This is a genomic window from Pseudomonas sp. GM30, from assembly GCF_000282275.2.
Classification (GTDB): domain Bacteria; phylum Pseudomonadota; class Gammaproteobacteria; order Pseudomonadales; family Pseudomonadaceae; genus Aquipseudomonas.
In genome coordinates this window covers 1-222,679 of record NZ_AKJP02000002.1, presented here as the reverse complement: position 1 = coordinate 222,679, position 222,679 = coordinate 1, and the positions used below count along the sequence as shown (strand labels likewise).

Genomic DNA, 222,679 nt, shown 5'->3' with positions numbered 1-222,679 from the left:
ATGGTGGTGTTCAGCGGGTGGCGGCTACACGCTTTTTCAGGTAGCTCATGATGACTTTTTCGTCTTCCGGTTTATCCGGGCGCGGCAGCTGTTGTGGCCAGGGGGACTGGTTCAGCAGCTTTTTCTGCCGGCTTTCGTCCCAGCGCAGAATCTCCCGCGAGGCACATTCCCACCATTCGTGGCGGCAGGCGCTGTAGTACGGATCTTCCGGCGCAGCGCTGCCGTACAGCAGGTCGCGACCGACCTTGCGCAGGGCGCCTTTCTGGTGGCGCAGCTTCCATTTGATTTTCAATCGGCGCCAGGCCGACGGGAACGGTTTGACCCGTGGCACATCGCTGCACAGATCCACCAGGCGCTCGCTGAACTGCTCGCCGTGCTGGGAAAAGAAATAGGTCTGCATCGCGTGGAAGAAACGTTTTTCTGCGAAGTAGTGGTAGACGTGTTTGCGCGCTTCCACCACTTGCCGCTCGCGCATGGCGTACGACAGGGCGATCTGTTCGATGGTGTGGATTTCGAAGCCGCCGAGTGTCCATTCATCAATCAACCGGATCGACTCTTCGAACAGCGCGGAGTCGCTGTCGGTCACGCCGCACAAACCGCTGTTGTAGAGCTTGAAACCGTTATCCGGTGTCACGCCGTGGCGGCGCAGGTCGCGACCGAGTTTTTGATAGTCGGGACGCTGGTGCACATCTTTCCAGTCGTACTCGAAGCGATCCATCACCGAGCGGTTCGGCTCGATGAATTTGAACAGCTGGCTCGGGTGGCGGGTAAACAGGGTGTCGGTGTCGACGAACAGGGTCTTTTCCGCCCACTGCATGCCCGCGGCGATGGCGCAGGCCTTGCGACGGTGGTGATAGCCGTGGGTGCCTTGCCAGCGGGTCAGGGTCGCGTCGTCCAGCAACACCGTGTCGACCGGCCAGCCCGCATAGTCGTCAGGTCGGTCGGTGAGAATGCGGATGGCCGGTCGCTCGCCGTTTTTGGCTTGGGACAGCGCGGTCAGGATGCTGAACTTGGCTTCGCGCCGGTACACATCCTGATTGCCGTAAATCAGGTAAAGCAGTTGATGACGAACTTTCGTGAGGGGTGTTACCAGGGAATCAATACAACTCATCCGAAAACAAAATCCTTGTACAAAAAAACGCGCTGCCGCTCAGGCAACGCTTAAAACGGTGCCGGGCATTCGAAGCGCAGACGCTCGCCGGTTTGCGGGTGGGTGAAGCTCAGCATGCTGGCGTGCAGGCACAGACGCGGCCAGGCGGCCAGGGCCTGTTCGTGGGCGTAGAGCCCGTCGCCCAGCAGCGGGTGACCGATGGACAGCATGTGCACACGCAACTGGTGCGAGCGCCCGGTGATCGGCGTCAGCTCGACGCGGCACCAATCGCCGCAACGTTCCAGTACGCGCCAGAAGGTCAGCGCATGCTTGCCGAATTCGTGGTCGACCACGTGTCTTGGTTTGGTCGGTGGATCGTAACGCAGGGGCAGGTCGATGCTGCCGCTGTCCAGTTCCGGCTGACCCCAGGCCAGGGCGGTGTAGGCCTTTTCGGTTTCACGGTCGTGAAACTGCCGCGACAGTTCGCGGTGGGTGTCGGCGTCGCGGGCCAGCAGAATGATGCCGGAGGTTTCCCAGTCCAGGCGATGGACGATGCGTGCTTCCGGGTAGCCGTTTTCCTGCAGGCGGGTGATCAGGCAGTCCTTGTTGTCGTCGGCGCGACCGGGCACCGAGAGCAGCAAGGTCGGTTTGTCGACCACCAGTACGGCGGCGTCCTGATGAATGATGCGGATGTTGGACAACGGCATTAAAACAGCCTCGTAACAAATGCCAACGGCGGCTCAGGGCCATTCCGCGATGGGAATGGCCCTGAGCCGCCGTCGTTCCTGCCGGATCGACTCAGCGATCTGGCAGGGTGATGTTGAGTTCCAGAATCGAGCAACTGCCCTGGCTTTCCAGTGCAACGTGTACGTCGTCGTTGCCGATGTTGACGTACTTGCGGATCACGTCGACCAGTTCCTTCTGCAAGGCTGGCAGGTAATCCGGCGTGCTGCGCTGGCCGCGCTCATGCGCCACGATGATCTGTAGACGCTCTTTCGCTACCGAGGCGGTACTTGGCTTTTTGTTGGCACGAAAGAAGTCAAAAAGGTTCATTACCTACCTCCAAACAGGCGCTCGAAGAATCCCTTCTTCGTAACATCGAGGAAACGATGTTCTTTTTCTTTGCCCAGCAGACGATCAACGGCATCGCTGTAGGCCTGACCGGCATCGCTCTGGTCGTCGAGAATCACCGGGACGCCCGAGTTGGAAGCCTTCAGGACCGCCTGCGACTCAGGGATGACGCCCAGCAGGGTCACGGCCAGAATTTCCTTCACGTCTTCGACGCCCAGCATTTCGCCATCGCTGACGCGCTGCGGGTTGTAACGGGTCAGCAGGAGGTGTTCCTTGATCGGCTCTTCGCCGAGTTCGGCACGACGCGATTTGCTGGCCAGCAGGCCGAGCATGCGGTCCGAATCTCGTACCGAGGAAACTTCCGGGTTGGTCACGATGATCGCTTCGTCGGCGAAATACATGGCCAGGTGCGCACCTTTCTCGATGCCCGCCGGGGAGTCGCAGACCACGAAGTCGAAGTCTTCCTTCAACTGCATCAGGACTTTTTCCACGCCTTCCTGGGTCAGCGCGTCTTTGTCACGGGTCTGGCTGGCGGCTAGCACGTAGAGGTTTTCCAGGCGCTTGTCTTTGATCAGCGCCTGCTGCAGGTTGGCTTCGCCGTTGACCACGTTGACGAAGTCGTACACCACGCGACGCTCGCAACCCATGATCAGGTCGAGGTTACGCAGGCCCACGTCGAAGTCGACGATCACTGTTTTGTGGCCGCGCAGAGCGAGGCCGGTACCGATAGCGGCGCTGGTGGTGGTCTTACCCACACCACCCTTGCCGGATGTAACCACGAGAATCTTGGCCAAGGTGTTTCACCCCTAAGGAAGAAGGACTTTTTAGCCCCTGAAAAACATCTCTTGAAAACTACTGCAGTCGGACAGCCTTGGCTGGAATTCGGCGCAAGTCGCAATTGCCGGGGGCAAACGCTGCTTGATCCTTTTTCCTACTTCGTTTGAGCCGTTTTCGCTACGTTTTAGAGATGCTTGGAAAATGCGGCAGTATCCGTTAAAGCCGAATGATGTTCAACACGTCGGCCGACAGGCTGACCTGGACGCCGGAGCCCCACAGTGGATCGCGGCGCAAATCTTCGGAAACCTTGTAATGCCCGGCGATGGAGATCAGTTCAGCGCTCAATTGCTGACAGAAAATCCGCGCCTTGGTGTCGCCTTTGACGCCGGCCAGTGCGCGACCGCGCATCGGGCCGTATACATGGATGTTGCCATCGGCCAGAAGTTCCGCCCCCGGACTGACCGAGGACACCACCACCAGATCGCCACCCTGGGCATATATTTGTTGGCCACCACGTACTGGCGTAGTGATGACGCGGGTCGCTTTGACGGTCGGCTCCGGCGGCTTTTCCGGCTTCTTTTTGACTTCCGGTTCCGGCGCTTCCAGCGGTCGCTCACGGGCGCCGGACGGCGGCAGCACCGGGATGTCGATGGCGATGGCGGCGGCGATATCTTCGATACGGCTGGCGCGGATCGCCAGGGTGCGCAGGCCATGCTGGCGGCACACGCGCATCAGGCCGGGCAGATCGACCGCGCCTTCGCCGGGCGGCAGTTTGTCCAGCGCCAGGACCAACGGTGCATTGCTGAAGAAATTCGGCGCCTGGGCGACTTTGGCGGCCAGTTGCCGATCAAGGCTGTCGAGGTCGTTGCGGGACAGTTCCAGCACCGTGATGGCCAGCATGCTGCCCTTCAACTGGAACACGGGATCTCGGTCTGGCGATTCGTTTTGGCTCATATCGGCATACAACGGCTTGTCACTAAAAGTGCCGAGACTTATAACGAGAACGCCCGCGAGCCGCAAGCCGGGTCGAACGATGTAGAATGCGCGGCCACTGAATTTACGGAAGCTTTAATGGATCGCCCGCGTTTTCGAAGAGCCTATCTTTCTCCCCGCTTCTGGCCGCTCTGGTGCGGTCTGGGGCTGTTGTGGCTGGTCGTGCAGTTGCCGTATGCGGTTTTACTGACGATCGGTCGTGTGCTGGGCGCATTGATGTATCGCGTAGCCGGCGACCGGCGGCGCATCGCCAAGCGCAATCTCGAGCTGTGCTTCCCGGAAAAATCCGCCGCCGAACGCAAACGCCTGCTCAAGGAAAACTTCGCCTCTACCGGCATCGCCTTCTTTGAAATGGCGATGAGCTGGTGGTGGTCCCGTGAGCGTCTGGCCAAACTGGCCCACGTCGAAGGCCTGGAGCATCTGCAAAAAGCCCAGCGCGAAGGCAAGGGCGTGATCCTGATGGCCGCGCACTTCACCACCCTGGAAATCGGCGCGGCGCTGCTCGGTCAGCAACACACCATCGACGGCATGTACCGCGAACACAAGAATGCCTTGTTCGACTTCGTCCAGCGTCGGGGCCGCGAGCGGCACAACCTCGACTCGCTGGCGGTGGAACGTGACGACGTGCGCGGCATGCTCAAGCTGCTGCGTTCAGGCCGGGCGATCTGGTACGCACCGGATCAGGACTATGGCGCCAAGCAAAGCATCTTCGTGCCGCTGTTCGGCATTCAGGCAGCGACCGTGACCGCGACCACCAAATTCGCCCGTCTGGGCAAGGCGCTGGTGGTGCCGTTCACTCAGGAGCGTCTGGCGGATGGCAGCGGTTACCGGCTGGTGATCCATCCGCCGCTGGATGATTTCCCCGGTGAAACCGAAGAGGCCGACTGCATCCGCATCAACCAGTGGGTGGAAAGTGCATTGCGCGCCTGCCCCGAGCAATACTTGTGGGCGCACCGCCGCTTCAAGAGCCGTCCACCGGGCGAGCCGAAGCTTTACCCGAAACGGCGTGGCTGATTCACTTACCCTTTCAAGCACCATGGAGCGTTGCGATGAGCCCAGCTGAACCGGTCACAGGTTTGATTCTTTCCGGCGGCGGGGCTCGGGCGGCGTATCAGGTGGGGGTGCTGGCGGCGATTGCCGAATTGCTGCCGCTGGGTGCGGACAACCCGTTTCCGGTGATCGTCGGCACCTCGGCCGGGGCGATCAACGCGGTCAGCCTCGCCAGTGGCGCCAGCGATTTTCGCGCGGCCATCGAACGCCTGACCCTGTTCTGGCATGGCTTTCGCAGCCATCGAGTGTTGCGCAGCGACTGGCCGGGAGTGATCCGGCAGGCCAGCCGCTTTGTCAGTCACAGCCTGCTTGGCATGGGCCGGCACCTGCCGGTGGCGCTGCTCAACAGTTCGCCGCTGCGCGACCTGCTCAATGAAAAACTGCACATGCCCGGCATCGCCGAATCCATCGCGCGCAAACAATTGCATGCGGTGGCGGTGACCGCGTTCGGCTACGAGTCGGGGCAGGCAGTAACGTTCTATCAGGGCGGCGGCAAGATCGATGCGTGGTTGCGCCATCGACGCATCGGCGTGCCGGCGCAATTGTCGGTGGACCACCTGCTGGCCAGTTCGGCGATCCCGTTGCTGTTTGCCCCGGTAAAAATCGGTGAGGAATATTTCGGTGACGGCGCAGTGCGGCAATCGGCACCGATCAGCCCGGCGCTGCACCTGGGCGCGAGTCGGGTGCTGGTGGTGGGGGTCAGCGGCAACCCGCGCGGTTTCGATCCGCAGCAGCCGCTGGAGCGTGCTTATACCGGTCAGCAACCGACGCTGGCGCAGATCGGCGGGCACATGCTCAACAGCACGTTCATTGACAGTCTGGAGAGCGACATCGAGTTGCTGCAGCGCCTCAACCAGTTCAGCCACCTGATGCCCGAGGGCACGCCGACCCGAGAGCTGGGTGTGGCACCAGTGGAGGTGCTGGTGATTTCGCCGAGTCAGCCGATCGATGAGATCGCGGCGCGGCATCGTCAGGAGTTGCCGGCGGCGTTGCGTCTGTTTTTGCGTGGGCCGGGAGCGACCAAGACCAGTGGGGCAGGGGTGTTGAGTTATCTGCTGTTCGAGGCGGGGTATTGCAGCGAGCTGATCGATTTGGGACGGCGTGATGCGTTGGCCAAGCGTGAGGAGTTGTGCCGGTTTCTGGGGATCATCGAAGCGGTCGCGCCCACCTGATATTTGTGCTGAAGCCATTCGCGAGCAAGCTCGCTCCCACATTGGTTCTGTGTCGGTCACAAAACCAGTGTGGGAGCGGGCTTGCTCGCGAAGGCGTCCTTGCAGACGCCACTGATACCAGGATCAGAAGTGGAACTTCACCAGGAAGCTGGTCACGTTCTGATTGGTGGTGAACCCACGGGTGTCGTCGATCCCGTACTTGTCTTTCCAGTAGTCGTATTCAACACCGACGTACAGTTGCTTCTCGCCGAAATGCAGCGCCTTGCCCAGGTCGTATTTGACCTGTGGGTTGAAGTGCAGGTTGGCGTGGTATTCGCCTTTGCTGTTGACGTCGTTGTCGACCACCCAGTCCATGTAACCATCGATCAGCACGTTCGAGCTGCCGACCGGGATGGTGTAGGACCAGACCGGGGTGATCTGCCAGACGTTGTCACCCGGGCGCGAGCCTTCGGTGTGACGCTGGTAGAAGTTCAGCTGGAAGTAGTCGAAACCCGGGATCGCCAGGTCGAAGCCTGGACCGATCAGGTACGACTCGACGTCGCCTTCACCGAACTCGTAGGTCATCGCCAGCAGCACGTCTTTGATCGGGCCGAACTCGAGCTTCTGGTCCAGTACCTTGCCCAGCGAGATGCGCGGCTGGAACTCACCGTAATAGGTGTTGTTGCCGACGCCGCCATCCGGCTTGCCGTTGTAGAAGATCTTGTCGATGAACAGGAAGTTATCCCCGTACTTCCAGGCATCGGCGTGCTCGAAGGTGACGGTCTGCTGGATCGCCGGATTGACCTTGAAGTCTTTGCCGTAGAGGTAGGTCAGGCTGTTGTTCTGCCATTGCAGCAGGCCATCGGCCATGGCCTGGCCGCCGGCCAGCATCGATCCCGCGAGCATCAGGCTGGTGCACATGCGTTTCATTCGGTTGCTCCCAAAGTAGGTGTTCCACGTTTATTTTTTTAAGATCGGCGCTCTGGTGTGGCGCCTTTTTTCGTTGCTGCAAAAGTCATCCGACCGGTCAGCTTTGATGCTGTTAGCAAGAGCTGAGCCAAGGCTTTCGAAAAGCAAAAAAACGCCCGTTCGGCTGCTGAAAAACAGTCGATTGAGCGTGTTTTCGGGATGCCTCGGTACTGACCGGGGCCGGGATAAGTTGGCCCGTTGGTCAGGAATTAAATCCGGGCTTTTTTTTAGACCGAATTCAAGAGGCCGCGGAGAATACTGACTCCTCGGCCAGGTCTCAAGTGCCCCGCAACAGAGCACCGACGACAGGTATGGGGCACGGTTGCGGGCCATCTTAGAAATGCACCTTCACCAGCAGGCTGGCGGTGTTCTGATTGGTGTCGAAGCTGTGCGTGCTTTCGATCCCGTATTTGTTTTTCCAGTAACTGTATTCGGTGCCGACGTACAGCTGCTTCTGGCTCCAGCCCAGGGCTTTGCCGAGGTCGTATTTGATCTGCGGGTTGATGTGCAGGTTGGCGTGGTAGGTGCCGCGCGAGTTCTGGTCATTGTCGACCACCCAATCGAGGTAGCCGTCGATCAGCACATCCGAATTGCCCAGGGGAAAGCTGTACGACCAGCCCGGTGTGATCTGCCACACGCCGTCGCCGGGGCGCGGGCCTTCGGTCTGGCGGCGGAAAATGTTCAGGGTCACGTAGTTGAAGCCGGGCACTTTCAGGTCGAAGCCGGGGCCGATCAGATAGGCCTCGCTGTCGCCTTCGCCGTATTCGTAGGTCATCGCCAGCAGCACGTCCTTGATCGGGCCGAACTCGAGCTTGCGATCGAAGATCTTGCCGAACGAGAAGCGTGGGGTGAATTCGCCGTAGAAAGTGTGCGGGCCTTTGTTCGCGTCTTCTTTGCCGTTGTAGAAGATCTTGTCGACGAACAGGAAGTTGTCGCCGTATTTCCACTTGTCGGCGTGCTCGAACGTCACCGTCTGCTGGATCGACGGGTTGATCGCGAAGTTCTTGCCGTACAGGTAGCTCAGGCTGTTGGTCTGCCACAGCAGTAAATCGCCGGCCATGGCCTGACTCGCGGCCAGCAGGCCGCCACTCAACAGAACGTTGGTTTGCGTGCGAATCATTGGTTGCTCCCTCTTGTTTTTATTGTTGAGGCAGGGTGTTGCACAGTCCCTGTGGGAGCGAGCTTGCTCCGGGCGGCGTTCCGACGAAAGCGGTGTGTCATTCAACAGTGATGTTGACTGACATGGCCTCTTCGCGAGCAAGCTCGCTCCCACAGGGATAATCGGTAATGCTGTTAATGCGCGTGGCAGTCGTTGATCGCTGCGCGTTCTTTGCCGCCAAGAATGTTGAACAACAGATTCAGCGTCAGCGCGCTGAGGGTGGCCATGGCAATGCCGCTGTGGGTGATCGGGCTCATCCACATCGGCAGATGCGCGAAGAACTCCGGACGCACCACCGGGATCAGGCCCATGCCGATGCTCACCGCCACCAGCAACTGGTTGCGGCGGTCACCGATGTCGGCCTCTTGCAGGATCTTGATCCCGGTGGCCGCGACCATGCCGAACATCGCAATCGCCGCACCGCCCAGTACTGCTGGCGGAATCGACGCCACCAGGAATGCCGCTTTCGGCAGCAGGCTGAGCACGATCAGCAAACCGCCGGCGACGATGGTCACCGAACGGCAGCGCACGCCGGTCATCTGCACCAGGCCGATGTTCTGCGCGAAGGAGGAGTGGGTGAAGGTGTTGAAGAAACCGGCCACGAACGAGGCGCCGGCATCGCACAGCAGGCCGCGACGCAGCATCCGTGGGCAGACTTCCTGACCGGTGATCTTGCCCAGCGCGAGGAACATCCCGGTGGACTCGACGAAAATGATCACCACCACCAGACACATCGACAGGATCGGCGCCAGTTCGAATTTCGGCATGCCGAAGTGCAGCGGGGTGACGAACTGAACCCACGGCGCGTTGGCCATGCCGCTCAGGTCAACCATGCCGATGGCGCCGCACAGCACGTAACCGATGCACATGCCGATCAGTACGGAAATATTGACCCAGAAACCGCGCATGAAGCGGTGGATCAGCAGAATGGTCGCCAGCACCAGAGCGGCGATGGCCAGATAAACCGGGGAGCCGAATTGCGCAGCGGCGGCACCGCCACCGGCCCAGTTCACGGCCACGGGGAACAGCGACAGACCGATCGAGGTGATGACCGTGCCGGTCACCAGCGGCGGGAAGAAGCGCACAACCTTGGACATGAACGGCGCGATGAGCATGCCGAAGAACCCGGCGGCGATGGTCGCACCGAAGATCCCTTGCAGACCGATACCGGGCATGCCGGCCATGGCAACCATGCTGCCGACAGCGGCAAAACTGGCGCCCATCATCACCGGCATGCGGATGCCCATCGGGCCAATCCCTAAGGACTGCACGATGGTGGCGATGCCGGCCACCAGCAGGTCGGCGTTGATCAGGAAGGCGATTTCTTCACGACTCAGGCCAGCGGCCTGTCCGATGATCAACGGCACCGCGATGGCACCGCCGTACATCAGCAGAACATGTTGCAAACCGACCAGGATCAGTTGCAAAAGGGGCAAACGCTGAATGGCGGGTGCGTCGGGGATGCGCGCTTTGGACAGCTCGGACATGCAACACCTCGGATCTTTTTTATTCTTGTGATTGAACAGCTGCCGGGTGGCTCACAGCTGTCCTTTTGCATCATTGATATTTGTGGCTGCAGAGATTTTTTTGTGGCGAGGGAGCTTGCTCCCGCTGGACTGCGCAGCAGTCCCTGCTCTTCAGGCAAAGAGAGGGGCCGCTTCGCGACCCAGCGGGAGCAAGCTCCCTCGCCACAAAAGCCTGCTTTTACACAGGCTTTTGTCTGGCTCAGTTGGTCTGGGCTCCCTGGGCGATCCATGCACCGATCAGGTCACGTTCCTGCTGGGTCATCTGAGTGATGTTGCCCAATGGCATGATCTGCGTGGTGATGGCTTGCGCCTGGATCCGCGCCGCGTTCTGGCGGATCTGCTCGGGGGTGTCGAACATCACACCGGCGGGCGCCGCGCTGAACAACGGGCTGGTCGGTTTGGCCGAATGGCAGACCGCGCAGCGTTCCTGGATCACGTTGTGCACCTTGTCGAACGCAGGACCTGCGTTGGACGCTTGCGCCGGTGCCGCAGCAGGGGCTGTTGCTGGTGCTGCAGGTGCCGCCGCTTCAGCCGGTTTCGCGCCACCGCCCAGTGCCGTTTCCGGCAGCGGCTGGTACTCGATTTTCGCGGGTGCCTTGGCCACGTCCGGTGCGGTCGGCATCGGCGCAGGGCCGGTGACGTACGCCAGAGTGATCATTCCCACCGCTGCCACGGGCAGGGTCCAGGCAAACTTGTGGCTGTCGTGACGGGTGTTGAAGTAGTGACGCACCAACACCGCCAACACCGCGATCCCGGCCAGGATCAACCAGTTGTACTGGCTGCCATAAGTGCTCGGGAAGTGGTTGCTGATCATGATGAACAGCACCGGCAGGGTGAAGTAGTTGTTGTGACGCGAACGCAGCAAGCCCTTGGCTGGCAGCGCCGGGTCCGGCGTGCGGTTCTCGGCAATCGCCGCGACCAGTGCACGCTGCGCTGGCATGATGATGCGGAACACGTTGCCGACCATGATGGTGCCGATGATCGCGCCGACGTGCAGATACGCACCACGACCGCTGAACACCTTGCTGAAGCCATACGCCGCGCCGATGATCAGCACGAACAGGATGAAGCCGAGCAGGGCGGGTTTCTTGCCAAGGGCCGAATCGCAGAGGAAGTCGTAGATGAACCAGCCGGCGATCAGCGAACCGATGCCGATGGCCACGCCTTCAGGGCCGGTCAGGCCGCTGCCGGGTGCCACGAGGTAGAGCACGGGGTTGGAGTAGAACACCACGCACAGCAGCGCGATCCCCGACATCCAGGTGAAGTAGGCTTCCCATTTGAACCAGTGCAGGTTCTCCGGCATCGACGGTGGGGCCAGTTTGTATTTTTCCAGGTGATAGATACCGCCGCCGTGGATCGCCCACAGATCACCGGCCAGACCGGTTTTCGGGTTGACGCGGTTGAGGTTGTTCTCCAGCCAGACGAAGTAGAACGACGCGCCGATCCAGGCCACGCCAGTGATCATGTGAACCCAGCGCACGCTCAGGTTCAGCCATTCCAACAGATGTGCTTCCACAGTCTTTACCTCTCGCCTGTCACTCTTGTTGTCGAGTGATCAGACCTTCTCTTATTGGTGGGGGGCGAGGATCAAACGCTCATCCTCTTTGAAAAAATGCTCATCGCAGTTATTGCCTGTGCCACTGCGATCAACCACCAGGAAGTCATCCCGCTTTTCGATCGTCAGCACCGGATGGTGCCAGACGCCGCGATGGTAATTGATGCCCTGCCTGCCGTTGGTGACGAAGGCGCGGACCAAGCCTGATACAGGTTCATCGCCAAGTGGCGCGACCACGATCAGAAAGGGGTTGCCGAGCAGCGGAATGAAAGCCTGGCTGCCCAGCGGATGGCGTTCCAGCATGCTCACGGTCAGCGGCATGTCCTGCGCGTCGGCGCGGAAGATGCTGATGATCGCGTTGTCCTCGGGCGTAGCGGTTTCGACCGTCGCCAGTTTGTGGAAGCGCATGGTCGAACCGTTGTTGATCATGAAGTGGTCGCTGCCGTCGGTTTCGATCACGTCACCGAAGGGGGCGAAGGCTTCTTTGGTCAGCGGTTCAATCTGTAGTGTGCGCATGCTGTTCTTCTTATCCGAATTCTGTGTTGTTTGATCTGACGCTTTCGCGAGCAAGCTCGCTCCCACAGGAATTGCGATCAATGTGGGAGCGAGCTTGCTCGCGAATGGTCGCGCCGCTTACTTCGCGACCTTGCCGAGTACGCGCAGGCGACTCACACCACCGTCCGGGAACACGTTCAGGCGGATGTGGGTGATCGGGCCCAGTGCCTTGATCTGCTCGACGAAGGTGTGTTCGGCGTGCATTTCCAGCTTCTGGCTTGGCAGCAGTTCACGCCAGAACAGCGACTGGGTTTCGATCTGGCTGTCGGTGCCGCCCTTGACGAACGCGCCCTGGATCGAGCAGGTGTCCGGGTAGTTGCCCTTGAAGTGCAGGGTGTCGACGATGATTTTTTCGATCTCGCCCGGGTGGCCCAGCGCGACGATCACCCAGTCATTGCCCGGGGTGCGACGACGTGCGGTTTCCCAGCCATCGCCCATGTTGATGCCACGGCCCGGGTTGAGGATGTTGCTCATGCGGCCGAAGTGTTCGTCGGAGCAGGCGAGGGCGCGGCCACCGTTAAGGGCTGCAGCCAGATCGACTTGCTCGTTGTCGCCAACAGCCGACCAGTCGCGGAACGGAATGCCGTACACGCGCAGACGGGCGACACCGCCGTCCGGGTAGATGTTGAAGCGCAGGTGGCTGAACGCTTTGTCGTTGCTGATTTCGTGGTAGTGGTGGCTGTTGCCTTGCAGCTCGACGGCCGACAGCACTTCAGTCCACTGGGTGTTTTCGTCCGGTTCGCCCGACGCCAGGAAGCACGCTTCCAGCGAGGCCGATGGCGGGAAGTTGCCGGTGAAGAATGAAGTGTCGATGTCCACGCCCTTGATCGAACCCGGTACGCCCAGGCGGATCACCGCGCTGTCGTAGCCTTCGAAGCGCTTGCGACGTGATTCCCAGCCGTCCATCCACTTGCCGTTGTCGTCGAACACACCCTCCTTCCACACGGCCGGGGTCGGCTGAAACAGACGATTGGCGTCTGCGAACCAGTCATCGGTGACCGAGATGATTTTGGTGCCCAGACGGGCATCGGCCAGGTTGACGAACTTCTCGAAAGGTACGGCGTAAGCTTTCATTCTTCTTGTCTGCCTTTAAATAAGTGGCTGGGGATGCTTGCGAGGCCCTGGGCGTTCTCCGCGTCTGACACGCTCGGGCCATGCTCGCTAAAGAGTCAGTAAACGGAACAGGGCGATCTTGTTGATCTCCGCCAGCGCGCATTTGAATTCGGTGTCGACCGAGTTGTGAATGCGCGTTTCGAACGCCGCGAGGATCTGATGCCGGTTGCTGCCTTTTACCGCCATGATGAAGGGAAACTTGAACTTGGCCTTGTAGGCGTCGTTCAGCTCGGTGAAGCGCTGGAACTCTTCGGCCGTGCATTGGTGAATACCGGCGCCAGCCTGTTCATTGGTGCTGGCTTCGGTCAGTTGGCCCTGGACGGCAGCTTTGCCGGCCAGGTCCGGGTGAGCGTTGATCAGTGCCAGTTGACTGGCGTGATCGGCGCTCAACAGGATGTCGCTCATGCGCTGGTGCAGGGTTTCGATCTCGTCGATCGAAGCGTCCACGCCCAGGTCGTAGGCCTTCTCGGCCACCCATGGCGAATGTTCGTAGATGTCGGCGAAGGCTTTGACGAAGGCGTCGCGGCTCAGGATCGACGGTTTCAGCGTTTGAAAGGTGCTCATTTGCCAGCCCCTTGGTACGGATGGGTTTCTTGCCAGTGACGTGCGATATCGACGCGACGGCTGAACCACACCTGTTCATGACCTTTGACGTATTCGATGAAGCGTTTGAGCGAGGCGAGACGCCCCGGACGGCCGATCAGGCGGCAGTGCAGACCGATCGAAAGCATCTTCGGCGCTTCGGCACCTTCGGCGTAGAGCACGTCGAACGCGTCTTTGAGGTATTCGAAGAAATCGTCGCCCTTGTTGAAACCCTGCACCTGGGTGAAGCGCATGTCGTTGGTGTCGAGGGTGTACGGAATCACCAGATGCGGCTTGCCGGTCGGGTTGTTCGGTTCCCAGTAAGGCAGGTCGTCGTCGTAGGTGTCGCAGTCGTAGAGGAAACCGCCTTCTTCCATCACCAGCCGACGGGTGTTCGGGCCGGTGCGGCCGGTGTACCAGCCCAGTGGGCGTTCGCCGGTGAGTTCGGTGAGGATACGGATCGCTTCGAGCATGTGCTCGCGCTCTTGCGCCTCGTCCATGTACTGGTAGTCGATCCAGCGGTAGCCGTGGCTGCAGATTTCGTGACCGGCTTCGACCATCGCACGGATCACGTCCGGGTGGCGCTGGGCGGCCATGGCCACGGCGAAGATGGTCAGCGGAATGTCGAATTCCTTGAACAGCTTGAGGATCCGCCAGACGCCGGCGCGGCTGCCATACTCGTAAAGCGATTCCATGCTCATGTTGCGCGCGCCTTGCAGCGGCTGGGCGGCAACCATTTCGGAGAGGAACGCTTCGGATTCTTTGTCGCCGTGCAGGATGTTGCGCTCGCCACCTTCTTCGTAATTGAGCACGAAGGACAGGGCGATGCGCGCGTTGCCCGGCCAGTGTGGGTGAGGAGGGTTACTGCCGTAACCGATCAGGTCGCGTGGGTAGTCAGCGCTCACTGCAGTCTTCCTTCTTATTCGTTGACAGGTTTGTGTAACGGCCTGCACAGGCTGGCGTCACAGCGATGGGCTGATTGTATACAACTTTATTCTCAATTTGTAAGCCTGAATTTTCGCATTTTTCACCGACTGTCATCTTTTGCTGCTAATGGCGTGAACCTGCAAGAAACCTGCCTGACCAGTCAGCTAATGGCTGTGAGGTTCAATAGGCAGACGCTTGAGGGGCAGATCAGGGGTAAACGCCCGAATGGCGGGGGTGATGTGAAAAATGTCGTTTTTATTGTGTACAATTTTTTTGAAAAGTGTCTTAATCAGTCGCTCGCCGCAGCTTTTCGTGCTCCGAATCGGTGCGGTCTCCTTTTTACCTGACTTCGGGAGGCGCGAAGTCTGACTGCTGTTTGCGGCCAGGCGCGCAGAATCAATGGGACGTTTGACAACACACGTTTTGGACGCTGCACACGGTTGCCCGGGCAGCTCGATCAAGGTCGAGCTGTACCGCGTTGAAGGTTCGCATCTGGAATTGGTCGCCAGTGCGATAACCAACAGCGATGGCCGGGTCGATGCGCCGCTGCTGCAAGGCGATGACTACCGCACCGGGGTTTATCAAGTGCAGTTCCACGCCGGTGATTACTACCGCGCCCGTGGCGTACAGCTGCCGGAGCCGGCGTTTCTGGATGTGGTGGTGCTGCGTTTCGGCATCTCCGCCGAGCAGGATCACTATCACGTGCCCCTGCTGATCTCGCCTTACAGCTATTCCACCTACCGGGGCAGCTGACCCCCAAGCAGCTGCCCCCACCGGGAAGCGACTGCGCATATAGCTTCTTTGGTCTTTCGCCCGCTCACACTGCGGGCTTTTTTTCGGCCCTGAAAAAGTGGTGTCTGGTCTGACGCCATCGCTGGCAAGCCAGCTCCCACAGTGTCCGGGTCGTACACGAAAAATGTGAAGACCCCCGAACCTGTGGGAGCTGGCTTGCCAGCGATGCTTTTAACGGCTCAACAGAGAAGCAGCGCCAGCCCCACTGAACAACCCGGCACTCACCCGGTTGAACCAGCTCTGCCCCTTGCCGCTACGCAGATAGCGCGCCGCGCCATGCGCACCCAGCCCGTAAGCCAGTTTGCAGCACAGGTCGAGCACCACCCAGGTCGCGATCATGATCAGCAGCTGCGGCAGGAACGGTTGTTGCGCGCTGAGGAACTGCGGCAGAAACGCGGCGAAAAACAGGATGTCCTTCGGATTGCTCGCGCCCAACACAAATGCGCGACCGAACAGCGTGCGGAAACGCGGCACCGGCGCGGCTTGCGGTACTTCGGCGCCCACCGACGGCTGACGCGATTGCTGCCAGCTCTGCCAGGCGAGGTAGAACAGGTACAGCGCGCCAACGATTTTCAACGCGCTGAACAATTGCTCCGACGCCATCAGCAGGGCGCCAAGCCCCAATGCCGACGCACTGAGCAGGCAGATCGAAGCAATCACGCCACCGAGAAACGCCGGGTAAGAACGGCGCAGACCGTAATTCAGACTGTTGCTGATCATCAGCAATGACAGCGGCCCCGGGATCAGGATCACCACCAGTGCAGCGCCGCTGAACAGCAGCCAGGTTTCCAGACTCATCACTTTCCTCCTTTTTGTTGTACTGAAAAATGCACAAAAGCCCCACCCCGTGAGGGTGAGGCTGTTTTGAAGCCTGAACCGCGTAGCGCTTACAGGAAGATGAACTTGGCGATGAAGATCGCGCAGAGCACCCACAGGCTCACGGAAATTTCCTTGTACTTGCCGGCACCGGCCTTCAACGCCACGTAGGTGATGAAGCCCAGCGCGATGCCGTCGGCGACCGAGAAGGTCAGCGGCATCATGATCGCGGTGACAATCGCCGGGATGGCGTCAGTGGCTTCGTCCCACTCGATGTGGGCCATGCCGCCCATCATCAGCATCGCGACATAAATCAGCGCACCGGCGGTGGCGTAGGCCGGAATCATCCCGGCCAGCGGTGCGAAAAACATCGCGGCTATAAATAGCACACCTACGGTGACGGCGGTAAGACCAGTCCGACCACCAGCCGCTACACCCGCGGCACTTTCCACATAGCTGGTGACGGGCGGAACACCGACCACCGCGCCGAAGACGCTGGAGGCGCTGTCGGCTTTCATGGCGCGGGAGAGGTTTTCGATACGCCCGTCAGCGTTGACCAGATTGGCGCGCTGGGCGACGCCCATCAGGGTGCCGGCGGTGTCGAACATGTGCACAAAGAGGAAAGCCAGCACCACGCTGATCATGCTGACGTTGAACACACCGGCGACGTTCATCGCCATGAAGGTCGGCGCCAGGCTTGGCGGGGTCGACATAATCCCTTCGTAGTGCACGATGCCCAGGCCCCAACCGGCCAGGGTCACGGTGATGATGCTGATGAGAATCGCGCCGAAGACTTTGTGGTAGCTGAGGATCGCGATCATCAGGAAGCAGATCGCCGCGAGCAGCGGGCCGGGTTCACGCAGGGAGCCGAGTTTGATCAGGGTGGCCGGGCTGTCGACGACAATGCCCGCGGTTTTCAGGCCGATCAGCCCGAGGAACAGACCGACGCCAGCGCCCATCGCAAAGCGCAGGCTGACCGGGATACTGTTGAGCAGCCATTCGCGAATCCGCGAGAAGGTCAGGATCATGAACAGCACACCGGAAACGAACACCGCACCAAGCGCGGTTTCCCAGTTGTAGCCCATGGTGCCGACCACGGTGTAAGTGAAGAACGCGTTGAGGCCCATACCCGGTGCCAGGCCCACCGGCCAGTTGGCGTACAGGCCCATCAGCAGGCAGCCGAGCGCGGCGGCGATGCAGGTGGCGACGAAGGCTGCACCGTGATCGATCCCGGCATCGGCCATGATGTTCGGGTTGACGAAGATGATGTAAGCCATGGTGATGAAGGTTGTCAGACCGGCAATCAGCTCGGTCTTCACCGTGGTGCCATGCAAGCTGAGTTTGAAGATGCGCTCCAGCACACCTGTGCGTAAGGGCGGTGAGAGTTCCAGCGTCGATGCTTCGGATTTGCGGCTTTCCACAGCGAGTACTCCTCAAGAGTTTTATTGTTATTTCCAGGGCCGGACCCATGAGGGGTGGCAGCAGCCCTATGAGGCATACGCGAATTTGTTGACCATGCGGTCAGGAACTCGCACGCAGTGGATTATGCTTTTGTGTACAAATAAAGCAAATATTGTTTTTGGTTTTGTTTACGAAAGGTCAGGCGATAGGGATATATCGCCCGTGCGGGCCCCTTCGCGAGCAAGCTCGCTCCCACATTTGAAATGCGTTCCACTGTGGGAGCGAGCTTGCTCGCGAAGAGGCCGTCTTATTCAATCGAGAGCTGTCTGGCTTTTTCCCAACGCCATATTCACCGCCAACCACCCATTCACCGCCGCCTCCCCAGCTTCAGCAAACACCCGCTCGAGCAACTTCACCTGTTCACGCCGTAACGCCTGCTCAAACTTCGCACCTTCAACGGTCAATTCCAGCAGCCGCTTACGCTTGTCTGCCTCCGACGCCACGCTCTCCACCAGATGCATTTCCTGCAATTGGCGCAACGGCATGTTCAGCGCCTGTTTGCTCACGCCGAGCAATCCCAGCAACTCCTTCACACTCAAATTCGGATAACGCGCGATGAAAAACACAATTCGCTGATGCACTCGGGACAGGCCACGGCGCTCGAGCATTTCATCCGCTTTGGCGGTGAACGCCTGATAGCCGAAGAAAAACGCTTCCATCGCCTGTTGCTGGCTGGCGGGGTTTTTAAGGTCAAGCATGTTGACGTACTCGCTCAAGCTGTCGTAGTTTCGGTCAAGCAGTTTGACTCATTTTTCCCAGGCCTCGCTACCGGTGACTCCCATGGCTTTTTCCGAACGTGTCTCGCGCCTTAAAAGTTCTCTGATCCGTGAAATCCTCGCTGCTGCCCAGCGTCCGGAGGTGATGTCGTTTGCTGGTGGTCTGCCGGCCGAAGCCATGCTGCCGAAAGTCGAATGGGCCGACATGCCACTGTCTCTCGGCCAATACGGCATGAGCGAAGGTGAGCCGGCGCTGCGTGAAGCGCTGGCGGCGCAGGCGCGAGCGTTGGGTCTGGACTGCACGGCGAGCCAAGTGCTGGTGGTCAGCGGTTCCCAGCAGACCCTCGATCTGGCGGCCAAGTTGTACATCGACAAAGGCACCGAAATCCTGCTGGAGGCGCCGACCTACCTGGCTGCGTTGCAGATCTTCCAGCTGTTCGGCGCCGATTGCCTGACCGTGCCGCAAGAATCCGACGGCCCGAATCTCGCGCAACTGCGCAGTCGTCTTGAGCAGCACCGGCCAGCGTTCATCTACCTGATTCCGACATTCCAGAACCCGTCCGCCGTGCGCTACAGCGAAGCCAAGCGCGCAGCCGTCGCCGCGTTGCTGGACGAATTCGGTGTGACCTTGATCGAAGACGAGCCGTACCGCGAACTGACGTTCGATGGCGGCAGTGCCAAACCGATCGCCGGACGTTTGCAGAAAGCCAGTTGGATCTACACCGGCACTGTGTCGAAAACCTTGCTGCCGGGTTTGCGCGTCGGCTACCTGATCGCCAGTCCGGACCTGTTTCCGCATTTGCTCAAGCTAAAACAGTCGGCGGATCTGCACACCAACCGCATCGGCCAGTGGCAGGCGCTGCAATGGATCGGCACGGAAAAGTATCAGCAGCATTTGAGTGAGTTGCGTGGCTTCTATCGCGAGCGCCGCGATGCGTTTCAAGCGGCGCTGGAAAGGCATTTTTCCGATCTGGCGGACTGGAACATGCCGCAGGGCGGGCTGTTTTTCTGGCTGACGCTGAAGCAGCCGCTGGATACGCGAACCTTGCTCAACGAGGCGCTGGCCAACGACGTGGCGTTCATGCCGGGCGAGCCGTTCTATCCCGAGCCGGATAAAAACCTCGGGCACCTGCGTTTGAATTTCAGCCACATCGACCCGGCGCGACTGGATGAGGGGCTCAAGCGTCTGGCGGTGGTGGTGCGACAGGCGCAAATAGACAAAGCGGCGTGAAAAACGAATAAACCGGCTTGAGGGCCGGTTTATTTTTGTCTGAGTAATGTGCTGTTCTTGCGGTCCTTATCGCTGGCAAGCCAGCTCCCACAGGTTTTGTGAACGCCACAGATTATTGTGGGAGCTGGCTTGCCAGCGATGGGGCCATAAGCAACACAACATCAATATCAGACCGCAGCAAACCGCTTATCCAGATAATCAATAATCACCTTGGACTCATACATCCACGTCGTCTGCCCATTCTCTTCAATGCGCAGGCACGGCACCTTGATCTTGCCGCCCTGGTCCAGCAGCGTCTGGCGATCCTGTTCGTTGTTCTTCGCGTCCTTCAGTGCGACCGGCACATTCAGGCGACGCAGGGTGCGGCGGGTTTTCACGCAGAACGGGCAGGCGTGGAACTGATACAGGGTCAGGCCTTTGGCGGCGGCGTTGACTTGCGCCTGTACTTCGGCCGGGCGCTGCTTCTTGCCCGGACGGGTGATGAAGTCGATGAAGATGATCAGTTGGCCAAGGCCGACACGAAGCGCTTTTACGAACACGTTGAAAGCCTCACGGTGCAAAGAGAGAAGGGCGCGCAGCTTACCCGATTTTTCACGGACGAAAAAAAACCGGCGATCAACGCCGGTTTTTTTCTGCAGCCGATTACTTGATCAGGCTGAGGAACTCGCTGCGAGTCGCCGCGTTTTCGCGGAACTCACCGAGCATCACCGAAGTGATCATCGACGAATTCTGTTTCTCGACGCCGCGCATCATCATGCACATGTGCTTGGCCTCGATCACCACGGCAACGCCCAGCGCACCGGTGACTTGCATCACCGCATCAGCGATCTGGCGGCTGAGGTTTTCCTGGATCTGCAGGCGGCGGGCGTACATGTCGACGATTCGCGCGACCTTCGACAGGCCCAGCACCTTGCCGCTCGGGATATACGCGACGTGGGCCTTGCCGATGAACGGCAGCAGGTGGTGTTCGCACAGCGAGTACAACTCGATGTCCTTGACCAGCACCATTTCGCTGTTGTCGGAGCTGAACAGGGCACCGTTGGTGACCTCTTCGAGCGTCTGTTCATAACCGCGGCAGAGGTACTGCATGGCTTTGGCGGCACGCTTTGGCGTGTCGAGCAGGCCCTCGCGGGAGACGTCCTCGCCCAGTTGGCCGAGAATCGCGGTGTAATTCTGTTCCAGGGACATGAAACTACCTGTGGGGATTTTCGCAAAGGGCAAGGGTACGGTGGCGGACACAACCCTGCAAGTTCGGTGTAACGCGATTATTCGTCGCGGCCTTCCATCATCGTGCGTTTGAGCATCACGTACACCGCGCCGGCACCGCCGTGTTTCGCCTGGCACGAGCAGAAACCGAGCACTTGCGGATGCTGGCGCAGCCAAGTGTTGACGTGGCTTTTGATCATCGGCCGCTTGCCGTCCAGGCGCACGGCCTTGCCGTGGGTGACGCGCACGCAGCGGATTTCGAATCTGGTCGCTTCGGCGAGAAAGGCCCAGAGGGTCTCGCGGGCTTTTTCGACGGTCATGCCGTGCAGGTCGAGGCTGCCTTCGAACGGGATCTGGCCGACCTTGAGCTTGCGCATCTGGCTTTCCTGCACCCCGTCGCGGGCCCACATCAACTCGTCTTCGGGGCCGACGTCGATCACGAACTGATCGGACAGGCCATCCACGGTGGTGGTCTCGGTGCGCACGGTGGCGGACTGGCGCAGTTTGGCGATCTGCGCGCGGTCGGCCTTGGGTTTGCCGGTGTCGGCGCGGTCGTGCTTGATCGGCTTGACGCCTTGGATCGCACTTTTGAACAGGGAAAAATCGTCGTCTTGCATGTCAGCCTCCGCGAAGGGCGGCCAGTTTACCCAAGTCGAAACAAAACGGCCCGGCAAAAAGCCAGGCCATCACCTCAGTCGTGTTTTTTCATCAGGTGCGGGGACATGTTCAGTTCCCGCGATTGCCGGGCGCGGCGCCGGCATCGACGCCACAGCGCCACACCGAAGTACAGGAACAACAAGCCGACCGCAAGAATGATCGCCGAACCCATCGGCGTGGCATTCAGGTCGCCGAGCGCCGGTGGGCGCCCCAGCAGGCTGGCGGCCCCGGCCATCGCCAGCAGCACACCGAACGTCGCCAGAATGGCGGCGATCGCTGCGCCGAATCGAAAACGCCAGTTGCTTTGGCCTTTGGGCCGCAAGCGGCGTGCGTCAAATCCATCGGATAACTTCATTCCGACCTTCCTCAATGGGTATCGGCCCTTCGACCGGGAGTTGACCGGGTTGTTCCTGAGGCTAAGGCAATTGCAGCAAATGCGAGGCTTTTGCGGATGAGCGGCGCGGTGAGCCGCTCATCAGAGCAGATCAGATCAGATCTTGCGTCAGGGCGAGGGTGGCGAAGTTGTCGGCCATGATCGCCATTTCCGCTTCCTGCACCACGGCGGCGCTGAGCACGCGGCCCTTGAACGGCAGGTCACGGGTGGCGCAGGCGTCTTCGACCAGCGTGCAACGGAAGCCCAGGTTCTTTGCCGCACGCACGGTGGTGCTGACGCTGGAGTGGCTCATGAAACCGCAGACGATCAGGTCCAGCGAGCCAAGATTCTGCAAACGGTCCAGCAGTTCGGTGCCGTGGAACGCACTCGGCAGCAGTTTGCCGATGATGGTTTCATCGCCCTGTGGTTCAAGACCGGGGATGAATTCGCCGCGTTCGCCCTGCGGGTCGAACAGGCCACCGACGGTGCCGAGATGACGCACGTGCACGATCGGCCGACCGGCTGCACGGGCCGCAGCGACCAGTTGTTTGATGTTCGCGACGGCCGCGTCCATGCCGCTCAGGGCCAGCGGGCCACTGAGGTACTCTTTCTGGGCATCGATGATGACCACGGTGGCATGGCTCAGTGTGGCCGCTGCGTAACCGCGGCCGCTGAGTTGAAACATCGTTTTTGGAACGGACATTCGGGGCTCCTTGGGGTGGGGCTTTTGCGGCATTGTCCTCTGGCTGAGCGGTTCTGTGAACCGCTACCATCGTAGGCAGCGTCGTTATTGGCCTGCAGCCTTGTCAAGTTACACGTTCTGTTCAATAGCTGATGCAAAAAACAGAAAAGTCCTACTGTCGGCCGCGAATGTTTCCCGCGTCGTCGTGACGCGTTTTGGCTGGTAGAATCGCCAGTCGTTTTTTCTGGAGTTCTGCCCCGTGATCACTTCCCGACTTCGTACCCTGCGCGACCACATTCGTTGGGCCGTCAGCCGCTTCCATGGGGAGGATCTGTTTTTCGGCCATGGCACCGACAACGCCTGGGATGAAGCCCGGCAGCTGGTGCTCGGAGCCTTGCACCTGCCGTGGGAGATCGCCGACAGCTACCTCGACTGTGCGCTGGAAGACGACGAACTGGTCAACCTGCAACGCCTGCTCAAGCGCCGCATCGAAGAGCGCATCCCGACCGCATACCTGCTGGGCGAAGCGTGGTTCTGCGGCATGTCGTTCATCGTCGATGAGCGTGTGCTGATCCCGCGTTCGCCGATTGGCGAACTGATCGAAAACCGCTTCGCACCGTGGATCGGTGACGAGCCGGCACGCATCCTCGACCTGTGCACCGGCTCCGGCTGCATCGGTATCGCCTGCGCCTACGAGTTCCAGAACGCTGAAGTGGTGCTGGCGGACCTGTCGTTCGAAGCGCTGGAAGTGGCCAACCAGAACATCGAGCGCCATGGCGTCGATGAGCGTGTGTACACCGTGCAGGGTGATGGTTTCGATGGTTTGCCGGGGCAGCGTTTCGACCTGATCGTGTCGAACCCGCCGTACGTTGACGCAGAAGATTTTGCCGACATGCCGGACGAATACCAGCACGAACCGGAGCTGGGCCTGGCCTGCGGCGATGATGGCTTGAACCTGGTACGGCGGATGCTCGCCGAAGCGGCGGATCACCTGACCGAGAAGGGGCTGTTGATCGTTGAGGTGGGCAACAGCCAGGTGCACGTCGAAGCGTTGTACCCGGAAGTCGACTTCGCATGGCTCGATTTCGAGCGCGGCGGACATGGCGTGTTCATGCTGACGGCGGAGCAGTGCCGCGAGCATCAGGCGCTGTTCGCTTCCCGCGTTTGACCTGACTGACTTCTGTGGCGAGGGAGCTTGCTCCCGCTGGTCTGCGAAGCAGACCCAAAATATGCAATGACGGTGCACCAGACATACCGCATGCGCATGTTTTACGACTGCTTCGCAGCCGAGCGGGAGCAAGCTCCCTCGCCACAGGTCATCGCTGATTTCAGCGGTGCGTAGCAATCCAGATCAACAACCCCGCCTGAAACACCGCAAACGCCACCAGACACGTAATGGTGAAGCGCAGCCCGGCGTCTTCACGCTTGAACTTGCTGACTTTGTCTTCCTGCTTCTTCAGCTTCACTTCCTGCTCGGCCAGATTCTGCTCGGCCTGTTGCAGCATCTGCGCCGCTTCGAGAATCTCGACGATCTGCAGCTTTTCGCTGTTCCAGTCGCCCAGCAGGTCACCGACCTGCACTTCTTTGACGCTGCCCTTCAAATGCTGGGCATCGGCGTACACCACATCAAAACCGTGCACACGCAAGAAGTGGTCGCGACGCAGACGGGTGTCTTCGTTCAGCGCGTCCTTGTTGTTCAGGTCGATGCCGTCGACGGTGTAGGCGGGCCAGCGTTTTTTCGCCCAGTTGATGCCTTGCGCGGCCATGAAGCGGCCGATGCCACGGTTCAACGGTTCGATCTGCAAACCGCTGTCGGGGCCGAAATGCACGCGTTTGCTGGTGTGATTGACCCACACATCCAGATGGTTCTGCTCTTTGCGCACGCGCTGACCGGGCAGTTTGATCGCCATGCGCATCAGGCTGTGTTCTTTGCTGTTGCGCTCGGCATAGCCGAATTCGACGAAGCGCAATGGCCGGCCACCGGTGTGACGGTCAGTCTGCAGCGGGGCCAGGCGGAGCATCTTGTGGTGCTCGACGCTGACGTCCGCCCATGGCAGCTCGACCGCTGGCGGTGCGTCTTTTTCAGCGGTGGTGTCGGGTGAAGTCGGGGTATCAGTCATAACGGCGAGATCCTGTCCAAGCCCTGCTTGTCGCCAGCCGATACGCTGGCGACAAAGGCTTATCGGCCGTTTTTTGCAGGACTGGAGGGCAAACTACGGTTAACGGTTGCGAATGCCGTCAATAAATTCGATGAGTTTGCCGCCCAGTTCCGCCGCCAGTGGCAAATTCGGGTCCTTGTACGAGGCCAATTGCCGCTTCACATCGGCGGGGACGATGCGCATGACGTGGTTCATGCCTTCGATCACCACCAGTTCGGCGTCGGGTTTGGCGGCTTTCAGCGCCTGCGCATCGCCGACGCCGACCTGCATGTCGTTGCTGCCCTGAACGATCAGCGCCGGCATCTTCAGTTGCGCAAAAGCCTTGGCCGGGTCCTGGCGAAACAGCGAAATCAGGTACGGCTGCACGCTCGGGCGGAAGATCGGTTGCAACGGCGCCGGCACGTCGGCATCGGTGTGACCGGCCTTGAGGCTGTCGAGAATCTGGTTACTGCGCAACATCAACGGTGGCGGCAGGCTGCGTGCCAGTTGTTCGCGAATCACTTGATCCACTGGCCTTGCGCTGCCGGACAGGGAAATCAGCGCAGCAGCCTCCGTGCGCGGGGCGGCGAGGATGGCGATGAGGGCGCCTTCGCTGTGACCGAGCAGGATCAGCGGGCCGAAGCGCGGATCACTTTTCAGCTTCTGGCTCCAGGCCACGGCGTCGTCGACGTAGCCCTCCACCGACAGATCGCGCTCGTCAGGCGTGGCTGGCCGGCTCGCAGCCACCCCGCGCTTGTCGTAGCGCACGCTGGCGATGTTGTGTTTGGCCAGCACCCAGGCCAGCCGCTTGAGGCTGTCATTGCGCCCGCCATCGGGGTTGTTGCCGTCACGATCTGTAGGACCGGAGCCGGCAAGGATCAGGACAACCGGCACCGGGCTGTCGGATTTTGGCAGCAACAGCGAGCCGAAAAGTTCACCGTTACCGGTGTCCAGAGAGATCGGGCGCTGCAGGACAGTCGCGTGGGCAAAGCCGGTAAACAGGGTAAGACTCAAGATCAGAACTCGCAGCATCATCACGCCATCATTCGCCAAGGTGCCGGTTGGACTCACCAACACCGCTAAGGTTCGAGGATGAACTACTCGGTTAGCCTGCGTATACTGGCGCGCATCACGAATTCGGGTTTGATTTCACGGAGCGTCCTGCATGTCCGGCAATACCTATGGCAAGTTGTTCACTGTCACCACCGCTGGCGAAAGCCATGGTCCGGCGTTGGTCGCCATTGTCGACGGCTGCCCGCCGGGCCTGGAGATTTCCCTCGACGACCTGCAGCGCGACCTCGATCGCCGCAAGCCGGGCACCAGCCGCCACACCACCCAGCGCCAGGAAGCCGACGAAGTCGAAATCCTCTCCGGCGTGTTCGAAGGGCGCACCACCGGCTGCTCGATCGGCCTGCTGATCCGCAACACCGACCAGAAGTCCAAGGACTACTCGGCGATCAAGGATCTGTTCCGCCCGGCCCACGCCGACTACACCTACCACCATAAATACGGCGAGCGCGATTACCGCGGCGGCGGTCGCAGCTCGGCGCGGGAAACCGCCATGCGTGTGGCGGCAGGGGCCATCGCGAAGAAATTCCTCGCCACCCAGGGCATCGTCATTCGCGGCTACATGAGCCAGCTCGGCCCGATCGAAATCCCGTTCAAGACTTGGGATTCGGTGGAACAGAACGCCTTCTTCAGCCCGGATCCGGACAAGGTCCCGGAGCTGGAAGCCTACATGGATCAGTTGCGCCGCGATCAGGACTCGGTCGGGGCGAAGATCACCGTGGTCGCCGAAGGTGTGATGCCGGGCTTGGGCGAGCCGATTTTCGATCGCCTCGACGCTGAGCTGGCGCACGCGCTGATGAGCATCAACGCCGTGAAAGGTGTGGAAATCGGCGCCGGTTTCGCCTGCGTCGCCCAGCGCGGCACCGAGCATCGCGATGAACTGACCCCGCAAGGTTTCCTCAGCAACAACGCCGGCGGCATCCTCGGTGGCATCTCGTCCGGTCAGCCGATCGTCGCCCATCTGGCATTGAAACCGACGTCGAGCATCACCACCCCGGGCCGTTCGATCGACATCCACGGCAATCCGGTGGACGTGATCACCAAGGGCCGTCACGACCCGTGCGTCGGCATCCGCGCCACACCGATTGCCGAAGCGATGATGGCCATTGTGCTGATGGATCACCTGCTGCGTCACCGTGGGCAGAACGCCGACGTACGCGTCAGCACCCCGGTGCTGGGTCAGCTTTGATGGTTGATCGCCAAGCCGTCGCGGCCTGACCGTGGCGGCGCTCCCGTACTGGCGGCTGTCCAGTTTCTATCTGTTCTATTTCGCCTTGCTCGGTTCGACAGCGCCGTTTCTGGCGCTGTACTTCGATCACCTCGGGTTCAGCCCCGCGCGCATCGGCGAGCTGGTGGCGATCCCGATGCTGATGCGCTGCGTGGCGCCGAACATCTGGGGCTGGCTCGGCGACTACACCGGCAAGCGCCTGGCCATCGTGCGCTTCGGCGCGGTGTGCACGCTGCTGACGTTCTCGCTGATTTTCGTCAGCAAGACCTACGCCTGGCTGGCGATGGTCATGGCGCTGCATGCGTTCTTCTGGCACGCGGTGTTGCCGCAGTTCGAAGTCATCACCCTCGCGCATTTGCAGGGTCAAACCTCGCGTTACAGCCAGATTCGCCTGTGGGGCTCGATCGGTTTCATCATCACCGTGGTCGCGCTCGGCCGACTGTTCGAATGGCTGAGCCTCGACATCTATCCGGCGGCGCTGGTGCTGATCATGGCCGGCATCGTTCTCAGCAGCCTGTGGGTACCGAATGCGCAACCACCGCAAGGTAACCGGCCGAGCGGGGAGGGCTTTCTCAAGCAATTGCGCAGTCCCAGTGTGCTGGCGTTTTACGCCTGCGTTGCGCTGATGCAGATGAGCCACGGCCCGTATTACACTTTTCTGACCTTGCACCTTGAACGCCTCGGTTACAGCCGTGGCGTGATCGGCATGCTCTGGGCCGTGGGCGTGGTCGCCGAGGTGCTGATGTTCATGGCGATGAGCCGGATTCTCGCGCGGTTTTCCCTGCGCCGCGTGCTGATGGCGAGTTTTCTGCTGGCGGCGCTGCGCTGGTTGCTGCTAGGTTCGTTCGCCGAATTCCTCTGGGTGCTGTTGTTTGCCCAAGTGCTGCACGCGGCGACCTTCGGCAGCTTTCATGCGGCTGCCATCGCGTTCGTGCAACGTAGCTTCGGTGCGCGTCAGCAAGGTCAGGGCCAGGCGCTGTACGCGGCGCTGGCCGGCACCGGGGGCGCGCTCGGCGCGTTGTATTCCGGTTACAGCTGGAATGCCCTCGGTGCGACATTGACCTTTAGTATTGCCAGTCTCGCGGCGCTCGCTGCTGCCGTTATCATTGCCACACGTATGCAAGAGGACAGGCCATGAGCCTTACGCGTGAACAGCTCGCCCAGCAGATCGTCGACGCCGGGCGTTTTCTTTATGGTCGCGGCTGGTCGCCGGCCACCAGCAGCAATTACTCGACGCGCCTGTCGCCGAGTCAAGCGCTGCTGACCGTGTCCGGCAAGCACAAGGGTCAGTTGGGCCTGGACGACGTGCTCGCCACGGATTTGTCCGGCAACAGCCTGGAACCGGGCAAAAAGCCCTCCGCCGAAACCCTGTTGCACACCCAGCTCTATACCTGGCGCGCGGAGATCGGTGCGGTGCTGCACACCCATTCGGTGAACGCCACGGTGCTGTCGCGCCTGACGCCGCAAGACTTTATCGAGTTCGAAGACTACGAACTGCAAAAAGCCTTCAGCGGCATCTCGACCCACGAATCCCGGGTGCGCGTGCCGATTTTCGACAACGATCAGGACATTGCGCGCCTCGCCGCCAAGGTGCAGCCTTGGCTCGACGCCCATCCCGATTGCGTCGGTTACCTGATTCGCGGCCACGGTCTCTACACCTGGGGCGCGAAGATGAGTGATGCCCTGCGGCAGATCGAGGCCTTCGAATTTCTGTTTGAATGCGAGTTGAAAACCCGCAGCGTCATGAACCGCCAAGGCTGACTTCACCAGAAGCCGCCCATTTGCCTGATCAAATGCACTGCCCGACCGGTCTGCAAGAACCGGACGGCAAGGCCGATATCGAGGAATTGCCCATGAGCAGCCTGTCCGTTTATCACGTATCCAGCCCCGAGATTCCGAACAAGGTGCTGACCCATTTCGAAGACATCGCCTCGACGCTCGCCGAGCAGGGCGTGCGCTTCGACCGCTGGCAAGCCGCGGCGAAGATCCAGCCCGGCGCCAGCCAGGAAGAGGTGATCTGCGCCTATCAGGAGCAGATCGACAAACTGATGACCGAGCGCGGTTACATCACCGTCGATGTGATCAGCCTCAACAGCGATCACCCGCAAAAAGCCGAACTGCGCGCCAAGTTCCTGGAAGAACACCGCCATGGCGAAGACGAAGTGCGCTTTTTCGTCGCCGGTCGCGGCCTGTTCACCCTGCACATCGACGATTACGTCTACGCGGTGTTGTGCGAGAAGAACGACCTGATCTCGGTGCCGGCCGGCACCAAACACTGGTTCGACATGGGCGAGCACCCGCACTTCGTGGCGATTCGCCTGTTCAACAACCCGGAAGGCTGGGTCGCCAATTTCACCGGCGAAGACATCGCCGGGCGCTTCCCGCGACTGGAGGACTGAGCCAATGTCGATCAAAGCCATTGTCACTGACATTGAAGGCACCACCAGCGCGGTGAGTTTCGTGTTCGACGTGCTGTTCCCGTATGCGGCCAAACACCTGCCGGACTTCGTGCGGCAGAACGCCGAACGTGCCGATGTGGCTGAGCAACTCGACGCCGTGCGCCGTGACAGCAATGCACCGCAGGCCGATGTTGAACGGGTTGTTGAGATTCTCTTGAGCTGGATCGAGGAAGATCGCAAAGCCACGCCGCTCAAAGCCTTGCAAGGCATGGTCTGGGCGCAGGGTTATCACGCCGGGCAGTTGAAGGGGCATGTTTACCCGGATGCCGTTGAAGCGCTGCAACGCTGGCACGCGGCGGGTTATCAACTGTTTGTGTATTCGTCGGGATCGATCCAAGCGCAGAAGCTGATCTTCGGCTGCTCCGAGGCGGGGGATCTGACGCCGCTGTTCAGCGGTTACTTCGACACCACGTCGGGGCCTAAACGCGAAGAACAGTCCTATCGCAACATCCAACAGGCGATTGGCGTCGAGCCGGGGGAGATTCTGTTTCTGTCGGACATCGTCGAGGAACTGGATGCCGCGCAGGCTGCCGGTTTGCAGACCTGTGGCCTGGCCCGCGAGGGTGGAGAACTGGGAAGCCATATCACCGTCGACAGCTTCACCGGCATCGAACCCGAAGCCTTCTGACCACACAAGTCCCTGTAGGAGCTGCCGAAGGCTGCGATCTTTTGATCTTGATTTTGGTATTAAAGATCAAGATCAAAAGATCGCAGCGTTCCGCAGCTCCTACATAAAAAGCGTCCACAAAAAACAGGCCGGGCAGTGAAAGCTGTCCGGCCTGTTTTTGTTTAAAGCTGTTTAAAGCTTCGAATCAATTACAGCGAGTGATACGTTGGCAACGCAAAACGCTGCTGACTTTGCAGCATTGCAATTTGCGGCAGTTCACTGGCTTCTTCCGCCAGGTCACGACGAATCGCGCTGATCGCCCACGACAGTTGGTCGGCATTGTGCATTTGCTGATACGTCAAGGCGCGTTTGAACACTTTGCCTTCACTGCTGCGCAAGGTCAGCAGGATCCCGCCATCGGGGCGTGGCGCAGTGGTAACGGTGAAGTTGGAGAACAGCGAGGTAAATTTCTCTTGGATCAGGCTCATGTCTTTCAGCTCCGTATGCACTTGAATGGCAAGCATGCAAAGGAGGTTGCAGTGATTGTGCCAGCACGCGGAAAAATAAAAACCTATATAAATCAATAGCTTAAAAATCGTGAAATTTGCAGGGGTCGTGCAAACTGCATGAATGGCCATCGTGCATCCTGCATTTTGCGGGATTCTCATGAGTTGCACGGAACCAAACGGCAAAGGCGCAATCTCCACCGCCAGGCGTGACGGAGCGGATACAAAACATTGCAAAAACCGCGTGTACAGGCCGAGAAGCGCTGACGTATTTTCGATCTCGACCCTGCTCACGATGCAGGTCATGCCCACAGCCCGAACAATAAAAAACCGGCCGACCAGGCCGAACGGGGAGCTGCCATGAATCACGCGCCGAGCGACACGATTACCTGGAGCATGATGCTCCGCAAACTGCCGACGATCGCCAAAGCCATCCCGCGGGTGGTCAAGGGCATGAAAGTCGCCAACGTCACGGATCCGACCCAAACGTGTGGCCTCGGCTGGACCTTCGAGCAAGCCACGTTGCGCAACCCCGACGGCGTGGCATTGCTGCAGGACAACGTCTTGCTCACCTATGCGCAGGTCAACCAGTGGGCCAATCGCATCGCCCACTATCTGAGCGCGCAGGGGATTGGCAAGGGTGATGTGGTGGCGGTGTTCATCGAAAACCGCCCGGAACTGCTGGTGACCATTCTGGCGCTGGCCAAGGTCGGCGCAGTCAGCGCGCTGCTCAATACTTCGCAGACCCGCCACACGTTGATCCACAGCGTGAATCTGGTGGCACCGGTGGCGATTGTCCTCGGTGAGGAATTGCAGCCGGCGTTTGCCGCGATCCGCGAGCAGGTGTCGATCCCGGCGCAGCGCACCTGGTTTATCGCCGACCGTGATACCTATAGCCACCCGGGCATTGCGCCCGAGGGCTACATCAACCTGATCAGTGCCAGCGCCGATGCGCCCGGTGACAACCCGCCCAGCAGCGGCGAAGTGTTCTTCGACGATCCGTGCTTTTACATCTACACCTCCGGCACCACCGGTCTGCCCAAGGCCGGCGTGTTCAAGCACGGGCGCTGGATGCGCAGCTCCGCCAGCTTCGGCACGATCGCCCTGAACATGGGCCCCGACGATGTCGTCTATTGCACCTTGCCGCTGTACCACGCCACCGGCCTTTGTGTGTGCTGGGGCTCGGCGATCAATGGCGCTTCCGGGTTTGCGATCCGCCGCAAGTTCAGCGCCAGCCAGTTCTGGCCGGACGTGCGTCGCTACAACGCAACCACCCTCGGCTATGTCGGCGAGTTGTGCCGTTATCTGGTCGATCAACCGGCCAGCGCCGATGACAGCCGTCACGCGGTGCGCAAGATGATCGGCAACGGTTTGCGCCCCGGCGCCTGGGCCGAGTTCAAGACCCGGTTTGCCGTCGAGCACATCTGTGAGCTGTACGCGGCGAGCGACGGCAACATCGGCTTCAGCAATATCCTCAATTTCGACAACACCATCGGTTTTTCGCTGATGGCCTGGGAACTGGTGGCCTACGACCACGACAGCGGGCAGCCGTTGCGCAGCGCCGATGGTTTCATGCGCAAGGTCAACAAAGGCGAGCAGGGTCTGTTGCTGGCGCGGATCGACGAAAAAGCCCCGCTGGACGGTTACACCGATCCGCAGAAAACCGCCAAGGTGGTATTGCACGATGTGTTCAGCAAGGGCGACCGCTTCTTCAACACCGGCGACTTGCTGCGCAATATCGGTTTCGGCCACGCGCAGTTCGTCGATCGACTCGGCGACACCTATCGCTGGAAGGGCGAAAACGTCTCGACCACTGAAGTGGAAAACCTGTTGCTGCAGCACCCGCATATCTCCGAGGCCGTCGCCTACGGTGTCGAAGTGCGTAACACCAATGGTCGCGCCGGCATGGCGGCAATCACGCCCGCCGAGTCACTGGCGATCCTGGATTTCACCGAATTGCTCGCATTCGCCCGTCAGCGCATGCCGGCCTATGCGGTACCGCTGTTCCTGCGGGTGAAGGTGAAAATGGAAACCACCGGGACCTTCAAATACCAGAAGACCCGCTTGAAAAACGAAGGCTTCGACCCCGGCCAGACGGGCGATGATCCGATCTACGCGTGGCTGCCCGGCACCCAGACTTACGTGCAGGTGACGGACGCAGTTCTGGCCGATATTCATCAGGGCAAATATCGTTATTGAGATTGGCTATGGCATGACTTTAGAAAAAGGGGGTGACAGCTATGGTCGCGCTCGGGAAACTGTCGGCTTTGCGAATAACCGAAAGTGGAGTTGCCCCATGTCTGACCAAAGCCGCCAGATGACCCCTGAAGAAGCTGCCGAATTCACCGAGCAGGTGTTCAACAAGGCGCGCGAAGGTGATGCGCTGATGCTCGATCGGCTGATCAGCGCCGGTTTGCCGGTCAACCTGAAAAACAGCAAGGGCGACACCCTGCTGATGCTCGCCAGCTACTACGGTCACGTCGATGCGGTACAGGTGCTGCTCAAGCACAAGGCCGATCCGGAAATGCGCAACGGTAATGGCCAGAGCCCGATTGCCGGTGCAGCGTTCAAAGGTGACCTGGCGGTGGTCAAGGCGTTGGTGGAGGCGGGCGCGGAGATTGAAGGTTCGTCTTTCGATGGTCGTACCGCGTTGATGATGGCAGCGATGTTCAACCGTGTTGAAATCGTTGATTACCTGATCGGCAAAGGTGCGAACCCGCAAGCCAAGGACGCCAACGGCGTCACCGCGCTGGACGCGGCCCGCACCATGGGCGCGGTCGATACCACGGCGCAGCTGGAAAAATTGCTGGCCTGAACTCGATTCTCCAGTTGATGTGAATCCTGTGGCGAGGGAGCTTGCTCCCGCTCCAGTGCGCAGCGCTGGTAAAAAATGGTGAACTCACTGTTTGGGGCCGCTTCGCGCCCCAGCGGGCGCAAGCTCCCTCGCCACAGTTGTTCTGTGTGCAGCCTGAGGCTGCAATGCGCTATCCTCCGCGCCCTCATATTCACCTGCCACAGGATCTACCCTCATGAAAGCCGCCCTCGTCGAACTCATCAGCAAAATCAGCTCCGGCTGCATGGGCGAGGACGAGATCCTGAACGTGGCCGACGAAGCGGCGCAGGCCTACGCCGATGCCGATGCCTTTCTGGCGGCCAATCCGGATATCAACTACGACGACAGCTTCCCGATCCCGCTGGGTGAATGGGTCGTGGTCGGCAGCCTACCGGAAACCGTGCTGTTCCAGGCCGATACCTACGTTGACCTGTTCGCGCAGATCGTCGCCTCGTTTGGCCCGGGCGTGGATTTCAACCTCAAGCCCAAGCAACTGGCCAAGACCGAGGCGCTGACCGCACTCAACCGCATCCAGGTGCAGATGAGCAGCCTGAACAAGGAAAACGGCGGTTACACGCTGATGAACTTCAGCCAGTTGCTCGACGACGAGCTGCAAGTGGTGCTGGTCTACGGCAACGACGTGCCGCGCGTGCTGGAACTGTGCGCCGAAGTCGGCATCGCTGCCGCGCCGTCGCTGGAAGCGCTGAAAGTCGCCGTTCACGTCTGAACGCAATAAAAGGGAACCCTGCGCGCGACCGTCTATCCTAAAAGTGCATGCCACTATTCTGGAGCGACACCATGGGTTCCACGTTCAACGGTCTGATTGGCCTGATCATTCTTGCCCTCGACATCTGGGCCATCATCAACGTACTGAAAAGCGGCGCCGAGACCGGGATGAAAATCCTCTGGGTCCTGCTGATCATCCTCCTGCCGGTACTGGGCCTGATCATCTGGGCGATCGCCGGGCCGCGGGGCAACGTGCGGGTCTGACCACAACTTTGAAAGTACCCCATAACCTGTGGGAGCTGGCTTGCCAGCGATAGCATCGCAGCGGTTTCACTGACAGACCGCGTTGATTGCATCGCTGGCAAGCCAGCTCCCACAAGGTTATGCGGATTGCCGATGAACAGAGGTTCGACCTGTCATCTTCGGCAACGTAGAATGCGCGCCTTTCCCGGGCAATCGTCCCCACGATCGACGCCCGCGCATTCATCGGAGCACTTGACCATGACCGTCACCAAGACCAGCGAGTACCTGGAAACCCTCTACGAAGGCTACGGCCAGCGTTTTCGCATGGAAAAACTGCTGCACGAAGTGCGCACCGAACACCAGCACCTGGTGATTTTCCAGAACCCGCGCATGGGTCGGGTAATGGCGCTGGACGGCGTGATCCAGACCACCGAAGCCGATGAATTCATCTACCACGAAATGCTCACCCACGTGCCGATCCTCGCCCACGGCACCGCCAAGCGCGTGCTGATCATCGGTGGCGGCGACGGCGGCATGCTGCGCGAAGTGACCAAGCATGCCGGTGTCGAACACATCACCATGGTCGAGATCGACGGCACCGTGGTCGACATGTGCAAGGAATTCCTGCCGAACCACTCCAAGGGCGCCTACGACGATCCACGCCTGAACCTGGTGATCGACGACGGCATGCGTTTCGTCGCCACCACCACGGAAAAATTCGACGTGATCATCTCTGACTCCACCGATCCGATCGGCCCGGGCGAAGTGCTGTTCTCGGAGAACTTCTACCAGGCCTGCCACCGTTGCCTGAACGAAGGCGGTATCCTCGTGACCCAGAACGGCACGCCGTTCATGCAAATCGACGAAGTCAAAACCACCGCCGGTCGCCTGCGCAGCCTGTTCCCGGACTGGCACTTCTATCAGGCGGCCGTGCCGACCTACATCGGCGGTTCGATGACTTTCGCCTGGGGCTCGACCAACCCGGCCTACCGCAAGCTGAGCCGTGAAACCCTGCAACAGCGCTTCATCGGCAGCGGCATCGTCACCCGCTACTACAACCCGGAAATCCACATCGGCGCGTTCGCGCTGCCACAGTACGTGCTGCAGGCGATCAACAAGCCAAGCAACGACTGACCAGGTCGATGGATTCCTTGTGGCGAGGGAGCTTGCTCCCGCTTGAGTGCGCAGCACTCACAAACTGCGATTTCTAAATATTTTGGGGCCGCTTCGCAGCCCAGCGGGAGCAAGCTCCCTCGCCACAAAATTTTTCCAGTCATGAAAATGATGTTTTTTTCATGTTCGTCCGCTGCAATCCTTTTGAACGATCAATCTCGCCAAAAGTCGAGATAGATGTAAGCCCATTTGCGGGTTTGATCGAGGAGGCACCGATGCAAAAGTGGAAAGTCACTTTCGTGGACGATCATGGTGAAATTGTCGATGAGGTGTTCGAGCGCGCGGAATGCCCCAGCGATGACGAGGCTGCACGCCTGATCAAGGAACGGCTTCTGCCCGTGGCCGCCGAACTGGATCTGAACGATCTGGAAGGGCGCACCCCCGACGCCGGGGCGAAAAGCCTGAAAACCCAGAACAGCATCGAAATCCGCAGCATCACTCCAATCTGAAATCTTCCTTTCATCCGAAGCAACCAGGCCTTGGCAGCAGCTCTATCTTGGGGCTAATCTGCAAGCGAGATCAGCGAAACGATCGCTAAGGTCTGGTCTTGTCAGCTACATGCTTGTTTCCCGCCGGCAACCCGTTTGCCGATGTACTTTTGGCCTGTAAGGCCCGGGGCGGGAATACGGAAAGTCTATCCATCTATCCGAGGGGGACGATTCATGAGCACAGCCTATCAAGAAGACATAAGCAGCAATGTTCTGCGCCGCATGAAAGAAGGCGGTTTCGACTTTTCCCGATTCCATCCCATCGAGTTCTACGCCATTTTCCCGGACGAGGAGCGGGCGCGCAGAGCGGCAGGCAAATTTCGTGGTGAATCCATCAATGCCCAGGTCAGTGCGCGCGACGATGGCGCCTGGTCGCTGGAATTGAGCAAAGTGATGTACGCGACCTATGACGACATTGGTGACTTCGAGCAGGGTTTCTCTGCCGTGGTCGAGCCGCTGGGCGGCATCATCGAGGGGTGGGGCGTGAAGCAGGAGGTGCGCAACCGCCATCGTCTGAACTGATCTCTGGTTTAGCTTTTTTAAAGTCAAAAGGTCGCAGCCTTCGGCAGCTCCTACAGGTGATTGGTAGGAGCTGCCGGAGGCTGCGATCTTTTGCTTTTGCTTTCAAAACATTTCAGAAAGGCAAAAAAAAGCCACCGGAGAGGGTGGCTGAAAGGGAAGACCGATAAGGAGAGGAAACCGGTCAGGGTCACGGCCTGCGGGGACTGCACGGGCAGTCCGGATCAGGTGGGCTGCAGCCTTCCTTGTGAGAAGTTTGCAGCGGATGCGCGGATTATCCGCAGCCCGGCGCAAGCAGTGAAATCAACTCTGACTATGCTGGTGATAGGCGATGCAATGCGTCGCAATGAAGCGGGGGCAATCCGCTTGGGGCATTTGCCGCACAGGAATGGTGCGGTGTTGCCGAGGTGATTATCCAAGCGATTGAAATCAAAGCGTTTATGCCGATGGCACGGGCCTTGCGAAGGCCTGTAGGTCCGGGTGACAAGGAGTACGGCATGATCCGCACCTATTTTGATGAAATGTACGATGCCGGCGGCCAGGTCCGCCCGCATTACCGCGAGTTCGCCCGCTGGCTGGCGGACACGCCTGACGAGTTGCTGGCACAACGGCGACGCGAGGCTGATCTGCTGTTCCACCGGGCCGGCATCACCTTCACGCTCTATGGCGACGAGCAGGGCACCGAGCGCCTGATTCCATTCGATACCATTCCGCGCAGCATTCCCGCCAGCGAGTGGCGGATCGTCGAGCGCGGCTGCATCCAGCGGGTCAAGGCGTTAAACATGTTTCTCGCCGACCTTTATCACGAGCAGCGCATCATCAAGGCCGGGATCATCCCCGCCGAACAGGTGCTGGCCAACGAGCAGTACCAGTTGGCGATGCAGGGCCTGGATCTACACCGCGACATCTACTCGCACATCTCCGGCGTCGATCTGGTGCGCGATGGCGACGGCACTTACTACGTGCTCGAAGACAACCTGCGCACCCCGAGCGGCGTGAGCTACATGCTCGAAGACCGCAAGATGATGATGCGCCTGTTCCCCGAACTGTTCGCCGCCCAGCGCATCGCGCCCATCGACCACTATCCGAACCTGTTGCTCGACACGCTGAAAAGCTCCAGCCCGATCGACGATCCGAGCGTGGTGGTGCTGACGCCGGGGCGTTTCAACAGTGCGTTCTTCGAACACGCCTTCCTCGCACGGGAAATGGGCGTTGAACTGGTGGAGGGTGCCGACCTGTTCGTGCGCGACGACAAGGTCGTCATGCGCACCACCGACGGGCCGAAAGCGGTGGACGTGATCTACCGCCGTCTCGACGACGCGTTCCTCGATCCGCTGGCATTCAACCCCGACTCGATGCTCGGTGTGCCGGGGCTGCTCTCGTCCTATCGTTCCGGCAACGTGGTGCTGGCCAATGCCATTGGCACCGGCGTGGCGGATGACAAATCGGTGTACCCGTTTGTCACCGAGATGATCCGTTTCTACCTCGACGAAGAACCGATCCTGAAGAACGTGCCGACCTGGCAGTGCCGCAACCCCTCGGAACTTTCCCACGTGCTGGCCAATCTTGCGGATCTGGTGGTCAAGGAAACCCAGGGTTCCGGCGGATACGGAATGCTGGTGGGGCCGGCCTCAACCACAGCGCAGATCGATGCGTTCCGCGAGCGCATCAAGGCCAAGCCTCATGCCTATATCGCGCAACCGACGCTGTCGCTGTCGACCTGTCCGACCTTTGTCGAAAACGGCATTGCGCCGCGTCATATCGACCTGCGTCCGTTTGTACTGTCTGGCCGCGAAACCCGGGTTGTGCCCGGCGGTTTGACCCGTGTCGCCCTGCGTGAAGGCTCCCTGGTGGTGAACTCCTCTCAGGGCGGCGGAACCAAGGACACCTGGGTGGTCGAGGATTGAAGGAAGCTTGCCATGTTAAGTAGAACTGCCTCGGATCTGTACTGGATGTCGCGTTACCTGGAGCGGGCGGAAAACCTCGCGCGGATGCTCGATGTCAGCTATTCGCTGTCGCTGATGCCGCAGGACGGTCGCGGCGACGGTCTGCACGAACTGGCCATGCCGCTGTTGATCACCGGCACCCTCGACGATTACCTGGAGCGTCACGGCGAACTGCATGCCGAACGCCTGCTGCATTTCTTCGCCCTTGACGCCGCCAACCCGGCGAGCATCTACAGCTGCCTCGGCGCCGCGCGAGCCAGTGCGCATGCGGTGCGCGGGCGCATCACCGCGGACATGTGGGAGAACATCAACGCCACCTGGCTGGAGATTCGCGGCATTGCCGAGCAGGGTCTCAGCCGTTACGGCATGAGCCGTTTCTGCGAGTGGATCAAGGAACGCTCGCACCTGTTCCGGGGCGCGTCCTACGGCACGATCATGCGCAACGATGCATTCCGCTTCATTCGCCTCGGCACTTTCATCGAACGTGCGGACAACACGCTGCGCCTGCTCGATGCGCGCTATGAAATGGCTGGTGATCAGGCCGAGGCCGTCAGTGACGGTACGGCGCACGCCTATTACCAGTGGAGTGCACTGTTGCGAGCGCTGTCGTCATTCGAGGCCTACACCGAAATCTACCGCGACGCCCCCGGCGCCCGGCATGTCGCCGAACTGCTGCTGTTGCGCGCCGATGTGCCGCGCTCGCTGCGCGCCTGCACCGAGGAAATCGACCAGATCCTCGCCCAGTTACCCGGCGCCAATGGCCGTCCGGCACAACGCCTCGCCGCCGAGATGGACGCGCGTCTGCGTTACACCGGGATCAACGAAATCCTCGCTGAAGGCCTGCATGCCTGGCTCACCGAATTCATCCCGCTGGTGCGCCAGTTGGGCAACGCCATTCACAGTTCATACCTGGAGGCTGCATGAGACTTTCCATAAGCCACGAGACCACCTATCACTATGAAGATCAGGTGCGAGCGAGCATCCAGTATTTGCGCCTGACCCCGCACGACAGCGAGCGTCAGCACGTATTGAGCTGGCAACTCGACCTGCCGCGTCCGGTACGCGCCCAGCTCGATCCGTTCGGCAACATCCTGCATGTGCTGACCATGGACGAGCCGCACGAAGCGATCATCATCGGCGCCCGGGGACAGGTCGATATCGATGAGTTGCGCGAGGCCGAGCATGAGAGCCAGTCGGCGCTGCCGTTCCTGCGTTTCACCCGCCTGACCGAGGCGGACGAAGCGCTACGGGCGTTTGCCGACAAGTCCTGCAAGCAGCGACGTGATCGCACCGCGCTGATCGACCTGATGCACGGTTTGAACCAGCATATGAGCTACACGCCGGGTTCCACCGAAGTCGACACCAGCGCTGCCGAAGCCTTCGCCGGGCGTGCCGGGGTTTGTCAGGATCACACCCATGCCTTTCTCGCCTGTGCACGTAGCCTGGGGATTCCGTCGCGTTATGTGTCGGGTTATCTGTACAGCGAGGACGCCGAACATCTGGCCAGTCATGCCTGGGCCGAAGCGTGGCTGGATGACGCCTGGTACAGCTTTGACGTGACCAACCAACTCGCTCGACCCGAGCGCCATCTGAAGCTGGCGGTGGGTCTGGATTATCTGGACGCCTGCCCGGTACGCGGCATGCGCCGGGGCGGTGGGAGCGAGCAGATGCATGCGAAGGTGTTCGTCTCGCCGACGCCAGTCATCTCCGTGCAACAACAGTAGATCCGGGATATCGCTATCGCTGGCAAGCCAGCTCCCACAGGATTACCGCGAATTCAGAGTCAGCGCGAACCTGTGGGAGCTGGCTTGCCAGCGAAGAGGCCGGTGATATCACCGCAACGCTTATGGCTTAACCTTGCGCCCAGCCATGTGCTGCAGATAACCGATCAGCAACTGCAAATCCCCCTCCGGCAATACATCCACCGAAAACCCCGGCATCTTCGCCTGCGGCCACTGGCGCAAACTCTGCGGATCACGAATGTAGCGTTTAAGGAAATCCGCGCCGAAATACTCGGTCGGGTTATACGGAATATTCAGATCCGGCCCGAACTGCGCATCCCCGGCACCGTTCAACCGGTGACACGCCAGGCAATTCTTCTGAAACAGGGCAAAACCCTGATTCACCGGGTCATCCGCTTTCAGCTTGGGATCCGGCAGCAGCGCAGGGAAGCGCTCGGCCACCGGCGCCATGCGCTTGATGCTAGCTACTTGGAACGGCCATTGCTCTGGGCTGATATTGCCGGCCTGCGGATCGGTCCAGACCAGATAGAACGGCCCCGCACTGTGCTTGCCTTCGGACAGCGGCGGCCACGGCTGCGCCGGGTCTTCGATCGCCAGCCACGCCCGCGCGCCTTTTGTGTTGAGCAGCGGTGCAGCGCTCAGCTCGGCGGCAAAGCCGTCCAGCGCCACTGCCTGCAAGTGATCGTCCGATTTGATCCCGGTGAGCAGTGCCGCCACGGGCACGACGCGATAAGTCATGTCCTTCTTGTAGGACACATCGTTCTTGATGGTGAGGTTTTGTACCTGAGGATGCTTGAGCAATTCCGCGGTTTGCCAGGTGCGATGGGTTGTGCCCAGCTGTAATTCCAGCTGCGCGGCAGACAAGGGCATGCTCAGCAGCAGGGCCCAGAACACAATGAGCGTTTTCAAAAAATCGCCGTCCATGTCGTGCAAGTGCGCAAAGGTTGGCACAGCCACGCTGGCCCGGGTAGCGGGCCAGTCACATTTTTGATGGCGATGAAGTGCACCCGGCCGTTAAGTCAGCCAATGACCTTGGTCAGGTTCGGCAAAATCAGCAACAGCGTGGTGGCGAAAAGAATGAGTCCTGCTTGACGAACTTTCGGTTGTTTGAACATGGCTTGACCGCCTTTATTGTTATTTCCTGATGTCTGCCTGCATATCCATGACGGCAAACGCTGCACTTCCTGTTGGAGAACATCGGCCCGGCAAAACCCGACGACCCTGACGTACATGTACTACCTTAGAGGCCACGTCACGCTTGGCTTAGATCCATTTCATATGTATTTGCTACTGGTTGCGATAAAAACGGCATGAGGCGTATTGCCAGCTTCTTCGCCGCCCGCTGGTTAGACAACTCGCCGACCTGAACCGGTTCACCTGAGGGGGAATGACCGTCCGTCTGAGCGTGCACGTCAACGTCATTGAGCGCTGTGGTCATTGAATCTGCGACGGCACGGGACAACAGTGACAGCACGAAATTCACTCACCGCACAGGTTCGAGGACGTCATGACCCAAGCTTTGATTTTCGATGCGCTACGCACGCCCCGTGGCAAAGGCAAGGCCGATGGCGCACTGCACAGCGTCAAACCGGTGAATCTGCTCGCCGGGTTGTTGACCGCTTTGCAAAGCCGTACCGCGCTGGACACCAGCCAGGTCGATGACGTGGTGCTCGGCTGCGTCACGCCGATCGGAGATCAAGGCTCGGACATCGCCAAGACCGCGGTGCAGGTGGCGGATTGGGATGTCAGCGTGGCTGGCGTGCAGATCAACCGCTTCTGCGCCTCCGGTCTGGAAGCGGTCAACCTCGGCGCGATGAAGGTGCGTTCGGGCTTCGAGGATCTGGTGGTGGTTGGTGGTGTCGAGTCGATGTCGCGGGTGCCGATGGGCAGTGACGGCGGCGCCTGGGCGCTGGACCCGCAGACCAACCTGCACAGCCACTTTACTCCGCAGGGCGTCGGCGCCGACCTGATCGCCACCCTTGAAGGCTTCAGCCGCCACGACGTCGATGCCTACGCACTGCACTCGCAACACAAGGCTGCGCGGGCGCGGGCCAACGGTTCGTTCAACAAGTCACTGGTGCCGGTGCAGGATCAGAATGGCATCATCCTGCTCGATCACGACGAATTCATTCGCGCCGAATCGACGATGGAAGGCCTGGGCAAACTCAAGCCAAGTTTCGAAATGATCGGCCAGATGGGCTTCGACGCCACGGCGCTGCGGGCCTACAGCCACGTCGAGCGGATCAACCACGTGCACACACCGGGCAACAGCTCCGGGATCGTCGACGGTGCGGCGCTGATGTTGATCGGTTCCGAAGCCAAGGGTCGGGCACTGGGCCTGCAGCCACGGGCGCGGATCGTCGCCACGGCGGTGACCAGCACCGACCCGACCATCATGCTCACCGGCCCGGCACCGGCCACCCGCAAGGCCTTGGCCAAGGCCGGCTTGCGCGTGGAAGACATCGATCTGTTTGAGGTCAACGAGGCGTTTGCCTCGGTGGTGCTCAAGTTCATCAAGGACATGGCGGTCGACCCGGACAAGGTCAACGTCAACGGCGGCTCGATCGCCATGGGCCACCCGCTGGGCGCCACCGGTTGCGCGATCCTCGGCACCCTGCTCGATGAACTGGAAGCCCGGCGCCTGCGCTACGGCCTGGCGACGCTGTGCGTCGGCGGCGGCATGGGCATTGCCACCATCATCGAACGCCTCTGAGCCCCGAATTCAAGGAACCTTGTTATGAGCCAAGCCATTCGTTACGAAAAAGGCCAGGACGGCATCGTCGTGCTGACCATCGACATGCCGGGCCAGAGCGCCAACACCATGAATGCCGTGTACCGCCAGGCCATGGGCGCCTGCGTGGCGCGGCTGGTGGAGGAAAAAGACAGCATCGCCGGGGTGATCATCACGTCGGCGAAGAAAACCTTCTTTGCCGGCGGCGACCTCAATGAACTGATCAAGATCGGCAAGCCCGAGGCCAAAGCTTTTTATGACATGGTGCTGAGCCTCAAAGCGCAATTGCGCACCCTGGAAACTCTCGGCAAACCGGTGGTCGCGGCGATCAACGGCGCCGCGCTTGGTGGTGGCTGGGAAATCTGTCTGGCCTGCCATCACCGGGTGGCGCTGGACGATGCGGCGGTGCAACTCGGTCTGCCGGAAGTGACGCTGGGCCTGCTGCCGGGCGGCGGCGGGGTGGTGCGCATGGTGCGCATGCTCGGTATCGAAAAGGCCTTGCCGTACCTGATCGAAGGCAAAAAGGTGCGCCCGCAACAGGCATTGCAGGCCGGTCTGATCGATGAACTGGCGGCGGATCGCGACGAGTTGATGGCCAAGGCGCGCGCCTGGATTGTCGCCAACCCGACTGCAGTTCAACGTTGGGACGTGAAGGGCTATCAGATCCCAGGTGGCACGCCGTCGAATCCGAAAGTTGCGCAGATGCTGGCGATTGCGCCGTCGATCTTGCGCAGCAAGACTCAGGGCACGCTGCCGGCGCCGGAGAAAATCCTCTGCGCGGCGGTGGAGGGCGCGCAGGTCGATTTCGACACCGCGCACTTGATCGAAACCCGTTACTTCACCGAACTGACCACCGGGCAGATCTCGAAAAACCTGATCGGCACCTTCTGGTTTCAGCTCAACGAGATCAACGCCGGCGGTTCGCGCCCGCAGGGCTTTGCGCCGTATGTCACGCGCAAGGTCGGTGTGCTGGGCGCGGGCATGATGGGCGCCGGGATCGCCTTCGTCAGTGCCTCGGCTGGCATCGATGTGGTGCTCAAGGACATCAACCTGGCGGCGGCCGAGAAAGGTAAGGCCCATTCGGAGGCATTGCTGGACAAGAAGGTTGCCCGCGGGCAGATGGATGCTTCGAAGCGTGAGGCGGTGCTGGCGCGGATTCACGCCACTGAAGATGATGCGGATCTGGCGGGTTGTGATCTGATCATCGAGGCGGTGTTCGAGGATCGTGAACTCAAGGCCAGGGTCTCGTCCGCGGCGCAAAAGATTGTTGGACCTGACGCGGTGATTGCCTCCAACACTTCAACGTTGCCGATCACCGGCCTGGCAACGGCAGTGCCGGATCAAAGCAAGTTCATCGGTCTGCATTTCTTCAGCCCGGTGGACAAAATGCCGCTGGTGGAAATCATCAAAGGCACGCAGACCAGTGCTGAAACCCTAGCGCGAGGTTTCGACTTTGTTCTGCAAATCAAGAAAACCCCGATCGTGGTCAACGACAGTCGCGGCTTCTTTACCTCGCGGGTATTTGGCACCTTCACCAATGAAGGCATCGCCATGCTCGGCGAGGGCGTGAGCGCGCCGATGATCGAGACTGAAGCGCGCAAGGCCGGGATGCCAGTCGGGCCGCTGGCGATCTCCGACGAAGTTTCCCTCAGCCTGATGAGCCATATCCGTCAGCAAACGGCCAAAGACCTGCAAGCGGAAGGGAAAGCGCTGACAGATCATCCGGCGTTCGCTGTGATTGACTTGTTGCTCAACGAATACAAGCGTCCGGGCAAAGCCGCTGGCGGTGGTTTCTACGATTACCCGGCCGGTGGTCAGAAACATCTGTGGCCGGAGTTGAAGACGCGCTTCGAGCAGGCCGACGGGCAGATTTCGCCGAAGGATGTGCGTGATCGTCTGCTGTTCGTGCAGGCCCTGGAAACCGTGCGCTGCGTGGAGGAGGGCGTGCTGACCTCGACGGCGGATGCCAACGTCGGCTCGATCTTCGGCATCGGTTTTGCGCCGTGGACCGGCGGCGCCTTGCAGTTCATCAATCAGTACGGCGTGCAGGACTTCGTCGCGCGTGCGCAGTACCTGGCCGAGCAGTACGGCGAGCGCTTTGCGCCACCGGCGCTGCTGCTGGAAAAAGCCGCGAAAGGCGAGCTGTTTTAAGTGATCGGCTGAACGCTGCGGGGCTTGCCTTGCCGGGGTGTTTCAAGGCAGGCTCTGGGGTGTTCATTATTCCCATCACGTGTCAGGTATTTTTTATGTCGCTACGCATCTGCATTCTGGAAACCGACATCCTGCGTCCGGAACTGGTCGATCAATATCAGGGTTACGGGCAGATGTTTCAGCGCCTGTTCTCGCAGCAACCGATTGCCGCCGAGTTCACCGTGTACAACGTGATGCAGGGCGAATACCCCAGCGACGACCAGACTTTCGACGCGTACCTGATCACCGGGAGCAAGGCCGATTCGTTCGGCACCGACCCGTGGATCCAGACCCTCAAGCAATACCTGCTGACCCGTTACGAGCGCGGCGACAAGCTGCTCGGCGTGTGTTTCGGCCATCAATTGCTGGCGCTGCTGCTGGGCGGCAAAAGCGAGCGCGCCACCCAGGGCTGGGGCGTCGGCACCCACAACTACAAACTGGCGGCCAAGGCGCCGTGGATGAGCCCGGTGCGTGAAGAGCTGACGCTGCTGATCAGTCACCAGGATCAGGTCACCGCACTGCCGGAAAACGCCACGGTTATTGCCTCCAGCGATTTCTGCCCGTTTGCCGCGTACCACATTAACGATCAGGTGCTGTGCTTCCAGGGCCACCCGGAATTCATTCACGACTATTCGCGGGCGCTGCTGGATCTGCGCCAGGACGCGCTGGGTTCGCAGATCTACTCGAAAGGCGTGGCCAGCCTGGAGCAGGAGCACCATGGCACCACGGTGGCGGAATGGATGATGCGGTTTGTGGCGCACAAGCCAGAAGCTGAAGCGATTTAAGACCTGACATTTACCTATGTGGCGAGGGAGCTTGCTCCCGCTCGGATGCGCAGCAGCCGTAATTTACGGCAACTGATTTTTGTATGGGGTGCTTTGCACCCCAGCGGGAGCAAGCTCCCTCGCCACAGGGACTACAACCACCCCGACCTCTTGAAACTCGCCCACAAACTCACACACCCCACCGTGATAAACCCCAACACGGCGAAATAGCCGTAATGCCAGCTCAGCTCCGGCATGTTCTGGAAGTTCATCCCGTAAATCCCCGCCACCGCCGTCGGGAACGCCAGAATCGCCGCCCATGCGGCAAACTTGCGCTGCACCACGCTCTGCCGTGACGCCTCCAGCAACACACCGATCTCGATGGTCTGGCTGGCAATGTCCGCCAGCGTGGTCAGGTCTTCCATCTGCCGCGTGACGTGAATCTGCACATCGCGGAAGTACGGGCGCATGTTCTTGTCGATGAACGGGAAACTCAGCTTCTGCAATTCCTCACCGATCTCCACCATGGGCGCTGCATAGCGGCGCAGGCGCAACACGTCGCGGCGCAAGCCGTGGAGTTTCTGAATGTCATGCTCGTTCAATGCACTGCACAGCACGTTGCGCTCCAGTTCATCGATCTCGGCATGGATCGCTTCACCCACCGGCTGATAGTTTTCGATCACGAAATCAAGAATTGCATACAGTACGAAATCTTCCCCATGCTCCAGCAACAGCGGTCGCGCCTCACAGCGCTGGCGCACATGCGCGTAGGACGCCGAGTGACCATTGCGGGCGGTGATGATGTAGCCCTTGCCGGCGAAGATGTGCGTTTCGATGAACTGCAAGATCCCATGTTCGCGGATCGGCGAGTAGGTGACGATAAACAAGGCGTCACCAAAGGTTTCCAACTTCGGCCGGCTGTGTTTCTCCAGGGCGTCTTCGATGGCCAGCTCATGCAAGTTGAACTGTCGTTGCAGTTTGGCCAGTTCCTGAGCGTCCGGCTCTTCCAGGCCGATCCAGACAAAGTGCCCGGTTTTCGCGGCCCAGGCGGCGCCTTCGTCAAGCGTGATATTGGTGACTTTCTTACCAGCGCTGTACACCGCAGCAGCAACAACTCGACCCATGGTGGTGGTTCACTTCTTCTTGGCAGATGGCAGGGAATACAAGGCTTCAGCTTAGCCGTGTCGTTGCTTGAGAGTCAGTGAAATCTGTACAGTTCAGCCGGCAAAAGAAAACCCGCACAAGGCGGGTTTGTTTTTCACGCAGCCTGCAGCTGCTGATCCATCGCGGCGATGCATTCGCGCATCTGCTCGCGGCACTGGGACATGAGCATGGGCATGTCATCCATGGTCAGCCCGGCTGTAGGAATCGCCGGCAGCGAGCGTATGAGAATTTTCCCGCTACGCCAGCGATTCAGGCGCATGTGCTTGATGTAGCTGCTGACACACACCGGCACGATCGGCACACCGGCGGCGATCGCCATCTGGAACGCGCCTTTCTTGAACGGCAGCAGCTCTTCTCCGAGGTTGCGCGTGCCTTCCGGAAATACCCAGATCGACGTGTCTTCGTGTTGCAGGGTTTGGGTGGTGGTGAGCATCGACTTGCGCGCCTTGTGCGCGTTGCCACGATCGATCAACACGTTGCCCGCGAGCCAAAAAAGTTGCCCGAACAGCGGCACCCATTTCAGGCTTTTCTTGCCGATACACACGGTTCGTCGCGGCACCACGTTGCCGAATACGAACAGGTCATAGTTGGACTGATGGTTGGCGACGATCACGCAACTGGCGGGTTTGTTCATCAACGGGCCGACATCGGCTTTTACCCGCAGGCGCAGAATGCACATCGCCGGAAGCGCATAGAGGCGGGCGCACAGTCGGCTGTTGTCCGGGTTGAACGGACGGCACAGCCCGAGGATCACTCCCAGCACGCCGGCCAGAATAAAGTGCAGGCCCATCAATAACATACGAAACACAAACAGCATTTTCAGGCCCCACCGGGACAAAAGGTGGCGCAGTGTACGGATGTGCACTGTTTTCGGCAATTGCTGCTATAGAGTCCGGAGATAGGCGATGTTTAAGCGCATGTTTCCGAGTTGATTGTCAGACCCGTACTAGAGCAGTCGACGCTCGATCAACCGAACGCGCAAGAAAAAGCCCGACACGACGGTCGGGCTTTTCTTCGGCTTCGGAAGCGCGGGCTTAGCCCAGATGTTCCTGATCCTGGATGATCGCGTTGTCGAGGGCTTCGAGCAGCGCCTTGCGCACTTTGAGCTTGGTGTTCTTGTGTGCGTTCATGTTGATCTTCTTCAACTGACGCGCCGCGGCCAGGGCTGCGCCTTGAAGCTCTTCGGCAGCCACCACCTTGTCGAGGAAACCGGCATCCACCGCACTTTTCGGATCAAACATCTCGCCGTTGATCACCGAACGATGGAACGCCGAGCGGCGCAGGCGATCCCGTGCCAGCTCGATGCCGGCGTGGTGCATGGTCATGCCGATCTGCACTTCGTTCAGACCGATGCTGAACGGGCCATCAACGCCAATGCGGTAATCGGCAGACAGCAGCAGGAATGCACCTTTGGCTACGGCGTGGCCCGGGCAGGCAACGATCACCGGAAACGGGTGAGAGAGCAGGCGACGGGCGAGTGTCGAACCGGCGGTCACCAGCGCCACGGCTTCTTTCGGGCCGGCGGTCATCACCTTCAAGTCATAGCCGCCGGAGAGGATCCCCGGCTGACCGGTAATGATCACGATGGCACGATCAGTCACCGCCTGATCCAGCGCCGCGTTGAACGCCGCAATCACGTCCGGGGAAATGGCATTGACCTTGCCGTTGTTCAAGGTCAGGGTCGCGATACCGTCTTCGAGGTGGTAGGCAATCAACTCACTCATGACGCTATTCCTTGTAAGAAAGATGGGCAGACGTTACCCACCGCCGTAGGCCAGGTAAAGCGCTGTGACTGACTCGCCGGTCACCGTTTCCGGCCGCGCCCGGCGTAGCACGCCGTTCTGCTTCTATATAGAAGGGTGGCCGTCACCAGAGATTGGCCGGTTTGCCATCGCCCAGGGTGGGGCGAAACGCCTTTTTGTCTTAACCGCATGAAAATTCTGAAAAAAAGTTTGCCATCAGAACAGCTTTCGACTACATTAGCGCGCCTCGACAGACAGAACATGTTTGAAGAGATACGGTGAAGTGTCCGAGTGGCTTAAGGAGCACGCCTGGAAAGTGTGTATACAGGAAACTGTATCGAGAGTTCGAATCTCTCCTTCACCGCCACATTCAATACGCAAAACCCCTGATTTCGAAAGAGATCAGGGGTTTTGTGGTTTCTGGCGTCTGGATTTTAATCCGTCACGGAAGTCATGTGCGCAGGTGCTCGGTCTGATTTGCCATAGCGCATTACAATCGCCGCTTTATTCGTAGAAAAAAGGATTGCTCCCATGATCATCTCCACCACCCACGCCATCGAAGGCCGACAGATCACCGCGTACCTGGACATTGTCAGCGCGGAGTCGGTGCAGGGCGTCAACGTGATCCGTGACCTGTTTGCCGGCATGCGCGACTTTTTCGGTGGGCGCTCGCAAACGCTGGAGCGTGCGTTGAAGGAGGCGCGGGTTCAGGCGACGGACGAGATCAAGGAAAGGGCGCGGGCGTTGCAGGCGGATGCGGTGGTCGGGCTGGATTTCGAGATCAGCATGCCGGCGGGTAAGGGCGGTATGGTTGTGGTGTTTGCGACGGGGACGGCGGTCAAGTTGCGTTGATGTAATCGCCTGTTCAAGGGAGCCCATTCAGACGATGAATGGGCTTTTTGCGTTTTGCTTTCGGTCAGTCCTGAGGCTTGAGGATGACAAGTCCGTGGGCGTCATAGATCAGGGGCGTATCGATTGCCACCAGAGGCGGGGTGCCGGTGGAGGGCGTTGGATCGGCAGGCTGACTCGGGTGGTAGATAACGCCGGGGGTCAGAACCGGTTTGTTCGGATAGGTGATGGTGATGTCGCCCGAAGCGAGCTTTTCCTTGAATTTCTCACCGGCGGCTTTGCCGGCAGCGATTTGTTCGTCCGTGAGTTTTACGACCGGCATTTCCGGAAATCCATTGATTTTCATGTTCTCTCCTTGAGATTCATTTGTATGAAAAAGGGCAACGGCCTGTGGCCGGGAATCTTTAGCGTTGTGAGATCAACGGTTCCTGCGGATGTTGAATTTGCATAGGCCATTCGTCGGGCATCGGTCGAACTGAACCGCAAGTCCGGTAATGACCGGCTAGTCTCAAAAGCCTTGGAGGTCGATATTTTTTCAGGCAAAAGGGCTTTGCCGGTGTCGATCCATTGCAAAGGGGAGAGGCTATGACTGATCCGTATATCGAAGATGATGGAGCCGAATTTTCATTCAACAACTGTGTCCGTTGCGGCCAGACGGAGTACCAATCGGGCTTTGGCGAGGATCCGGTGCAGACCGGCAAGATCAAGTCCACAGCGCCCAAGGGGCCAAAGGCCAAATTCCTTCCAAAGGTGTCGGCCCGCTCAAGAAAGTAAAGTGAGACCGAACGACCCCGTCTATGAACGGGGTTTTTTATGCCTGATGTTTATGAAGGGAAATCTCCTACAAGTGATAGGACGGATTCTGTTTTTTTTCACAAACTTTTCACGTCCACGGACGTAGGGTGAAGCCATCCGTTAGAAAGCAAGTCTCCAGCCCGTCTCCCCAGCGGGCTTTTTTTTGCCTGCGATTAAACCTTTTGCCAAATCGCTGTCCAATCGGCGCCAAGTGCGCGGCGACAGCTGATTTATCTGGACTTCAGCGCGTCGGCAGCTTTCAATCTCGGCCCCTTTTGATCCCCCTATTTTTGAGGTTTTCGTCATGCGTCTAACATTGCCTGCTCTGGTTCTGGGGCTTCTGGTTGCTCAAGGTGCGGTCGCCGGTGAAGGCACTGCTGCACTCGGTGGCGGTCTGGGTGGTGCGCTGGGTAACGTGGTCGGCCAGAAAATGGGCGGCAGCACCGGCGCAGCGATTGGTGCCGGTGTTGCCGGTGCGGCCGGCAGTGCCATGGCAGCCGGCAAAGGCAGCCGCACCAAAGCCGCTATCGGCGGTGGTGTTGGCGCGGCCGGTGGTTCGGTGATCGGCAACAGCCTGGGTGGCCGAAATGGCGCGACCATTGGCGCCGGTCTGGGTGGCGCTGCGGGTGGTGCCGTCGGCGCCAACCTGTCCAAGGGGCACAAGCGTCACTGATAGCGAACGTTTGTCAGAAATAGCCCGGCTCGATGTTGGGCTTTTTCATGGCTGAACGTTTTCCCGAAAAATGTCTCCAATCTGACATAGGCCCTATGGGCATACCCTCCCGATTCGGGAACTGTGAGGTTCAAATGCGCTTGTCATTGTCTGCACTGTTTTTCGGATTACTCATCGCTCAAGGTGCGATGGCCGCCGGAGATGGCAGCGCCGCCGTGGGTGGCGGTTTGGGCGGTGTGCTCGGTAATGTGGTCGGTGGTCAGCTCGGTGGCAGCACCGGTGCCGCGGTTGGCGCAGGCGTCGGTGGCGCGGCGGGCAGCGCGGTCGGGGCGAATAAACACAATCGCACCGAAGCCGCCATTGGCGGTGGTCTCGGCGCTGCCGGCGGCTCGGTGGTCGGCAACAGCCTGGGCGGCTCCACCGGTTCGGCCATTGGTGCCGGTTTGGGCGGCGCAGCGGGTGGTGCGGTGGGCAACAACCTGGGTGACGACGGTGGTAGAGCTCATTCCGGTGGTGGTCACAAGCACAACAAGTACAAACACAAAAAACGCCATCATTGATTGAATATTCGAAAACAAACCCGGCCTGGTGCCGGGTTTTTCGTGTCTGGTGGTCGGACACTGGAACGATTGGCTGTAGGGCTTTTCGAACGTTATACAACCCACCAGACGTAGAGGTTTGCCATGACGCCCGAAACCGAAGGCAAGGAAGAAAAAGGCCCGAGTGGTCTGCCGTATATCAATGATCCGGGAAACGAGGATCCGGGGTCGCTGATGGACGATGCGACGGTGCCGTTGAATGATGCGGATGAGGCAGATATGGAATATGAGGAGGATGAGGATGAGCAGTGATTGCTTGTTCTTTTGATTGAGTGCGGTGTTACTGCTTTCGAAGCTTCAGGGCCTGAGGTCTTTCAGGCCCTTTGCCAAGCGTGAGATGGATGGTGAGCAGAAGAACCACGATATATGAGAACCGCCTGAGTATCCGTTACCTTTGACCCTCTTCACATTATTCAAATGTTACTCTGTTGGAGACTTACAAGTATGTGCTTAAGCCATGTACATCCGTCTTGCCATTCATGCCAATAACAGTAACTACATCCCATCTCCTTTAATAAAAAATCTCGGATCTCTTCTTCTGTTAGATCAAGCGCCAATACAGCTTCAGCTTCCTTTATCACATCCAGAATTACGCTGGCTTCAGAGTCCGTTACGAACGATTTAACGACATCATCAGAGACATCGAATTCGCTCATCCAGTCCTCATGAAAATAAGCTCCGAGGAACTGAAACAGCTGAGGAAACTCTTCATTTGTCATTTACAAATCCCGTCAAAATATAATATCCAAGCGGCGACTTCACATCTCGCTGAAGCACTAACCTGATGCTAAACAAAGGCTCTAATTTTCCACTCTTTCGCACAACACCCACGCCTGCAGGGACCGAAACCTGCTCATTGATAACAAGCTTCTTCGCTTTGCCTTTCAAAAAATCATCAATTTTTTTCTGATTACTTCGCATCACATTTGACAATGCGGCTTCAGCTTCAAATCGATTAGGAAACGTTGATGCGATAGGTATGTTCGGCTCTGCCTTTAGTCTAGCTCTCAGTTGCGCCTCAGACCTTTCTACATGCTTCGCTATCACATGCCCACCTCGAGACTCGTGAGCCTCTAACCCACCTCCGGGGACTATCTCACTATATGGCCCATCAGCTTGTATCGCCCCCGGACACGGTGCGCAAGTCAACCCCAACGGATCCACCCACCCCGTCGGATTCGGCACGTACCGGTACTGATTCAACCCACCCGCCAACTTCACCGGATCCGGCGTCAGATACCGCCCCAACCTCGGGTCGTAATATCGATGCCGGTTGTAGTGCAGCCCGCTTTCCGCATCGAAATACTGCCCCTGAAAGCGCAGCGGCTGGTCCAGGTAGTCCTCGCCGGCGAGGGTGATGGCGGCGACCTTGCCGTAGGCGTCGTATTGCGCCGACCAGACGATTTCGCCGCTGTAGTCGGTGAGTTCCTGCGGGGTGCCGAGGTGGTCGAGTTGGTAGTAGAACGGGCAGGCCTTTTTCGGGCCTTTGCCGTCGAGCAGCGCCAGCGGGCGGAAGGTGCCGGGTTCGTAGACGTAGCTGCGGTAATGCGTCGAACTGCTTTCGGCGACGAGGTGGTCGCCTTGCCAGAAGAACTCGGTGATCTGGCCGTCGACGGTTTTGCGGAGGCGTCGGCCGAAGGCGTCGTATTGGTAGGACGCGGTTTGGCCGTCGGCGCGGGTCAGGCCGATCAGGCGGTGCTGGCAGTCGTAGCGGTATTCGGTGACGAGTTGCTGGTCGCGGCCACGGCGTTCGCGGATCAGGTTGCCGAAGGCGTCGTAGTCGTAGTGCCGGTCGCCCTGCATCAGCAGGCGGTTGCCCTTGATCCGCGTGGGGCCGGGGCGATCCTGCATCAGCAGGTTGCCGGCCGGGTCGTGGGCGAAGGATTCCGGCAGTTCGTCGCGCGAGTGACGGACGCGAGTCAGCCGGTCGAGGGCGTCGTAGTAATAACTGCGCTGGCCGTGACGGCTGTCGGCGATACCGGCCAGATTGCCGTTGACCGCATAGCTGTAGTGGCGCAAGTACAAGGGGCGCGTTTGCTGATTGACGGTATGCAGCTGTAATCGGCCCTGATCGTCGTAGGCATAGTCGCTGCGCAGCAGGCCTTGTTGCCGTTGTTGCTCGCGACCGGATTGGTAGACGTGGCTGCTCAGCCGCGTGCCATTAAGATCGATGGCGGTCAGCGCACCGCCCTTGGCGTAGTGATAGTCGAGCTTGCTGTTGTCCGGCAGACGCTGGCGTTTGAGCTGGCCGCAGGCGTCATACGCGTAACGCAAGGTGCCCCAGCCCTGGTGCTCGGTGATCAGCCGATCCTGCCGGTCGTATTCAAAAGCCAGCGGATGTTGCTGGCCGTCATCGACCCCGGTCAAACGGCCCAGGCGGTCGTAGGTGTAAGCCACCTCAACCCCGTCGGGCAGGGTCTTGAGCAGCAGACGCCCGGCCGCATCACGCGCGTAAGTGGTGACCAGCGTCGAGCCGTCATCGCCGAACTCGGTCTTCTCCAGCAGGTGCCCGTTGCGGTCGTAGGCGTAAGCGGTGCGCCGGCCGTCGAAGCCGGTTTCCTGTCGGATCAATCCGGTGGGTGTGTAGTCCAGGCAGTACTTTTCCCCGGACTCGTTCTCGATTTCCGTGAGCAACAACTGCGCATGGTCGTAGCGGTACTGCACCCGCGTGCCGTCGGGATTGATCTTGCGCGAGACCAGATGCAGGTCGTCGTCATACTCGTAGCGGGTGATGTGCCCGAGCTCGTCGCGCTCGGCAGTGATCTGGCCGTAGGCGCCGTAGCTGTAGGCGCGAGTGCTGCCTGTAGGAAGCGTTGTCTGGACCAGTCGGCCAACCGCATCCCACTGCTGGTGGGTGACGGCACCGTGTTCGTCGCAAGTGGTGGTCCGTCGCCCCAGCGCGTCGTAGGAAAAGCGCCGCACACCACCGTCAGGCAGGGTTTCCTCGATCAGTTGCCCGAGGTCGTTCCACGACAACTTGTGCCGGCTGCTGTCCGGGTAGCGGATCGACAGCAACTGCCCGCGAACGTCGTAGTAGTAATGGGTGACCTGACCGTCAGGATCGACCGCCTCGGTGACATCGCCCTCGGCGTTGCGCCGAAACGTCCACACCGCCTCGTCGCGAGAACGGCTGTGCAGGAAACCGTTGCGATACTCGTAGGACGTTGGCTCATCGTCTGGCGGAAGCAGCGCGATCAGCCGTCCGACGTCGTCGTAGCGGTATTCGGTGACCGCGCCCAGCGGATCCTGCTCGGCGATCAGCCGGCCCGCGTCGTCGTAGGCCTTGAGGTGCTCACCACCATCGGCCTCCACCTTGCGCACCAGCCGTGCGCTGTCATCGTGGACGTAGGTTTCTTCGGTGCCATCGACGTAATGCACCGTGACACGACCGTCGTCGTCCCAGACATACCGCGTGTTCATCTGCGCGAACGAGGCCCAATGGCGCACGCAACGCGCGGCCTTGCCCGAGCGTTCCCATTCCCAGAAAAAGCTCGCGCCGCCGGTCAGCTGCCGCTGCAGGATGACGTGCTGATCGTCGTAGTCGTAACGCTCACTGTCACCGACCGCATTGGTCGCAGCCAACAAACGCTGACGGGCGTCGTAGCAATAACTGACCAGCGTTTGCTCGGTGCGCCAGCCATCAGCCTCGAACACCTGGTAATCAACCGCGACCAGATGCGCCCGGTCATAGCGCAACAGCAGCGAGCGCCCGGCGCCATTGTCCAAACGAACAACGCGCTCCTGATGATCGCGAGAAACCGTCAGCCGATTGCCATACGCATCACTGATCGCCACCAACCGCCCAGCACGAAAGTGATAAAACCGCGCCGCATCCCCGGCCAGCGCGAGGATCAGTTCCTCTGGCTCATCGCCGAGAAAAATCGCCGCCCGCGACAGGCTGTTGTGAATCGCCGGGCGCTCAACGCTGGGCAACGGAAACCGCGTGCGGCGGTTCTCGTGATCGACCCAGACCACCGCATCGCCATCGAACTCCAGCCGATGCGCCAGCGAATGGCTCCAGCCAAACCCCAGCCCGACATCAATCTCAACCGCACTGGTGCGGTACAAGCGGATGAACTCGAACGGCAACAAGCCATCGAGCGTGGCGTCGGTCAGGGTCAGTAGTTCTTCGCCAGTGACCATCGACACCGGACAGCCGTTGGTGCAGGTCAGCGGCGCGCAATCGGCGCTGTCACCGTTGGGGTTTTTCGCCTGGTTCGAAGCGTCGTCGTGAGGTTCGTGACGCTCCATCCGGGTCGTGCCACGGGACTTGTCACGAACCATCAGTGCCGGATTCGGCACGGTGAAAACCACAGCATCCGCCTGACGAATGTTCAGCGGGATCGCCGGCGTTGGCTTCAACGGCACATCGCGAGCGTTGACCAGCAACGGCTTCAACGCGCCGGCGTGCTTGCTCAGATCGGCAGGGGAGGACAGCTCGCTCAGGCGCAACGCCGACGTCGCCAGCCATTCCCGCGCCCGGGGCGACTTGATCTTGCTCAGCACCTTGCTGCTCAGTCGCACGGGCACACCAACGCCGCCGCAAACGCGCATCAGCAAAAAGCTGATCAACAGCTCGACCCGAACTTCTGCCACCACTTCTGCCAGGTACTGCGGCGGCAGCATCTTCAACCAACTGTTAAACGCGGCCAGCTGGATAAACAGCAACGGCTCGTCACTGAGGATCAGCAAGCCATTGGCGATGGCCTCACTGGAGGCGTCGAGCAGCGCTTGCAGCTCGACATCGCTCAAGTACTGCAGAAGTTTTTCGCTGTTGGCCTGCAGGTCGGCGAGCAGGCCGAACAGCTGTTTAACGTCATCCCAGATGGCGTGCAGGGCTTTCTCGAAACCGCGCCAGTCGGCCTGTTGCAATTGCTGGTAACGATCAGCCAAACCGGCGCCGGAAAACTCCGCCCACAGCGGCTGAAACCCGTCCCACTCCTGACGAAGCCAGACCTCAAGCCCATCCACAATCCCGTCGTAGGAGGCATACAGCGCTTGGATATGGGTGCTGGAAACATCAGGAAAGAAGGTGATGCGATAACGCTGGCCCCGGTCGCAGTCGCGCACTTCCAGAATGCCGCTCGGGCCGATGGTATGGCGCAGTGGTTCACCGAAACTCAATACCCCGTCGACTTCTCCGATCACCGGTTCCAGCAGCACCGGGGTATTGCCGATCGGTACGAACCGCGCCGCCTCGAACAGGTGCACCAGAGTCAACGGGCCGCTCGCGGGGCACATGACCACCGAGGGCTGGATCGGCTGGCGGGATTTGACCGGAGCGCTGAGGTGGACGTCGTCGCCGACCTTGAACACCTGCTCGACCTCCAGCGCCGTCCCGGTCCAGAACTGCTCGGCCCAGGCCTCGTAGTTGTTCAGGCACAGGCGGAACTCGCGGATCAGCGTTTCGAAGTCCGGGTGTTGCGGGTTCAGGGCGGCAACCACCAGCAGGCCGATGCTGTTGTTCAGGGCCAGGAGCCGATCGGTTTGGAACATTCGCAGGCACTCGCGCATGTGAAAGAGGTGCGCGGACTTTGCGGGGGATCAAACGGGAAAGAAGTCGGGAAAGTAGGCGTTATCTGTAGGGCATTTCGCTAAATACCAGCGAGTCATTCCATGGCCCTTAAACATTGCCCGTTGCTCAATGTCCGCCGGCCTCGTTATGCTGCTGAACCCATTAATCAGATCCGCGTAGCGGCGCCGGCTGGGCCGCCCGGGATGTTTTTGATAACGGATCCGATGATGAATGCACCGATGAAGACGTTTGGCCCGATCAAGGCCGTGATTTTCGACATGGACGGTTTGCTGCTGGACACCGAAGGCATCTACACCGAGGTCACCTCGCTGATTGCCGAGCGCTACGGGCGGACCTTCGACTGGAGCGTTAAACAGAACATCATTGGGCGTGGCGCCAATGATCTGGCGAACTACGTGGTGCAGGCGCTGGATCTGCCGATCAGCGCCGAAGAGTTTCTGCTGATCCGCGAACCGCTGATGCGTGAACGCTTCCCCAAGGCCCAGGCGATGCCGGGCGCGGAGGAGCTGATTCGCCATCTAAAGGCGCACAACATTCCGATCGCCGTGGGCACCAGCTCGTCGCGACAGTCGTTCGGCCAGAAAACCACGTTGCACCGCGACTGGTTTGCCCTGTTCGATTTCATCGTCACCGCCGACGACCCGGAAGTTGGTGCAGCGAAACCGGCGCCGGACATCTTCCTCACGGCGGCCCGGCGTCTGGGCGTCGCGCCTGAGGATTGTCTGGTATTCGAGGATTCGCCGTTTGGCGTAACCGCAGCGAAAGCGGCGGGGATGACGGCCATCGCGATTCCCGATGCGGCCATGGCCGACGAAAAATACGCACACGCCGACGGGATTTTGCGCACGCTCAAGGCGTTCACCCCGAGTGCCTGCGGTTTGCCGGCGCTGGACTGGGCTTGATCAGCCAATAAGCACTCAAAAAAACGCCGCCCTCTGCAAAGAGGCGCGGCGTTTTTTGTATCCGGGATTCAGCGCAATCAGGCGCCAAAACCACCGTCGATGGTCAGGCTGGCACCGGTGATGTAACCGGCTTCCGGGCCGACCAGATAAGCGACGAAACCGGCGATTTCATCAGCAGTGCCGTAACGGCCCACCGCCATCAGCGGGATCAGGCTCTCGGCGAAATCGCCATGGGCCGGGTTCATGTCAGTGTCGACCGGGCCGGGTTGCACGTTGTTGATGGTGATGCCGCGCGGGCCGAGATCACGGGCCAGGCCTTTGGTCAGGCCGACCAGCGCCGATTTGCTCATTGCGTACACGCCACCTCCGCCGAAGGGCATGCGGTCGGCGTTGGTGCTGCCGATGTTGACGATGCGCGAGCCTTCGCCCATGTGTTTTGCCGCTTCCTGAGAAGCGATGAATACGCTGCGCACGTTGATCGCCAGAGTCTGGTCGAAGTCTTCCAGTTTGAAGTCTTCCAGCGGCGCGATGGCCAGTACACCGGCGTTGTTCACCAGAATATCCAGGCGGCCAAAGGCTTCGACGGTGGCGCTGACCGCGTTGCGGATGGCTGTTTCGTCGGCGCTGTCCGCTTTGATCGCCAGGGCTTTGCCGCCCTTGGCGGTGATGCTGTTCTGCAGTTCTTCGGCCTTGGCGGCGGAGCTGACGTAGGTGAACGCGACGGCGGCGCCTTCTGCAGCCAGGCGTTTGACGATAGCGGCGCCGATGCCGCGGGAACCGCCCTGAATCAGAGCAACTTTACCGCTGAGGTGTTGAGTGGTCATGTTCGATCTCCAGGAAGTTGAAGGCGGGGTGCCTTGGTGTTGGAGCCGAGTATCGGCCTCGCCTCGACAACCGTGTAGACCATGATTGCTATAGTCTGTGTAAACCAGAAGTTTATAGTGACGATCATGGAAACGTTCAGCAGCATCGAATGCTTTGTACGCAGCGCCGAAGTCGGCAGTTTCGCCGAAGCCGCCCGGCGCTTGAGCCTGACCCCGGCCGCCGTCGGCAAGAGTGTGGCGAAGCTCGAGGTGCGCCTCGGGGTAAGGCTGTTCCAGCGTAGTACACGCAGCCTGACCCTGACTGAGGCCGGTCAGCTGTTTTTGAGTCAGGTCAGTGGCAGTCTGACCACCATTCAGAATGCCGTGGCCAATCTGTCGAGTGTCGAAGGACTGCCGGCGGGGTCGCTGAAGGTCAGCATGGGCACGGCTTTCGGCTGCCTGCACATCGTGCCGATGCTCGGCGAGTTTCTACGGCGCTACCCGGCAATCAGCCCGGATTGGCATTTCGATAACCGTCAGGTCGATTTGATCGGCCAGGGTTTCGATGCGGCCATCGGTGGCGGTTTCGAATTGCCCCAAGGGGTGGTGGCACGCAGGTTGAGTCCGGCGCATCGAGTGTTGGTGGCGTCCACGGATTATTTGCAGGGCAATCCGGCCATTACAGAGCCGGACGAACTCAAGTACCACGACGGCATTCTGATTCGCTCGCCGCAAACCGGGCGCGTACGTTCCTGGCAGTTGACCGGTCGTGATCCTCAGGTCTGTCGCCCTTTGACGCTCAAGGCGCGCATGACCATGAGCGACTCCGAAGCCGCTTGCATCGCGGCCTGCCAGGGCCTGGGCATTGCCTTGGTGAGCATGCCGTTTGCCTCGGGGTATCTGGAGTCGGGCCGGTTGCAGCGGGTGCTGCCGGACTGGTACATCGACGACGGCTACACCTCGATCTATTACGCCGAACACAAGTTGCTGCCGGGCAAAACCCGGGCGTTTGTCGATTTTTTGATTGAGCAGTTTGCGCAGCGGGGGTTGGCGCAGCGGTTCAGTGCTGTCTGAGCAGGACTTTGGTACCGAGGTGATGCCATCGCGGGCAAGCCACGCTCCCACAGGTTCTTCGTCGTTCACATGATGGTGATACAACGCGAAACCTGTGGGAGCGTGGCTTGCCCGCGATGAACGATAACCCGGTCTACCGGGCAAACCGCTGCGCCCAGCCAATGATCTGCTTCGGTCGTGGCGTCGCGTAAGTCCGCACCTTGGACGTCGATAACCCCAATCGCACCAGCGATTCAGCGATGGTCACCGCCGCCGTCACACCATCCACCACCGGCACCCCGGTGCGGCGACGGATCTGTTCATCCAGCCCGGCCATGCCGCCGCAGCCCAGGCAAATCACTTCGGCCTTGTCCTGAGTCACCGCCAGTTCCGCCTGCTGCACGATGGCTTCCAGCGCGCGCTGCGGTTCATGTTCCAGCTCCAGCACCGCCAGGCCGCTGGCCCGCACCGAGGCACAGCGATCCCACAGGCCCGAGAGTTTCAGCCGATCCTCGATCAGCGGCACGGTGCGATCCAGCGTGGTCACCACCGAATAGGCGTGGCCGAGAAACATCGCGGTACTGGCAGCGGCGTCGGTGATGTCCACCACCGGTACGTTGAGCAGCTCCTGCAAGCCTTCGCGCCCGTGTTCGCCGTAGCCGGCCTGAATCACCGCGTCGAACGGTTGGTCGTAGGACATCACTCGGTCCATCACGGCGATGGCCGCAAGATAGCTTTCGAAATTACCTTCCACCGAGTCCGCGCCGAAGAACGGCGTCAGGCCGACGATTTCCGTACCGGGGGCGGCGACCGCTTGCGCCGAGCGGGCGATGGCCTGGGTGATGGATTCGGTGGTGTTGACGTTGACCACAAGAATACGCATGAGAAGTCCTTATTGCGGGCAGTTCAGCGGCCCGAAGTCCGGGCCGCGAGGAAGTTAATGGCTGACGTTGTCGACGGCGATCGATTCGCCGCTGACGTCGGCGTAGTGCGGCTGACGTTTGGCAATGATCAGGTAGAGCATTCCGGCAATGCCGGCGCCCACCAGCCAGGAGAACGGCGAGATGCTGTGGAAACCCGGCACCAGCGCCAGGACGATGGCGATCAAAGCCGCAGGAATGAACGCCGCCACCGCGCGGAAATTCACCCCGCGGCTGTAGTAATAGGCGCCATTGGGGTCTTCGCTGTAGAGCTGCGGGACATGGATCCGGCCTTTGCGGATCAGCCAGTAGTCGACCATGATCACCCCGTACAACGGGCCGAGCAGGGCGCCGAGACCGGACAGGAAATACACGATCACCAGCGGGCTGTTGTAGAGGTTCCACGGCAGGATCAGCACGGCGAGGGTCGCGCTGATCAGCCCAGCGCGGCGGAAGGTCAGGTACTTCGGCGCCAGGTTGCTGAGGACGAAGGCCGGGGCGACGAAGTTGGCCATGATGTTCACCGCCACGGTGACGATCAGGAACGCCAGGCAACCCAGCACCAGAAAGAACGTGTTGGGGATCGAAGCGATGATCTCGGTCGGGCTTTCGATGATCCGCCCGTTGATCTGGAATTGCGCACCGCAGAGCAGGACGGTGATGGCGGCGAACACCAATATGTTCACCGGCAGGCCCCAGAAGTTACCGATCTTGATGGTCTTGCGGCACGGCGAGGAGCGGGCGAAGTCGCAGAAGTTCAGGATCAGCGTGCCGTAGATCGCCAGCCACAGCGCGCCGCCGGCAAAGATGTTGCGCCACATTTCGCCGCCGGTCAGCGGTTCGCGGATTGACCAGGCGATGGTTGCGTTGGCCTGGGTGTACATCCACGCGGCGAGGGCGGCGACGGTCAGCAGAATCACCGGGCCGGCAAAGGCCTCGTAACGGCGGACCATTTCCATGCCGTAGGCGAGGATCGCCAGTTGCACGAACCAGATCGCCACGAAGCATACCCAGCCCAAAGTCGACAGACCGAGGATCGAGTTGTGGTCGTAATCGGCGAAGCCAGGATGAATCGCCGTCAGCAGCACGCGAAATACCACCGACGCCAGATACGTCTGAATGCCGAACCAGGCGATGGCGATCACCGCCCGGATCAATGCCGGAATCTGCGCGCCGTGGATGCCGAAACTGATCCGGCTGATCACCGGAAACGGCACCCCGGTTTTCTGTCCCATGTAGCCGGACAGGTTCATGAAGAAGTACACCAGCGCCGCGCCGATCCCCAGCGACAGCAGAATCTGCCAGCCCCCCAGACCCAACGCATACAGGCCGATGGCGAACGAGTAGTTGGCGATGTTGTGCACATCGTTGGTCCACAGGGCAAAGATGCTGTATTTGCCCCAGCGCCGACCTTCGGCGCGGGTCGGTGCCAGGTCGCGGTTGTGCAGGCGCGGGCTGAGTTGTAACGGTTGAGCCAGACCCGTGTCGGGCAATGGCTGGTCGAGGGCAGAGGCGGGCAGATTCAGCGCGATGTTGTTGGAGAGACTTGTACGCATTCCGGCAGGCTCCTGATGGGCGGGCCGCGATGACTGTGCATGAGCCCAGGGCTCGACAAATCTTCGGCGCGGCCAGCAGACATCACTGGTTACGGGGCATCTGCAGCCTGTACGGGATAGGGCGCTTCAGGCTTGCGGATCGAAAGTGTGTGGTCATGTTTTGCGGTTTTGTATACAAAACATGTATGCACTCAAGCGAGATCTGTGCCAGTCAGCGATCTATGCAGCGCTACGCTCATTTCGAAAAGTTATCGATGAGCGCTAAGTATTTGAAAATAAGTGGTTATAAATTGACCGATTGAACAGGTATTTATTTTTTGCGGGGGATTTTGCGGAGGGGGCAAAGCGCAGGGATATTCATAGGAGATGTAACTTTTCAGGGCGTGAAAACAAAAAGTGCACACATAAATGGCACCGATGGTGACATTCTTGTGTACACATTTTTTCATGGCACCACGAAGCAAATGTGGGAGCGAGCTTGCTCGCGAAGGCGTCTTTCCAGTCAACAAATCCGGTGACTGTCAGACCGCTTTCGCGAGCAAGCTCGCTCCCACAGGGGGGCATCATTGAGGCAGAGATTTACGCCTTGCTGATGATATTCCCCGCATGCAGCCCGCACTCTTTCTGCGTCGCTTCTTCCCACCACCAACGGCCTTCGCGCTCGTGCTGGTTCGGCAGCACCGGGCGGGTGCAGGGTTCGCAGCCGATGCTGATGAAGCCGCGTTCATGCAGGCTGTTGTACGGCAGCTCGAGCATGCGGATGTAGCCCCAGATCTCTTCGCTGGTCATCTGCGCCAGCGGGTTGAACTTGTAGAGCGTGCGTTCCGGGGTAGAAAACGCGGTGTCGATCTCCAGCACGGCCACGGCGCTGCGGGTGCCCGGGCTCTGGTCGCGGCGCTGGCCGGTGGCCCAGGCTTTGACGCCGGACAGTTTGCGCCGCAGCGGTTCGATCTTGCGGATGCCGCAGCACTCGCCATGGCCGTCCCTGTAGAAACTGAACAGGCCCTTTTCCTTCACGAACGGTTCGAGTTTCGTGTAGTCCGGCGACACCAGTTCGACGTCGATCTTGTAGTGCTCGCGCACCTGATCGATGAAGCGGTAGGTCTCCGGGTGCAGGCGGCCGGTGTCGAGGCTGAACACCTTGACGTTCTTGTTCAGCTTCCAGGCCATGTCCACCAGCACCACATCCTCGGCGCCACTGAAAGAGATCCACAGCTCATCACCGAACTCGGCAAACGCGAGTTTCAGGATGTCCTGGGCGGATTTGTTGGCATAGGTCGTGGCGAGTTCCACGACATCGAACGTTGGGCTCATCAGGGCGGCTTCCTACAGGTCGGTGGCGCTGGGCGCTCTATATGGCGGCGATGTTAACAAAAAGCGGCGGGGTACGGGGCGCCCGCTGCGTTGCGCGGTGGCGGGGGAGTCGCTAGAGTTCGGGCTCGCTCGACTCAATAATCACTACAAACGGGAGTGTCTTGTGGAAATTGCTTGCCTGGATCTGGAAGGGGTACTGGTGCCGGAAATCTGGATCGCCTTCGCCGAAAAAACCGGAATCGACTCCCTCAAGGCCACCACCCGGGACATTCCCGATTACGACGTGCTGATGAAGCAGCGCCTGCGCATCCTCGACGAGCACGGCCTGAAACTCTCGGACATTCAGGAAGTGATCGCCACCCTCAAGCCGCTGGACGGCGCGGTGGAGTTCGTCGACTGGCTGCGCGAGCGCTTCCAGGTGGTGATTCTCTCGGACACTTTCTACGAATTCTCCCAGCCGCTGATGCGTCAGCTGGGCTTCCCGACCTTGCTTTGCCACCGCCTGATCACCGACGACAGCGGGCGAGTGACCGGCTATCAATTGCGTCAGAAAGATCCCAAGCGTCAGTCGGTGCTGGCGTTCAAGAGCCTGTACTACCGGGTGATTGCGGCGGGGGATTCGTATAACGACACGAGCATGCTCGGCGAGGCGGATGCGGGGATTCTGTTCCACGCGCCGGACAATGTGATTCGCGAGTTCCCGCAGTTCCCGGCGGTGCATACGTTTGCCGAGTTGAAGCAGGAGTTTCTCAAGGCCTCGAACCGGGATTTGAGTTTGTAATTACAACATTGTGGCGAGGGAGCTTGCTCCCGCTCGGCTGCGCAGCAGTCGTAAGATTTTGGGGAGCGCTTCGCACTCCAGCGGGAGCAAGCTCCCTCGCCACAAAAAGTTATAGGTTTTGCAGGGTGTCGAGGAGGATTCTTACCTTGGTAATCGACTCCTGATACTCCGCCTGCCAGTCCGAGTCGGCCACGATCCCGCCGCCACCCCAGCAGCACACCCGCCCATCCTTGACCAACAGACTGCGAATCGCGATGGAGCTGTCCATCTCGCCGCGCACATCCAGATACAGCAATGAACCGCAGTACAACCCGCGCCTTGTTGGCTCCAGTTCATCGATGATCTGCATCGCGCGGATCTTCGGTGCGCCGGTGATCGAGCCGCCGGGGAAGCTGCCGGCAATCAGGTCGAGGGCGTCGCGGTCATCCGCCAGTTCACCGGTCACGCTGCTGACCAGGTGATGCACGTTGGGATAGCTTTCCAGGCTGAACAGCTCCGGCACCCGCACCGAGCCGATGCGGCAGGTGCGGCCGAGGTCGTTGCGCAGCAGGTCGACGATCATCAGGTTTTCCGCGCGATCCTTGGGGCTGGCCAGCAGTTCGGCGGCGTTGGCAGCGTCTTCGGCAGGTGTCAGGCCACGGGGGCGGGTGCCTTTGATCGGGCGGGTTTCCACCTGACGCTGGCTGACTTTGACGAAGCGCTCCGGCGACAGGCTCAGCACCGCGTCGCCGTCGGGCAGGCTCTGAAAACCGGAAAACGGCGTCGGGCAGGCCTCGCGCAACGCGCAATAGGCCAGCCACGGATCGCCCTGACACGGTGCGCGGAAACGCTGGGCGAAGTTGACCTGATAGCAGTCGCCGGCCTGGATGTATTGATGAATGCGTTCCAGCGCCTGGCGATAGTCGTCCGGCGACAGGTCGGCGGTCATCGGTGTGTCCAGCTTGAATGGCGTCAGCGTTGCTGAAGTCGGTTGGCTGAACAACGCGATCAGTCGTTGCCGCTCGCTGTTGGCCAGCGACGGGTGAAACACCAGTTGGCTGGTGGCGCTCTGGTGATCGCTGATCAGCGCCCAGTCGTACAGGCCGAACCGTGCGTCGGGCAATTGCAGATCGTCCCGGGCCTGGCTCGGCAGGTGTTCCAGATGCCGGCCAAAGTCGTAACTCAGATAGCCGATCAGGCCGCCGGCGAAGGGCAGGTCATATTCGCCAGGCAGCTGCGCTTCGCCCAGACGGCTCAGATTATCGCGCAGGCGTTGCAGGAAAACGCTGCCGCTTTCGTCAGGCAACACCGCCAGGTGTTCCAGCGGCCAGGCGCTGAGCAGGTCATAACGGCCACGGTCGGCACTTGGCCGGCCGCTGTCGAGCAGCACGGCGCCGGGCGCATGGCGGATGGCCGCGAAGTAATCGGCGGGGTTGGCGCGGTAGGGCAGCGGGTGTACGGAACAGGTCAACATGGGCGGGGCAGATCGGCCATCGAGGCGGGGTGGGGATTGTAGTCCTCTCAGGGAATTGCTCCTAGAGGGGATGTCGGGGATTGGCAGATCCGCAGCGGCTGACGAGCAACCTGTGGCGAGGGAGCTTGCTCCCGCTGGAGTGCGAAGCGCTCCCCAAAATCTTACGACTGCTGCGCAGCCGAGCGGGAGCTAGCTCCCTCGCCACAGGGATCAGCCCTCGACCGCCGGAATATGCCCAAACATTTCCTGAGTGAACGCCACCCGTTCCTCAACCGACTCGGTCACCCCAAGCGCCTTCAGCTCTTCCAGATGCGCCTCGACCGCATGCGTACGCTGGGTCAGCCCGCAATCGTTGGCAATCTGGATATTCAGCCCCGGCCGCGCGTTCAGCTCGAGAATCAGCGGGCCTTTCTCCTGGTCCAGCACCATGTCCACACCGATATAGCCCAGCCCGCACAGTTCATAACAACCGGCGGCGAGTTTCATGAAACCGTCCCAGTAGGGCAGTTGCACGCCATCCACCGCATTGGTGGTGTCGGGGTGTTTGTTGATGATGTTGTTCAGCCAGGTGCCGCGCAGGGTCAGGCCGGTGGCGAGGTCGACGCCGACACCGATGGCGCCCTGGTGCAGGTTGGCCTTGCCGCCGGACTGGCGGGTCGGCAAACGCAGCATGGCCATCACCGGATAGCCCATCAGCACGATGATGCGGATGTCCGGCACGCCTTCGTAGCTGATGCTTTTGAAGATCTGGTCGGGGGTCACCCGGTATTCGATCAGCGCGCGGTCGCGGTGACCGCCCAGCGAATACAGGCCGGTGAGGATGCTCGAGATGTGGTGCTCGAGTTCTTCGTGAGCAAGGATCTTGCCCGACACCGTGCGATAGCGGCCCTCGAAGCGGTCAGCGATGACGATGATGCCGTCACCGCCCGCACCTTGAGCCGGCTTGATCACGAAGTCGTTACGCCCGCCGATGATCTCGTCGAGCTTGTCGATTTCCTTCTCCGTGGAGATCACGCCGTACAGCTCCGGCACATGAATGCCGGCCTCGATCGCGCGCTCCTTGGTGATGATCTTGTCATCGACGATCGGGTACAGGCTGCGCTTGTTGTACTTGAGCACGTAGTCGGCGTTACGCCGATTGATGCCCATGATGCCCCGCGCCTCCAGAGCCTTCCAGGTCTTCCAGAAACCGAACATCAGGCGTCAGCCTTCTTCAGGAAAGCCTTGAAGCGCACCAGCTCGGTCAGGCGATAGCCGCGATAGCGACCCATCGCCAGCATGAAACCGACCAGAATCAGCAGGATCGCCGGGAAGGTGAACACGAAGTACACCAGCTCGGGCACGGTCATGATCAGGTGCGCCAGCGATGCCGCGAACAGCGTGCCGATCGCCACTTTCATGGCATGGCTGGCACCGCGTTCTTCCCAGGTGATCGACAGGCGTTCGATGGTCATGGTCAGAATCACCATCGGGAACAGCGCCACCGACAGACCGCGCTCCAGGCCCAACTTGTGGCTGAACAGACTGATGGCGGCAATCAGCACCACGACGAAGGTCAAGACCACCGACAGGCGCGGCAGCATCTGCAGCTTCAAATGTTCCAGGTACGAACGTAACGACAGGCCCAGCGCGGTGATCACGGTAAACAGCAGGATGCCGAAGCCCAGTTGCGTTTCGCGGAAGGCCAGGGCGATCAGCACCGGGGTGAAGGTGCCGAGGGTCTGCAGGCCGATCAGGTTGCGCAAGATCAGGATCACCAGCACGCCGATCGGGATCATCACCATGATCATGAACGTCTGCTGAGTCTGCAGCGGCAGGCCGTAGAGCGAGTATTCGAGGAAGTTGGCGTCGGTGTTTTCGTCGGTCAGCTTGGCCAAACGAATCGCGTTCATTTCGCTGTTGTTCAGGCTGAAGGTCACGTTGGCTTTCTTCGCGCCCTCGATGGTGATCAGGTTTTCATCACCGGTCCACCACAGCAGGCGGTCGGTCGGCAGGCCTTGCTCGCCGGTTTCCGGGTTGAAGTACAGCCAGTCGTTACCGTTGAAACTGCGCAGCCACAGTTCCGGGGTTTGTGGTTGATCGGCAACGAGGCGGATGGTGTGGACTTTTTCTACCGGCACGTGGGCGATCGACAGCAGCAGTTCGACGATCTTCGCCTTGTGCGGTGTCGACGGGTCGCCGGCCAGCAGCAGTTTGACGTTGTCGTCGTTGGCGTTGTTGACGCGTTTGATCGCTTCGCCAATGAAGGTCTCGACGTCGGCCGAGTGCTGGCGGATCGGCGCGAGCAGGGCTTCGGCGGCGATTTTTTCCGGGCCTTCGATGGCGATGCTGTCGCGGAAGGTCGGGCCTTTGATCTTGGATTTTTCCGCGGTGTAGCGCTTGGTCAGCACCAGACGGTAATACAGGGTCTGGTTGCCCTTGGCCCGGCGCGCCGACCAGGTGACCTTGCGGTTGCCGTCGACCCGGTTGACTGCCACGCCGTAGTTATTGGAGATAAAGCTTTCGTTGAGGCTGACGTAATCGCGGCTCAGCGGTGGCACGAACATCTGGACCTTCACCGGGTCCTTGGTGCTGGCGACGAACTCGACTTTGGCGTCGATGTTCCACAAGTCGTCGGTGGCGTCTTCGGTCACCGGGATGCCGAGCACGAAAATCTGATAGGCCGTAACCGAAACGCCCAGGAGCACCAGAATGGTGATCAGGATTTTCAGGTGGAAGGTTAGAGAACGCATGGAAATTACTCGGCGGTATGAGCGGCGATGGTGCAGGCAGGTTTGCCGGCAGCGTATTTAAGACTGGGGTCGACCAGCGCGTCGAAGCGTTTCAAGGCTTCGGAGCCGATCAAAAGCGGGTATTGGAACGCACTTCGGTCGGTCAGGTTCACTTCGATGCTGCGCAGCGCCGTGCCCATGCAGATATCCAGCTCGATCACCGGGCGCGCGGTGTATTTCTTACCTTCTTCCGGGTCGTAGTCGCCAGCGCGGCGTTTGATCTTGCTGACCCGGGCCAGCGGCCGCTCGATCGGGTGCGAGTGCGCAGCGTCGATCGCCAGGTAGAAACGCACCCAGGACTCGCCGTTGCGTTTGAAGCGTTTGATGTCGCGGGCGCTCAACGAGGCGGTTTTGGCGCCGGTGTCGAGTTTCGCCGCGACTTGCAGATTGATGCCGTCAAGCGCTGCATATTCGTTGAGGCCGTACACGGTTTTTTCCCCCGCCGCGGCGAGGCCGGGCAGGCAAAACAGCGCAAAAAATGTGGGGAAGGGCTTGAGTCTCATAAATCCTGGTGCGCAGCGTTCCGTTTTCGGTTCAGGTTCCTGGCAATACTGCGCAAGCTCCTTCGTGTGCCTATCAGCTTTTTATGACAAGCCGTACAAATGGCCAGCAAATGCGGGCGGCATTCTAGCACGGTGGTTTTATGGCGCCAGCGCTTGGGCCGGTCTATAACCCTTCGCAATTCCTGTGGGAGCGAGCTTGCTCGCGAAAGCGGTAGATCAGTCGACATTGATGTTGAATGTCAGTACGTCTTCGTCGGAACGCCGCCCGGAGCAAGCTCGCTCCCACAGGGTCAAGCGCTAATGAAGGGTCGCTTAGGGTTATTAGACGATTGTCGACAATATCCATTTATCCTTTGACTGATGCCGGCTAATTGGCTAATTTTTGCCGCATTGGATTTAAAGGTGTCGACAATCATGCTGGATCAACTCGATCCCCCGGTCATCAGCGGCGACGATTCCGAGACGCTCTCGGAAAACGTCTTCCGGCGCATTCAGGCGGCCATCGTCAAAGGCGAGATCGCCCCGGGCAGCAAGATCTCCGAGCCTGAACTGGCGCGTACCTACGGCATCAGTCGCGGGCCGCTGCGCGAGGCCATTCATCGGCTTGAAGGTCAGCGACTGCTGGTGCGCGTACCGCATGTCGGCGCGCGGGTGGTGTCGCTCAGCCATGCCGAATTGCTCGAACTCTACGAAATCCGCGAATCCCTTGAAGGCATGGCCTGTCGGCTGGCGGCCGAACGCATGAGCGTCGAAGAAATCGACGAACTGCGCCGGGTGCTGGAAACCCACGAGCGCGACGCGGCGTTCCAGGCTGGCGTCGGCTATTACCAGCAGGAAGGCGATTTCGACTTTCACTACCGGATCATCCAGGGCAGCGGCAACCGCACGCTGACGCAGATGCTCTGCGGCGAGCTGTACCAACTGGTGCGTATGTACCGCATCCAGTTTTCCACCACGCCCAACCGCCCGCGTCAGGCCTTCGCCGAACACCACCGGATTCTCGATGCCATCGCCGACCGTGACGGCGAACTCGCGGAATTGTTGATGCGCCGCCACATCGGCGCCTCGAAACGCAATATCGCCCGTCATTACCAGGACGGCGCCGACAATAAGACAGCCACTGAACGAGGTGAGTCATGAGTTCCAAGCAGAACACTCCAGGCCAGCGTTTCCGCGATGCGGTCGCCAGCGAGCATCCATTGCAGGTGGTCGGCGCGATCAACGCCAACCACGCGCTGCTGGCCAAGCGCGCCGGGTTCAAGGCGATCTACCTGTCCGGTGGCGGGGTGGCCGCAGGCTCGCTCGGCGTGCCGGATCTGGGCATCACCGGCCTGGATGACGTGCTCACCGACGTGCGGCGCATCACCGACGTCTGCGATCTGCCGCTGCTGGTGGATGTCGACACCGGTTTCGGTTCGTCGGCGTTCAACGTGGCGCGCACCGTGAAGTCGATGATCAAGTTCGGCGCGGCGGCGATTCACATCGAGGACCAGGTCGGCGCCAAGCGCTGCGGCCACCGTCCGAACAAGGAAATCGTCAGCCAGCAGGAAATGGTCGACCGCATCAAGGCAGCGGTCGATGCCCGTACCGACGACAGCTTCGTGATCATGGCGCGGACTGACGCGCTGGCGGTGGAAGGTCTGGAGTCGGCGCTTGATCGCGCAGCGGCGTGCATCGAGGCCGGCGCCGACATGATCTTCCCGGAAGCCATCACCGAGCTTGAGATGTACAAGCTGTTCGCCAACCGCGTGAAGGCGCCGATCCTCGCCAACATCACCGAGTTCGGCTCGACACCGCTGTACACCACCGAGCAACTGGCCGGCGCCGACGTGTCGCTGGTGCTGTACCCGCTGTCGGCGTTCCGCGCGATGAACAAGGCCGCGGAAAACGTCTACACCGCGATCCGCCGCGACGGCACCCAGCAGAATGTCATCGACACCATGCAGACGCGCATGGAGCTTTACGATCGCATCGATTACCACACGTTCGAGCAGAAGCTTGATGCGTTGTTTGCACAGAAGAAAGGCTGAATCAAACCCTGTGGGAGCGAGCTTGCTCGCGAAAGCGGTGGATCAGTCAATATCGATGTGACTGACACGACGCATTCGCGAGCAAGCCCGCTCCCACACGTTTCCCCTACAAATTCAAGAAAATTGGAGACAGCAATGGCCGAAGCAAAAGTACTCAGTGGCGCCGGGCTCCGGGGCCAGGTTGCCGGGCAAACCGCACTGTCCACCGTGGGCCAGGCCGGTGCCGGGCTGACCTATCGCGGTTACGACGTGCGTGAACTGGCAGCCGACGCGCAGTTCGAAGAAGTCGCGTACCTGCTGCTGTACGGCGAACTGCCGACCCTGGCACAACTCGACGCCTACCAGCAAAAGCTGAGCAAGCTGCGCGACCTGCCGCAGGCACTGAAAGAAGTGCTTGAACGCATCCCCGCCGACGCTCACCCGATGGACGTGATGCGCACCGGTTGCTCGTTCCTCGGCAACCTTGAACCGGAGAAGGATTTTTCCGAACAGCGCGACAAGACCGACCGTCTGCTCGCCGCATTCCCGGCGATCATGTGCTACTGGTATCGCTTCAGCCACGACGGCAAACGCATCAACTGCGTCAGCGACGAGCCATCGATCGGCGGCCACTTCCTGCACCTGCTGCACGACAAGAAGCCGAGCGAACTGCACGTCAAAGTGATGAACGTGTCGCTGATCCTTTACGCCGAGCACGAATTCAACGCCTCGACGTTTACCGCTCGCGTTTGCGCATCGACCCTGTCCGACCTGTATTCCTGCGTCACTGCGGCTATCGGTTCGCTGCGTGGCCCGCTGCATGGCGGCGCCAACGAGGCGGCAATGGAAATGATCGAGCGCTTCTCGTCGCCGGAAGAGGCGATCAAAGGCACCCTTGGCATGCTCGAGCGTAAGGACAAGATCATGGGCTTCGGCCACGCGATCTATAAGGACAGCGATCCGCGTAACGAGGTGATCAAGGGCTGGTCGAAAAAACTCGCCGACGAAGTCGGTGACAAGGTGCTGTTCCCGGTCTCCGAAGCCATCGACAAGACCATGTGGGAGCAGAAAAAACTGTTCCCCAACGCCGACTTCTACCATGCCTCGGCGTACCACTTCATGGGCATCCCGACCAAGCTGTTCACGCCGATCTTCGTCTGCTCGCGCCTGACCGGCTGGGCCGCGCACGTGTTCGAACAGCGCGCCAACAACCGCATCATCCGTCCAAGCGCCGAGTACGTCGGCGTCGAACAGCGCAAGTTCGTGCCAATCGAACGTCGCTGAATGGGGAGGGCCAATCATCGGCATTGAAATTACCCAGATCCTGTGGGAGCGAGCTTGCTCGCGAATGCGGTAGATCAGTCGACATTGATGTTGAATGTCAGTCCGTCTTCGCGAGCAAGCTCGCTCCCACAGGGTTCAGTGTGAATTTCAGGGTTGATGTCCGGCCCCTCCCTTTGAAACTACCGTGACCCGAGTCCTGACCCGATGAACACAGCATTCCGCAAAAACCTGCCCGGCAGTTCCCTGGATTATTTCGACGTCCGTGCGGCGGTCGAGGCGATTCAGCCCGGCAGCTACGACACCCTGCCGTACACCTCCCGCGTGCTGGCGGAAAACCTCGTGCGTCGCTGCGATCCGGCCACGCTCACCGATTCGCTGAAACAACTGATCGAACGCAAACGCGACCTCGACTTCCCGTGGTTCCCGGCGCGTGTGGTGTGCCACGACATTCTCGGCCAGACCGCGCTGGTCGACCTCGCCGGCCTGCGTGACGCGATTGCGCAACAGGGTGGTGACCCGGCGCAGGTCAACCCGGTGGTGCCGACGCAACTGATCGTTGACCACTCGCTGGCGGTGGAAGCGGGCGGTTTCGACAAGCAGGCGTTCGAGAAGAACCGCGCCATCGAAGACCGGCGCAACGAAGACCGTTTCCACTTCATCAACTGGACCAAAAAGGCCTTCAAGAACGTCGACGTGATCCCGCCGGGCAACGGCATCATGCACCAGATCAACCTGGAGAAAATGTCCCCGGTGATCCAGGTGCGCGACGGCGTGGCGTTCCCCGACACCTGCGTCGGCACCGACAGCCACACCCCGCACGTCGATGCGCTGGGCGTGATCGCCATCGGCGTCGGTGGCCTCGAAGCCGAGAGCGTGATGCTCGGCCGCGCCTCGTGGATGCGCCTGCCGGAGAGCGTCGGCGTCGAACTGACCGGCAAGCTGCAACCGGGCATCACCGCCACCGACATGGTGCTGGCGCTGACCGAATACCTGCGCAAACAGAAAGTCGTCGGCGCCTGGCTGGAGTTCTTTGGCGAAGGCGCGTCCGCGCTGACCCTCGGCGACCGCGCGACCATCTCCAACATGGCCCCGGAATACGGCGCCACCGCGGCGATGTTCTACATCGACCAGCAGACCATCGACTACTTGAAACTCACCGGTCGCGAAGACCAGCAAGTGCAGCTCGTCGAGCAGTACGCCAAACTCAACGGTCTGTGGGCTGACAGCCTCAAAGGCGCGCAATACGAGCGCGGCCTGACGTTCGACTTGTCGTCGGTGGTGCGCAACATGGCCGGCCCGAGCAACCCGCACGCCCGCGTGGCGGTGGCGGATCTGGCGGCCAAAGGCATCTCCGGGCAATGGGATGACGTGCCGGGGCAAATGCCTGATGGCGCGGTGATCATCGCTGCCATCACCAGCTGCACCAACACCAGCAACCCGCGCAACGTGATCGCCGCCGGTCTGCTGGCGCGCAACGCCAACAAGCTCGGCCTGACCCGCAAGCCGTGGGTCAAATCCTCGCTGGCACCGGGGTCGAAAACCGTGGCGCTGTACCTCGACGAGGCAGGGCTGACCACCGAGCTGGAGCAACTCGGTTTCGGCGTCGTCGCGTTTGCCTGCACCACTTGCAACGGCATGTCCGGCGCCCTCGATCCGGTGATCCAGCAAGAGATCATCGACCGCGATCTGTATGCGACGGCCGTGCTCTCCGGCAACCGTAACTTCGACGGCCGAATTCACCCGTACGCCAAACAGGCGTTCCTCGCGTCGCCGCCGCTGGTGGTCGCGTACGCCATCGCCGGGACCATCCGTTTCGACATCGAGAAGGATGTGCTGGGCGTGGTCGACGGCAAGGAAATCCGCCTGAGAGACATCTGGCCGAGCGACGAAGAAATCGACGCGGTGGTGAAGTCATCGGTCAAGCCGGAGCAGTTCCGTCAGGTCTACATTCCGATGTTCGCCGTCCACGAAGACACCGGCCCGAAAGTCACGCCGCTGTACGACTGGCGCGAGATGAGCACCTACATTCGGCGTCCGCCGTACTGGGAAGGTGCGCTGGCCGGTGCGCGGCCGCTGAAGGGCATGCGCCCGCTGGCGGTGCTGCCGGACAACATCACCACCGATCACCTGTCACCCTCCAACGCGATCATGCTCGACAGCGCCGCCGGCGAATACCTGGCGAAAATGGGCCTGCCGGAAGAGGACTTCAACTCCTACGCCACGCACCGCGGCGACCACTTGACCGCGCAACGCGCGACCTTCGCCAACCCGAAACTGTTCAATGAAATGGTTCAGGAAAACGGCAAGGTCAAACAGGGGTCGCTGGCGCGGGTCGAGCCGGAAGGCAAAGTCATGCGCATGTGGGAAGCCATCGAAACCTACATGGAACGCAAGCAGCCGCTGATCATCATCGCCGGTGCCGACTACGGTCAGGGTTCGTCCCGCGACTGGGCGGCCAAGGGCGTGCGTCTGGCGGGTGTGGAAGCGATCGTCGCCGAAGGTTTCGAGCGTATCCATCGCACCAACCTGGTGGGCATGGGCGTGTTGCCGCTGGAGTTCAAACCGGGCACCGACCGCCACACCTTGGCCATCGACGGCAGCGAAACCTACGACGTGATCGGTGCCCGCACCCCGCGCGCCGACCTCAGGCTGGTGATCCACCGCAAGAACGGCGAACGCGTTGAAGTGCCGGTGACCTGCCGTCTGGATACCGCTGAAGAAGTGTCGATCTACGAGGCCGGCGGCGTGTTGCAGCGCTTCGCTCAGGACTTCCTTGAAGAGTCGGCGGTTGCCGTTTAAATCAACTGATGTGGGCAGGGGACTTCAAGTCCCATGTCTTCGTTAAGGAGCACCATGGCTCACGCAGCTAAGTTCGCACCGCAGATCAAGATCCCCGCCACCTACATGCGCGGCGGCACCAGCAAAGGCGTGTTCTTCAGCCTCAAGGATCTGCCCGAAGCGGCGCAGATTCCCGGTCCGGCCCGCGATGCCTTGCTGTTGCGGGTGATCGGCAGCCCCGACCCGTACGACAAACAGATCGACGGTATGGGCGGCGCCACGTCGAGCACCAGCAAAACCGTGATCCTGTCGAAAAGCATCAAGGCTGATCACGACGTCGATTACCTGTTCGGTCAGGTGTCGATCGACAAGCCATTCGTCGACTGGAGCGGCAACTGCGGCAACCTCTCGGCGGCGGTCGGTTCGTTCGCCATCAGCAACGGTCTGGTGGAGGCCAGCCGCATTCCGCACAACGGCGTGGCGGTGGTGCGCGTGTGGCAGGCCAACATCGGCAAGACCATCATCGCCCACGTGCCGATCACCAATGGCGAAGTCCAGGAAACCGGCGATTTCGAGCTCGACGGCGTGACCTTTCCGGCGGCCGAAGTGCAGGTCGAATTCATCGATCCGGCGGCGGAAGAAGAGGGCGGCGGCGGTTCGATGTTCCCCACCGGCAACCTGATCGATCAGCTTGAGGTGCCGGGTGTCGGCACGTTCCAGGCGACCATGATCAACGCCGGGATCCCGACGATTTTCGTCAACGCCGCAGACATCGGCTACACCGGCACCGAGCTGCAGAGCGCGATCAACAGTGATCCGCAAGCGCTGCAGATGTTCGAAACTATCCGCGCCTACGGTGCATTGCGCATGGGCCTGATTGCGAATCTGGACGAAGCGGCCAAGCGACAGCACACGCCGAAAGTCGCGTTTGTCGCCAAGCCTGCGGATTACGTCGCGTCCAGCGGCAAGGCAATTGCTGCCGCTGATGTCGATCTGTTGGTGCGTGCATTGTCGATGGGCAAACTGCACCACGCGATGATGGGCACGGCAGCGGTGGCGATTGGCACGGCGGCGGCGATCACCGGCACCCTGGTGAACCTCGCCGCCGGCGGCGTTGAACGCACCGCAGTGCGCTTCGGCCATCCGTCCGGCACCTTGCGCGTCGGTGCCGAGGCCAGCCTGGAGAACGGTGAGTGGGTGGTGAAAAAAGCCATCATGAGCCGCAGTGCACGGGTGCTGATGGAAGGCTACGTCCGTATTCCAGGTGATTCTTTTTAAGTAACACGCAATCCCGGTGGGAGCGAGCTTGCTCGCGAAGGCGTAGTGTCAGTCGGCATTTTCGCCGGCTGACCCACCGTCTTCGCGAGCAAGCTCGCTCCCACAGGGATTGCATTTCAAATATAAGAAAATCAGCCTGAACCGAGGTCCCATCAACGAACCACTGCAAGAGTGAATCGAACATGAGCGCCAACGTCGACCAGAATAACCGCCCCGACTACGACCGTGTCCTGCAGGACATCGCCGATTACGTCCTCACCTTCAACGTCGAATCTGCCGAAGCCCTCGACACCGCCCGCAACTGCCTGATGGACACCTTGGGCTGTGGTCTGCTGGCGCTGCGTTTTCCCGAATGCACCAAACACCTCGGACCCATCGTCGAGGGCACCGTGGTGCCGTTCGGCGCACGGGTGCCGGGCACCTCCTATCGCCTCGACCCGGTGAAAGCCGCGTGGGACATCGGCTGCATCGTGCGCTGGCTCGATTACAACGACACCTGGCTCGCTGCCGAGTGGGGCCATCCGTCGGACAACCTCGGCGGGATTCTTGCGGTGGCCGATCATCTTTCGCAGAAGCGCATTGCCAATGGCGAGAGTCCGCTGACAATTCGCGATGTGCTGGAAGCGATGATCATGGCCCACGAGATCCAAGGCGTGATCGCCCTGGAAAACTCGTTCAACCGCGTCGGCCTCGACCACGTTCTGCTGGTGAAAGTCGCCTCGACTGCGGTCACTGCGAAACTGATGGGTGCCAATCGCGAGCAACTGCTGTCAGCGTTGTCCCATGCCTTCGCCGATGGTCAGGCGCTGCGCACCTATCGCCATGCGCCGAACGCCGGCTCGCGTAAATCCTGGGCGGCGGGGGATGCCACCAGTCGCGGTGTGCGTCTGGCCGACATCGCGCTACGCGGCGAGATGGGGATTCCCGGGGTGTTGACGGCCAGACAGTGGGGCTTCTACGACGTATCGTTCAGCCACACCAATAACGATCTGGCGCTCAAGCCGGAAGGCAAACGCACCTTCAGTTTCTCGCGGCCCTACGGCAGTTACGTGATGGAAAACGTGCTGTTCAAGATCAGCTTCCCCGCCGAGTTCCACGCGCAGACGGCCTGCGAAGCGGCGGTGACCTTGCATCCGTTGGTGCGCAACCGCTTGCATGAAATCGACCGCATCGTCATCACCACCCATGAGTCGGCGATACGCATTATTTCCAAGGTCGGGCCGCTGGCCAACGCCGCCGACCGCGATCACTGCCTCCAGTACATGACCGCCGTGCCGCTGGCGTTCGGCAATCTGCTGGCCGAACAATACGAGGACGACTTCCATGCCGCGCACCCGATCATCGATGTGCTGCGCGAGAAGATGGTCATCGTCGAAGATCCGCGTTTCACCCGCGAGTATCTGGAGGCCGACAAGCGCTCGATTGCCAACGCGGTGCAGGTGTTTTTCAAGGACGGTTCCAGCACCGAGAACGTGGTGGTCGAATACCCGATCGGCCATCGGCGCCGCCGGGTTGAAGGCATTCCATTGCTGGAGGACAAGTTGAAGGCCAATCTGCTGACACGATTCACCGGGCAGCGCAGTGGCGAGATCTTCGCGTTGTGCAAGGATCAGGCGCAGCTGGAGGCCACCCCCGTGAATCGTTTTATCGACCTGTTTGTCATCTGACAAAGCGAGCATTGAAGACCCATTGCGGGCGTGAGCCTGCTCACGCTAGCGGTGTGTCAGGCAACATCAATGCTGGATGTGCCGCCGCCTTCGCGGGCAAGCCCGCTCCCACAAGGTTTTGTGCCTGGCACAACATGCATCAACACTTTGAAACCCTGTGGGAGCGAGCTTGCTCGCGAAGGCGCCAAAGCAGACGCAGCAAATCTATTTGAAACGCCGCTCCACGCCTTTCTCCACCAGAATCTTCGCCGAAATCTCTTCCACCGAAAAATGCGTGGAGTTGATGTGCGGGATGTTCTCGCGGCGGAACAGGTTTTCCACTTCGCGCACTTCGAATTCGCACTGGGCATAGCTCGAATAGCGGCTGTTGGGTTTGCGCTCGTTGCGGATCGCGGTGAGGCGGTCGGGGTCGATGGTCAGGCCGAACAGCTTGTGCTGATGGGCGCGCAGGGCGGTCGGCAGGGTCAGGCGCTCCATGTCGTCTTCGGTCAGCGGGTAGTTGGCCGCACGGATGCCGAACTGCATCGCCATGTACAGACACGTCGGCGTCTTACCACAACGCGACACGCCGACTAGTATCAGGTCGGCCTTGTCGTAATAGTGGGTGCGCGCGCCGTCGTCGTTGTCGAGGGCGAAGTTCACCGCCTCGATGCGCTCCATGTAATTGGAGTTGTGGCCGATCGAGTGAGACTTGCCGACGGTGTAGGAAGAATGCTCGGTCAGTTCCTGTTCGAGCGGGGCGAGGAAGGTCGAGAAAATGTCGATCATGAAACCATTGGACGTTGCGAGAATCTCACGGATGTCCTGATTGACGATGGTGTCGAAGATGATCGGACGGAAGCCGTCGGTTTCGGCGGCTTTGTTGATTTGTTGTACCATGGCCCGCGCTTTGTCCGCGTTGTCGATATACGGCCGCGTGAGCTTGGTGAAGGTAATGTTTTCGAACTGCGCCAGAAGGCTTTGACCCAGGGTTTCGGCGGTAATGCCGGTGCCATCGGAGATAAAGAAAGCAGATCGTTTCATTTGCACCTTGGGCCTTAAGCTAAAGAGTATTTCTGGATATGATAGGCGCGATTTGCCGGCCGCCATTGGCCCGCATTCTCACTTATTTTCCAGGTCCAGGCCATACAGCCGGCCAACGCTCCCCCGAGCCGCCGGTTTCTGAGCTTTTCCAACACAGTTAGTGGAGAGATCACCTTGGTAGAGTACGTAGTTTCCCTCGATAAGCTCGGCAAACACGATGTTGAGCATGTGGGGGGCAAGAACGCATCCCTGGGCGAGATGATCAGCAACCTGGCGGGTGCCGGTGTGTCGGTCCCCGGCGGCTTTGCCACCACCGCGCAGGCCTATCGCGACTTTCTCGAACTGAGCGGCCTCAACGACCAGATCCACAAGGCTCTCGACGCCCTGGACGTCGATGACGTCAACGCGCTGGCCAAGACCGGTGCGCAGATCCGTCAATGGATCATGGACGCCGAATTCCCTGAAAAACTCAATACCGAGATCCGCACCGCGTTCGCCGCGCTGTCGGCCGGTAACCCTGACGTGGCCGTGGCCGTGCGTTCTTCCGCCACCGCCGAAGACTTGCCGGACGCATCGTTTGCCGGCCAGCAGGAAACCTTCCTGAACATCCGTGGTGTGGAAAACGTTATCCGCGCCGCCAAAGAGGTGTTCGCTTCGCTGTTCAACGACCGTGCAATTTCCTACCGCGTGCACCAGGGCTTCGACCACAAACTGGTCGCCCTGTCGGCCGGCGTGCAGCGCATGGTGCGTTCGGAAACCGGTACCGCCGGCGTGATGTTCACCCTCGATACCGAATCCGGTTTCCGTGACGTGGTGTTCATCACCGGCGCTTACGGCCTGGGCGAAACCGTCGTACAAGGCGCGGTCAACCCCGACGAATTCTACGTGCACAAAGGCACCCTGGACGCCGGTCGTCCGGCGATCCTGCGCCGCAACCTCGGCAGCAAAGCGATCAAGATGATCTACGGCGACGAGGCCAAGGCCGGTCGTTCGGTGAAGACCGTCGATGTCGACAAGGCCGAACGTGCACGTTTCTGCCTGACCGATGCTGAAGTCAGCGAGCTGGCCAAGCAGGCGATGATCATCGAGAAGCACTACGGCTGCCCGATGGACATCGAGTGGGCCAAGGACGGTGACGACGGCAAGCTGTACATCGTGCAGGCCCGTCCGGAAACCGTGAAGAGCCGCACCCAGGCCAACGTCATGGAGCGTTACCTGCTGAAAGAAACCGGCACCGTGCTGGTTGAAGGTCGTGCCATCGGCCAGCGCATCGGCGCCGGTAAAGTGCGGATCATCAAGGACGTCTCGGAAATGGACAAAGTCCAGGCCGGCGACGTGCTGGTTTCCGACATGACCGACCCGGACTGGGAACCGGTGATGAAACGCGCCAGCGCCATCGTCACCAACCGTGGCGGGCGTACCTGCCACGCGGCGATCATCGCCCGTGAACTGGGGATTCCAGCGGTCGTGGGTTGCGGCAACGCCACCCAACTGCTGAAGGATGGCCAGGGCGTAACCGTGTCCTGCGCCGAAGGCGACACCGGTTACATCTTCGAAGGTGAGCTGGGCTTCGACGTCAAGAAAAACTCCGTGGACGCCATGCCGGAGCTGCCGTTCAAGATCATGATGAACGTCGGCAACCCGGACCGCGCCTTCGATTTCGCGCAGCTGCCGAACGCCGGTGTCGGCCTGGCCCGTCTGGAATTCATCATCAACCGCATGATCGGCGTCCACCCGAAAGCGCTGTTGAACTACGACGGCCTGCCGCAGGAAATCAAGGACAGCGTCGACAAGCGCATCGCCGGTTACAACGATCCGGTCGGCTTCTACGTCGAAAAACTGGTGGAAGGCATCAGCACCCTCGCGGCAGCGTTCTGGCCGAAGAAGGTCATCGTGCGTCTGTCGGACTTCAAGTCCAACGAATACGCCAACCTGATCGGCGGCAAGCTGTACGAGCCGGAAGAAGAAAACCCGATGCTGGGCTTCCGTGGCGCTTCGCGTTACATCAGCGAATCGTTCCGTGACTGCTTCGAACTCGAGTGCCGTGCGCTGAAACGCGTGCGCAACGAGATGGGCCTGACCAACGTCGAAATCATGGTGCCGTTCGTCCGTACCCTCGGCGAAGCCAGTCAGGTAGTCGATCTGCTCGCCGAAAACGGCCTGGCCCGTGGCGACAACGGCCTGCGCGTGATCATGATGTGCGAACTGCCATCCAACGCGATCCTGGCTGAAGAATTCCTCGAATTCTTCGACGGTTTCTCGATCGGTTCCAACGACCTGACTCAGCTGACCCTGGGCCTGGACCGTGACTCCGGGATCATCGCGCACCTGTTCGACGAGCGTAATCCAGCGGTCAAGAAGCTGCTGGCCAACGCGATTGCCGCGTGCAACAAGGCCGGCAAGTACATCGGCATCTGCGGCCAAGGCCCTTCGGACCACCCGGATCTGGCCAAGTGGCTGATGGAACAGGGCATCGAAAGCGTGTCGCTGAACCCGGACTCCGTGCTGGAAACCTGGTTCTTCCTCGCGGAAGGTCAGGCGCAGGCTTGATCCATATGTGAACGGCCATCCTCCCCTGTGGGAGCGGGCTTGCTCGCGAAGACGGAATAAGATCCGCCACAAATGTTGGCTGATACACCGCTTTCGCGAGCAAGCCCGCTCCCACAAAGGTCGGGGGCTTTGAGATTGAAGTAGGGCGGGCTCCTGTAGATGCCGCCCTTTTTTGTGCAAGAGCATTATGCAAAGCAGCAGCAACCTGTTTCCTGTCGCTCTGATCAGCGCCGAACGTCGCGGTGATCTGAGCGAAGACGTGTATCGACTCAAACCCGGCAACAGCCCGGACTGGTCCGTGGAGATCGCCGTGACCCGTTTGGGCATGGCCGATGACACGGCACCTCGCGGTGTGCCGGTGATTTTGCTGCACGGCAGCTTTTCCAACCGGCGCTTCTGGTTTTCCCCCAAAGGCCTGGGACTGGGCGCGTACCTGACGCGTCTGGGCTTCGACGTGTGGATCCCGGAGATGCGCGGACACGGCCTGTCGCAGCGCAATGAGGACTACCGGCGCAACCGCGTGGCCGACTACGCCCGTTACGATCTGCCGGCGATTGCTGCATTCGTCCGCGAGCAGAGTGGGCAGGTGCCGCACTGGATCGGCCATTCACTGGGTGGCATCACCTTGGCAGCGGCGCTGGGTGGCGAATACCTTGGCGAACCGGCGGTGGCTTCTGCGGCGTTTTTCGGCACGCAAGTCAGCCGCACGTACTGGCCGCTGAAGATTCCACCGGTGGAGTGGAGTGGACGCTTCATTCTCAAGCGTTTCGCGCAGTTGTCTGGCTCGCGCCTCAAGCGCGGCCCGGAAGACGAGCCGATCGGTCTGGCGCTGGAAAGCATGCGCTGGTACGGCTTGTTCGGGCGGTTTGGCGACAAGGACAAGGACTGGTGGGCCGGTCTGGGCGAGGTTCAGGTGCCGGTGCTGGCCGTGACCGCAGCGGGCGATCATCAGGATCCGGCGTGGGCCTGTCGCAAGCTATTCGAGCAGATCGGCTCCGAGCACAAACAGTTCGTCAATCTGGGGCGCGAGCAGGGCTTCAGCGACAACTTCGGGCATGTCGAGATGCTGGTGAGCAAAGCGGCGCAGGCCGAAGTTTGGCCGTTGGTGGCACGCTGGCTGAACGATCAGCAGACGCCGTTACTCGGCGACAAGCCCGATCTGGCCGCTGCGGTCTGAGCCGCAGTCTCTGAAAAGGGCATTTCGTTCAGGTCGGCTTGCGGCTAAGATATGACGCATTGTGCGGTTCTGGTCATATTTAGTGGCTGTTTAGCTATTACGTTTCAGCGTTTGTTCAGGTTCGTTCAGCGACCATTGCATGAACTAAGGTAAACAGCGACCGCCGGGACTCGTTTCAAAAGAGTGCGACATCCTTGATCGTCTTCCTTTTTACAGGAGTTTTTCGATGAACCATTACCTCACGCCTGACCTGTGCGACGCCTATCCGGAGCTGGTGCAGGTGCTGGAACCGATGTTCAGCAATTTCGGCGGCCGTGATTCCTTCGGCGGCGAAATCGTGACCATCAAATGTTTCGAAGACAACTCGCTGGTCAAGGAGCAGGCTGAACTCAAGGGGAATGGCAAGGTGCTGGTGGTTGATGGCGGCGGTTCGCTACGGCGCGCGTTGCTGGGCGACATGATCGCCGAGAAAGCCGCGAAAAACGGCTGGGAAGGGATGGTCATCTACGGTTGCATCCGTGACGTCGACGTTATTGCCCAGACCGATCTCGGCGTTCAGGCGTTGGCCAGCCATCCGATGAAGACCGAAAAACGCGGCATCGGCGACCTCAACGTAGCGGTGACTTTCGCCGGCGTGACTTTCCACCCGGGCCAATACATTTATGCGGACAACAACGGCGTGATCGTCTCGCCGAGTCCGCTGCAGATGCCTGAATAAGTTTTCGACAAAGGGATGCGGATGTTCGAGGAAGAAAACGCGCAGTGGGGGCTGGTGCATGCCCTGGTGCTGGACGGAAAAGGTGGCGCGCGCGCGATTGCCCGGACTGACCTCGACGATCTGCAGCTGCAGGCCCATGAGAGCCTGTGGCTGCATTGGGATCGCAGCCATCCGCAAACCCAGACCTGGCTGCGCAAATCCAGCGGCCTGAATGAATTTGCCTGCGACCTGCTGCTGGAAGAAAACACTCGGCCGCGCCTGTTGCCGTTGCCGGATGCCGAGCTGTTGCTGTTTCTGCGCGGGGTCAATCTCAATCCCGGTGCCGAGCCGGAAGACATGGTCTCGGTGCGGATTTTCGCTTCGGCGCAACGGGTCATCTCTCTGCGTTTGCGTCCGCTGCGCGCCACCGATGAACTGTTGGCGCTGTTGAGTGAAGGCAAAGGCCCGAAAACCTCCTCTGAACTGATCCTGTATCTGGCGCAATTCCTCACCAACAAGGTGCAGGATCTGGTCACGTGCCTGTCGGAACTGGTCGATGAAGAGGAAGAAAAACTGGATGCCGACGAACGGTATACCCCCGAGCATGGCTCGATTTTGCACATCCGCCGCAGGGCGGCCGGACTGAAGCGTTTTCTGGCACCGCAGCGGGAAATTTTCGGACAGCTCACGCGGATAAAACTGCCGTGGTTCGTCGACGATGACGCCGACTACTGGAACGAATTGAACAACAGCCTGACGCGCTATCTCGAAGAGCTCGAATTGACCCGAGAGCGCATGGGGCTTGTGCTGGAGGCTGAAGACCGGCGTTTGAACGTGCGCATGAATCGCACGATGTACCGCTTCGGCATTATCACCTGCATCTTTTTGCCGATGAGTTTTCTCACCGGCCTGTTGGGCATCAACGTGGGCGGGATTCCGTTCTCGAGCAGCCCCTATGGTTTCCTGATTGCCTGTCTGACGGTGCTGGCGATGGCCTTCGGTCAATGGTGGTTATTCCGCCGTTTGCGCTGGGTGTGAATATGCAACATGTGACCCGACCAAATTTGCCCGCGTCTTTCACAGACATCACGAGAGGTGCGTATGCACGATCCGTTTGAACAGTCTTTGCGCGACATGCTCAACGCCTCGCCGTCCAGCCGTGACGACGACGCATGCCTGGGTCGCGTACTCAAAACCGCCAACCGCCAGGTGGGCGCCGGTGATCTGTTCAGCCTGCTGGGCCGCTGGCTGCCCGCGCTGATGATCGCCCTGAATAACGGATCGGCCCACGTTTCGCCGGTTTCCCGTCTTCGTAAAACTACTGCACGCACTGCTGATAAGGCTGATTGAATATGGAACTTGATCTCTGGACTCAGAGCCTCGTCACTGCAATGACTGCGTTGTGGACCAAAGTCGCCAATTTCATCCCGAACCTGTTCGGCGCACTGGTGGTGCTGCTGTTGGGTTTCGTGGTGGCCAAGCTGCTCGATACCTTGCTGTCCAAATTGCTCGCCAAACTGGGCCTCGATCGCCTGATGGGCGGCACCGGTCTGACCAAGTTGATGTCGCGGGCCGGCCTGCAAGTGCCGATCTCGACCTTGATCGGCAAGATCGTCTACTGGTTCGTTCTGCTGATTTTTCTGGTTTCTGCAGCAGAGTCCCTTGGACTTGAGCGAGTTTCAGCTACGCTGGACATGCTGGCGTTGTATTTGCCGAAAGTTTTCGGCGCCGCGCTGGTGTTGCTGGTGGGTGTTTTGCTCGCGCAACTGGCCAACGGCCTGGTGCGCGGAGCGGCAGAAGGCGTAGGGCTGGACTACGCTTCGGGTTTGGGCCGAATTGCACAGGGGCTGGTGATCATCATCAGCATCTCGGTTGCGATCAGTCAGCTTGAGGTCAAGACTGACCTGCTGAACCATGTGATCGTCATCGTATTGATTACCGTTGGTCTGGCCGTTGCGCTGGCCATGGGTTTGGGAAGCCGGGAAATTGCCGGTCAGATTCTTGCGGGAATCTATGTGCGTGAGTTGTATCAGGTTGGGCAACAAGTGCGTGTTGGCGAGGTCGAAGGCCAGATCGAAGAGATCGGCACGGTTAAAACCACATTGCTGACCGATGAGGGTGAGCTAGTCTCACTCTCCAATCGGATCCTGCTGGAACAGCATGTGAGTAGCCGCTAACCCGGCAAACCCTGCTAATGTATGCCGCCGCAAAATGCCCTGAGAGGGGTGCGGCGGACATTGACCTGACTGTCGGCACGACTTGTTTTGAATAAAGCCCAAACGCTATCCACGCGCTATGACCCCCGTGAGCTCTCTGATGAGGAGTTGGTCGCGCGCTCGCATACCGAGCTGTTTCACGTGACGCGCGCCTATGAAGAGCTGATGCGGCGTTACCAGCGAACATTATTTAACGTTTGTGCGAGATATCTTGGGAACGATCGCGACGCAGACGATGTCTGTCAGGAAGTGATGCTTAAGGTGTTGTACGGCCTGAAGAACTTCGAGGGGAAATCGAAGTTCAAAACCTGGCTCTACAGCATCACGTATAACGAATGCATCACGCAGTATCGGAAGGAACGGCGAAAGCGTCGCTTGATGGACGCCTTGAGTCTGGACCCGCTGGAAGAAGCGTCGGAAGAAAAGGCGCCGAAACCCGAGGAGAAGGGCGGACTCGATCGCTGGCTGGTGTATGTGAACCCGATTGACCGTGAAATTCTGGTGCTACGATTTGTCGCAGAGCTTGAATTTCAGGAGATCGCAGACATCATGCACATGGGTTTGAGTGCGACAAAAATGCGGTACAAACGTGCTCTAGACAAATTGCGTGAGAAATTTGCAGGCATTGCTGAAACTTAGTTCAGCGCAAATATCTCTTACGTGTAGGCAAGTTCTGATAGACTTGCCGCCGAGTTGTCCCCCGGTTTGCGGGACTGCTTCACAATCACCAGATGGGGATTTAACGGATGAAACTGAAAAACACCTTGGGCTTGGCCATTGGTTCTCTTATTGCCGCTACTTCGTTCGGCGCATTGGCACAAGGCCAAGGCGCAGTTGAAGGCGAGATCAACTACAAGAAGCAGTACAACGACAGTGTTGATCACGTCGAAGACGGCTTCAACCCAGGCGCCAAAATCGGTTACTTCCTGACCGACGACGTCTCGATCAACTTCGGCTGGGATCGTAACAACCACACCCGTTCGAACGACGGTACCGGCAGCCAGAAACTGCGCGGTGACAACTTCGGTCTGACCGCTCAATACCACTTCAACAACGCTGGCGACGCTCTGCGTCCTTACGTTGAAGGTGGCGTTAAGCACGGCAACCTGACCAACGTAGCTGCTGACGGCCACACCGGTCGCGACCAGTCGACTTTCCTGACTGCTGGCGCTGGCGTTAAGTACTACTTCGCCGAAAACTTCTTCGCCCGTGCTGGCGTAGAAGCTGACTACAAACTGGACAACGGCCGTTGGGACTACGCTCCATCGGTTGGTCTGGGTGTGAACTTCGGTGGCGGCGGCAAGCCAGCTGCTGCTCCAGTTCCAGCTCCGGCTGAAGTCTGCTCCGACAGCGACAACGATGGCGTTTGCGACAACGTTGACAAGTGCCCGGACACCCCAGCCAACGTAACTGTTGACGCTGATGGCTGCCCAGCAGTTGCTGAAGTTGTTCGTGTAGAGCTGGACGTGAAATTCGACTTCGACAAGTCGGTCGTCAAGCCAAACAGCTACGCTGACATCAAGAACCTGGCTGACTTCATGAAGCAGTACCCAGCCACTCACACCACTGTTGAAGGTCACACTGACTCCGTCGGTCCTGACGCTTACAACCAGAAACTGTCCGAGCGTCGTGCAAACGCCGTTAAGCAGGTTCTGACCCAGCAGTACGGTGTTGAGTCGTCCCGCGTTCAGTCGATCGGCTACGGCGAATCCCGCCCAGTTGCTGACAACAAAACTGAAGCTGGCCGTGCTGTTAACCGTCGCGTAGAAGCGCAGGTTGAAGCTCAAGCTAAGTAATTAGCTGCCGCTACGAGAAAAGCCCGGCTCAGGCCGGGCTTTTCTTTGCCTGCGATTTGAGCAACAGGGCATTGGCGCCTCGCGCCAGGGACCGTTGGCCGGCTATAATCGCCGCCTCTTTTCGCCGCCCGAGTCATCGCCGCCCATGTACACCCTGGCCCGTCAGCTGTTGTTCAAACTTTCCCCGGAAACCTCCCATGATCTGTCGCTGGATCTGATCGGCGCGGGTGGGCGTTTGGGCCTCAACGGCATGCTGTGCAAGAAACCGGCGAATGTGCCGGTGACGGTCATGGGCCTGGACTTCCCGAATCCGGTGGGTCTGGCGGCCGGTCTGGACAAGAACGGCGCGGCCATCGACGGTTTCTCGCAACTGGGTTTCGGTTTCGTCGAAATCGGCACCGTGACCCCGCGTCCGCAACCGGGCAACCCGAAACCACGGATCTTCCGTCTGCCGGAAGCCGAGGCGATCATCAACCGCATGGGCTTCAACAACCTCGGTGTGGATAACCTGCTGGCGCGGGTCGCTGCAGCCAAATACAAGGGCGTGCTGGGGATCAACATCGGCAAGAACTTCGACACCCCGGTCGAACGCGCCGTGGATGACTACCTGATCTGCCTGGACAAGGTGTATGCCCACGCCAGCTATGTCACGGTCAACGTCAGCTCGCCGAACACCCCGGGCCTGCGCAGCCTGCAGTTCGGTGATTCGCTCAAGCAATTGCTGGCCGACCTCGCCACGCGTCGCGCCGAACTCGCTCTGCGCCACGGCAAGCACGTACCGCTGGCGATCAAGATCGCTCCGGACATGACCGACGAAGAAACCGCGCAAGTGGCTCAGGCGCTGATCGAAACCGGGATGGACGCGGTGATCGCCACCAACACCACCCTCAGTCGCGTCGGCGTCGAAGGCATGGAGCACGGTGACGAGGCGGGCGGTCTGTCCGGCGCCCCGGTGCGCGAGAAGAGCACGCATACCGTGAAGGTGTTGGCGGCTGAGCTGGGTGGTCGGTTGCCGATCATCGCGGCCGGTGGCATCACTGAGGGCAAGCACGCGGCGGAGAAGATCACCGCGGGTGCGAGCCTGGTGCAGATTTACTCGGGCTTCATCTATAAGGGCCCGGCGCTGATTCGTGAATCGGTAGACGCGATCGCCGCGCTGCGCTGAGGTTTTTTGAGGGCTCTGTGGCGAGGGGATTTATCCCCGATCGGCTGCGCAGCAGTCGTAAAATTTGCTTCCGCCGTTCGCCTGGCACACTTGGGTGGATGGATTCGGGGCCGCTTCGCAGCCCATCGGGGATGAATCCCCTCGCCACAGGGAGTCTGTATCGTCCGGGGCAGGCATAAAAAAGGGCTCCTCGAAGGAGCCCCTGGGCCGTAGCCCGCCGTCCGGGAAGGACGTGCATGGTAAGTCGCTAAAAATTCAGATTGTCGTGTTGCAATAAGTGCCCTGTGTCAGCCGACGGCGTGAAGTTCGTTGAGTCTGTGGATCCCCGCAGTGCCGGTCATACCGTCCCAGTTGTCGCCGCGTCCTTCTCGCCAGCCGTTGATCCAGGCTTGACGTACCGACGGTAGAGTAAATGGGCAAAGCTCGCGGGATTTGCCACCAACGCCATATTGATATCCGCGCAAAAATGCTCTTTCCAACGGATCACGCTTAAGTCTTCTCATAGGGTGTTTCCCTCACTTGTTGACTGTTTGTGTCGCGTCGACCTCAACCGAGGTCCTGGCAGAAAAACTCTGCCGTGGTGCGGCTCGCTGCCGGCGTGGCGAGCCAAGGTGTTGACGCCGTTGCGACGTCAACCTGTGGTCAGTTCTAACCAATGAGTCACACCGAGGGAATGATCGTTTTGTCATAAGGACGTAACGAAAATAGTGCTACAGCCATAAGTAACCACCGGTTTCATGAACTTTTTTTCAGCAAACCCCGGTATGATCGGCCCCGCACTGGATGATGGGGTTAATCCTTTAGTGAGAATGACCCACGTTTACGCTGGGGTAATATTCGACGAAGGGTTGCTTTGAGTCATCTTGTTTCATCAACTTTAATAACTGTCCTTGCATCTAAGCTCTTTCAACCCGAGCAGCGGGGATGGAACGGCACACCTTCGTGCCACGCGGGCGCTCTTTTAGAAAAGCGCCTGATTGAAAACCGGATCGGCAATGCGTTGCCGGTTCACTAGCCAAAGGCTCTGGAAATACCATGTCCGACCGTTTTGAACTCTTCCTCACTTGCCCCAAAGGCCTTGAAGGCCTGCTCATCGAGGAAGCCGTCGGGCTTGGCCTTGAAGAGGCCCGCGAGCACACCTCCGCCGTGCGTGGCATGGCGACCATGGAAGCCGCTTATCGCCTGTGCCTGTGGTCGCGTCTGGCCAACCGGGTGTTGCTGGTGCTCAAGCGTTTCCCGATGAAAGACGCCGAAGACCTGTACCACGGCGTGCTTGACGTCGAGTGGCAGGATCACATGCTCTCTGACGGCACTCTGGCCGTTGAATTCAGCGGCCACGGCTCGGGCATCGACAACACCCACTTCGGCGCGCTGAAAGTCAAAGACGCCATCGTCGACAAGCTGCGTACTCCGCAGGGCGACCGTCCAAGCATCGACAAACTCAACCCGGATCTGCGCATTCACCTGCGCCTGGATCGCGGTGAAGCGATCCTGTCCCTCGACCTTTCCGGCCACAGCCTGCACCAGCGTGGCTACCGCCTGCAGCAGGGCGCGGCACCGCTGAAGGAAAACCTCGCGGCAGCGATCCTGATCCGTTCCGGCTGGCCGCGCATTGCGGCCAAAGGCGGCGCGCTGGCTGACCCGATGTGCGGCGTCGGCACCTTCCTGGTCGAAGCGGGGATGATCGCCGCCGACATGGCGCCGAACCTGCGTCGCGAGCAGTGGGGCTTCACCGCCTGGCTGGGTCACGTTCCGGCGCTGTGGAAAAAGCTCCATGAAGAAGCGGTTGAACGTGCCGCTGCCGGTCTGGCCAAGCCACCGCTGTGGATTCGCGGTTACGAAGCCGACCCGCGCCTGATTCAACCGGGCCGCAACAACGTCGAGCGTGCCGGTCTGAGCGAGTGGATCAAGATCTATCAGGGCGAAGTCGCGACTTTCGAGCCGCGCCCGGACCAGAACCAGAAAGGTCTGGTGATCTGCAACCCGCCGTACGGCGAGCGTCTGGGTGACGAAGCCAGCCTGCTGTACCTCTATCAGAACCTTGGCGAGCGTCTGCGTCAGGCCTGCCTGAATTGGGAAGCGGCGGTGTTCACCGGTGCGCCGGATCTGGGCAAGCGCATGGGCATTCGCAGCCACAAGCAGTATTCGTTCTGGAACGGCGCGCTGCCGTGCAAACTGCTGCTGATCAAGGTGCTGCCGGACCAGTTCGTCACCGGCGAACGGCGTACCCCGGAACAGCGTCAGGCCGAGCGTGAGCAAGCGGCCTACGATCAGGCGCCGAACGAGCCGCAAGAGCGCAAGTTCAACAAGAACGGCAACCCGATCAAACCGACGCCAGCCCCGGCGCCAGTGATCGAGCAGCCGCGCCTGAGCGAAGGCGGGCAGATGTTTGCCAACCGCCTGCAGAAAAACCTCAAGGCGATGGGCAAGTGGGTCAAGCGCGAGGGCATCGACTGCTACCGCGTCTACGATGCCGACATGCCGGAATACGCCATGGCCATCGACCTGTATCACGATTGGGTGCACGTGCAGGAATACGCCGCGCCGAAGTCGATCGATCCGGAAAAGGCCTCGGCGCGCATGTTCGACGCCTTGGCGGCGATCCCGCAGGCGCTGAACGTCGACAAGAGCCGCGTGGTGGTCAAACGCCGCGAGCGGCAGAGCGGCACCAAGCAATACGAGCGTCAGGCGGCGCAGGGCAAGTTCAATGAGGTCAGCGAAGGCGGCGTCAAGCTGCTGGTGAACCTCACCGACTACCTCGACACCGGGCTGTTCCTCGATCACCGGCCGATGCGCATGCGCATTCAGAAAGAGGCGGCCGGCAAGCGCTTCCTCAATCTGTTCTGCTATACCGCGACCGCCAGCGTGCACGCGGCCAAGGGCGGTGCGCGCAGCACCACCAGCGTCGACCTGTCGAAGACTTACCTCGACTGGGCGCGGCGCAACCTGTCGCTGAACGGCTTCTCCGACAAGAACCGTCTGGAGCAGGGCGACGTGATGGCGTGGCTGGAAAGCAGTCGCGACGAGTACGACCTGATCTTCATCGATCCGCCGACCTTCTCCAACTCCAAGCGCATGGAAGGCATCTTCGACGTGCAGCGTGATCAGGTGCAGTTGATCGACCTGGCCATGGCACGTCTGGCGCCGGGGGGCGTGCTGTACTTCTCCAACAACTTCCGCAAGTTCCAGCTGGAGGAGAACCTGGCCGAGCGTTACGCGGTCGAGGAAATCAGCGCGCAGACCATCGATCCGGATTTTGCGCGTAACACCAAGATCCACCGCGCCTGGAAAATCACGGCTCGTTGACGCTTGGGCGGGTTGGATCCACAGAGCCTTGATTTTTAAAGGCTCTTGGATCCGATCAGCGCTAGCCAAATTAATGGCTAATAGCTATAACTCAACTCATGGCCAATGGGGTTTTCCCCCCGAAACAATGGCGTCGTGAGTTGCCCCTATGTCGTTGCACCCCGTGCGCCCAAAGATTCTGGGTTTTATCAGCGAAGACGTCTCGGCCTGGCTGGTCGCGCTGCTGGTATTGCTCGCCGGCGGGATTCTCACGGGGCTGCTCGCCTGGGCCACCCTCAATCAGTTTCACCATCAACTGCGCCAACGCTTCCAGCTGCTGGCCAATGAGCGTTACAGCCGCATCGAAGAACGTTTCCAGGATCAGGAACAGCGTCTCGACGGCCTGCGCCGTTTCTTCGCCAACTCCGATTCGGTCTCACGCAGCGAATTCGACGGCTATGCCAAACCGCTTCTGTTACGCACTCAGGCTTATTCCTATGCGCCGCGGGTCAGCCGTGCCGAACGCGCGGCGGTCGAACAGGCCGTGCGTAACGAAGGTTTCAGCACCTTCACCTTTCGTGAGCTGACCGCTGACGATCAGTTGCAGACCGCCGCTGATCGCCCCGAATACGTCCCGGTGATCTACACCCAGAGCCTCAGCCGCTTGCCCACGCCGCTGGGTTACGACTTGCTGGCGCAACCGTTGCGCCGGGCGACGCTGGAACGCGCCGACCGCAGCGGGCACATGGTGGTGTCGCAGCCATTGCATCTGGTGGGGATTGATCCGGCGTATGCCCGGGGCGTCTTGCTGCTGGCGCCGGTCACCCGTGAAGAGGCGCCGAAAGGGCCGCCGCAAGGCTATGTGATGGCGGTGATCAGCATGCAGCAGTTGCTGGCCGACGGACTGCCGGAGGAGCACCAGGATTTCCTCAACGTACGCATTCTCGACCTGTCCACCGACGATCAGCATGAAGTGCTTTACGAGTCGGCCAACAAAGCGGGGGCCAGTGATCTGTCGGCTACGCAGTTGTTGCGCATGGCCGACCATGACTATCAAGTGGACATTCAGCCCAGCGAAGCGTTTCTGCAGGCCAACCATTCGTCGATCAGCAGCCTGGTGGTGCTCGGGGCGCTGCTGAGCCTGTTGCTCAGCGCACTGCTTTACGTGCTGGTCAGTCAACGCCAGCGCGCCTTGCGCATGGTCGAACTGCGCACCCAGGAACTGCACGCCCGCGAGCAGGAATTGCGCGGCACCCACGGTCAGTTGCGCGGCGTGCTGAATGCCGCGACCCAGGTGGCAATCATCGCCACCGACCTGCGCGGGGTGATCAACACCTTCAACCCTGGCGCCGAACAGATGCTCGGCTACAGCAGCGCCGATGTGGTCGGGCACATGACCCTGGAAAACCTGCATCTGCCGCGAGAGCTGGCCGCGCGTTCGGCGGAGTTGAGTGCGCGTTACGGCAAGAGCATTCCGACCTGCCACGCGATGCTGGTCGAGGGCGGCGAGGTCGGCGGTCACGAGGCGCGCGAGTGGACGCTGGTGCGCAGCGACGGCAGTCATCTGCCGGTGAACATGCTCGCCACCCCGGTGCTCGATGAGCAGGGTTTGTGGGTCGGGCATCTGGCGATCTGCATCGACATCACCGAGCGCAAGCGCGTGCACGAAGCGCTGGCGGCGCGCGATGTATTGCTGAAAAAGCTCAGCGCCCATGTGCCCGGCGGCATCTACCAATTCAAGATGGAGTTCGACGGGCGCTTCAGCGTGATCTACGCCAGCGACGGCATCCGCGAGATCTACGAGCTGGAGCCGGACGTGCTGCTGCTCAATGCCGAGGCGATTTTCACCCGTATCCATCCACAAGACGTCTCGCGAGTGCGCAGCTCGATCCGCGCCTCGGCGGACAGCCTCAGCCCATGGCGCGAGGAATACCGTGTGCAGTTGCCCGAGCGTGGCCTGCGCTGGGTGCGCGGCGAGGCGACGCCCGAAGAGCTGCCGGGCGGCGGCGTGCTGTGGCACGGCTACATCTCGGACATTTCCGACTTGAAACGGGTGGAAGAGGAATTGCGGGCGCTGTCGGTCACCGACTCGCTGACCGGCATCCATAACCGCCGCTACTTCCAGGAACGCCTGACCACCGAAATGGCCCGGGTCGAGCGCGGCGGCGGCGAGCTGTCAGTGATCATGCTCGACATCGACCACTTCAAACGGATCAACGACCAGTACGGCCATGCCGTGGGCGACCGGGTGCTGCAGGCGGTGTGCGAGCGCATCGGCCATCGTTTGCGGCGTACCGATGTGTTCTGTCGTCTGGGCGGCGAAGAGTTCATGGTGCTGTGCCCGGACATCGACGGCGAGCACGCGTACATCCTGGCGGTGGAGTTGTGGCAAGGCCTGCGCAGTGCGCCGGTGGATGTGGTCGGGGTGGTGACGGCCAGTTTCGGCATCGCCAGCTGGCGCCCGGGGGAGGGCGCGGATGCGCTGCTGCTGCGCGCGGATTCGGGGGTGTATGCGGCGAAGCAGGGCGGGCGTGACCGGGTGGAGCAGATGAGCTGATCAGATCTGACAAGTGAGCCGCGTGAGCCCTTGTGGCGAGGGAGCTTGCTCCCGCTTGAGTGCGTAGCGCTCACAAAATCATTGGGGCCGCTGCGCAGCCCAGCGGGAGCAAGCTCCCTCGCCACAGAGAGTTGCTTCCACAGGTTTAAGGGTGGCTTACAGCGCTGAAGCGGTCTGCGGCAGGCGCGGCTGCTTGTACAGATCCAGCAGCACCTGATCCAGCACCGACGACGCGCCGAACGGGGCCTTGTCGTTGAGGATCGCCACCACCGCCCAGGTGTTGCCGTTGACGTCGCGGCTGAAGCCGGCAATCGCGCGCACGGTATTCAGGGTGCCGGTCTTGACGTGGGCTTCGCCGCGCATCGCGGTGGTCTTCAGGCGTTTGCGCATGGTGCCGTCGGTGCCGGCAATCGGCAGCGAGCTGATGTACTCGGCGGCGTACGGGCTGTGCCAGGCGGCTTGCAGCATGTTGGCCATTTCGCGGGCGCTGACGCGTTCGGCACGCGACAGCCCGGAACCGTTCTCCATCACCAGGTGCGGCGCGGTGATGCCTTTCTTCGCCAGCCACTGGCGGACTACGCGTTGTGCGGCCTTGGCGTCGTCACCGTCGGCTTCGTTGCGGTATTTCTGACCAAGGCTCAGGAACAGCTGCTGGGCCATGGTGTTGTTACTGTATTTGTTGATGTCGCGGATGATTTCCGCCAGATCCGGCGAGTAGGCACGGGCCAGCAATTTGGCGCTGCTCGGGGTCGCGGCGAGACGATCCTTGCCCTGGATGCTGCCACCCAGTTCTTTCCAGATCGCGCGCACGGCGCCGGCGGTGTAAGTCGCGTGGTCGAGCAGCGACAGGTAAGTCTGCGAGCTGCAGCCATCGCCCAACTGGCCGGCGACGGTCACGGTCACGCTGCCGTCAGGCTGGGTCACCGGGTTGTAGCGCACGCCGCCGGTGCATTGCTTGGAGTTGAGCGCCTTGACCGTGTTTTCGATGCGCACGCTGGCAATCGGCGGCTCCACCGAGATCAGCACCCGGCCACCGTCATTGCGCGCGACGAAGCGCAGGGCCTTGAGGTTGACCAGCAGCGAGTCGGGTTTGACCAGGAACGGCTTGTTCTCGTCATTGCCGTCGTCGTTGAACTCGGGCAGTTGCGGCTGGATGAAGAAGCTGCGGTCGAGAATCAGGTCGCCGGTGACCTGGGTCACGCCGTTGGCGCGCAGGTCGCGCATCAGCAGCCAGAGTTTCTCCATGTTCAGCTTCGGATCGCCGCCGCCCTTGAGGTACAGGTTGCCGTTGAGGATGCCGCCACTCAGGTCGCCGTCGGTGTAGAACTCGGTTTTCCATTGATGGTTGGGGCCGAGCATTTCCAGCGAGGCGTAAGTGGTGACCAGTTTCATGGTCGAGGCCGGGTTGACCGAGACGTCGGCGTTGTAAACGGTCGGATTGCCCGGGCCGTCGAGCGGAATCATCACCAGCGACAGCGCAGTCTGCTGCAGCTTGCTGGCCTTGAGGGCTTTTTCGACGTTAGGGGTGAGGGCAGTGTTGATGGTGGCCGCAGAAACCGGCAGGGCCAGGGGTAGAATCAGGCCGGCGAGAAACAGTGGACGCAACGATTTGATCATCTGAAATAAAACCCTGCACAAGAGGGGGAAAATAACGAGGACATGGATGAAAAAGCCCTCAGTGGTCATGAAAGTGTCGGCATTATGCCCCAAGGTGTAACAGCTTGTGCCTTGCCCGGGGCGGCCATTTCGTTATTTTTTTTACAGGCGGTCGGCCACCGTACCCAGAGAGTCGGGCAATTGACCGCTTAAACTGGTAAAGTGCCGGCCGTTATTACTTAAGAGGATTGTTCCAATGGCGACTAACCGTTCCCAGCGTCTGCGCAAAAAACTGTGCGTTGATGAATTCCAAGTTTTGCTGATTAGCGAAAAATAGTTAAAAAGTTGTCAAAAACGATTCACGCTCTATCTTCGTAATCTGCCCTCTCCTTTCCCAAGATCCCCCCGCAAGCATCAAATCATCTTCAGCTGATCACGCCCTTGGGGTATGCTCCGGTAGCCCAGCCAGCTCCGCATCCTCAGCGAGCATCACATCCCTAATCTCTGTACTCTGGGAAGACTTACTGCCTCATCTAGACTCAACGCTGTTGCGAACTACTCCTTGTGTTAGTCGCAGCAAACACGGTGACAGACAGCATCGCTTCACTGCTTCTACCGATGCCCACGCCCATGTCCATGCAAATGCCCATGCAGGCGTATCTCATGCAATCCCGGTTGCCGGGCTTTGTGAACGTCTAAACGCGTCATTCACACGAGGGCCTTGTCGGACGGCGCTCTGCCCTGTGCCATATCTCCTCGTCGACTCACTAACCTCTCAGGGCAGGGAGCGTCGGTAATGGATGGCTGCTTGGCAGAGCGAAAATGATTTGTGGAATTGAGGGTGAGTGAGTAAGGTTTCCCACGTGACATCACAAGGGAGTCCTTATGGACGATCACTCATCATCAGTACGACCTGTACGCTTCAGGCGACACGGTCGACGTAGACTGGACGCCGTTACGGCTCAGTTGAAAGCTGAATTCGCCTGGCGTGCGCGTGAACGGTTACGGGCTCATATGGCCCAGTTTATTGAATCCGCGGTCGAGAAATCACAGAAACCCAAGACCTACTTTGAGCGCCATGGTGTACCGAATGGCTCTTTAGTTTGCGTCGGTCTTATCGGCCTGATTGGTGGGGGGGGGGAGCGGCTGCGCGCTCTAGACACACTTCTAAGTGAAGCGGGCCAGCCTGATCCCGATTCACCCCTGCACAGCTTCAGGAAGCGCATCCTCGCGTTTTTCCGAATCATCCTTGCTTACATAATTAAACTCCAGTCCCGTGCTCTTCGGGCTGTACTCACTGTTCCTCTCTTCCTTGACGGCCCAGAGATGAGCGGTTTCAAGCATCGCCTCCGCTAAGCCTTTTCGAAAATCTGCGAACAAAGAACCTCGTCGGAACTAATTCGAACAGGCACCATCATGCCCATCAGAAAGCTTTGCACTTGCGGTGCGCGCTCTAATAAGCGCTGCCCTTTACATTTGTCTGTACCCCGCCAACGCATTTATCAGCGCCTCCGGCAGCCACCTCAATCGTCCAAGATGAAGAAATGCAGGGTGTACTTAAAACGTATTCTGGCCGTCCTTAGCGTGGTGACAACGCTTTTGAAACTGATCAATTTTTTTAAACTCTGGTGAGAATGAGCTCTCCCTGACCTGTGCCCGTTGCAGATGCCTATTCTGCGGCGGGTGGGGCGTTTGAACGGTAAGCGTCCGGCGAAAGTCCAGCATTAAGGGAGATGGTGTCCGCCTGTTTTTGAGTGGACACAATCACCCCTATCGTTCGGATTTCCATGCGTCAACGAATTGCTTAAGCCTGTCAGCACACTCGACATGTATCCCTTCGTGCTAACAGAGATTTTTGATCGATAATGCATTCTTTCCAGTTCATGGCTTAGGCATCCCAAATTTTTACACATCAAGCACCTCCGAGAATGAGGATCCTCCTCTTGGTCGCTCTACGTTATTCCTAGATTGTCGTATGCTCGGCTCGCTGGCTTGATCAAGGACTCGTCGGATGCCGAAGATAAAACCGTTGGATATGAAACTGTTGGATCTCCTCTTCGAGATGGAAAAGGGATACGTGTTGGACTTCTCGAATCGTACATTCGGCCAGTTCTTCCTTGGGGAACTGGAGATCGACATTGATGACCCGCTCTTCGCTGCGGAGGGGACGTCCAAGGCCAGACGTCTTCGCAATTTCCTTGCGATTGCGGACACTCCAACCTGTGTTCGAGCGCTGAAAGCTCTATGGCAGTATCGCCAGGCAACCTTGTCCAACCAGAGCAAAGACGACACAGTAGTGAATGCCGAGGGACGCTTCTTGACCCTGATCCAAGGCTTGGAGTCTGGCACACCAAGTAGTGATGTCGTGCGCGATCCCTTCGCTGCGGTGCGGCATGTCAGCATTGATCATGCGGCTCAGTTGAAACAGTCATTATTGGATATTCATAAGCTTGCACCTCAAGCTCGCGGATACGCGTTTGAGGCCTTCCTGCAGCAGTTATTCGAAGCCTCCAACCTCCAACCTCGTGCGCCGTTCAGAAACACTGGTGAGCAAATTGACGGGAGCTTCCAATATCGAGGGAATATCTATCTCGTTGAGGCGAAGTGGGTGGTCAATCCTGTCGGCGCAGGAGAGCTTCACATCCTCCAGGGCAAGATCAATGAAAAGGCCGCTTGGGCGCGAGGAGTATTCATCAGCTATTACGGCTTCACTGATGTTGGTTTGGAAGCGTTCGGACGTAAAAAAAGCTTGGTCTGCATTTCGGGTAAGGATATCCATGATGCTCTGGAGAAGCAGGTACCTTTTGCAGACGTCATTGACCGTAAGGTTCGTGCTGCCGCTGAGACTGGCTTAGTTTTTGTTCCGGTGAGCGACCTGTTCTAGGCAGCGTGATATTGGGATAGGTGACAAAGGTTCAAGAGGTGAGCGATGCACTTGACCTCGCCATCATCTAGCTCAGGGTTTCTGCGGGATTAGGCGTGAGAGCGCAGGGAGGAATGTTTCAGGCAGGAGGGAATCCGCTGGGGGCTCGGTTTGGCAACAAGGGGAGCGTTGCCTTAGGCAGAAACCAAAAGGGCCATCACGATGGATGGCCCTTTGAACATCAAGCTACCGGATTAATCGGCTTTTCCGGGTACCAAACGTCCAACAGCGGGCTTACAGTCATCTCGGTCAGCTCGGAGCGGGTTTTCAGCCAAGCTTCAACAGCTGCACGCTGCTCTTCGGAGACCGAACCACGTTTCTGCAGGCAAACCAGACCGAAGTCGTCGCCGCCGACGTAGCCCAAGCCGTTGGCTTCCATGGCTTCTTTGATGAATGCTTCGAGGAAAGCGTCGATGGCTTCTTCAGACAGATCTTCCTTGAAATCCAGGTTCAGCTCGAAGCCCAATTCCTGGAACTCGTCTACACAGAGCTTTTTGCGCAGACGCTGGGAGCGGTTAGTGGCCATGAAACAATCCTCTTAAGTAATAACGCGGCGCATCTTACCAGTTCATAGCACGGCCTGCCTGACTGAGTGAAGCTGCTTGTATGGAGACAGGCTCGCTGGCATGGGGCATCTAGCTGCAAAGGCAGATGTGCCAGGATCAAGGCATGGTAGGGGAGGCGTACGTAGTTTGCCCCATGGGCTTGGGAGTGGCGGGGATGAAGTCACCAAGATGCTTCATCGGATAAACATCTGATGATGCTCATCGAAGGATGACCTGCTCTGCGTCGCCGCTGACATGTAGACAGACTCGTAGCGGCCACTCAGGCACTCGCTCCCAAGAAAGCGCGAAGTTCTAGGCCGGCAACCCCAGGCTCAGCAGTCCAACAGTAAGTGCACTGGCATCAATGGCAATCGATTTCGGTCATCGGTATTCTGGCGCCATTGTTCTGCCATCAATGACCGGAGAGGCGAAGTGGGTGGGAAAGAGGCATAGATGGTCAATACCCCGCTACCTGCTCGCACTCACGCAAGAGGCAGTATAAGTAATCGATCCTCCAACAACATTTGATCACTTGCTGAAATGGGGAAACGTGATTGGATCAGCATAAGCCCGATCAAGGCATCGAACTCGAAAGACTAAAGCTTGATGAAATAAGGTTCAGGTCGGATAACCGCTTTAGATGGATTACTTTTGGGGTAACTGTCATCCCTATTGCAATTACAGCTCTCCAGTTCATGACGAGTAATGCCCGTGACGATGAGCGACTCAAGCTTGAAGTTCGGAAGCAAGAAGCAGAGTTGCAGCATAGGGTTGATGACCTCCACCTAAAGCAAAGTACCCTGGAGCAGGAAAGGAACGCTGCACGCGTCAAGTTTCTGAGGGATCATATCGATATGATCATGTCGCCCGAGCCTGAGTTGGAACTGAAGCTGAACACGTTGGTGAGGATTGCGTTTCCGACGGAAGCGGATTTGCTCATCCCTCAAATGCACGCTATGAGAGAGCGGCTATCGACGGAGCGCCAAGCTGCCCGGGGCTCGGATACAAGTTCTGCACCGCAGGTTGATCAGGCGAAGCATGACAACCCAGTGCCACCGCTCGTTGTCACGTCATTTGCCGAGACGACCGTAGGAGGGCAGCAGACCAAATCTGCCATGTCGGAAGGTCGAGCGTACGTTCGAAAAAATGATTGGAAGAACGCCTTGCAGAGTTTTAGCAATGCGGTCGCCAATGATCCTGGCGACGCGTTGGCATGGAATTTCAAAGCCTATTCAGAATTCAAAACACAACAATTCAATGCCGCATTAACCAGCATCGGCCAAGCGTGGAAGCTTAACCCCACTGAGGGTCAAACACGCCGATTCGTGGCAATCAATGCCACGAAAATTTTATGCGCTCAGGGGCGGTCAAGTGAGGCCGCTACGTTCTTCAATCAGAGCGCAGCAGTACTGCCAGACATCGTTGCTGATGTTTATGGTGATGGCGAATTCAAGACTATCTGCCTGGCCATCTGGAGGGGGTAGTGCTAAGGGTGTGCGGGAGGCATGCCTAGAGTCAGTCCGGCGGAGACAGCATCCAGCTTGAGATCTATCTGAATGGAAGGTAGGTGCATAAGGAGACGTCCTGCATTCACCTGAAGAAAAGGGATGCTACTACTCCCCAGAACTGCCCCGGATCTATTTCTAGGCTGTCGACCTAGCGTCGGGCTACTACGTTTTCCTGTTGTATGTTGGCCCCCATCGGGAAGGGGACTTTGAGAAGATTCGCCATCTCGATCCGACGTAATGACGTGAAACGGGAGACGGGTGAGGGCAATTCAACTTCAAGGGTTAAACAAGGCAATTATGTCGTCAGGAGGGACTGCAATCGGTCGGAATCCTACCCTGATGCGGTTCGTACCTACAACGCTGGCTGAGTCTGTGTTGATGCCTTGCTTGCGATAGAACAGTTGCCAGCAAACGCCTTGATCATGGAATGCTTTGATGGATGTACGAGGTGCGAGGGGGATATTGCAACATTGCCGACATTGATGTGAGCGCAAACATCAAGCATTGACATGCCTCTAACGCCGAATGGCCGCAGTGGAAGGGTTGGGGTTTCGGTAGAGGTGTTCTCGGATAGAATCGAAATTCGAGGTTAGCTGAAATCCGCTGCAAAGATGGTCATTAAATCGACGTTCTCGGATTTCCCCCCAGTCTGGCAATCCCCTGCTTGATATGCCCAGCGTTCTCACCAATCCTTTCAAGCGCGCCACGGGCGTTCTCACAAGCTTCAGATGACCCGCGCTGCTCCTCCAGCAGCACAAGCTCCATTAGCGCTGCTTCGATCGCCAGTTGGTTTTCGTACAGCCTGGCCAAAATGTCTGGAAGGGAATATTGCTCGGCCATGATTCGACTCCGTTCGGATAGAGAGCAAAAGCATAGCAGTGGTTCGATGATGGTCTGGAATGTCCAGCGGGCGAGGGCATTATCATGAAAGAGCAAAAAGCTCAGTCCGAACGATTCCAATGGCGCTGAACAGTGGTCTTTGCCATCCCCAGCTTCATAGCAACTTCAGCCCGCGAAAGACCTTTCTCCTTGAGCGTCCGGACAGCCTCTCGTGCTTGGGCTGCCGCAGTAATGCGAGGGTGAATGGGTTGTTCAATTTCCAATGGGATTGACCCTTTCATTAGCGCGAGGGATTTCAGATCCTTTTCGGCAGTCTTCAGGATGTCGCCAGCGCTCAACTCGTGATGTACCCCACACACGATTGCCATCAGGGCAACAGGACTGATCTCCAATGCGTCGGCGAGCTCAATGATGGCCTCCAGGCTAGGGGAGGTTTTTTCATTTTCGATGCGGCTTACATGCGATTGATCGACCTTCTTGCTCAGCTCTTGCTGCGTGAGATCACGTTTTGCTCGCAAGAGCTTCAGCGTTACGGCAAATGCAGTGCGGACAGCCATTTTTCCGTTCCGTAAAAACAGAGCTGTATGCCGCGATTGCCATGATCCACTCAAATGTATATATTCATATCGAATGGATCTGATGGCCCGTTCGTGCGACGTCATTCCTGGAGACTCGGTCGCGTGCCTGTCTTCAGATCATTCAATTTAGCTGTAAATCGAGATCGGGATGCAGACCACGTCTGAGCAACGCGTTCCCATCGATCCCTTTGTTCGAAGACTTCAACCAGGTCGCGTTGACTGGTTGTGTCGGCCAAACAAAATGCGTGGACAGCGACCATGTGTGCTCAGGGAGGGCCTGTGAGCGTGATCCGCGTAACTCCATTTTTGAGAAAGAAGGACGATCTGAATGATCTATGGCATCGGTGAAGGCTTAGGTGGTTTGAGCGTTCCACCCCAGGTGACAGTTCGGCGTGATGTTTGATCAGCGGAGTGCTGCATCCGTCCCGTCAGCCGTCGCTGTGGCAATGGAAAAGGATTTCGGAATGCCGGTCACGGCATACCTCTTCGCCGCCATCGATGGCCCACCTGTGCTGATGGGGACGGTTTATGGCGATACCACTGGACGATTTCGCGAAGGAACCAGCATGCGGACGTCGAGGATCACGGACGTACTGTTCATCAACGGCTATTCGTTGTTCAGAACCGTCGCCGGCAGCCTCTACGTGGTGGTCAGTTGGGTTCCTGGAGGAAGCAATATTTATATGAATCGCGTTTATCACTGAGCGTTTTTTTGGCTCGACGCTTTTTTCAAAATCTCGCTGTGGAAATCAGGTTGGCGAGGGGAAGGGCATCTTGCAAATAGCTCCTCTTCGCGTGTGCAGGGGGAGAGCGGCAGGTTTGAGTGGCAATGAAAAAAATGAGCGTTACAGATGTTGAGTTGTTGGGGGATTTGTTTTTTGGGCCGGCCACTGTTGTGGGTGGTTCAGGGCTAGACGACGGGGCACTGAAGCAGGCCGCAATGGAATCATTCCCTGAAAAGCGCAGCTGCGTGGTACGTCAGTGGATGCTCCTCGATTTGATGCTTGAGGATGAGTGTCAGCGGGAGATGGAAGGGCAAGGGTTGGTACCCACCATCTTGTACATCCAAAATATGGTTTTCGACAGCGCTCAAAAACTTGCTGAGCAAAGCCAGTTCAGAACGCATTTTGCGACTTCTGTAGAAGGCTGCTTCTTCGAAACGGCCGACACGGTTTTCGTACTCGCCGGCAGGGGCAGTCGTAAGTACACAAGTCTCTGTGCAATCAACGCGCTGGACATGGCCATCCAGATGCAACCGATACGCTAAGACTCGGCTGTCGTGGAATCTCTGCTTTGAAACATGCCCTGGAATTCAGCAAGGCTTTCAAACGAGCAATAGGAATCAGTTTACTGTGATGGTCAACATGTTCTGACTGATCCCTGCGTTTGTAGGACTGACAGGCAAAACCCGGCCAGCCAGCCGGTTTTTTAATGGTTCCCATTCGTCCAATAGAAGGCATTCGTAGGTACACAGGTTCTCTCACGTTCAAGCGCGCAATCCCGCGCACCGACACGGAGAGGCATCATGGAAATTGACGAGAACCCTTACTCCGCTGGGTTTACTTAGTGTTGTGTAGGTGTGTAAATCTACACAACACTAAAATAATATAGAATTATTTATTTACGCAGATATGCCGCGTTTTTGTGAATTTTTTGAATGCAAACCTAGGTGCAGCTTGGCAGGTCTCTCTCAACGCAGTGACCCCGGGGTAAGGTAAGTCCAGCCCCTCATCCCGGATCTCCAGATCAGGAGATCACACCCGCCCCGCAATCTACCGCCTCCATTGCCTCTCCGATTACCGTTGCGGGCGATGCGCGGGGTAAGTTTGGCTATCATCTCAAAAGAGAGAGCTAGTGATCCTTCCCACGGAGTTCGATGCGAAAAGCTTTTCGTTAGACTAAAGCGAATCCGCCATCGCAAAACCAGTCACTCATCGCAAAGCTTTCATAGCTGACTGCGCGCCAACCGTTCAACTGAGAGGCAGCGGCACTTTCACCGCGAGCCAAGAGTTCCTCCCTAACAGCCTGCATGCCTTCGGTACGGTGGATATTAGTCAGCTGAAGACGAATGGACGAAAGTTCCTCCGCCGCCTCTGCTGAGTAGAGATCTCCAAGATTCAGCCCGTCGAAATGCAATTGAACACGGTTTGTGAGTTGAGCGGCCCAGTGAGCCGGAGCTTGGACTCGAAACTTCACAACCGCCGGCCCCCCCTCAACGACTACCCCATGTAGCCAACGGTCATCTTGAATACGGTCGAAGTATGGATGAAGAGCTGAGTCATCCGCACTTGCCGGAGCGCTTGCAAGCTTCGCTTTATTACAAGCTGAGCATGCGGGTACTAGGTTGACCGGAGTTACCGCTAGCACAGGGTAATGAGCCTTGGGGAGATGGTGATCCAAGGTGTCCACTTTTCGCTGGGTGCAAAGTAAGCATTTGGCAGACGAATTGAAAATCTCATCATAGGCTGCCCGGCCTGGGGCGGTTTTCCCCGTCATGCGCTGTGTGTATACCTTTTCAAGTTCTGCGGTGGTTACCCCACCGACATTTGCTACTCGTGGTACCTCATGCAGTCGATTGTCTCTTGCCTTATCGACGTAATCAGCTGACGCTACGCTTACATCATTCGTAATGGCGGTCAGTCGCGCTTTCAGTCCAGCATCCTTGACCCTGCTGATACAGGTTGTGTAAGTGTCACCGGCATCCAATGTTGGTGGGTCTATGGAATTCATTGCGAACCTTCCCGATTTACTAACAGCGCGCGGATCAAGGCTCTTGCTTCGCCACCAAGCTCGCCATCAAACTTGGCCAATGCTTGCTCTAGCGTATCGCTGCTCTGGACGGACTCTCGTAATAACCTGTGAAAGCCAGCATCGGTTACTTCAAGGCCAAAGATTTCACGGGTCAGGATTCCGACGTTCTCTCCGAATGTCTCGATTTCGGGTCGCTCGACGACAACGGAACGCCCGCTACGCCTGATCTTCCAGACACAGCTTTTCGGAACCTCCTGTACGACTACTGGTGAGTGGGTCGCAATGATCGCCACCCCATTACGGTTGACCAAGAGATCCGACAGCGATCTGACGAAGGCTGAAAGTAATGGGGGGTGAAGATGTGCTTCGGGCTCATCCAACAGGACAAGCGTCCGCTCTTCAACCGTCTCGACGAGCCGTGTGATGGTCAGCAGTACAATCTTGTGGCCAGAGCTCATTTTCCCAAAGAGCTTACGGGCAGCAAACCGGATCTCTTTCTCTGTCATCTCGGGATCTGCCAACGATGCGACATCATTGGCCTTGAATATTGGATCGGTCTCCAGCATTTCCAAAGCTCGGCGCCACCGCGACAGGCGGGCGCCTTGACTACATACCAGAACGCTTGCGCCGAATTCTTCGGAAAGTTTGTCTGGTGTCTTGGGCGGCAGTGGGTCGCCTTTTGTATTCTTGCCAGGTCGCTTCAAACCAACGTACGCACACGGCAAGCCATCCAGGCGGTCTTTTCGATTGGGGAGAGGTTCGAACGGATCAAAGGCGCTGAAGGTCACCGACACCAAGTTTGCAAACGAGGACATTTCGTCTGTTGTGCATTCAAAGGTGCCAAACTTGGATTCATCCGGTTCCTTCTCGATTATTGCTTTGGACATGTTGTTGAGCATGTGAGTCTTGCCAACCCCGTTACGCCCGATCAGCACGTGGATGTTGGACGGAGGCATTGAATTTGGTTTGACCTCAAAGGACAACACGGCTCGTTCTGCGACCTTCCTGCGAACCGGAGGCGGAGGAGTAGTGTAAACAAAGCGAAATTCGTTGAGCCTAGCCCCACCTGTCGCAAGGCGGCGAAACTGTCCCTCAACGGTCGACTTGGTGACAGACCTCAGTAAGGAAATGCCTGTGACTTTTTCATTCATGGCTCTCAGGCAGCGATCAGCATCGAGTGCAATATCCCCAAGGCCCTGAAGCACTCGATCACGAATGTCCGTACCGAGGTTGGTCAGGTTTTCGTAGTACTCGTCATCCTGTCCGACCGAGAAAAACTCATCTCCGATGTTTTCGAACTCTTCCTGTAATCCTGGGCGGCGCTGCTCCGGCTTCATGCCGAACTGACCAATTTTGACGTTTCCGATTCGATGACGAGTCCCGCTGTCGTCATATACGAAAACTACGTACTGAGTACTGTAGGTAAACCAGTCGTCCCAGTTATCTGTCCAGAGCAGTACCTCATTCTGGCCGGTTTTAGGCATGGACGAAGCACTCGCCACTACCTTGAAAATTTTGAGCAGGAGGGGTCTTCCCTGATGGTTTCAGAACCTAAGCACCAAGCCAGTCATGATTAAACGGGCCCACCTAGTTAGGCCTTCTTTACCTATGATGTCCCGAGTATCAACCGCCTCACGAGGCTTCGAGCTCCCCCTCAGCATCCCAATGATTTTCAGTCATCAGGACAGAGTGGCATCACTCCAGCGCTTATAGAGTTGAGCGGCATGATCTGGATTGTCGAGCTTTGGCTTTGCACTCAAGCCAAACGCCTTTTGAGCCAATACCTCCAGCCGTTCAGCTGTCTTGGGTAGCCATCCATCGCTGATCGCCCAAAGCTTGATGTTCTCAGCTGGCTCCCTGTGATTGTGAGCGCGCAAGATTCGGAAGATACGCTTGGCGTAATCCTCGTCGGCGGTGTGCATTGTGTTGTTGGCACGGTTAACGACAGTGGTCAGCGACTTCATCGCCTGCTCGACGACAGGGTCAGCAATCAGCTTGGGTGCAGCCTTAGCAGCCTTGCCTGGCTTCGTAGGCTGGCCCAGCACTTTCGGTGACCAGGTCTTCACCCAGCTTTCAATCGCATCCGGTGTCCATGGAACAGCGACCACCGCTGCCAGATTCTGTAGCGAATCGATTTTGTCCATCATGCTCTGACCGGCAAATGCCGCGATCAGTACTGATGGGGTGGATACCCACTTCAAAGTCCTCACGGTGTCGCAGCGCATCTGGGCGCCACAAGGCAGTTTCACAGGCTGCCCTTTCACCATCGCGTTGTGGATGGTCTCTCCCAGCGCCTGTCGCAGTGAGCCTGATGTGAGCGAGTCCTTGGTGGGGATCAGGAAAATAACGTCGGTAATGCCAGAAGCTTCACAAAGATCATTCGCAACTTGGATGCCCTTTGTCACGTGTGCAGGGCTTTGGTTTGTATCCGGCAGTAGTACCCGTTGTACGGCGGTCATGCAGTCGTCCTTGTAAAAACGATAACCATAGGCGAAAGCCATTGAAGCGACAGAGCTTGTGCCGCCTCGCTTAAGAGATCAAGGGGGGGCTTTAATAGGCTGTATGGATATACATGCAATCCGGGTTTTCTCAACATTTAAGCGAAAATTGACCACAGCCCGGTTTACCAACCCACCTAGATCGCGCTACTTTGCCAGCAAAGCTGGCACAGTGCTGCTATCGGTCGTCGTCAACAACGCTTGAGTTAAACGCACCGTTGCCCAGCTGGTGACTACCCTGATTCAAAGGGAATCGTTGTTTGTGCGTAGCCACTGCATGAAGACTCAGCGGTCTGGCTCTGTGGGAAGTGTTATGGATGGCATTAGCTTCAAGCAGGTAGACCAATACGCGCTATGTTGTGTCGAGAGTTTTTCTGATGAACTCAAACTTGCGCTAAGGGAAAACCTTACCCGGATCTGCCATGGTGCTGACCAGGCCAGCAAGGACAGGGCAATCTATAAATACCCTGCGACGATCAAGCACTTCTGGAGCGAGCGCTACTCGAAAAAGCCTTGGGAAACCCGGATTGGCATGCTAGGCGAGCTCCTTTCCCACGTCATCATTCTGAAACTGTTCCCCGATTTCGATGTGGTCTCGCCGTTTTTCAATATGGAAGAGAAGAGTATCCGGAAGGGGTTCGACCTTCTCCTGTACGAGACCTCAACCAACAACGTCTGGATCACCGAGGTCAAGTCGGGTGGTAAGGGGGCGGACAAGACCTCTTGCTCGGCTACCAGCGCGCTACTGCGCTTGGCACGGGATGACCTCAAGAAGCGCCTGGCAGAGCCTGAGCTCAACCACTGGCTCAATGCGATCAACGCTGCAAAAAATGCCATCCATAACAAAGCCAATTATCGAGACTCGGTCATTGAGATTTTGGAGTTGGAAGGGGATTTAGCGGTAGGAAACGGCGCAACAGCGTCGGACAACAATGTGTTCCTGGTCTCTGCTCTGTTCAGCGATGTCGCTCAGGCGATCGCAGAGAATACCGTGTCCAAATTCACCAACAAGCTTGTGGCCGATGGGGTGTTCAAGACGGTGTGGGTGCTGTCCCTTCACAAGGGCACCATGGAAAAATTGGAGGAGTTCTTGAGGTTGGAGGCGGAGCAGTAGCATGGAAGAGCTGACCATCAGAAAGCTAGGCAACACCAAGTTCAAGGGGCTGTATTTCCAGCTTCTTAAAGGGCAAGGACTGGGCAACACCGAGTCCGTGAAGCTGCTGGCTATCGCAGTACTCCTTTTGAACCACAAAACCCCTGAAATTCGCCGCCTTGGCTACCGTATCATCCTGTTCTACGGCAACGCTTCTGGTCAGTACCAAGCGCTGTACGATGTTGCGCTTAATAGCGGTCTGCACCCTGTTTCTGCTGTGATCAGCAGCTACTTCAACGAAGAAGACCACCGTAGTGAATCATTCATTCGAAACATCGTCGGCAGCTACGTTGATACGTTCCGCGATCGAGGCATTGTTCTGACGGAACAGCAGGATGCCTTGCGCACGTTCATTCAGTCTGAGTACCGTAAGTCCTCGGTGGTTGTTGCCCCAACTAGCTACGGTAAATCCGAACTTATCATCCAATCGGTAAGGGAAAATCCGCAGCAGCGTGTGCTGATTCTGGTACCGTCGAAGGCATTGCTGGCCCAGACCAAAAAACGTCTGATTTACGCAGATATTGATGGTTTGGGTAAAGTGGTGACACACCCTGAGATGTTCTCAGTCGAGCGGAACAACAGGGCGTTCGTGCTGACCCAGGAGCGGCTCAACCGGCTCTTGAACGAGAATGCTGGGCTGAGCTTCGACATGGTTTTTGTCGACGAAGCCCACAACCTCCTGCAGAGCGATCGCAGAAACGAATTGCTTGCCGCGATGCTGTGCATCCTTGGCGCACGTAACGCTGAGACGTCGTTCAAGTTCTTGACCCCCTTCCTGTGTGACGAACTCAACGTGCGAGTGCGTTTCCTCGACATGATCCCGAGCGGGTTCAAGATTGACGAATACATCAAGTCTGAGCGTTTCTACATCAGAGATTTCCGAACGGGGAAGGGCGAAACGAAGCTCAAGCTGTATGACCACTTCTTGAATGACTCGATAGAATTCGACAGGAAATATGCCAATTGCTTCGAACTCATCAAGGGTGAGGCACTTTCCAAGAACATCGTCTATGGAAATAAGAAGAAGGGCATCGAGTCATTTGCTGTAGAGCTGGCAGCAGTGCTTCCGGCGGTGAATTGCCCATTGATCCAGACCGCATGCGATGAGCTGGAGGATCTCTTTGACCGGCGCTACAAACTGATCGGTTGCTTGCGCAAAGGGGTCATGTACCACCATGGATCAATCCCCGATACCATTCGCCTGTATCTGGAAAACCTCTTCAGCAGTTCTAAGAAAATGCGATTTCTGGTCTGCAACTCTACCCTGCTCGAAGGCGTGAATCTGCCCATTGAAAGGCTTTTCGTATATGACTTTACGAAGGGAAAAAGCTACCTCACTTCTTCCCAGTTCAAGAACCTCGTAGGGCGAGTGAACCGCTTTAGTGAAGTCTTTGCCCCTGGTGCCGCAGCCGCGCTCAAGAAGCTGGAGTCCAGCATCTACCTGCTCGGGGTGGATAGCTACACCAGCAAGCGGGCGGACTTGGAGAACTTCTACAGGAAGGCCGTGAACGTCTCGCAGGTCGACAAGGACACCGTCAGCAATGTGCTGCTGGAGGCGACCAAGATCGTAGAAGGGAAGATAACGGATCGATATGACGATGCGGTCGAGCGATTGGAGAACCTTCAGCCTGGACTGGTTCGAGATCGCGAGTGCAAGTATGTGACCACGGAGGTAGGCAAGCTTCTCATCGCGAATAGCGTCAGCGAAATTGATGTGTTTGAGCAAGAGAAAGCCATCGCCAGCATGATCAGTCGCAGCATTGAGGCGAATGGTGTCATCAACACCGTCGACAGGCTGATGGTTGCGATCTGGAAATCATTTGTTGAGTTTTTCGATGCAAGCCGGGAATACAGCGACCTGCTGCGCCTCAAGCAGGAGCCGGCGCGGAAATTCTACGCCATGATCCTTGATTGGAAATTGAAGAAGTACAGTGTGAAGCAGACCATTCGGCTCACTCTCGCTTATTGGCAGAAGTTGGTCGAGGACAAACGCAGTGATCACGTGTTCGTTGGTAAGTGGGGAGACACGACTTACGGTGAGAGCAAGTTCGAAAACTGGGTGAGGATTTCGAAGAAGGATCTCGCTGAGCGGATCAACCTGGCGATCGTCCGGCTCAAGGACGAGGACGATTTCTTCGACAACAAAATCTTTAAGTTCGTCGAGGTGCTGAATGGGGTAGGTGCCCTAGATCCTGGTTTTTACAAGCTCATCAAATACGGCACTGCTGACGATACCAAGATCAAGCTCATTCGCGACGGGTACAGCCATGGCCTGGCGGATCTGATGCTTGAGCGGTACCCGGAAACCGTACGTGCGACGCTTGGTGGGGAGATCGAGGTGAGCCCCCGCCTCATCAATATGATGATCAAAAACGATGAAAGTGATTTGTTGATTTTTGAAGCGAAGATGAATCTCAAGCCTGCTTGATTCAGTTTGATAGCAGCGCCTGGAGACTGATAGGGATAACCTGCCTTGAGCAACAAGCATTTATCCAAACCCCTCCAAGCTCCAGGTCGTCCAGGAATGCCAGTAACCCGACGAGTGCGTATGCACTGACCCGTGTCGCTGTTTCGGGCCCACTGCGAAGTAATAATGTCCAAATGCTGAGGCAAGCTGCTCGTGGCAGCGCGGGAATAGCTCTCTTACCAGAGTGGTTGATTGAGGGGGATGTCTTGAACGGGCAGCTCGTGCGCTTGTTTCCCCATGCTCTCGCCAATCTCAACAACTCTGGTAATTCCATAAATTTGATTTACTTACCTAGTCAGCGTCATTCAACTCTTCAGAGGAAGCGTAGTTTAGGGACGCAGTGTAGGCATTGTTCGAAGAATACGGCTATACCTTAACAGCCTATTACAAAACTGCCTGCTTTAAAGCAGTGGGAATGCAAATTGACTTTGAGGCCATAGGTCAAGGAGGGCGTATGAAGCTTACCATCAATGTGTTTCTGCTCAAATCAGGTCGAAGCATTCATGATGCGCTCTCAAATGAGGTCAGACTTGACCCCATTGTATTCTCACTACCCGAGGCGGAATGCCTTTTCTATCACCAGACAAATGCGTCCCATCCTAAATGGACGCAGCTCTTCAACAATGTTGATGAAGTTGTACAGCTAAACCTGCACGGCAGATCACTGAAGGCTTTGATGGTGATGGCAGTACGAGATCGCGTTTTCTGCTTCACTTTCGGGCATGCACGACACCTCCTCGACAGCGCTGGAATTGAGCGCTATTTCGGTTTACGAACCGCGCTCAGTCTGACAGACCCGCTGCTTATAAAGTCAGTAGAGAAGTCCAACATTGATCGAACCCCGCTGCGTTCGAAGACTCAGTCTTCAAAGCACCTGACCATATCCGAGTTCGATTTCAAGTTTGATTCGGAAATACTCAAGTCGCTCACTGGTATCGTAGAGGGCGAAAATGATGAAAGCGAGTATGTGAGCGGTTCGGACTCATTAGCTTTGCATTCAGATGTCAGGCTGGAGCAGTTTCCTGATATTGCATCTCGGCTACTGGTCGCTTATGAAGATGAACGCTGCAAGGAAAAATACCCTTGGATGGATTACATCGTTCCGGTACGCGACGCTGCGCTGATGTCTGAGCTTGATCAGCTGCTGGTCGAGGCCATTAATGCGGAGAACTTTGATCAAATCCGTGCGGCTGCACCAATGCTTTTGACTGATGATATCAGTGGTTTTGGCTACGTTCGACATGGAGCGCGTTCTAGAAATGGCCCGGCGATCAGCTTCGACCTGGATCTTCGGCAAGCATTGGTTGCCAAGCACATCCTGAGCGCCGTTACGCTCCCATCACTGCATTCTGAACGTATCTATCTATACGATGAGGACGAGCAGCGACGCGGCTGTTGGTCTTTATACAGTTGCATAGAAGGAGAAATCGGATTCGAGGATAAGGTGTACCTGTTAAGCGAAGGGGATTGGTATCAAATTGATCGTGAATACACCGATCAAGTGAATCGGTACTTCGCAGCAGCTACCCCCTCTGAACTGCAGTTCCCTCCTTATGGCACAGACCATGAAGGCCCCTACCTGAGACGCATAGCAGACAACATCCATTTTCATTTACTTGATCAGAAACTGGTGCGTCTGAACGGTGCCTCAAGCCCCTTTGAGTTCTGCGACCTTGTTACGCCGGATCACCAAATCATTCATGTGAAGAAGTACTCATCTTCCAGTGTGCTCAGCCATCTTTTTTCCCAGGCTTACGTGTCCGCCGAGGCGTTGATCAACTCTCCCGACGTTACGACTCAAGTCAATGCGCATCTTGCGCAGGACAGCGAATATCGTTTTGTCTTTGATCCTGCTACCCAGCCACGCAACCGAATCGTTTTCGCCATCATGCAACCCAATGATGTGTTGCACATGCCATTTTTCTCGAAGGTCAACTTCCGCCAGTTTTCACAGAGACTGACTGCCATGGGCTACCAGGTACAGGTATGTCGAATAGGGAGCTGATCGGCTTGGCCCCACCACTTCGGGCTTGGACAACCTCAGCCGTTGTGTGCGGAGCTCTTACAGACGTTAAAGCGACAACTCATTGAAGAGCTGTCGTGAGCAGCTTAGCCACCAACCCCAGCAAGCAGCCTGTGTTTCGCGTATTCAACACCGCCGGCTTTTTGCATTTCCTTCCAGCTTTCAAAACTGGTTTCCTGGCGCACAAACTCGTCCCAAGGCTCGTCTGGAATAGCCTTGAAGTCATCAACGGTCAAGACTGTATAACCGGCACCTTTGACGAAGCTGTCAAAGCTATCGAAGCGACTAACGGATGAAATGAATTCGGGGCTCATGATTTCAAGAAAAGGGACTTCGGTCGTGCCGCTCAGTGCTTGTGCATTTTCAGTCAGGCGCTTGAGCCCAGAGAAATCCATTTTGATCGGCATACAAAACTCCTTGCGATTGGTGGGATGATATACGAGCAAGCGTAGGTGGAGCGCAGGATCTCGTTGAATTTTGTCAAACGACTATTGCAATAAAATGTGTCGAGCGTTCGCGTGGTGCGCACGACGGCTGTCGGCCAAGTCGAGTAGCTCGACCAGCGTCATTTGCTCAATTTCCCTGGTTACCTGATAGGTCTCAGAAATCTCACCGCCGAGCATCTCGACGATGTGTTCGAACAGTCTGTAGTGGTGGTGCTCCTGATCTTTGTTTTGCCATTCGCTGAGGACATCACGCGGGATCGCCGGTGGCGTGGTGGCAGACTGTGGGATGAAGGAGGGGTAAAACAGTGGGCTGTTTACATCCAAACCTTCCTGCTGGGCTGTCATAGCGAAATCCATGCTCATCTGCGAGGGGCGATGCAGTAGTTGGATAGGGGCTTGAAGGAGGGAGCTATCGAGCAAATGTTTGACTGACCAGATATCGAGTGCACTGCCAAAGTCTGCCGGAACCAGATATAGATCAGGGCGAAATTGCGACAGAAAGCCTTTGGGGTTGGGTTTTGGACAGTCGCTCGCAGTCTTTGAGGGGGCGAAGGAGTCACGGGCAATACTGTTCGCCACATCAACCAGGACAACCTCTCCTGCGCCAGGTGTGTAGTTGATGATTTCTTCAGGTGAGAGATCGGGACACTCGATTCTCAAGCCTTCAAGGCTGTGAAGAATGTGACGGGCACTGCCTTTGCTCTGAGAGTATTCGGCAAACAGAAACGTACTTTTCAAACCAAGCGACTTCGCGATTGCTGCGAGGTTGATTGCAACAGTTGTTTTCCCGACCCCACCCTTGGTGTTGGTAACAGCAATGACTACACCCGCTTTGGGCAATCGAGCTTCGATCTCGCCTGAGAATGCATTTGCGCGACCATTTGCAATTGCACGTGATGAAGATCGGTTTTGCCTCTGATGAGATGAAAGCTGATCAGCTTGATCGAGATCTGGGGCTGTAGGAGAGGCTTTCGTCATCATCACCGCAGCGAGTGATCAAGGCATGGTCGATATCCATGACCGCAAACCGCTGGTTCTGGCACCTGAGCACGCTCGCGAATGGATTGATCCTGAAACTTCAGTTGAATGAGCGAAGGAAATCGCGATGGAGCACTGCCGACCAGTCACCGACTTTCATTGGTACAAGGTTCGCAAGGATGTAGGTAACGTCCGTAATCAAGGCCCGCATTTGACTCAGCCCCTCTCCCTGGTCGAAGACGTCGATGACTGATTTCAGCCGCAGTCTGAGAGACGGCGTATCGAAAGCTGCATGCCAGCGGACGGGAAGTATGGGGATGAGGAGGGGAGTAAGATTTTTCCATGCGCGGCCATCTGAATGTAAAGCAGCCGGATTAGTCATGGAATTCCCCGTCGTCTATTCGTACTTGCCGGCTTCAATCGTTGATTGTCCGACCTCAATCCAGGAGGTGTTTCACCCTCATCTAGCCGGGTCACCTGCCGGCAATTGGAACGACCCCCTGTGCCCGGAAGTCTACCTGTTACTGCTTATGGGTAAGGTACACAGCAATGGATAAGACAATCACCGTCGATCAACTGGCTACCACCGACCTAAGATCAATCAATGAGATTTGGCTCGGCGAAACTCATACCCAGCTATGCCTTTGGCGTGGCAAACAAGTCTTCACCCACGAGATGATGAGCGAGGGCACCCACGATCAGAATGTCCAACGCTTGTGCTTGCAATTGGTCAACCCTGAAGATCGAGCCGCAGTTGCCAGCGTTGAGTTGATCGTGCGCGAACAGCTAGAAAGGATGGAGAAGGAGGGGGAGTTTTATCCGGCTGAGGAGGCGGATACTCATCTATAAGAAAAGAGTCTCGGCCATACACAAGGAACCAATCCAAGACCTACTGCCGCTTGCAAACAGATATTAATATCAGTCGGCCATGTATAAGGCCTCAGGAGCCACTCCTTACATGTGCGCCCGTGATTTATGGTGTAACCTCAAGGTATTACTCACATCGAGAATTTCTATGTCAAAACTTGCCGAATTCCGCCAGCTTGAAAAACACCTCGCCGAACAGCTCCAGGCTCTCGAAGCCCTCAAGGGCGATGCTGGCCTCAAGAAAGAAATTGAGTTCGAAACGAAGCTGCGCGATTTGCTCGCAAAATACAGCTATAGCCTTAAGGATGTGATCAACCTGCTAGATCCACAAGCTGGCCGTCGCGCTCCAGCTGTCGAGTCCAGAGCAGGCAGCCGCAAGCCCCGTCAGTTGAAGGTGTATAAAAATCCTCATACCGGCGAGGTCGTAGAAACCAAGGGTGGTAACCACAAGACGTTGAAAGATTGGAAAGCTGAACACGGCTCCGCGACCGTTGAGTCTTGGCTGACCAAGTGATTTGGTTCGAGTACAAAAAAGGGCTGTGATTAGACTGTGTGAAAACACACTGATAGGTCTTAGACCAAACGCCCCGGCTTGTTCGGGGCGTTTGTTTTTGTGCTGAAAAAGGCTCTTCAGCCCAGCTATTGGCGCTAATTGCTGAAGCGAGGACTGAACTTTCAATCTAAAAAGTAGTGCTGAAGCATGCTGGGAGGCAATTGCCACACGATGCCGGGACGAAGAAATTGCAGATATCAGAGAGCGCATAAAGGCGCTAAAACTAGAGTTGGCGCCCGTCGAAGAGTGGGATGGCGACGCTCAGGATGAGATCAATGTAGCAATCTCTAAATCCTCGTACCTACTGAAGCTTGCCTCGGCCAATGCCTGAAGAGAATCGCTTTGATGGAGCAAGCGTTCGACGAACAGATCTTGCCCGGTTAAATGGGCGCCCATCTGGGCGGCAACAGCTTGGTAATTTCACTCGTCCGTTGGGTCGGCAGGCGTGTAAGAACATCCTTCAACTGAGCATACGGATCATGCCCGTTGAGCCGCGCGGATTGGATCAAACTCTTGATCGCCACTTTTTGCACTCTGGGCCGAGGAGTCACCAGCAGTATATGCTCCTGAAAAAGCCATACCACCCGATCTGAATTTTCGTAACTACCGCATCATACCGGTGACGCGTGGGACGCCACTCTCTACACTGCGTGCTGCGCCTGAATTCTTCGTTTGGGTCATCGGGAGCGTCCAGTATGTCTGTTCGAAGCCGCAACAATGTAAGCGTAGTGGGTGACGGCATTACCACGCTGATTTTCTCCCACGGCTTTGGCTGTGATCAAACCATGTGGTCGTACCTTGTTGACCACTTCACGAGCCGATTCAAGGTGGTTCTTTATGACCTGGTAGGGGCCGGACAATCTGACCTGAGCGAGTATGATGCCAAGAAGTACAACTCACTGGATGGCTACGCCCAGGATCTAGTCGAAATCATCGATGAATTTTCTACAGGCCCGGTCATTCTGGTTGGTCACTCAGTCAGCGCGATGATTGGTGCGTTGGCCGATCGTAGCCAACACGATCGTATTGTTGCTCATGTGATGATTGGCCCTTCGCCCTGCTATGTTGATTCAGGCGAGTATGTTGGGGGATTCAAGCTCGATGACATCAAATCACTCTTGCACACTCTGGACAGCAACTACCTCGGCTGGTCTAGCACTATGGCTCCGGTCATCATGGGCGCGCCTGGCCAACCTGCGTTGAGCGAGTCGCTAACCAACAGCTTCTGCCGTACTGATCCGGAAATCGCAAAGCAGTTTGCCCGGGTGACTTTCATGTCTGACAACCGCGCGGATGTAACTGGTTTGACGACGCCGATACTCATTCTGCAATCCACAGACGACATTATTGCTCCCATTGCTGTCGGTGAATACCTGCACCAAGTGCTTCCTAATAGCACACTGTGTCTGGTTGCGAATGTTGGTCACTGTCCTCACATGAGTGCGCCGAGCGCTTGTTCCGAAGCGATGGACAGCTTTCTGTTACCTTGGACGGAAGGCGGCAATGACAGTTGATAGACCTGTTTTACCCGAATTCCAGTCGCTTTTTGACGGCGCTCCCTGCGGATTGATCATCACCCAAGAAGATGGCTCCATCCTGCGTGCGAATCACATCTTCAGCGCTTGGGTCGGCCGTGAATCAAACGAATTGGAAGGTTTGCGTTTTCAAGATTTGTTGACGATGGGTGGACGCATCTTTCATCAAACTCACTGGTCGCCGTTGATGCGCATGCAGGGTTCAGTGGCTGAGGTAAAACTCGACCTGATCCATCGCGACAAAACCATTGTTTCAATGCTGCTCAATGGCGTGCGTCGAGAGCATGAGTCGGGCGTTTTCTATGAGTTGGCATTGTTCTGTACCGCAGATAGGGACAAATACGAACGCGAGCTGCTGAAAGCTCGACAACTGGCGGAAGGACTCTTGGCAGAGAAGTTGGCCGCTGACGTAGCCTTGTCGGTAGCGCAGGCAAAGCTGAATGACGCTTATGAAAAATCACATCGTCGGGCTCTATTCGCAGAGCAAATGGTCGCAATCGTCAGTCACGACCTTAAAAACCCGCTAACGGCAATCAAAATGGCGGCAGAAATTCTCACTCGCAGACTGCCCACCGGTAAAGATGCGATGATGCTTAGCCATATAAGTAGTTCTGCGGATAGAGCGCATCGGATGATTGCGGATTTGTTGGACTTTGCACTGGCAAGAGTGGGGCGTGGGATATCAATTTCCGCCTCGACAATCGACATGCACTCCGTAACGGCTCAAAGCATTGCTGAGCTACGGGTAACCTTTCCCGATGCAACGCTCATCCATCAAGCATCCGAAAACGGAAGCTTCAAGCTTGACGCCGATCGTCTACAACAGATCATTGGTAATCTGGTCGCCAACAGTGTGGCTTACGGCGATCTGCAACGACCGATAACAGTGGTATCTCGCGTCGACAGCGATCAAGCGAGCCTATCGGTTCATAACTTCGGCGCGGCAATTTCTGCGTCAGCCCTCGATGGCCTTTTTGAGCCAATGACACGTGGAACAGAAAAAAATAGCGACTTACGTAGCGTGGGGCTCGGCCTGTTCATCGTTCGAGAAATCGTCACGGCACATGGAGGTGATGTTTCAGTGCATTCTTCCCTAGAGCATGGTACGACTTTCACTGCGACATTTCGGTTGAGTTAACCCTGGATTGAACATCCGCTTTTGGCAAAATAGGGCGGTAGAATCTCCACCAAATCGCAACGAGGCGATCCTAACCTTTACCCAGACATGCCAAGGCAATGTCCTTTTGCTCTGACCGAGCAAAAAGTGGGCGCCACGATGGGAGGCCAGGTCGTCGAGTATTTCAGGTTCACCATGCTCGTGCAGTTCCTCCGGCACTGCCCACATCACCATTATTACCATGCAATGGGGCGAGCGATTAAGTCGAATCCGGTAGATTGCAGATACGCAGCGCACAGTCGATGCCTTCTGCTAATCACGCCAATTCGCGCTTTTAGTCGAGTCACTAAATTAGCATTCAACTTGAGCATCCTTTTTTGCGAGGATTGCAAGAAACTAGGAGAGCCGGTCAGTCGAGCGCTGTATAAGGGGAGTGAGATTTACATTGGCACATATTTTCTAACCGCGTCATGTAAGGCGTCCAGTGACCACGGTTTACGAATGAACATTGCGTTGGAGGGTAACGTCTTCTCATCAACGGCTTTATTGCCAGAGGTGAGGATAACCGGCAAATACGGCCAACGTTTCCAAATGATCCTCGCAAGCTCAAGTCCATCCATACTCCCCGGCATGCAAATGTCAGTGATCACAAGACTCAACGAGCACTCGCCTTCTAGCACCGACAGCGCATCGTCTGCCGTGGGGCACGCCACAATTTCCAGGTCGAGTAACGAGATTGCCTCCTCGGTCAAAGGGCGCAATAGCTCGTCATCCTCTACAATCAAAACACTGCACGTCATGATCAATGAACTCAGTCATTTTTTTCTTAGTACGGTCATAATCTCAAACGTTTCTTCAGCCAGACCAGCGGCTTCTAACTGCATCGAAAGCAGCGCTTTTTTGTGTCCGTCTACCTTTTTCAATTAAATTCGACTGCTTGACACTCTCATGTACCCTTGAAAACAAAGGATCGTTATGCGTCTTTCAGATTTCATCCTCGACAACCGCGAGCCTATTCTGCAGGCATGGGAGAACTTCGCCCGGACGGTTGAAACTCCTAATCCCACCATGGACGCCAGAGGACTGAGAAACCATGCCGAGTACATTCTGAGAGCTGTGGCACTTGACTTGCGTACCTCACAGAGCGAGCAGCAGCAGATTGAAAAATCACATGGGTTAGGGCCGAAAATCAAGGAGGAAACCGCTGCGCAAAGGCATGCTTTCACGCGACTGTTAGCCGGCTTTTCGATGGATCAATTAGTCTCGGAATATAGAGCCCTTCGTTCAAGTGTGCTCAGACTCTGGTTGGCTGAGGGCGCCGACAAAAGCGACGAGCAACTCACGGACATGATTCGCTTTAACGAAGCCATTGATCAAGCAATGGTAGAGTCGATCGCGACCTATGGTAAAGCGGTGGAAGCTACACGTCGGACGGTTTTGGGTGTGCTCGGACACGACCTACGCACGCCATTGGGAGCGGTGACGTTAGGCATGGGGCTGCTGAGCCAGAATCAAGGACTCGGCGACCGTGGAAAGAGGATTATTTCGCAGATATCAAAAAGCGTTCAAAGCGCTAACCAGATGGTGAACGACCTTCTTGATCTTGCGCGCTGCAACTTGGGCACAGGCATACCTGTGCAGCCAGTGACAACCGATTTAACTGCCGTATGCCAAGCGGTAGTAGACGAAGTATCTCTTGTTCACCCGAATGCGCGGATCGCATTTTTTGATACGAGTGCCATAACTGGCAAGTTCGACCCTTCCCGAATTGCACAGGTATTTTCGAACCTAATCGGAAACGCAGCTTGGCATGGCAATATCCAGCATCCGATCAACGTGACGCTGAATAGCGATGGCCACACTGCCTGCTTCTGTGTGCAAAATCATGGAGCGCCCATTCCCCGAGGCGAGCTGCCGTCCCTATTCAATCCAGAAGCTCGCTATTCGAAAGCACCTGGTACAAAGTCGGGGGCTTACTCCGGGTTAGGGCTGGGATTATTCATCGCGTCTCAAATTGTGGAAAGGCATGCAGGCACGATAGAGGTGGAATCAACAGTCGAGCATGGCACGCTGTTCCGCGTTCGTCTCCCCATTCATCAACAGGAGACTTCATGAGCCACATCCGAAGCCGATTTATATCACTACATGCAGCTACCATGCATAGTCTGACTGGCAGGGCGTTCGCTAGCGAACGCGTTCGACTGAAGCAGTCGCACCTGCTGACGCGCTTATAAGCACTGTTGCTTAATCAGGAGGTAATAGCTTTTTAACTTCGGCAATGATTACGTCGATTTTGAATGGTTTCGGCAATACTGTATTAAACAAATCAGATCTCTGCATACCGATGTGCGCCTGAGCGCCGCTCATCAGGATGATGGGCAATTGACTAAAGGAAGGGAGAGCCCGAACAGCTGTGGCGAACTCTAGCCCATTCATGACCGGCATCATAAAGTCGGTAATGATCAGGGCAGGCCGTTCTCTCTCTAGAACCTCAAGTCCTTTACGCCCATTGCTGGCAGTAACCACCATGAAACCCTCATCCTCCAGCGCGAGGCCGAGAACGTCAGCGATCAAATACTCGTCGTCGACGACCAAGATGGTAGTCATGTCAATTCAACCCACACGAAGGCTTAAGATGTTGAACCAGGCAATGACTCAGCGAGGACTGATGGTTCATTTCTTGAAACCTTTCTCAGGAAAACTTCTTGATCACGTATGACGATCTCAAATCGCGAAGGGTCGTAAGAGCTATCTCGTACCTTGAGAATAGAAAGCGTCCTGCTAAGTTCAGAGTGATTCTCAAAGAGCCGCATCAGCATTAGGTTGTCTACGATGCTAGACAGGTCAGAGGTCGGAGCGCTGAGCTCAGAGCCAAACAAATCGCGCATTTCCCAAGAGGCGAAGACGGTAACCCCCCTAGATCTCAACTCGTTCATCAGAGCACTGAAGAAGTCAGTGATTCGCGCAGGGTTCGTCGAAACTCGCGTCATCCCGCTCAGGCTATCGATGAACAGCCGCTTGATACCCTTTTCCTCAACGAGACTGAGCAGTCGCGCGCCCAATCCATCCAGCAGTCCTTCCGTCGTGGGTTGCCAGGCAATAGTCAGGGCACCACTGTCCTCCATACCCTTGATATCAATACCCAATGATTGGCCTTTGAGTCTCAATCGTTGCGGACTTTCATAAAAACCAAAATGTAGTCCCGGAGCTTCCACGGTAGACTCAGCCAGAAATTTCAAGCCAAGGGTTGTTTTACCTGTACCCGAGGGGCCGATTACCAAGGAAACACTCGAACTGTGCAGACCGCCACCTAGTATGTCGTCCAATGACTTAATGCCACTGGCTATGCGCGTCATGTCCGCACTGTCGGGGGAGGACGGGTGGCTATAAAGACTTTCGAGTCGAGGGTAAACCACAAAACCATTTTCGGTAATTTCACATTCGTGAAGCCCAGTCATTGCTGCGCTGCCACGAGTTTTTCGGAGCTGAATTCGCCGCACTGAGCGAGTACCGTATAGCTCCTCGCCCATCTCAATCACACCATCGACCATGGTATGCTCAGGACTGCCATCGTCGAGACGAGAGCTGGTAAGAAAGAGCACCGTGCAGCCAGCGAAAGCGGCATGTCCTTGCAGCTCTGAAATGAATTTCTTGGTATCTATGTGCGAGTCAGCTTTTGAGCGGGCATTGAGCAGACCGTCCACCACCATAACGGTGGCTTTTTGGCGACTTATTTCTCGCCGAAGCAATTTCACTACCTCGCCTAGCCCTTCGTTTTCCAGAGTATCGAATGCGCTGACAAATTGTATTTCAGCCCCGACTTTTGAAGAGTCGAAAAAGCTTAACGTCGAGAGGTACTGAAAAAGGCGATCATGGGATTCAGCCAACAGTGTGGCGACCAGAACCCGTCCGCCATTCTTTGCATGATGAAACCCGAGCTGGTTGGCGAGGATCGTTTTTCCAGACCCCGGGCGTCCTTGGATTATGTATGAAGCTCCCTCGACTAGGCCGCCCTTGAGCAGAGCATCGAGCCCTTCTATTCCACTTTGAAGGCGTTTTAGCTGTTCCACAATGCGACCCTGATCCAAAAAAACTATCTATTTATAGGATGCTACCGCCAATTTCGCTTGGGAGCTATTCAGACCGTCTCGAAAGCGTGAGCTACCTATCCCTTTGATCCCGTGAAATGGGCACGTGAACACTACTTTCGGTCGGTTAGCGACGGTTATGCTTCAATCGTCGCTTTGCCAGCGTTGGATATCTATCCACAAGGGAGGTGTTGGGAAGGGCAACCTGAGGCAAAAAAGTGTCCAGAAGCCAGCCAAAAGAGCCAATGCTCTCAACGTCGAAATGTTTGCACACGCCTAAGGTTGTGTTTGGCCGTGTTGGGGAAATGACCGAAAACATGTGGAAGTGACGTATTAACCGTGCAGTCTGAAAAATGGTTAGCCGCAGAAGAGATGAGCGTTGAAAATTACAAGGTATCCGTATAAATACACATAATATGTGACCTTGATGTAATTGGGTTTGAAAATCAAAAAAGTCATTCAAGTCCAGTATCGGAGCACCGCACCTTCGAAGCCTTGAACGGGATCTCGTTTGGGGTAGGGTAATTTTGCAATGTTCGCCAATTGATCTGATGTCGGCGCTTCTCGGCAAATATCCGCGCTCTGCCCCGGAGGATATGCCCCGACTACCAGAAAATCATCACTCGATCCTATATTGCAGTGGCCTGTGCCCGCAGGGAGCAATAGGACATCGCCAACGGTGACCTCCAATACCTGGCCTCCAGGGCCACCTAGCATCAAACGTGCATTGCCCTTTGCGACACCCAAAACCTCATGTCCCTTTGTGTGGTAATGGTGGTAATCGTAGATGCCATATCGCCACTGTGGAGGCCATCCATTTGACTCAAAGATTTCCTCGAAAAAACCTGCTGGATCGACTTTGTCATAGCGCACGGCTTGGAAATAAATGAGTACCGGAAGCTTTGGGTTATTAGGCACCCAGTCGTTACGCTCCAATAATAGTGCCTGCACATGCGAATTTATGGATTGCGCTCTAGCCATGAAGTTTCTCCGATGGGTTTCGATAGTCTTTATTTGGCAGAACCTGGGAGGAACGTCATGAAGGCCATCCGAATTTTTATTGATATATCCATGAGAGCGAGCATTTGAAATGAAAATTCAAATGAGTTGATACCAGCCGATGGATGACACCTTTGGTCAGGCGGCTTGAACGCCTATCGCTGCCGTCCCATCCAAACAGAAACACTTCCGGAATGCATTCAGTCATGAACGCTTACAACACCCTGACACGAGAGCAGGAAAAAAAACTGAATGCCTTGGAATCATGGCATCGGGCGTTGGAAAATAGCGTTCTGCGAATGAACTGCCCGGATGCCTATCACGAAGAATTGCTACGCCAGGCCGATGAGATGGATCGACAACATCTCGTCAGTTGGGAGGAGCACAGAGATCTGCGAAAAGAGGCAGATCAGGCGTATCTCCAAGCCGTCGCGGGCTGCGATTCTTTTGCCAAGCGGGAGTGAAAAGGAGGGGGCTTGAATCGTTCTACGATTTCAGGAAGGAGCGTAGGGCATGAGCATGTGACCTCCGTGGGCACGCACCGGCTACGGCATGACTGCGGATATACCTTTGTTGGAAGCTTATCCCCCTTCAGGCCGCAGTCGCCCCCTTCGAGCTTGAGCGGAGACGTCTCGCTCGTAGACAGTGGACGTCGTTTTCCCACCTTTGATCGTAAGGAAAGCTTTCGATGAGCCCACGTGAGCGTAAATATGAATTCGATTGATTCGGCGTTGGTTGCTGCACGGGCGCAATTCGCGATAACTATCAGTTTTCATATCGTGCTCGCTGCCCTAACGATCGGGCTGGCGAATTTTTTGATGGTGCTCGAAGCACTTTGGCTTTGGCGCGGGCGGAAGATCTATCTGGACGTCTACCTTTACTGGCTGAAAGTGTTCGCCCTCAACGTCGCAGTTGGTACTGCATCCGGCCTGATTCTGGAGTATCAGTTTGGTTTGAATTGGTCACGGCTTTCGACCCAAGCTGGCGATATTTTAGGGCCGTTGATGTTTTACGAGGTACTAGCTGCTTTTTTTCTGGAGGCAGGCTTCCTCGGCATTATGCTGTTCGGCCTGAAGAAGGTTGGCCCCCGCCTGCATTTTTTTTCCACCTGCGCTGTTGCCGTCGGGTCGCTGATCAGCGCTTTTTGGATACTTGCGGCGAATTCCTGGATGCAAACGCCTGCCGGCTACACCATCGGTGCAGACGGACGGTTCATTGCAGATGATTGGTGGGCAATCATCTTCAATCCTTCATTTCCTTATCGATTAGTTCATATGACGCTGGCTGCGTTTCTGGGTACTGCCACCTTGGTGGCCGGTATAAGCGCTTGGCAACTATTAGGCCAATCTCAGAACTCCCGAACGCGGCTGCAGTTTTCAATGGCTCTTTGGATGGTCGTTGCATTTTCCCCGTTGCAGATGATTGTGGGTGACCTTCACGGGCAGCACAGCCTCAAGGTGCAGCCGCAGAAAGTCGCAGCAATAGAGGGCTCCTGGACGCGCCCAGCAGAGGGTGAGGGCGAACCTCTACGGGTGTTCGCCATCCCAGACATGGTTGAGCAACGCAATTTTTGGGAATTGGCAATTCCACGCATTGGTTCTCTCTACCTCCACCACGATCTGACTAGCACCATTGCTGCACTGGATGAATTCCCGATTGACGAGATTCCTCCAGTGCCGGTGGTGTTTTTTGCCTTTCGCGTTATGGTCGGTTTTGGTCTGCTGATGACCGGTATGGGCTTAGTCAGCCTGGTGTTACGGTGGCGGCGGCGATTGTATTCGGCGCGCTGGATGTTTAAAGGATGTGTGCTGATGGCTCCCGCCGGGTTTCTTGCAATGCTCAGTGGCTGGGTAGTGACTGAAGTAGGACGTCAGCCATTCACCATTTTCGCTTTGCTGCGCACATCGGATAGTTTGTCCTCAGTTTCACGTCACCAAGTCATCCATTCAACCTGGATCATTCTGGTTTTTTACCTACTTATTTTCGGCATTGGTTTTTGGGTATTGATAAGAACACTGCGAGAGCCACCGGGCGAAGACGAAGTAGGGCCGCAACCGTCCCTCGCAGACGAGACTGATCGCTCATGAGGAGCCAATCCCATGTTGGATAACGACTGGGTAATCTTGCTCTCTGCCGGAGCCCTAGTGTTTTCGGTGCTCAACTATGTGCTGCTCGATGGCACCGATCTTGGTGTTGGGGTGTTGATGGGGCTCACATCGAGGCCTGAGGAAAGGCGAGCGATGGCTGTTACGATCTTGCCTATATGGGATGCAAATGAAACGTGGCTCGTATTGGGAGGAGGCGGCTTGCTTGCGCTTTTTCCGATGGCCTACGCTATCTTGCTACCCGCCCTCTATATCCCCTTTATCGTGATGTTTTTGGCTTTGATATTGCGCGCGATGGCACTGGAGTATCGTGATCACGCACCCAATGAGCGTATCAAACGTATGGTCGGCTGCTTTCAGATGTGCGGCTGTCTCTTCGCTGGCGGGGCGCAGGGCATTGTGCTAGGTACGCTTGTACAGGGTGTACCCGATGACGCTGGCCAATACGCGGGAAGTGGCGATGAATGGCTTAATCCCTTTCCACTCTACTGCGGGGTGGTGTTGGTAGTCGGCTACACATGGTTGGGGGCCTGCTGGCTTTATTGGCGCACGTTCGGGGAACTGCAGCGCCGATCCCGGCGTCATGCTGAGGCTTTGACTGTTCTCGCGCTCATTTTATTAATGGTCTTGGTCGGGTGGACTACGACACTGGACAGTCGATACGCGCAACGCCTTACAGCTCCTAGTGTGTGGATACCCGCAACTGCAGCAGTCATGTCTTTATTGATTTGTTTTTTGACGGGACTGAGAAGTCGTTTTGATTTTCTTCCACTGGTTGCTGCATTGGGCGTTTTCACATTGGCTTTTGCTTTGATGATCGTGACTCTCTACCCACTCATTGTTCCACCACGCCTAACGTTGCATGCTGCTGCATCGAGTCCCAATAGCCAAGTTTTCATGCTTATAGGTTTTGCTGTGCTGATTCCTATAACTCTTCTTTACAACACCTTCGGTTTCAGCATTTTTAGCGGCAAGGTTCGGGTGGGTGTAAAGAGACGGGAAAGCCAAGAACGCCGGTGAGGCAGCCGAGGATTAACTTGGCCTTTAGCTCACGGATCTGAGCAAGCCCTGTGCTATATCAAGCTGTTGCCTGAAATCGAAAGCAAAATCGCGTACTGGAGGCGGGATTACGGCGTTGAACACGGCAAGACGTTCCGGTGAAGTATTCCCATGTTGTGGTCAGCAACCTGCACGGAACGTTTATAGGACACTCAGTCTTTATTCGCGCGTTCAGGCACCGTGCTGAACCACGCGGCATAAGGGGATTTACTAACCCGATGCCTGTTGAGATCGGGACTGCCATCTATCCACCATACAGGGCCTCGTTCACCGAGCGCCACCTTGGCTTTTTGTACTCTTTCCCGAGCGTGTTTCATTCGCGATGTATCCTGCGAAGCCTTAGCTTCTTTTACCTCACGCCGTGCGGCCATAAGCTCGCTTACGAGTTTCTGCCGAAGTTCTTCTGTCAGCGAAGGATTGCTGCAACGCCACAGCTGGCCCTTGACAACGAAATAACGACCGTCTGGTGTAACTATTTTCATCCATCACCTCCTACCTACGTAAGAGGTAGAGAAAAGGCTAGATGTTACGTTCCAGCGAGATGACCAAAAGGCAGGTGCATGCTTGTCGACAATCGGTACGCCAATAAATCGAACGCCCCTATCCGTAAGCTTCTCCAACCTACATGCCCCCAACATTGGGGGTACTGAGAGGTGTGTATGAGCAATGATCCGAGACTACAAGGCGGTAAGCAAGAGGATGATCCGGTACCAACATCGCCCGATCCATTGAGTCCAGGCCGTACAGAGGTCGACCCAAGCAAAGAAGGCGGGATAGACGAACTTCCCGATAATGAAGGTGAACGCCCGCTTGATGACGACGACGTCGGACTCGATCCTGATCGAATCAAGGAAGAAACTGACAATGCTGTAATGGATCAACAGCAGGATCCTCGCTGAAGGCGAACCTAGCTTATGGCAAAACCTCTTCTTGAGAAAAGGCGCACGGTGTACGACCAGCACAGGGTGAAACCCGCGAGAGGTGAGGAAGGGCTTATAGCGATTGGACGATGTTCAGCTAAAAAAAGGCCCGCAAGGGGGTGCGGGCCGACGATCAACCAGAAGGAGCTTTCGCCACGGTACACCAGGAAATGTGAAATTATTGTGATGAGCGAATCAAGGCTTTTTCTATACGAAAATCCACCATTGCTGGTGAAGCAGTGCTCTGAAAAGATTGCGTCAGCTGATCTTCTAGGGATGGAAGAGGTTTGACAGTGGGCAAAAAATCGGTAGCGAAATCAAAATTCTGTGCGGGTGGAGCAAGCTTTTCATACAGGTACTCAATCTGCTCTCCTACGAAACGAGCAGAAATAGCCGCAGCTGAGATTGTCACCGCAAGCGTGAGAATGGCAGTCATCCGGATGCCTGGCATGTCACTTCCTTATGGTTAGTTCCCTTTCATCATAGCGTACGCTTGGAAAGCGTGTCGGGTGTGCTGGCAACTTTCAAACAGGTTCACCCAACGAAAGCAAAAACAGTCTGCAAGTAAAGTGGCTCGCTGATCAGTGCAAGCGTTCTGCGCTTAGGTGCAAATGGACTGCTGAATGCCTCAGGAACCCCAAATCTGACGTTTGCGGATCTTCGGGATTTGCATGGGCAGTTCAAAATAGCTTTTTTCGTAGGGGCCAAGTTACTGGAACTGATTTCGACCTCCCGCTTTAGCCTCATAGAGCGCCGCATCTGCTGCTTCGACCAACTGCTGTGATTGGATCAGGCCTCCATCGGCAACCGCAATGCCAATACTCACCGTCACGCGCGCGAAAGGGCTGCTGGGATGGAAAATATTCTCTTTAAACAGCCGATTCAAAATCATTTTTGCTACGACCGTAGCACCTGCCCTATCAGTATTGGGCATAATAATGCCCATCTCCTCTCCACCATAACGCGCGACCAAGTCCTGCGGGCGACGTACGCATTCTTCTAGCAGTCTACTGACCAATCGTAGACAAGCGTCACCTGCAATGTGCCCAAGGGAATCGTTGAAAAGCTTGAAATGGTCGATGTCGATCATCAATAACGCCAAGGAAACGCCTTCCCTGCGAGACCTACGTGTTTCTATTGCCAGAGTCTCATCAAAGCAGCGTCTGTTCGCGAGTCCCGTCAATGCGTCTTTCATTGCCAGCAATTCCAATTGCCGATTAGATGAAACAAGCTGTTGCTGAGTGATCCGCAATTCCGCTTCCACTTTGATCCGTCTGTGAATATGCCTAATCAACAAGCAACAGATAATAGCGGTGATAACCATCAGGCTTCCTACCACTACAAAGGACAACATTGCCTCCATTCGCCAGGCGGTCAAAGCTTCTCGCTTACCCAGAGCGACAGTGGTGATTAATGGTTGTTCATCGCTTTTGCGAAAAGCATAAAGTCGCTCTACACCGTCCAGACTCGATATGAACGATGCCGTTCCTGCTGACTGATCTACCAGGTAACGTTCATAAATCGGCGAATGCAAAAAATTGCGCCCCATGTCTTCCTCTCGAAATGGATACCGAACTAAAAGTGTTCCATCAGTGGAAGATAGCCCAATGGCTCCATCTCGTCCGAGGTCGATTTTTCCAAAAAGCTTTAGAAAGTTTTCAACGCCTAGAGTAACTGCTACGACGCCAGCGAAGGCACCGTGGGTGTCGTTGAAGCGGCGACTGATGGTAATGACCCATTCTTTATTTGAGTGACTGCGAATGGGCGAACCAATAAATGTTTCGCGAGATGGGTCAGAGTAGTGGTGAATAAAAAAGGCTTGACCACTGCTGTCCGCCCCAGCGGGAATGGCTTGGTTTGAAGATAGCAACCATTGGCCTTGTCGGTCGTAAATAGTGATGCCGCTTAATTGGGGCATTAGCGGCTGTTGCTGTTCAATGAGAGCGTTCATTCGCTTGATTGTAATTGGCTCACTACCCTCGGTTTCAAGTCTTTCCACTAGGTCAAGCAGGAGCAGCGAGGTCTGTCTAACAACGCCTTCCGAGTAGGTAGTCAGTGTCTGAGCAATATTCAATCCATGAGTATCAGCCTCTTGCAAGGCCCTTTCTCTTGAAGTCCCCACTTTCCACGTAGTCAGAGAAACAAGGGAGAGACCAATGATGGCTAATAACAGAAGAACAAGATGGACGTCACGCTTCACATCATTTCCTTATGAAAAACCTTGCCTGCATAAGCTAGCGTGGTCTCGTTCAACCGTCAGCATGATCATTATCATGGTGTAGGTTTATAAAAATCTCTAAAGCTACTCTTGACATGAAAAAAATGATTTGGTATCAAAAAGCGTCAAGATTCTCGATGCATAAAAGGTAGCTCAAATTTATTATGAAAGTTGGGCTTTGCTTGGGCGGTCGCTCGCTTGGCCTTGCTTATGCAAAGGTGCTGATTTTTGCAGGTGATTCGCGAGCCATGTAACTGCTTGCTTGAAAGAATGTCTAAATGATGGGCTTTGATGCAATTATCAATGTCGAGGGTCTTCGAGTATTGGCACGTTGTAATCCTAACAAGATGTGTGATTAGTTTAAGTGTCGAGTGGAACTTGCTCAAACTAGCTTCTTGTATTTCAGATGCTGAAGTCCGGTTTTGAATAAACGATCTTTTCAACAAAATTGACCAAGATGCGAAAGCTCCGACATCCTTGATTGCAGCAACTCCTAACCCACTTAATTTTACCTGCACTATACTTTCGACGCCACAGACGAGAAATTTCATATCCGCCCTCCGTATTTCTTGCAGTGTAGTAGACAAAAGCGAGGACGAGCATTCTTAAATTGCAAACCGAGTCTCGCTCATACGGCTTAGGGCTCTAACTCCACAAGCTTGAAAATGGCACTGTCGCTTTCACGAATGAGCACTCCGTTCTGGAAGCGAGCATTCTTACTGCCGTTGTAGCGAAAAAATTTCCCGTCGAAGGTGCCCGTGACGGTTGAAAGATCCGGCCCTTCACCTCGCTCCCAAGCGTCGTAGGGCCAATCATAGTATTGCCCGGCGATTATGCGACCGATCGGAACGTGCCCTGACATCACATCGTAGGTTGCACGCTTTTTGTAGCTCAATGGCATCACAACCCTCCAGAATTTCGAACATGCAGGTATCAAATGTATCTCTAGAGCATGCCACGCATTTATACGAGTCACGACCCACGTTGGGGTAGCGTACTGCTCGCCTTGCCGATCATAGGCGCCATGGTTTTAGGCCGAGGATGTCTCCATTGTGCCTTCCACACGCAATCGTTTTGTTGGTCTAGAGTTGAAGGGCCTCATGCATTTGGTGAGGTATTTCAGCGTCAAAAACAGACAGACGAGGCAATAACATGACCACCCAAAATGGAATGCTAGACCCAGACGATGCTGTCATCTTGCTCATCGACCACCAGAGTGGTTTATTTAACACTGTACGGGATGTGCCCATCCCCGATCTCCGTAATTACGTGATAGCTATCGCAAAAACGGCGACACTGTTGAACATCCCTGTGATCACCACAGCGTCGGTGCCTGACGGGCCAAACGGCCCACTGATTCCCGAAATCCATCAGCATGCTCCTCACGCGGTATATGTACCGCGCACAGGCCAAATCAACACATGGGACAATCCTCTCTTTGTCGAGGCGGTTGAGAAGACTGGTCGAAAGACGCTCATCATCGCTGGCACGCTTACAAGCGTTTGCATGGCCTTTCCTGCAGTCAGCGCGGTTCAAGCGGGTTACAAGGCGTATTGTGTTGTTGACGCTTCCGGGAACTGGAGCAAGCTGGCAACTGATACCACAATCGCTCGCGTAGTTCAGGCTGGGGCGATTCCGACTGATACATTCGCCATTGTGGCTGAATTGATGCAGACCTGGAATCGCGCAGAAGGTTCGCGTTTCGCTGAAATACTCGCTGATCACGTGTGCCCAGAATACAAGTGTCTGATGGAAAGCTTTGGTAAAGCTCAAGCGGTGGTAAAGGAGGGCGCAGAGACTCACCTGGATAAATATCGGTAAAAATTCCTATCATTCAGATGCTAGGGGTATTGACAGGACGTTTGCAACGCTGGGCGCTTCGGCGCCCCTTTTCAGCTCCGTCATGACATGAATACTGAGCACGACCTAGAGGTGCATATTTAAACAGCACCTTTTCAACATTTGGAACCGACGAGTCAACAGGGGAGGGAAGTGTCCTCCTCGCCGATCGCATCAGGGACGAGCTGATCGAGCTGCGAACAGCGAGGGGAACGATCAAATCGTAGCTCAAAACATTGATTCGCACTCTATATCTTCTTTCCATCTCCTCCCCACGTGGCATGAATTGGGGACAAGTCGAGACCCTTACCGCTGCATACGGTTCGTATCCGATTCAAGATCCGTTGAATCAATAGGAGCAACAATACTAACTGACTGCGCTGCTCCGACAGAATCCAGATTGACCTGCTCATTGTTCCCGAGGGAACTGTATTGATCGCGGAGTTTACGTAGGTCTCTTGAGCCCATTTGTTCCAAGCAGAGCGCCGCATTTTGGGCATCCTTTGTTGCTCGTATCAGTTCGTCAATCTTGAGATGCAGGATGTCATTGTCGCGGTTTTGGGTGTTCTGGATTAGGAATACCATCAGGAATGTGATGATGGTGGTAGACGTGTTGATGATAAGTTGCCAGGTGTCGTTGTAATGGAAGTACGGCCCGGTCAACCCCCAAACCGCTATCAAGGCGATTGCGGCAAGGAAGGTTTTTGAGCTGCCAGCCCAGTTGGATAGGGCTTGGCAAAAACGTGCAAATTTCATGATTGCGAACTCGATCAATAGGTATGAGGTAGACCATCCAAAACGTCTGAAATTCTTTCTTACAATTTCACCGCTCGTCAGACAGTTTTTAAAAGAGGAATTCAGAACCCTCCCGTTCCCTCTCCTCCTGAATCATTGGCACATTGGGCATTGTCTATCTCGAAAACAGAGCCGTAAGGAGGGCAGTTCAATGCTCCCCTGACGAGGTCTCAATCTACGCTCATCAACCGTATTGAACTCTCTTATTGCCTGACCCGTCCTCTGCTGTGAGGGGCTCAGGGCATCTTTGCTGCGCAGTCCCGTAGACGTTTTCCACAGAAAGCGAGGGACAACATGAATACTTCAGACCGTACGGCCGGGGGCTCATCAGCCACCCCCAATGAAGGTGAGACGCAGGATTTTCAACACGTAAAGAAAGATGTTGCCGATGCGCTTGGCGGCGCGAGACAGCATGCCGATGAGCAATTTGGGCAGTACCGTGACTCTGCTGCCGATCAGATTGAGGCCTTGGCCCAAAGCGCGAAAAGCTTCGTTCCCGAAATCGAAGCCAAGGACACGCTTGGAATGTCCGATTACTTAACCGATATGGCAGAGTCCATGACCGGTTTGGCAGGAAACCTTCGGGGAAAAAGTGCTGAACAGCTGCTACACGATGCAGCTGACCTGGCGCGAAGCAATCCCGGATTGTTCATTGCCGGCAGCATCGCTCTGGGCTTCGGTCTGTCACGGTTTCTAAAGGCCGGCAATACTAACGCTGCCACCGTCCATGCGGATCAAGATCCAGCGGGCACCTCAATGCCGCCCTCCCCAAAGTTTGCTGCTCAACGTCCTTTCGAGACGTCCTCCCCATCTTCGTCCGATCCGCAGCCTGGATTAGCTACCGGCATCACACCTAGCTCGCCGAGCGAATCCGATCATCCTTCGGACTTTTCCGAGTCAACGGCAATGGCTTCGCAAAATACGAAAGGAGAACTGTGATGAACAGAGATGATTCAGATTTGCCCGGTTCAAAGCCTTTGATCCAACCTGAAGATGCATCAGTGGTTAGCCTGCTACGACAATTATCCCGAGAGGTACCTGCTCTGTTTACCAAGGAACTTGCTCTGGCCAAAGTCGAGCTTCAGTCCAGCCTGAACACGTTGAAGGCGGGGATCGCTGCAGTGGCGGGTGGAGCAATTGTCTTTTTGGCAGGCTTTATCATTTTGCTTATGTCGGCAGTCTACGGATTGAGCTTATTCATGGCTCCGTGGCTGGCTGCGCTCATTGTCGGTGTTGTCGTGATGATCATCGGCTTCGCGATGCTGCAGTCAGGCAAAAAACAATTCGAACCGTCCCACTTGAAGCCCGACCGGACGCTGGACGCCTTGAATAAAGATCAGGAAGCGCTGCGGAGGAAAGTCTCATGAAAAGTGATCTGGAATTCGAAACTGAAAAAAGCCCTGAACAGATTGAGCGGGAAATTGATGCGCAGCGCGCAAGCATCGGCAATATAGTCGACAAGCTTGAAAGTAAGTTCACCCCCGGTCAGATGATTGATCAGGCATGGGACATGATGCAAAACAACGGATCAACGTTCATCACCAATCTCGGCACCAGTGTCCGCAATAATCCGGTGCCTGCGGTACTGACCTCAATTGGGTTGCTGTGGATGATGATGAGTCAAAATCGCCCGGCGTCTGCCGCACCAGTCTATCGCACCGGGCCGGATCAGGACAAAACTGGTGAGTGGGCGGATGGGTTAGCTGATGGACTCGATACCGTGCGCGACAGCGTACATCACACCGCCGACTCATTGAAAGACGGATATCAGTCTTTAAAAAGCAAGGCGAGTCACCTTGGGGATAGCGTTAGCGACGCTGGTGAGAACCTTAGTCATACCTTGCATGATGTAGGCGACCGATTGAATCGTACGACTCATGTGTTTGGACAGCAGTTTAATCAGGTACTCAGCGAACAGCCGTTGGTAATAGCAGCGGCAGGTATCGCTTTGGGTGCGATGATTGGCGCGGTTCTGCCCACTACCTCAACAGAGCAACGCTTCTTGGGTCGAACCAGTGCTGGCCTGATGGACAAGGTTAAGAAACAAGCACAGGAAGGCTACGAAGCAGTACGCGACAGCGTCACGAAGACGACGGAGCATGCGGACACAGAAGGTGAGGCATCAGAAAGCTCTATGACCGCAACGAGTGCGGACATCTCGCGCGGATTAGGCACTTCGTAAGTTACGCAAACGGGGCCCCTGGCAGGGGCTTCCGTTTTTTCAGTGTTCAGATTATCGATTCTTGAAAACGGTTCGCAGCCAAATTGAAGTTTAGAGTGCTTAACTTGGAAGATGTGATGGAAGAGATGCGAGCGATCAAGAATCGATTTTCATTCGTAAAACGATCAAGTTTGGTCACGTTGGAAGTCTAGGGCCACGTATCGCCAGTATCTGATGGATGCTGAAGGGGCTTGGTTGGATCTGATGAGGTTGGCCAGGTGGCGCATATTTCAATTTAATCTTTGCGGAGCGTTTGGACGTGCGTTGCCGGAGGGGTCAACACTGAGGTCAAGCAGATCATGTCTATCGCTGACGATACCGTCCATTATCTACGCTCCAATGCTTTGGTACTCACCACAGCAGAGTCATGCACCGCTGGTAAGATTGTGACGCTGTTATCCGAGGTAGTTGGTAGCGGCAACTACATCGAGTGCGGGTACGTCGTTTATTCTCCACAGGCTAAACAGCGCCTATTGCACGTCAACCCGCAGACCATCGAGCGCTTCAATTTAACCAGCGTACAAGTCGCACGTGAGATGGCGACTGGTGCATTGCGCGACAGCACCGCCAATGCAGCTATCGCTACAACCGGCATTCTGGGGCCTGAGGATATCGACGGTATTCCTGCCGGCACGATCTGCTTTGCCTGGGCTTTCCAAAAGGCTGAAGAATGTTACGTTTTCAGTCACCAGCATTTGTTTTCTGGCGAACGCTGTGAGGTGCAGAAGCAAGCGACCGAATATGCCTTGAAGTGGTTGACTCGTTTTCATCAACGCCTCTTGAAGCAGAGCAAAGGTGGAACTCGATGAGAGGTGATCCTGACCGGTCGGAATTGCGCAGTCGGAAATTTCCGATACGTGAAAACATGGCGTTTCAGCTGAAGGTCTGGCGATTCGAGCGCGTTGGCTGGTACGTGCTTGTGTTGGTTGTAGCGTTGGGCTTAGGGGGCGTTTTTTCCAGAGGGTTGATCAGTTCGAAAGATGTGCATAGTGATGATGGAAAGCTCAGGGTGGAATATGAAATGTTTCATCGTAATGGATCCACCAACTCCATGAAAATCACTGTAAATGCTAAGCCGAACTCGGCAGTGGAACTGGAGTTGGGAGGCCAGTTGTTGGATGGTTTTAGTATTGAAACATTGCAACCTGAACCTCTGCGCTCAAGAAGCTCTTCACAGGGTATCAGGCTCTGGCTCCAGGCCGACCTTGATGGTCATGCGACGCTTTACATGACACTGCGGGGGGATGGCCTCGGCTTTTTCCGCAGTCAGATCGCTTCACCAGGTACCAACGGCGTACGGCTTGATCAGTTCATTTTCCCTTAGGTGACTTATGGATTCGGTGTTACGTGCGTGCGCCATGTATTTGGCATTAATGGTGCTATTCAAAATCGCTGGACGGCGTTCCTTGGCGGAGCTGACCACGTTCGATTTTGTTTTGTTGATGATGATTGGGGAGGCGACTCAGCAAGCGCTTTTGGGCGATGATTTTTCACTGACCAATTCGATGATCGTTATCGTCACTTTGATCGCCATAGACGTGGGGCTCTCCCTGCTCAAACAACGTTCCGGCTGGGTCTCACGGCTTATTGATGGCGAGCCAACCATCATCGTTGAAAACGGGAAACTCCTTCACGAGCGTCTTCGTCGTGCGCGGTTGTTAGAAGCGGATGTGATGGAGGCAGCACGTTCCAGCCAAGGTATCGAGAAGCTTGAAGAGATCAAATTCGCAATCCTGGAGCGCAACGGCAAGATCTCCATTATTACCCAGGATGACTGATTCCCGTCATTCGATATGTATTTGGCGAGATTACTTGAACACCCCTGAATACGTGGGGCCTAAGTGTTATGAGTTCGAGGAGGGCTTTACCATGTCGGAAGCTACCAGCTATTTCGCAATTGCCGTCGCGGTGATCATTTTGCTCGTTGATCTGTGGGCAATAGTGAGCGTGTTTCGCAGTGAAAAGACCGTGGGAGTCAAAGCCGGTTGGGCGATCGGTCTTCTCGTCTTCCCAGTTATTGGGCTAATCGTTTGGGGCGTTGCAGGGCCTCGGGGAATTAAAGAAGGCCCATCGTCGCCTGAACACAGCAAAGGGTAAGCAGCATCCGTTGGTCGCTAGTGCAGAAGGTTTTTGAAATTAACCCAGACGCATTTGCTTCAGATGATTGTGGGTTGGCATTCGGTCTCTTGCCGAGTGAACCGCAGCCCTGATTCGCCTGAGGAGAATGTCATGTTCCTACATAACAAACGACTTCAATACACCGTGCGGGTTGCCCAGCCAAATCCTGGGTTAGCAAATTTACTACTTGAACAGTTTGGGGGAGCTCAGGGTGAGCTTGCAGCGGCCTCCCGCTACTTCACTCAAGCGTTGGCAGAAGATGATCCAGGCAGAAAGGATCTGCTGATGGACATCGCCACCGAAGAACTCAGTCACCTTGAGATTGTCGGGTCGATCATCGTGATGTTGAACAAGGGTGCCAAAGGACGAATGGCCGAAGGTGTCGAGGAAGAAGGCGAGCTTTATCGCGCCATCAACGGCGCCGGCAACGATTCCCACATCACCAGTCTGTTGTACGGCGCCGGTGCTCCGTTGACTAATTCGGCAGGCGTACCTTGGTCAGCGGCTTACGTCGACACCATCGGCGAACCCACAGCAGACATGCGCTCAAATATCGCCGCTGAGGCGAGAGCAAAAATTGTCTATGAGCGTTTGATGAATGTTACCGACGATCCCGGTGTGAAGGAGGCCCTAGGATTTTTGATGACGCGTGAAATCGCGCACCAGTTATCTTTCGAAAAAGCATTGCACTCCATCCAGCCAAATTTCCCTCAGGGCAAACTGCCGGGCATGCCGGAGTTCACCAACGTCTACTTCAACATGTCGCAGGGCGAGGGCAGCACTCGCGGCCCTTGGAACGAAGGGGACGATTGGGACTTCGTGGAAGATCCGGCGCCTGCAGTGGATGGTGGGGACGGCACCGCATCCGTGCAATTGAGCGCTGAGGACGAAGCGCTGCTCATGGATATGAAAGCCAGGACTATGTCCGACCCAGACAGCAATCCGATCACAGGGGCGGACTTAGGGGCGGGGGTACAAGGCGAACCACAACGTTGAAGAAGCAGCCGCACGCCATCTGGCGTGCGGTTTTCCATCTAATTCAGAGAGACTCACATCATGGTTTCCAGAAAATCAGCGCGTCGAACTCCAACTGTTCCCGAGATGCTCTTCGCCACCAGTGTCGCTTTTGAACGTGACGCGCAGCGCGTATCCCGTCAGTTCCTACGGTCGCTTTCCGGATTTGCTGAAAAGCACAATTCAAGGAAGTAGGAGGTTTCCATGTCCGAGCCGTTGACCCCATCCGGCGCACCACTTCGCTCCTGGTTCGCCCGGTTCTCAGGAACTGGATGGGGCGGACGCGCTTTCTGGTCAATTCTGATTTGCGTGACAGTGTTCTTGCTCATCAGCGGATATGGCGCCTTCATCGGTGCCAATAAAGAAAATCTGCACTTCGCATTTTTCGGTGGCTTGTCAGGGTTCGCTGCGACGGCCATGGGAGCTTTCGTGGCGATTGCGTTAAGAGACATCGCCGCCCGCACACAAGACATCATGCTGGGCTTCGCTGCCGGCATGATGTTGGCCGCCAGCTCCTTCTCACTCATCCTCCCTGGTATAGAAGCGGCTCGGACGCTTTGCGGTAATCAACTGGTCGCTGCATGCGTAGTTGTTGCGGGATTGGGATTGGGCGTAGCCCTAATGATCGGCCTTGATCGTTTCGTTCCACACGAACATGAGAAAAGTGGGCGGCGGGGGCCGGAAGCGCAGCGTATCAATCGTGTCTGGCTATTCGTCCTGGCTATCACGCTGCATAACCTGCCGGAAGGCATGGCTATTGGAGTGAGCTTCGCCAACGGCGATATGAAGGTCGGACTGCCGCTGACCACTGCCATCGCCATCCAGGACATACCCGAAGGCCTTGCGGTCGCACTAGCGTTACGTGTGACAGGCATCTCAGCGCTCCGTGCAGCTCTCATTGCGGTTGGCTCAGGGTTGATGGAACCCATAGGCGCCATCGTCGGTTTGGGGATTTCCAACAGCTTCGCATTGGGATATCCCATAGCTCTCGGTTTAGCGGCGGGCGCAATGATTTTTGTGGTGTCGCACGAGGTCATTCCTGAGACCCATCGTAATGGACATGAGACACCTGCGACCTTGGGGTTGATGCTCGGTTTTGGGGTGATGATGTTCCTAGATACTGCTTTGGGTTGACTCAATGCCTCCCATCCGTCATTTCAAAGATTTTCTGAACACCTCTTCTTTGAAGCGAGTCAGTCTCCATGCACGGCCAGTTTTACTTGCAGGTTAATCCCATGCGGACGCCATATTGGGCGACGCCATACTGACCATAAGGAAGTCTGAAAATGGCTAGAAAAACTGTTGAAGATTTGTTTATCCATGAGCTGTCCGATGTTTACAGCGCGGAAAAGCAAATTACCAAAGCATTGCCACGTTTGGCGAAGGCTGCGACCAACCCTTTGTTAGCGGAGGCCTTCACCTCTCACCTGGAAGAAACCCACGGGCAGATTGAGCGCATTGATCAGCTCGTGGAATTAACTGGAATAAAACTTAAGCGCATGAAATGCGTCGCCATGGAGGGCTTGGTTGAAGAGTCAAAGGAGCTGCTGGAGGAAATCGACAAAGGTGCAGTGCTTGACGCCGCACTGATAGGCGCAGCGCAAAAAGTGGAGCACTATGAAATTGCTGCCTATGGCACCTTGATAGCGATGGCGAAGCATCTAAAACTCGACGATGCAGCATCACTATTGGGCGCCACACTCGTTGAGGAGAAAGGTGCTGACGAGAAATTGACCAAGATTGCAGAGCAAGGCGGTAATCAAGCCGCGACATTGGAAAAGAAGCCTAAATAGAAAAGTTTCGAGATCTGGCTCTCGGTGACGGTGGAAACATCGTCACTTTTTTTCATATGGAAAAAGTTTCAATCACCTCTTTAGAATGAAGCCGGATCGCCGGGAAATTTGTATTGGGAATACGTACATCACTTAATGCCTGGCCCGGAATTCACGCAGCCAATGACATTATCGTTCACTGGTATTACAAGCAGAGTGGCCTGTTGCGCGGTGAATCGACGACAGGCTTGGGATTTGACGAGTCGCCCTTGTTTTAATGAGCGTGAATCCAATTATCAGTGATACTGTCGAACCCTATTTTTTCAGTATACCCCCTAGGACTTATGCGGCGATTTGGCGCTCGCTTGTCGGTGCTCAGCATAACTTCAGTTCTCTATGACTGGCGTATTATTGCCGCCGGCCGCATCACGGATTTTGCCATGGCCCGCCGTCCTCGATAGGAACGTTTTCTAAGTCGAAGGGATTGACCGCCTCCAAGCAGCCTACGTTAAACCCGAATTCGGCGGGGTTGTTACTTCTTCGATGGTGCGTGTGGATACCGCAATTGCGACAGAAGAAATGCTCGGCTATCTCCCCACCAAATTTGTAAGTCGTTAACCATTCTTCGCCCTGAATAATCCGAAGACTAGAGGATGCTATAGCTGCGCCAATTGCGCCTTTCCGTTTGCAGAACGAGCAGTCGCAGTAGCTTGGCGCAGGAACGCCTTCTGGCAGGTAGATCTCCAGAACAACTGCTCCACAATGACAGCTGGCGCGATGATAGTTACGGATTAGAGTGTTTCCTATCTGTTTGATCATCTGGTTCCACCTGATGGGCAAAAAGTAATGCTGGAAAATCTGCCGCGGCCGCACGAGATTTATCCGTCCATCCATTCCAAGGCAGCTGTTTCGCGCCATTTTACGTCTGTCACGCCAAATCGTTCGGCCTGCGGCCTCGACATGACTTTTAAGGGCGGTTTGCCAGGCTTAGGAATGGGGGCTAAACCGGCATCACAGCTCGCCCAGTGCCATGCGTCCTCATTGCGCATTTTTTTTGTGCGGATGACAAATGACTTGGAATGACCATGAAGCTTGTACTCGACGACAAAAATTTCTGTTTGCTTCATGAGTTCCTCCTTACGCTCATAGCCAAATGAGTAGCGTCAGAAGAAAAAATTCCAGCGATTTTACATTTTTTTTGAACGTGCCTTCCGCGCAGTGGGGGTCGTCACGAATGAGAGAATTTTTGCTTTGCAGGCAGAACACATGTGGTTCAATCAGCACGGCTCAAGCTCCTGCTGTACAACCTCGCTTAAGGCTGACGAGCGCTGCACCTAAAATGCCTTGTTTCAGGGAGGATAATTCCAAAATGTTGTCAATAATGCTCCTTTCGATGCTTGACGGACGTCTTTCCTACACAACAATTAAATGAAATTGCCCTTGGATAAAACGTCATGATCTCCACTCTCGAACTCCGACACATCATTGAATGCGGCTTCCTGCCTCTATCATGCTCATGCACAATGAATGTGGATGGTTCGCTTATGATCAAGGTCACCGAACCATCGTCGGGTCAGGTTGAGCTGTTGGTCACGGGTGTTTCGTCGAGGCCACTCACTTCAAGTCGAGCGATCGCCAATCTCATTGGGGAATTGCGCGGTGAGATGATTGCCAGCAAAACCAGCTTTCATTCGAATGAGTCAAGGATTCAAAGTGGTTGAAGCGCTGGATTTGATAGTGTGCACACATTTGAATGGCTCGTGCCCATCTCGCGTCAACTACAAATGGGGGTTGGATGTGATGCATTGTTCGTAGACGCTGGTTTGATTCAGCGACAGATCAATTCTGGAAAGATCGCGTTGAAGCGACTTTGTCAAAGGGTGAACGAAGCTTGTATAGACCATCTGGAGCGTTGCTGCAGATCATGTTTTCTGGTTCGTATCTCCTTTCTGCAGCAATGTTGCCATAGCGATCACCAATTCATCCAATGCCCATGGCTTGTGTAGATAAATACAAGGATCTGGAACAGACCAAGGATCTATCAGGTATCCAGAGGTCAGAATGGTCGCAACTGTAGGCCACCGATGCCGCACGATATTGATAAATTCAAGCCCTTTGACTTGGCCAGGGACGCCATGGTCTGCTATTACCAAGCGACAGTTTTCAGCGTTCTGAAGCAGATAGGTTAGCGCGTCATCCGCAGTGCCAAATGACATCACTTCCCCTCCAACCTCCGACACGATTTCCTCCATCAATGCTCGCAAAATCGGATCGTCTTCTATGACGACTACCGTTCCATCAATGGGGGGAATCTCTTCCCATTTGAAGGTCAATTTAGGAATTCCTTAACCGGGCGACAAGGTTGGCGGGTGATCAGCCACTTTCTGATTGTATGCGCGTTTCATAATCGTGTGCTTTTTTCATGCATTCTGATGGAGTCTAGGTTACAGGTATACGTCCGGCCAATGCTTCCACTCAGCTCCGCAACGCAAGGCATGGCATGGCATGGTGTGCAGTTAGTGGTCACCATTTCTGGCGTTTTCATCAGATATTTCATGCAACCCACACGCCGATCGTATTCAAATCCTTCAAAGCTAGATCGTTCCAGCAAGTATCTTCGATTTCCAGCGCCGCATTCAGCCATTACCTCGATGCAAACCCCGTAAACAATGGATTCGCATGCAAGCGAAGAAAAGCACCGCGCTCCAACCCTCATCTATTGCGTCACGGTGCCGCTGGCCGGGGCATACTCGCACGCATCATCAGATATCCATGTTGAGATTTAGCCCCCCGCACGGCACCGTCACAGTGAACTGTTCCACTGGAACCGCTGCTGCCTGTGCAACCTTCTTCGAGACCTTTTGCAATGGTTCGCATGGACTGCATTGGCCGGCCACTGATCCGATAGACGTGCGCGCTGGTACCGAAACGGCGATAGCCAAGGAAATCGCGGTGTTCAGTGCGGCACAGCCACACTGTGCTTATCGTGAGTTTGATTCAGTAAGCACGTATCAATGCGCATGACCTGTACTCAAAGATGTACTCAAGCGCCTGACAACGCAGTGTGCAATGAAAGTACCGAGTGGCTACGTCATAGGTGATTCGTTAGCACGACGGTCTAGCAAGTAGGCAGCGGTCAGCGGCCTCTCGATCTACCCAGTGATTTTTTTCCGAACCATCTTCATGAGCTTTTCACCGACGCCCGAGATGCTTTTGTTCTGCGAAACGACTTGGGCCCCCTCCATCAGGTAAGTGAGTTCAATCGCCGCTTCGTTTGGCTCTGGCAAATCAGCCTCGGCACAGAGAGCCATCAACCGCAGGAATTGGCGCTTTTTATGTTCTTCGATGAGTCGGCGGGCGGGATTTCCTGGATCAGAAATCTCCGCCAATGAGTTAATGAAAGGACAGCCCCTATACGACGCAGCCGAAAGGTCATTCACGATGAATTGCGCGAACCCAAGAATTTGCGCCTTGGGATCACCAGCGTGCTGTGCCGAAAGCACTTCAAAAACTTCCGAATATTTGGCCACGAGCAACCGAAGCCACTCAAGAACCAGCGCGTCTTTCGATTCGAAATGCCGGTAGACGGTCATCTTGGTCGATTTGGCCTTTGCCGCGATGGCATCTACCGTAACCCGACTGATGCCTTCCGTGAAAAATAGCTCCTCGGCTGCATCGAGAATTCTTTCTTTGGGAGCTAACTGTGGAATTCTTTCGGGACGCATGGTGTTCTCCGCTTGACGGCGATACCTTATGGTATCTTAATATACTCATCGGTATTGCTCGATACTGATAAGTACAAATCATACCGCTTTTGCCAGGTGAATGGCTCGGAGAATGCAATGAGAACCGCTGAATACGCTCAATACGATGCGCTGGGTCTAGCTGAGCTGATCGATAGCGGTCAAGTCACTCAAGCCGAAGTCAGTGCCGCAGCATTTTCCGCCATTGATCAGCTCAACCCAAAGATCAATGCATTGGTCGAGGTTTGGGGGAATGAACCCCGGGCATTTACTGGGCCGTTTAAGGGCGTACCCTTTCTGGTTAAGGACTTGGGCCTAACTGCCAAGGGGCATCTAAATGAGCTGGGTAGTCGATTGGCAGCGGGGTGCATCGCCGACGAGGATTCTATCCTGATGACCCGCTTACGGCAGGCAGGGCTGGTTACCATCGGTAGAACTACCACTCCGGAATTGGCCGCCAGCACTACCACTGAAGCCATATTTTCGGGGCCGACTCGTAATCCATGGGATTTAAGCCGCAGCGTTGGTGGGTCAAGTGGGGGCTCCGCCGCTGCCGTAGCGGCCGGATTAGTACCTGCTGCCCATGCTACCGATGGCGGTGGCTCAATCCGAGTACCCTCAGCCTCAGCCGGACTATTCGGGCTTAAGTCCAGCCGGGGCAGAGTTTCAATGGGGCCAGCGGTGGATGAGGTGTGGGCCGGGCTTGCCGTACATGGCGTCGTTAGCCGAACAGTGCGCGATAGTGCCGCTTTACTGGATGCTATTGAGGGGATAGCTGTGGGTGATCCCTTTGAGATCGTTAAGCCGCAGCATTCCTATTTATCGGAAACGTCTCGCGAGCCAGGTTCGCTACGGATTGGCCTTCTACTGCACCCGCTGAATGCCACACGCTCCATTGAACCCGTCGCAAATGCCACTCGCGATGTTGCGATTCAGCTCCAAAGCATGGGTCATAGCGTGGACGAGGTTTGCTTGGATATAAATCTAAGCTGGGAAAGTTTTGTTGAAATGAATGCCCGGTTCTGGTCAGCAAATACTGCTGCCTGGATAAACGCGATCGCCGCGCGAACCGGCCGCCCCATCGATCCCGACACTCTTGAGCCTGCCACTCTTTCGCTGCACCAAATGGGAAGTCGACTAACCGCCATCGATTTGCTTGAGGCTATGTATTTGAGAAATCTTGTTACCCGTAGCATGGGTACCTTCTTCTGCAAATATGACATCTTGCTGAGTCCGACTCTGCCAGCGCTGCCCCCTGCAATAGGCAGCTATAACGAAGGTCAGGAGCATTTGGATGGCAGGGGCTGGATTGATCGCGTATTCACCCACTCGCCATTCACTGCATTAGCAAATGTGACTGGAACCCCTTCTATGTCTGTGCCACTAGCGTTTGATTCGGCAAGTGGTATGCCTATAGGCATGCAGTTTTCAGCCGGCTTTGGTCGAGAGGACGTGCTGCTGCGTCTGGCAGGTCAGTTGGAGCGTGCGATGCCTTGGACTGCGCGCAAGCCTGAGATCTGGGCCGGAAAGCTATAGTCGGTGGATATCTCAACAATATCGTTGTACCCGGCACTCGGCTAGCGGTGTGCTAAGATCAGTTGAACGATGAGTACCAGGACAAAATGGCAGGTGCCTTTTCAGCAAATCGAGCCGCTTTCGATTCATTCGATCGCGCTTTCCAATGAAATAGGCCGTTCTATGCTGGTGCTCCCATCTACGTGCGCTTGTCACTTGAATGCAGATTGGACATGGTGGAGTGCTTTTTCGCAATTACGATAGGTGTAAAGTATACGCTTTCGGTTACGGATTTTCGCTCACCACGATTCTAGAACCGACTTGGTTGACGTCACGGCGGTTTAATCCCCCAGATAAAAAAGGACAAGAATTCCTGGCTCACCACAGGGTCTTCTTGTCCTTTTCCCTACCGTGATTTTTATATAGCGAGCACCGTCCCATTGCCATCGTTGACGGGTAAAACGACTTGGCTATCGCCAGGCGTCAGAATGACTTTTCGACACTCATCTTCCTTTTTATCAAAAATTTTATATCCCTCGGCAGCCTGCTCCAGCGACATCCTATGACTGATGATTACTTCTGGAGAAAGACGGCCTGTCTCGATGTGGTCAAGTAACTCCGGTAGGAATCGATGTACATGGGTTTGCCCCATTTTAAAGGTGAGTCCTTTGTCGAATGCGTCCCCGAAAAGGAACCCATGGATGAATCCAGAGTAGACACCTGGGACGCTCACAATGCCACCGCGTCGGACGGCAGCGATACATTGACGTAAAGCTTTTCCGCTGCTTCCTTCCAGCTTGAGAGTGGCAAGTACGGTTTCTGTAGTACTTCCTTTAGCTTCGAATCCAACGGCATCGACCACGCCGTCTACACCACGCATTCCTTTCGTCTGTCGGATTATCGTATCGGCGGGATCGTCGTCCTCATCAAAGTTGATTGGAATGACGCCATAAGTTTTCTGCGCATATGCCAAGCGGTAGGGATGATGGTCAACCATAAAAATTTGGTCGGCACCTAGCATCCTTGCACAGGCTGCGCTCAACAATCCCACAGGGCCTGCGCCATAGATTGCAATGCTAGAGCCCGTGCCAATGCCGGCGTTCGTCACAGCCTGGTAGGCGGTCGGGAGAATGTCGGATAGAAATAGGACTTTCTCATCCGACAGCGTGCCAGGAACTTTGAATGGCCCAGTATTGGCCTTAGGGACGCGCACATATTCAGCCTGCCCACCAGGCACACCGCCGTACATATGACTGAAGCCGAAAAGAGCTGCTCCGGGTGGTATTGCCTTTTTATTGACAATCGCTCCGCGCCCCGTATTTGTTGTCTCACAGGCAGCGAAAAGATCCATGGCGCAGAAAAAACAGCTGCCGCAGGCAATGACAAAGGGAATGACCACCCGATCGCCCACTTGTACGGAGGTCACCGCTGAACCGGTTTCTTCGACAATACCCATGAATTCATGACCGAAGATGTCGCCGTGCTCGACGGTTGGAATTTTTCCTCTGTAGAGATGAAGGTCAGATCCGCAAATCGCTGTTGCGGTCACGCGAAGAATGATGTCGTCGCTGGACTCAATGATCGGATCTGGAACAGTGTCGACTTTTACACTATGCGCGCCGTGATACGTGAGTGCTCTCATAACGTCCTTTCCTTACTCTAGAGGGAGGTAAGGTGAAGAGAGGGCACGGACAGCGTAAGTTCAAAGGGAAGAAGGCTCAAATGACTAGCGGTCGCCGGCGGGGGAACGCAGCCAATATTTTAAACCTATTGGAATCAGGCGAGGTCAATCGCTGGAGTCTGTAAATCTGGCAAACGGAGCTCACGTTTATGATCGGTGTTGTGATACCTGCCCACAATGAAGAATGTCATATCACTGCCTGTCTATCTTCTGTCCTGTCTGCTGCTGCTCACCCCGCATTGGCACGTCGAAAGATCACCGTGGTGGTCGTCCTGGACGACTGCTCTGACAGGACTGGTGAGATTGTTTTGGCTCTTGGCGTCAGTGGGATCAATGTTTGTTTTAAGAATGTTGGAAGGGCGCGGGCTACTGGCGCAGATTACTTGCTGGACGCTGGCGCGCAGTGGCTGGCCTTTACGGATGCCGACACGGTCGTACCACAAGATTGGTTGGCCCGGCAGATCGAGTTCGGAGCAGATGCTGTCTGTGGGACGGTTGTGGTAGATAGCTGGGAAGAACATGGTGAATTGGTTCGCTCAAAATATATGGAGCACTATCAATTTGTTGAAAACCATCGGCATATTCATGGCGCCAATCTAGGCCTAAGCGCCGAGGCCTATCGAAAAGCCGGCGGTTTCCAGCATTTTGCTGCCCACGAGGATGTTCATCTGGTCGCAAACCTTGAGAGGATAGCCGCTCAGATTGTTTGGACAGCTACTAATCCAGTGGTCACCAGTGCGCGCAGAAATTTTAAATGTCACGATGGATTTGGTGAGTACTTGGCCAAGCTCGGAATATCCCTCGGAATGCCTGTGCTTAATACGAAAGTCAGTGCCGGCATCTCTCTTTAGCAGAGTGGGATGGGGAGTCAGATGGAGTACTTCGATTATGTGCAATGGCCTGCAATGTTAGCGACCTTGGTCTCTGCGTGGTTCATTGGTTCCCAAAGAGCCTACCGCCGAATGATCGCGTTTTGGGGGTTCATAATGAGTAATACATTGTGGGTCATCTGGGGACTACATGCCGATGCTTATGCGTTGACTGTTCTTGAGTGCATACTTTTTGCAATGAATGCCCGAGGCTTTAAAAAGAATTTAGGTTTACATCGTCAATCCTGAGTAGTCTTCTTAGAGTTGCCTGTCAGGTTTTTCCAAAATCCCCTTAGGTTCATAAGAAATAGGCAAATTTGCAAAACGATCAGTGCATAGGCTCCCGCATATGCTCCCCACACCACCCATAGTGCATTGCTTAGGCCAAAGCATACGAATGCTATCACCCGTCTCCTAGGACGTTGTGATCCAATTAGCCATGCGGCGACCACAGTCACAACCATTGCGGGCCATTGCACCCAATTCAGATAAGCCAAATTTTTGCTCCTTTCACCCTTGTTTTTTTGAGCGCTGCCGCTGTTCTTCGCCGATAAGTCCTAATTTGCCCAAAATTTTATTGTGGTATGCCATGCCGGCCTATGAAAAATGCGGGGTGGAAGAGTTAAGCGCCGCTTACTTTCCAATGCTTTATGTCATCGGCGAACACCATTTGTTTCATTTCATGCGCGATCCCGTAGACGAGTGACTCGTGAGCGGCAATGACTTTCTCTTCAGCGGATAAGCAGTGAAAAATATCAAGCTTTGTCGCTGCCTCAGCCGTTTCAAGGGCGTAGATTTGAACGTAGCGGGCAAGGTCGTTATCTAGACTCGACAGATATTCACGCAGCCGTTGGTGATCGACCGAGCTTTGACTGAAATACCAGGTCATCGGATGAATGAGGAATCGCGAATGAGGAGACGTAATCCGCCTCCCAGCAGCAAGAAACATGATGATACCCATTGACTCGATATTGCCCGCGTTTATGGCACACAGTGGAACCGGAAGTGATTTTAAGAACGTATAGAGCGTGAATCCGAAATTAGTGCTTCCGCCGGACGTGGAAAGATTGAGCAGCAGAGAGGTTGCGCCTTGATCAATGGCCTCAAGACAGCAGTCTCGAAAGCGTTCAGACGTGGTTTGGTCAATCTGGCAATGAAAATGAATGATATGCTCGGTCATTTGACCCCCGTTTCTCATACGATGTCGTGTTTTCAAAGCGTAGTAAAACATCAGGAAGTTTTGTTGCGCAGTAATCGTAAAAACAGAAGAAAAGTTGTGACGGAAGTAGCCAAATGTTCAGTAGATTTTCTGAACCAACGCTTGTGACCGCTCGTCGCCGCACGTAGCATTTCGTGCAAACTTTTACATCCTTGCAGCCTCCCAATTGAACGAGCTAATGCTCGTATACCAACTGTGAGGTGACAGAAATGGCTAACTCAGGAAAGGACAAGCCCGGTAATTTTGCCAATGATCGGGAAAAGGCCTCTGAAGCGGGCAAAAAAGGAGGTCAAGCTTCTGGTGGCCAGCATTCCCAAACGGCCGATAAATCCACCAGTGGTGGCCAAGGCAGCGGACGCAGCGGAAATTTTGCCGATGACCGTGAAAAGGCGTCTGAAGCAGGCAAAAAAGGTGGGGAGCATAGCGGTGGAGGACGGAAGTCCTAATGAGATGTAATTCTATTCAAGCTCCGGCTAAAAACCGGGGCTTGTTTTATAACAGATTCCGAATCAAAAGCTAGAACGCAATACGAGAGTCATTGGTTTGAAATTGACCATGAGCTAAATATCTATTTGAAATTCTATATCGCCATTGTCTGTCTTTCGAGTATGAACAATAACGCCGGACAGTTTTCCGGATGAAGTGTCTATAGTCAAATGGCACGCTTTATGTAAGTCACTGGGAAACGGAGCGATAATTTGTATTTGGAAAGCGCTTGGGGTGATTGGAGTGATCACAACACCACATTCAATACTTTTCGAAATGGGGCCTAAAAACGTGTCCCTTAGATAGCTTATATTGGTAATATTTATGTTCATCATTTCCTCTGGCTAGCCTTAGTTTTTATATCTTCGTCGCCTATTTTTAGGGAGGCAGCATGCGTACAATCGCTTTTGATGTGATTTTCTATAGCAAGTTATTCTCTATCAAACTAATGATCGAAAACGTTGCTCCCGTCACGATGATTATTAGAATAAGTAACAATGAAAGTAGGAGTGGTTTGTCGGGCATAATTGCTTGCTCAGGCATGTGTTGTTATGAAAAAGTGTAGTTGTGTTTTTTCAAGGTGCCATTCACAAGCGACTGATGGACGCAGGCAGGGTTGTAGAGAGCTAGCAGTAGCTACCCGCCTTGCTGATACGCTTTCATCCTGAGTGTGTTAGCTTTGCGCGTGGATCATCACGTAGAACGCGTGAATCAAGCCAATCGACAAAGCAGACAGCTGACATTGGTTTCGCGAAAAGATAGCCTTGACCTTCCGTACAGCCCCAATCTTTAACCAGTCTCAGTACCTCTTCTGTCTCGATACCTTCAGCCACGATGCGATAATCCAAGCGATCGGCGAGCTCAATCAAAGTTCTTACGAGGCGTTGGTTTTTTTCATCCTCGTTCAACCGCGAAGTCAGTGATTGGTCTAATTTAACTGTAGTAGCTGGTATCTGACGTAGATATGTCCAATTGCTGTAACCTGTACCGAAGTCATCTATAGAGATCTCCATTCCCAACGCTCGTAAGCGCTGCAGTTGTAGAGATACTTCAGCGGCATTCGTTATCAGTTCGCTTTCTGTGAATTCGATTTCTATCTTATTGGATTGTAAACCGAACGCCGCCAGCAAACTTTCCGCACGATCGACAAAAGCCGGACTTTCAAGGTCGCTCACTGTTATATTCATCGCTATCCGAACAGCTTTACCTTCCAATTGCCACGCTTTTGCTTGACGTATGACTTCGTGAAGTACCCACTCTGAAAGTGGCTGCATAAGGGCGGTTTTTTGCACCAGTGGGATGAACTCCGCAGGATTTACTAATCCGAGAACGGGATGCGTCCAACGCAGTAATGCTTCTACACACGTACACTGTCCTGTTTTCAGATTAACCTGTGGCTGATACATGAGCCACAGTTGATTAGGGCACTTCAAAGCATTGGATAAATAGCTCAGAAGCATGAATGCTCTCTGGTGTGCTTCGTCGAATTTACTTTCATAGCCTGCCCAACCAGTTTTTCGATCCCGAGCGTTATCAGCGGAGCTAACCACCAACCTGAGCCAGTCTTGTGTAAGTTGATTCCTGTTTTCTAGTGCCAATACTCCCACTCCCACCTGCATGAGTATAGGGATACCGTCACATTCAATCGGCTCCTTAAAATCCTCAACTATGGGGCCGCACAACTGGGCGAGTGGACGTAAGCCAGGTGATATGAATCCAAAGCGTGTGGGACTGACTTTGTATAAGTGACAGCGTTCCGGCAAGAATTTCAAAAGTCGAGATTTAATGGCAAGCACTAGATCCTGAGCAAAGTTGTAACCTAATGCTTTGACCATGTCGTTAAGGAATTTTGGCGTTAATACATCAATTGCTACGAGTTGTGCTGTTTCGCCATTGTGCAGCACTTCTCGAATGTCTTCTTCTAGTCGAAGTCTATTGAATAGCCCTGTCGGCTGATCAACGAAGTTGCGTACACGAACACCCGTGATCCGCATCATTACGAGTTCTGCGAAATAAACAAGCATGGACTTTTCACGAGTGTTCATCCCAGGCCTAGGCTTTGTATCTATGATGCACAAGCTTCCCAGACTCAGTCCATCGTCAGTCACTAAAGGAGCACCAGCATAATATCTAATGAATGGAGGGCCAGTCACAAGAGGATTGTCCTTAAAGCGATCATCGAGACGAGCGTCGAGCACCTCCAGTGGCTGTTTTGTGAGAATGGAGTAAGCACAAAATGAGGTTTCTCGCGGCGTCTCATTGACATCAATACCAACACGTGCTCGAAACCACTGGCGATGACGTTCAACAATAGTTATCAAGGATATCGGTGCATCGAAGAACTCCGCAGTCATCGACACTATCTTATCGAAGACCTCGTCTGAGTTGCTTTCAAAGGGACATAGATCAGCAACCTTCGCCAAGCGAATGGCTTCATCTGTCGGTAATGGGGCGCCTTTTTCCATAATTTCCTCGATTTGGCTCAGTTGTCACACTGTACCGAGTCTTCGTCCTTTTCGTTTAATCGCGCTATCTATGACTCTGATAGGGAAATGCGTCGTATAGTTCGAAGGATCGCTCATGAGGGGGGATTCAGGTGCAGAATGCTCCAGAAATGGTTAGGAGCTCACTGCAAACCGACCATTGGTATGCAAAAAAAACGAACGTCGCACACACGATGTCGTTCCAACCTTCGCATCTCGTCATTGTAAATTCAGTGGGGAGAGATGCTGGCGTCTGCTGAATTCATAGGTTGCCCAGGACGGGCGTTTGGATTTAAATGTAAATTCCAATAAGAGATAAACGGGGGATGCTGTCATGCATGCTGATCATAAGAGGGAAATGCTTATAGCGTGGCGCCAGCTGTACATGTGCCCGCAAATCGATCTCACTCCGGAGGAGCATTATGAGAAGCTGTTAAAAATGGCTGACAGGCTAGAGCATATCGGAGTCATTTCAGCTACAGAGTGGCGACAACTGATTCGTGAGGCTGGGAAAGTCATTGCTGAGTCAAAATAATCTTGAATATATTTTCATTTCATTCACTCTGAAATAACAGCTATAACAATGCATGCAGAGGCCGTTCGTCGCTTCGCTTGACCATTCGGATTCAATCCCAGTCTAAAAAAATATCAGTTCATGCGGGCTGTAATAGTTTGCGGGTCAAAAAGATGAACGATATTGACGATTTCAGAATTCGCTCTCATGAGCTGCTTTTACAATTAGATGCAGCTACCTGTCGAATGATGTTGCTAGTGTCGGCCGGTACGACTTCGGGGCCACAATGGATAGAGGCTGTCAGGGAGCAACATGAATGCTTCGAAAGGTGGATTATTTTCGTAAATCAAGGCACAAGCTCCACTTCTAATTAGAGATTTTATATGAAGAGGAATTGCGATGAAACCTTTCCACTGGTGCGCTTTCAGCTTCTCCTTTGAGGTATAGAGCGGTTATCAATCCAATTTTCCAAAGAGATTGGCCATAACCAAACGCACCGTTGTACAGCTTAAGCAAAGCTGTTTCATTTCTGGCTTCAGAGAAAAAAATTAAATGATTTTTCGCTTTCACCAACACATCATCTTTCATGATCGGCATAGTCATCCGCCATCGTTTTATGCGTTCTGCTCCCAATCAGCAAATTGGTACAAGCCTAGTCTTAGAATAGGCTGGAAGCGAGGGTTGGACGTCAGTGAGTTACTCGACTGGTTCCATTTACAGTCAATACTTTGACTCGCTCTCCTGTTCGGAAAACTTCATTTTCTTGTACCTGTTGAACGTACGCGCGCATGCTGCCATCATCCTCTCGGACGGTGATTTCCACACCTTGAGTGCGCATCAAGCCTTCCTCTGTGGCAGAGCCTATCAGTCCGCCGGCCACCGCGCCTATGACAGCTGTGACAATGCTGCCGCGCCCGCCACCAATTGCGCTACCTCCAACGCCACCAACAATGGCTCCCGCACCCGCTCCTATGGGTGTTTTTGTTCCCTCAATTTTGACCGGCCTTAAAGAGTAGATTGTGCCCATCCGGACAGTTTGTGCCGCCCGCGCATCTTCTCTGGAATAGGAATCACCACCTAGGTTTTGAGCACAACCCCCAATTCCTAATATGCTTGTTAAAAAAATTGCCGTGATGGGTAAAGCAGTGAATTTTTTCATTTTTGCGCGACTCCTATATATCAAGTTTGACAACACTTTCGACGTGTTATCCTCTGTCCTTTAGGTTGATTAGCACTTTAAATGATAGGCTTCATGCTGCGTTGGCATGACAAATCTAATTTCGCGCAGTTCTACTCGGGCGCCAAAAGTATGGCCAAACTCATGCCAATGAATTCTTCATTTCGTTCTATCGTTTCCAGTGCTCCTCGTACGTTATCGGAAACGTCTGCTGACCCGCGCTGTTCTACCCAATTGGACAGCTCCATGATTGCAGCCTGCAATGCGATCTGATTTTCGTTGATTTTGAAAAGGAGGGAAGGGAGCAAATCTGCGTGCACCATAGAGCTTCTCCAAACAGGAAATAAGAGGTACGAACTGTTCTTTGCAAGCAAAGGGCGAGATGAGTTGCATTTCATGGGCGTACGACTCCCATGGTCATGTCAAAGTTCTCTCACGTTACTCGGCTAACCTTGGCTTGGGAAAACGTGTACGAAGATCTCCGCCTCTGTTGCGCACTGACTGAAAAAGGAGGTTTACGGGAAATTGGTAGCGGAGGCCAGGATTGCTCGACTCTTCCCGCTTCCGTTGCTGGTAGAGGTTGTGCGCAAGACGTTTGGTCAGCGGAAACGTGCGGAGCATGCTTTACAGAGCGTCTCTCAGTCGGTGGCATGACGTGGGCACATAGCCTTCTATTGGGTGAGGCGAGGACGGAGCTTTAGGTAAAAGTAAGCAAGCTTCGCAGTGAGTATGAAGATGATGTACTCCGAGCCGATAATGTTGAAGCACAGAATTGTCCATTGAAAACAAAAACCTGGGAGGTGATTACGACCTGTCTGCGCTAACAACGTCATCTTCTTGAACTTCGATCCAATTCTAAAGGTCGAGAGTAAATTGGGTGCGAGCATAGGGCCAGTGGTGAGCCTTAGCGAGCAGCTAGCCCTGGAACAGGAACAAGGGTGAGAGGGGACAACAGTGACGTGTCTAATCTGCGTTGGAGTCGCGGAGCGTATCCAGTGCACCGGCCCTTGGGAGGAAAGGAATTGTCCTGATTGTGGACACTACCGGGTATCGGACGAGCTTTTGTTGGCACTGATGGAGCAAGGGCAAATTTTCGATATCGATAAAACGAGGGATTGGCTTAGGGAACGACGATTTCAATTTGCCATACCGTTGATCCAAGCGGACGAAGCGTTATTAGCCTTATAAAAAACTGCAAGGTGCCGGTTAATACCCCTTATCGCGTTATAGGTAGTGGCATATGGAGAGTTATCGTGTGAGCTTGAAACACTCCTCAAATACCGTAGCGCTTGTTACCACCCGATGTTATGCAGTAGCGCCCCCCTCTTGGCCCGATGCAAACGTGTCCTGAATAGCAAGGACAGGAGGAACCGTATTCCTGGGGCTTGCCTGCGGACAGGCCTCAACTGAAAAATTGAAGGCGGCGCTTGAGAGGTAGGGGAGCAGTTCAAGTCGCTACAAAGGCTTTTGGAAGAAAGCCATTTCGCAGCTTGACCATCGATACTTATGCGTACCCAATCATCCCGCCTTTGATAGACCTGAACCTTGGCGCCACGAGTTAGTTTGGAAATGATTTTTCCATCCGTTTGATCCCGTACATTCAATTTATCGGTATTTACGTATTGCTCAGCGGATAAGTCAGTGGCTGGTGAAGGCGCAGGTGTTTAGAACAGCGGATTCGGAGGGGGATTGGGGCTGGATTGCAACTGAGCGGAAGGCGCGTCTTTTTTGCCTATTGTCCAAAGAACAGCAAAAAAAATCAGGAGTGTGACAAACCATGACTGAGATTTCTTGCGCATTTCCATTGTTCTCGTTATGCAAAGCTTGTCCCGACTGCCTTTGAAATAAAATAGAAGTCATAAACCTAGTTCGAGTTTAGTCAAACTTCCATTTTCTGCAGGCAACCGAGCTCTAAAAGCTTAGGTTTCCGCGCTCGTGCTTGACGAACCCATTGCCCATGAGGCTTTAAATATTTCGCACTCTGCGCCATCTGTTTTCTCGTTTCGCCTACCCTTAGGCTGTTTCGACAGAAAAGGAGGACTGCTATGTCACTATTAGCCGCAGCCCTCATGAGTTCCAGGATCGAGCACCTACTTTCCAGATTTATAGTCGCACAATTCGCTGACATCCTAAGTTCCTCTGTGCGATGGGGACGCGTCGCAACACTGGGCCGTGTGTGGAGGTGTCGTCCCTTCGTGCCTTGTGCCACCTATGATTGGTGATCCAAATGGCGTGCTAGATTCTTCTGGATGAGTGCATCAGTGCCAACCACCCAAAACGCACACACCATACTGGCTGCTCCGAACACTGCGATCACTGTCGCCATCGGCTTCGGGGTACCGTCTGCCAGTGCGCCAACCAAACCCGATCCTAGTATCCCTGTTCCATACTGCAACGTCCCTATCAGTGCAGAAGCCGCTCCAGCCATATGAGGGAAACTGTCCAGCGCTCCGACAATCGTGTTGGCGACGATTAAGCCCGCCGCCGAGACGAACACGAACAGCGGCGCGACCAATCCCGCAAGTCCGCCAATACCGTTCCATGCATCGATCGCCAGCCAGAGGCTCGACAGTGCAGCCATCAGCGCTCCCAGTCGCATCAGCCGATCACTGCCCACTTTCCTGACTAGCCTTGCATTAAGCTGATTAGCAACCATGATTCCCACAATTCCGACACCAAACAGAATTCCGTAGGCCTGCGGGGAGACGTGGTAGTAATCAATGTAAGCGAACGGCGTTCCCGCGCATGTGCCGGCGGCGTGTTATGAAGACGTGAGGTATGTATCTCTGATCTCACACTGGGAAGAGGCCGACATGGAGGGCAGAGCGGTATTGATGCGCTAGCCGCGATAGAGGAGGACGCTACAGCGATGCTGAAGAGAATAGGGCTGCCTGACGACGAACAGAAACTTGAGATCGTCGTTGCCCTTCGATAAATCATCGACCTGGCGACCAACATTGTGTCGCTAGGCCGATTCACTTAGACGCCAATTATCGCTTGAGTAGCTCTGTTTGAATCAGGAATGGTTTGTCTCGTGTGCCGGTTTTTGCAGATGCGATAAAAGCGCGTCGCCCAGATCGAGCAGCGCCTCACGCCGTCGCTGATCTTCACGAGCATCGCCCGAATCCGGTTCGAATGTTTGCGCATGCCGAAGCAAAGCCTCGGCGTCGTTTGTGTTGAGATCAAAGATGATCATGTCGATCCCTCAAGAAGGGGGCATTAACCGGCGAACCCATGGTTGAGCCTATCGAGTTCTGCTTTCACGACTTCATATCCCACTCGACTTTGAGCCATTTGCAACCGCGAGCAATCACCGGTTTCAACTGTCGGCTGGTTCAGCCAATGATCGGCTTTCGCTTTGTTGCCAAAGACCTGCTCGGCTAGGCGACGGATAAGTTCTGGCGTCGTTACGTCTTGGCCGTGATTTTGTTTTGAGTCCATGAAAGGCACCTCCTTCAAAGCATTCGCTTCAGACTTTGAAAAATCCCAGCCATCAGGCCAATAGTCTTCGTCATTTTCAAAGACATTGAGAGGGTGATGGGGATACGGTCAGCGCATTATAATGCGCCAAACCCCCTCAATTATTGGTTTCCTAGCGCAATATAATGCGCTGGGGTTATGACCAAAGTACTCCCTCCTAGCGTTCGCTGATGGGGCTGGCAAGACACCTGCCACCCTCAGCCCGAATCTGAAAATCTCTTGAATCCGCGATAAAGCCTACGTCATTGGTTACCCCGACTTTTGCTTGTCTGCCAAATGCGCATTGGTCTCTGTTTGGACTCATCTCAACCTGATTCACTTTATTGGCTCTAGGGGTGTGTACCGCTGTGCGCTCGATTCAATTGGACGTCGATGCTGATGCAGGGGTTTTTGCGCAATATTCGCGAAACGCCTTGATGCCGCGCGTGATGATCAACATTGGCTTAATCATATAGCGATAGCTGACGAACAAATTGAGTGTGATCCAGCCCAACTGGTAGGACGAGCCGTGGAAGCTGCGATGGTTGGCGCTGTTCTCCCAGAAACCATAGGCAACGAAGATCGTGAAGATGGCGACCATCAGAGGCAGGATGCTGAGCCTTCCCAGGGAAACAGCAATGAACGGGACATTGACTACCGAGCGGACTGGTTCTCCGTCGACCTGAATCGCCCAGATTCTGTTGACCTTGTCTTTGCCGTATTGGGAGGTCACTCGAACTCGATCACCCGCCTTTATATGCGCATCAAGCGTATCCGGGATTTCGAGCGTTTCGAGTTTCTTGCCGTCAATTTTCCAGTAGTGGTAGCTGACCATGTCCCCGCCGAAGCCACGCGATTTTTCGTCGAGTCGCCCGTCTGTGATCTGCATTTCCTTCATTTTGATCCCTGTCCTTGCGTTTGGAGTGATGGCAAAAAGATATTTCTGCCGAATACTAAGGAATACTTAGTATCTGCTCAAGCCGAATCTAAGAATCTCTGAGCCTTTCGGCGATGAGAAATGACGACGTTCAGCAAGCGGTTGAAGGAGGCGCGCAAGGCAAGAGGGATATCCCAGGAGCGCTTGGGAATAGATGCCGGGATTGAGCCAGCGTCGGCGTCGGCAAGGATGAATCAGTACGAGAAGGGCGTTCATCAGCCAGGTGAAAACGTCGTGAAGCAGATTGCTGCTGTCCTGAATTTACCGGTGCCGTATTTTTACTGCGAGGACGATGAGACGGCGCATCTTCTGCAGTGCTTTCACTGTCTTAAAAAAGCTGATCGAAAGCAGGTGCTCGATCTCACCGAAAATCTGGCACTAAGTCGCTGACAACTGCATTGCAAAGAAATTTTACGATGCTTTACCTGAGTGTGTGCTTCGCTTGTCTGCACAAGTATCCTGAAGGCTCGTCTTTACGGCAACGCTCTTACGATCAGCTACTTTCGTTTGTGATATCATTTTGACTCTATTGATTTATTATGGAGCTTAAGTGAGTGGCAACCGACAAAAATGATTTCGATGACTGGCTTAAACACAAGCTATACCGTGATCTCATCTTCAGGGCGATCGTATGGGCGGTTATTTCAACACTTGCGGCGTACTACGCTATTGAAGTAATGGATATCAAACCAATCGATTACCTGGATCGGATGGGGAAGTCACTTGGAAAACTGGTCAACAGTTTGGGCAGCGTAGCTTTACTGCTTTGTCTTCCGGCTCTACTTTTTAAAGATCTGGAGGAGACTTTAGAAAATCCCAGCTTTAAGAGTTTCATGAAAGGGCGTCCCGCAGGCATTATCCGCCGCCTTGCGGGCGATCTTTCCCTGTGGTTGCTAGGCGCCGCGGTTACTATGTTGTCTTCATTTGTCTTGGTTGCATTTCGAGTCACAATTGAAACTAAAGAGTATGGGGTCATTGCTTTATTTGTCAGCATAATGATTTTATTAATCATCGTAAGCGGTGGAATGAATTTTTTTGTCAGGCGCATTGCACCGTCTCCGTTAACCCAGGTAATTCGTAATCCCACCATAATTGTTCTGATTTATCTCGCCTGCACGGTAGGGCTTGCATTTGTCGCTTTGAAACCGTTCTTTGCTGGCTGACGATCAGAGGCCTTCGCATTGGAGGAAAGCGGCGGTAGCAACGACCCCGCCAACCTCCCACCTGCGAGGCGGAGATACCGGAACGGGCGATAAGGGCGATGGAGTTCGTTAGGCGTGTGCACCGCCCATTTACGGTTATCCAGACTTTACGGAGAGTGATCCTGCTACGTTCGATGCGGACTTTGTTATCAAGAAAGAGCTAGGGGGATGAGTGTCGCTCAGGCGCTTGAGGCACTCGTCGCATTCAAGCGCAGCCGCAGATCTTGAGCCTAAGTTGTTGCTAAGAACACAACCGGACAATGACTATCCAGGTGCGAGATCAAGACGATCTCGGTTGAGCTGAAGCGACACGATCGGTAGGAGGACGAGCTCAAGTAAGCTAGAAAATATGCTGGATAAGGGGCGAGACAGTGGTTACGTTGACTTGCAGAAAGGCTCTTTCGTCACCACATAACTGACCGCTGACCGCTGACCGCTGACCGCTGACCGCTGACCGCTGAGCGGTTGGCGTTCTGGGTTGCTGGTCGCCCGCCGCTCATACAACGCAGCCACGATATTTACCGCATCAGTTAGGCGCCTCGTCGCATATCACTGGCAGCTCACTGACGGGCTGATGACATCGATGACTAGCCTTATGCCGGGCTCTGGTAAGAAATGCTGTTGATGTACCATGTGGCTTCGCCGGTTGGCGTCTGAACTGTTGCTTCGTCGCCTTCCTCTTTCTTAAGCAGGGCCCGAGCCATAGGGGAGTCGATAGAGATGTAATCGTTTCGCCCATAAATTTCGTCGTAGCCCACGATCCGGAATCTCTTGAGCTCACCATCGTCATTTTCGACTTCCACCCAAGCACCAAAAAACACCTTCCCCTCCTGTTCGGGGGAGTAGTCGACGACTTTGACATCCTCCAACCGCTTGCGCAGATACCTGACCCTTCGATCAATCTCGCGCAGCAGTTTCTTGTTGTACTGGTAGTCCGCGTTTTCGCTGCGGTCTCCCAGTGAGGCGGCCCATGTGACTTTTTGGGTGATCTCAGGGCGGTAGACACGCCACCAGTGATCGAGCTCTGCCTTGAGGGCGTCGTGGCCACCGTGAGTGATGATGTTTGTGGCCAAAGCGGCCTCCTGTTGAAGAGTTGTGCGTACAGATCCGAGCATTTCACAGGTTACGGAATGCGATTAATCACTGCCATGTAGTCAAAACTGGAAGCGGTGTGATCTGCTCGGACTGTCGTTCAATTCTGCGAGCGATGATTCCGGCTAAAGGATTTCAAATCTGAAGCTCACCAGCCGGACACACGGAGCAGACCTTCCAGGAAGCGTTTGAGGTAAGACTGGCTGCCCATGGCGAATCCAGCAGCAAGTAGAGGGGCCTGGTGCTCGTCCGTCGAATACTCATGGGCAAAGCGTTTGATGGTCTCGGAGTTCCAAGAAAGACGTCCCATTGCGATGTGCCGGAACTGGTTTTTCCCGATCATGTCATTGAGCACGCCTTCATCGACACCGCGTTCTTGGGCGAAGCGCAGAAGGCACAGAAACTCGAATCTCTCATAGAGAAGCACTGGGTCATGTACACCGGCAAAGTTCTGTGCCCAGCGAGCTGTCAGTACACTGGCCAATCTATTACTCATAGGCGTTTTAGCATTGCTCTGACCTTCGAATCCTCTCCAATGTTGAATCAAGCCGGTGCCATCCTCGACGTAGAAAGGTGATAGCGTCTCTCCCATGACACTTGGCGTCTCGCGCTTGTTCACCAGTGCAGAGCCAAGGAGTTTGTACAAGTCAGCTAGGCGGCCAGCGCGGGTAAGCCCCATGCCATAGCCATACATGATCAAAGCAGCTGGGTAGCTCTTCAACGCCAGCCAGTGGGTGTAGCCGGACTGCTCCCTTTGCGCTTCGACGTAAAGCCCTTTAATGGCGTCCAGCACCAGATTCAGTTCACTCCCGGTACCCCAGCGTCCTAGCACAGTGCAAAGCCTTGCTAGCGGTTCGATGGTTGATTCAAACATCAACACCCAGTCAGTGAACGATTGGGATCTGCGATCTTCGCGAGATTCGAAAATCGGTGCGAAGTGGGCAATGGCTTGATGGGTTTGACTTGCCACCAAATCGTCCAACTGAATTCTGTGCTCGGGTTTGGCAAGGAAGCGCTTTGCCATTGCGATGGTGAGATCGATTCCGAGGGAGTTGGGCTGGCGTGACTGCTGAATGGTCTCAAGTTTCACATTCAGTCCGTCAAAAAAAGCGTCTGCATCAGCACCGCTCACGACTGTTGCGCGTCGGTGCGCTACCAGCTCATTTCCTCGCTCGGACAGTCGACCTCTTGCCAGCCAAAAGGTGGGGTAGCGCCGAGACGGGGCCCGAAGAAATGCAGCCCTCAGCGCGTGATCCCATTCGCCAGACCACCCGGCGACGATCAGCCCAAACTCATCAATGATGCGGTCAAGGAGGTTGTTAAATTCGCAAGGATAATCACCCAGCTCTATGTCTGTGTTGAGAATCCTCGCGTCCTTGTAATCGCCGTGTACCTTGAAGATGTAGCATTGCGTGTGGGTAAGCGGCTCCGCACCGAGCAAGGTATCGACCGAGCTAACCACTGTCGGCTCGATTCCAAGGTCGCGTAAGGCGTTCTCCATCAATCTGTCAAAGTTGGTGGTGATAATGACGCGCACGTGGCCGGATTTGACCATGGCAGCGATCGCGCGATGTGCTCGTGTAGGTACCTTTAGACCATCTTCCAGCTCCTGCTCGTTGGGTTCGAGGAAACCTTGAATGATCGCTCGTCGTTCCGATTGCGTACTGGCGAGTGTCTCCAGCAGTAATGAGTAATTGGGTTGCTGTCCTGTCTGACCTACGTACCAGGAGAGCCAGTCCTCTTGTTCACCCGCGTTCCAGGCAATGCCTGCGCGCCTGACCAGCTCCATCGTGATTTCCCAGCCCGTGGGGATCCCCGCAGAGCGTGATACCCCAGACCCGAGCAGAACGGCATATACGCCCTTGTTCTCATACATGGAAAATGCAAGTTGGGTTGTGGGATCGCTGGCGATGGCGGTCATGCAGTAGTCCTTGAGTTCGTTATAGGCATCCGAATGTCATGATGTGGAAAGCCGATGTCCTTTGCTGAGATCATTGTAATGGATCGCCGTTGACTGGTGCGGTCGTGGACACCGATCAAAAGCCCCCTTTCTCACAACAGTAGGTTTGTCCACTGAGAGGGCAAGGAAAGGAAGGGTTTGCAGTGACATGACACGTCAGCCAGACGGTATGATCACTATGCTTCTACGACAGGGGGCGCGTAGGCATTTACTGGGGATCTCTATGAAGGTGTTTGTCAGCTCCGTTGTGCGGAACTTTGAGCAATATCGTGCTGCGGCCAGGAAGGCCGTCTCGCTGCTTGGCCATACCCCAGTCATGTGCGAGGACTTTGGTGCAAGGCCTTATTCTTCCCAGGAAGCATGCATGACGGAGGTTGATCAGGCGGACGTGGTGGTACTCATTCTGGGAGCAGATTTTGGCTTTCAAACCAGTAGTGGAGAATCAGTGACGCAGCAGGAATTCCGTCGAGCAAAGGCTGGCGGAAAGCCAATCCTGGCGTTTCTGCAAGGCACACCTGTTGAGGGGGCGCAGAAAGAGTTCCAGTGGGAAGTGTCTGACTACGTTGATGGTCTGTTCCGGGCAACCTTTTCCAGCGAACATGATCTTTCGGACGGTATCGTTCGCGCCCTCAATCAACTGACGGTCAGCCGCCAAGCCATCACTGAACAGGAGTTCATCCACCAGCTTCAGCAACGATACGGTAACGGACGGTGGGGAAGTCGGAATGAAGACACGCGCCTGGAGCTTGCCTTTCTGCCGCAACCTGCGCTTACAGGTAGTCTGCGCGTCGTTCATACGCAACACGAGGCGTTTTTCCTGAAACTCTGTCAGGCGGGCCTCAGTACCCTCAAGGCGGGGTACGATGATTTTGATAGTGCCGAGCTCACGGGGCTAGATACCAAAGGTCTGGTGTGGAGGCATCACGATAGTGGAATGAGTTGGTTATCGATTTCCCTGGCCAACCCATCGTCATCCAGTAATCCCTTCAACTCGTATTACATCTCACCCTCGCTGGTAAGGCAGGCGGCACAAGCGGCTTTTGATGTGCTCAACGAAGGGAAAGGGGGATGGTTCCAGCTTGGATTGTATGGTGTGGCCTACAAGCAGTTTGCTGAACCACCAACGGGCTCGTCCAGCAGTTTTTCTATGCCGCACCGTTCAGAACAGAGCCTTGAAGAACGCCAGCTCATGATCCCCGCGTCCCCGAGCACCTACAGTCGCTGGCTTGACGATGTGATGTTTCGCTTTGCGCGAAAACTATCAATGTAGCCTTGTTCGATGCCTGCCTTGTGTCCCTGCGCTTTACAAGTGATCGCGGTGCCATGGAAGCGGGCTTACCGCACCAATTGCAAAGGCCCAATCGCATTGATTGGGCCTTTTTTATTGTTGGTGGCTTTATGACTACCTGTTCTCCGCTTGTTCGATGGTAGTCGAATTTTGGTGGGGAGGATCGACACTTTCTGTCGCAAGTACTTTGCGACTCGGGAAGCTTGGTGAAGTGGTCTACTGCTTGGGAGATGTTTGCGTTCGGTGCTGAATTGGATTCCAGCGTAACCGTATTAAAGTCAGGGATCTGTGGGAGTGTTCACCTGGCATTTAGATGGGGTCGAAGCTGGCGTAGCGTCGTCTAGTGGAAGGGGAATGGCAATGGGAAGCCTGTGGGGCTTCGTCCATTGCCATGGCATCGCTTTAGTCTCGCAGCCAATAAGGAGGGATGTCCAAGCCAAGCTCTTCCAGCGCCATGTAGATGACCCGAATTGTCTCGGCCCGGACTTCACCGATTGGTGTTGGATTTTCGTCCTCGGAGATGCCATTGGTGTAGATGTGCGCTTCAAGGAGGCCATCCTTGAACTCCATTCTGTCCACGTCAAAACGGTAGCCTTTGTCTGGATAAAAGGTGCGCTTCTCCTGTGCGGGGATTTGCACTATCAGGCGCCCATTTCCCAATAGCTTCTTCGCGGCATCTCCCAGGCTAACGCGAAGCTTCCAGGCACCCTGATCGTAGCCATCAGGCTTATACAGCTGGCAATTGAAGCGGGGCGAAATGGCGGGCAGGATCGTGCGGGCAAGAGCTGCACTGACTACCTGCTTGCAGTTTCGGTCATCTTGCTGGCTACGAGTGTCATACACATACAAACCACCCCCCCAGCGACTGTCGAACCCCTCGACTGTGAGCAGGCCACGGCCATTCGGATGACGAGAAACGGAGAACTCGCTGCTGTGACGATAGAAGTAAGCTGAGTCAACTTGGTACGGAACATCATTCGCATCTCCGAAAGTCGGCATGATGAAAAAGAAAGGTTCCGTGACGCTGCCTTGTTGGTGATCAAGAGCTTCCACATCCAGAATATAGGATGAGTTGGAGTAGCGAGGGTTGGGAGGCTGCTTTTGCAGGTTAACAACCAGGCGGCGTCCGTCGATGATGGCGCTGGTCGCTTCTGCCGTGGTGCGAGAGACACCCATGGATTGCAGGCGGTCAATCAGGGCAAGGTGGTTGAACTTGCGCATGTCGACGTTTTCGCCGTTATTGAGTTTGGAGAGCATTGCGGCGTGGCTTTTCAATCCAACACCAGCGCACAACCCTTGACGCAAGTGGTCGAACTTCAGTGTGAAGTGGTCTTGGACAGTCGCGTGGACGGCGTGAGCAAGTCGGTCGAATGCAGCTTGAGTATCGATTTTGGAATGCATAAGCATCTCCATCAAAAGGTGGCTGAGTAGTGTTTTGTGATCCGGTCTGTCGATTACGCTCGGAATCGCCCTCAGGTCTTTCGGGGAGATACGAGTTGGATCGTTGAATCAATGCACTGGAGCTGACAGATGCTCAGGCGTGCTAGCCCAGGCCGGTGGCCTTTTTTCAAGCTAGTAAAAAATCGGCAGGCATGCAAGAGGTTTTTTCGGGAGGGGCGGCGGGGCCGTAGAGACGCTCTTGATCGCACGCTCTCCGTCTCTGAAAACCCACCGAGTGAAAACAGCAGAGAGGCGCTGGACAGAAAAATAAAAAAATGGAACCTTGGATGAAACAGGTGCTACTTGCGAAGAACAAGGTCGCTTCGGAGGAAGACGTGTATGACCTTGATCGGGTGATTCTTTGCATCCCGGACAAAGCTTAAAACGAGACTACTTTTATCCCGGCTAACCGCATTCTATTGAGTAGACGGATGAAGTAGTTATCCTTTCGCGCGATTTAGAACGGCGCGTAGCAATCAAGCTGAGCATTGAATTCGGACATCTCTGGGCAGTGAAAGTGAAGCTTCTGAGCGGTGGGTGGCGCATATTTTTAACACTAATTTTGATTAGTAATGGCACGGTCACCTTTGATGTTGCAAATTGGATATCTCAATCGACATATTAAAAGGGAGAGCAGAACCACGCGAGAGGAGGCATTATGGAAAGCTGAGATGTTGAGCGGCTGAATATTGAATTGCTTAGATTATTTGGGTGGCAGGTGGAGATTGCCGAGCAAGATGAGTCGCTCGGGGTCTCTGGTCAGTATTTAAAACCTTACCGAGTGCCCCGGCCTGGTCAACCTGACTGCAAGAAACTATACGTCGGCCCGATGCCTATCGATATACCTGATTTCGCAATCCATAACGCGGGTTGGCTTTGCCGTGACTATTACCTCCTCGGCTACAAACAAGGTCGTCGCGATGAAGACAGATTCAGACGTAAAAGCCAAATTCGTCGCCGCTAAATTTTGAAGTTGCTAACAACTGACATGACTGTCAGGTTTTTGGATCCATTCTGTCGGAGCTACTGATGCTCAAGGCATTGCACCAAAATAAGTCTGAATCTATTTCTATTTATGACTAAACAGATTAAAGTGCTCCCTCATCTGTAAAAAGTGCTTCCTTGAGTTCAATATATTTTTCCGTGCTGATTCTTCCTGTCTTGAGCTGTTGGAAGAGATGTTCATTCCTGCGCACATAAGCTGCGTTGTTTTGGGCTGTAGAAATATTTTCAATGACGTTCTCGAATTTTGACTTGATCTTAAATGCTGCGTCAACATAGTTAAGGAAACCTTCGAGGGTTGCATGTCCTGATTTGGCCATGGCGTACTCAGCTAACGCTTTGTCGGTCAGAAGTGTTTGTCTGAAGGAGTCGGGGCTTTGCGCTTGGATTTCCACAATGAGGCTGGCAACAATATTTGTACAGAAAGCATGTCTGAAGAGATGAGCGCAAGCCTGAACTTCTATTCCTGCGCTGCGCCTAATGAGCGAGAACTCGGAGGTGAAGGAGTCTGTTTGAAGTGGACGTCCGCCGCGCTCGGTGATGAATAGATAACCATGGTCTGGTCGAAAACGGGATTTTTCCATCACTAGCCGACGCGTCCCACGAACGAAATCCACCAGTTCTGTTATCAAGGTTGGGCTAATTTCTAAGTCTCGGGTCGTATCACCGCCCCTCTTAAGGGTGTTGAGAGTGATAGTGGGTTTCTTCATCGCAGCAGCAGCGTAAACTTGAGCGACAGTGATAGGCTGAATCTCTCCGCGACGCGCACCAGTTTCCTCAAGTACGGAAATCATAAGGTGCCTACGCTCGTACAGGAAGTCTGAAGGGGACATTCCATCTATTGCATCCCGCATTTTTTGAATTGTTGGCTCGGAAATTGGTTTGCGAGTCTTCTTAGCATTGACTCTACGTCTAAAGGAGCGGTGGTGAACGCTTGAACGTTTAAACGCTTTGCCATTTCGATAGGCCACAGAGTCGATCATTTCTATTGCAATAGTTCCATCAACTCCAACATAGTTATTAAAAAGATTCATTTCCCCTATGTAGCTTAAAAAGCTCAAGCACCTTCTTCCGATGCTGGTTATCGTCCTTTCAGATCTTTTTTGTTGCTTAGGGTTGTTGAGTTTTCTAGCTTTCCGTAACCCATCAATGAAATCATAAAAATCATCGTCCGAAAGAGAGTTCAAAGCTAGTTTGTTAAAGTAGCAAAATCTTAACAGGTGGCTGATCTTGCCTGCGTAATCTCCAAACGTACCGCCTTTGCTACCCAGTCTGGACGGCCCGTCCCCACCTCGTCCAGATCTCATGCGTAGCTTTATCATGTATGCGTTAGCTTGTAAGCACGGAGAGCCGTCAGGCCAAGTCAAAAAAGGTAAATTGCTCGCATCCAGTACCTTAAGTCTGTTTTGCGATAAGGAGTCATAAAGCGATAAAACTGGAATCAACGTGAAAAGTTGTGAGGAGTTAGGATAATCAGTGATCTTTTTTTTCATTAGGCACCAATTGTAAGTGAGTTTGTTTGGAGATGAGGGTGAGGTCATCGTAAGGCGCTGGATTCAAGCTTAAAATCTTGATAATTCGATTGATTGCATCATTGATCCTTTTTTGCCGAATCTCGGGATTGGTGGTCTGTGAAATAGTAAGTAGGTCTCGCCGATTGACTTCTAATGCCTGTATGAGCACCATATTCACAGCGTGTAAGCGAGATAAGCTTGACTCGGATTCGATCATCTGGCCCTCTAAAAATGATTTAGTCCTTTTTTGGGGCGCGATGATTGGAGGTGCGTTGTGGCGGGTTATAGCCATGAGGGCATGCAATCGCAGTCTATCTAGATACTCGAAATCGCGATCCGGCCCGTTATTTAATAGGCGCTTTTTTAGCGTGTTGAGGCTCATTGGCTGAATTGAATATTGGTTCGATCCAATGTGAAAGTCTATATGCAAAGCACACAATCCGCCCTGGCTGCTTAGTGCTTTTACTACATTTTCGTAAGCAACGAAATTAGATGGATGGCATCCAATTTCTGATAAGAGGCTGAAAATATTATCAATGGATTGATCGATTAATTCTCTATTTGTCAAATTTTTCATTCGTGGAGACTCAGCTGACAATAAAAAGGACGCGCATGGATTTACCATTTTCGTCTGTAAAAAACTGGGGCTCAATGTGCGCCTTTCCTTCCTCAAACATGTTTACGAGATATTGCTCAATTTTTTGCTCATCCACCAAAGAGAACCGGTCTGTGCCAAACCTAGCGGCGAGTAACTCTTGAAGATTTTGGTAGTTATCTAGTCGGTCGCTCTTCGCTAATTCTGTAAAATACCTTGCGCCTGCGCCGTGAATTTCCTTTGGCGTGAGGCATTCCGTCAGGTATCTCCATACGTGTTCAATGTCTCTATGGCCTAGCATCCACCGAAGCGTGTCCAAATCTCCGAAGCTATTGGAATAAAAGAACATCATCGCAAAGAATCTTCTGAGTTGATGTTGTCGGATGTAGTAACGTTTTCCTGCCGAGGTTAACGGGGTATCGAAGTAGTCGCAAACAAAGTCAAAACACCGGTTGTATTGGTAGCGTGAGGCTTTATTAAGTCCGCCATAGCCTAAAAGATAGGGTGTTGAAAATAGATCGGTCATATCGTCAATCACCCCCACGCGCTTGAGGATTTTTTGGAAGCGACGAAGCTCCTCGATCATTTCAGCCGCAATTGCGTCAATTGGTCGCGATTCCCGCTGCCTAAGACCTAAAGCTTTTTTGATTGATTTCCCTAGGCGAAAAATTAACCATGATCTGGAGGTGTCTAGGCATGTTTTCGCATTCAGTGTTACCAGTTCATCCATGCGTCGGGCCATAATCATACCCACGATCAGTTGCACGCTTCCTATATATACATGTACAAGTTCTAGAAGGCCATGATTGGCTCGAAGGTTTTTGTAATATGTTGTTATATTTTCTTTGCGAGTACCATGAAAGCTAGATTTCCTAAAGCACGAAAGGCCTAGTTTTTTTACACCTAGCTTGATCAGCGTTGGCCCAACTATTCTCCGGATCGATTCGGAGCCCAGTTGGTGCATTGAAACCCTGTTTTTCTGGCAATGCGCTGCAACTCTGATAAAGCCGTTTAGAATATTCCGGCCATGTTCGATGTGAAACTCGGTGCTTTTCCTAAAAAGCGAAAGGAGAACATCAGATGGAACGCTTCTGAAACGAGCGGATATACCCGTTTTCGGGGAATAGTCTGAGAGCAGATCTGTATTGGCGGGTGAAGGTAATCCCAGTGTTTCTAACATGGCACTGCATGTAAAGAAGTACCGGTAATAAAATAAATACGTTTCCTGTAGTCGCTCGGATTTTCCTGTTGTGACAGCGACAGCCGGGTACTCGCGCTTATGAATCGGCTCGTTGGGAAAAAAACTCAAGGCGTCAAATGTGGTTTTTTGTGTATGCTTTCCTCTGAGTGTGTCTGAGTAAAGATGCTGCGATAGCTTTTTTGTATTTACCGCGAATCCGTATACGTTGTTTCTATAGTAGAATCCCGCTTCCATAAGCGCAGCCCGCAACCTTGGGATGTACTCAACGGGGATATCTAACTCATATCCTTCAAGCTGATCGTCACTGACTACACTCATAGCTGAATATTTTAAGAAATATTTCTCGGCGTCGTGCTCGGTAAAATCTCGCAATTTCTCTTTGAAGAAAGCAGTTGCGCGATTGTGCCAGTCATATATTGAATCCTCGGATCTCGAAGATGATGAAAGTTGGTCAAGAATAAATTTCATATCATCGAAATCGAGTGCGGCCATGCCGAGATTCACTAACTGAAGTTCTTGGGCGTGAATCAACAGGTAGTCGATGGTGCGCATCGAGCATTTCAAGCGGATATTTTTCGTTTCGGCTGCGAGAGTTGTGAACTCCCCATTCATGCCATCTACTGAAGCAATAAGGAGGTGCTTAAGTGAATTTAGTAATGTGATGTTTTGCGAGTCAGTAAGTAGCGTCCCATTCCAGAGCCTGACCTGCCAATCAATGATAATTGGATTTTGCTGACAGGTTTTTATATTCCAGAGATGGTCGTTAAATTCCGAGTGCAGCCAGTGAGCCCTGCTAAACCTCGGCTGAGGGGCGAACTCGAAGTCGTGAAGGAAATCATATCCAGTGGTCAGGGACATAGATCAGCTTCTCCATTTTTTTCGGATCAATCAATTTTAAGGCGGACTCTAAGTATTTTTTGAGTGGCCTATTCTTACCATTTGTAATTTCGGATTTGATCCTGCCCGCTATGGATGACCAGTACACTGCTTTTCCGCACACCTGATCAAGTTGCATTGAAGCTTTAACAGCCGCCTCCAATGACAATAATGACGCCAAGAATGCGGTTCCAATCGAAAATATTGCTTCACTGATACCATTGATAGGAATATTTTTGATCCGTTCAGGATCCGAAACTTGAGACGGGATTTCCTTGATTCGGTGTTTGTCTAGGAATAAGTCGAGCTCGTCCATGTTATTGAATTGCGTAGCCCTTGCGAGATAGGGGCTATCTTCCATCGCCAAGCACACCATTGATTTCTGGAAGATACGAATCCAGCGCGCTTTAATAAAAGCGAGCAGTGCGTCCGGTAGGTAGTGACTTAACAGGTCAGAATAGTAGTGTTCATGGCCTAATGCCTTGGACATTGCCTCTGTACTTTTAGTTTCTATAAATACTTCCACGGCTCTTGATGCACGTATTGTCGTAAGTCGAATTCTTTTCAGAAAGTCCACTAACTCTTTTTCGGGCAGGGTGCAGTGTGGGCGGAATTGGCTGATCAGTTTTTCACGCAGCCCACTATTATTGTTAAATTTGGAATCGTTCCAGATCGTTACTTGCGCTTGTTTTGGCTTCTGGAACCCTCTGCCAGTGGTTAAGAATAAATATCGGTAATTGTCATCGTTTTTGTTTTTGAGTTTAATGCGCGAGTCTGAAGTGATTTCAATTAATTCACGAACTCGTGCAAAGGAAATATCAGTGAGTTCGATTGTTTGCTCTCGGACACTCGATTCCTTCCGATCTTTGTACCCGGTTATGGTGCGCTTGTCCTCATCGAATCCCGAGAGCTGCCCGTTCTCATTATATAATTCGAAATCACGAAGAAACTCTGTGATTATTGATGGGTGCTCTAGAACCAAGATGCATTGATGAGGGAAAAGGCTGCCCGTGGTTATATAACCATAATGATGGGCTAGGTCTGCCTGGTTGCAGGATTCGCCAGTGATATGGTTGTGAATTTTGCACAAGAATTTCTTTGGGATTCCCGATTCTGTGTCTTCCAGTGTCGCGCAGATATCCGCAAGACTGTAGTTTTCATATGCTTCTCCACCGGTATATTTAATCGAGGTACCTAGTAATGCCAGCGATTTCCGACGACGATACCGTGCGATTAAATCATCAGCTTGTTGAGTGGCCCAGTTTCGTACTACGGACAGATCATTTTTGATATGAAAAAATAAAAGCTCTACGGCTTCTGAATCACTTACATAAAGAGGGATTTTGGTGAGCAGTTTTTCCTGGACTATAATTCCATTTGCGTCCTCGAACGTTTTAGAGTCCGACCCTCTTTTTGTGGAAGCAGGTGGCTTTCTTATTGGAGAGGTGAGAGTCGCCCAAATACCATTTTTACAAAAGCACTCTTCAATACCTTTCACAAATTTTGCCCAGTTTTTGATCTGAGACTGGGGGTCGTTATTCTTTGCTTTAGCATTGGAGAAATAGGTGAAAGTGAACTCATGCATGAGCGTTTTCACACCTTCCTCGGTAGAGAGCCTGGTAGGCGTCCACATTTCATGGTTCTTGGTGAGGTAATCGAACAGGTGGTTCCATTCAGCGCGTATTGAGGCAGGCTTTATCCGACCATATTTTTGAAGAGCTTCGTAAATATTGCCCACATAAGCGTGTCCATGATGGCGTGCGAGTTCAGCAAGTCGCAGGTAGGTCACTGCTCCGCTAGTTCCTTCAATGCTCCATCCGCCCCAATACCAACGTTGGTAGTCGGTTGCCGCACCCACCTGGCTGCAAATCATTGGATCTGGCACGCACAACGCTATGTCCCACATTGGAAGATGTATTGCTGAGCGCAGAGTCGGAATCGAGGCAATTGCTTGGTAGAGGAGGCGGCAACGGGTGATGGCGGTGGTCTCGCTCTGTTCCGTCAGTGCGCCCCCGACCATCGCAGAGCAAAACCCCCGCATGATCTTTTCGATCTCCGACGTAAAGAGGGTCGCCAGGGTGATCCGTTGCCCAGTGATATCGCAAAAAGCTTCTAGAAGCTTGAGTGCGCAGGTGATTTCCGTGGCCTTTGAACCACCTTCCTCTTGGTGCTTTGCCGAGGCACGTTCAAGGAGTTCTACAACCTCCGGAGCGATCGCGATTAGGGGGTGGTACCGAATGGCTCGGTAGGATTTGACAACTGTCATTTTTCGATTTAGCATGATATTGGCTGGAAGGCTCGTGGTAGGGCGCTTGCAGTCAGAATGACAGATCGTGCTGAATAGTCAAAGTAAAGAGCTGGGTTTCGAACTGAACCTGGACTTCAAAGAAGACTTGTCCGAAGAAGCCATTGACGCTTTCCTCGAAGCATTCATCAAAGAAGCCATGGAAGCCAACGGTCTGGGTTATGTTGGCGGCGATGACTTCGGTCTGGTTTGCCTGCAGAAGCGTGGCTCGGTCAACGAAGAGCAGCGCGCTGCCGTTGAAGCCTGGCTGAAAAACCGTAGCGAACTGACCAGCATGACCGTCAGCCCGCTGCTGGACGTCTGGTATCCGGAAAAGCCGATCAACGCGGCTAAGTGATACTGAAAAAAACGGCGACCTGAGGGTCGCCGTTTTTTTATGCCTGGGCTTTACGCCAATTCAAAATCAGTAACGTCAAAACCCCCGCGACAATCCCCCAGAACGCCGAACCAATGGAAAACAGCGTCAACCCCGACGCCGTGACCATGAAGGTAATCAGCGCCGCCTCACGCTCCTTCACCTCGGTCATGGCAATGCTCAGACCATTGATGATCGAGCCGAACAGCGCCAGCGCGGCAATCGACAGCACCAGTTCTTTCGGCAACGCGGCAAACAACGCCGCCAGTGTGGCGCCGAACACCCCGGCAATCCCGTAGAAAATTCCGCACCAGACCGCGGCGGTGTAGCGCTTGTTGTGATCCTCATGGGCGTGCGGCCCGGTGCAGATCGCAGCGCTGATGGCCGCGAGGTTGATGCCGTGGGAACCGAACGGCGCCAGCAGCAGCGAGGCGATGCCGGTGGTGGTGATCAGCGGTGAGGCCGGTACGTTGTAGCCGTCGGCACGCAGCACGGCGACGCCAGGCATGTTTTGCGAGGTCATCGCCACCACGAACAGCGGAATGCCGATGCTGATGGTCGCCGCCAGCGAGAAGTGCGGGGTGGTCCAGACTGGCGTCGCCAGTTCCAGATGGAAACCGCTGAAATCCAGCAGACCCATGAAGCCCGACAGCGCGGTGCCGATCAGCAGCGCGGCAAGCACGGCATAACGCGGCGACAGGCGTTTGACCAGCAGATAAGTGAAGAACATCCCCAACACCAGCCCGGTACGATGCTGCGCGGCGACAAAGATTTCGCTGCCGATCTTGAACAGAATTCCCGCCAGCAACGCTGCCGCCAGCGACGCCGGAATTTTTTTCACCAGGCGTTCGAAGCTGCCGGTCAGGCCGCAAATGGTCACCAGCACTGCGCAGGTGATGTAGGCGCCGATGGCCTCGCCGTAGCTGACGCCACCGAGGCTGGTGATCAGCAGCGCCGCGCCGGGTGTCGACCAGGCGATGGTGATCGGTGTGCGATAGCGCAGCGACAGGCCGATCGAACACACCGCCATGCCGATCGAGATCGCCCAGATCCACGAAGAAATCTGCCCGCTGCTCAGGCCCGCCGCTTGTCCGGCCTGAAACATCAGCACCAGGGAACTGGTGTAGCCGGTCATCATCGCAATGAAACCGGCGACGATCGCCGAAGGCGAAGTATCGGCGAGAGGGCGCAGGCGAGTGTAGGTGGCGTCGTTCATGACGGCGGTGTTCCTTCTTATGGAAAGCAGTGAATCCAGCAGGTCTGTGTGCGTGCCCGGTTTTTTGTGGCGAGGGAGCTTGCTCCCGCTGGGCAGCGAAGCTGTCCCAATATGGGCGGCGCAATATTTCAATCCAATTGCGTCGCTTGGGTTTACGACTGCTGCGCAGCCGAACGGGAGCAAGCTCCCTCGCCACAATGTTGGGTACGGCGGCGGTTTTGGTGTTTAAGCCTAAACTCAATCGTAACGGATCGTTGCAATACAGCCGTGGTCACAAACAGCCATACAGTCGTGTTGCCACCATCCATTGTGTACAATCGCGCTGTTTTTTACGCGATACTTGCCAGCGACCTACTGTGCCGTATTACAGTCACGGTCTATTCGCCGCAGTTCTCCCGACTCGAGTGCCCATGAACGAACAGTTGCAACCCCTCAAGAAACAACCGCGAGCAGGCAAAGCCGGCCGCAGCGGAACCCAGGACGATATTGTCTACGCGCATATCTTCGAGGCCATCCTCGAACAGCGTCTGGCGCCCGGCACCAAGTTGAGCGAAGAAGCGCTGGGGGAAATCTTCGGGGTCAGCCGCACCATCATTCGCCGCGCGCTGTCGCGTCTGGCCCATGAAGGCGTGGTGCTGTTGCGACCGAACCGTGGCGCCGTGGTCGCCAGCCCGAGCGTTGAAGAAGCGCGTCAGGTGTTCATGGCCCGGCGTCTGGTGGAGCGCGCGATCACCGAACTGGCCGTGCAGCACGCCACCGCCGAGCAGATCGCCGAACTGCGCCAGATGGTCAACGATGAGCGCGACAGCTTCTCCCGTGGCGATCGCGGCGCCGGTATCCGTCTGTCGGGCGAATTCCACCTGAAACTGGCCGAAGCGGCGAAAAACGCGCCACTGATCAGCTTCCAGCGCAGCCTGGTGTCGCAGACCTCGCTGATCATCGCCCAGTACGAAAGCGGCAACCGCTCGCATTGCTCGTATGACGAGCACACCCAGTTGATCGACGCCATCGAAGCGCGCAACGGTGAACTGGCGGTGGACCTGATGATGCATCACATGGATCACATCGACAGCAAGCTCAACCTCGATGAGGAAAGTGCGTCGGATGATCTGCATGCGGTGTTCTCGCATTTGCTGCAGACCAAGAAGCCTGGGCGCCCGGCGGCCAAGCTCTGAGCTGACACCGAGTCGACCCCATCGCGAGCAGGCTCACTCCTACATTTGAAATGCGTTCACTTGTAGGAGTGAGCCTGCTCGCGATAGCTTTTTGACAGGCAACAAAAATCCCCCGGGGCTAACACCACCGGGGGATTTTTATGCCTTGGGAAAACTCAGCGCTGATGCACCAGCGCACCCGCCGCATACGTCTGCTGCACCGTGCGGTCATCCCCCAGTGTCATCAGCACAAACAACGTCTCGGCAATGTTGTTGGCCTGTTTCAGGCGATAGCTCAGCAATGGCGTGGCGTTGTAGTCCAGCACCAGGAAGTCCGCATCGGAGCCTGGTTGCAGGTTGCCGATCTTGTCTTCCAGACGCAGCGCCCGCGCACCGCCCAGCGTCGCCAGGTACAGCGACTTGAACGGACTCAACCGCGCGCCCTGCAACTGCATGACTTTGTAGGCTTCGTTCAGCGTTTGCAGCAGCGAGAAACTGGTACCGCCACCGACGTCAGTGCCGAGGCCGACATTCAGCTTGTGCTTCTCGGCCATCGGCAAGTTGAACAGACCGCTGCCGAGGAAGAAGTTCGAGGTCGGGCAGAACGAGATCGCCGAGCCGGTTTCCGCCAGTCGCGCACATTCGTCGTCGCACAGGTGCACGCCGTGGGCGAACACCGAGCGCTCGCCGAGCAGTTGGTAGTGATCGTAAACGTCCAGATAGCCCTTGCGCTCCGGGAACAGTTCCTTGACCCACTCGATTTCCTTGAGGTTTTCGCTGATGTGGGTCTGCATGTACAGATCCGGGTATTCGGTCAGCAATTGGCCGGCGAGGGTCAGTTGCTCCGGGGTGCTGGTCGGCGCGAAGCGCGGGGTGACCGCGTAATGCAGGCGGCCCTTGCCATGCCAGCGTTCGATCAGCGCCTTGCTCTCGACGTAGCTCGATTCGGCAGTGTCAGTCAGATAGTCCGGCGCGTTGCGGTCCATCATCACCTTGCCGGCGATCATCCGCAGGTCGAGCTTCTCGGCGGCCTCGAAGAACGAATTCACCGATTGCGGGTGCACGCTACCGAACACCAGCGCGGTGGTGGTGCCGTTGCGCAGCAGTTCCTTGATGAAAATGTCCGCCACTTCATCAGCGTGGGCCTTGTCACCAAACTGGCTTTCGCACGGGAAGGTGTAGGTGTTGAGCCAGTCCAGCAGTTGCTCGCCGTAGGCCCCGACCATGCCGGTTTGCGGCAGGTGGATGTGGGTGTCGATGAAGCCCGGGGTGATCAGCGCGTCCTGGTAGTGGGTGATCTCGATGTCCGCCGGCAGGGTCGGCAGCAGTTCGCTGGCGTGGCCGAGGGCGCTGATCTTGCCGCCATCGACCACCAGCAGGCCATCTTCGAAATATTCGTAAGAGGCTTCGATCCCGACTTCGGCGGGGTCGGCGATGCTGTGCAGGATGGCGGCGCGGTAGGCTTTGCGAGTCAGAGGCATGAGGGTTCTCTAATCAGTTTGAGGCTTTGAGTTTGGCGGCCTGACTGCGCCGGGAAACCGGCAGCAGTTTGGCAATCGGTTCGGCGCTGGCGCTGTGCTGGCCGAAATTGGCGTTATAGGTGGCGATGATTTCGCCAGCGATGGAGATGGCGATTTCCACAGGCAGTTTGCCTTTGACTTCGCCGATGCCCATCGGGCAGCGCATGCGTTGCACGACGCCGCTGTCGAAACCGCGATCACGCAGGCGATGTTCGAACTTGGCCCGTTTGGTCTTCGAACCGATCAGGCCGAAGTAGGCGAAGTCGTTGCGCTTGAGGATCGCGGCAGTGAGTTCCAGGTCGAGCTGATGGTTGTGGGTCATGACGATGCAATAACTGCCGGCGGGCAGGTCGTCGATTTCATCCACAGGCTCTTCGGCGACGATTTTACGCACGCCGTGGGGAATCTGGTCGGGGAATTCCTCTTCCCGCGAATCGATCCAGCGCACCCGGCAGGGCAGGCTGGCGAGCAACGGCACCAGCGCGCGGCCGACATGCCCGGCGCCGAACACGGCAATCTGCGCCTGTACCTGGCCCATCGGTTCGAACAGCAACACCGTGGCGCCACCGCAGCACTGGCCGAGGCTGGCACCGAGGCTGAAGCGCTCCAGATGAGTGTCCTGCTTGCCGCTGGCGAGCATCTCGCGGGCGATCTGCATGGCTTTGTATTCCAGATGCCCGCCACCGATGGTGTCGAAGGTCTGTTTCGCGCTGACGACCATTTTCGAGCCGGCATTGCGCGGGGTCGAGCCGAGTTCTTCGATGATCGTCACCAGAACGCAGGGTTCGCCCTGGTTCTGCAGGTCGGCGAGGGCGTCGATCCAGTTGTACATATGTCACCCCTACAACATCGTTGTCTGTTCGGGCCTATTCGCGAGCAAGCTCGCTCCCACATTTTTGATCTCTGTCTTCCACAAAATCTGTGCCCACTGAAGATCTACTGTGGGAGCGAGCTTGCTCGCGAATGGCCGCGCCTCGGTCGTTAGAGCGGAGCCAACTCGGTTTCGGCTTCGACCGCTTTCACGGTCTTGAGCTGGCGCATCTGCTCACACCCCCACAACACCCGCTCCGGGGTCGCCGGTGCATCGATCTTCGGCTGATGCTTGTAGTCGCCGAGGCTGGCCACCGCGTCCTTGATCGCACACCAAGACGCAATCCCGAGCATGAACGGCGGTTCGCCCACGGCCTTGGAATGGAACACCGTGTCTTCCGGGTTCTTGCGGTTCTCCACCAGCTTCACCCGCAGGTCCAGCGGCATGTCCGCCACGGCCGGGATCTTGTAGCTGGCCGGGCCGTTGGTCATCAGCTTGCCCTTGTTGTTCCAGACCAGCTCTTCCATGGTCAGCCAGCCCATGCCCTGAATGAAGCCGCCCTCGACCTGACCGATGTCGATCGCCGGGTTCAGCGAGGCGCCGACGTCGTGGAGGATGTCGGTACGCAGCATCTTGTACTCGCCTGTGAGGGTGTCGACGATCACTTCGCAGCACGCCGCGCCGAAGGCGAAGTAGTAGAACGGCCGACCCCGGGCCTGGCTGCGGTCGTAGTAGATTTTCGGGGTCTTGTAGAAACCGGTGCTCGACAGCGAGACCTGATTGAAATACGCCAGTTGAATCAGCGCTTCGAAGGTCATGATGTGGTCACGCACGCGCACATGCCCGTTGTGGAATTCCACGTCTTCTTCGCTGACCTTGTAGTGCCGCGCGGCGAATTCCACCAGACGCTGCTTGATGATTTCGGCGGCGTTCTGCGCCGCTTTACCGTTCAGGTCGGCGCCGCTGGAGGCCGCTGTCGGCGAGGTGTTCGGCACTTTGTCGGTGTTGGTCGCGGTGATCTGCACCCGATCCATTTCCACCTGGAATACTTCGGCCACCACCTGCGCGACCTTGGTGTTCAGGCCCTGGCCCATTTCCGTGCCGCCGTGGTTCAAGTGGATGCTGCCGTCGGTGTAGACGTGGATCAGCGCGCCAGCCTGATTGAGGAAACTGGCGGTGAAGGAAATGCCGAATTTCACCGGGGTCAGCGCCAGGCCTTTTTTCAGGATCGGGCTGTTGGCGTTGTAGCGGCGGATCGCTTCGCGGCGTTCGGCGTACTGGCTGCTGGCTTCAAGTTCGGCAGTCATTTCCTCGAGCATGTTGTGCTCGACGGTCTGGTAGTAGTGGGTGACGTTGCGCTCGGTCTTGCCGTAGTAGTTGGCCTTGCGCACGGCCAGTGGATCGAGGTTGAGGTGGCGGGCAATCGCATCCATCACTTCTTCGATGGCGACCATGCCTTGCGGGCCGCCGAAACCCCGGTAAGCGGTGTTCGACGCGGTGTTGGTCTTGCAGCGGTGACCGTTGATGGTCGCGTCACCGAGGTAGTACGAGTTGTCCGAGTGGAACATCGCCCGGTCGACAATCGACGCCGACAAGTCCGGCGAGCAGCCGCAGTTGCCGGCCAGGTCCATGTTGATCCCGTGCAAGCGCCCGGTGCTGTCGAAGCCGACGTCGTACTCGACGTAGAACGGGTGACGCTTGCCGGTCATCAGCATGTCTTCAACGCGTGGCAGACGCATTTTGGTCGGCTGACCGGTGAGGTGCGCGACCACCGCGCACAGGCACGCCGGGCTGGCGGCCTGGGTTTCCTTGCCGCCGAAACCACCGCCCATGCGGCGCATGTCGACGACGATCTTGTTCATCGACACGTCGAGCACTTCGGCCACCAGTTTCTGTACTTCGGTGGGGTTCTGCGTCGAGCAGTAGACGATCATGCCGCCGTCTTCGGTGGGCATCACCGAGGAGATTTGCGTCTCCAGATAGAAGTGTTCCTGGCCGCCAATGTGCAGTGTGCCTTGAATGCGGTGCTCAGCTGTTGCCAGCGCCGAAGCCGAATCGCCGCGTTGGTGGGTGTGGCTGTCGAGCACGAAGTGGCGTTTGCGCAGGGCTTCAACCACGTCGAGCACCGGTTCCAGATCTTCGTATTCGATGATCGCGGCCATGGCGGCCTTGCGCGCGGTTTCCAGGTCTTTCGCTGCGACGGCGAGAACCGGTTGCCCGACGAATTGCACATCGTCGATGGCCAGCAGCGGGTCGCCCGGCAGCAGCGGGCCGATGTCTTTCAGGCCCGGCACGTCTTCGTGGGTGATCGCAATGCGCACGCCTTCGAAGGCGTAGCAGGGCTTGGTGTCGATGCTGATGATTTTCGCGTGGGCGCGGTCCGACATCCGGGCATAAACGTGCAGTTGGTTGGGAAATTCCAGGCGATCATCGATGTACTGCGCTTCACCGGACACGTGCTTGGGCGCGCTGTCGTGCTTGACGCTGCGGCCGACACCGGTGGTCAGGTCCCTGGCGAACAGTTCCGCCAGTTCAGCTTGAGTTTTCTCTACGCCGTGATGGTTAGACATAAGCGGTCACCCGAGTCTCGATGTGCGGTGTTTGCAGTTCGATGAAGTATTTGCGCAGCAGGTTCTGCGCGCTGAGCAGGCGATATTCCTTGCTGGCGCGGAAGTCCGAGAGCGGCGTGAAATCTTCGGCCAGAGCGGCACAGGCGCGTTCGACTACGGCGCTGTTGAACGGCTGGCCGAGCAACACGGCTTCGCAGTGAGCGGCGCGTTTCGGGATCGCGGCCATGCCGCCGAATGCCATGCGCGCGTCGGTGATTACGCCGTTTTCCACACGCAGGTTGAACGCGGCGCAGACGGCGGAGATGTCGTCATCCAGGCGCTTGGAAACCTTGTAGGCGCGAAAGCGCTGCTCGGCGGTGGCGCGGGGGACGATGATCTTCTCGATGAACTCGCTTTCCTGACGGGCGGTGACCTTGTAGTCGATGAAGTAATCTTCCAGGTTCAGCGTGCGGCGGGTTTCGCCCTTGCACAGTACGACCTGCGCGCCGAGGGCGATCAGCAGCGGTGGCGAGTCACCGATCGGCGAGGCGTTGCCGATGTTGCCGCCGAGGGTGCCCTGGTTGCGGATCTGCAGCGAGGCGAAACGGTGCAGCAGTTCGCCGAAGTCCGGGTATTCGGCATTCAACGCTTCATAGCAGTCGGAGAGGGCGGTGGCGGCGCCGATTTCGATACGGTCGTCGAAAGTTTCGATGCGCTTCATCTCGGCGACGTTGCCGACGTAGATCATCACCGGCAGGGTGCGGTGGAACTGGGTGACTTCCAGCGCCAGATCGGTGCCGCCGGCCAGTAGCCGCGCTTGTGGGTAAGCGTCGTACAGATCGGCGAGATCGGCCACGGTCAGCGGCACCAGGCAGCGCTTGTCGCCACTGTTGAGTTCACCGATATCGGTCGGGGCGATGGCTTTGAGGCGGGCGATGGTCTCCGCTTCGCGGGCATCGAACTGGTCCGGTTGCTTGCCGCAGCAGGATTGCTCGGCGGCAGCGAGGATCGGCCGGTAGCCGGTGCAGCGGCAGAGGTTGCCGGCCAGTGCTTCGTGGGCTTTGGCGTGATCCGGTGCATCGCTGTTCTTTTGCAGGGCGAACAGCGACATGACGAAACCGGGAGTGCAGAAGCCGCACTGCGAGCCGTGGCACTCGACCATGGCTTTCTGCACGCTGTGCAATTCGCCCTGATGCTTGAGGTCTTCGACGCTGATCAGTTGTTTGCCGTGCAGCGACGACACAAAGGTCAGGCACGAATTGAGGCTGCGATAGCGAATGTGTTCGCGGCCGGCGTCATCCGTTTGCAACTCGCCGACCACCACGGTGCAGGCGCCACAGTCGCCGCTGGCGCAGCCTTCTTTGGTGCCGGACTTGCCCACGTGTTCGCGCAGGTAATTGAGCACGGTCAGATTCGGGTCCAGGGCGTGCTCGCTACGGAGTTCCTGGTTAAGTAAAAACTGGATCACGGAAGGCCTCGCAGACTCATTATTGTTGTTAACCGACTTGAGCCGAATTTAGCAGGTCTGACTTTTCGGTCAATGGTTTTCTGACTTAAAGGTCAGGAAAAACGGTTTTGTCGATTAACGTGTGCTCTATTGAGTATTGACCCTGAGCGGATCCACTGCTTTTTTTGCTTGAATCGTGCCAAAAACCGCGCTGCGGGCACTCCGCCATACACCTGCATTTGCGCTACACTGCGCCGCTTGTGCAGATCGAAGAGTTTGAAGGACAACCATGACGTTCAAGGCGCCGGACAGCCTCGCCGAGCAAATCGCTCACCACCTCGCCGAACGCATCATTCGCGGCGAAATGAAGCCGGGAGAGCGCATCCAGGAACAGAAGGTCACGCTGGCCCTCAATGTCAGCCGCGGATCGGTCCGCGAAGCCCTGCTGATCCTCGAACGCCGCCACCTGATCGCGATCCTGCCGCGACGTGGCGCCCATGTCACCGAACTCACCGCGCACAAGGTGCAGAGCCTGTGCACGCTGATGAGCGAGCTGTACATCCTGCTCGGCAACGCGGTCGCCAATGGCTGGCAGACCCAGGCCGACATGGCGCCGTTCGTGCAGATCCAGCAGCGCCTGACCGCCAGCTATGAGCGTCAGGACATCCGCACCTTTGTCGACGACAGCTTCGCCGTCATGCGCGCTGCGTACCCGTTTGCCAACAACCCTTACCTGCAAGAGACCGTCGAGAACCTGCAGCCGGCCATGAGCCGCGCCTACTTCCTCGCCCTCGAACAGCGCAAGGCCGAAATGAGCGAGTTCCTCGAACTGTTCGAACGGCTGCTCGCCGCTGTGCTCGCCCGTGATTTGCCGCAGATCCGCATCGTGCTGACGGCTTATGCCCAGCGCAGCTGCGATCTGGTGGTCTCCGCCCTGACGGTTGCCTGAGCGTGCGGCTGAAGTGCATCAAACTGGCGGGGTTCAAGTCCTTCGTCGATCCGACCACGGTGAACTTCCCCAGTAACATGGCGGCGGTCGTCGGGCCGAACGGTTGCGGCAAGTCGAACATCATCGACGCCGTACGCTGGGTAATGGGCGAAAGTTCGGCGAAGAACCTGCGTGGCGAGTCGATGACCGACGTCATCTTCAACGGCTCGACCAGTCGTAAACCGGTGAGCCAGGCGAGCATCGAACTGGTGTTCGACAACTCCGATGGCACCCTGGTCGGCGAGTACGCGGCTTACGCCGAGATCTCCATTCGCCGCAAGGTCACCCGCGACAGCCAGAACAGCTATTTCCTCAACGGCGCCAAATGCCGCCGTCGCGACATCACCGATATCTTCCTCGGCACCGGCCTCGGCCCGCGCAGCTACTCGATCATCGAACAGGGGATGATCTCCAAGCTGATCGAAGCCAAACCGGAAGACCTGCGCAACTTCATCGAAGAGGCGGCGGGTATCTCCAAGTACAAGGAACGCCGGCGCGAGACCGAAAACCGCATCCGCCGCACCCACGAAAACCTGGCGCGTCTGACCGACCTGCGTGAAGAGCTTGAGCGTCAGCTTGAACGTTTGCACCGGCAGGCCGAGTCCGCCAAGAAATATCAGGAATACAAGAGCGAAGAGCGCCAGCTCAAGGCGCAACTGTCGGCCCTGCGCTGGCAGGATCTGAACGATCAGGTCGGCCAGCGCGAGTCGATCATCGGTACGCAGGAAGTCAGTTTCGAAGCGCTGGTCGCCGAGCAGCGCAATGCCGATGCGGCCATCGAGCGCCTGCGCGATGGGCACCATGAACTGTCCGAACGCTTCAATCTGGTGCAGGGGCGCTTCTATTCGGTCGGTGGCGACATCGCCCGGGTCGAGCAGAGCATCCAGCACGGCCAGCAGCGCCTGCGCCAGTTGCAGGACGATCTGAAAGAGGCCGAGCGCGCGCGCCTGGAAACCGAATCGCACCTGGGCCACGACCGCACGCTGCTGCTGACCCTCGGCGAAGAGCTGGACATGCTCACCCCCGAGCAGGAAGTCACCAGCGCCGCCGCCGAAGAAGCCGCCGCTGCGCTGGAAGATTCCGAAAGCGTCATGCACGGCTGGCAGGAGCAGTGGGACGCCTTCAACCTGGCCGCCGCCGAACCACGGCGTCAGGCGGAAGTGCAGCAGTCGCGGATCCAGCAGCTGGAAACCAGTATGGAGCGCCTGGCCGATCGGCAAAAGCGTCTCGCTGAAGAGCGCGATCTGCTTTCCGCCGACCCGGAAGACGCGGCGATCATGGCGCTTAACGAGCAGCTCGCCGAATCCGAAGCGACCCTCGAAGATTTGCAGACCAGCGAAGAAGCGCAGGTCGAAAAACTTGAACAACTGCGTCAGGAACTGCAGCAGGCACTGACTGCGCAGCAGCAGGCGCAGGGCGATTTGCAGCGCCTCAACGGACGACTGGCCTCGCTGGAAGCCTTGCAGCAAGCCGCGCTCGACCCGGGCACGGGCACCGCCGAATGGCTGAAGGAACACAACCTCGCCGAGCGCCCGCGTCTCGCCGAAGGCTTGAAGGTCGAGGCCGGTTGGGAGCTGGCGGTGGAAACCGTGCTCGGCGCCGACCTGCAAGCGGTGCTGGTGGACGACTTCAACGGTTTCGATCTGTCCGGGTTCACCCAAGGCGATCTGCGCCTGCTCAGCCCCGCCAGCGATGGCGTGCGGGTGGCAGGCAGTCTGCTGGATAAAGTCGAGGCGCAGATCGATCTGTCGCCATGGCTCGGCCAGGTCAAACCGGTCGATAGCCTTGAGCAGGCCTTGGCCCTGCGCGGCCAGTTGAGTGCCGGGCAGAGCCTGATCAGTCGCGACGGTTACTGGGTCGGTCGGCACTTTCTGCGGGTGCGTCGCGCCAGTGAAGCCGAGAGCGGCATGCTCGCCCGTGGCCAGGAAATCGAGACGCTGCAGGCCGAACGCGAAGAGCGTGAAGCCACGGTCGAAGCCATGGAAACCCGTCTGCAAACCCTGCGGGCGCAACAGCGGCAGCAGGAAAACGGCCGCGAACACTTGCGCCGTTTGCTGCAGGACGAAGCCCGCTCCCAAGGTGAATTGAAAGCCCAGTTGTCCGCCGGTAAAGCCAAGGCCGAACAATTGACGCTGCGCCGCACCCGCCTCGATGAGGAGCTGATCGAACTCGGCGAACAGCGCGAGCAGGAGCACGAGCAGGTCGGCGAAGCGCGCATGCAATTGCAGGAAGCGCTCGACGCCATGGCGCTGGACACCGAGCAGCGCGAATTGCTGCTGGCCCAGCGTGACAGCCTGCGCGAACGCCTTGATCGCGTGCGCCAGGAAGCCCGTCAGCACAAGGATCACGCCCATCAACTGGCGGTGCGTCTCGGCTCGTTGCGCGCGCAGCACGATTCCACGCGCCAGGCACTGGAACGTCTGGAGATGCAGGCCGAGCGCCTGACGGAAAAACGCGAACAGTTGAGTCTGAATCTGGAGGAGGGCGAGGCACCGCTGGAAGAGCTGCGCCTGAAACTCGAAGAGCTGCTCGACAAACGCATGACCGTCGACGAAGAGCTGAAGACTGCGCAGATCGCGCTGGAAGACGCCGACCGCGAACTGCGCGAGGCGGAAAAACGCCGGACCCAGGCCGAGCAGCAATCGCAGCTGATCCGTGGTCAGCTCGAGCAACAGCGCATGGAATGGCAAGCGCTGACCGTGCGGCGCAAGGCGTTGCAGGATCAACTGCTCGAAGACGGCTACGATCTCAATGGCGTGCTTGCGACATTGACCCCCGAAGCCAGTGAACGCGCCGCCGAAGAAGAACTCGAACGAATCAATGCGCGGATTCAGCGCCTGGGCGCGATCAACCTCGCGGCCATCGACGAATACACGCAACAATCCGAGCGTAAACGTTATCTGGATGCGCAGGATGCCGATCTGGTGGAAGCACTGGAGACTCTGGAAAACGTCATTCGCAAGATCGACAAGGAAACCCGTAATCGCTTCAAAGATACCTTTGATCAGATCAATAGCGGATTACAGGCACTTTTCCCGAAAGTTTTCGGTGGTGGCAGCGCGTATTTGGAACTGACGGGCGAAGATCTACTCGATACAGGGGTGACGATCATGGCGCGGCCGCCAGGAAAGAAGAACAGCACCATCCATTTGCTCTCCGGCGGGGAAAAAGCCCTGACCGCACTGGCACTGGTTTTTGCGATCTTCAAATTGAATCCGGCGCCGTTCTGCATGCTCGATGAAGTTGACGCGCCACTGGATGACGCTAACGTTGGACGCTACGCACGATTGGTTAAAGAAATGTCGCAGACCGTGCAGTTCATCTATATCACCCACAACAAGATCGCCATGGAAATGGCCGATCAACTGATGGGGGTGACGATGCACGAGCCGGGTTGCTCGCGACTGGTAGCCGTGGATGTCGAGGAGGCGATGGCGATGGTGGACGCCTGAGCCAGCGTGGTGTCGGAAGGGGTACGAATAGTCTGTAGGACTTTTTTACCGGCTTCGACTTGCTGGCCAATCGACATATTCGCGCAAGCCAATGTGACAGACGGTGTAAAGTTGTCTTTGGTCGTGCTAGTTTAATGTCAATTTTTCGTATACGTGGGCAAAACGCCTGTCAGAACATAGAGTTGGCGCCACGTTTTAAAGCGGTTTACACAATGTAAGCCCCTTATTTTTCAGCATTTTTTATAGAGGCACGGGATTACATGGAAATCGGTCTGCGCGAGTGGCTGATCGTCATCGGCATCATTGTGATAGCCGGTATTCTTTTCGATGGCTGGCGCCGTATGCGCGGCGGCAAGGGAAAACTGAAATTCCGTCTTGACCGAAGTCTGTCCAACCTGCCGGACGAGGACACCAGCGCTGAGCTGTTGGGCCCGGCCCGCGTGCTGGATACGCACAAAGAGCCGCAACTGGACGAACACGATCTGCCGTCGGTGAGCATGCCGGCCCGCGAAGCACGCGAGCCTCGCGAATCCGGTTCGAAACGTGGCAAGCGCGGCAGCAATGGTCCGGCCCAGGGCGACCTGAACCTCGATCTGGATCTGGACGGCGGCCCGAGCTTCAGCAGCCGTGAGGATGACTTCGTCGACGACAGCAAGCCTGCGCCGGCGGTGGCCGACAAGGATCAGCCGCAAGCCGAAGAAGTCTTGGTGATCAGCGTGATCTGCCGCGACGCCGCCGGCTTCAAAGGCCCGGCGCTGTTGCAGAACATTCTGGAAAGCGGTCTGCGTTTCGGCGAGATGGATATTTTCCACCGCCACGAAAGCATGGCCGGCAACGGTGAAGTGCTGTTCTCCATGGCCAATGCGGTCAAGCCGGGTATCTTCGATCTGGACGACATCGACCATTTCAGCACCCCGGCGGTGAGCTTCTTCCTCGGCCTGCCAGGCCCGCGTCATCCGAAGCAGGCCTTCGACGTGATGGTGGCGGCAGCGCGCAAGCTGTCCCAAGAGCTGAACGGCGAGCTGAAAGACGACCAGCGCAGCGTGCTGACCGCGCAAACCATCGAGCACTACCGTCAGCGCATCGTCGAATTCGAACGCCGCGCCCTGACCCAGAAGCGCTAAGGCCAGAGCGCAGTTGTGGAGGGGGCTTGCTGTGGCGAGGGAGCTTGCTCCCGCTGGGCTGCGAAGCAGCCCCAAAATCACGGCGGCTTCGCCACCTGGCGGGACGGTGCGACGATTCGACAAGCTCCCTCGCCACAATGTCCATAGCCTTGAGCTAATGTGATTTAGAAGATTGAGCAGCCTCGGCTGCTCTTTTGCTTTATGAGAGAACACCCATGACCACCGCCAAAAACCGCATTCTAGAGCTGCGCGCTGAACTCGATCAGCACAACTACCGTTACCACGTCCTCGACGAGCCGAGCATTCCGGACGCCGAGTACGACCGGTTGTTCCACGAGCTCAAGGCGCTGGAGGCGGCCAATCCGGAACTGATCACCAGCGACTCGCCGACCCAGCGTGTCGGCAGTGTGGCACTGACCGCGTTCACTCAGGTGCGTCACGAAGTGCCGATGCTCAGCCTCGGCAACGCCTTCGAAGAAACTGACATGCGCGAGTTCGACCGCCGGGTGACCGAAGGTCTGGATCTGCCGGCCGGTGACCTGTTCGGTGGCGGTGCGGCGGTGGAATACAGCTGCGAGCCGAAACTCGATGGCCTGGCGGTCAGCCTGCTGTATCAGGACGGCGTGCTGGTGCGCGGCGCCACCCGTGGCGATGGCACCACCGGTGAGGACATCAGCGTCAACGTGCGCACCGTGCGCAACATCCCGTTGAAGCTGCATGGCACAGGCTGGCCGGCGACTCTGGAAGTGCGCGGTGAAGTGTTCATGTCCAAGGCCGGCTTCGAGCGCCTCAACGCCTCGCAACTGGAAGTCGGCGGCAAGACCTTCGCCAACCCGCGCAACGCCGCTGCCGGCAGCCTGCGTCAGTTGGATTCGAAGATCACCGCCAACCGTCCGCTGGAATTCTGCTGCTACGGCATCGGCCAGGTCTCCCACGATATTTCCGACACCCACATCGGTAACCTTAAACAATTGCAGAAGTGGGGCATGCCGATCAGCCACGAGCTGAAACTGGCCAAAGGCATCGGCGAGTGCCTGGATTACTACCGCGACATCGGTGAGCGCCGTAACGCGCTGGCCTACGAAATCGACGGCGTGGTGTTCAAGGTCAACAGCATCGCTGATCAACGCGAACTGGGCTTCCGTGCCCGCGAGCCGCGCTGGGCGATTGCACACAAATTCCCGGCCATGGAAGAACTCACCGAGTTGCTCGATGTGGAATTCCAGGTCGGTCGTACCGGCGCCGTCACTCCGGTGGCGCGGTTGAAACCGGTCAAGGTCGCTGGCGTCACCGTGGCCAATGCCACCCTGCACAACATGGACGAAGTGGCGCGTCTGGGCCTGATGATCGGCGACACCGTGATCATCCGCCGCGCCGGTGATGTGATCCCGCAAGTGGTGCAAGTGGTCATGGACCGTCGTCCCGAGAACGCGCGCGCGGTACAGATTCCCGAGAGCTGCCCGGTCTGCGGCTCGCATGTCGAACGCACGCAACTGGTCAAGCGCAGCAAAGGCAAGGAGACCATCAGCGAAGGTGCGGTGTACCGCTGCGTCGGTCGTCTGGCCTGTGGCGCGCAACTGAAGCAGGCGATCATCCACTTCGTGTCGCGTCGGGCGATGGACATCGAAGGCCTTGGCGACAAGAGCGTCGAGCAACTGGTCGATGAAGGTCTGGTCAGCTCGCCGGCCGATCTGTACGCGTTGAAGTTCGACGACATTGTCGATCTGGAAGGCTTTGCCGAGGTCTCCAGCAACAAGCTGCTGACGGCCATCGAGAACAGCAAGCAACCGGGACTGGCGCGGTTCATTTATGCGCTGGGCATTCCCGATGTCGGTGAGGAAACGGCCAAGGTGTTGGCGCGCTCGCTCGGTTCGCTGGAGCGCGTGCAGCAGGCGCTGCCGCAAGTGCTGACCTACCTGCCGGACATCGGCCTGGAAGTGGCCCACGAGATTCACAGCTTCTTTGAAGATGCGCATAACCAGCAAGTGATCGCCGAGTTGTTGGGGCATGGTCTGCAGATTCAGGATCAGGGCGAACTGGGCGCCGAGTTCGCCGCCAGCACCACCCTCGGCGGTCTGCTCGACAAGCTGCACATTCCCTTTGTTGGCCCAGGCGGCGCGCAGAAGCTGGCGGACAAGTTCGGTTCGCTGGACGCGGTGATGAATGCCGACTGGCTGGACATGCGTCAGGCGCTACCGGAGAAGCAGGCCAATTCGGTGCGCGAGTTTTTTGCTGTGCCCGAGCATCGGCAGATCGCCGAGGCCGCCGAAAAACAGCTGCGTGATTTCGGCATGCACTGGCTGAGCGAGAAGAAAGTCGTCGAAGGCCTGCCGCTGTCCGGCGAGACCTGGGTGCTGACCGGCAAGGTCGAGCTGATGAGCCGCGATGTCGCTAAAGAGCACCTGGAAAGCCTCGGCGCCAAGGTTGCCGGCTCGGTCTCGGCGAAAACTCATTGTGTGGTCGCAGGGCCCGGTGCCGGTTCGAAACTGACCAGGGCCAATGAGCTGGGGGTGAAGGTGATGGATGAAGAGGCGTTTATCGCATTCCTCAAAACCCATGGCATCTTTGCCTGATAGGGCTCAAACCTGTAGTGAGGGGATTTATCCCCGACCGGCTGCGCAGCAGTCGTAAAACCTGAGCACACAGTTTGTCTGATTCAACTGAGTGGTAGGGTTCTGGGGCTGCTTCGCAACCCATCGGGGCGGTGCGACGTTTCGCTAAATCCCCTCACCACAAGGGTGGTATCGGCCAATAGCCGTGGAGTATTCGGGAACGATGTCGGCTCGGCAATGATCTAGTCTTGGCAAGCCCCAGGGAGAGATCGCCATGTACCGCTTTTTCGAGCAGCTCAGTTCTCGCATCGTCGCGACGTTCATGGGCGAATCTTCACGCAACAGCAAAATCTGGCCGTGCCGCTGCGGCCAGTCGCTGTTCTTTCGCAACAGCCAGTGCCTGGCTTGCAGCGCAATGTTGGGCTATCAGCCTGAAGAAAGTCGCCTGACCTCGCTGCAACCCGGCCCGCAGGACGGCAGCTGGACGCTCGATGCCGATCCCGGCGCCGGACTGTTTCGCCGCTGCGCCAACCTCGACACTCCCGCCGCGTGCAACTGGCTGCTGCCGGATAACGGCCACGACAGCCTGTGCATCGCCTGCAGTCTCAACCGCACCATCCCCGACCTCTCGGTGCCGGAAAACCCCGAACGCTGGCGCAAAGTCGAAATCGCCAAGCGCCGGCTGGTGGCGCAACTGATCACCCTCGGGCTGCCGGTCATCCCGAAAACCGTGGATGAGGCCACCGGTCTGGCCTTCGACTTCATCGGCGTCGACCTTGAGGGCAACGCGCCAATGACCGGCCACGCCAATGGCCTGATCACCCTCGACATCAAAGAAGCCGACGACGCCCATCGCGAGCAGGTCAGGGCGGCGATGCATGAACCCTATCGCACGCTGCTTGGGCATTTTCGGCATGAGGTCGGGCATTACTACTGGGATCGTTTGATCGCCAACGGCCCATGGCTCGAAGCTTTTCGCAAGCTGTTCGGCGACGAGCGCGCCAGTTACGCCGAAGCGCTCGACCGTCACTACCAGCAAGGCGCACCGCTGGACTGGCCGCAACATTACGTCAGCGCCTACGCGACCATGCACCCATGGGAAGACTGGGCGGAAACCTGGGCGCATTACCTGCACATGATGGATGCAGTGGACACCGCACTGGGTTTCGGCATGAGCGCGCGGGAAATGGACTTCGACTATCAGCCATTTCCGCCCAGCACCCTGTACGATCCGGAGCACCCCGGCGGCGCGGCGTTCCTGTCGTTCGTCAATGCCTGGATCGAGCTGGCCGGCATGCTCAACGAACTGTCACGCAGCATGGGCCAGCCGGATTTCTACCCGTTCGTGCTGCCGGCGGCGGCGATTGCCAAGCTGCACTTCATCCATCTGGTGATCCAGCAGGCGGGCGGCAAGGCGGACGAGGTGCTGACCCTGTAGGAGCTGCCGCAGGCTGCGATCTTTTCAGGCTCAGCGCATGTCCTTGAACCTGTTCATATTTTTTATCTGAAACCAACGGTTGTAACTTCGCTTCAGATAGGTACAATGGCGCGGCTCGCCGACAGGTGAGTGTCGTTATGGTGACCCCATCGGTCCCCCCGCAACGATTACCCGTGAACCTGGTCAGAGCCGGAAGGCAGCAGCCACAGCGGGAACATTGTGTGCCGGGGTGTGGCTGGTGGGGTTACCACCTTAACGAACATTGAGCGCTTCAACAGAACTGCATGGGTTTCGCCCACTGCGGTTTTTTTATGCCCGCGATTTGGGCTTTCACGCCGGCTCCCTGTGGGAGAAGGGGCGGGACGAGAAGTCTCCCACGGTCTGTACTGGTCAGAGTCAGAATCGAGTCTGTAGTCCCGCCCACCCCTTCAAGTCTAAACATACAAGCGAGCTTGCTCGCGAAGGCTGTCCCCCCGATGCCTGTTCCGCTACCAAGGCTGAACAGTGGCATACTCCACCGTCTTGCTGCGCGCGTCGTTGACAAGTTCGCGCCCTGGCTACGAGGTTGTATGCACCCGGAACATCACGATTTATCCACCGCCGTGTATTTGCCCGTCACGGACGAGACCTGCGCGAGCCTGTTGCAGCCCGGGGGTTCAAAAAACCTCGACGAGCTGACGGATGCGCAACTGGCCGCCGTGCTGGTCATCCAGAATCTGGCCCAGGCCGCCGAAAAGGATCTCACTGCCACAGCAGCGGAGAAGGTGCTGGCTCGCCTGATCGCCTGGGCGGTCGATGGCGGGGCAGGGCTGCTGTCCGAGGCGCAACGGCTGTTCGATCCGCGCCAGTTGTATTTCGGCCTGAACGCCATCAGGGGATTGAACCTGCGATTGCTGTTGGCCGAAGAGGTGGCGGCGCAGGATTACCTGCTGCCCGACGGCAAGTGGGATGACGAGTTCAAGACGCGCCACCACGCGATCAACAATCCGTTCAGCCAGCAGATGATCAGCCCGGCGCACCGCGAGCGCTGGCTCAGCGCCGCGCAAGACAAACTGGTCAGAACCTTCCGCGCCAACCTCGATGAAGACCTGCACGTGCAAGGCTATGCCGGGATCGGCAAGAGCCACCTGGTCGGTGCCTTGACCGAGTGCCTGGACCCGGGGAAAACCCTGTTGCTGGCACGCACCCCGGAAAAACTCGCGACCCTGTGTCAGCGCATGGGCGTTACCAGTGAGCGCAAGCCCGGCATCACCTTTGAGGCGTTCGCGCGCGGGCTGATTTATGGGCGCAAGCCACAGCCGGCAAGCGCCGCCGGCCGAGTCGCGAGCAAACAGCGTTTGGCGCAGGAGTTGAACATCCTCGGTTTTCGCGAGCATGACGCGCAACGAACCCTGAACGTCTGCCTGGAAACCCTCGAGCGCTATTGCCACTCCCGGGACTACAGCCTGTCGGCGCATCATCTGCCGTATTTCAAGCTGTCCTTGTCCGGCCTCGAGTCCAAGGTGCTGCTGGAATATTCGAGCCGCGTCTGGACTTACCTCGAGGCCAACCCGGTGTGGGGGCGGCAGAGTGGCTTCGAAGCGTTGTTGCTGATCAAACGGGCAAGCCTCGCGGGCTGCGTGGTGCCGCCGCGTTATACCCACGTGCTGATCGATGAAAGCCAGGACATTCCCGCTTCGCTGCTGCAGATCATCGAGCGCGGCCGACAGGTGCTGATCACGCTGGGCGATGAGTACCAGCATGCCGATCGCGATCTGGTGAAAAGAAAACGTGAAGTGCGCCAGAGCGATATCACCTACTCGGTGCGTTCGGGACGCAATGTCGAGCGTCTGGTCAATCCGCTGATTTCCCGGCACTCGGAAAAGACCAAGGTGCCCTTTGAAGGCGCGCGTGAAGCGGACGTCGGCATCGAGTTTTATCCACAGGGCTTTGTCCCGCCGGAAGGTTGCGTGGTACTGACGGCGTCCCCCTGGGACACGATGAAGTGGGCCATGCAACTGCACGATGCCAATTGTCTGTTCTGCTTTGCCGACATGAAAGCGCAGCGCGATCTCGAACACTTCATGACCAGCGCCATCGAGTTGTTCAAGGTCGATTTCTACAGTTCCGCGCACAGCGAGAAGGGTCCGCATCGCTATTTCAGCGACTTGCCCACGTGGCAGCAGGTGCGCGATGCCAACCAGTTCGACGAGGCGTTTCTGTGGGTCGAGGCCGAGCTGGAAAAAGGCTTCAAGGTCGCTGACCTGACCCGGCTCAACCGGATGATCGGCGGCCCCGGCAAAAGCTGCCTGCTGATGCAGGCGCACGAGGCGGGTGGCATGGAGTTCGACCGCGTTCTGCTGACCCCCGAGCTGCTGACCAACGTGCAGTTCAAGGACGCCTACGCGTTCGACCAGCGGATCTGCGCCGTGTACATCGCCATCTCCCGCGCCCGGCAGCAGCTTTATCTGCCGTACGACGTGGTCGAATGGATCGAATTTCACGACTACCAGAAATTCCGCGAATCCCACGGCTACTGATTGCCCCCCCCTTGTAGGAGTGAGCCTGCTCGCGATTGCTTCGGTTCAGTCAACATCGATGCCGACTGACATGACACTATCGCGAGCAGGCTCACTCCTACAGGGCGTTATGGGGTGTCGCAGTCCCGATCCCGAGTCGAAATTTTCCCGCCAACAACAGCTTGGCCAGATTAGACGAGCACACCGGATGCAATTTTGCCCCTGCTCCGCTAGCATTAGCCGCTTCAGCTTCCTTCGTTGCGACGGTTTTCGATGAGTTATCAGGTTCTTGCACGTAAATGGCGTCCGCGCTCGTTCCGCGAAATGGTCGGCCAGACCCATGTGCTCAAGGCTCTGATCAATGCCTTGGACAGCCAGCGGCTGCACCACGCGTACCTGTTCACCGGTACACGCGGGGTCGGTAAGACCACCATTGCGCGGATCATTGCCAAATGCCTGAACTGTGAGACAGGTATCACTTCCAGCCCCTGCGGCGAGTGTTCGGTGTGTCGCGAGATCGACGAGGGCCGCTTCGTCGACCTGATCGAGATCGACGCCGCGAGCCGGACCAAGGTCGAGGACACCCGCGAGCTGCTCGACAACGTGCAGTACGCGCCGAGCCGCGGGCGCTTCAAGGTCTACCTGATCGACGAAGTGCACATGCTCTCCAGCCATTCCTTCAATGCGCTGCTGAAAACCCTCGAAGAGCCGCCGCCGTACGTCAAGTTCATCCTGGCGACGACGGATCCGCAGAAACTTCCGGCAACGATTTTGTCGCGCTGCCTGCAGTTCTCGCTGAAGAACATGACGCCCGAGCGCGTGGTCGAGCATTTGACCCACGTCCTCGGCGCCGAAAACGTGCCGTTCGAAGACGACGCGCTGTGGTTGCTGGGCCGCGCCGCTGACGGCTCGATGCGTGACGCCATGAGCCTGACCGACCAGGCCATCGCCTTCGGTGAAGGCAAGGTATTGGCCGTCGATGTGCGGGCGATGCTCGGCACGCTGGATCACGGCCAGGTCTTCGACGTGCTGCACGCACTGATCGAAGGTGACGCCAAGGCGTTGCTTGAAGCCGTGCGCCATCTGGCCGAGCAAGGCCCGGACTGGAATGGCGTGCTCTCGGAAATTCTCAACGTGCTGCACCGCGTCGCCATCGCCCAGGCGTTGCCTGAAGGTGTCGATAACGGCCATGGCGACCGTGATCGGGTGTTGGCGCTGGCGCAGGCGCTGCCGGCCGAAGACGTGCAGTTCTATTACCAGATGGGCCTGATCGGTCGCCGCGATTTGCCGCTGGCGCCGGATCCCCGTGGTGGTTTCGAAATGGTCCTGCTGCGGATGCTGGCCTTCCGGCCCGCGGACACCGCGGACGCCCCGAGGCAACCGCTAAAGCCAGTGGGGATCAGCCAGGCCACAGTTGATTCCGCAAACTCAGTGGCTGCCGCGCCCAAGCCTGCGCCGGTAGTCGCTGCGGCTGTGGCGCCTGCAGCGGTTGTTGCTCCAGCGCCAGCCGCGGCTCCTGAGCCAGCGCCGGTGGTGGCCGCTGTGCCGGCACCTGCGCCAGAAGCAGAACCTGAGCCAGTCGTCGCCGAAGCGGTGGTCGACCTGCCGTGGAACGACCCGGTCGAACCTGAGCCAGAACCCGAGCCGGTGCAGCAACCGGCCGTCGAGCCCGTGCTGGAAACTGCTGGTGAGCAGCCCGAGCTGCCGCCGATGCCGCTGCCGACCCCGGACAGCGTGGTGCCGGATGCGCCGGAGTGGGCGGCCGCGCCGATTCCCGAGCCGTCGGTCGCCGACGTCGATGCCGCCACACCGGGCATGGACCTCGACGACGAGCCGCCGCTGGACGAAGACTACATCGAGCCGGACATGGATTCGGCCTACAGCTACCTCGACGATCTGGCCAGCGAACACACCGCCGAGCCGGCCCCGGAACCCGAGCCGGAGCCTGCCGCCGCGCCGGCCACCGGTCTGGCGTTGCAATGGCTGGAGCTGTTCCCGCAACTGCCGATCTCCGGCATGACCGGCAGCATCGCCGCCAACTGCACGCTGATCGCAGTCGATGGCGACCACTGGCTGATGCACCTGGACCCGGCGCACAGCGCACTGTTCAACGCCACGCAACAGCGGCGCCTGAACGATGCGTTGAACCAGTTCCACGGTCGCACGCTGAGCCTGACCATTGAACTGATCAAGCCCGAACAGGAAACCCCGGCGCAGGCCGCGTCCCGTCGCCGGGCCAACCGTCAGCGCGAGGCGGAAGAATCGATCCACGGTGATCCGTTCATCCAGCAGATGGTCCAGCAGTTCGGTGCGGTCGTGCGACACGATACTATTGAACCTGTCGACGCCTTGGTCGCCCAAGGCTAATAACTGAGGGCGTTCGGCGTTAAGTGCCGGGCGCTGTTTTGATCCAAGTACTTTTGAGGTGATTCCCATGATGAAAGGTGGCATGGCCGGCCTGATGAAGCAGGCGCAGCAGATGCAGGAAAAAATGGCCAAGATGCAGGAAGAACTGGCCAACGCCGAAGTCACCGGCAAGGCCGGTGGCGATATGGTCACTGTGGTAATGACTGGTCGTCACGACGTGAAAAGCGTCAGCATCGACCCAAGCCTGGTTGAAGGCCTGAGCGAAGACGACAAGGAAATGCTCGAAGCCGTGGTCGCTGCCGCCGTCAACGACGCCGTGCGCAAGATCGAAGCCAACAGCCAGGAAAAAATGGGCAGCATGACCGCCGGCATGAACCTGCCTGCGGGTATGAAACTGCCATTCTGATTCGCCAATGCGGGTTGGATGAGCTACACAAAATGCCAGGCATAGCGCCTGGCATTTTTGTTTCTGTTCCTCAGGCGTTCCGTATTCATTTGTGGCGAGGGAGCTTGCTCCCGCTCGGCGACGAAGTCGTCGTAAACCCTGAAAACCCGGTATACCTGAAAGAAAGCAGGGGGAGCGCTTCGCACTCCAGCGGGAGCCACAGGAGTCGAGTAGAAACATCGAACGCTGTGATGTCACCAAGGTCTGCTCCCTATACCCCTGAATTCCCCATTCACAGGAGACGCTGACATGTCCGACCCTCTGACCCTCAATCAACGCTTCGTCCTCGCCTCGCGTCCGGTGGGCGCGCCGACCCCGGAAAACTTCCGTCTGGAGCGCGAAGCGTTGCCGGATCTCGAAGACGGCCAGGTCCTGCTGAAAACCCTGTACCTGTCGCTGGACCCGTACATGCGCGGACGCATGAGTGACGCACCGTCCTACGCCGCACCGGTACAAATCGGCGAAGTGATGACCGGTGGCGCTGTCAGCCGTGTCGAGAATTCCCGTCATCCGAAATTCCATCAGGGCGATCTGGTGGTCGGCCTCACCGGCTGGCAGAGCCACAGCATCAGCGACGGCCGCAACATCATGCCAATCCCGTCCGGCCCGCCGAGTCCGTCGATGGCCCTGGGTGTGCTGGGCATGCCGGGGATGACCGCGTACATGGGCCTGATCGACATCGGTCAGCCGAAAGAAGGCGAAACCCTCGTCGTTGCCGCCGCCTCCGGTGCCGTCGGTTCGGTGGTCGGTCAGGTGGCGAAGATCAAGGGCCTGCGCGCCGTCGGTGTGGCCGGTGGCGCCGACAAATGCAAATACGTGGTCGAGGAACTGGGTTTCGATGCCTGCATCGATCACAAGGCGCCGGACTTTGCCGAGCAACTGGCCAAGGCCTGCCCGAACGGCATCGACATCTATTACGAAAACGTCGGCGGGCATGTGTTCGACGCCGTGGTGCCGTTGATCAATCCCAAGGCGCGAATTCCGCTGTGCGGGCTGATCGCCGGTTACAACGCCACTGAAGCGCCGCAAGGCCCGGATCGTCTGCCGATGCTGCAGCGCACCCTGCTGACCAAGCGCGTGCGGATTCAGGGCTTCATCGTGTTCGATGACTATGGCGACCGCCAGCCGGAATTCATCAGCCATATGGTGCCGTGGGTGCGCGACGGCAAGGTCAAGTTCCGCGAAGACGTGGTCGAAGGCCTGGAGCAGGCGCCCGAGGCGTTTATCGGTCTGCTGGAAGGGCGCAACTTCGGCAAACTGGTGGTGAAGGTTGCCCAGGACTGAGCATTTGACGCTGGCCAGAGGCGCGGGTATAAACCGCGTCTCGTTGTTTTGTCGGACTTTTTACCCATGAGCTTCAGCCCTTTGATTCGCCAACTGATCGACGCCTTGCGAACCTTGCCGGGTGTGGGTCAGAAAACCGCCCAGCGCATGGCGTTGCAGTTGCTCGAGCGTGATCGCAGCGGCGGCACGCGCCTGGCCCAGGCCCTGAGCCAGGCCATGGAAGGGGTCGGTCACTGCCGCCAGTGCCGGACGTTGACCGAAGACGATCTGTGCCCGCAGTGCGCCGACACGCGCCGCGACGACACGCTGCTGTGCGTGGTGGAAGGGCCGATGGACGTGTACGCGGTGGAGCAAACGGGTTTCCGTGGCCGCTACTTCGTGCTCAAGGGCCACCTGTCGCCGCTCGACGGTCTCGGGCCGGAAGCCATCGGTATTCCGCAGTTGATGGCGCGCATTGAAGAGGCGGGCACCTTTACCGAGGTCATCCTTGCCACCAACCCGACGGTGGAAGGTGAAGCTACTGCGCATTACATCGCCCAACTTCTGGCCAACAAAGGCCTGATCGCCTCGCGGATTGCCCATGGTGTGCCGCTGGGTGGGGAACTTGAGCTGGTGGATGGCGGGACGCTGGCGCATTCGTTTGCCGGGCGTAAACCCATCTCTCTCTGAGTTCAGCGGTGCGTTGACTGGCGCCTTCGCGAGCAAGCTCGCTCCCACAGGGGATTTGTGAATGACACAAAACTAATGTGGGAGCGAGCTTGCTCGCGAATGGAGCGATTCGGTTTATCTGATTCACACAATGTTGTTGAAAACCAAGCAAGCGCTCGGTTAACGTCGGCCAACCCTCCAGTGGAGTTCGCCGATGCCTGCCTTCCAGGAATACTTCGACCCCAGTCACCAAATGGTCCGCGACAGCGTCAGACGTTTCGTCGAGCGCGAGATCCTGCCGGGCATCGATGCGTGGGAAGAAGCCGAAAGCTTTCCCCGTGAGCTGTACCTGAAGGCCGGGGCGGCGGGGATTCTCGGCATTGGCTACCCGGAAGCGCTGGGCGGTAGCCACGAAGGTGAGGTGTTCGCCAAGATCGCCGCCAGCGAAGAACTGATGCGCTGCGGCTCCGGTGGTCTGGTCGCGGGCCTAGGGTCGCTGGATATCGGCCTGCCACCGATCGTCAAATGGGCCCGGCCCGAGGTGCGGGATCGTGTCGTGCCGCAAGTGCTTAGCGGCGAAAAGATCAGCGCGTTGGCAATTACCGAACCCGGCGGCGGTTCCGACGTCGCCAACCTGCAGACCCGTGCCGTGCGTGACGGCAATGTCTACCGGGTCAGCGGCAGCAAAACTTTCATCACCAGCGGCGTACGTGCCGATTTCTACACCGTCGCGGTGCGCACCGGAGCGCCGGGTTTCGGCGGCATCAGCCTGTTGCTGATCGAGAAGGACACCCCAGGCTTCACCGTAGGCCGCCAGTTGAAGAAAATGGGCTGGTGGGCCTCGGACACCGCTGAACTGTTCTTCGACGATTGCAGGGTGCCTGTGGACAATCTGATCGGCGCCGAGAACATGGGCTTCGCCTGCATCATGGGCAATTTCCAGAGCGAACGGCTGGCGCTGGCGCTGATGGCCAACATGACTTCACAACTGGCCCTCGAAGAAGCTCTGAAGTGGGCGCGTGAGCGTGAGGCCTTCGGCAAACCGATCGGCAAGTTTCAGGTGATCAAACACCGGTTGGCGGAAATGGCCACAGCGCTGGAAGTATCGCGCGAGTTCACCTACCGCCAGGCGGCGAAAATGGCGGCGGGGCAGAGCGTGATCAAGGAAATTTCCATGGCCAAGAACTTCGCCACGGATACCTCGGACCGGATCACCAGTGAAGCGGTGCAGATTCTTGGCGGCTTGGGTTACATGCGTGAAAGCCTGGTGGAGCGGCTGTATCGGGATAACCGCATTCTGTCGATCGGCGGCGGGACGCGGGAGGTGATGAACGAGGTCATCAGCAAGCAGATGGGGCTCTGAATCTTTGGTGAGGCTACTGGCCCCTTCGCGAGCAAGCTCGCTCCCACAGGAGAATGCATTCAACTGTGGGAGCGAGCTTGCTCGCGAAGGCGGTCTGAAGGGCGCTACTTATTTATCGGTCAAAGCAAACTGCGTCAGACAGAAAGTAGGAATCCCCATGTCCTCAAGACGCTGCGACCCCCCCAGCTCCGGCAAATCAATGATCGCCGCCGCCTCATGCACCCGCGCGCCCATGCGGCGGATCAGGTTGGCCGCGGCGATCAGCGTGCCACCGGTGGCAATCAAGTCATCGAACATCACCACCGAATCACCTTCGCACAGGCTGTCGGCGTGGACTTCGAGGAACGCTTCGCCGTACTCGGTCGCGTAACCTTCGGCCAGCACGTCCGCGGGCAGTTTGCCTTGCTTGCGGAACAGCACCAGCGGCTTGTTCAACTGGTAGGCCAGCACCGAACCGATCAGGAAGCCGCGCGCATCCATCGCGCCGATGTGGGTGAAGTCGGCTTCCACATAACGGTGGGCGAAGCTGTCCATCACCAGGCGCAGGGCCTTGGGCGACTGGAACAGCGGGGTGATGTCGCGAAAAATCACGCCCGGTTTCGGGAAGTCGATCACGGGGCGGATCAGGGATTTGATGTCGAAGGAGTCGAAGACCATCGTCGAGGTGTCCTGGCAGGGCTGCAAACGGCGCAGTATACCCGCGGCTGAAACGCTTCGCTCAACCGCGGATCGAGATCAGCCTTCGAGCGAGCCGCCGGCCAGGGCGCAGAGCTGAATCGGGTCGAGGATATGGATCTCCTTGCCCTCGGCGGCGATCAGTTCATTCTGCTGGAAGCGGGTGAATACCCGCGACACGGTTTCCACCGCCAGGCCCAGGTAATTGCCGATTTCGTTGCGCGACATGCTCAGGCGGAACTGGTTGGCCGAGAACCCGCGAGCCCGGAAGCGCGCCGACAGGTTGACCAGGAAGGTGGCGATGCGCTCGTCGGCGGTTTTTTTCGAAAGCAACAGCATCATCTGCTGGTCGTCGCGGATCTCGCGGCTCATCACCCGCATCAACTGACGGCGCAGTTGCGGCAGTTGCAGGGCCAGTTCATCAAGGCGTTCGAAAGGAATTTCACAGACCGAGGTGGTCTCCATGGCCTGGGCCGACACCGGGTGTTTCTCGGTGTCCATGCCGGACAGGCCGACCAGTTCGCTCGGCAGGTGGAAACCGGTCAGCTGTTCTTCACCGCTGTCGCTCAGGCTGAAGGTTTTCAGGGCGCCGGAGCGTACTGCATAAACGGAATCGAAAGTGTCGCCCTGGCGGAACAGGAATTCGCCCTTTTTCAACGGGCGGCCACGTTTAACGATTTCGTCCAGCGCATCCATGTCTTCCAGATTCAGAGAAAGTGGCAGGCAGAGAGGGGCCAGGCTGCAATCCTTGCAATGGGCCTGGTTGTGAGCGCGCAGTTTGACTGGCTCGGACATTTCTTAAATCCTTGTGGGAAAACACACATAAGCCGTAAGGGTAACCCACGGGAGGACATTCAGGCCAGTCTGTGGCGAGATTGCCCCGCGGGCGTAAAGCCGCAGGGCAAGTGGCCGATAAAGGGGTATCACCACGCATGCAAGGAATCGCTTCGATGGCCGCCATTGACACGCTGAACCCCGGTAGCAGCGGCGTTGCGTCTGCGCCGAGCTCCGCCAGGACAGGGGGCGGCGACGAGCAGAATCCCGCCTCTGCGCCGTTGGCAACCCCGACCTTGGTCGAGGGCGTCAAAGTGTCGCTGTCCGGCGCCTCCATCGAAAAGTCCTTCAGCGTCGGTGGCGAGAACAGCGACATCGAAGACAGCGGCTTGCCCGAGAACGTCCAGCAGTTGCTGAAGATGATCCGCAAACTGCAAAAAGAGATCGCCGAGAAGAAAGCCCGGATGGCCGCCGTCATGTCCGACAAAACCATGACCAACGAAGCCAAGGTCAATATGCTCGCCGCCCTGCGCGGTGCCATCGCCGCACTGAATACCGGGCTGATCAGCGCCAATCTGGCGCTGTCCAAAGTCATGGATCAGTCCGGCCTCACCTCCGAGCAAAACCTCAAGCTCGGCTCGTTGCTGACGAAAAACTAGATCACCCGAGAGAAGCGCTGGCGGTTCTGCTGTTCCAGATACGCGTCGAACACCATGCACACCGAACGCACCAGCAGGCGCCCGGCTGGCAGCACTTCGATGCGCTCGCGCTCCAGACTGATCAGCCCATCGTTGGCCATGCCTTGCAGTTGCGGCCACAGCGCGCCGAAATAACCCTGAAAATCGATGTTGAACGCTTGCTCGATCTCGGCGAATTCCAGGCTGAAATTGCAGATCAGTTGCTGGATCACCGCGCGGCGCAGGCGATCGTCGGCATTGCACACCAGGCCACGGCTGGTCGCCAGTTGCGCGGCGGCGAGGGTGTTCTGGTACTGGTTCAGGTCGCTGTTGTTCTGGCAGTACAGGTCGCCGATCTGGCTGATCGCCGACACTCCCAGGCCAATCAGATCGCAATGTCCGTGGGTGGTGTAGCCCTGAAAGTTGCGCTGCAGGGTCTGTTCTTCCTGAGCAATCGCCAACTCATCGTCGGGCAGGGCGAAGTGATCCATGCCGATATAGCGGTAACCGGCGGCGGTCAATTGCTCGATGGTGCGCTGCAGCATTTCGAGTTTTTGCGCAGGGCTCGGCAGCTCGTGGCTGTTGATCCGCCGCTGCGGCATGAAACGTTCCGGCAGGTGTGCATAGTTGAACACCGAGAGCCGGTCCGGTTGCAGGCTGATGACTTCGTCGACGGTGCGCGCAAAGTTCTCCGGGGTCTGCTTGGGCAGGCCGTAGATCAGATCGATGTTGATCGAGCGAAATTGCAGGGTGCGCGCCGCATCGATCACCGCGCGGGTTTCTTCCAGGCTCTGCAGGCGATTGACCGCCCGTTGCACCGCCGGATCCAGGTCCTGCAGGCCAATGCTGACCCGGTTGAAACCCAGTTCGCGCAACAGACCCATGGTCGACCAGTCGGCCTCGCGCGGGTCGATCTCGATGCCGTAGTCGCCGGAATCGTCATCCAGCAGATTGAAGTGTTTGCGCAGGTGCGCCATCAGCTGCCGCAGTTCGTCGTGGCTGAGAAAGGTCGGAGTGCCACCGCCGAAGTGCAACTGCTCGACTTTCTGCGTCGGCTCCAGATGGCAGGCAATCAACTGGATTTCCTGCTCCAGGCGTTGCAGATACGGCTGTGCACGCCCGCGATCCTTGGTGATGACCTTGTTGCAGGCGCAGTAGTAACAAATGTTCGCGCAGAACGGCACGTGCACATACAGCGACAACGGGCGCTGCGCCTTGCGGCTGTCGCGCAGGGCATGGAACAGGTCGAAGGTGCCGACCTGACTGTTGAATTGCACGGCCGTCGGGTACGAGGTATAGCGCGGCCCCGCCAGGTCGTAGCGGCGGATCAGATCAGTGTCCCAACGAATGGCGTCGAGCATGCGGGCATTCCCCCGGATAGGCTGGCAGTGTGGCGAGTCTATCGGGGTGCGACGACGGGGCTGTTGATTTGCATCAACGGCGACGAGAAGTGACTGCTTTGTGGTGAGGGGATTTATCCCCGATCGGCTGCGAAGCAGTCGTAAAGCCTATGTACGCGGTGTCACTGGAGGAATGCCGGGGTGCGCTTCGCACACCATCGGGGATAAATCCCCTCACCACAATAAATCCCCTCACCACAATAAATTCCCTCACCAAAGTAAATCCTTCACCACAATGAATCTTCTCAGGGCTGTGGTCAGGTCAGTGACCCATCAACCAATGTTGGTGAGGGCCAGGAAGGGTCCAGATCCCGAACACAATCACCAGCAACCCCCCAGCCATGCGCACGCTGCGTTTGCGCAGCAACGCCGTGACCCGCTCGGCCGCCAGCCCTGTCGCCAGCAGCACCGGCCAGGTGCCCAGCCCGAATGCCAGCATCAACAACGCACTGTCCAGCGCATTGCCCTGGCTCGCCGACCACAGCAGCGTGCTGTAAACCAGACCACACGGCAGCCATCCCCACAACGCGCCGAGCAATAACGCACGGGGCAGACTCGATACCGGCAGCAGACGATTGGCCAGCGGCTGGATGTAACGCCACAAGCCACGGCCGAGGCTTTCGATGCGGGTCAGGCCGCTCCACCAGCCGGCCAGATACAGGCCCATGGCGATCAGCAGCAGTCCGGCGAGGATGCGCATGATCATCGCCGCCGGGCTGTTCGCTACCGCCCAACCGGCGAGGCCGATCAGCAAACCGGCGGTCGCGTAACTGAGGATCCGACCGAGGTTGTACGCCAGCAGCAGACGAAAGCGCCGGCTGCGCTGTTCTTTGGGAATCGCCAGGGTCAGTGCGCCCATCAGGCCGCCGCACATGCCCAGGCAATGCCCGCCACCGAGCAGGCCGAGGATCAGCGCGGAAACCAGCAAGGGTGCCAGCTCAAGCATGGGGTGGCGCCTTGTCCTGCGGTTTGTCGGCTTTGGCTTCGTCCACGGCGGCGGTATGGTTCGGGTCCTGATCGTCGAACAGGATGCTGTGGGCCGGGCCGTCGAGGTCGTCGTACTGCCCGCTGTCCACCGCCCAGAAAAAGATGTACACGGCGATGGCCACGATCAGCAGGGCGGCCGGGATCATCACGTAAAGAGCTGGCATCGGTACTCCAGGCCCGTGCGGCTCAAGCCGGCAACGGGCGGGTTTCTGAGCGGGTGCTGGCGACCGGCGCACTCGGCAGGCGAGTCAGGCGCAAGGCGTTGAGCACCACGGTCAACGAACTGATCGACATGCCGACCGCAGCCCACACCGGGGTGATCCAGCCGAGGGCGGCGAACGGCAACATGAGGCCATTGTACAGCGCCGCCCACAGCAGGTTCTCGATGATTACCCGACGGGTGCGCCGCGCCAGTGTGAACGCCTGCACCAGCGCGTCGAGGCGGTTGGACAGCAGCACCGCGTCGGCACTGGTTTTCGCCAGATCGGTGGCCGAACCCATGGCCACGCTGATGTCGGCAGCAGCCAGCACCGGCACGTCGTTCACCCCATCACCGAGCATCAGCACTTTGCGTCCTTGTGCGTGCAGTTGTTGCAGCACTTGCAGTTTGTCATCCGGGCGCAGACCGCCACGGGCCTCGTCGACTCCCAGCTCGGCGGCGACGCTGGCGACCATCGGCGAGCTGTCGCCGGACAACAGCAATGTGCGCCAGCCACGAGCCTTGCACGCGGCGAGCAGGGCGGGCGCATCGTCGCGCAGGCGGTCGTCGAGGACGAACCAGGCCAACGGCCCTTGATCATCCCCCAGCAACAGCCACTGGCCCGGTTCGTCCGGCATCGCGGGGATCGGCGAGCCGCTGAGGGCGCAGACAAACTCGGCCTGACCAATGCGCAAACGCTGCGCGCCCACCAGCCCCTCGAGACCCAGCCCCGGCGTGCCGTGCACCTCTTCAGCCGCCAGTGGCGCACGACCGAAGGCGCGGGCAATCGGGTGTTCCGAACGGTTTTCGAGGGCCGCGGCAAGGCTCAGGCACTGGTCGCTGTTCAACGTGCCCAGTGGAAGGATCGAACGCAAAACCAGCCGCCCCTCGGTGAGGGTACCGGTCTTGTCGAAGATCACCGTATCGATCTGGTTCAGGCCTTCCAGCACATGGCCACGCGTCAGCAACAGACCGAGTTTGTGCAGGGTGCCAGTGGCGGCGGTCAACGCCGTCGGGGTTGCCAGCGACAGCGCGCAAGGGCAAGTCGCGACCAGCATCGCCAGCACGATCCAGAACGCCCGCGACGCATCCAGCTGCCACCACAACAGGCCGATGGCCGCCGCTGCAATCAGCGACAATAGCAAGAACCACTGCGCCGCGCGGTCGGCGATTTCCGCCAATCGCGGTTTCTCGGCCTGGGCGCGATCGAGCAGACGGACGATGGCCGACAGGCGCGTGTCCTGACCCAGCGCCAGTACCTCGACGGTGAGCGCGCCCTCGACATTCAGCGTGCCAGCAGTGACCGCATCGCCCAGCGTGCGCGGTTGCGGCAGGTATTCGCCGGTCAGCAGCGATTCGTCGATGCTCGACTGGCCATCGAGGATCTTGCCATCCGCCGGCAGGATCGAACCCGGTTGCACCAGCACCCGGTCGCCGAGGCGCAGTTCGTTTTGCAGAATGCGTTCGCTCTGGCCGTCGGCGTCGAGGCGCAGGCACGAGGCTGGCAACAGGTTCACAAGCTGCGCGGTAGCAGCGGCGGTGCGTTCGCGGGCCCGGCGTTCCAGATAGCGTCCGGCAAGGAGGAACAGTGCGAACATCCCGACCGCATCGAAATACAGCTCGCCGACCCCGGTGATCGAGGTCCAGATCCCGGCGATGTAGGCGCTGCCGATCGCCAGTGACACCGAGACGTCCATGGTCAGATGGCGGGTGCGCAGGTCGCGCATGGCGCCCTTGAAGAACGGCGCGCAGCTGTAGAACACGATCGGCGTAGTGAGAAACAGCGCGACCCAGCGCAGGATCGTGTGCAGTTCGGGGCTGAGGTCGATGTTGAATTCCGGCCAGGTGGCCATGGTTGCCATCATCGCCTGAAACCACAGCAGACCGGCGACACCGAGTTGGCGCAGCGCGAGACGGTTTTCGCTGGCCAGTTGCTCACTGGCGCGGTCGGCCTGATACGGGTGGGCGGCGTAACCGATGTGGCGCAGCTCGGCGAGGATCTGGCTCAGCGGCAATTGCCCGTCGGCCCATTGCACATGCAGGCGATGGTTGGACAGATTGAGCCGCGCTTCGGCCACTGCCGGCAGGGTGCGCAGGTGTTTTTCGATCAGCCAGCCGCAGGCGGCGCAACTGATGCCTTCCATCAACAGCGTGGTTTCGGCGAGCTCGCCCGCGTGACGGACGAAGGGCTTTTGCACGTCGGCGCGGTCGTACAGCGCCAGTTCATCGGTCAATTGCACCGGCAAGGCTTCGGGGTTGGCCGAGGCTTCGCTGCGATGCTGGTAATAACTTTCCAGACCACCGGCAACGATGGCTTCGGCCACGGCCTGACAGCCGGGGCAGCAGAACTCGCGGGACTCCCCGAGCACGACGGCGGTGAAGCGGCTGCCTGACGGAACGGGCAGGGCGCAGTGGTAGCAGGGGAGTGGGGTGGTCATTTGTGATGCCGTGCAAATCTCAAATCTATTGTGGCGAGGGAGCTTGCTCCCGCTCGGCTGCGAAGCAGTCGTATGGCAGCGAACTCATTCTGCCTGAATGAACCGGGAAGCTGGTTATAGGGGCGCTTCGCACCCCAGCGGGAGCAAGCTCCCTCGCCACAGTGCAGCTTTTTATTTATCCAGGTCTTCGGCGCCCTGCAGCGGTTCATCGCCGAGCAGCAGATCCTTGTCGTGGCTGACCTGTTCTTCTTCGAACATGCGCCACACGTGGTCGTCCTGGCTGCCGAGCAATTCGACAAAACGCCGACCTTCAACCTTGTCGCCCAACTGGCCGATGTAACGACCGGCCTCGGTTTCGCTGCGGGTCAGGACGATCTTGCGATCCTTCTCTGGCTGGGTCGGTGAGATCAGGTTCAGTTCCAGGGTTTTCGGCTGGCTGGCACCGCTCAGGCGCAGGTCGACTTCGCCGGTGAGTTCATCGAGATGGACGTTGGCGCGCATCTTCAGATCCTGCGCCAGCAGTTCACGGTCCAGCGAGCGGTTGATGCCTTTTCCGGCCTCGTAGTAGTTGTCGTTGACCAGGTTGTCCGGGTTGTTCACCGCGATGGTCACCATCGACAGGGTCAAGGTCACCGAACAGGCCAGAATCCCGATGATGATCCATGGCCAAAGGTGCTTGTACCAAGGACTGGCGGCGTTTGCTGCAGGCATGTTCAGTTCTCTCAACGGGTTTGTGGGCCGATGAATCGGCTCTTGGCTTCAACGTGAACGCTGTCGTCGTCGGCGTCCTTGAGGATGAATTTCACCTCGTTGGTGCTCGACGGCAATTGTTCCGGTGCGCTCGACAACTCCACCGGCATGCTGAAGATTTCACCGGCCGGGACCTTGATCTCGCGTCTGCCTTGCAGGCGCAGATCCGGCAGGCCGGCGGCTTCCAGCACGTAGGTGTGGTCGCGCTGATCCTTGTTCATGATCTTCAGGCTGTAGACGTTTTCGATCCGGCCTTCGGCGTTCTCGCGGTACAGCACGCGGTCCTTGCTGACGTCGAAGCCGACCAGCGAGCGCATGAAGAACGCCGTCACCAGCAGACTGATCATCGCCAGCAGCACCACCGCATAGCCGATCAGGCGTGGCCGCAGTTTATGGGTTTTCTGGCCGGAGAGGTTGTGTTCGGTGGTGTAGCTGATGAGGCCGCGCGGGTAGTCCATCTTGTCCATGATCGCGTCGCAGGCGTCGATGCACGCCGCGCAACCGATGCACTCGATCTGCAGACCGTCACGAATGTCGATGCCGGTCGGGCACACCTGAACGCACATGGTGCAATCGATGCAATCGCCCAGACCCATGGCCTTGTAGTCGACACCTTTCTTGCGCGGGCCACGGCTTTCGCCGCGACGCGGGTCGTAGGAAACAATCAGGGTGTCCTTGTCGAACATCACGCTCTGGAAACGTGCGTACGGGCACATGTAGATGCACACCTGCTCGCGCAGCCAGCCGGCGTTGCCGTAGGTGGCGAGGGTGAAGAAACCGACCCAGAAGTACGACCAGCCATCGGCCTGGCCAGTGAAGAACTCGAACACCAGTTCGCGGATTGGCGAGAAGTAACCGACGAAGGTCATGCCGGTGACGAAACCGATCAATAGCCACAGCGAATGTTTGGCGAGTTTGCGCAGGAACTTGTTGCCGCTCATCGGCGCTTTATCGAGCTTGATCCGCTGGTTGCGGTCGCCCTCGGTGACCTTCTCGCACCACATGAAAATCCACGTCCACACGCTTTGCGGACAGGTGTAGCCGCACCAGACGCGGCCAGCGTAAACGGTGATGAAGAACAGGCCGAACGCGGCAATGATCAGTAACCCCGACAGCAGAATGAAGTCCTGCGGCCAGAAGGTCGCACCAAAGATGAAGAACTTGCGTTCCGGCAGGTTCCACCACACCGCCTGATGCCCGCCCCAGTTCAGCCAAACCGTACCGAAATACAACAGGAACAGCGCGGCGCCGCCGATCATCCGCAGATTGCGGAACAGGCCGGTGAAAGCACGGGTGTAGATTTTTTCTCGAGAGGCGTAAAGATCGACGCTGTTGTTCGCGTTTTTGCTCGGTGGTGTGACGTCGTGTACCGGAATCTGGTTACTCATCATTGCATCCCACGGCAGTGGACAAATGCCTCGGTCGATACGTGCCGACCGCGGTCAGAAAGGGGTGTCGCAGTGGCGCAATGATACGCCTGTCGCTCTGGCTCAAAGGTGCGACCTTTGGTCGCGTTGGGGAAAAAGCATTATTGGTGTAGCGAATGCAGCAAAGCCTGATGCAGATCAATTGACTTGTTGAGTATGGACGGTTTTGGGGTGGCGGCTAATTCATTGTTCCCACGGGTTGATCAGGGTGACGCCGCTCGAGCGGAAATCACCGACATTGCGGGTGACCACTGTGAGTCCATGCACCAGGGCCGTGGCAGCTATCAATGCATCGCTTTCATTGGCTTGGTCGGGTACATGCAGGCTGGCACAACGCAGTGCCACCGCGGCATCGACCGGCAGGATTCGGGCTTCGAATGCCGGAATGACGTGACGCGTCAGCCAACTGCGCAACAGCTTTCCTTGAGCAGGATCACGCCGTTCCATTCGCAGTACTCCGGTTTCCAGTTCTTTCAAAGTAATGGCGGAAATGTACAGGCGCGGGGCGATGATGCCTTTGGCCCAACTGACCACATTGGCATCGGCCTGCGGCTTGCGAAGTTCGGAAATCACATTGGTGTCGAGTAAATACATCAGGACAGATCCACGGGACGATGAATGATGACTGCGCGCTCGGTTTCGAAATCGATGTCGGCATCCTCCGGCATGACCAACAAATCGACAATGCTCGTGTTTGCGCCGCTCAGTTTCTGATATTCCTCAATGCTCAACAGAACATGAGAGGCCTTGCCACGGTCGGTGATGATCACTGGACCCAGACGCGCAGCCTTTTTGGCGCTGCTGGTGTCCTGATTGAATTCACGGCTGGAGATGGTGGTGATTGCCATCATGGTTGACCTCTCGCAATACAGATGTAGCAACGTTACTACTTCGCCTTGGGGGCGGCAATCGAGGAAGACAGGACTCAGCCGTCCGTTGGTCGGTCCGTGGCAGGCATCAGTCGAGCCAGCCTCGCACAAGGCGCAGGCCGGCTCGGGTTGATTCAGGCGTGGCTTCAAGACTCAGGGAAGTCTGCCGCCGCCCAGGCTCTCGAGACTGCCGGTATTTCTGTGGGGCTTTGTGGTGCTTCTGGAGTCGGGTTGCAACGGATTACCCAGTGTCACGGCAATCGATTCCACGGGGTGGTTCGATGGATCGATTGCCTGATCGTTGTCTGTGAGTTTCTGATCAACCGGCAGAGGGTCTGTGCTGTCATTCAACATAGCGGCTTCATCCTTGAAGTGGCTCCGATGAGGGTCAACGGGCTGTGGACGACCCTACAGAGCATAGCGAATCGAGTCCATCAGGCATGTGTCTCAAAGTATTAATTTCGAAGGCGATTTTAATATTTCAGAAATATGATTAGTTAATTAGTGGCTTTTGTTTTCCTGTTTTTTTCGAATAGCTTAGTGGCTGTTCTGCAGCGTGTTGGTTGCATGTTCATGTTTTGAAATTTAACGGAATAATGGAGTGTTATGAAAATCAAGGAAGTTAAAAAGCTTTTCGCTTGTCTGTGTCTGATGTCCCTGACTTCTCTCGCCAGTGCCAATGAAGGTATGCCGCAGCACATGGTATTTGCATCAGACCCGCAATACCCGTGGACAGAAAAGTCGGACAGTGGCGAGGATGAGTCGAGCGCGGATTTCGAAAAGCGCGCGAAATGGCTGGTGGAAACCCAGTTCGCGAGCATTGCCCAGTTTCGCAGCGAGATGGGCGGGCAGGGCGCCGTGCCCCTGATGATCAACGGCGACATGACCGCGTTCGGCCATGGCTGGCAGCGCTCCTATGTCGGTTCGATGCTGAAAAAACACTTTGGCGATCACGTGCTCTACGGATTGGGCAATCACGACTACCAGAACAACGTGAATGACTGTTTCAGTGAAAGTTGCGCAGCGGGCAGTATTGTTGATTACCGTGATCATCATGTCGGTAAAGTCGATGAATTTGATCTGGAAGTCACTGGCAGTTTTGTGAATAAACACTATCTGGGTAGTCTTGCTTATTCAAAGAATATTGGTGAAGTGCATCTGGTGCAGTTGAACAATGAACCCACTTATGCGGTGAAGATTTCTCACGCGTTGAATCCGACCACATTCGATATCACGGCGTCGCTGGACTGGCTGGAAAATGATTTGCGAATAGCGCGAGCGCAGGGCTACGCGATCATTATCAACATGCACAAGCCCTATGAGTGGAAAGGCAGTTGGGATCAAGAGAAGCGCTTTCGCGAAATGATTGAAAAGTATCAGGTGACGGCGATGTTCGCCGGCCACTTCCACGACGAGGGTGGTAGCCAGACCTATATGGGGAGCGTGCCGATGTTTCTCAGCGGTTCAGCTTCTCAGCAGACGTACCTGACCGCCACGTTTTCCAAGGATCGCAAGCAATTGGAGGTGAGTCTGGTCGAGGACAATCAGTGGCGCAAACGTACGCCGGTGGCCACCGTGCCGGTGAAGTCGATCCGGGCCAGTAACCCATAAAAAAATCCCCCGCCAGAGCACTGGCGGGGGATTCTTCATTACATCAAGCCCTGGCCTTACTGCGCCTCGGCTTCCGGCGCTTTTTCACCGTGGGACAGGCTGTACACGTACGCTGCCAGCAGGTGCACCTTGTCGTTGCCTTGCAGTTGTTCCTGCGCCGGCATCTGGCCCTGACGGCCGTAACGGATGGTCTGCTGCAGTTGCGCGAAGCTCGAACCGTAGATGAACGCGGCCGGGTGGGTCAGGTTCGGTGCGCCCATGGCCGGCGTGCCTTTGCCTTCCGGACCGTGGCAGGCCACGCAGTTGGCGGCGAACAGTTTCTGGCCGTTGGCCGGGTCAGCCTTGGTGCCTTCCGGCAGTTTGCGGCCATCAAGTTGAGTCACGACGAAAGCTGCGACGTCGGCTACGCCTTGTTCACCAATGACTTCGGCCCAGGCCGGCATCACCGCGTGACGACCGCCCATGATGGTGGTCTTGATGGTTTCCGGCTCACCGCCCCAGCGCCAGTCGGCGTCGGTCAGGTTCGGGAAACCATAGGCGCCCTTGGCGTCGGAACCGTGGCACACCGAGCAGTTGGAGGCGAACAGGCGGCCACCCATCTTCAGCGCTTGCGGATCCTTGGCGACTTCTTCGATCGGCATCGCCGCGAACTTGGCGAAGATCGGACCGAATTTGGCGTCCGAGCGGGCCATTTCCTTTTCCCACTCGTGTACGCCGGTCCAGCCGGTCTGGCCGTTGGCGAACGCGGTCTGCTTGTCGTTATCGAGGTAGTTGTAGCCCGGCAGCAGGCCTTTCCAGTTGCCCAGGCCCGGGTACAGCACCAGGTAACCGAGGGCGAACACGATGGTGCCCACGAACAGCATGAACCACCATTTCGGCAGTGGGTTGTCGTACTCCTCGATCCCGTCGAAGGAGTGGCCGACGGTCTCTTCCGTCTGTTCGCTGCGCTGGCCCTTGCGGGTCGACAGCAGCAGCCAGGTCAGGGCGAAGATCGTACCGAGACTGAGGACTGTGACGTACAGACTCCAGAATGTAGTCATTCTTTGTTACTCCTAGAAGCTTGCTCGACGTGCTTGATGGCTTCGGGATCATCCGCAAAAGGCAACAAGGTTGCGTCTTCAAACTCCGACTTGCGCTTGGGGCTGAACACCCACAATGCCAAACCGATGAAGGCCACCATCACGACGACGGTGCCCAGGCCGCGAATCATCCCGATATCCATGAAGAATCACCGTTTGCTTTTGATGATGGTGCCCAGGCCCTGAAGGTAGGCCACCAGCGCGTCCATTTCGGTTTTGCCCTTCACGGCATCTTTTGCACCGGCGATGTCTTCGTCGGTGTAAGGGACGCCGAGCGTGCGCAACACTTCCATTTTCTTGGCCGTGTCTTTGCCGTCGAGCTTGTTTTCCACGAGGAACGGGTAAGCCGGCATTTTCGACTCAGGCACCACGTTGCGCGGGTTGTACAGGTGCGCACGTTGCCAGTCATCGGAGTAACGACCGCCCACGCGAGCCAGATCCGGGCCGGTACGTTTGGAACCCCACAGGAACGGGTGATCCCAGACGCTTTCACCGGCAACCGAGTAGTGGCCGTAGCGTTCGGTTTCAGCGCGGAACGGGCGGATCATCTGCGAGTGGCAGCCGACACAACCGTTGGCGATATAGACGTCGCGGCCTTCCAGTTCCAGGGCCGAACGCGGCTTCATGCCTTCGACCGGCTTGTTGGTGACGTCCTGGAAAAACAGCGGAACGATCTGGGTCAGGCCGCCAATGCTGACAGCGATGACCATGAAGAAGGCCAGCAGCCCAATATTCTTCTCGACAGCTTCATGCTTCATCAGTGAGCTCCAACAACAGCGATCTGGGCGGCGGCTTCGGCTTCCGCCGCGTTCGAGGCGCGCACGGTGCGCCAGACGTTGTAAGCCATCAGGAACATGCCGCTGGCGAAGAAAGCACCGCCCAGGGCACGGACGATGTAACCCGGGTGGCTGGCCTGCAGCGCTTCGACGAACGAGTAAGTGAGGGTGCCGTCATCGTTGATTGCACGCCACATCAGACCCTGAGTGATGCCGTTGACCCACATCGAGGCGATATAGAGCACGGTGCCGATGGTCGCGAGCCAGAAGTGCGCGTTGATCAGGCCGACACTGTGCATCTGCGCACGACCGAACAGTTTCGGGATCATGTGGTAGATCGCGCCGATCGAAATCATCGCCACCCAGCCCAGCGCGCCGGCGTGAACGTGGCCGATGGTCCAGTCGGTGTAGTGCGAGAGCGAGTTGACGGTCTTGATCGCCATCATCGGCCCTTCGAAGGTCGACATGCCGTAGAACGCCAGCGACACCACGAGGAAGCGCAGGATCGGGTCGGTGCGCAGCTTATGCCAGGCGCCCGAGAGGGTCATCATGCCGTTGATCATGCCGCCCCAGCTTGGCGCCAGGAGGATGATCGACATCGCCATGCCCAGCGATTGTGCCCAGTCCGGCAGCGCGGTGTAGTGCAGGTGGTGCGGGCCGGCCCAGATGTACAGGGTGATTAGTGCCCAGAAGTGCACGATCGACAGGCGATAAGAGTAGATCGGACGTTCGGCCTGTTTCGGCACGAAGTAGTACATCATCCCGAGGAAGCCGGTGGTCAGGAAGAAACCCACGGCGTTGTGCCCGTACCACCACTGGATCATCGCGTCGGTCGCGCCTGAATAGGCGGAGTAAGACTTGAAGAAGCTGACCGGCAGGGAGGCGTGGTTGACGATGTGCAGCATCGCGGTCACGACGATGAACGCGCCGTAGAACCAGTTACCGACGTAGATGTGCTTGGTCTTGCGCTTGGTGATCGTGCCGAAGAACACCAGCCCGTAGGAGACCCAGACAATGGCCAGCAGAATGGCGAGCGGCCATTCCAGTTCGGCGTATTCCTTGGTGGTGGTGTAACCCAGCGGCAAGGTAATGATTGCGCCGACGATGACTGCCTGCCAGCCCCAGAAGGTGAAGGCGGCGAGGCTGTCGGAGATCAGTCGCGTCTGGCAGGTTCGCTGCACGACATAGTAGGAAGTGGCAAACAGTGCACAACCACCGAAGGCGAAAATCACCAGGTTTGTGTGCAACGGGCGCAGGCGTCCAAAGCTCGTCCACGGCAGACCGAAGTTCAACTCCGGCCAGACCAGTTGCGAGGCGATGAAGACACCAAGCCCCATGCCAAGGATCCCCCAGACCACCGTCATGATGGCGAACTGGCGGACTACCTTATAGTTATAAGCAGTCGGACTGATTGCTGTGCTCATTCTAAGGTTCCACGGTTTGGGTGTTTTATTAGGATTAAAATCGGCCGCAAGTATGCAGAGAGCAGGGGGTCATTGCAACGCGCCATGACCTGGGTCAATGCTTTCCAACGCTGATTCTGCGGCCTTTCCATACGCCGCGTAAGGTCAAAATCGGCCTCGGACAAAATGTCGCAGCGGATGAAAAAAGCGAGGGGTTCAGGTCGGTTGTAACGGGGTGTGTTCAAACGCTCAGTTCGGGTGACGGACGGTAAATGGCACGACAGCCGGTATCTACCGGCGTTTGCGGCCACATCAGTCAGCCGGTTCGCAGAACACAGCAGTCAGCGTTGACCTGGAACCAGCACAAGCCAGTCCGCATCGAGCAAGCGTAGACCCGAATCCGGGGAACCGAAAGGAGAGGGTGTGACGGGGTGCGACAATGCGTCGCAAAGGGGCGGGATGCTGCCGCACCGAGAATGGTGCGGCAGAGGTGTACGCAATGCTTATTGCTTGTTGTCTTCAGTAATCAGTTTTTCTGTATTCAATCCGTGCGACAGGCTGTACACATAAGCGGCAAGCAATTGCACTTTATCGTTGCCCAACAGCTCGTTCTGCGCCGGCATATGGCCCTGACGACCGTGGCGGATGGTCTGCTCAAGCTGCGTCAGACTCGTGCCATAAATAAATCCGGCCGGGTGCGTCAGATTCGGCGCACCCATGGCTTCAGTGCCGTGGCCGGTTGCCCCATGACAGGCTACGCAGGTGGTGCTGAACGCTTGCTGTCCGGCTTGCAGGTCAGCCTTGCTGTCGGCGGGCAGTGGCAGGCCGGCCAGTTCGTGACGCACATACGCGGCGACGTTCTTCACCCCGGCTTCACCGAGCACTTCGCCCCAGGCCGGCATCGCCGCCATCCGCCCACCCATGATGGTGGTCTTGATGGTTTCGGCATCGCCGCCCCAGCGCCAGTCCTTGTCGGCCAGGTTAGGGAAGCCGAACGCGCCCTTGGCGTCGGAACCGTGGCACACCGAGCAGTTGGAGGCGAACAGCCGGCCACCCATTTTCAGCGCCTGCGGATCCTTCGCCACTTCTTCCACCGGCATGGCGGCGAATTTGGCGAAGATCGGCCCGAATTTGGCGTCGGCCTTGTTCATTTCCTTTTCCCATTCGTGCACGCCGGTCCAGCCGTCCTCGTAGCCGGGCAGGATGCCTTTCCAGTTGCCCAGGCCCGGATACAGGATCAGATAGCCCACGGAAAACACCAGCGTGCCGGCGAACAGCATGAACCACCACTGCGGCAGCGGGTTGTCGTACTCCTCGATGCCGTCGAAGCTGTGGCCCATGGTCTGGTCGACGCTGCCCTTGGTCTCGCCCCGGCGGGTGCCGATCAACAGCCAGGTCAGGCCGATCAGGCTGCCGATGGTCAGTACGCAGATCCACGTACTCCAGAAGGTGGTCATGGCCGGGTACTCCTTGGTTCAGGTGCTTGGGTAATGTCGGGTTGCGGCTCGTCGGCGAACGGCAGCAGGCGCGCTTCGGCGAATTCCGGCGTGCGCTTGCGGTTGAACACCCAGATCGTCAGGCCGACGAAGGCGACGAACACCACAACGGTGCCGAGGCCGCGAATCAGCCCTGAGCTCATTTCAATGACCATCGTGCTTACCTCTTGCTCTTGATCGCAGTGCCGAGCACTTGCAGGTAGGAGACGAGGGCGTCCATTTCGGTCTTGCCCTTGAGGCTGGCGACCGCGCCGCTGATGTCATCGTCGGTGTATGGCACGCCGAGGGTGCGCATGGTCTTGAGCTTGGTTTCGGTGTGGCTGCTGTCGACCGCTTGCGTCACCAGCCACGGGTAGGCCGGCATTTTCGACTCAGGCACGACGTTGCGCGGGTTGTACAAGTGCGCGCGGTGCCAGTCGTCCGAGTAACGCGCGCCGACTCGCGCCAGATCCGGCCCGGTACGCTTGGAGCCCCAGAGGAACGGGTGATCCCACACGCTCTCGCCGGCCACCGAGTAGTGCCCGTAGCGTTCGGTTTCGGCGCGGAACGGACGGATCATCTGCGAGTGGCAACCGACGCAGCCTTCGCGGATGTAGATGTCGCGGCCTTCCAGTTGCAGCGCGGTGTAGGGCTTCATGCCTTCCACCGGTTTGTTGGTGACGTCCTGGAAGAACAGCGGGACGATCTGGGTCAGGCCGCCGATGCTCACGGCAAACACCATCAGCAGCATCAGCAGGCCGACGTTCTTTTCAATCGTTTCGTGTTTCATGGCGGACTCCTCAGGCCATCTGCGCGGCAGCAACGACGTCAGCAGGCTGCGAGGCCCGCACGGTGCGCCAGGTGTTGTAAGCCATCAGGAACATGCCGCTGAGGAAGATCGCCCCGCCAATCAGCCGCACGACGAAGCCTGGGTGGCTGGCCACCAGGGTTTCGACGAAGGAGTAGGTCAGCGTGCCGTCCTCGTTGACTGCGCGCCACATCAGGCCCTGGGCGATGCCGTTGACCCACATCGAGGCGATGTAGAGCACGGTGCCGATGGTCGCGAGCCAGAAGTGCGCGTTGATCAGGCCGATGCTGTGCATCTGCTCTTTGCCGAAGACTTTCGGGATCATGTGGTACAGCGCGCCGATCGAGATCATCGCCACCCAGCCGAGCGCGCCGGCGTGAACGTGGCCGATGGTCCAGTCGGTGTAGTGGGAGAGGGCGTTCACCGTCTTGATCGCCATCATCGGACCTTCGAAGGTCGACATGCCGTAAAACGCCAGCGAGACCACGAGGAAGCGCAGGATCGGGTCGCTGCGCAACTTATGCCAGGCGCCCGAGAGGGTCATCATGCCGTTGATCATGCCGCCCCAGCTCGGTGCCAGCAGAATCAGCGACATCACCATGCCCAGCGACTGCGCCCAGTCCGGCAGCGCGGTGTAGTGCAGGTGGTGCGGGCCCGCCCAGATGTACAGGGTGATCAGCGCCCAGAAGTGCACGATCGACAGGCGATACGAATACACCGGACGTTCGGCCTGTTTCGGCACGAAGTAGTACATCATCCCGAGGAAACCGGCGGTGAGGAAAAAGCCTACGGCGTTGTGGCCGTACCACCATTGCACCATCGCGTCGGTCGCACCGGCGTACACCGAGTAGGACTTGGTAAAACTCACCGGCAACTCAAGGTTGTTGACGATGTGCAGAATCGCCACGGTGATGATGAACGCGCCGAAGAACCAGTTGCCGACATAGATGTGCTTGGTCTTGCGCTGCATGATCGTGCCGAAGAACACGATGGCGTACGCGACCCAGACGATGGTGATCAGGATGTCGATCGGCCATTCCAGTTCGGCGTATTCCTTGGAACTGGTGTAACCCAGCGGCAGGCTGATCGCTGCCAGCAGGATCACCAGTTGCCAGCCCCAGAAGCAGAACGCGGCGATTTTCGGCGCAAACAGCTGGGTCTGGCAGGTGCGTTGCACCGAGTAGAACGAACTGGCGAACAGCGCGCAGCCACCGAAGGCGAAGATCACCGCGTTGGTGTGCAGCGGGCGCAGACGGCCGAAACTGGTCCAGGGCAAATTGAAGTTGAGTTCCGGCCAGACCAATTGGGCCGCGAGAAAAACCCCGAGCCCCATGCCGACGATGCCCCACACCACCGTCATAATGGCGAATTGGCGGACCACCTTGTAGTTGTAGGCGGTACTGATAGAAGTGTTCATGGTTCCCCATCCACGGTTCAGCCGAAGTGAGCGCGCGCAGAAAACGCCGCGAATCCTTCGCCTGGAGTTATAGGCAGACTAAAAGCGAGGCAAGCATGGACAAACAGCACAAGGCCAGTATTGACGGGGATCAATGGGCGCAGTGCGTGCGGGATCGTGGGTGGTTGTGGGATGCCGCGTCGGGCGAGGCTTCGGCGACGCTGATCCTGGCCCATGGGGCGGGGGCGCCGATGGACAGCGACTGGATGAACGATATGGCTGGGCGCCTTGCTGCACTTGGGGTGAATGTGTTGCGGTTTGAGTTTCCTTATATGGCGCAGCGGCGGGTGGATGGCAGTAAACGCCCGCCTAATCCGGCGCCGAAACTACTTGTGTGTTGGCGCGAAGTGTTCGCTGAAGTGCGACGTCATGTCACTGGGACTTTGGCCATTGGTGGTAAGTCCATGGGCGGGCGGATGGCCAGTCTGCTTGCCGATGAGCTTGGCGCCGATGCGCTTGTCTGTCTCGGATATCCGTTTTATGCGGTTGGGAAACCGGAGAAACCGCGGGTCGAACATCTGGCGGGGCTGAAGACTCGGACGCTGATTGTTCAGGGCGAGCGGGATGCTCTGGGTAATCGGGAGGCGGTTGAGGGGTATTCGTTATCGCCGGGGATTGAGGTGTTTTGGCTGGCGGCGGGGGATCATGATTTGAAGCCGCTGAAGGTTTCCGGGTTTACGCATGAGCAGCATTTGGCTTCGGCTGCGGAGAAGGTTGCCGGGTTTCTTCGGTGAGGCTTTGTTTGGGGGGCATATCCGTTGCTGCGGTCATGGCCACTTAGGGTTTCGCCCTTACGGCGACTCACTTTTTTTACAAACGCCTAAAAAAAGTAAGCAAAAAAACGCTTGCTCCAACGTTCGGCCCGCTCGCTAAAGCTCGGGGTCCCTTCGCTCCGGGCTCCATCCGGGCGCAGCGCCTCCGGTTTGCTTCGCTGCACCTCCTCTCGCTGTGTTTGGCTTCGCCAAACGGTCGCTGCGCTCCCACCCCCGGATGAATCCCTCCGCTCAGCCTTCCGACGTCGCCCATGAATCAAGATCAAGAGCGACAGCCGAGCTTGCGCTCATCCTGGAGTGGGGCGGCTGCGCCGCGGGTTTTGTGTAGGAGCTGCCGAAGGCTGCGATCTTTTGATCTTGTGGGAGCGAGCCTGCTCGCGAAAGCGGTCTGACAGACACCAACAAAAACACACGGCATTTGCGGATTTTTCTGCCGGTAAACGCAATCCTGCAAACACGTTTAAATCACACAATCCGTTACGCCGCCGGGCCTACAACGCCTTGCGCCGTTACCTACGCGTACGCCAGAATCCGCCGGCTTACACGGCTATGGGCCGGGCTATATCGTTTCCCGGTCACTGGAAAACAGTGATCGGGTTTGGTAGCCCGTCTGTAATAGCTGTATGGCAACACCTATGCAGTCCCTTTTTGGGACTCGGTTTTATGGTGGTCATGCGTGGGGCTCATTCGTGAGCGCCGGGTTCCTATTGCAGCCGGTCTACCAACCCGCGTATGGCCGCCACCCATCGTTTGGTAGCGTGGGTGATGGCTCCTTTAAATCTGCGATAGGAGTTACATCCATGTTCAAAGCCACGCCCAACCCACCAGAAACTGATCCAACCCCTCGCCACCCCGAGCTTGAGTCCCAAAAGACAAAAGAAGCCGCCGACCGCGCACTCGACTATTACCTTGGCCCCGATATCCCGAAGTACTTCCCACCCAAGGCTCGCCCCATCTACATGGTCGATCCCACGCTCGATGACGAAACGCTGCTCGTCGAAGCCAGCGAATCACTGTCGTCAGCCAACGCCATGGCCGGCAATATCGCCAACTCGGTGAAAGGCCCCGAGCGCAAACCGCTGCTGGCGCTGCAACAGCTGATCATGCTGAACGAGCTGGTGGTCAATCGACTGCTGGACAAGCTGCGGTTGCCTTAATAATTTCGCTGGCCGTTATGGCCTTATCGCGAGCAGGCTCACTCCTACAGGGCATCGTGGTCAGGCAAATAATCGGCGGGCACCGCAGAACCAATGCAGGAGTGAGCCTGCTCGCGAAAACGGTCTGCCGAGCGACATCAATTTCAGACAGGCAACTAAAAGCCCGGAAGCATTCGCTTTCCGGGCTTCCAGTATCAAAAGATCGCAACTTGCGGCAGCTCCTGCACGAAGTCATTCTTTCAAGGTGCGTTGAGGGGGACTTGCCCGGCGTTGCAGCAATCAAAACCTGCCAGGGTTAATCCGCTTCAGACGGCCTCAGTCTTGTCATGGTGAAAGTCCCCTTGGGCATCAGACGATAGCGATGACTCTTGAACACGGCCTCGAATGATCCCGTAGCGATGTCCGTTTCAGGGTCATATTTGATGCTGAGGATCGCCGAGTCGGCGTCTACCGTAGCCATTCCGATAAATCCCGGCGGCGCAGGTACCCAATGGCTGTGTACACATGTCAGCCCGTCGTCGAAGTTATAGTCACCTGTGAGTGCCTCATCGGATTGGTAGGGCAAAGTCAGGGCGAAAGCAAAATAGCTTTCATCGTCGAAATTTCCAGTTCCACCACTGATGGACCAATACCGCTGACCCACAATCTCATCCTGATAGAAAGATCTGAATTTCGCTGTTTGCTTTATATCGCCCAATCTCCATTCAAACCTGTCATCACTGACGAGTGGTTTTTTCGGGAGAAACATAACGTGAGTGGTCATTGTTAAACCTGCCTTTCGATTAAGAGGAGGTGTTACAACCGACTGCAATTACGGTTTCTCTTGATATCCGCTCGAACAGGTGTGCGTCTACTGTCAGATCTGACAGCTAGGCAGCCAGCCTTATATGTGCTGGTCAGCTAATAACGTTGCCGAGACTGCGTGAATATCCGTTGCCGCGGTAACGGCCAATTAAGGTTTCGCCCTTACGACGACTCACTTCTTTGACAAACACCTCAAAAGTAAGCAAAAAAACGCTTGCTCCAACGTTCGGCCCGCTCGCTGGAGCTCGGGGTTCCTTCGCTCCGGTATCGATCCGGGGGCAGCGCCTACGGTTTGCTTCGCTGCACCTCCTCTCGATCGCCGAGGCTTGCGAATCGTTGTCGTCGGCCAAAGTCATGGCTGGCAATATCGCCAACTCAATCGATGGCCCGGAGGGCAATCCGCTGCTGGCGCTGCAACAGCTGATCATGTTGAACGAGCTGCTGGTTAATCGATTGCTGGACAAACTGCGGTTGCCTCAATAATTCCGCTGGCCGTTATGGCCTCTTCGCGAGCAAGCTCGCTCCCACATTGGTTCTGCGTACACAGGACTAAATGTGGGAGCGAGCTTGCTCGCGAATGCGGTCGGCCAGACACCACCAGTTTCAGACTGGCAACAAAAAGCCCGGACGCTTTAGCTGTCCGGGCTTACAGGTCAAAAGATCGCAGCCTTCGGCAGCTCCTACAGGTGATCGGTGTAGGAGCTGCCGAAAGCTGCGATCTTTTGATTTACTTTGTGGTGGATAGCCTGCCAGTGATCACATATTTATCGAACACTTTCTGCCCATCACGCGCGGCTTGCCGAACATCCAGGAATGTCAGTTCATTACGAACTTTCTGTTTGTGGGGTTTTTGCGTGGGGTATGTATTCATGCTGGCCGATCTGTGTGATTGAGTAGCGACCGGCAAACGATAGAACTTGGCTGTACCGAGCACCAGTCGGCGTATTCTGGCGCAGTCGTAGGCAGTGTCTGCGTTGCTTGAGTGAGATCGTCGTTGGTAGAGAAGGCCTCATCGCGAGCAAGCTCGCTCCCACATTTGGAATGCATTTCCCTGTGGGAGTGAGCCTGCTCGCGAATGCGGTCTGCCAAGCACCATCACTTTCAGACTGGCAATAAAAAGCCGACGCTTCGTCTGTC

General features: G+C 57.0%; 210 protein-coding genes, 1 tRNA gene, 1 other RNA gene and 2 pseudogenes. 105 read left to right on the top strand and 109 right to left on the bottom strand.

Annotated elements, in window-relative coordinates:
- Window positions 1-10 precede the first annotated feature (10 nt).
- From PMI25_RS02275 to minC, 5 genes are all read right to left on the bottom strand, one after another.
- A complete protein-coding gene (locus PMI25_RS02275; RefSeq protein WP_007960624.1) occupies window positions 11-1,111 on the bottom strand; it encodes a hypothetical protein in 1,101 nt (366 codons plus the stop codon).
- Window positions 1,112-1,161: 50 nt separating this feature from the next.
- Window positions 1,162-1,797 carry an RluA family pseudouridine synthase gene (locus tag PMI25_RS02270; protein WP_007960625.1) on the bottom strand — a complete coding sequence of 212 codons (636 nt, stop codon included), beginning with the start codon at window positions 1,795-1,797 and terminating at the stop codon, window positions 1,162-1,164.
- A 91-nt stretch (window positions 1,798-1,888) separates the two neighbouring features.
- Window positions 1,889-2,143, bottom strand: coding sequence for a cell division topological specificity factor MinE (gene minE, locus PMI25_RS02265; RefSeq protein WP_003223146.1), 255 nt, complete (start codon window positions 2,141-2,143; stop codon window positions 1,889-1,891).
- Window positions 2,143-2,955, bottom strand: a complete 813-nt coding sequence (minD, locus tag PMI25_RS02260) for a septum site-determining protein MinD (protein WP_007960626.1) — start codon at window positions 2,953-2,955, stop codon at window positions 2,143-2,145. Before minD ends, minE begins: the two co-directional genes overlap by 1 nt.
- Before the next feature lie 199 nt (window positions 2,956-3,154).
- Complete coding sequence (gene minC, locus PMI25_RS02255) at window positions 3,155-3,892, bottom strand: septum site-determining protein MinC (protein ID WP_045121954.1); 738 nt, start codon at window positions 3,890-3,892, stop codon at window positions 3,155-3,157.
- Between the two features lie 117 nt (window positions 3,893-4,009).
- Here minC and PMI25_RS02250 point away from each other — a divergent pair, with 117 nt between their 5' ends.
- Window positions 4,010-4,945: a lipid A biosynthesis lauroyl acyltransferase gene (locus PMI25_RS02250; protein WP_007960629.1), complete on the top strand. Its 936-nt coding sequence runs from the start codon at window positions 4,010-4,012 to the stop codon at window positions 4,943-4,945.
- 35 nt (window positions 4,946-4,980) lie between these two features.
- Entirely contained in the window at window positions 4,981-6,153 is a 1,173-nt protein-coding gene (locus PMI25_RS02245) for a patatin-like phospholipase family protein (protein ID WP_007960637.1), read from the top strand.
- 123 nt (window positions 6,154-6,276) lie between these two features.
- Here PMI25_RS02245 and PMI25_RS02240 read toward each other — a convergent pair whose 3' ends face one another.
- The 8 genes from PMI25_RS02240 to puuE form a co-directional block, all read right to left on the bottom strand.
- Window positions 6,277-7,062, bottom strand: a complete 786-nt coding sequence (locus tag PMI25_RS02240; protein WP_007960642.1) for an outer membrane protein OmpK — start codon at window positions 7,060-7,062, stop codon at window positions 6,277-6,279.
- A gap of 373 nt (window positions 7,063-7,435) precedes the next feature.
- Window positions 7,436-8,221, bottom strand: a complete 786-nt coding sequence (locus PMI25_RS02235; protein WP_007960644.1) for an outer membrane protein OmpK — start codon at window positions 8,219-8,221, stop codon at window positions 7,436-7,438.
- A gap of 173 nt (window positions 8,222-8,394) precedes the next feature.
- Entirely contained in the window at window positions 8,395-9,747 is a 1,353-nt protein-coding gene (locus PMI25_RS02230; RefSeq protein WP_007960645.1) for a nucleobase:cation symporter-2 family protein, read from the bottom strand.
- Between the two features lie 238 nt (window positions 9,748-9,985).
- The gene (locus PMI25_RS02225) at window positions 9,986-11,302 is read right to left on the bottom strand and encodes a urate hydroxylase PuuD (protein ID WP_007960647.1); all 1,317 of its coding nucleotides are present in this window, start codon (window positions 11,300-11,302) and stop codon (window positions 9,986-9,988) included.
- Window positions 11,303-11,353: 51 nt separating this feature from the next.
- Entirely contained in the window at window positions 11,354-11,857 is a 504-nt protein-coding gene (locus tag PMI25_RS02220; RefSeq protein WP_007960648.1) for an ureidoglycolate lyase, read from the bottom strand.
- 117 nt (window positions 11,858-11,974) lie between these two features.
- Window positions 11,975-12,970: an allantoicase gene (gene alc / locus PMI25_RS02215; RefSeq protein ID WP_007960036.1), complete on the bottom strand. Its 996-nt coding sequence runs from the start codon at window positions 12,968-12,970 to the stop codon at window positions 11,975-11,977.
- 87 nt (window positions 12,971-13,057) lie between these two features.
- The gene (gene uraD / locus PMI25_RS02210) at window positions 13,058-13,573 is read right to left on the bottom strand and encodes a 2-oxo-4-hydroxy-4-carboxy-5-ureidoimidazoline decarboxylase (RefSeq protein WP_007960652.1); all 516 of its coding nucleotides are present in this window, start codon (window positions 13,571-13,573) and stop codon (window positions 13,058-13,060) included.
- Window positions 13,570-14,496 carry an allantoinase PuuE gene (gene puuE, locus PMI25_RS02205; RefSeq protein WP_007960654.1) on the bottom strand — a complete coding sequence of 309 codons (927 nt, stop codon included), beginning with the start codon at window positions 14,494-14,496 and terminating at the stop codon, window positions 13,570-13,572. The genes uraD and puuE overlap by 4 nt, the downstream gene beginning before the upstream one ends.
- 421 nt (window positions 14,497-14,917) lie before the next feature.
- Here puuE and uraH point away from each other — a divergent pair, with 421 nt between their 5' ends.
- Window positions 14,918-15,271 carry a hydroxyisourate hydrolase gene (gene uraH, locus PMI25_RS02200; protein ID WP_003223171.1) on the top strand — a complete coding sequence of 118 codons (354 nt, stop codon included), beginning with the start codon at window positions 14,918-14,920 and terminating at the stop codon, window positions 15,269-15,271.
- 210 nt (window positions 15,272-15,481) lie between these two features.
- Here the strand turns inward: uraH and PMI25_RS02195 are convergent, their stop codons facing one another.
- The 3 genes from PMI25_RS02195 to PMI25_RS02185 all read right to left on the bottom strand — a co-directional run bounded on the left by PMI25_RS02195 (window position 15,482) and on the right by PMI25_RS02185 (window position 18,285).
- Window positions 15,482-16,108 carry a LysE family translocator gene (locus PMI25_RS02195; protein ID WP_007960655.1) on the bottom strand — a complete coding sequence of 209 codons (627 nt, stop codon included), beginning with the start codon at window positions 16,106-16,108 and terminating at the stop codon, window positions 15,482-15,484.
- 89 nt (window positions 16,109-16,197) lie between these two features.
- A complete protein-coding gene (locus PMI25_RS02190) occupies window positions 16,198-17,547 on the bottom strand; it encodes an NCS2 family permease (RefSeq protein ID WP_007960656.1) in 1,350 nt (449 codons plus the stop codon).
- A gap of 291 nt (window positions 17,548-17,838) precedes the next feature.
- Window positions 17,839-18,285 carry a MarR family winged helix-turn-helix transcriptional regulator gene (locus PMI25_RS02185; protein ID WP_007960657.1) on the bottom strand — a complete coding sequence of 149 codons (447 nt, stop codon included), beginning with the start codon at window positions 18,283-18,285 and terminating at the stop codon, window positions 17,839-17,841.
- An 82-nt stretch (window positions 18,286-18,367) separates the two neighbouring features.
- On the opposite strand from PMI25_RS02185, the gene PMI25_RS02180 reads away from it, so the two are divergent.
- A complete protein-coding gene (locus tag PMI25_RS02180) occupies window positions 18,368-19,534 on the top strand; it encodes an aminotransferase-like domain-containing protein (RefSeq protein WP_007960658.1) in 1,167 nt (388 codons plus the stop codon).
- A gap of 167 nt (window positions 19,535-19,701) precedes the next feature.
- Here PMI25_RS02180 and PMI25_RS02175 read toward each other — a convergent pair whose 3' ends face one another.
- From PMI25_RS02175 to PMI25_RS02155, 5 genes are all read right to left on the bottom strand, one after another.
- Entirely contained in the window at window positions 19,702-20,073 is a 372-nt protein-coding gene (locus PMI25_RS02175) for a glutathione S-transferase N-terminal domain-containing protein (RefSeq protein WP_007960660.1), read from the bottom strand.
- Window positions 20,074-20,176: 103 nt separating this feature from the next.
- Complete coding sequence (folE, locus tag PMI25_RS02170; protein WP_003442011.1) at window positions 20,177-20,722, bottom strand: GTP cyclohydrolase I FolE; 546 nt, start codon at window positions 20,720-20,722, stop codon at window positions 20,177-20,179.
- 77 nt (window positions 20,723-20,799) lie between these two features.
- A complete protein-coding gene (locus PMI25_RS02165) occupies window positions 20,800-21,357 on the bottom strand; it encodes a Smr/MutS family protein (RefSeq protein WP_007960665.1) in 558 nt (185 codons plus the stop codon).
- Between the two features lie 74 nt (window positions 21,358-21,431).
- Window positions 21,432-21,752 (bottom strand): hypothetical protein, encoded by a 321-nt coding sequence (locus tag PMI25_RS02160; RefSeq protein WP_007914024.1) that lies wholly within the window; start codon window positions 21,750-21,752, stop codon window positions 21,432-21,434.
- Window positions 21,753-21,882: 130 nt separating this feature from the next.
- Window positions 21,883-22,473 carry a cysteine hydrolase family protein gene (locus PMI25_RS02155; protein WP_003223193.1) on the bottom strand — a complete coding sequence of 197 codons (591 nt, stop codon included), beginning with the start codon at window positions 22,471-22,473 and terminating at the stop codon, window positions 21,883-21,885.
- Window positions 22,474-22,711: 238 nt separating this feature from the next.
- Between PMI25_RS02155 and prmB the strand changes: the two genes are divergently transcribed.
- On the top strand, window positions 22,712-23,620 hold the full coding sequence (prmB, locus tag PMI25_RS02150) for a 50S ribosomal protein L3 N(5)-glutamine methyltransferase (protein ID WP_007960672.1): 909 nt from the start codon (window positions 22,712-22,714) through the stop codon (window positions 23,618-23,620).
- 160 nt (window positions 23,621-23,780) lie between these two features.
- On the opposite strand, the gene PMI25_RS02145 is transcribed toward prmB, so the two are convergent.
- Together PMI25_RS02145 and PMI25_RS02140 are read right to left on the bottom strand one after the other, a co-directional pair.
- A complete protein-coding gene (locus tag PMI25_RS02145; protein ID WP_007960673.1) occupies window positions 23,781-24,572 on the bottom strand; it encodes a hypothetical protein in 792 nt (263 codons plus the stop codon).
- A 99-nt stretch (window positions 24,573-24,671) separates the two neighbouring features.
- The gene (locus PMI25_RS02140; RefSeq protein ID WP_007960676.1) at window positions 24,672-25,625 is read right to left on the bottom strand and encodes an alpha/beta hydrolase; all 954 of its coding nucleotides are present in this window, start codon (window positions 25,623-25,625) and stop codon (window positions 24,672-24,674) included.
- A 130-nt stretch (window positions 25,626-25,755) separates the two neighbouring features.
- Here PMI25_RS02140 and aroC point away from each other — a divergent pair, with 130 nt between their 5' ends.
- The 5 genes from aroC (at window position 25,756) to mtnC (ending at window position 29,973) form a co-directional block, all read left to right on the top strand.
- A complete protein-coding gene (gene aroC / locus PMI25_RS02135) occupies window positions 25,756-26,847 on the top strand; it encodes a chorismate synthase (protein ID WP_007960677.1) in 1,092 nt (363 codons plus the stop codon).
- 31 nt (window positions 26,848-26,878) lie between these two features.
- Entirely contained in the window at window positions 26,879-28,024 is a 1,146-nt protein-coding gene (locus PMI25_RS02130) for an MFS transporter (RefSeq protein WP_007960680.1), read from the top strand.
- Entirely contained in the window at window positions 28,021-28,647 is a 627-nt protein-coding gene (locus PMI25_RS02125; protein WP_007960682.1) for a methylthioribulose 1-phosphate dehydratase, read from the top strand. Before PMI25_RS02130 ends, PMI25_RS02125 begins: the two co-directional genes overlap by 4 nt.
- A 92-nt stretch (window positions 28,648-28,739) precedes the next feature.
- Window positions 28,740-29,285 (top strand): 1,2-dihydroxy-3-keto-5-methylthiopentene dioxygenase, encoded by a 546-nt coding sequence (locus PMI25_RS02120; protein ID WP_045121962.1) that lies wholly within the window; start codon window positions 28,740-28,742, stop codon window positions 29,283-29,285.
- Between the two features lie 4 nt (window positions 29,286-29,289).
- Window positions 29,290-29,973, top strand: a complete 684-nt coding sequence (mtnC, locus tag PMI25_RS02115) for an acireductone synthase (protein WP_007960685.1) — start codon at window positions 29,290-29,292, stop codon at window positions 29,971-29,973.
- Window positions 29,974-30,161: 188 nt separating this feature from the next.
- Here the strand turns inward: mtnC and PMI25_RS29800 are convergent, their stop codons facing one another.
- Window positions 30,162-30,440, bottom strand: coding sequence for a DUF3509 domain-containing protein (locus tag PMI25_RS29800; RefSeq protein ID WP_045121953.1), 279 nt, complete (start codon window positions 30,438-30,440; stop codon window positions 30,162-30,164).
- 378 nt (window positions 30,441-30,818) lie between these two features.
- Here PMI25_RS29800 and PMI25_RS02105 point away from each other — a divergent pair, with 378 nt between their 5' ends.
- The 10 genes from PMI25_RS02105 to PMI25_RS02060 all read left to right on the top strand — a co-directional run bounded on the left by PMI25_RS02105 (window position 30,819) and on the right by PMI25_RS02060 (window position 40,110).
- On the top strand, window positions 30,819-32,657 hold the full coding sequence (locus PMI25_RS02105) for a long-chain-acyl-CoA synthetase (RefSeq protein WP_007960688.1): 1,839 nt from the start codon (window positions 30,819-30,821) through the stop codon (window positions 32,655-32,657).
- 97 nt (window positions 32,658-32,754) lie between these two features.
- Complete coding sequence (locus PMI25_RS02100; protein ID WP_007960690.1) at window positions 32,755-33,273, top strand: ankyrin repeat domain-containing protein; 519 nt, start codon at window positions 32,755-32,757, stop codon at window positions 33,271-33,273.
- Between the two features lie 214 nt (window positions 33,274-33,487).
- Window positions 33,488-34,018, top strand: a complete 531-nt coding sequence (locus PMI25_RS02095; protein ID WP_007960692.1) for a hypothetical protein — start codon at window positions 33,488-33,490, stop codon at window positions 34,016-34,018.
- 71 nt (window positions 34,019-34,089) lie between these two features.
- Window positions 34,090-34,281 (top strand): PLDc N-terminal domain-containing protein, encoded by a 192-nt coding sequence (locus PMI25_RS02090; protein WP_007960694.1) that lies wholly within the window; start codon window positions 34,090-34,092, stop codon window positions 34,279-34,281.
- 237 nt (window positions 34,282-34,518) lie between these two features.
- Window positions 34,519-35,394 carry a polyamine aminopropyltransferase gene (gene speE / locus PMI25_RS02085; RefSeq protein ID WP_003223223.1) on the top strand — a complete coding sequence of 292 codons (876 nt, stop codon included), beginning with the start codon at window positions 34,519-34,521 and terminating at the stop codon, window positions 35,392-35,394.
- Between the two features lie 254 nt (window positions 35,395-35,648).
- Window positions 35,649-35,882 (top strand): hypothetical protein, encoded by a 234-nt coding sequence (locus tag PMI25_RS02080; RefSeq protein ID WP_007960696.1) that lies wholly within the window; start codon window positions 35,649-35,651, stop codon window positions 35,880-35,882.
- A gap of 213 nt (window positions 35,883-36,095) precedes the next feature.
- Window positions 36,096-36,443 carry a ribonuclease E inhibitor RraB gene (locus PMI25_RS02075; protein WP_007960698.1) on the top strand — a complete coding sequence of 116 codons (348 nt, stop codon included), beginning with the start codon at window positions 36,096-36,098 and terminating at the stop codon, window positions 36,441-36,443.
- A 494-nt stretch (window positions 36,444-36,937) separates the two neighbouring features.
- Window positions 36,938-38,347 carry a circularly permuted type 2 ATP-grasp protein gene (locus tag PMI25_RS02070; protein ID WP_007960700.1) on the top strand — a complete coding sequence of 470 codons (1,410 nt, stop codon included), beginning with the start codon at window positions 36,938-36,940 and terminating at the stop codon, window positions 38,345-38,347.
- A 12-nt stretch (window positions 38,348-38,359) separates the two neighbouring features.
- Window positions 38,360-39,310, top strand: coding sequence for an alpha-E domain-containing protein (locus PMI25_RS02065; protein ID WP_007960702.1), 951 nt, complete (start codon window positions 38,360-38,362; stop codon window positions 39,308-39,310).
- Window positions 39,307-40,110, top strand: a complete 804-nt coding sequence (locus PMI25_RS02060; protein WP_007960704.1) for a transglutaminase family protein — start codon at window positions 39,307-39,309, stop codon at window positions 40,108-40,110. The genes PMI25_RS02065 and PMI25_RS02060 overlap by 4 nt, the downstream gene beginning before the upstream one ends.
- A 120-nt stretch (window positions 40,111-40,230) precedes the next feature.
- Here PMI25_RS02060 and PMI25_RS02055 read toward each other — a convergent pair whose 3' ends face one another.
- Together PMI25_RS02055 and PMI25_RS28485 are read right to left on the bottom strand one after the other, a co-directional pair.
- Complete coding sequence (locus PMI25_RS02055; protein WP_007960706.1) at window positions 40,231-41,052, bottom strand: c-type cytochrome; 822 nt, start codon at window positions 41,050-41,052, stop codon at window positions 40,231-40,233.
- Between the two features lie 95 nt (window positions 41,053-41,147).
- Window positions 41,148-41,360, bottom strand: a complete 213-nt coding sequence (locus tag PMI25_RS28485) for a hypothetical protein (protein WP_150113595.1) — start codon at window positions 41,358-41,360, stop codon at window positions 41,148-41,150.
- Window positions 41,361-41,635: 275 nt separating this feature from the next.
- Between PMI25_RS28485 and PMI25_RS02050 the strand changes: the two genes are divergently transcribed.
- The 3 genes from PMI25_RS02050 to PMI25_RS02040 all read left to right on the top strand — a co-directional run bounded on the left by PMI25_RS02050 (window position 41,636) and on the right by PMI25_RS02040 (window position 45,834).
- A complete protein-coding gene (locus PMI25_RS02050; RefSeq protein WP_007960711.1) occupies window positions 41,636-42,841 on the top strand; it encodes an acetyl-CoA C-acetyltransferase in 1,206 nt (401 codons plus the stop codon).
- Window positions 42,842-42,865: 24 nt separating this feature from the next.
- Window positions 42,866-45,010, top strand: a complete 2,145-nt coding sequence (locus PMI25_RS02045; protein WP_007960713.1) for a 3-hydroxyacyl-CoA dehydrogenase NAD-binding domain-containing protein — start codon at window positions 42,866-42,868, stop codon at window positions 45,008-45,010.
- Window positions 45,011-45,105: 95 nt separating this feature from the next.
- Complete coding sequence (locus PMI25_RS02040) at window positions 45,106-45,834, top strand: amidotransferase (protein WP_007960716.1); 729 nt, start codon at window positions 45,106-45,108, stop codon at window positions 45,832-45,834.
- 131 nt (window positions 45,835-45,965) lie between these two features.
- Here the strand turns inward: PMI25_RS02040 and PMI25_RS02035 are convergent, their stop codons facing one another.
- From PMI25_RS02035 to PMI25_RS02025, 3 genes are all read right to left on the bottom strand, one after another.
- On the bottom strand, window positions 45,966-46,937 hold the full coding sequence (locus PMI25_RS02035; protein WP_007960718.1) for a magnesium and cobalt transport protein CorA: 972 nt from the start codon (window positions 46,935-46,937) through the stop codon (window positions 45,966-45,968).
- A gap of 134 nt (window positions 46,938-47,071) precedes the next feature.
- Complete coding sequence (locus PMI25_RS02030) at window positions 47,072-47,794, bottom strand: 1-acylglycerol-3-phosphate O-acyltransferase (RefSeq protein WP_007960721.1); 723 nt, start codon at window positions 47,792-47,794, stop codon at window positions 47,072-47,074.
- 217 nt (window positions 47,795-48,011) lie between these two features.
- A complete protein-coding gene (locus PMI25_RS02025) occupies window positions 48,012-48,701 on the bottom strand; it encodes a crotonase/enoyl-CoA hydratase family protein (protein ID WP_007960722.1) in 690 nt (229 codons plus the stop codon).
- Between the two features lie 295 nt (window positions 48,702-48,996).
- Between PMI25_RS02025 and PMI25_RS02020 the strand changes: the two genes are divergently transcribed.
- Both PMI25_RS02020 and PMI25_RS02015 read left to right on the top strand, forming a co-directional pair.
- Window positions 48,997-49,086: transfer RNA gene (locus tag PMI25_RS02020), tRNA-Ser, on the top strand.
- Between the two features lie 164 nt (window positions 49,087-49,250).
- Window positions 49,251-49,571, top strand: a complete 321-nt coding sequence (locus PMI25_RS02015; protein ID WP_007960724.1) for a YbjQ family protein — start codon at window positions 49,251-49,253, stop codon at window positions 49,569-49,571.
- Between the two features lie 64 nt (window positions 49,572-49,635).
- Here PMI25_RS02015 and PMI25_RS02010 read toward each other — a convergent pair whose 3' ends face one another.
- Window positions 49,636-49,914, bottom strand: a complete 279-nt coding sequence (locus PMI25_RS02010; RefSeq protein WP_007960725.1) for a hypothetical protein — start codon at window positions 49,912-49,914, stop codon at window positions 49,636-49,638.
- Window positions 49,915-50,153: 239 nt separating this feature from the next.
- Between PMI25_RS02010 and PMI25_RS02005 the strand changes: the two genes are divergently transcribed.
- The 4 genes from PMI25_RS02005 (at window position 50,154) to PMI25_RS29415 (ending at window position 51,887) form a co-directional block, all read left to right on the top strand.
- Window positions 50,154-50,342 carry a hypothetical protein gene (locus PMI25_RS02005; protein WP_007960727.1) on the top strand — a complete coding sequence of 63 codons (189 nt, stop codon included), beginning with the start codon at window positions 50,154-50,156 and terminating at the stop codon, window positions 50,340-50,342.
- A gap of 325 nt (window positions 50,343-50,667) precedes the next feature.
- Complete coding sequence (locus tag PMI25_RS02000; RefSeq protein ID WP_007960728.1) at window positions 50,668-51,036, top strand: glycine zipper domain-containing protein; 369 nt, start codon at window positions 50,668-50,670, stop codon at window positions 51,034-51,036.
- Window positions 51,037-51,170: 134 nt separating this feature from the next.
- Complete coding sequence (locus PMI25_RS01995; RefSeq protein WP_007960730.1) at window positions 51,171-51,596, top strand: YMGG-like glycine zipper-containing protein; 426 nt, start codon at window positions 51,171-51,173, stop codon at window positions 51,594-51,596.
- 123 nt (window positions 51,597-51,719) lie between these two features.
- The gene (locus PMI25_RS29415) at window positions 51,720-51,887 is read left to right on the top strand and encodes a hypothetical protein (RefSeq protein WP_007960732.1); all 168 of its coding nucleotides are present in this window, start codon (window positions 51,720-51,722) and stop codon (window positions 51,885-51,887) included.
- Window positions 51,888-52,048: 161 nt separating this feature from the next.
- Here the strand turns inward: PMI25_RS29415 and PMI25_RS01990 are convergent, their stop codons facing one another.
- Together PMI25_RS01990 and PMI25_RS01985 are read right to left on the bottom strand one after the other, a co-directional pair.
- On the bottom strand, window positions 52,049-52,354 hold the full coding sequence (locus PMI25_RS01990) for a contact-dependent growth inhibition system immunity protein (protein WP_007960733.1): 306 nt from the start codon (window positions 52,352-52,354) through the stop codon (window positions 52,049-52,051).
- Window positions 52,344-57,131 carry an RHS repeat protein gene (locus PMI25_RS01985; protein WP_024164416.1) on the bottom strand — a complete coding sequence of 1,596 codons (4,788 nt, stop codon included), beginning with the start codon at window positions 57,129-57,131 and terminating at the stop codon, window positions 52,344-52,346. Before PMI25_RS01985 ends, PMI25_RS01990 begins: the two co-directional genes overlap by 11 nt.
- Before the next feature lie 246 nt (window positions 57,132-57,377).
- Here PMI25_RS01985 and PMI25_RS01980 point away from each other — a divergent pair, with 246 nt between their 5' ends.
- The gene (locus PMI25_RS01980; protein ID WP_045121952.1) at window positions 57,378-58,073 is read left to right on the top strand and encodes an HAD-IA family hydrolase; all 696 of its coding nucleotides are present in this window, start codon (window positions 57,378-57,380) and stop codon (window positions 58,071-58,073) included.
- Window positions 58,074-58,150: 77 nt separating this feature from the next.
- Here the strand turns inward: PMI25_RS01980 and PMI25_RS01975 are convergent, their stop codons facing one another.
- The gene (locus PMI25_RS01975; RefSeq protein WP_007966313.1) at window positions 58,151-58,897 is read right to left on the bottom strand and encodes a 3-oxoacyl-ACP reductase family protein; all 747 of its coding nucleotides are present in this window, start codon (window positions 58,895-58,897) and stop codon (window positions 58,151-58,153) included.
- Window positions 58,898-59,023: 126 nt separating this feature from the next.
- Here PMI25_RS01975 and PMI25_RS01970 point away from each other — a divergent pair, with 126 nt between their 5' ends.
- The gene (locus PMI25_RS01970) at window positions 59,024-59,950 is read left to right on the top strand and encodes a LysR family transcriptional regulator (RefSeq protein WP_007966311.1); all 927 of its coding nucleotides are present in this window, start codon (window positions 59,024-59,026) and stop codon (window positions 59,948-59,950) included.
- Window positions 59,951-60,083: 133 nt separating this feature from the next.
- On the opposite strand, the gene PMI25_RS01965 is transcribed toward PMI25_RS01970, so the two are convergent.
- The 3 genes from PMI25_RS01965 to PMI25_RS01955 form a co-directional block, all read right to left on the bottom strand.
- Window positions 60,084-60,812 carry an aspartate/glutamate racemase family protein gene (locus tag PMI25_RS01965; protein WP_007966310.1) on the bottom strand — a complete coding sequence of 243 codons (729 nt, stop codon included), beginning with the start codon at window positions 60,810-60,812 and terminating at the stop codon, window positions 60,084-60,086.
- Between the two features lie 54 nt (window positions 60,813-60,866).
- The gene (locus PMI25_RS01960) at window positions 60,867-62,405 is read right to left on the bottom strand and encodes an NCS1 family nucleobase:cation symporter-1 (RefSeq protein ID WP_007966308.1); all 1,539 of its coding nucleotides are present in this window, start codon (window positions 62,403-62,405) and stop codon (window positions 60,867-60,869) included.
- 579 nt (window positions 62,406-62,984) lie between these two features.
- Entirely contained in the window at window positions 62,985-63,719 is a 735-nt protein-coding gene (locus PMI25_RS01955; RefSeq protein WP_007966307.1) for a phosphoadenylyl-sulfate reductase, read from the bottom strand.
- 163 nt (window positions 63,720-63,882) lie between these two features.
- On the opposite strand from PMI25_RS01955, the gene thrH reads away from it, so the two are divergent.
- Window positions 63,883-64,500 (top strand): bifunctional phosphoserine phosphatase/homoserine phosphotransferase ThrH, encoded by a 618-nt coding sequence (gene thrH, locus PMI25_RS01950; protein WP_007966306.1) that lies wholly within the window; start codon window positions 63,883-63,885, stop codon window positions 64,498-64,500.
- Between the two features lie 109 nt (window positions 64,501-64,609).
- Here the strand turns inward: thrH and pabB are convergent, their stop codons facing one another.
- The 4 genes from pabB to rloA all read right to left on the bottom strand — a co-directional run bounded on the left by pabB (window position 64,610) and on the right by rloA (window position 69,227).
- Window positions 64,610-65,953 (bottom strand): aminodeoxychorismate synthase component I, encoded by a 1,344-nt coding sequence (gene pabB / locus PMI25_RS01945; RefSeq protein WP_024164415.1) that lies wholly within the window; start codon window positions 65,951-65,953, stop codon window positions 64,610-64,612.
- Between the two features lie 210 nt (window positions 65,954-66,163).
- Window positions 66,164-67,150: an alpha-L-glutamate ligase-like protein gene (locus PMI25_RS01940; protein ID WP_007960892.1), complete on the bottom strand. Its 987-nt coding sequence runs from the start codon at window positions 67,148-67,150 to the stop codon at window positions 66,164-66,166.
- Window positions 67,150-68,685, bottom strand: a complete 1,536-nt coding sequence (gene rloB, locus PMI25_RS01935; RefSeq protein ID WP_007960894.1) for an osmotic stress tolerance membrane protein RloB — start codon at window positions 68,683-68,685, stop codon at window positions 67,150-67,152. The genes PMI25_RS01940 and rloB overlap by 1 nt, the downstream gene beginning before the upstream one ends.
- Before the next feature lie 5 nt (window positions 68,686-68,690).
- On the bottom strand, window positions 68,691-69,227 hold the full coding sequence (gene rloA / locus PMI25_RS01930) for a retropepsin-like aspartic peptidase RloA (protein WP_007960896.1): 537 nt from the start codon (window positions 69,225-69,227) through the stop codon (window positions 68,691-68,693).
- Window positions 69,228-69,644: 417 nt separating this feature from the next.
- Here rloA and PMI25_RS01925 point away from each other — a divergent pair, with 417 nt between their 5' ends.
- The 6 genes from PMI25_RS01925 (at window position 69,645) to prpD (ending at window position 78,243) form a co-directional block, all read left to right on the top strand.
- Window positions 69,645-70,367: a GntR family transcriptional regulator gene (locus PMI25_RS01925; RefSeq protein ID WP_169432611.1), complete on the top strand. Its 723-nt coding sequence runs from the start codon at window positions 69,645-69,647 to the stop codon at window positions 70,365-70,367.
- On the top strand, window positions 70,364-71,257 hold the full coding sequence (gene prpB / locus PMI25_RS01920) for a methylisocitrate lyase (protein WP_007960897.1): 894 nt from the start codon (window positions 70,364-70,366) through the stop codon (window positions 71,255-71,257). Before PMI25_RS01925 ends, prpB begins: the two co-directional genes overlap by 4 nt.
- 135 nt (window positions 71,258-71,392) lie before the next feature.
- Window positions 71,393-72,520: a bifunctional 2-methylcitrate synthase/citrate synthase gene (prpC, locus tag PMI25_RS01915; RefSeq protein WP_007960899.1), complete on the top strand. Its 1,128-nt coding sequence runs from the start codon at window positions 71,393-71,395 to the stop codon at window positions 72,518-72,520.
- 204 nt (window positions 72,521-72,724) lie between these two features.
- Window positions 72,725-75,319, top strand: coding sequence for a Fe/S-dependent 2-methylisocitrate dehydratase AcnD (acnD, locus tag PMI25_RS01910; RefSeq protein WP_007960901.1), 2,595 nt, complete (start codon window positions 72,725-72,727; stop codon window positions 75,317-75,319).
- Window positions 75,320-75,373: 54 nt separating this feature from the next.
- A complete protein-coding gene (gene prpF / locus PMI25_RS01905; RefSeq protein ID WP_007960910.1) occupies window positions 75,374-76,576 on the top strand; it encodes a 2-methylaconitate cis-trans isomerase PrpF in 1,203 nt (400 codons plus the stop codon).
- Between the two features lie 182 nt (window positions 76,577-76,758).
- Complete coding sequence (prpD, locus tag PMI25_RS01900; RefSeq protein ID WP_007960911.1) at window positions 76,759-78,243, top strand: 2-methylcitrate dehydratase; 1,485 nt, start codon at window positions 76,759-76,761, stop codon at window positions 78,241-78,243.
- A gap of 204 nt (window positions 78,244-78,447) precedes the next feature.
- Here the strand turns inward: prpD and ppsR are convergent, their stop codons facing one another.
- Window positions 78,448-79,266, bottom strand: a complete 819-nt coding sequence (ppsR, locus tag PMI25_RS01895) for a posphoenolpyruvate synthetase regulatory kinase/phosphorylase PpsR (protein WP_007960912.1) — start codon at window positions 79,264-79,266, stop codon at window positions 78,448-78,450.
- Between the two features lie 174 nt (window positions 79,267-79,440).
- On the opposite strand from ppsR, the gene ppsA reads away from it, so the two are divergent.
- The 9 genes from ppsA to PMI25_RS01850 all read left to right on the top strand — a co-directional run bounded on the left by ppsA (window position 79,441) and on the right by PMI25_RS01850 (window position 88,867).
- The gene (gene ppsA, locus PMI25_RS01890; protein WP_007960913.1) at window positions 79,441-81,816 is read left to right on the top strand and encodes a phosphoenolpyruvate synthase; all 2,376 of its coding nucleotides are present in this window, start codon (window positions 79,441-79,443) and stop codon (window positions 81,814-81,816) included.
- Between the two features lie 187 nt (window positions 81,817-82,003).
- Window positions 82,004-82,993 carry an alpha/beta fold hydrolase gene (locus PMI25_RS01885; protein ID WP_007960914.1) on the top strand — a complete coding sequence of 330 codons (990 nt, stop codon included), beginning with the start codon at window positions 82,004-82,006 and terminating at the stop codon, window positions 82,991-82,993.
- Between the two features lie 226 nt (window positions 82,994-83,219).
- A complete protein-coding gene (gene rraA, locus PMI25_RS01880) occupies window positions 83,220-83,711 on the top strand; it encodes a ribonuclease E activity regulator RraA (protein ID WP_007960915.1) in 492 nt (163 codons plus the stop codon).
- 21 nt (window positions 83,712-83,732) lie between these two features.
- Window positions 83,733-84,728 (top strand): zinc transporter ZntB, encoded by a 996-nt coding sequence (locus PMI25_RS01875; RefSeq protein WP_007960917.1) that lies wholly within the window; start codon window positions 83,733-83,735, stop codon window positions 84,726-84,728.
- A gap of 63 nt (window positions 84,729-84,791) precedes the next feature.
- Window positions 84,792-85,040 (top strand): hypothetical protein, encoded by a 249-nt coding sequence (locus PMI25_RS01870; protein ID WP_003223293.1) that lies wholly within the window; start codon window positions 84,792-84,794, stop codon window positions 85,038-85,040.
- Window positions 85,041-85,042: 2 nt separating this feature from the next.
- Window positions 85,043-85,867 (top strand): mechanosensitive ion channel family protein, encoded by an 825-nt coding sequence (locus PMI25_RS01865; protein ID WP_007916401.1) that lies wholly within the window; start codon window positions 85,043-85,045, stop codon window positions 85,865-85,867.
- An 87-nt stretch (window positions 85,868-85,954) separates the two neighbouring features.
- Window positions 85,955-86,545, top strand: a complete 591-nt coding sequence (gene sigX / locus PMI25_RS01860; RefSeq protein WP_011333251.1) for an RNA polymerase sigma factor SigX — start codon at window positions 85,955-85,957, stop codon at window positions 86,543-86,545.
- Between the two features lie 107 nt (window positions 86,546-86,652).
- A complete protein-coding gene (locus PMI25_RS01855) occupies window positions 86,653-87,702 on the top strand; it encodes an OmpA family protein (RefSeq protein ID WP_007960920.1) in 1,050 nt (349 codons plus the stop codon).
- 145 nt (window positions 87,703-87,847) lie between these two features.
- On the top strand, window positions 87,848-88,867 hold the full coding sequence (locus tag PMI25_RS01850) for a quinone-dependent dihydroorotate dehydrogenase (RefSeq protein ID WP_007960929.1): 1,020 nt from the start codon (window positions 87,848-87,850) through the stop codon (window positions 88,865-88,867).
- Window positions 88,868-89,154: 287 nt separating this feature from the next.
- Here the strand turns inward: PMI25_RS01850 and rmf are convergent, their stop codons facing one another.
- Entirely contained in the window at window positions 89,155-89,370 is a 216-nt protein-coding gene (rmf, locus tag PMI25_RS27890) for a ribosome modulation factor (protein ID WP_003223300.1), read from the bottom strand.
- Window positions 89,371-89,902: 532 nt separating this feature from the next.
- On the opposite strand from rmf, the gene rlmKL reads away from it, so the two are divergent.
- Window positions 89,903-92,173 (top strand): bifunctional 23S rRNA (guanine(2069)-N(7))-methyltransferase RlmK/23S rRNA (guanine(2445)-N(2))-methyltransferase RlmL, encoded by a 2,271-nt coding sequence (gene rlmKL / locus PMI25_RS01845; RefSeq protein WP_007960936.1) that lies wholly within the window; start codon window positions 89,903-89,905, stop codon window positions 92,171-92,173.
- A gap of 148 nt (window positions 92,174-92,321) precedes the next feature.
- Window positions 92,322-94,709: a sensor domain-containing diguanylate cyclase gene (locus tag PMI25_RS01840; protein ID WP_007960938.1), complete on the top strand. Its 2,388-nt coding sequence runs from the start codon at window positions 92,322-92,324 to the stop codon at window positions 94,707-94,709.
- 156 nt (window positions 94,710-94,865) lie between these two features.
- Here PMI25_RS01840 and dacB read toward each other — a convergent pair whose 3' ends face one another.
- On the bottom strand, window positions 94,866-96,326 hold the full coding sequence (gene dacB / locus PMI25_RS01835) for a D-alanyl-D-alanine carboxypeptidase/D-alanyl-D-alanine endopeptidase (RefSeq protein ID WP_007960941.1): 1,461 nt from the start codon (window positions 96,324-96,326) through the stop codon (window positions 94,866-94,868).
- A 1,990-nt stretch (window positions 96,327-98,316) separates the two neighbouring features.
- On the opposite strand from dacB, the gene PMI25_RS01825 reads away from it, so the two are divergent.
- A complete protein-coding gene (locus PMI25_RS01825) occupies window positions 98,317-99,189 on the top strand; it encodes a restriction endonuclease (protein WP_007960943.1) in 873 nt (290 codons plus the stop codon).
- 220 nt (window positions 99,190-99,409) lie between these two features.
- Here PMI25_RS01825 and PMI25_RS01820 read toward each other — a convergent pair whose 3' ends face one another.
- Window positions 99,410-99,754 carry a YggL family protein gene (locus tag PMI25_RS01820; protein WP_007960945.1) on the bottom strand — a complete coding sequence of 115 codons (345 nt, stop codon included), beginning with the start codon at window positions 99,752-99,754 and terminating at the stop codon, window positions 99,410-99,412.
- A 573-nt stretch (window positions 99,755-100,327) separates the two neighbouring features.
- Here PMI25_RS01820 and PMI25_RS01815 point away from each other — a divergent pair.
- Window positions 100,328-101,257 carry a tetratricopeptide repeat protein gene (locus PMI25_RS01815; protein ID WP_045121950.1) on the top strand — a complete coding sequence of 310 codons (930 nt, stop codon included), beginning with the start codon at window positions 100,328-100,330 and terminating at the stop codon, window positions 101,255-101,257.
- Window positions 101,258-101,899: 642 nt separating this feature from the next.
- Here the strand turns inward: PMI25_RS01815 and PMI25_RS01810 are convergent.
- Window positions 101,900-102,121, bottom strand: a complete 222-nt coding sequence (locus tag PMI25_RS01810; protein WP_007960949.1) for a hypothetical protein — start codon at window positions 102,119-102,121, stop codon at window positions 101,900-101,902.
- 101 nt (window positions 102,122-102,222) lie between these two features.
- A complete protein-coding gene (locus PMI25_RS01805; RefSeq protein WP_007960950.1) occupies window positions 102,223-102,678 on the bottom strand; it encodes a helix-turn-helix domain-containing protein in 456 nt (151 codons plus the stop codon).
- A 485-nt stretch (window positions 102,679-103,163) separates the two neighbouring features.
- Between PMI25_RS01805 and PMI25_RS01800 the strand changes: the two genes are divergently transcribed.
- Both PMI25_RS01800 and PMI25_RS01795 read left to right on the top strand, forming a co-directional pair.
- Window positions 103,164-103,403, top strand: coding sequence for a hypothetical protein (locus PMI25_RS01800; RefSeq protein ID WP_007960951.1), 240 nt, complete (start codon window positions 103,164-103,166; stop codon window positions 103,401-103,403).
- A gap of 125 nt (window positions 103,404-103,528) precedes the next feature.
- Window positions 103,529-103,966 carry a DUF6957 family protein gene (locus PMI25_RS01795; RefSeq protein WP_007960952.1) on the top strand — a complete coding sequence of 146 codons (438 nt, stop codon included), beginning with the start codon at window positions 103,529-103,531 and terminating at the stop codon, window positions 103,964-103,966.
- A 626-nt stretch (window positions 103,967-104,592) separates the two neighbouring features.
- Here the strand turns inward: PMI25_RS01795 and PMI25_RS01790 are convergent.
- The 3 genes from PMI25_RS01790 to PMI25_RS01780 form a co-directional block, all read right to left on the bottom strand.
- Window positions 104,593-105,429 (bottom strand): HNH endonuclease, encoded by an 837-nt coding sequence (locus PMI25_RS01790; RefSeq protein ID WP_007960953.1) that lies wholly within the window; start codon window positions 105,427-105,429, stop codon window positions 104,593-104,595.
- Window positions 105,426-106,934, bottom strand: coding sequence for an AAA family ATPase (locus tag PMI25_RS01785; protein WP_007960954.1), 1,509 nt, complete (start codon window positions 106,932-106,934; stop codon window positions 105,426-105,428). Before PMI25_RS01785 ends, PMI25_RS01790 begins: the two co-directional genes overlap by 4 nt.
- A 195-nt stretch (window positions 106,935-107,129) precedes the next feature.
- Window positions 107,130-107,909 carry a hypothetical protein gene (locus tag PMI25_RS01780; protein ID WP_007960955.1) on the bottom strand — a complete coding sequence of 260 codons (780 nt, stop codon included), beginning with the start codon at window positions 107,907-107,909 and terminating at the stop codon, window positions 107,130-107,132.
- Window positions 107,910-108,261: 352 nt separating this feature from the next.
- Between PMI25_RS01780 and PMI25_RS01775 the strand changes: the two genes are divergently transcribed.
- From PMI25_RS01775 to PMI25_RS01765, 4 genes are all read left to right on the top strand, one after another.
- Window positions 108,262-109,062 (top strand): hypothetical protein, encoded by an 801-nt coding sequence (locus PMI25_RS01775; protein WP_007960956.1) that lies wholly within the window; start codon window positions 108,262-108,264, stop codon window positions 109,060-109,062.
- Between the two features lies 1 nt (window position 109,063).
- Window positions 109,064-111,529: a DEAD/DEAH box helicase gene (locus PMI25_RS01770; protein WP_007960958.1), complete on the top strand. Its 2,466-nt coding sequence runs from the start codon at window positions 109,064-109,066 to the stop codon at window positions 111,527-111,529.
- The gene (locus PMI25_RS29815) at window positions 111,526-111,945 is read left to right on the top strand and encodes a LysR substrate-binding domain-containing protein (RefSeq protein ID WP_081755180.1); all 420 of its coding nucleotides are present in this window, start codon (window positions 111,526-111,528) and stop codon (window positions 111,943-111,945) included. Before PMI25_RS01770 ends, PMI25_RS29815 begins: the two co-directional genes overlap by 4 nt.
- A 77-nt stretch (window positions 111,946-112,022) precedes the next feature.
- Window positions 112,023-113,573, top strand: a complete 1,551-nt coding sequence (locus PMI25_RS01765; protein WP_007960960.1) for a TIGR04141 family sporadically distributed protein — start codon at window positions 112,023-112,025, stop codon at window positions 113,571-113,573.
- Between the two features lie 104 nt (window positions 113,574-113,677).
- Here the strand turns inward: PMI25_RS01765 and PMI25_RS01760 are convergent, their stop codons facing one another.
- Entirely contained in the window at window positions 113,678-113,998 is a 321-nt protein-coding gene (locus tag PMI25_RS01760; protein WP_007960962.1) for a hypothetical protein, read from the bottom strand.
- Between the two features lie 81 nt (window positions 113,999-114,079).
- Window positions 114,080-115,015 carry a nucleotide-binding protein gene (locus tag PMI25_RS01755; protein ID WP_238547061.1) on the bottom strand — a complete coding sequence of 312 codons (936 nt, stop codon included), beginning with the start codon at window positions 115,013-115,015 and terminating at the stop codon, window positions 114,080-114,082.
- Between PMI25_RS01755 and PMI25_RS27870 the strand changes: the two are divergent.
- From PMI25_RS27870 to PMI25_RS01740, 3 genes and pseudogenes are all read left to right on the top strand, one after another.
- Window positions 114,999-115,268, top strand: a pseudogene (locus PMI25_RS27870) (SOS response-associated peptidase family protein); the annotation flags it as partial. The gene PMI25_RS01755 and the pseudogene PMI25_RS27870 sit on opposite strands and share 17 nt — an antisense overlap.
- Before the next feature lie 296 nt (window positions 115,269-115,564).
- Complete coding sequence (locus tag PMI25_RS01745; RefSeq protein WP_007960969.1) at window positions 115,565-115,864, top strand: hypothetical protein; 300 nt, start codon at window positions 115,565-115,567, stop codon at window positions 115,862-115,864.
- 166 nt (window positions 115,865-116,030) lie between these two features.
- Window positions 116,031-116,396 (top strand): histone-like nucleoid-structuring protein, MvaT/MvaU family, encoded by a 366-nt coding sequence (locus tag PMI25_RS01740; RefSeq protein ID WP_007960970.1) that lies wholly within the window; start codon window positions 116,031-116,033, stop codon window positions 116,394-116,396.
- 419 nt (window positions 116,397-116,815) lie between these two features.
- Here the strand turns inward: PMI25_RS01740 and PMI25_RS27865 are convergent.
- Window positions 116,816-116,956 (bottom strand): annotated as a pseudogene (locus PMI25_RS27865) (transposase domain-containing protein); the annotation flags it as partial.
- Between the two features lie 174 nt (window positions 116,957-117,130).
- Between PMI25_RS27865 and PMI25_RS01735 the strand changes: the two are divergent.
- Both PMI25_RS01735 and PMI25_RS01730 read left to right on the top strand, forming a co-directional pair.
- A complete protein-coding gene (locus PMI25_RS01735; protein WP_007960971.1) occupies window positions 117,131-117,949 on the top strand; it encodes an alpha/beta fold hydrolase in 819 nt (272 codons plus the stop codon).
- On the top strand, window positions 117,939-119,108 hold the full coding sequence (locus PMI25_RS01730) for a PAS domain-containing sensor histidine kinase (protein WP_007960972.1): 1,170 nt from the start codon (window positions 117,939-117,941) through the stop codon (window positions 119,106-119,108). Before PMI25_RS01735 ends, PMI25_RS01730 begins: the two co-directional genes overlap by 11 nt.
- Before the next feature lie 419 nt (window positions 119,109-119,527).
- Here PMI25_RS01730 and PMI25_RS01725 read toward each other — a convergent pair whose 3' ends face one another.
- Window positions 119,528-119,887, bottom strand: a complete 360-nt coding sequence (locus PMI25_RS01725; RefSeq protein WP_045121948.1) for a response regulator — start codon at window positions 119,885-119,887, stop codon at window positions 119,528-119,530.
- 175 nt (window positions 119,888-120,062) lie between these two features.
- On the opposite strand from PMI25_RS01725, the gene PMI25_RS01720 reads away from it, so the two are divergent.
- Entirely contained in the window at window positions 120,063-121,202 is a 1,140-nt protein-coding gene (locus tag PMI25_RS01720) for a sensor histidine kinase (RefSeq protein WP_007960975.1), read from the top strand.
- A 129-nt stretch (window positions 121,203-121,331) separates the two neighbouring features.
- On the opposite strand, the gene PMI25_RS01715 is transcribed toward PMI25_RS01720, so the two are convergent.
- From PMI25_RS01715 to PMI25_RS27860, 3 genes are all read right to left on the bottom strand, one after another.
- The gene (locus PMI25_RS01715) at window positions 121,332-121,694 is read right to left on the bottom strand and encodes a response regulator (RefSeq protein WP_007960977.1); all 363 of its coding nucleotides are present in this window, start codon (window positions 121,692-121,694) and stop codon (window positions 121,332-121,334) included.
- Window positions 121,695-121,717: 23 nt separating this feature from the next.
- The gene (locus tag PMI25_RS01710) at window positions 121,718-123,160 is read right to left on the bottom strand and encodes an ATPase domain-containing protein (protein ID WP_177325690.1); all 1,443 of its coding nucleotides are present in this window, start codon (window positions 123,158-123,160) and stop codon (window positions 121,718-121,720) included.
- Between the two features lie 474 nt (window positions 123,161-123,634).
- Window positions 123,635-124,156: a hypothetical protein gene (locus PMI25_RS27860; protein WP_007960982.1), complete on the bottom strand. Its 522-nt coding sequence runs from the start codon at window positions 124,154-124,156 to the stop codon at window positions 123,635-123,637.
- A gap of 224 nt (window positions 124,157-124,380) precedes the next feature.
- On the opposite strand from PMI25_RS27860, the gene PMI25_RS01705 reads away from it, so the two are divergent.
- The 3 genes from PMI25_RS01705 to cydB all read left to right on the top strand — a co-directional run bounded on the left by PMI25_RS01705 (window position 124,381) and on the right by cydB (window position 127,299).
- A complete protein-coding gene (locus tag PMI25_RS01705) occupies window positions 124,381-124,638 on the top strand; it encodes a hypothetical protein (RefSeq protein ID WP_007960987.1) in 258 nt (85 codons plus the stop codon).
- Between the two features lie 246 nt (window positions 124,639-124,884).
- Window positions 124,885-126,261: a cytochrome ubiquinol oxidase subunit I gene (locus tag PMI25_RS01700; RefSeq protein ID WP_007960989.1), complete on the top strand. Its 1,377-nt coding sequence runs from the start codon at window positions 124,885-124,887 to the stop codon at window positions 126,259-126,261.
- Window positions 126,262-126,273: 12 nt separating this feature from the next.
- Window positions 126,274-127,299, top strand: a complete 1,026-nt coding sequence (cydB, locus tag PMI25_RS01695; protein WP_007960990.1) for a cytochrome d ubiquinol oxidase subunit II — start codon at window positions 126,274-126,276, stop codon at window positions 127,297-127,299.
- A gap of 191 nt (window positions 127,300-127,490) precedes the next feature.
- On the opposite strand, the gene PMI25_RS27855 is transcribed toward cydB, so the two are convergent.
- The gene (locus PMI25_RS27855) at window positions 127,491-127,820 is read right to left on the bottom strand and encodes a hypothetical protein (protein WP_007960992.1); all 330 of its coding nucleotides are present in this window, start codon (window positions 127,818-127,820) and stop codon (window positions 127,491-127,493) included.
- 177 nt (window positions 127,821-127,997) lie between these two features.
- On the opposite strand from PMI25_RS27855, the gene PMI25_RS27850 reads away from it, so the two are divergent.
- The gene (locus PMI25_RS27850; RefSeq protein ID WP_081755178.1) at window positions 127,998-128,237 is read left to right on the top strand and encodes a hypothetical protein; all 240 of its coding nucleotides are present in this window, start codon (window positions 127,998-128,000) and stop codon (window positions 128,235-128,237) included.
- Between the two features lie 199 nt (window positions 128,238-128,436).
- On the opposite strand, the gene PMI25_RS01685 is transcribed toward PMI25_RS27850, so the two are convergent.
- The 4 genes from PMI25_RS01685 to PMI25_RS01675 all read right to left on the bottom strand — a co-directional run bounded on the left by PMI25_RS01685 (window position 128,437) and on the right by PMI25_RS01675 (window position 131,377).
- Window positions 128,437-128,694 carry a hypothetical protein gene (locus PMI25_RS01685; protein WP_150113594.1) on the bottom strand — a complete coding sequence of 86 codons (258 nt, stop codon included), beginning with the start codon at window positions 128,692-128,694 and terminating at the stop codon, window positions 128,437-128,439.
- A gap of 273 nt (window positions 128,695-128,967) precedes the next feature.
- Complete coding sequence (locus tag PMI25_RS01680) at window positions 128,968-130,458, bottom strand: GGDEF domain-containing protein (RefSeq protein ID WP_007960996.1); 1,491 nt, start codon at window positions 130,456-130,458, stop codon at window positions 128,968-128,970.
- Window positions 130,459-130,601: 143 nt separating this feature from the next.
- Entirely contained in the window at window positions 130,602-131,027 is a 426-nt protein-coding gene (locus PMI25_RS28475) for a hypothetical protein (RefSeq protein WP_150113593.1), read from the bottom strand.
- Window positions 131,028-131,113: 86 nt separating this feature from the next.
- On the bottom strand, window positions 131,114-131,377 hold the full coding sequence (locus PMI25_RS01675) for a hypothetical protein (protein WP_007960998.1): 264 nt from the start codon (window positions 131,375-131,377) through the stop codon (window positions 131,114-131,116).
- Between the two features lie 251 nt (window positions 131,378-131,628).
- On the opposite strand from PMI25_RS01675, the gene PMI25_RS01670 reads away from it, so the two are divergent.
- Window positions 131,629-132,297 carry an isochorismatase family protein gene (locus tag PMI25_RS01670; protein WP_007961000.1) on the top strand — a complete coding sequence of 223 codons (669 nt, stop codon included), beginning with the start codon at window positions 131,629-131,631 and terminating at the stop codon, window positions 132,295-132,297.
- Between the two features lie 324 nt (window positions 132,298-132,621).
- Here PMI25_RS01670 and PMI25_RS01665 read toward each other — a convergent pair whose 3' ends face one another.
- Window positions 132,622-133,071 (bottom strand): low affinity iron permease family protein, encoded by a 450-nt coding sequence (locus tag PMI25_RS01665; protein WP_007961001.1) that lies wholly within the window; start codon window positions 133,069-133,071, stop codon window positions 132,622-132,624.
- Window positions 133,072-133,404: 333 nt separating this feature from the next.
- On the opposite strand from PMI25_RS01665, the gene PMI25_RS27845 reads away from it, so the two are divergent.
- The 10 genes from PMI25_RS27845 to PMI25_RS01620 all read left to right on the top strand — a co-directional run bounded on the left by PMI25_RS27845 (window position 133,405) and on the right by PMI25_RS01620 (window position 140,256).
- The gene (locus tag PMI25_RS27845; RefSeq protein WP_007961002.1) at window positions 133,405-134,049 is read left to right on the top strand and encodes a hypothetical protein; all 645 of its coding nucleotides are present in this window, start codon (window positions 133,405-133,407) and stop codon (window positions 134,047-134,049) included.
- Entirely contained in the window at window positions 134,049-134,477 is a 429-nt protein-coding gene (locus PMI25_RS01660) for a phage holin family protein (protein WP_007961003.1), read from the top strand. The genes PMI25_RS27845 and PMI25_RS01660 overlap by 1 nt, the downstream gene beginning before the upstream one ends.
- Entirely contained in the window at window positions 134,474-135,292 is an 819-nt protein-coding gene (locus tag PMI25_RS01655; RefSeq protein ID WP_007961004.1) for a DUF3618 domain-containing protein, read from the top strand. Before PMI25_RS01660 ends, PMI25_RS01655 begins: the two co-directional genes overlap by 4 nt.
- A 338-nt stretch (window positions 135,293-135,630) precedes the next feature.
- Window positions 135,631-136,140: a CinA family protein gene (locus tag PMI25_RS01650; protein ID WP_007961005.1), complete on the top strand. Its 510-nt coding sequence runs from the start codon at window positions 135,631-135,633 to the stop codon at window positions 136,138-136,140.
- Window positions 136,137-136,655 (top strand): hypothetical protein, encoded by a 519-nt coding sequence (locus PMI25_RS01645; RefSeq protein ID WP_045121945.1) that lies wholly within the window; start codon window positions 136,137-136,139, stop codon window positions 136,653-136,655. Before PMI25_RS01650 ends, PMI25_RS01645 begins: the two co-directional genes overlap by 4 nt.
- A gap of 7 nt (window positions 136,656-136,662) precedes the next feature.
- On the top strand, window positions 136,663-137,109 hold the full coding sequence (locus PMI25_RS01640) for a DUF421 domain-containing protein (protein WP_007961006.1): 447 nt from the start codon (window positions 136,663-136,665) through the stop codon (window positions 137,107-137,109).
- 91 nt (window positions 137,110-137,200) lie between these two features.
- Window positions 137,201-137,428, top strand: a complete 228-nt coding sequence (locus tag PMI25_RS01635; RefSeq protein ID WP_007961007.1) for a PLD nuclease N-terminal domain-containing protein — start codon at window positions 137,201-137,203, stop codon at window positions 137,426-137,428.
- A gap of 132 nt (window positions 137,429-137,560) precedes the next feature.
- Complete coding sequence (locus tag PMI25_RS01630; RefSeq protein ID WP_007961008.1) at window positions 137,561-138,445, top strand: manganese catalase family protein; 885 nt, start codon at window positions 137,561-137,563, stop codon at window positions 138,443-138,445.
- Between the two features lie 222 nt (window positions 138,446-138,667).
- Window positions 138,668-139,597 carry a ZIP family metal transporter gene (locus PMI25_RS01625; RefSeq protein ID WP_007961009.1) on the top strand — a complete coding sequence of 310 codons (930 nt, stop codon included), beginning with the start codon at window positions 138,668-138,670 and terminating at the stop codon, window positions 139,595-139,597.
- Between the two features lie 152 nt (window positions 139,598-139,749).
- Entirely contained in the window at window positions 139,750-140,256 is a 507-nt protein-coding gene (locus PMI25_RS01620; RefSeq protein WP_007961010.1) for a YciE/YciF ferroxidase family protein, read from the top strand.
- Between the two features lie 405 nt (window positions 140,257-140,661).
- Here PMI25_RS01620 and PMI25_RS27840 read toward each other — a convergent pair whose 3' ends face one another.
- Entirely contained in the window at window positions 140,662-141,054 is a 393-nt protein-coding gene (locus PMI25_RS27840) for a GFA family protein (RefSeq protein WP_081755185.1), read from the bottom strand.
- 59 nt (window positions 141,055-141,113) lie between these two features.
- A complete protein-coding gene (locus PMI25_RS01615) occupies window positions 141,114-141,362 on the bottom strand; it encodes a DUF6555 family protein (protein ID WP_007961011.1) in 249 nt (82 codons plus the stop codon).
- Between the two features lie 327 nt (window positions 141,363-141,689).
- Here PMI25_RS01615 and PMI25_RS27835 point away from each other — a divergent pair, with 327 nt between their 5' ends.
- Window positions 141,690-141,956, top strand: coding sequence for a DUF1652 domain-containing protein (locus PMI25_RS27835; RefSeq protein ID WP_081755177.1), 267 nt, complete (start codon window positions 141,690-141,692; stop codon window positions 141,954-141,956).
- A 201-nt stretch (window positions 141,957-142,157) separates the two neighbouring features.
- Here the strand turns inward: PMI25_RS27835 and PMI25_RS01610 are convergent, their stop codons facing one another.
- Window positions 142,158-142,568 carry a response regulator gene (locus tag PMI25_RS01610; RefSeq protein WP_045121944.1) on the bottom strand — a complete coding sequence of 137 codons (411 nt, stop codon included), beginning with the start codon at window positions 142,566-142,568 and terminating at the stop codon, window positions 142,158-142,160.
- 819 nt (window positions 142,569-143,387) lie between these two features.
- Window positions 143,388-143,960 carry a TetR/AcrR family transcriptional regulator gene (locus tag PMI25_RS01605; RefSeq protein WP_007961012.1) on the bottom strand — a complete coding sequence of 191 codons (573 nt, stop codon included), beginning with the start codon at window positions 143,958-143,960 and terminating at the stop codon, window positions 143,388-143,390.
- Between the two features lie 117 nt (window positions 143,961-144,077).
- Here PMI25_RS01605 and PMI25_RS01600 point away from each other — a divergent pair, with 117 nt between their 5' ends.
- Window positions 144,078-145,514, top strand: coding sequence for an amidase (locus PMI25_RS01600; protein ID WP_007961014.1), 1,437 nt, complete (start codon window positions 144,078-144,080; stop codon window positions 145,512-145,514).
- 397 nt (window positions 145,515-145,911) lie between these two features.
- Here PMI25_RS01600 and PMI25_RS01595 read toward each other — a convergent pair whose 3' ends face one another.
- Window positions 145,912-147,135 (bottom strand): zinc-dependent alcohol dehydrogenase, encoded by a 1,224-nt coding sequence (locus PMI25_RS01595; protein WP_007961016.1) that lies wholly within the window; start codon window positions 147,133-147,135, stop codon window positions 145,912-145,914.
- A 188-nt stretch (window positions 147,136-147,323) separates the two neighbouring features.
- Here PMI25_RS01595 and PMI25_RS01590 point away from each other — a divergent pair, with 188 nt between their 5' ends.
- Window positions 147,324-148,025, top strand: a complete 702-nt coding sequence (locus PMI25_RS01590; protein WP_007961018.1) for a glycosyltransferase — start codon at window positions 147,324-147,326, stop codon at window positions 148,023-148,025.
- A gap of 21 nt (window positions 148,026-148,046) precedes the next feature.
- Window positions 148,047-148,292, top strand: coding sequence for a hypothetical protein (locus PMI25_RS29570; protein WP_081755176.1), 246 nt, complete (start codon window positions 148,047-148,049; stop codon window positions 148,290-148,292).
- On the opposite strand, the gene PMI25_RS29565 is transcribed toward PMI25_RS29570, so the two are convergent.
- Both PMI25_RS29565 and PMI25_RS01585 read right to left on the bottom strand, forming a co-directional pair.
- The gene (locus PMI25_RS29565) at window positions 148,283-148,507 is read right to left on the bottom strand and encodes a hypothetical protein (RefSeq protein ID WP_443200885.1); all 225 of its coding nucleotides are present in this window, start codon (window positions 148,505-148,507) and stop codon (window positions 148,283-148,285) included. The genes PMI25_RS29570 and PMI25_RS29565 overlap by 10 nt on opposite strands.
- Before the next feature lie 158 nt (window positions 148,508-148,665).
- Window positions 148,666-149,223 (bottom strand): ATP-dependent Clp protease proteolytic subunit, encoded by a 558-nt coding sequence (locus PMI25_RS01585; protein ID WP_024164412.1) that lies wholly within the window; start codon window positions 149,221-149,223, stop codon window positions 148,666-148,668.
- Between the two features lie 248 nt (window positions 149,224-149,471).
- Here PMI25_RS01585 and PMI25_RS01580 point away from each other — a divergent pair, with 248 nt between their 5' ends.
- Window positions 149,472-149,708, top strand: a complete 237-nt coding sequence (locus PMI25_RS01580; protein ID WP_007961021.1) for a general stress protein — start codon at window positions 149,472-149,474, stop codon at window positions 149,706-149,708.
- A 699-nt stretch (window positions 149,709-150,407) separates the two neighbouring features.
- On the opposite strand, the gene PMI25_RS01575 is transcribed toward PMI25_RS01580, so the two are convergent.
- The 9 genes from PMI25_RS01575 to PMI25_RS01540 all read right to left on the bottom strand — a co-directional run bounded on the left by PMI25_RS01575 (window position 150,408) and on the right by PMI25_RS01540 (window position 158,279).
- On the bottom strand, window positions 150,408-152,213 hold the full coding sequence (locus PMI25_RS01575; RefSeq protein ID WP_007961023.1) for a sensor domain-containing phosphodiesterase: 1,806 nt from the start codon (window positions 152,211-152,213) through the stop codon (window positions 150,408-150,410).
- Window positions 152,214-153,111: 898 nt separating this feature from the next.
- Window positions 153,112-153,348, bottom strand: coding sequence for a hypothetical protein (locus tag PMI25_RS28465; protein WP_150113591.1), 237 nt, complete (start codon window positions 153,346-153,348; stop codon window positions 153,112-153,114).
- An 85-nt stretch (window positions 153,349-153,433) separates the two neighbouring features.
- Window positions 153,434-153,904, bottom strand: coding sequence for a glycine zipper 2TM domain-containing protein (locus PMI25_RS27815; protein ID WP_081755173.1), 471 nt, complete (start codon window positions 153,902-153,904; stop codon window positions 153,434-153,436).
- Between the two features lie 131 nt (window positions 153,905-154,035).
- Complete coding sequence (locus PMI25_RS29555; RefSeq protein ID WP_007961026.1) at window positions 154,036-154,245, bottom strand: hypothetical protein; 210 nt, start codon at window positions 154,243-154,245, stop codon at window positions 154,036-154,038.
- 969 nt (window positions 154,246-155,214) lie between these two features.
- Window positions 155,215-155,526 (bottom strand): SH3 domain-containing protein, encoded by a 312-nt coding sequence (locus PMI25_RS29550; protein WP_238547059.1) that lies wholly within the window; start codon window positions 155,524-155,526, stop codon window positions 155,215-155,217.
- A 605-nt stretch (window positions 155,527-156,131) separates the two neighbouring features.
- Window positions 156,132-156,503 carry a hypothetical protein gene (locus PMI25_RS01555; protein ID WP_007961027.1) on the bottom strand — a complete coding sequence of 124 codons (372 nt, stop codon included), beginning with the start codon at window positions 156,501-156,503 and terminating at the stop codon, window positions 156,132-156,134.
- 435 nt (window positions 156,504-156,938) lie between these two features.
- Window positions 156,939-157,118: a hypothetical protein gene (locus PMI25_RS01550; RefSeq protein ID WP_007961029.1), complete on the bottom strand. Its 180-nt coding sequence runs from the start codon at window positions 157,116-157,118 to the stop codon at window positions 156,939-156,941.
- Window positions 157,119-157,141: 23 nt separating this feature from the next.
- A complete protein-coding gene (locus PMI25_RS01545) occupies window positions 157,142-157,363 on the bottom strand; it encodes an MbcA/ParS/Xre antitoxin family protein (protein WP_007961030.1) in 222 nt (73 codons plus the stop codon).
- A 397-nt stretch (window positions 157,364-157,760) separates the two neighbouring features.
- A complete protein-coding gene (locus PMI25_RS01540) occupies window positions 157,761-158,279 on the bottom strand; it encodes a hypothetical protein (protein ID WP_007961031.1) in 519 nt (172 codons plus the stop codon).
- A 120-nt stretch (window positions 158,280-158,399) separates the two neighbouring features.
- Here PMI25_RS01540 and PMI25_RS01535 point away from each other — a divergent pair, with 120 nt between their 5' ends.
- The gene (locus tag PMI25_RS01535) at window positions 158,400-158,708 is read left to right on the top strand and encodes a helix-turn-helix domain-containing protein (RefSeq protein ID WP_045121941.1); all 309 of its coding nucleotides are present in this window, start codon (window positions 158,400-158,402) and stop codon (window positions 158,706-158,708) included.
- 164 nt (window positions 158,709-158,872) lie between these two features.
- Complete coding sequence (locus tag PMI25_RS01530) at window positions 158,873-159,481, top strand: hypothetical protein (RefSeq protein ID WP_007961032.1); 609 nt, start codon at window positions 158,873-158,875, stop codon at window positions 159,479-159,481.
- A gap of 632 nt (window positions 159,482-160,113) precedes the next feature.
- Here PMI25_RS01530 and greB read toward each other — a convergent pair.
- Window positions 160,114-160,593 (bottom strand): transcription elongation factor GreB, encoded by a 480-nt coding sequence (gene greB / locus PMI25_RS01525; RefSeq protein WP_007961033.1) that lies wholly within the window; start codon window positions 160,591-160,593, stop codon window positions 160,114-160,116.
- A 167-nt stretch (window positions 160,594-160,760) separates the two neighbouring features.
- Window positions 160,761-162,533 carry an SIR2 family protein gene (locus tag PMI25_RS01520; RefSeq protein ID WP_007961034.1) on the bottom strand — a complete coding sequence of 591 codons (1,773 nt, stop codon included), beginning with the start codon at window positions 162,531-162,533 and terminating at the stop codon, window positions 160,761-160,763.
- Window positions 162,534-162,795: 262 nt separating this feature from the next.
- On the opposite strand from PMI25_RS01520, the gene PMI25_RS01515 reads away from it, so the two are divergent.
- Entirely contained in the window at window positions 162,796-163,842 is a 1,047-nt protein-coding gene (locus PMI25_RS01515; protein WP_081755183.1) for a DUF4062 domain-containing protein, read from the top strand.
- A 420-nt stretch (window positions 163,843-164,262) separates the two neighbouring features.
- On the opposite strand, the gene PMI25_RS01510 is transcribed toward PMI25_RS01515, so the two are convergent.
- The 5 genes from PMI25_RS01510 to PMI25_RS01490 all read right to left on the bottom strand — a co-directional run bounded on the left by PMI25_RS01510 (window position 164,263) and on the right by PMI25_RS01490 (window position 172,754).
- Entirely contained in the window at window positions 164,263-165,261 is a 999-nt protein-coding gene (locus PMI25_RS01510; protein ID WP_007961036.1) for a hypothetical protein, read from the bottom strand.
- 1,127 nt (window positions 165,262-166,388) lie between these two features.
- Complete coding sequence (locus tag PMI25_RS01505; RefSeq protein ID WP_007961038.1) at window positions 166,389-167,795, bottom strand: tyrosine-type recombinase/integrase; 1,407 nt, start codon at window positions 167,793-167,795, stop codon at window positions 166,389-166,391.
- Entirely contained in the window at window positions 167,776-168,393 is a 618-nt protein-coding gene (locus PMI25_RS01500; RefSeq protein ID WP_007961039.1) for a hypothetical protein, read from the bottom strand. Before PMI25_RS01500 ends, PMI25_RS01505 begins: the two co-directional genes overlap by 20 nt.
- 10 nt (window positions 168,394-168,403) lie before the next feature.
- Window positions 168,404-170,470: a hypothetical protein gene (locus PMI25_RS01495; protein ID WP_007961041.1), complete on the bottom strand. Its 2,067-nt coding sequence runs from the start codon at window positions 170,468-170,470 to the stop codon at window positions 168,404-168,406.
- Complete coding sequence (locus PMI25_RS01490) at window positions 170,448-172,754, bottom strand: hypothetical protein (RefSeq protein WP_045121940.1); 2,307 nt, start codon at window positions 172,752-172,754, stop codon at window positions 170,448-170,450. The genes PMI25_RS01495 and PMI25_RS01490 overlap by 23 nt, the downstream gene beginning before the upstream one ends.
- Window positions 172,755-172,821: 67 nt before the next feature.
- Here PMI25_RS01490 and PMI25_RS01485 point away from each other — a divergent pair, with 67 nt between their 5' ends.
- The gene (locus tag PMI25_RS01485; RefSeq protein ID WP_007961045.1) at window positions 172,822-173,130 is read left to right on the top strand and encodes a 50S ribosome-binding protein YggL; all 309 of its coding nucleotides are present in this window, start codon (window positions 172,822-172,824) and stop codon (window positions 173,128-173,130) included.
- Window positions 173,131-173,167: 37 nt separating this feature from the next.
- Here the strand turns inward: PMI25_RS01485 and PMI25_RS01480 are convergent, their stop codons facing one another.
- Window positions 173,168-174,364: a benzoate/H(+) symporter BenE family transporter gene (locus PMI25_RS01480; protein ID WP_007961052.1), complete on the bottom strand. Its 1,197-nt coding sequence runs from the start codon at window positions 174,362-174,364 to the stop codon at window positions 173,168-173,170.
- Window positions 174,365-174,774: 410 nt separating this feature from the next.
- On the opposite strand from PMI25_RS01480, the gene PMI25_RS01475 reads away from it, so the two are divergent.
- Window positions 174,775-175,539, top strand: coding sequence for a GntR family transcriptional regulator (locus tag PMI25_RS01475; RefSeq protein ID WP_007961054.1), 765 nt, complete (start codon window positions 174,775-174,777; stop codon window positions 175,537-175,539).
- Window positions 175,540-175,694: 155 nt separating this feature from the next.
- On the opposite strand, the gene guaD is transcribed toward PMI25_RS01475, so the two are convergent.
- The 4 genes from guaD to xdhA form a co-directional block, all read right to left on the bottom strand.
- Complete coding sequence (guaD, locus tag PMI25_RS01470; RefSeq protein WP_003223312.1) at window positions 175,695-176,999, bottom strand: guanine deaminase; 1,305 nt, start codon at window positions 176,997-176,999, stop codon at window positions 175,695-175,697.
- A gap of 13 nt (window positions 177,000-177,012) precedes the next feature.
- Window positions 177,013-177,870 (bottom strand): xanthine dehydrogenase accessory protein XdhC, encoded by an 858-nt coding sequence (gene xdhC, locus PMI25_RS01465; protein ID WP_007961057.1) that lies wholly within the window; start codon window positions 177,868-177,870, stop codon window positions 177,013-177,015.
- Between the two features lie 149 nt (window positions 177,871-178,019).
- On the bottom strand, window positions 178,020-180,419 hold the full coding sequence (xdhB, locus tag PMI25_RS01460; protein ID WP_007961058.1) for a xanthine dehydrogenase molybdopterin binding subunit: 2,400 nt from the start codon (window positions 180,417-180,419) through the stop codon (window positions 178,020-178,022).
- Complete coding sequence (gene xdhA, locus PMI25_RS01455) at window positions 180,412-181,866, bottom strand: xanthine dehydrogenase small subunit (protein ID WP_007961060.1); 1,455 nt, start codon at window positions 181,864-181,866, stop codon at window positions 180,412-180,414. Before xdhA ends, xdhB begins: the two co-directional genes overlap by 8 nt.
- Window positions 181,867-182,134: 268 nt before the next feature.
- Here xdhA and PMI25_RS01450 point away from each other — a divergent pair, with 268 nt between their 5' ends.
- The 12 genes from PMI25_RS01450 (at window position 182,135) to PMI25_RS01395 (ending at window position 200,004) form a co-directional block, all read left to right on the top strand.
- On the top strand, window positions 182,135-182,794 hold the full coding sequence (locus PMI25_RS01450) for a GntR family transcriptional regulator (protein ID WP_007961062.1): 660 nt from the start codon (window positions 182,135-182,137) through the stop codon (window positions 182,792-182,794).
- Between the two features lie 2 nt (window positions 182,795-182,796).
- Window positions 182,797-186,285, top strand: a complete 3,489-nt coding sequence (smc, locus tag PMI25_RS01445) for a chromosome segregation protein SMC (protein WP_007961066.1) — start codon at window positions 182,797-182,799, stop codon at window positions 186,283-186,285.
- Between the two features lie 260 nt (window positions 186,286-186,545).
- Window positions 186,546-187,409, top strand: a complete 864-nt coding sequence (gene zipA, locus PMI25_RS01440) for a cell division protein ZipA (RefSeq protein ID WP_007961068.1) — start codon at window positions 186,546-186,548, stop codon at window positions 187,407-187,409.
- A gap of 215 nt (window positions 187,410-187,624) precedes the next feature.
- A complete protein-coding gene (ligA, locus tag PMI25_RS01435) occupies window positions 187,625-189,982 on the top strand; it encodes an NAD-dependent DNA ligase LigA (protein ID WP_007961070.1) in 2,358 nt (785 codons plus the stop codon).
- 253 nt (window positions 189,983-190,235) lie between these two features.
- The gene (locus PMI25_RS01430) at window positions 190,236-191,399 is read left to right on the top strand and encodes a zinc-binding metallopeptidase family protein (protein ID WP_007961072.1); all 1,164 of its coding nucleotides are present in this window, start codon (window positions 190,236-190,238) and stop codon (window positions 191,397-191,399) included.
- Window positions 191,400-191,546: 147 nt separating this feature from the next.
- Window positions 191,547-191,643: signal recognition particle sRNA small type (ffs, locus tag PMI25_RS27800), an RNA gene on the top strand.
- A gap of 325 nt (window positions 191,644-191,968) precedes the next feature.
- Window positions 191,969-193,918 (top strand): hypothetical protein, encoded by a 1,950-nt coding sequence (locus PMI25_RS01420; protein WP_007965558.1) that lies wholly within the window; start codon window positions 191,969-191,971, stop codon window positions 193,916-193,918.
- A 252-nt stretch (window positions 193,919-194,170) separates the two neighbouring features.
- The gene (gene dnaX, locus PMI25_RS01415; protein WP_007965556.1) at window positions 194,171-196,264 is read left to right on the top strand and encodes a DNA polymerase III subunit gamma/tau; all 2,094 of its coding nucleotides are present in this window, start codon (window positions 194,171-194,173) and stop codon (window positions 196,262-196,264) included.
- Between the two features lie 67 nt (window positions 196,265-196,331).
- Entirely contained in the window at window positions 196,332-196,670 is a 339-nt protein-coding gene (locus PMI25_RS01410; RefSeq protein WP_003223337.1) for a YbaB/EbfC family nucleoid-associated protein, read from the top strand.
- A 288-nt stretch (window positions 196,671-196,958) separates the two neighbouring features.
- On the top strand, window positions 196,959-197,993 hold the full coding sequence (locus PMI25_RS01405; protein ID WP_007965552.1) for an NADP-dependent oxidoreductase: 1,035 nt from the start codon (window positions 196,959-196,961) through the stop codon (window positions 197,991-197,993).
- 66 nt (window positions 197,994-198,059) lie between these two features.
- The gene (gene recR / locus PMI25_RS01400) at window positions 198,060-198,662 is read left to right on the top strand and encodes a recombination mediator RecR (protein WP_007965550.1); all 603 of its coding nucleotides are present in this window, start codon (window positions 198,060-198,062) and stop codon (window positions 198,660-198,662) included.
- Window positions 198,663-198,855: 193 nt separating this feature from the next.
- Window positions 198,856-200,004, top strand: a complete 1,149-nt coding sequence (locus PMI25_RS01395) for an acyl-CoA dehydrogenase family protein (RefSeq protein ID WP_007965547.1) — start codon at window positions 198,856-198,858, stop codon at window positions 200,002-200,004.
- Window positions 200,005-200,112: 108 nt separating this feature from the next.
- Here PMI25_RS01395 and PMI25_RS01390 read toward each other — a convergent pair whose 3' ends face one another.
- Window positions 200,113-200,661: an adenine phosphoribosyltransferase gene (locus PMI25_RS01390; protein WP_003223345.1), complete on the bottom strand. Its 549-nt coding sequence runs from the start codon at window positions 200,659-200,661 to the stop codon at window positions 200,113-200,115.
- A gap of 78 nt (window positions 200,662-200,739) precedes the next feature.
- Window positions 200,740-201,474, bottom strand: coding sequence for a fumarate/nitrate reduction transcriptional regulator Fnr (fnr, locus tag PMI25_RS01385; RefSeq protein WP_007965545.1), 735 nt, complete (start codon window positions 201,472-201,474; stop codon window positions 200,740-200,742).
- A 155-nt stretch (window positions 201,475-201,629) separates the two neighbouring features.
- Between fnr and PMI25_RS01380 the strand changes: the two genes are divergently transcribed.
- Entirely contained in the window at window positions 201,630-202,112 is a 483-nt protein-coding gene (locus PMI25_RS01380) for a hypothetical protein (protein ID WP_007965542.1), read from the top strand.
- Here PMI25_RS01380 and hemN read toward each other — a convergent pair.
- The 8 genes from hemN to PMI25_RS01340 all read right to left on the bottom strand — a co-directional run bounded on the left by hemN (window position 202,109) and on the right by PMI25_RS01340 (window position 210,179).
- Window positions 202,109-203,491, bottom strand: a complete 1,383-nt coding sequence (hemN, locus tag PMI25_RS01375) for an oxygen-independent coproporphyrinogen III oxidase (RefSeq protein ID WP_007965539.1) — start codon at window positions 203,489-203,491, stop codon at window positions 202,109-202,111. The two genes, PMI25_RS01380 and hemN, sit on opposite strands and share 4 nt — an antisense overlap.
- A 301-nt stretch (window positions 203,492-203,792) precedes the next feature.
- Window positions 203,793-204,476 carry a sulfite exporter TauE/SafE family protein gene (locus tag PMI25_RS01370; protein WP_007965538.1) on the bottom strand — a complete coding sequence of 228 codons (684 nt, stop codon included), beginning with the start codon at window positions 204,474-204,476 and terminating at the stop codon, window positions 203,793-203,795.
- Complete coding sequence (gene ccoS / locus PMI25_RS01365; protein ID WP_007965536.1) at window positions 204,469-204,681, bottom strand: cbb3-type cytochrome oxidase assembly protein CcoS; 213 nt, start codon at window positions 204,679-204,681, stop codon at window positions 204,469-204,471. Before ccoS ends, PMI25_RS01370 begins: the two co-directional genes overlap by 8 nt.
- A 22-nt stretch (window positions 204,682-204,703) precedes the next feature.
- The gene (locus PMI25_RS01360; RefSeq protein WP_007965534.1) at window positions 204,704-207,154 is read right to left on the bottom strand and encodes a heavy metal translocating P-type ATPase; all 2,451 of its coding nucleotides are present in this window, start codon (window positions 207,152-207,154) and stop codon (window positions 204,704-204,706) included.
- A gap of 171 nt (window positions 207,155-207,325) precedes the next feature.
- The gene (locus PMI25_RS01355) at window positions 207,326-207,865 is read right to left on the bottom strand and encodes a FixH family protein (protein ID WP_007965532.1); all 540 of its coding nucleotides are present in this window, start codon (window positions 207,863-207,865) and stop codon (window positions 207,326-207,328) included.
- 11 nt (window positions 207,866-207,876) lie between these two features.
- Entirely contained in the window at window positions 207,877-209,292 is a 1,416-nt protein-coding gene (gene ccoG, locus PMI25_RS01350; RefSeq protein ID WP_007965530.1) for a cytochrome c oxidase accessory protein CcoG, read from the bottom strand.
- A gap of 222 nt (window positions 209,293-209,514) precedes the next feature.
- Window positions 209,515-209,925 carry a type II toxin-antitoxin system VapC family toxin gene (locus PMI25_RS01345; RefSeq protein WP_007965528.1) on the bottom strand — a complete coding sequence of 137 codons (411 nt, stop codon included), beginning with the start codon at window positions 209,923-209,925 and terminating at the stop codon, window positions 209,515-209,517.
- Window positions 209,925-210,179, bottom strand: coding sequence for a type II toxin-antitoxin system Phd/YefM family antitoxin (locus PMI25_RS01340; RefSeq protein ID WP_045121955.1), 255 nt, complete (start codon window positions 210,177-210,179; stop codon window positions 209,925-209,927). Before PMI25_RS01340 ends, PMI25_RS01345 begins: the two co-directional genes overlap by 1 nt.
- Window positions 210,180-210,806: 627 nt before the next feature.
- On the opposite strand from PMI25_RS01340, the gene PMI25_RS01330 reads away from it, so the two are divergent.
- Window positions 210,807-211,811 (top strand): metallophosphoesterase family protein, encoded by a 1,005-nt coding sequence (locus PMI25_RS01330; protein ID WP_007965525.1) that lies wholly within the window; start codon window positions 210,807-210,809, stop codon window positions 211,809-211,811.
- 56 nt (window positions 211,812-211,867) lie between these two features.
- On the opposite strand, the gene ccoP (PMI25_RS01325) is transcribed toward PMI25_RS01330, so the two are convergent.
- The 8 genes from ccoP (PMI25_RS01325) to ccoN (PMI25_RS01290) all read right to left on the bottom strand — a co-directional run bounded on the left by ccoP (PMI25_RS01325) (window position 211,868) and on the right by ccoN (PMI25_RS01290) (window position 218,769).
- Window positions 211,868-212,851, bottom strand: coding sequence for a cytochrome-c oxidase, cbb3-type subunit III (gene ccoP, locus PMI25_RS01325; protein WP_007965524.1), 984 nt, complete (start codon window positions 212,849-212,851; stop codon window positions 211,868-211,870).
- Entirely contained in the window at window positions 212,848-213,033 is a 186-nt protein-coding gene (locus tag PMI25_RS01320) for a CcoQ/FixQ family Cbb3-type cytochrome c oxidase assembly chaperone (RefSeq protein WP_003175465.1), read from the bottom strand. Before PMI25_RS01320 ends, ccoP (PMI25_RS01325) begins: the two co-directional genes overlap by 4 nt.
- Window positions 213,034-213,039: 6 nt before the next feature.
- Entirely contained in the window at window positions 213,040-213,648 is a 609-nt protein-coding gene (gene ccoO, locus PMI25_RS01315) for a cytochrome-c oxidase, cbb3-type subunit II (RefSeq protein WP_024164411.1), read from the bottom strand.
- On the bottom strand, window positions 213,648-215,090 hold the full coding sequence (ccoN, locus tag PMI25_RS01310) for a cytochrome-c oxidase, cbb3-type subunit I (protein WP_007969186.1): 1,443 nt from the start codon (window positions 215,088-215,090) through the stop codon (window positions 213,648-213,650). Before ccoN (PMI25_RS01310) ends, ccoO (PMI25_RS01315) begins: the two co-directional genes overlap by 1 nt.
- Before the next feature lie 482 nt (window positions 215,091-215,572).
- Window positions 215,573-216,526 carry a cytochrome-c oxidase, cbb3-type subunit III gene (ccoP, locus tag PMI25_RS01305; RefSeq protein WP_007969187.1) on the bottom strand — a complete coding sequence of 318 codons (954 nt, stop codon included), beginning with the start codon at window positions 216,524-216,526 and terminating at the stop codon, window positions 215,573-215,575.
- Window positions 216,523-216,720, bottom strand: a complete 198-nt coding sequence (locus PMI25_RS01300) for a cbb3-type cytochrome oxidase subunit 3 (RefSeq protein WP_007969188.1) — start codon at window positions 216,718-216,720, stop codon at window positions 216,523-216,525. Before PMI25_RS01300 ends, ccoP (PMI25_RS01305) begins: the two co-directional genes overlap by 4 nt.
- A gap of 5 nt (window positions 216,721-216,725) precedes the next feature.
- Window positions 216,726-217,334 carry a cytochrome-c oxidase, cbb3-type subunit II gene (gene ccoO, locus PMI25_RS01295; RefSeq protein ID WP_003223389.1) on the bottom strand — a complete coding sequence of 203 codons (609 nt, stop codon included), beginning with the start codon at window positions 217,332-217,334 and terminating at the stop codon, window positions 216,726-216,728.
- Between the two features lie 10 nt (window positions 217,335-217,344).
- Window positions 217,345-218,769 (bottom strand): cytochrome-c oxidase, cbb3-type subunit I, encoded by a 1,425-nt coding sequence (ccoN, locus tag PMI25_RS01290; RefSeq protein WP_007969190.1) that lies wholly within the window; start codon window positions 218,767-218,769, stop codon window positions 217,345-217,347.
- A gap of 95 nt (window positions 218,770-218,864) precedes the next feature.
- Here ccoN (PMI25_RS01290) and PMI25_RS01285 point away from each other — a divergent pair, with 95 nt between their 5' ends.
- On the top strand, window positions 218,865-219,542 hold the full coding sequence (locus PMI25_RS01285; protein ID WP_007969191.1) for an alpha/beta family hydrolase: 678 nt from the start codon (window positions 218,865-218,867) through the stop codon (window positions 219,540-219,542).
- Between the two features lie 839 nt (window positions 219,543-220,381).
- Window positions 220,382-220,738, top strand: a complete 357-nt coding sequence (locus PMI25_RS01280; protein WP_007969192.1) for a DUF6124 family protein — start codon at window positions 220,382-220,384, stop codon at window positions 220,736-220,738.
- A gap of 295 nt (window positions 220,739-221,033) precedes the next feature.
- Here the strand turns inward: PMI25_RS01280 and PMI25_RS01275 are convergent, their stop codons facing one another.
- Window positions 221,034-221,501 (bottom strand): hypothetical protein, encoded by a 468-nt coding sequence (locus tag PMI25_RS01275; RefSeq protein ID WP_007969193.1) that lies wholly within the window; start codon window positions 221,499-221,501, stop codon window positions 221,034-221,036.
- A gap of 221 nt (window positions 221,502-221,722) precedes the next feature.
- On the opposite strand from PMI25_RS01275, the gene PMI25_RS01270 reads away from it, so the two are divergent.
- On the top strand, window positions 221,723-222,025 hold the full coding sequence (locus PMI25_RS01270) for a DUF6124 family protein (RefSeq protein WP_045121937.1): 303 nt from the start codon (window positions 221,723-221,725) through the stop codon (window positions 222,023-222,025).
- The last annotated feature ends 654 nt before the right edge of the window (window positions 222,026-222,679 follow it).

What these genes read in the sequence shown, in the direction of transcription:
- ccoS (WP_007965536.1), bottom strand. Translation starts at nt 204,681, where the DNA reads ATGCCAGCTCTTTACGTGATGATCCCGGCCGCCCTGCTGATCGTGGCC.
- PMI25_RS02075 (WP_007960698.1), top strand. Translation starts at nt 36,096, where the DNA reads ATGAGCACAGCCTATCAAGAAGACATAAGCAGCAATGTTCTGCGCCGC.
- PMI25_RS02100 (WP_007960690.1), top strand. Translation starts at nt 32,755, where the DNA reads ATGTCTGACCAAAGCCGCCAGATGACCCCTGAAGAAGCTGCCGAATTC.
- PMI25_RS01940 (WP_007960892.1), bottom strand. Translation starts at nt 67,150, where the DNA reads ATGTTCGGTTTCTGGAAGACCTGGAAGGCTCTGGAGGCGCGGGGCATC.
- PMI25_RS01705 (WP_007960987.1), top strand. Translation starts at nt 124,381, where the DNA reads ATGAACGCTTACAACACCCTGACACGAGAGCAGGAAAAAAAACTGAAT.
- PMI25_RS28465 (WP_150113591.1), bottom strand. Translation starts at nt 153,348, where the DNA reads ATGACTATGCCGATCATGAAAGATGATGTGTTGGTGAAAGCGAAAAAT.
- PMI25_RS01700 (WP_007960989.1), top strand. Translation starts at nt 124,885, where the DNA reads ATGAATTCGATTGATTCGGCGTTGGTTGCTGCACGGGCGCAATTCGCG.
- PMI25_RS01515 (WP_081755183.1), top strand. Translation starts at nt 162,796, where the DNA reads ATGAAGGTGTTTGTCAGCTCCGTTGTGCGGAACTTTGAGCAATATCGT.
- PMI25_RS02180 (WP_007960658.1), top strand. Translation starts at nt 18,368, where the DNA reads ATGGCTTTTTCCGAACGTGTCTCGCGCCTTAAAAGTTCTCTGATCCGT.
- PMI25_RS01965 (WP_007966310.1), bottom strand. Translation starts at nt 60,812, where the DNA reads ATGCGTATTCTTGTGGTCAACGTCAACACCACCGAATCCATCACCCAG.
- PMI25_RS01730 (WP_007960972.1), top strand. Translation starts at nt 117,939, where the DNA reads ATGACAGTTGATAGACCTGTTTTACCCGAATTCCAGTCGCTTTTTGAC.
- PMI25_RS01410 (WP_003223337.1), top strand. Translation starts at nt 196,332, where the DNA reads ATGATGAAAGGTGGCATGGCCGGCCTGATGAAGCAGGCGCAGCAGATG.
- PMI25_RS01955 (WP_007966307.1), bottom strand. Translation starts at nt 63,719, where the DNA reads ATGAGCCCAACGTTCGATGTCGTGGAACTCGCCACGACCTATGCCAAC.
- PMI25_RS27860 (WP_007960982.1), bottom strand. Translation starts at nt 124,156, where the DNA reads ATGGCTAGAGCGCAATCCATAAATTCGCATGTGCAGGCACTATTATTG.
- PMI25_RS01720 (WP_007960975.1), top strand. Translation starts at nt 120,063, where the DNA reads ATGCGTCTTTCAGATTTCATCCTCGACAACCGCGAGCCTATTCTGCAG.
- PMI25_RS01725 (WP_045121948.1), bottom strand. Translation starts at nt 119,887, where the DNA reads ATGACGTGCAGTGTTTTGATTGTAGAGGATGACGAGCTATTGCGCCCT.
- PMI25_RS01540 (WP_007961031.1), bottom strand. Translation starts at nt 158,279, where the DNA reads ATGAAGGAAATGCAGATCACAGACGGGCGACTCGACGAAAAATCGCGT.
- hemN (WP_007965539.1), bottom strand. Translation starts at nt 203,491, where the DNA reads ATGCTCGACGCCATTCGTTGGGACACTGATCTGATCCGCCGCTACGAC.
- PMI25_RS01985 (WP_024164416.1), bottom strand. Translation starts at nt 57,131, where the DNA reads ATGTTCCAAACCGATCGGCTCCTGGCCCTGAACAACAGCATCGGCCTG.
- PMI25_RS01340 (WP_045121955.1), bottom strand. Translation starts at nt 210,179, where the DNA reads ATGGCAATCACCACCATCTCCAGCCGTGAATTCAATCAGGACACCAGC.
- acnD (WP_007960901.1), top strand. Translation starts at nt 72,725, where the DNA reads ATGAACACAGCATTCCGCAAAAACCTGCCCGGCAGTTCCCTGGATTAT.
- PMI25_RS02230 (WP_007960645.1), bottom strand. Translation starts at nt 9,747, where the DNA reads ATGTCCGAGCTGTCCAAAGCGCGCATCCCCGACGCACCCGCCATTCAG.
- rraA (WP_007960915.1), top strand. Translation starts at nt 83,220, where the DNA reads ATGAACCATTACCTCACGCCTGACCTGTGCGACGCCTATCCGGAGCTG.
- prpC (WP_007960899.1), top strand. Translation starts at nt 71,393, where the DNA reads ATGGCCGAAGCAAAAGTACTCAGTGGCGCCGGGCTCCGGGGCCAGGTT.
- PMI25_RS01545 (WP_007961030.1), bottom strand. Translation starts at nt 157,363, where the DNA reads ATGGACTCAAAACAAAATCACGGCCAAGACGTAACGACGCCAGAACTT.
- speE (WP_003223223.1), top strand. Translation starts at nt 34,519, where the DNA reads ATGACCGTCACCAAGACCAGCGAGTACCTGGAAACCCTCTACGAAGGC.
- guaD (WP_003223312.1), bottom strand. Translation starts at nt 176,999, where the DNA reads ATGCCTCTGACTCGCAAAGCCTACCGCGCCGCCATCCTGCACAGCATC.
- PMI25_RS01655 (WP_007961004.1), top strand. Translation starts at nt 134,474, where the DNA reads ATGAAAAGTGATCTGGAATTCGAAACTGAAAAAAGCCCTGAACAGATT.
- PMI25_RS02240 (WP_007960642.1), bottom strand. Translation starts at nt 7,062, where the DNA reads ATGAAACGCATGTGCACCAGCCTGATGCTCGCGGGATCGATGCTGGCC.
- ccoO (WP_003223389.1), bottom strand. Translation starts at nt 217,334, where the DNA reads ATGAAACACGAAACGATTGAAAAGAACGTCGGCCTGCTGATGCTGCTG.
- PMI25_RS01380 (WP_007965542.1), top strand. Translation starts at nt 201,630, where the DNA reads ATGGCCGCCATTGACACGCTGAACCCCGGTAGCAGCGGCGTTGCGTCT.
- ccoN (WP_007969190.1), bottom strand. Translation starts at nt 218,769, where the DNA reads ATGAACACTTCTATCAGTACCGCCTACAACTACAAGGTGGTCCGCCAA.
- PMI25_RS01970 (WP_007966311.1), top strand. Translation starts at nt 59,024, where the DNA reads ATGGAAACGTTCAGCAGCATCGAATGCTTTGTACGCAGCGCCGAAGTC.
- PMI25_RS01405 (WP_007965552.1), top strand. Translation starts at nt 196,959, where the DNA reads ATGTCCGACCCTCTGACCCTCAATCAACGCTTCGTCCTCGCCTCGCGT.
- PMI25_RS01320 (WP_003175465.1), bottom strand. Translation starts at nt 213,033, where the DNA reads ATGGATATCGGGATGATTCGCGGCCTGGGCACCGTCGTCGTGATGGTG.
- dnaX (WP_007965556.1), top strand. Translation starts at nt 194,171, where the DNA reads ATGAGTTATCAGGTTCTTGCACGTAAATGGCGTCCGCGCTCGTTCCGC.
- PMI25_RS01450 (WP_007961062.1), top strand. Translation starts at nt 182,135, where the DNA reads ATGACGTTCAAGGCGCCGGACAGCCTCGCCGAGCAAATCGCTCACCAC.
- ccoO (WP_024164411.1), bottom strand. Translation starts at nt 213,648, where the DNA reads ATGAAGCATGAAGCTGTCGAGAAGAATATTGGGCTGCTGGCCTTCTTC.
- PMI25_RS02140 (WP_007960676.1), bottom strand. Translation starts at nt 25,625, where the DNA reads ATGATGCTGCGAGTTCTGATCTTGAGTCTTACCCTGTTTACCGGCTTT.
- rlmKL (WP_007960936.1), top strand. Translation starts at nt 89,903, where the DNA reads ATGTCCGACCGTTTTGAACTCTTCCTCACTTGCCCCAAAGGCCTTGAA.
- PMI25_RS02015 (WP_007960724.1), top strand. Translation starts at nt 49,251, where the DNA reads ATGATCATCTCCACCACCCACGCCATCGAAGGCCGACAGATCACCGCG.
- PMI25_RS01430 (WP_007961072.1), top strand. Translation starts at nt 190,236, where the DNA reads ATGTACCGCTTTTTCGAGCAGCTCAGTTCTCGCATCGTCGCGACGTTC.
- PMI25_RS01810 (WP_007960949.1), bottom strand. Translation starts at nt 102,121, where the DNA reads ATGGCCGAGCAATATTCCCTTCCAGACATTTTGGCCAGGCTGTACGAA.
- PMI25_RS01615 (WP_007961011.1), bottom strand. Translation starts at nt 141,362, where the DNA reads ATGAAGCAAACAGAAATTTTTGTCGTCGAGTACAAGCTTCATGGTCAT.
- ccoN (WP_007969186.1), bottom strand. Translation starts at nt 215,090, where the DNA reads ATGAGCACAGCAATCAGTCCGACTGCTTATAACTATAAGGTAGTCCGC.
- PMI25_RS27855 (WP_007960992.1), bottom strand. Translation starts at nt 127,820, where the DNA reads ATGAAAATAGTTACACCAGACGGTCGTTATTTCGTTGTCAAGGGCCAG.
- PMI25_RS02270 (WP_007960625.1), bottom strand. Translation starts at nt 1,797, where the DNA reads ATGCCGTTGTCCAACATCCGCATCATTCATCAGGACGCCGCCGTACTG.
- prpD (WP_007960911.1), top strand. Translation starts at nt 76,759, where the DNA reads ATGAGCGCCAACGTCGACCAGAATAACCGCCCCGACTACGACCGTGTC.
- PMI25_RS02000 (WP_007960728.1), top strand. Translation starts at nt 50,668, where the DNA reads ATGCGTCTAACATTGCCTGCTCTGGTTCTGGGGCTTCTGGTTGCTCAA.
- PMI25_RS02065 (WP_007960702.1), top strand. Translation starts at nt 38,360, where the DNA reads ATGTTAAGTAGAACTGCCTCGGATCTGTACTGGATGTCGCGTTACCTG.
- folE (WP_003442011.1), bottom strand. Translation starts at nt 20,722, where the DNA reads ATGTCCCTGGAACAGAATTACACCGCGATTCTCGGCCAACTGGGCGAG.
- PMI25_RS01820 (WP_007960945.1), bottom strand. Translation starts at nt 99,754, where the DNA reads ATGGCCACTAACCGCTCCCAGCGTCTGCGCAAAAAGCTCTGTGTAGAC.
- PMI25_RS02250 (WP_007960629.1), top strand. Translation starts at nt 4,010, where the DNA reads ATGGATCGCCCGCGTTTTCGAAGAGCCTATCTTTCTCCCCGCTTCTGG.
- aroC (WP_007960677.1), top strand. Translation starts at nt 25,756, where the DNA reads ATGTCCGGCAATACCTATGGCAAGTTGTTCACTGTCACCACCGCTGGC.
- PMI25_RS02010 (WP_007960725.1), bottom strand. Translation starts at nt 49,914, where the DNA reads ATGAAAATCAATGGATTTCCGGAAATGCCGGTCGTAAAACTCACGGAC.
- PMI25_RS01775 (WP_007960956.1), top strand. Translation starts at nt 108,262, where the DNA reads ATGGATGGCATTAGCTTCAAGCAGGTAGACCAATACGCGCTATGTTGT.
- recR (WP_007965550.1), top strand. Translation starts at nt 198,060, where the DNA reads ATGAGCTTCAGCCCTTTGATTCGCCAACTGATCGACGCCTTGCGAACC.
- PMI25_RS01665 (WP_007961001.1), bottom strand. Translation starts at nt 133,071, where the DNA reads ATGAAATTTGCACGTTTTTGCCAAGCCCTATCCAACTGGGCTGGCAGC.
- PMI25_RS02155 (WP_003223193.1), bottom strand. Translation starts at nt 22,473, where the DNA reads ATGTCCGTTCCAAAAACGATGTTTCAACTCAGCGGCCGCGGTTACGCA.
- PMI25_RS02040 (WP_007960716.1), top strand. Translation starts at nt 45,106, where the DNA reads ATGTCGCTACGCATCTGCATTCTGGAAACCGACATCCTGCGTCCGGAA.
- PMI25_RS27845 (WP_007961002.1), top strand. Translation starts at nt 133,405, where the DNA reads ATGAATACTTCAGACCGTACGGCCGGGGGCTCATCAGCCACCCCCAAT.
- PMI25_RS01745 (WP_007960969.1), top strand. Translation starts at nt 115,565, where the DNA reads ATGGATAAGACAATCACCGTCGATCAACTGGCTACCACCGACCTAAGA.
- PMI25_RS01355 (WP_007965532.1), bottom strand. Translation starts at nt 207,865, where the DNA reads ATGCCTGCAGCAAACGCCGCCAGTCCTTGGTACAAGCACCTTTGGCCA.
- ccoG (WP_007965530.1), bottom strand. Translation starts at nt 209,292, where the DNA reads ATGAGTAACCAGATTCCGGTACACGACGTCACACCACCGAGCAAAAAC.
- PMI25_RS01345 (WP_007965528.1), bottom strand. Translation starts at nt 209,925, where the DNA reads ATGTATTTACTCGACACCAATGTGATTTCCGAACTTCGCAAGCCGCAG.
- PMI25_RS01800 (WP_007960951.1), top strand. Translation starts at nt 103,164, where the DNA reads ATGCCGGTCACGGCATACCTCTTCGCCGCCATCGATGGCCCACCTGTG.
- PMI25_RS01285 (WP_007969191.1), top strand. Translation starts at nt 218,865, where the DNA reads ATGGACAAACAGCACAAGGCCAGTATTGACGGGGATCAATGGGCGCAG.
- PMI25_RS01995 (WP_007960730.1), top strand. Translation starts at nt 51,171, where the DNA reads ATGCGCTTGTCATTGTCTGCACTGTTTTTCGGATTACTCATCGCTCAA.
- prpB (WP_007960897.1), top strand. Translation starts at nt 70,364, where the DNA reads ATGAGTTCCAAGCAGAACACTCCAGGCCAGCGTTTCCGCGATGCGGTC.
- PMI25_RS01580 (WP_007961021.1), top strand. Translation starts at nt 149,472, where the DNA reads ATGGCTAACTCAGGAAAGGACAAGCCCGGTAATTTTGCCAATGATCGG.
- PMI25_RS01510 (WP_007961036.1), bottom strand. Translation starts at nt 165,261, where the DNA reads ATGCATTCCAAAATCGATACTCAAGCTGCATTCGACCGACTTGCTCAC.
- PMI25_RS01870 (WP_003223293.1), top strand. Translation starts at nt 84,792, where the DNA reads ATGCACGATCCGTTTGAACAGTCTTTGCGCGACATGCTCAACGCCTCG.
- dacB (WP_007960941.1), bottom strand. Translation starts at nt 96,326, where the DNA reads ATGATCAAATCGTTGCGTCCACTGTTTCTCGCCGGCCTGATTCTACCC.
- PMI25_RS02095 (WP_007960692.1), top strand. Translation starts at nt 33,488, where the DNA reads ATGAAAGCCGCCCTCGTCGAACTCATCAGCAAAATCAGCTCCGGCTGC.
- PMI25_RS01840 (WP_007960938.1), top strand. Translation starts at nt 92,322, where the DNA reads ATGTCGTTGCACCCCGTGCGCCCAAAGATTCTGGGTTTTATCAGCGAA.
- PMI25_RS01550 (WP_007961029.1), bottom strand. Translation starts at nt 157,118, where the DNA reads ATGATCATCTTTGATCTCAACACAAACGACGCCGAGGCTTTGCTTCGG.
- PMI25_RS02185 (WP_007960657.1), bottom strand. Translation starts at nt 18,285, where the DNA reads ATGCTTGACCTTAAAAACCCCGCCAGCCAGCAACAGGCGATGGAAGCG.
- PMI25_RS01330 (WP_007965525.1), top strand. Translation starts at nt 210,807, where the DNA reads ATGAAAATCAAGGAAGTTAAAAAGCTTTTCGCTTGTCTGTGTCTGATG.
- PMI25_RS27850 (WP_081755178.1), top strand. Translation starts at nt 127,998, where the DNA reads ATGAGCAATGATCCGAGACTACAAGGCGGTAAGCAAGAGGATGATCCG.
- minC (WP_045121954.1), bottom strand. Translation starts at nt 3,892, where the DNA reads ATGAGCCAAAACGAATCGCCAGACCGAGATCCCGTGTTCCAGTTGAAG.
- PMI25_RS01360 (WP_007965534.1), bottom strand. Translation starts at nt 207,154, where the DNA reads ATGACCACCCCACTCCCCTGCTACCACTGCGCCCTGCCCGTTCCGTCA.
- PMI25_RS01885 (WP_007960914.1), top strand. Translation starts at nt 82,004, where the DNA reads ATGCAAAGCAGCAGCAACCTGTTTCCTGTCGCTCTGATCAGCGCCGAA.
- PMI25_RS01505 (WP_007961038.1), bottom strand. Translation starts at nt 167,795, where the DNA reads ATGAAAAAAAAGATCACTGATTATCCTAACTCCTCACAACTTTTCACG.
- PMI25_RS28485 (WP_150113595.1), bottom strand. Translation starts at nt 41,360, where the DNA reads ATGTACGTCAGGGTCGTCGGGTTTTGCCGGGCCGATGTTCTCCAACAG.
- PMI25_RS02195 (WP_007960655.1), bottom strand. Translation starts at nt 16,108, where the DNA reads ATGAGTCTGGAAACCTGGCTGCTGTTCAGCGGCGCTGCACTGGTGGTG.
- uraH (WP_003223171.1), top strand. Translation starts at nt 14,918, where the DNA reads ATGGGACGTTTGACAACACACGTTTTGGACGCTGCACACGGTTGCCCG.
- uraD (WP_007960652.1), bottom strand. Translation starts at nt 13,573, where the DNA reads ATGAGCACCTTTCAAACGCTGAAACCGTCGATCCTGAGCCGCGACGCC.
- PMI25_RS01280 (WP_007969192.1), top strand. Translation starts at nt 220,382, where the DNA reads ATGTTCAAAGCCACGCCCAACCCACCAGAAACTGATCCAACCCCTCGC.
- PMI25_RS01780 (WP_007960955.1), bottom strand. Translation starts at nt 107,909, where the DNA reads ATGACCGCCGTACAACGGGTACTACTGCCGGATACAAACCAAAGCCCT.
- PMI25_RS02080 (WP_007960696.1), top strand. Translation starts at nt 35,649, where the DNA reads ATGCAAAAGTGGAAAGTCACTTTCGTGGACGATCATGGTGAAATTGTC.
- prpF (WP_007960910.1), top strand. Translation starts at nt 75,374, where the DNA reads ATGGCTCACGCAGCTAAGTTCGCACCGCAGATCAAGATCCCCGCCACC.
- PMI25_RS01755 (WP_238547061.1), bottom strand. Translation starts at nt 115,015, where the DNA reads ATGACGAAAGCCTCTCCTACAGCCCCAGATCTCGATCAAGCTGATCAG.
- PMI25_RS01760 (WP_007960962.1), bottom strand. Translation starts at nt 113,998, where the DNA reads ATGCCGATCAAAATGGATTTCTCTGGGCTCAAGCGCCTGACTGAAAAT.
- PMI25_RS01590 (WP_007961018.1), top strand. Translation starts at nt 147,324, where the DNA reads ATGATCGGTGTTGTGATACCTGCCCACAATGAAGAATGTCATATCACT.
- PMI25_RS28475 (WP_150113593.1), bottom strand. Translation starts at nt 131,027, where the DNA reads ATGAAATTTCTCGTCTGTGGCGTCGAAAGTATAGTGCAGGTAAAATTA.
- PMI25_RS01685 (WP_150113594.1), bottom strand. Translation starts at nt 128,694, where the DNA reads ATGACTGCCATTCTCACGCTTGCGGTGACAATCTCAGCTGCGGCTATT.
- PMI25_RS02030 (WP_007960721.1), bottom strand. Translation starts at nt 47,794, where the DNA reads ATGCTGTTTGTGTTTCGTATGTTATTGATGGGCCTGCACTTTATTCTG.
- PMI25_RS01370 (WP_007965538.1), bottom strand. Translation starts at nt 204,476, where the DNA reads ATGCTTGAGCTGGCACCCTTGCTGGTTTCCGCGCTGATCCTCGGCCTG.
- ppsR (WP_007960912.1), bottom strand. Translation starts at nt 79,266, where the DNA reads ATGAAACGATCTGCTTTCTTTATCTCCGATGGCACCGGCATTACCGCC.
- PMI25_RS01600 (WP_007961014.1), top strand. Translation starts at nt 144,078, where the DNA reads ATGAGAACCGCTGAATACGCTCAATACGATGCGCTGGGTCTAGCTGAG.
- PMI25_RS01855 (WP_007960920.1), top strand. Translation starts at nt 86,653, where the DNA reads ATGAAACTGAAAAACACCTTGGGCTTGGCCATTGGTTCTCTTATTGCC.
- PMI25_RS02245 (WP_007960637.1), top strand. Translation starts at nt 4,981, where the DNA reads ATGAGCCCAGCTGAACCGGTCACAGGTTTGATTCTTTCCGGCGGCGGG.
- PMI25_RS01475 (WP_007961054.1), top strand. Translation starts at nt 174,775, where the DNA reads ATGAACGAACAGTTGCAACCCCTCAAGAAACAACCGCGAGCAGGCAAA.
- PMI25_RS01715 (WP_007960977.1), bottom strand. Translation starts at nt 121,694, where the DNA reads ATGACTACCATCTTGGTCGTCGACGACGAGTATTTGATCGCTGACGTT.
- PMI25_RS01660 (WP_007961003.1), top strand. Translation starts at nt 134,049, where the DNA reads ATGAACAGAGATGATTCAGATTTGCCCGGTTCAAAGCCTTTGATCCAA.
- PMI25_RS01735 (WP_007960971.1), top strand. Translation starts at nt 117,131, where the DNA reads ATGTCTGTTCGAAGCCGCAACAATGTAAGCGTAGTGGGTGACGGCATT.
- minE (WP_003223146.1), bottom strand. Translation starts at nt 2,143, where the DNA reads ATGAACCTTTTTGACTTCTTTCGTGCCAACAAAAAGCCAAGTACCGCC.
- PMI25_RS01850 (WP_007960929.1), top strand. Translation starts at nt 87,848, where the DNA reads ATGTACACCCTGGCCCGTCAGCTGTTGTTCAAACTTTCCCCGGAAACC.
- PMI25_RS02165 (WP_007960665.1), bottom strand. Translation starts at nt 21,357, where the DNA reads ATGCAAGACGACGATTTTTCCCTGTTCAAAAGTGCGATCCAAGGCGTC.
- PMI25_RS02035 (WP_007960718.1), bottom strand. Translation starts at nt 46,937, where the DNA reads ATGGGTCGAGTTGTTGCTGCTGCGGTGTACAGCGCTGGTAAGAAAGTC.
- PMI25_RS29800 (WP_045121953.1), bottom strand. Translation starts at nt 30,440, where the DNA reads ATGAGCCTGATCCAAGAGAAATTTACCTCGCTGTTCTCCAACTTCACC.
- PMI25_RS01635 (WP_007961007.1), top strand. Translation starts at nt 137,201, where the DNA reads ATGTCGGAAGCTACCAGCTATTTCGCAATTGCCGTCGCGGTGATCATT.
- PMI25_RS02025 (WP_007960722.1), bottom strand. Translation starts at nt 48,701, where the DNA reads ATGAGTGAGTTGATTGCCTACCACCTCGAAGACGGTATCGCGACCCTG.
- PMI25_RS01960 (WP_007966308.1), bottom strand. Translation starts at nt 62,405, where the DNA reads ATGCGTACAAGTCTCTCCAACAACATCGCGCTGAATCTGCCCGCCTCT.
- PMI25_RS01535 (WP_045121941.1), top strand. Translation starts at nt 158,400, where the DNA reads ATGACGACGTTCAGCAAGCGGTTGAAGGAGGCGCGCAAGGCAAGAGGG.
- PMI25_RS01625 (WP_007961009.1), top strand. Translation starts at nt 138,668, where the DNA reads ATGTCCGAGCCGTTGACCCCATCCGGCGCACCACTTCGCTCCTGGTTC.
- rloB (WP_007960894.1), bottom strand. Translation starts at nt 68,685, where the DNA reads ATGCGTTCTCTAACCTTCCACCTGAAAATCCTGATCACCATTCTGGTG.
- PMI25_RS02105 (WP_007960688.1), top strand. Translation starts at nt 30,819, where the DNA reads ATGAATCACGCGCCGAGCGACACGATTACCTGGAGCATGATGCTCCGC.
- PMI25_RS01785 (WP_007960954.1), bottom strand. Translation starts at nt 106,934, where the DNA reads ATGCCTAAAACCGGCCAGAATGAGGTACTGCTCTGGACAGATAACTGG.
- PMI25_RS27815 (WP_081755173.1), bottom strand. Translation starts at nt 153,904, where the DNA reads ATGAAAAAATTCACTGCTTTACCCATCACGGCAATTTTTTTAACAAGC.
- PMI25_RS01500 (WP_007961039.1), bottom strand. Translation starts at nt 168,393, where the DNA reads ATGAAAAATTTGACAAATAGAGAATTAATCGATCAATCCATTGATAAT.
- PMI25_RS02145 (WP_007960673.1), bottom strand. Translation starts at nt 24,572, where the DNA reads ATGACTGATACCCCGACTTCACCCGACACCACCGCTGAAAAAGACGCA.
- PMI25_RS02120 (WP_045121962.1), top strand. Translation starts at nt 28,740, where the DNA reads ATGAGCAGCCTGTCCGTTTATCACGTATCCAGCCCCGAGATTCCGAAC.
- zipA (WP_007961068.1), top strand. Translation starts at nt 186,546, where the DNA reads ATGGAAATCGGTCTGCGCGAGTGGCTGATCGTCATCGGCATCATTGTG.
- pabB (WP_024164415.1), bottom strand. Translation starts at nt 65,953, where the DNA reads ATGTTGACCTGTTCCGTACACCCGCTGCCCTACCGCGCCAACCCCGCC.
- PMI25_RS01620 (WP_007961010.1), top strand. Translation starts at nt 139,750, where the DNA reads ATGGCTAGAAAAACTGTTGAAGATTTGTTTATCCATGAGCTGTCCGAT.
- PMI25_RS01825 (WP_007960943.1), top strand. Translation starts at nt 98,317, where the DNA reads ATGCCGAAGATAAAACCGTTGGATATGAAACTGTTGGATCTCCTCTTC.
- xdhC (WP_007961057.1), bottom strand. Translation starts at nt 177,870, where the DNA reads ATGTACAACTGGATCGACGCCCTCGCCGACCTGCAGAACCAGGGCGAA.
- PMI25_RS01585 (WP_024164412.1), bottom strand. Translation starts at nt 149,223, where the DNA reads ATGACCGAGCATATCATTCATTTTCATTGCCAGATTGACCAAACCACG.
- PMI25_RS01675 (WP_007960998.1), bottom strand. Translation starts at nt 131,377, where the DNA reads ATGCCATTGAGCTACAAAAAGCGTGCAACCTACGATGTGATGTCAGGG.
- ccoP (WP_007969187.1), bottom strand. Translation starts at nt 216,526, where the DNA reads ATGACCACCTTCTGGAGTACGTGGATCTGCGTACTGACCATCGGCAGC.
- PMI25_RS02125 (WP_007960682.1), top strand. Translation starts at nt 28,021, where the DNA reads ATGAGCCTTACGCGTGAACAGCTCGCCCAGCAGATCGTCGACGCCGGG.
- PMI25_RS02235 (WP_007960644.1), bottom strand. Translation starts at nt 8,221, where the DNA reads ATGATTCGCACGCAAACCAACGTTCTGTTGAGTGGCGGCCTGCTGGCC.
- PMI25_RS01790 (WP_007960953.1), bottom strand. Translation starts at nt 105,429, where the DNA reads ATGAATTCCATAGACCCACCAACATTGGATGCCGGTGACACTTACACA.
- PMI25_RS29565 (WP_443200885.1), bottom strand. Translation starts at nt 148,507, where the DNA reads ATGGTTGTGACTGTGGTCGCCGCATGGCTAATTGGATCACAACGTCCT.
- PMI25_RS01630 (WP_007961008.1), top strand. Translation starts at nt 137,561, where the DNA reads ATGTTCCTACATAACAAACGACTTCAATACACCGTGCGGGTTGCCCAG.
- PMI25_RS27835 (WP_081755177.1), top strand. Translation starts at nt 141,690, where the DNA reads ATGATCTCCACTCTCGAACTCCGACACATCATTGAATGCGGCTTCCTG.
- PMI25_RS01765 (WP_007960960.1), top strand. Translation starts at nt 112,023, where the DNA reads ATGAAGCTTACCATCAATGTGTTTCTGCTCAAATCAGGTCGAAGCATT.
- PMI25_RS02275 (WP_007960624.1), bottom strand. Translation starts at nt 1,111, where the DNA reads ATGAGTTGTATTGATTCCCTGGTAACACCCCTCACGAAAGTTCGTCAT.
- PMI25_RS01795 (WP_007960952.1), top strand. Translation starts at nt 103,529, where the DNA reads ATGAAAAAAATGAGCGTTACAGATGTTGAGTTGTTGGGGGATTTGTTT.
- alc (WP_007960036.1), bottom strand. Translation starts at nt 12,970, where the DNA reads ATGAAAGCTTACGCCGTACCTTTCGAGAAGTTCGTCAACCTGGCCGAT.
- PMI25_RS02220 (WP_007960648.1), bottom strand. Translation starts at nt 11,857, where the DNA reads ATGCGCACACTACAGATTGAACCGCTGACCAAAGAAGCCTTCGCCCCC.
- PMI25_RS01605 (WP_007961012.1), bottom strand. Translation starts at nt 143,960, where the DNA reads ATGCGTCCCGAAAGAATTCCACAGTTAGCTCCCAAAGAAAGAATTCTC.
- PMI25_RS02090 (WP_007960694.1), top strand. Translation starts at nt 34,090, where the DNA reads ATGGGTTCCACGTTCAACGGTCTGATTGGCCTGATCATTCTTGCCCTC.
- PMI25_RS01275 (WP_007969193.1), bottom strand. Translation starts at nt 221,501, where the DNA reads ATGACCACTCACGTTATGTTTCTCCCGAAAAAACCACTCGTCAGTGAT.
- PMI25_RS01640 (WP_007961006.1), top strand. Translation starts at nt 136,663, where the DNA reads ATGGATTCGGTGTTACGTGCGTGCGCCATGTATTTGGCATTAATGGTG.
- PMI25_RS29415 (WP_007960732.1), top strand. Translation starts at nt 51,720, where the DNA reads ATGACGCCCGAAACCGAAGGCAAGGAAGAAAAAGGCCCGAGTGGTCTG.
- PMI25_RS02060 (WP_007960704.1), top strand. Translation starts at nt 39,307, where the DNA reads ATGAGACTTTCCATAAGCCACGAGACCACCTATCACTATGAAGATCAG.
- ligA (WP_007961070.1), top strand. Translation starts at nt 187,625, where the DNA reads ATGACCACCGCCAAAAACCGCATTCTAGAGCTGCGCGCTGAACTCGAT.
- PMI25_RS02045 (WP_007960713.1), top strand. Translation starts at nt 42,866, where the DNA reads ATGAGCCAAGCCATTCGTTACGAAAAAGGCCAGGACGGCATCGTCGTG.
- PMI25_RS01390 (WP_003223345.1), bottom strand. Translation starts at nt 200,661, where the DNA reads ATGGTCTTCGACTCCTTCGACATCAAATCCCTGATCCGCCCCGTGATC.
- PMI25_RS29555 (WP_007961026.1), bottom strand. Translation starts at nt 154,245, where the DNA reads ATGGTGCACGCAGATTTGCTCCCTTCCCTCCTTTTCAAAATCAACGAA.
- PMI25_RS02050 (WP_007960711.1), top strand. Translation starts at nt 41,636, where the DNA reads ATGACCCAAGCTTTGATTTTCGATGCGCTACGCACGCCCCGTGGCAAA.
- PMI25_RS01420 (WP_007965558.1), top strand. Translation starts at nt 191,969, where the DNA reads ATGCACCCGGAACATCACGATTTATCCACCGCCGTGTATTTGCCCGTC.
- PMI25_RS01490 (WP_045121940.1), bottom strand. Translation starts at nt 172,754, where the DNA reads ATGACAGTTGTCAAATCCTACCGAGCCATTCGGTACCACCCCCTAATC.
- PMI25_RS02005 (WP_007960727.1), top strand. Translation starts at nt 50,154, where the DNA reads ATGACTGATCCGTATATCGAAGATGATGGAGCCGAATTTTCATTCAAC.
- PMI25_RS01650 (WP_007961005.1), top strand. Translation starts at nt 135,631, where the DNA reads ATGTCTATCGCTGACGATACCGTCCATTATCTACGCTCCAATGCTTTG.
- PMI25_RS01875 (WP_007960917.1), top strand. Translation starts at nt 83,733, where the DNA reads ATGTTCGAGGAAGAAAACGCGCAGTGGGGGCTGGTGCATGCCCTGGTG.
- xdhB (WP_007961058.1), bottom strand. Translation starts at nt 180,419, where the DNA reads ATGTCTAACCATCACGGCGTAGAGAAAACTCAAGCTGAACTGGCGGAA.
- PMI25_RS01395 (WP_007965547.1), top strand. Translation starts at nt 198,856, where the DNA reads ATGCCTGCCTTCCAGGAATACTTCGACCCCAGTCACCAAATGGTCCGC.
- PMI25_RS01645 (WP_045121945.1), top strand. Translation starts at nt 136,137, where the DNA reads ATGAGAGGTGATCCTGACCGGTCGGAATTGCGCAGTCGGAAATTTCCG.
- PMI25_RS01670 (WP_007961000.1), top strand. Translation starts at nt 131,629, where the DNA reads ATGACCACCCAAAATGGAATGCTAGACCCAGACGATGCTGTCATCTTG.
- PMI25_RS01865 (WP_007916401.1), top strand. Translation starts at nt 85,043, where the DNA reads ATGGAACTTGATCTCTGGACTCAGAGCCTCGTCACTGCAATGACTGCG.
- PMI25_RS01975 (WP_007966313.1), bottom strand. Translation starts at nt 58,897, where the DNA reads ATGACCACTCAACACCTCAGCGGTAAAGTTGCTCTGATTCAGGGCGGT.
- PMI25_RS29570 (WP_081755176.1), top strand. Translation starts at nt 148,047, where the DNA reads ATGGAGTACTTCGATTATGTGCAATGGCCTGCAATGTTAGCGACCTTG.
- PMI25_RS01805 (WP_007960950.1), bottom strand. Translation starts at nt 102,678, where the DNA reads ATGGCTGTCCGCACTGCATTTGCCGTAACGCTGAAGCTCTTGCGAGCA.
- cydB (WP_007960990.1), top strand. Translation starts at nt 126,274, where the DNA reads ATGTTGGATAACGACTGGGTAATCTTGCTCTCTGCCGGAGCCCTAGTG.
- PMI25_RS02160 (WP_007914024.1), bottom strand. Translation starts at nt 21,752, where the DNA reads ATGAAGTTATCCGATGGATTTGACGCACGCCGCTTGCGGCCCAAAGGC.
- PMI25_RS02055 (WP_007960706.1), bottom strand. Translation starts at nt 41,052, where the DNA reads ATGGACGGCGATTTTTTGAAAACGCTCATTGTGTTCTGGGCCCTGCTG.
- PMI25_RS01740 (WP_007960970.1), top strand. Translation starts at nt 116,031, where the DNA reads ATGTCAAAACTTGCCGAATTCCGCCAGCTTGAAAAACACCTCGCCGAA.
- PMI25_RS01300 (WP_007969188.1), bottom strand. Translation starts at nt 216,720, where the DNA reads ATGGTCATTGAAATGAGCTCAGGGCTGATTCGCGGCCTCGGCACCGTT.
- mtnC (WP_007960685.1), top strand. Translation starts at nt 29,290, where the DNA reads ATGTCGATCAAAGCCATTGTCACTGACATTGAAGGCACCACCAGCGCG.
- PMI25_RS01495 (WP_007961041.1), bottom strand. Translation starts at nt 170,470, where the DNA reads ATGTCCCTGACCACTGGATATGATTTCCTTCACGACTTCGAGTTCGCC.
- PMI25_RS01770 (WP_007960958.1), top strand. Translation starts at nt 109,064, where the DNA reads ATGGAAGAGCTGACCATCAGAAAGCTAGGCAACACCAAGTTCAAGGGG.
- PMI25_RS01555 (WP_007961027.1), bottom strand. Translation starts at nt 156,503, where the DNA reads ATGGCTGCACTGTCGAGCCTCTGGCTGGCGATCGATGCATGGAACGGT.
- PMI25_RS01980 (WP_045121952.1), top strand. Translation starts at nt 57,378, where the DNA reads ATGAATGCACCGATGAAGACGTTTGGCCCGATCAAGGCCGTGATTTTC.
- PMI25_RS01990 (WP_007960733.1), bottom strand. Translation starts at nt 52,354, where the DNA reads ATGACAAATGAAGAGTTTCCTCAGCTGTTTCAGTTCCTCGGAGCTTAT.
- PMI25_RS01575 (WP_007961023.1), bottom strand. Translation starts at nt 152,213, where the DNA reads ATGGAAAAAGGCGCCCCATTACCGACAGATGAAGCCATTCGCTTGGCG.
- rmf (WP_003223300.1), bottom strand. Translation starts at nt 89,370, where the DNA reads ATGAGAAGACTTAAGCGTGATCCGTTGGAAAGAGCATTTTTGCGCGGA.
- PMI25_RS01520 (WP_007961034.1), bottom strand. Translation starts at nt 162,533, where the DNA reads ATGACCGCCATCGCCAGCGATCCCACAACCCAACTTGCATTTTCCATG.
- PMI25_RS01480 (WP_007961052.1), bottom strand. Translation starts at nt 174,364, where the DNA reads ATGAACGACGCCACCTACACTCGCCTGCGCCCTCTCGCCGATACTTCG.
- rloA (WP_007960896.1), bottom strand. Translation starts at nt 69,227, where the DNA reads ATGAGACTCAAGCCCTTCCCCACATTTTTTGCGCTGTTTTGCCTGCCC.
- fnr (WP_007965545.1), bottom strand. Translation starts at nt 201,474, where the DNA reads ATGTCCGAGCCAGTCAAACTGCGCGCTCACAACCAGGCCCATTGCAAG.
- ccoP (WP_007965524.1), bottom strand. Translation starts at nt 212,851, where the DNA reads ATGACTACATTCTGGAGTCTGTACGTCACAGTCCTCAGTCTCGGTACG.
- PMI25_RS02070 (WP_007960700.1), top strand. Translation starts at nt 36,938, where the DNA reads ATGATCCGCACCTATTTTGATGAAATGTACGATGCCGGCGGCCAGGTC.
- PMI25_RS01595 (WP_007961016.1), bottom strand. Translation starts at nt 147,135, where the DNA reads ATGAGAGCACTCACGTATCACGGCGCGCATAGTGTAAAAGTCGACACT.
- PMI25_RS27840 (WP_081755185.1), bottom strand. Translation starts at nt 141,054, where the DNA reads ATGATCAAACAGATAGGAAACACTCTAATCCGTAACTATCATCGCGCC.